This is a genomic window from Desulfuromonas versatilis, from assembly GCF_019704135.1.
Taxonomy (GTDB): Bacteria; Desulfobacterota; Desulfuromonadia; order Desulfuromonadales; family NIT-T3; genus Desulfuromonas_A; species Desulfuromonas_A versatilis.
On sequence record NZ_AP024355.1, the window covers coordinates 4,106,744 to 4,337,429 of the forward strand.

The window sequence follows — 230,686 nt, forward strand, 5'->3', positions numbered from 1 at the left end:
ACCTTTTTGGCAAAAATATTCCAGGACTTCGTCAAGCAGGGAATGGTCAGGTCATCCCGGGGTTCCGGGGGCGGTTTCAGCCTCGCGCGCACCGCCACCCAGATCACCCTGCGCGAGGTCGTCGAGGCGGTGGAGGGTCCGATCCTGCCGAGCCGCTGCCTGGTGGAGGAAGAGCGCTGCGAGCTGGGCTCCCAGTGCAGCGTTCAGAACATCTGGTGCCGCATCCAGAAAAAGGTCGTCGACACCCTCGAGGAAGTCACCCTCGCCGAATTAGCCAACCCCTGATCCAGCCTCCTGAAAAATAAAATAACAGTGTTTGTTTTTTACTTGACGATTGCGCGGCGCGTGATACTGTTTTTTTCATATATATAATTTTTGCAACCCAATTGACCAAGTTCGCCCAGACCCGGTTTGCCCCCCCCCTCCTCTGGACAAGAAACAAATCCACAGGCCGCACGGCCTGCCAACGACCAGTCAAAGGAGGTACTGCCATGAGAAACGGGATCAAGGTCCTGGCCCTGCTGGGCACCCTGGTAGGCTTCGCCGTTGCGGCGCCGGCCGCGCAGCGAGGCGCTTCAACCATCGACCTGCCGGCCAGACTGGGAGTGATTCATTTCCCCCACCAGGTCCACCAGGACCGGGTCGGCGACTGCAGTACCTGTCACCACAAGGGGGTCGAAGCCGGGGCCTGCAACAGCTGTCACGATATCGACCCCCGCCCCCCCAAGGCACGGGACGCCTTTCACAAGGTCTGTCGCAGCTGCCACGAGAAACAGGGCGGGCCGACCGCCTGCAACGGCTGTCATTTCCGCAACTGAACGCCTCGGCCGGGCGGCCAAATGGCTGTGACCAAAGAAAAAGCCTCCCTCCCCCTGGATTCAGGTCAATGGGAAGGGAGGCTTGCGCCTTGCGCCTGCAGAGTCCCTCAACCCTGCAGGAATACCGCCATGGCAACCTGCTCGTCGCTGACGATGTGGATGGGGAACAGCATCCCCAGGTCACCTGCGGGAACGGCCAGCCCGTCGGCGTCGGGATGCTGGATCTGCGGCGGGGCGATCTCGATGCGGTATCCCAGTTGGGCGGCCTTGGCGACGGCGTTGCCGCAGATGATGTTGACGAATTCCATCAGGGCGTCGTCCAACAGTTCCTGGGGCCCGGTCTCCACCTCATCCTCGCGCAGCATGGTTCTGGCGATGGCCGCCTGCACTCCCGGGGAGGCCGAAAACAGGTACCTGGCGCTGACGGCTCCGCTCAGGTCCATGGTCGCAATGGCGTGGTTGGCCGGCAACCTGTCGACAATCTGACAGCCCCCCTTGCGGTGGGGCAGGCTGGCCACGCGGGTGAGCATCTTGTAGGTCAGGTCGGCAAAAACCTCCCACACCTCGGGAAGCGGTACCTCGGGCGGAAGCTCCACCGCCTCGACCAGGTAGGGGGCCTGATCGGCCTGAAAGGCCTGGAGATGGCTCTCGAGCTCCCCCTCGTCCAGGGCGCCGATCTCGACCAGGGCCCGGCCGATGAACAGGTAGCTGTTTTCCTGCCTGGTCAGCACCTGCTCCATCTGGGCGGAGGTCAACAGGCCGAGGCGCACCGCCATTTGCCCGAAGGGAAGATCCTCGCCGCGTTGGGCGTTGTGCACCCGCTGGATGTCAGCTTCGCTGAGCAGCCCCATGGCCTGCGCCATTTCACCGAACTTCAGGTTGGTCGAGCGCTGCAACTCCACCGCTTTCAGCAATTCGGCCGGGGCGACGGCCCCCCTGGCCACCAGGAACTGCCCGAAGAATTTGACCCCCATTGTCCTCTCCTTTGGTCTTGTTATCCCATGCGCCGCAGCCCATCCCGAGCCTATGGCGAAACCCGATCCTTCTTCCCGGATAAGCAAACTTCAAGCCAGCTTAACCATCCGTGACTAATCCGGCAGAGGGGCCGAGATCCCCGCCGCGGCCGCCCCCTGAACGGTCAGTGGCAACCAGCCGCCCGGCAGGCCGCGCAGCGATTCATTAGGCGCTGGAATTGGGGTATAATATTCACTTATTCGCTTTGCCGCGGCAAAGGTTCATTGTAATATTGGCGGCTTTTTCCGATCTGCCCGACACCATGGAGACCGAGTCATTGCTCAAAGACGATAAACTGCTGGTCGGCTGGCGCGAATGGGTGGAGCTGCCCGAACTCGGCATCCCCGCCATCAAGGCCAAGGTCGACACCGGCGCCCGCACCTCGGCCCTGCACGCCTTCACCCTCGAGCCCTTCGAGGAAGGCGGAATCCGCAAGGTGCGCTTCGGCATGCACCCGCTGCAGAAGCGCCGGGACATCGAAATCTTCTGCACCGCCGAAGTTATCGATCAGCGGGTGGTCAGCGACTCGGGGGGGCACCGCGAGCTGCGCTACGTCATCCGCACCCCGGTGCGCCTGGGGGGGCGGGAGTGGTCCATCGAGGCCACCCTGACCAATCGCGACACCATGCAGTTTCGCATGCTGCTCGGGCGCACCGCCCTGAGTCACTGCGCGACGGTCGATCCCGCGGCCTCGTACCTTGCCGGCCGCACCATCGCCCGGAATTACTTAAAATCATTGAGAACCAGGAGCAGCAAATGAAAATCGGCATCCTTTCGCGCAACCCCGCCCTGTTCTCCACCCGCCGGCTGGTCGAGGCGGGCCTGGCCCGCGGCCACGAGGTGCAGGTGATCGACCCGCTGCGCTGCTACATGACCATCGCCTCCCAGCGCCCCAGCATCCACTACAAGGGCGAGGAGCTCAACGATTTCGACGCCATCATCCCGCGCATCGGCGCCTCCATCACCTTCTACGGCACCGCGGTGGTGCGCCAGTTCGAGATGATGGGGGTCTATTGCGTCAACGAGTCGGTAGCCATCAGCCGCTCGCGCGACAAGCTGCGCAGCCTGCAGCTGCTCGCCCGCGAGGGGATCGGCCTGCCGGTGACCGGCTTCGCCCACTCGACCCGTTTCACCCAGGACCTGATCCAGCTGGTCGGCGGCGCGCCGCTGGTCATCAAGCTGCTCGAGGGGACCCAGGGAATCGGCGTGGTGCTGGCCGAGACCGAAAAGGCCGCCGAGAGCGTCATCGAGGCCTTCCGGGGCCTCAAGAGCAACATCCTGGTCCAGGAGTTCATCAAGGAGGCCGGCGGCAGGGACATCCGCTGCTTCGTCATCGGCGGCAAGGTCGCCGCCGCCATGATGCGCCAAGGCAAGGAGGGGGATTTTCGCTCCAACCTGCACCGCGGCGGCACCGCCTCGGGGGTGCGGCTGACCCCCGAGGAGCGCAGCACCGCGGTGCGCGCGGCGCGCATCATGGGACTGAACGTGGCCGGGGTCGACATGCTGCGCTCCAACCACGGGCCGGTGATCATGGAGGTCAACTCCTCGCCGGGCCTGGAGGGGATCGAAACAGCGACGGAAAAGGACGTGGCGGGGCTGATCATGGAACACATCGAGAAGAACGCCCGGCCGGGGCGCACCCGCACCCGGGGCAGGGGCTAGGCCGGCCATGCGCGAGGCGATCACCATCGGCGGCAGGCAGGTGCAGCCCGGGCGGCGCGAAATCATCGACCTGCCCATGGCGCGGCTCTACACCCACACCGAGATGATGATGCCGGTACACGTGGCGCACGGCCGGCGGGAGGGGCCGCGGCTGTTCATCTCCGGGGCGCTGCACGGCGACGAGATCATCGGCGTCGAGATCATCCGCCGCCTGCTCAAGCTCAAGGCGCTGCAACGGTTGCGCGGCACGCTGATCGCCATCCCGGTGGTCAACGCCTTCGGCTTCATCAACCGCACCCGCTACCTGCCCGACCGGCGCGACCTCAACCGCTCCTTTCCCGGCTCGAGCAAGGGCTCCCTCTCCTCGCGCCTGGCCCGGCTGTTCATGGACGAGATCGTCGCCCACTGCACCCACGGCATCGACCTGCACTCGGGTTCCAACTTCCGCTCCAACCTCCCCCAGATCCGCGCCTGCCTCGACGACCCCGAAACAAGAAGGCTCGCCACAGCCTTCGGCGCCCCGGTCATCATCGACGCGCGGCTGCGCGACGGCTCGCTGCGCGAGGCGGTCATGGAGAAGGGGCTGCCGATGCTGCTCTACGAATCGGGGGAGGCGCTGCGCTTCAACGAGGTGGCGGTCAAGACCGGCCTGCGGGGGATCTTGGCGGTGATGCGCGAGATCGGCATGCTCGGCGGGCAGCCGAGGCGAAAGCCCCAGGCCGAACCGCTGGTGGCCCAGGGCACCACCTGGGTGCGGGCGCCCAAGAGCGGTATCACCATCTTCCGCTGCGAGCTGGGCTCACGGGTGAACAAGGGGGAGGTGCTCGGGGTGATCGGCGATCCCTTCGGCAACAACGAGGAGCAGGTGCGTGCCCCGCTCACCGGGGTGGTCATCGGCCGGCTCAACCTGCCGCTGGTCCACGCCGGCGACGCCCTGTTCAACATCGCCAGCTTCGACCGCCCCCATACCGGCGACCTGACCATGGAAGCGCTCGCCTCGCACCTGGGATCCGAAGATTTCGAGGCGGAAGAGACGCTGTAAAATAGCCCCCCCCTTTTGCCAACGCCGGAGCGAAGTGGACGTTTTGCGAAACAGACGGGCAAATGTCTGAGCGAAGCAAGTTTTTGCCCGGCCGCCAAACGTCTGCGTAGCGCAGGGGACCCGCCGCAGGCGGGCGGGGGCAACAGGGGCGCCCTTTTTGCCCCGCTTTTTTGGCGAACAAAAAGCGGGTCGCCGTCAGGGGGCGAGACCCCTGCCAGCAAAGCCCGCAAGAGGCTGCCGGGAAAACGCCAGGGTAGACTGGCCGAGCAAGACGACTACTGCCCCTCCCCCCGCTCCCGATACCGGTTATTCACCCGGTAGACAAACGCCAGGATCTCCGCCACCGCCTGGTAGAGCTCCAGCGGAATCTCCTGTCCCACCGGCACCCGCGCCAGCAGCTCGAGCAGATCTCCATCCTCCACCACCTCGACCCCCGCCTTGCGGGCGGTCTCGATGATCTTCTGCGCCACCGACCCTTTGCCGCCGGCGACCACCTGGGGCGCATCGCCGCGGCTGCGGTCGTAGAGCAGGGCCACGGCTTTTTCAATCGGCTTGTCCTGAGCCATGGTCACACCCGGGTGTCGAGCACCCCGTTGCCGTCGGGGAGCAGTTTTTTGATCAAGGCCTTGGCGGGGCTCTCGGCACCGGCGGCGAAACTCAGTCCCCCGAGACCGAAGGGCTCCAAGGCCGCCTCGAGTTCCTGCCCGAAGCCGGCGACGAACTCGGTCTTGGCGGGATCGTCACAGACAAAGCGCAGGTGCAGCCCCTGGGCGTCCTGGAGCAGGTCGATGCGCAGGTCCCCCAGCGCCTGCAGGGCAAGGTGCAGGGAAATCACCTGGGGCGGCTCCGGCTCCTCGGGTGTAGGAGGGGCCTGCTTGCGGGCAAGCAGGTAGCCGCGTTCGAGAAACGGCAGCAACAGCGGCACCAGGAACATCCCCTGCTGCTCCAGCCGCACCTGGCTGAGCTGGAACAGCTCCAGTCCCTGGACCAGCTGACGCAGCCCCTCGGCCAGCGGAGCGTCATGATCCTCCAGCAGCCGGGTTGCCTCGAGCAGCGCCGTCTTCAGGGTGGCCGCCGCCTCGCCCCCCTCCCCTGCGGCAAGTCTTGCCTCGAGATCGAGCCCCAGCTGGCGCGCCAGCAGCTGCAGGCGCTCGCCGCCGGGAACCTGTCCATCGTTTTCCAGCAGACTCAGCCACAGCTCCAGCACCTGCCGGGAGGCGGGACTCAGCTGGCCGAACAGCTCACCTCCCGAGGCGCTTTTCAGCTGCGCCAGCAGACCGATCCCCTCCCCCCGGGCGCCGAGCAGGTGCAGGGCCTGGCCGAGGCGGGTACCGAGGGGGTCCTTGACCACCTCCAAAACCAGCCTGGGCGAGGTTTCCACCACCAGCAGATCAAGATTCTGCCCGGATTTCAGGGGCAGATTCGTTTCGGTCTGAAACCGTCTGGGCCCCAGTTCCAGGGTGATTCGGTCCTGCCCACCTTCGGCCACGGTGGCACGCACGATCTGGTGCAGGCGCAGGTCCTGCTGCCGCTCCTCACGGGTGGCGTTTTCCGCGACCGCCGAGGCGACCGGGTTGATGGCTGTAACGGGGCTGATGACGATGGTCATGATGGCTCTTCTCGGCTGGAACGATCCGGAAATTTAGATCTTTGCAATTTTCAGCCCAGCTCCCGCCAGAAACCGCGAGGAAATTTGTCCTTAACTTTTTAATCCTCCCTGCCGATAAGTTTTGCAACCAAGGCAGCAGCGAAAGGAACGCAGTATGAGCCATACCGCACTGGTTATCGACAGGTCGCAACCCGCCGGAGAGATTGCCCGCATCGCCGATGCGACGGCGCTGTTCGATCTGGTCTTCACCTGCAGCAACACAGGCGAAGCCATTGAGAGGCTGCAGCACCACCCGGTAGACCTGGTTCTCTGCAACTGGCAGGCGGAAGGCATGGACCAGGAGTGGGCATTCTTCCAGGCCCTGAAAAAGCGCGAGGACTGGGTCGACATCCCGGTTTTTCTGTTCGCCGAAAAAATCGATGACAACCTGCAGGTGCTGGCTCTGGAAAGCGGCGCCGACGACTGCCTCGACTACCGGAGCTCCACCCGCCAGATCGCCGCCCGCATGCGCCCGCACCTGGGCCGGAAAAAACGCCTCGACGCCCTGCGCTCCGACAAGCGGAGCCTTGCCCAAATGGCCCTCACCGACGGGCTCACCGGCCTGTACAACCGCGCCTATTTCGATGCCGGCATCGATTCGGAGATCGCCCGCAGCCGCCGGTCGGGGCAACCCTTTTCCCTGCTGCTGATCGACCTCGACCACTTCAAGTCGGTCAACGACACCTACGGCCACCCGGTGGGCGACCAGGTGCTGCAGTCCGTGGCGAAGGTGCTGAAGGATTCCTCCCGCGAGTCGGACCTGGTCTGCCGCTACGGCGGCGAGGAGTTCGCGGTCATTCTCCCGGGAACCCCGCTGGCCATGTCCTACCGGGTTGCCGAGCGCATCCGCCGGCGGGTCGCCGAGCTGTGCCCGGACACGATCTCCGAGGGGCTGAGCGTCTCGGTCAGCATCGGGGTCAGCGGCTGCGACGCCAGCCGCGACCTGAACAGTCGTCAACTTCTGGAAGAGGCCGATTGCGCCCTTTATACCAGCAAGCGCAACGGCCGCAACCGCACCGAAATCTTCCGGCCCGCCAAAGCCAAGGCCCGCGCGGAGCGCTTCCCCATCTACCTCGGCGGCGCCGTTGGCTACGCCTGAGCCCACCGGTCGCAACGAATACCATGTCACGTCCTAAAATAGGTTGACAGGTTTTACCTAAGCCACCTCCCTCTCGGAGGTGGCTTTCCTATGCACTTCATCGGGTGTTTTCATGCCCAAGCTAAGGTGGGGCCGAAGTCGATTGTAAATGTCGATGGATTCCCCAACCAGCCGTTTCAGATCCCGCAAGTTTCGGCATCTGTTGATCAGAAACTCTTGCTTCAATATGCCGTTCACTCTCTCTGCAAGAGCATTCTGGTAACAGTCATAGCCATCGGTCATGGATGGCGTCATGCCCTGACGTCTGAGCTCGTCTTGGTAGATCGCTGAACAATATTGCAGACCTCGGTCGGAATGGTGAATCAGCGATCTGCGGGTCTGCCGCTGCCTGGCCGCTCGCTGTAACGCCTTGACGACACTCTCAGCGCGCATATTGTCACTGACGTCATATCCCATGATTTTTCGACTGTACGCATCGGTGACCAACGACAGATAGTGAACACCTTCATCCGTTTCAACATAGGTGATGTCGCTCACAAAGGCCTGCTCAGCACGCCCGATCTCCTGGTTCTCCAATCGATTTGGATGTTTCTTCATCCAGTGTCTGCTCTGCGTTGTTTTTGTGTAGCGTTTGACCGGTACTACCAGCAGTTGATGGGCTCGCAGATAGTCAAAGAAACCATCACGCCCCAATTTGATGCCCTGTTCATCAAGCCGGGGTTTCAGCAGGTGGTAGAGCTTCCGGCCACCAAGTCTCGGCATGAATCGCCTGACCTCCATCACCATGCCCCGGACCGGTGCCAGTTCGACCCTGCGCTGCCGGATGCGCTTTTCTCGTTGATAGACGGCTTGCCGGGTAATGCCAAGAAGCCTGCAAGCATGGCTTAAACTCAGCCCTTCCTGTTTTTGAAGGCGTCTCGCTCCTTGGCCAAATACTTTTTTCGCAGTCCGGCCCCATGTTCTGCATCGAGAATATCCACGACTTCATTCAAAAGCAGATTCCGAAGACGTTCATCCTCAAGTTCGCGCTCAAGCCGTTTGATGGTCTGTGCGGGGGTCTCTTTGGCTTTGGGAGAATCAGACATGGTCAGCCTCACAGAGTGGGTCCAATCCAGCTTGCCGTGCTTTCTCAGCCATGTTAGCACTGTGGAGCGCCCCTGGATGCCATAAATCTTTTGGGCTTGCTTGTAGGTCATATCGCCCTTTTCGACTGCGGCGACCACCTGCAATTTAAAGCCCATGGTGTAATCACGCTGACTCCGTCTCTTCCGCTTGCCCTCTAACTCGTCCATAAATAAGTCTCCCAGGTGTAAACTTATTTCAGGACGGGACCCCATCAACAAAAAAGCCGGGGGGCCTCCATAGGGGTCTCCCGGCTTTTTTGCTCCCTCTCCCTCAGGCAAAGGGTCGGGGTGAGGGTGGTCCTCAAGGCTCCTCCGGCGGACCCGGCGGATCCGGACTCAGCACCGAGCCCAGGAAGCGGGCCTTGCCGCCCATCTCGCGCAGTTTTTCGGCCAGGCAGAATTCCAGCACGCGACCCAGGTGGGCGGGGGAGATTTCGGAAATTTCCAGGGCCACTTCCCGGGGAGCGTCGGGTCCGCCGCTGAGGCTCACCACCTTGCCCGCGCAACTGACCTGGTGCCGGGCCTCCCCGGGCAGGGTTATTTCCAGCTTGAGCTTCTGGCCCAGAAGAAACGGCCGGGAAGAGTGGAAACGGATGCCGCTGCCGCTGAGGTTCACCGTCTCGGTCACGGTCTCCTCGAGCTGATCGTTACCCGTCGGCCAATAGCGCAGCTGCACCTCGGCCTGCACCCGGAAGTGGCGGCGGGTGTCTTCGTGGGCGCTCGACTGCTCCGGCTTGAGGCGCAGCCGCCGGCCGTCGATCACCTGGTCGATGCGGGCCTGCACCGAAAGCACGCTCATGCCGATATCGCAGGCAAGCAGGCAGGGGCCCGCGGCGTCAAGCTGTTCGCGGGGCAGTTGGTTGGGCAGGAATGTGGCTTCGAGAAAGGGCGGCGAGGTGACGCGAACCACGCATTCCAGCGGCAGCGCACCGTCCCCCTTGGTCGGCAGGACGATCCGGGCGATCTTGAAATCCCCCAGTCGGTCGAGAGTTTCTGGTGAGAACACGGCCCCTCCCCGGGCCGGCGGTACGGCCCTTTATTCATTTTTTTTCCGTGTCAGGCCCGAGCCTGGACCTGCACCCTGAAGCGGATCTGGCGGCGCTGCTCGGCGAGGCAGAAGCGGATGATCTTCTCCTGCTCCGCGGCGTCGATCTCCACCAGGTCGAGAGCCGCCTCCTGGTGATGATCGCCATTGCTGATCACCCGCACTACCCGGCCGGCCGCTTCGACACAATTGCTGTAGGGGTCGGGGAAACTGAGCTCCATCCGCACCAGCTGGTCGAGCTGCAGCGCCTCGTCCGTCGAAAAGCGGATGCCGCAGCCGCTCAGGTTGACCTTCTTCATGATCGCCTTGCCCGGTTGCGCCTCGTCCTGGTCGATCTGCCAGTATTTCATGGAGACCTCGGCGTCGATCCGGAAAAACCTTCTTTTCTGCGGGGGATTGGTCACGTCGAAAGCCTCCAGGCGCAGACAGCGTTCGTTGAGGATCTCCTCGATGCGGGCGTTGATCTTGTAGACCGTCCCGCTGCTCTCGCAGGAGATGATGCACAGCCCCTGCAGGTCGATCTCGTCGACCGGCAGCTGCCCGGTCAAAAACTCGGCCTCGAGAAACGGGGGCACATCCAGGCGGATGGCGCAGTCCAGGGACGTGGAAGCCTCCCCGGTGGGCAACAGGATCTTGGCGTTGGTGTAGCTCGAAAATTGGCTCAGGGCATTGTGTGAGAACATCCTTCCGATCTCCCGTACTACCAGGTTCGAGGTCTTCACGGCGGGTGGGAAGTTCTTGCTTCCGGAAAATGTTCTCTAATTTTGCAATTTCCGTACCCTGTTTCCCGACAGATCCGAATGCCCGGAAAATCCCCTTGGATCGTGGCCTTTCCCCGGCGGGAGCAGGTAAGCTCTGTCATTTCGGGGGGGAATTTGGCTGCGACAACCTGCCAAAAGGCGACTTCCCCTGCAGGAGCGCCAGTGGTCATGGCCTTCGAAGCTAACCGTCGACCCGGACCCGCTGCCGCAGAATCCGCCGCTGCTCGGCGAAGCAGTAGCCGATGATCCGTTCGCGATCCCTGGGGGAGATGACCGTAAAGCCGACCGCCGCCTGGCGCCGGCCGCGTTCGTCCTCCTCGAAGCGCACCACCCGCCCGCTGCAGCGCAGCACTACCGGCTCGGGGCCAGGCAGGGTGATCTCGAGCCCCACGGGCTGCTTCAGCGCCAGGGGGACGGAGACCTGGAAGCGGACGCCGCTGCCGCTCAGGTTGACCTTCTGCAGCCGGTCCAGCGAGGTGGCCGAGGGGCACTCCAGGGGCCAGTAGCGGACCAGGACCTCGGTGTCGATGCGGAAGTATTCGCGATGCGGGTGATCGGGGGAGGGGGCACGCTCGGCGATCCGCAGATGGCCTTTTTCTGCCGCATCGAATCGTTCAGCGGTTGATCCGGTGTTCGAGAAGAATTTTTCGACGGCCTGAAACAGCATGGCATCCCTCCGCACTTGGTGCCGCAGGCATTTTCCTGCGGGCCTTTGCTCTACTTATCGGCAGGGGGAGGAAATTTCTTTAGGAAGGAATGGACGTTTGCCCTCAGCAGGCGCTGCTGAGCAACGAGCCGCGCTGGCCGGCCCCGGAGCGGTAGCCGGTCATGGCGACCTGGCCGCCCTTGAGCTGGCTGCGCTCCTCGGCAAGCAGGGCAAGCAGGGTGCGGGAGTGATCGCGAAGCCGGCGGTTTTTTGCCGCGACCTCGTCCAGCACCAGCAGCCGCTCCTGCCAGAGCGACCCGGCCTGCGGGCCTCCGGCAGGCTCGGCCACATCGGCCAGATCCCGGTCGGTCAGGCGGACCCGCGCCTCCAGCTCCTGAAGCTCGGCGAGGCCGCCGGCCACGGCCCCGTAATCGCCCCCGGCCAGGGCCGCGGCCACCGCCTCGTACCCCTGCCCGAGCAGGCGGTAATCGGCGATGGACCTCTGCAACAGTTCGCTCATTGGCATCATTTCCGCACGCTCCCGGCCAATGTGCAATGCTCAGTAGGCGGCTGCGAACGACCGCTGCCCGTTCGCCGCCTGGCGCTCTTCAACCCGGGTGGCCGCTGCCTTTTCCTTGTGCACCGCCTCGATGGCATCGAGCCAGGTCGCCCGCAAGTCCTTGAGCAGCCGGGTCACCACCTTGAGCGGCTCGGGGTCGTTCTTCAGGTTGGCACTGGTCAGCTCACGGGTCATGAACCCGTAGAGCCCGTCGAGGTTCTCGGCGATCTCGCCGCCGACTTCGAAATCCAGGGTGTTGGAGAGCTCGGTGATGATGGCGATCGCCTTGCTGATCGCCTCGAGCTTCGGCGCCCGCTCCCCCTTCTCTATGGCCAGCTCAGCCCTGGCGACGTTGCGGATGGCACCGTCGTACATCATGATCAAAAGGCGCTCTGGGGATGAGGTGGCCACATCGTTAGCCTGGTATTGATTCATGTAAGCATTCATTTTTTGCTACTCCATATATTGCTGAGCATGTCCATCTGCTGGCCGAGGTAGTCACTCTGCGAATTCAGGCTGCTCACCAGCTGCTCCAGGGCGGTGAACTGGTCGATCAGCGTCTTCTCGCGCGCCTCGAGCCGTGCCTCCACCCGCTCTATGCTGGCATCAAGTTTCCTGATGGTACTGTCGATGCTGTTCTTGCGGCCGACGTAGAAACCGTCGACGCTGTCGGTGATGTCATCCAGGTAATCCCGGAACTGGCCGGCGATCCCCTTGACCGTTTCCTTGCCATCCAGGTCCTTCTCGCCGGCGAGGAGCTTTTCCACGCTGGAAGGATTTTCACTGAGCGCCTTGCTCAGTTTGCTGTCGTTGAGCTTGACGGTGCCATCCTTCTGGGTCTCGAAGCCCAGTTCGGCCAGGGTCTGGATGCTGCCGCTGCCGTTGACCGGGTTGACCAGCAGCCCCTGCAGGCGCCGCTTGATCATGTTGAGGCCCGAGTCGCTGCCGAGCACCCCCGAGGAGTTGTCCCCGTAGGCCGACTGGCTGGTGACGAAGGAGATCGCGGCGTTGTAGGCGCTGACGAAATCCTGCACCTTCTTCTTGAGCCCCCCTTCGTCGAGCCCGACGGTCAGGGTGGTCGACTCGCTGCCGCCGTCGGCCTTGCTGAGGGTCAGGGTGGTGCCGGGCACCGCCTCGGAGAAAGTGTTGGTGTCGCTGTAGATGTGGATGCCGTCCACCTCGATGTGCGCCTTGAGGGCGTTCTGCACCGGGGCTCCCAGGGTGGGGTTGGCGTAGGTCCCGCTGCCGCCGCTTAAGCCGCTGGCGTCGAGAGAGATGTTCTTGTCGTTGACCGTCGCCCCGGTGAGCACCAGGCGGTATTCGTCGCCGTCGTTGATGATGGTGGCGCTGACCCCCGAGGGGTCGTCGCCGGTGTTGGCGGCGTTGATCGCCTGCATGATGCCGGTGAGCGAGTTGTTGCTGTCGTCGATGGTGATGGCGGCCTTCTCCACCCCGTCGACGCTCAGGGACAGGGTGCCGGTCTTGAACTGCTTGGCGTCCTTGTCCGCCCAGGCCAGCGCGTCGGTGCTGACCACCTTCTCGACCTGGGCCAGGGCGTGGGACTTGATCTGGTAGTTTCCGGCAACGGCCGTCGTGTCCGCCTTGGCGGTGAGAAATCCCTCGGTGCTCAGTTTCGCCGTCATCGGGCGAAGTTCGTCGCTGCTGTCCAGGGCCTCGACCTTGGACAGCAGCGACGTCAATTTGCCGTTGAATTCGGTGAGCGCGGCAAGACGGTTGCTCTGGTAAGTCATGTCCAGAGTCATCCGCTCGATGGGCTTGCGCTCGATCTCCATCAGCGAGGATACCAGGGAAGTGGTGTCCATCCCGGTGGCCAGGCCGCCAAAACTGATTCCCATGATCAGCTCCCGAAAAAACGACTACGGTGAATAACTTCGTTATGGTTCCGTTGCCTTGGTGAACTTTTCTCCTCCCCTTTCAAGGGGGAGGCCGGGAGGGGGATGGGGTGCTAACCTGCTGGAGCGATCCCATCCCCACCCCAACCCTCCCCTTGAAGGGGAGGGAGTTCACCAGCTAGTGGTTTAACTCTGGGTGTTGACCAGCAGCCCGCGGAAATCCCGCAGGCTCTTGATGGCCTCCAGCAGATCCTCGGAGGGAATCTGCCGGATCATGTCGCCGCTCTGGTGATCGAACAGGCGGATGACCAGCTGGTCGACATCCTTGTCCATCTCGAAGCGAACGCTGTAAGCGCCGTCTTCGGTGAGGCCCTTGATCTTCTTCAGGACTTCTTCGGGTGCGACTTTCTTTTCGTCCTGAACCGGTTCGCTTTGCAGCGGCAGCCCCCGGCGCTCCCGATCGACCGCCTCACCGCCGGAGGGCGCCCTGCCCGTGCCGGAACTGGCAAGTGTAGCCTGCTGAATCTTCATGATCGGTGTCTCCTCAGCGCTTGGGTCAGACCCGGCCCGGGACCCTCCCGGACCGGTCCGGCAGTATTGCCCGGTTTAATCAAGGGGGGCCGAAGCCCCCCTTTTTCCGTCTAGCCCCAACTTACTGGAGAAGCGACATGGCGATGTTGGGGGCCTGGTTGGCCTGCGCCAGGATGGCGACGCCGGCCTGCTGCAGGATGCTGTTCTTGGTCATCGCCGCGGTCTCTTCGGCGATGTCGGCGTCCAGAATCCGGCTGCGAGCTGCAGAGAGGTTTTCGGAGACGTTCTGCAAGTTGGCAATGGTCGACTCGAAACGGTTCTGGACTGCACCGAGACCGCCGCGGATGGTGTCGATGTCGCTCAGCGCCAGGTCGATACTGGCAATGGCCGAGTTGGCACCGGACTGGGACGAAATATCGACCGCATCCATGGTGGTGGTTGCAGTGCCCGGGTCATAATCAGCGCTAGCATCGGCACCACTAGCCAGGTTAGTCGCACTAACAGCAGCGTCTGCAGTAGTCCCGCCGGTGGCACTTACCAATGCTGAAGCATCCGTATCGGCATTAATCAAAGCCGCAAGGTCACTGTTTGTTAACGATCCACCAGAAATGTCGGCAGTGACAGTGATTGCATTACCCGAGACTGCAACTGACGAAGAAGCCCCTTGGACGACTTCAATTGAAATATCGTTACCAGCGGCGCCTGCATCCTTTGCGGTAAGAACCAGATCCGTGTTGACAGTAACAGTTGCAGCAGTCGCAGCAGTACCCGTAGCCACAGCAGCTGCGGTGGTGCCCAGATCAGCCGCCTTGGCGCTGTTGATGCCGAAGCTGATGGTCTGGCTGGTGCCTGCATCGGCTCCGACGTGGAAAACCGCCGAAGTCATGCTGCCGTCCAGAAGAGCTTTGCCGTTGAACTTGGTGGTATCGGCGATTCTGCCCAGTTCGGAGATCAGCTGGTCTACTTCCGACTGCAGGGACTGGCGGTCGGCAGTGGTGTTGGTGTCGTTGGCCGACTGCACGGCCAGTTCGCGCATGCGCTGCAGGATGTTGGTGCTCTCCTGGAGGGCGCCTTCAGCGGTCTGGGCCAGGGAGATACCGTCGTTGGCGTTACGGGACGCCTGGTTGAGGCCGCGGATCTGGGCGGTCATGCGGTTGGCGATGGCCAGGCCGGCGGAGTCGTCCTTGGCGCTGTTGATGCGCAGGCCCGAGGAGAGGCGCTGCATGGATTTGCCCAGGGCGTTCTGGGACTGGCTGAGGTTGCGCTGGGCGTTCAGAGAAGCGATGTTGGTGTTGATAGTAAGTGCCATGGTTTGTTCCTCCTTGAAGGTTTGTTGGCGGGCATCCGTGCCCTTTGGTTGGGTTGTACTGCGTCTGTCTTTGCTGCGTTTTTGCTTCCGGGATGGGTTGTCAGCTGCGGGTTCACCTCCTTTGCCGTGGATTTCCCGGTTGAGGTTTGACTCTCTTATCGACAGCCAAACGGAAACTCTTTAGTTTTTTTTCCGCGCCTCAGGCCGTCGGCAGAGGCGTGCGGGTCTGGTAGTGGGTCTTCTCCAGGATCACCTGCATCGCCCGGTTGCTGGCCGGGGCGAAGAGCACCGGAGCGGCCAGGTTGAGGGTGATCTGGCGGTCGGGGTGCACGGTGACCACCGAGAGCGCGAAACAGTCGTCCCCTTCGGCCATGGCCAGTTTCTGCAGTTCGGCCTTCTCGGGCACCACCCGGTAGTCGAGGAAGAAGTTGGTCGGATCGGTGAGCACGAAGGCCACTTCGGGGTCCTCGACGCTCTGGATCCAGAACAGCGGGCCCTGTTTTTCATTGGGCATAACGATGAAGTCGCGCAGGTCTTCGAAACCGATCAGCCCCTGGGGGAAGTGCAGCACCTGCTCGGGGCTGTACTCGACTTCGCCGAAGCGGGTCTGGATCTTCTTCATGGCTTGTCCTTGCGGGATGGCAGTTTGTCGCTCAACTCGTTCAGATCGGCAAGGTTCCACTGGGTCGCCTCCTTGTTTTCCGCCAGGATCCGGTCGTAGACCTCCTGGCGGTGAATCTTCATCTCGGCCGGGGCGTCGATGCCGATGCGGATGCCGCCCCCCTTGACCTCGATGACGGTGATTTTGATGTTGTCGCCGATGATGATCCCTTCACCGGGTTTTCTCGTCAGTACCAGCATGCGTGCCCTCCCTGGCTCGTGGTCGGCGCCCGCTCCCGGGGCGCCCTTGGATTACTTATCGGCTGTGGGGATGTGAGGCTTTAATCTTTTTTCGGGGCTTTCGTTATTAAAGGCTGCGGCCGCTTCAGATCCGACGCGGCCGCGGCTCTAAAGACTGGCCACAGTCCACTGCCCACGGACCACCGTTTTTACAGATAATCCAGGATCGAAATCTTCGACACCCTGGAGGTGACGTTGAGCGCCGCCTCGAGGGCCTGCTCCTGGCGAGTCATGTCGGAGATGGTTTCGATGAGATCGGCATCTTCCAGACGGGAGAGGATCTCCTGCATATCCAGCTGGGTCTCTTCCATCAGGCTGCGGGCATTCTCGACGCGCACTGCGGTGTTACCCATCTGCCCGCGGTAGCGGCGGGCCTGTTCGGCGCCGGCTTCGAGGTTGTCCATCTCGGCGTTGACCGCGGCGGGGTCGTTGGCCCGCAGGGCCTCCTCGACGCGGGTGAGCACGGCGAAGATGTCGGTGCCGCCGGCATCGACGGCGCCGTCGCCGTCGGCGTCGCCGAGAAACAGGGTGCTGCCGGGGACGTTGACCGGGGCCTGCTCGCCGGGGCCGATCTCCAGCTGCTTCACCCCCTGGTCGCCGCTGTAGAGCACCGGCCTGGGGTCGAGCACCGGGTCGTAGGCGGGATTGGCGGCAAAGGGGGCGCTGGTGTCGGCGAAGCCGCCGAACAGGTAGCGGCCGGCGACCTGGGCGTTGGCCACCCCGAGCAGCTCCTCTTTGAGGCTGGCGACCTGGTCGGCCATGGTGGCGCGGTCGTTGGCGTTGAGCGATCCGTTGCCGGCGGCCACGGTGATCTCCTTGGCCCGCACCAAAATGTTCTCGACGCTCTCCAGGTGGGTGTCGAAGGAACTCAGCTTGTCCAGGGCGGTATCGGCGCTGCGGATGAAGCGCTCGGAGGTCTGGATCTGGGAGCGAGCACCCAGCACCGGGCGGATCGCCACCGGGTCGTCCGAGGCGCTGTTCAGGCGCTTGCCGGTGGCGGCCTGCAGCCGCAGGTCGGCAAGCCGCTCGCCGGTGCCGTTGATGTTGTGCAGCAGACTGCGATAAGTGGCTGATTCGACCGATCTCATGGCTTACCTCTTGATGGTCAGCAGGGTGTCCATCATCTCGTCGATGGTGGAGAGAAACTTGGCCGAGGCCTCGAACCCTTTCTGAAACTTGATGAGGTTGATCATCTCTTCTTCGAGGGAGACCCCCTCGCTGGAATCCCGCAGGTTCTGCAACTGCACCAGGGCGTCGTCGCTGCCGCCGCGGGTCAGTTCGTTCTGGTTGACCTCGAGGCCCACCTTGGAGGCGATGCCGGCGTAGAAGCCGACGAAAGTCTCGGTGCCGTTGACGATGGCCTTCTGGCCCAGGGCGGCGATCTCGAGCACGTTGGTGTTGTCGCCGGTAGCCGCGGTGGTGCCGGCGGCCAATTGAGTGGGATCGCTCAGCGCCACCGACAGCCCCCAGGCCGAGCCGGACTCGGTGGCCGGCGCCGCGAAGAAGTCGCGCCCGCCTACCCCGTCGAGCCCCACGCCTGCCTGGTGCTGGGTGTTGACCTCGGTGGCGATGTTGTAAGCCAGCTTGTCGAGATCACCCTGCAGCGAGGGGACCAGCTGGTCGCGCACCGTCAGGTACCCCTTGAACTCGCCGCCCAGGTTGTCGACGCCGATATCGAAGACCGACGAGCCGACCTTGAGTTGCAGCTGCAAATCGCCGCCGACCCGCACTCCCTGCAGGGCCATGGCGGTGCCGTCCTGCACCAGCGGCATGCCGCCGGGGAGCATCACCGAGGTCATCCCCCCCTGGTTCTCCACGTAGGAGGCGCCCAGGGTGTAGGAGAGTTCGGTGAGCAGCTGGTCGCGGGTATCGCGGTCGGAGAGGGCGCTCTGTCCGGTGGATTCGATGGAGGCGATGCGCTGGTTGAGGTCGGCCACCTGCTGGAGCTTGAGATTGACCTCCTCGACCCGCGCCTCGAGGGCGGTGTCCATGTTGGTGCGGATGCGCTGCAGGTCGTTGCTGGCCGATTGAAAGGCGCGGCTGAGGTTCTGGCCGCCTTGGATTACCGCATCGCGGGCGATGGTGCTGGCCGGGTCGGCGCTCAGCTCCTGCCAGGAGTCGAAGAAGGCGTCGATCTGGGAGGCGAGCCCCCCCTCGTTGATGCTGATGATGCGCTCGATCTCCGCCAGCGGAGTCGACTTGGCGGTCTCCTCGCCGAGGGTGGCGTTCTTGTCGTTGATCTGCTTGGCCAGAAAGACGTCGTGCTGGCGGGTGATGTTCTCGACCTTGACGCCCTGGCCGACCACGAAGCCGTTGATGTTGACCGTCGGGTAGCCGCTGAAAACGGGGGTCTGCCGCGAGTAGCCCGGCGTATTGACGTTGGCGATGTTGTTGCCGGTGACCTCGATCGCCTTCTGCGACGTCAGAACGCTGGTCTTACCGACATGCAGTGCATTCACCAGGCCGCTCATGTCACACCCTTCCCGAAAGGATCATGCCGCTGTTGGCGTTGCCGACCATGGTTCCTGCCGCGCCGTAGCCGGTGGGGACGGCCTGCTGACCGAAAAACCCCATGGACTCGCGCACCCACTTGAGGGTCGACCAGAACAGGAAGGCGTTGCGCCGGTTCTCGGCGCGGATCCGCTCGGCCAGCCCACGCACCTCGGGGTCGGCGTCTTCTCCCGGCTGACCGATACTGCGCAGCATGGCTTCCTTTTCCGCCACAGCCGCCTGCAGCTCGTCCATGGCCATGCGCCTGGCGCAGTCGCGCTCGCGCAGGATCAGCTCGAGCAGCCGCTGCAGCCGCTCCCGAAGCTCGCTCCCGTTCATGGCTACTTGTCCTCGGCCATGAAGCGCAGCAGGCTCTCGGCCACCTTCTCCAGGTCGGGCCGGTAGCTGCCGCTGGCCACCTGGGCCTTGAGCGCGGCTACCTTCTGCGCCCGCTCGGCCGCCTGGGCCGGGTCGGCCTGCTTGGCCTTGCTGGCCTCCTGCAGCACCGAGGAGAACTCCACCCGGTCCTTGGGGGCGCCGCTTTCCTTGGCCTTGCTCGAATCCAGCTCGCGATTGCGTTTGACCGGCTCGATGGGGCCTACCGATTTGCCGCCGAAAATTTTGTCGATACTCATGGCTGTCACCCGTCGTTGGTTTTTCATCCGGAAGTTCAATAACTTGACTGCCGGAGCCAGGGAACGCTCTGTTCCTTTGGTGCACTTATCGACGGGTCAGGGGAAAAACTTTAGAATTTTTTTGGGGGGGGGAGTTAAGAAATGTGTTTCGGGAAACAGACCGGCAAATTCCAGGTAGGGGCAAACCTGTGTGTTTGCCCAAATCTCCGCCGCGAAACATCTGCGCAGCGCAGGGAACCTGCTTCAGCGGGCGGGCTCAACGGGGGTGCCCTTTGGGATCCAACACTTTGGGCAAGCAAAGGGTTGGGCGGCGTCAGGGGCCGAGCCCCCTGGGTCTTGCTTTTGACTTTGAGGTCAGCCTTTCAACAGTTTACTTTTCCGTCTCAGGATCGCCCGCATCAGCCTTGTCCACATCCAGCTCCACCAACTGCCGGAACAACGCCTCGCCGATACCGAACTTCCCCTGGCTGGCCGCGTCGCGAGCCACCTCGATGTCCCTCATCTCCTCGAACATCTCCTGCGCCGAGCTCTTCTCCAGCACGCCCCCCTGGGGCAGGGTCTGGCGCATCCCCTTGAACATCTGCTGGATGAAGATCGCCTCGAACTCCTGGCAGGTCTTGCGCAGCGCCTCGGGGTCGTCCTTTTTCAGGTTCTTCGCGTCAACATTCTGACTTTGGCCGACCAGCAGGCTGGGATCGATGCTATGCAGTTTCATGGTTAAGACCCGTGATGAGTAATTAGTGATAAGTGATCAGTGTAACGACAAGATCTATTCCATAGCCTGCAGTGATTAGGTTTTTCACTAATTACTCATTACTTATTACCCATTACGGGTTTAAAGAATCACCAGCTCCGCGTGCAGGGCCCCGGCGGCCTTGATCGCCTGGAAGATGGCGATGAGGTCGCGGGGGGTGGCGCCGATGGCGTTGAGAGCCCGGGCCACCTCGCCGATGCTGACCCCCTTCTCCAGCACCACGATCTCGCTCCCCTCCTCGGAGACTTCGATGGAGGTTTGGGGCACCACCACGGTCTGCCCTTCGGAGAACGGGCCCGGCTGGGAGACCTGGGCCGACTCGCTGATCACCAGGTTGAGGTTGCCGTGGGAGACGGCAATGGTGGAGATGCGCACCTCCTCGCCCATGACGATGGTGCCGGTGCGCTCGTTGACCACGATGCGCGCGGTGGCGTCGGGGGTGACCTCGAGCCCCTCGAGGTCGGCGACGAATTCGACGGTGCGCCCCCGGTACTGCTCGGGAAGCCGCACCTGCAGGGTGCCGCCGTCCACGGCGCGCGCGGTGCCGGCGCCGAAGCGGCTATTGATCACCGAGCTCATCCGCGAGGCGGTGGTGAAGTCGGCGTCCTTGAGCCGGTAAGAGAGGCTGTCACCCCCGCCGAAGCTGTAGGGGACCTCGCGCTCGACCAGCGCCCCGCCGGGGATGCGGCCCACCGTCGGGTGGTTGCTCTGCACCTTGGCCGCCTTGCCGCCGAAGGCCAGCGAGCCGACCACCAGCGGTCCCTGGGCCACCGCGTAGATGTTGCCGTCGGGCCCCTTGAGCGGGGTCATCAGCAGGGTCCCCCCGGCCAGGCTCTCGGCGTCGCCGATGGAGGAGACCAGCACGTCGATGCCGCTGCCGGCACGGGCGAAGGGGGGCAGGTCGGCGGTAACGATGACCGCGGCGACGTTGTCCACCTTGACCTCGTCGCGGTCGACCGTCACCCCGAGCCGCTCCATCATGTTGACCAGCGACTGCACGGTGAACTGGGTGCTGGCGCTGTCGCCGGTGCCGTTGAGACCCACCACCAGGCCGTAGCCCACCAGCTGGTTATCCCGCACCCCCTCGAGCCCCGCGATGTCCTTGATGCGGGTGGCCAAGGCGGAAGCGGGCAACATCAGCCCGACCAACACCAGAATCGCCGGAATATGTCTCAGCAACACTGACATAACATTACCTTTACCTGTTTCTGCGCCTTCGGTCGCCCCCCTCCCAACCTCCCCCCGCTGGGGGGAGGAGCAATTCCCTCCCCAGGAGGGGGAGGGCCACGGAGGGGGCGCTTTTCACTGCCCACGGACCACTGTCCACTGTCCACCGCCCCTAAAACGGCCAGACGTTGTCCAGAATGCGCACCAGCCACCCCTGCCCCTGCTTGTCGCTGATCACCCCCTTGCCGGTGTAGGTGATGCGGGCGTCGAGGATATTCTTCGAGTCGACGATGTTCTGCGCCGAGACGTCGGGCTGGCGGACCACGCCGCTGAGCTTGATGATCTGCTGTTCGTTGTTGACGGTGACCGCCTTGCTCCCCTCGATGCGCAGGTTGCCGTTGGGCAGTACCTCGATCACCTGGGTGGTCAGGGTGGCGACCAGGTCCTCCTTGCGCGAGGTCTTGCCCGAGCCCTCGAAATCGCTGTCGTAGCTGGCGTTGACCAGCTGCGAGGGGTCGATGGCGCTGTTGATGGTGCCGATGTTCTTCTCCAGGCCGAACAGCCGGTCGATACCCGCCGAGGCGCTGCTCGAGCGCCCGGTGGAGGTCTGGGCCTCCTTGCTGGCGCTGGCCGCCTCGAAGATCGCCACGGTGACGATATCGCCCACGCTGCGGGCCTTGACGTCGTAGAACAGCCCACCCTGCTGGTCGGTCCAGAGCGAGCCGGGGGTTTTTGGAGTGGGCGGCTCGATCACCACCGCCGGGGCCGGCGGCAGGGCCGTGGCCGAATCGAGGCCCGCCGAATGCGGCGCGCAGCCGGCGGCGAGCAGGGGAAGGATCAGCAGCAACAGGGACTGTTTCATCTTCAGAACTCCACTTGCGCCAGGCCGGGGGCGAGCACCCGGCAGAGGATCTCTTTGCGCGAAGAGCTGTTGCGCACCCGGATGGTCTCGCCTTCGCGGCCGTCCTGGCGGGCCTCGCCCGCTGCGGTGATGCGCAGGGCGCCGCTGACCACTTGGATGGAGACCGCCTCGCCGCGCCGGATCATCGGCGGGAATTCCACCTGGGTGCGGTCGAGGGGATCGCCGGCGCGCAGCGGCCGCTTGAGCCGTTTGCCGAGCAGTTCGCCGGGGTCGATGCAGGGGTTGCGCAGCCCGTTCAGATCCATCTCGACCATCCGCAGATCCGAATCTGCAAGCTCGATGCCACGACCGAGGTCGTGGGCGGCCACCACCACCGGGGCGAGGGCCTCGATCTCGGCTCGCACCGGCAGGTTCTGCACGACCCGGCCGTCGACGCGAAACAGGATGGTGAACCGCCGGCTGGCGAGGATGCCGGGGTCGGAGGGGATCACTTCGTGGCTGAGCTGGCCGGCAGGCAGGGTGAAGGGGGGCGGCGGCTGGAAGGACTTGATGCCGATCTTGGCCGCGGGCAGCCGCTCGCGGTTGGCGGCGAGGTAATCCCGCAGGATCTGCTCGATCTGCGCGGGGCCGACCTCGCTCCCCGGCTCCAGGGCCAGGGCGGGGGAGAGCCCCGCCGTCAGCAACAGCAGCAGGATAGCCAGTCGCGTGAGCATCTTCAAAACCCGTTGCCTCAGCGGACCAGGCCGTTGGTCATCTGCAGCATCTCGTCGGCGGTCTGGATCGCCTTGGAGTTGACCTCGTAGGCACGCTGCCCGGCGATCATATTGACCATCTCCTCCATGATGCTGACGTTGGAGCCTTCGAGAAACCCCTGGGAGATGGTGCCGAAGCCCAGGTCCCCGGGAGTGCCGGCTTCCGGCGTACCCGAGGTGGTGGTCTCGGCGTAGAGGTTGCGTCCCATGCTGGAGAGCCCGGCGGGGTTGCTGAAACGGGCCAGCTCGATGGTGCCGACCTGGGTGGGGGTGCTCTGCCCGTCGAGGAAGACCTCCACGTTGCCAAACTGGCCGATGGAGACGCGGGTGGCGTTCTGCGGGATGACGATCTCGGGGGTCAGCGGAAAGCCCTCGGAGGTCACCAGGCGGCCGGTGCTGTCCTTTTTCAGGGCGCCGGCGCGGGTGTAGAGGGTTTCGCCGGCGGTGTCGGCGACCTGGAAGAAGCCGTTGCCCTCGATGGCGAGATCGAGCTCGTTGTCGGTGCCCTGCATGTCGCCGACGGTGAAGACCTTCTGCACCGAGGCGACCCGGGAGCCGAGCCCGACCTGCACGCCGGTAGGGACCTCGACACCGGCGGTGGCGGTGGTGCCGGCGGCCTTGCTGGTTTGGTAGAGGATATCCTGGAAGTCGGCCCGGCTCTTCTTGAAGCCGCTGCTGTTGACGTTGGCCAGGTTGTTGGCGATCACGTCCATGTTGAGCTGCTGGGCTTCCATCCCCGAGGCTGCGGTCCAAAGTGCCCTGATCATCGTTTATCTCCTTGCGTTACCCGACCGACCCGATCTCGTCCGCCTTGGCGGCCAGGGTGTCGTAGGTTTTAATCATCTTCTGGCAGGCTTCGAAGGCGCGCAGCGCCTCCATCATCCGGGTAGTCTCATCCATCATCGACACGTTCGACTCCTCGAGCTGCCCCTGGTAGAGCCGCGGCTCGTCCACCAGCCGGTCCTGCGCGCCGGAGGCGGCGACAAACAGGCCGCTGCCGACCCGCTGCATCTGCCCGGGGCTTTCGAAGGCGAACAGGGGGATGCGCACCACGCCCGCCTCGGTGGTGGCGTTGCCCCGCTCGTCGATGGTGAGGGTTTCGCCGGGAAGGTTGAGCGGCTTGCCGCTCTCGTCGAGCACCTGCAGCCCCGAACCGGTCAGCAGGTTGCCCTCGGCGTCGCGGCGCATGATCCCCTGGCGGGTGTAGAGGATGTTGCCCCCCTCGTCGCGGACCTTGAAAAACCCTTCGCCCTCGATCCCCAGGTGCAGCGGGACCCCGGTCTTGACCAGGGTGCCCTGGCCGAAGTCGCTGAAGCCCTCCTGCAGCCGGGCATAGTTGACGCCGGTGGCGGTCGGTCCGGCCTTGGCTTCCTCGAGCAGCGACTCGAAGCGGTTGATCCCCTTCTTAAAGCCGGAGGTCTTGAGATTGGCCAGGTTGTCGCTGATGGTGTCCATCAGCTGCAGCCGCGAGGTTGCTCCGGAAAGTGCGCTGTAAAGGCCGCTGCTCATTGGGTTCTGCTCCTTTGCCGTTGCGTCGTTAAGCAACCTATCGGCGGGGTGGCGGAATTTCTTTAGGGGAAACTTCTGTTTTTCCTTGGAACGAATTGGCCGGGGCCGGTTTCCCTTGCCCTACCCTTTTTTCGACACCTGGGCCAGCCGCAGCAGCTGCTCGGTTTCGCCGGGGGAGATCTTGAGCACCTCGGCGATATCCTCGGCGCTCAGCCCGCGGCGGGCCATGGCGCCGACCAGGCGGTATTTCTCCGGGATCTCCCCCCCCTTGCCCGAGGCCTGCAGGCGCAGCCGCAGATTGGCCTGGTCGAGGTTCAGAGAAAACGCCTCGCTCCCCTTGACCGGCGCCGGGGCCGGGGGCTCGGGGAGGGCGGCAGCGGCTTCCAGCAGGCGGCGGGCCTCGGCGAGCTCCCGGGCGAGGCGGGCGTTTTCGCCCCGAGCCCGGGCCAGGCGCCGGTCGAAGCGCCAGCAGAGCAGCCCGAGGACCAGACTGAGAGCCAGCAGCAGCAGAAACAGCAGGTCCTTACCGACCATGGGAGCGCCCCCCGGAAAGCGCGGCGCCGCCGCGGCGGCCGAGCTTGCCCTTGAGCTTGATCAGCGCCTGGCTGTGCAGCTGGGAGACCCGCCCCTCGGAGAGCTCGAGCACCTCGGCGATCTCCTTCTGCGAGAGCTCCTCGTAGTAGTAGAGGCTGATGACCAGCTGCTCCTTCTCGGTCAGCTTCTTCAGCAGGGCGGCCAGCTCCCGGGTCAGCTCCCGCTCCTGCAGGCGCTGTTCGGGGTTTTTCGCCCCCTCGTCCTCGAGGGTCTCGAGCAGGGTGCGCCCCTCCCCCGAGCCGTCGAGGGTCTCCTGCAGGCTGACCAGGCCGAGCTGACCGACCTCGGCGAGCAGCTCGCGGTATTCCTCGAGACCGAGCCCGAGGGCCTGGGCCACCTCCGGCTCCTCGGGCGGCCGGCCGAGGCGGTTCTCGAGATCGTCGATGGTGTCGGCGATGCTCGACTGCTTGTCGCGCAGCGAGCGGGAGAACCACCCCATGCGCCGGGCCTCGTCGAGAATGGCGCCGCGGATGCGCCGCTCGGCGAAGGTCTTGAACAGTATCCCCTTGCCCGGGTCGAAGCGGTTGGCGGCCTCGAACAACCCGACCATGGCGGCGCTGTGCATGTCGTCGCGGGTCATGTAGGAGGGGACCTGGCAGGCCATCCGCTCGACCAGAAAGTCGGCCAGCGAAAGGTGCGCCTTGATCAACCGCTCGCGGTCGAGGGCCGGAGCGGTGGCCTGGGGATAGATGAACACGTCCTGCATAGCCGGGTCCTGCTCAACCGAGGGAAAGAAGCCGTTTCCAGAAGAACTGGGTGGTCCCCTTGGGCTTGGCGTGCTCCAGAACGCCCATCAGATTTTGTGCCATCGCCTCGAAGCTGCCGGCGATGCGGGTGTTGGGGTAGAGCTCGACCATCACCTTCTGCCGGGATACGGATTCGCGCATCCGCTTGTCGAAGGGGGCGCAGCCGAGGTAGTCGATGGAGATGTCCAGGTAGCGGTTGGCCACCATGGTCAGCTTGCGGTAGACCTCGAGGGCCTCGCTCTCGTCGCTGACCGAGTTGACCACCAGGTTGAAACGCTTCTCGTGGTACTGGGTCGAGAGCAGCTTCATCAGGGCGTAGGCGTCGGTGATCGAGGTCGGTTCGGGGGTGGTGACCACCAGGATCTCCTGGGCGGCGACGTTGAAGTAGGTGACGTTCTCCGAAATGCCCGCCTCGGTGTCGATGAGCACCAGGTCGAACAGCCCGTGAAACGCCTCGATCGCCTCCATGAAGCGCATCTTCTGGCTGTTGGAGAGGTGGGTCACCGACTGCACCCCGGAGCCGGCCGGCAGGATCTGGATCCCCTCGGGCCCTTCCACCACCAGCTCCTCGAGCTCCTTTTCCCCGGAAAAAAAGTGGTTCAGGTTGTACTTGGGGGTCAGACCGAAGACCACGTCCAGGTTGGCCAGCCCCAGGTCGGCGTCGATGATCAGGATTTTTTTTCCGGTGCGGGCCAGGGATACCGCGATGTTGGCGCAGACGGCGGTTTTCCCCACCCCTCCCTTGCCGCTGGTGACGGAAACCACGCCCGCGGCCTTGCGGGCGCCGTCGGCAACATTCATGCCCTGGGAAAAGTTGCCGCGCAGGGCGCGCAGGGTGCCTGCCTGATCGAGTCGATCGTTCGCCAAGTCCATAATCTCAAATCCTCAGAGTTTCGCCATGATCAGCCCGGCCAGCCGTGCAGGCTCGGCGAGGGCGAGGTCCTCGGGTACCCGCTGCCCGTTGGTGATGTAGGAGAGCGGGTAGCGGGTTTTCAAATGCAGGTTGAGCAGCTGGCCGAGGCTTTCGCACTCGTCCACCTTGGTGAAGATGATGCTCTGCACCGGCAGCCTCGAGAAGCGCTTGACGGCGCCGTACATCTCGGTCTCGCGGGTGGTGGCCGAGAGCACCAGGTGGTTCTCCACGCCGCTGCCCGGGCCCAGGAACCTGCCCATCTCCGCGATCGCCGCATCGTCCTTGGGGCTGCGCCCGGCGGTATCGACCAGGATCAGGTCCTTGTCCTGGTGCCGGGCGAAGGCCCGGGCCAGCTCCTCGGGCGAGAGCACCACGTCCACCGGCACGTTCATGATCTCGCCGTAGACCTTGAGCTGCTCGGCGGCGGCGATGCGGTAGATGTCGATGGTTACCATGGCGATGCGCTTGCTGCGGTCGGCGAGCAGGGTCTGGGCGGCCAGCTTGGCGGCGGTGGTGGTCTTGCCGACCCCGGTGGGCCCGATCAGGGCCACCTTGCGCGGTCCTTTGGCGGGGCGGGTGATGGGCCCGCTGACCCGCAGCATCTGGCTGATGATCCCCGAAAGAAACTGTTCGACGGTCACCGAGCGGTTCTGCGGCGGGTAATCGGCCAGGGCCCGGCGGATGATGATCTCGGCCGAATCGGCCTCCACCCCCCGCGTAACCAGCGAATCCATCATCCGCGCGATGCCGCTGCCGCGCTTGGCGGCCGGCGCCGGAGCGGCCGCCGGCGGCTGGGCGGGCTGCTGCACGACGTTGCGCACCAGGTCCTTGAGCTCGTTGATCTCGCTGCGCAGCGAGTCGACATTGAGGGTCGAAAGCTTCCCCTTGAGCCCCTCGAGCTCTTCCTCGATGGGGTCGATCACCCGGCGCTTGCGCCAGATGTCGGCGTAGCTGATTTCTTCGCTGTCGGCGGGGTCGGGCTCGGGAATCTGGGCCATGGCCCGGGCCAGGGCGGCCGCGGCGGAGGGCTGCGCGGCCGGGGCCGGCCGGGGCTCGGCGGAGGGGACTTCCACCGCCGCGGTCACCTCGAGCACCGGCTTGCCCAGCAGGCCGAGCCCCCCCTTGCGCACCGTGCGGGTGGAGAGGATCAGCGCGTCGGGGCCGAGGGCCTCCTTGACCATCTTCAGCGCCGAAGCCATGTCTTCGGCTTCAAAGGTTTTAACCTGCATGGGGCGTCACCGTTCCGATGGATTTCACCTTGAGGTGGCTGGCTATCTCGTTGTGGGAGAGCACCACCAGGTTGGGCAGGTAGCGTTCGGTCAAGCGTTTGACATGCGGCCGGATCGCTGGCGGGCAGAGCAGCACCGGCTGGGCCCCGCCCATGAAATTTTTGATGCTCTCGCTGAGCCCGCCGAGGAAATTGCGCGCCGTGGTCGGGTCGAGGGCCAGGTAGCTCCCCTGCCCCGACTGCTGCACGGCCCCCTGCAGCTTCTCCTCGAGATCGCGCTGCAGGGTCAGCACCTGCAGCATGCTGCCGTCGGCGGCCAGCCGCGAGCTGATCGAGCGTCCCAGTCCCTGGCGCACGTACTCGGTGAGCAGATCCGGGTCCTGGGTCGCCGGGGCCCAGTCGGCCAGGGTCTCGAGGATGCTCCGCATGTCGCGGATGCTGACCTGTTCTCGCAGCAGGTTCTGCAGCACTTTCATCACCGTTCCGAGGTTCAGCAGGCCGGGCACCAGTTCCTCGACCAGCTTGGGGTAGCTCTTGGCCAGGTTATCGAGCAAGTTCTGTGCCTCCTGCCGGCCGAGCAGTTCGAAACCGTGACGCTTGATGATCTCGCTGATATGGGTGGCCATGACCGTGGTGCAGTCGACCACCGTGTACCCGGAAATCTGCGCCCGCTCCTTCTTGTCTTCGGAGATCCAGGTGGCCGGCAGGCCGAAGGCCGGCTCGGTGGTGGCCACCCCTTTGAGCGGCTCGCCGGCGGTGCCCGGGTTCATGGCCAGGAAGTGGCCGGGGAGCATCTCGCCGCCGGCCACCCGCACCCCCTTGAGCAGCAGGGCGTACTCGTTGGGCTTGAGCTGCAGGTTGTCCTTGATGTGGATCGGCGGCACGATAAAGCCCATCTCCATGGCGAACTGCTTGCGGATCGAGTGGATGCGGGCGAGCAGCTCGCCGTCCTGGGCGGCGTCGACGAAGGGGATCAACCCGTAGCCCACCTCCAGCTCGAGCAGATCGACGCTGAGCATCTGCTCGTAGTTGTCCTCTTTGACCGGCTTCTCCTCGGGCTCCTTGACCGCGGCCGCGGCAGCCTTGCGCCTGATCTCCGCCTGCTGCACCCGGTAGGCGAGAAATGCCAGGCCCCCGGAGATGACCAGAAAGGCGAAGGTCGGCAGGCCGGGGATCAGCGCGAACAGAAACAGGATGCCCGAGACCACCCAGAGTGCCTGGGGATGCACGGTGAACTGCCCTTTGAGCTCGGCGCCGAAATCCCCCTTGCCGGCGCTGCGGGTCACCAGGATGCCGGCGGCGGTGGAGATGATCAGTGCCGGGATCTGCCCGACCAGGCCGTCGCCGACGGTGAGGATGGTGTAGTTCTCTGCCGCCTGGGCCATCGGCATCCCCTTCTGCAGCACGCCGATGACGAAACCCGCGCCGATGTTGACCAGGGTGATGATGATGCCGGCGATGGCGTCGCCGCGCACGAACTTGCTGGCACCGTCCATCGCCCCGTAGAACTCGGCCTCGGCGGCGATCTCCTTGCGGCGCTTGCGCGCCTCGTCGTCGTTGATCAGGCCGGCGTTGAGGTCGGCGTCGATGGCCATCTGCTTGCCGGGCATGGCGTCCAGGGTGAAGCGGGCCGCCACCTCGGCGACGCGTCCGGCGCCCTTGGTGATGACCATGAAGTTGATCACCACCAGGATCACGAACACCACGATGCCGACCACGTAATTGCCGCCGACCACGAACTGGCCGAAGGACTGGATCACGTTGCCCGCGGCCGAGGGACCCTCGTTGCCTTTGAGCAGAATCAGCCGGGTCGAGGCGACGTTGAGCGAGAGTCGGAACAGGGTGGTGGTCAGAAGCACCGCCGGGAACACGGCGAAATCCAGCGCCTTTGCGGTGTACAGGGAGATGATCAGGATCAGCAGGGCGATGGTGATGTTGAGCGCCAGCAGCACGTCGAGCAGCAGCGTCGGCAGGGGGATGATCATCACCATCAGGATCCCCACCAGCGCCATGGCGACCACCACGTCGCTGCGCAGCAGCAGCTGCTGCAACCGTTCCTGGGAAAGACTGCCTATCATAGGTTAACTCCGGAAAACCGGTGATCTGCTCTTTGTGACCCGGGTCGTTTCACTGTCCACAGACCACGGTCCACTGATCACTGTTTTTTTAGGCTGTAAACATAGGCCAGGATCTCGGCCACGGCCTTGAACATCTCTTCGGGGATCGGGTGGTCGAGCTCCACCTTCATCAGGGCGCGGGCCACCGGCTTGTTCTCCACCAGCGGCACCTTGTGCTCGCGGGCGATCTCGCGGATCTTCATGGCCACATCGTCGGCGCCCTTGGCCACCACCACCGGGGCGTCCATTTCCCCGCGCTTATAGCGGATGGCGACGGAGAAGTGGGTCGGGTTGGTGATGACCACGTCGGCCTTGGGGACCTCGGCCATCATCCGCTTGCGCGCCATCTGCGCCTGGATCGAGCGGATGCGCCCCTTGACATGGGGGTCGCCCTCGGTCTCCTTGAATTCCTCTTTCTGCTCCTGCTTGGTCATTTTCATTTTCTGTTCCAACTCCCAGCGCACGAACATGAAATCGAGCAGCGCCAGAAGAATGAGAACCCCGCTCGACTTGAGCAGCACCATGAAGGCGACCCTCCCCAGGTAGCCGACGGTCTCGGCGGGGGGCATGTCGACCAGCAGCAGGCCGTCGGCGAACTCGGCGGCGACGGTCTTGTAGGCGATGAAGCCGAGCAGCAGCACCTTGGCCAGGGATTTGACCAGTTCGACCAGCGAGCGCTTGGAGACGAAGCGGGCCGCTCCCTTGATGGGGTCGAGCTTGGAGAAATCGGGCTCCAGCGGCTTGGTGGTGAACAAAAAGCCGATCTGGGCGATGGAGGAGAGGAAGCCCACCACCAGCACCAGCAGCAGCACCGGGGCGAGCAGCAGCCCGACGCGGCCCATGATGTAGATCATCAGGTCGACGACCGACAGCGGGGTCACCTCGAAGGCGCCGGCCCGGGCCATCAGCCCGCCGACCAGCGACTGAAGGTTCTTCCAGAACAGCGGCGCGTAGAAAAACCACAGCAGCACCATGGCCGTCATCAGCGCCGCGGTGTGCACCTCGCGGCTCTGCGCCACCTGCCCTTTTTTGCGAAAATCCTCGCGGCGTTTCGCTGTGGCTTGCTCTGTCTTTTCCTGCTGGTCGTCGGCCATAATCCAGTGGTCAGTGGTCAGTGGTCAGTGGTCAGTGGTCGGGAAAAGCTTGCTGCTCCTCCATTCCTGCTACCTATGTCAAGACATTGCAAAAACCAACCCATCAACGAAAGGGTTGCGCCGGGGAGGGTGGATGGTTTTGATTTCGCTGGATTAAAGCGCCAGAAACAGCGCCATGATGTGGTCTTCGAGGGCGGCGAACTCGCGGCTGAGCAGGGCCGCGACGAGATTGAGAGTCAATCCTATGACAAGAAAGGAAATGCCGATGTTGAGGGGAAAGGAGAGCAGAAAGACGTTGAGCTGGGGGAAGACCCGGGCCAGCACCCCGAGCACCAGGCCCGAAAGCAGCAGCACGGCGAGGATCGGGGCGCTGAACTGGACGCCGAGGGAGAACATGTGGCCGGCCAGCTTCATCAAAAACGGCACCGCCTCGCCGGCCAGGTTGATGCTGCCTGGGGTGAGCACCGCGTAGGAGCGCACGATCGCCTCGAAAAACAGGTGATGGACGTCGAGGGCCAGAAAGATGAGGATCGCCATCATGTTCTGGAACTGGGAGATGAGCGAGACCTGGCGCTGGTTCTGCGGGTCGAAGACGTTGGCGGCGGCGAAACCCATTTGGTAGCCGATGATGGTGCCCCCCAGTTCGACGGCGGTGAAAACCAGCCGCGCGGTGAAGCCGACCATCAGCCCGAGAATCGCTTCGGCGCCGAGCAGCACCGCCAGGCTGGCGGGCTCGAGGGCGACCCGCGGCAGGTAGGGCTCGGCCACCGGGTAGACCACCAGGGCGGTAAACAGGGCCAGGCCGATACGGATCTGCGACGGCACGGTGCCGGTACCGAAGATCGGCAGCGAGCCCATCAGGGCGCCGACCCGGGCCAGGCAGACCAGGAACAGTTCGAACTTGTCGATGGGCAGGGGAAATACCGGCACGGTTGCCTCTTCAGCCGCCCAGCGTCACCAGCGAGGCGAAGATGCCGTTGGAGAAGGCGAGCATTTTCTGGATCATCCAGGGGGCGAACAGGATCAGCGAAACCAGCACCGCGACGATCTTGGGGATGAAGGTCATGGTCTGCTCGTTGATCTGGGTGGCGGCCTGGAAGATGCTGACGATCAGGCCGATCACCACCGCCGCCAGCAGCATCGGCGCCGAGAGCAACAGCACCATTTCCACGGCCTGGCGGCCGATGTCGATGACGAATTCGGGGGTCATGGACCATCCTTCGGATGGAGGAATCAGATATCAGGTTTCAGGATTCAGGTTTTTCCTGATACCTGACTCCTGAGACCTGATATCTACTCAAAAGAAACTTTGCACCAGCGAACCGACCACCAGCTGCCAGCCATCCACCAGCACGAACAGCAGCAGCTTGAAGGGCAGCGAGATGATCGGCGGCGGCAGCATCATCATCCCCATGGCCATCAACACCGAGGCGACCACCATGTCGATGACCAGAAACGGGATGTAGATCAGAAAGCCCATCTGGAAGGCGCGCTTGAGCTCCGAGAGCATGAAGGACGGAATCAGGGTCATGGTCGGCACGTCCTCGGAACTCTCCGGGGCCTCGATGCCGGCGATGTTCATCAGCAGTTCGAGGTCCTTCTCCTGGGTCTGCTTGAGCATGAAGCCGCGGATCGGTGGCAGGGCCAGCTCCAGGGCCTGCTCCTGACTGATCTGCTGTTGCAGGTAGGGCTGCAGGGCCTGGTCGTTGACCTGGGTCCAGACCGGAGCCATGACGAAGAAAGTGAGAAACAGCGCCAGGCCGATAATCACCTGGTTGGGGGGCATCTGCTGGGTGCCCATGGCCTGGCGGACGAAGGAGAGGACGATGACGATGCGGGTGAAGCCGGTGGTCATCAGCAGGATCGCCGGGGCCAGCGACAGCACGGTGAGGATGAACAGCACCTGGATGGTGGTGGAGACCTGCTGGGGACCGCTCGCCTCGCCCAGGCCGATGGTCAGCGACGGCACCTGGGCCAGGGCCGCGCCGGGCACCAGCAGCAGAATCGCCAGCAGAGCCGAAATTCCGAACCTGCCGAGTTTCATGGGCGCGGCTCCAGGCTGGTGTTTAAGGCTTTTTCGAAGGAGCCTTCCGGAGCGGGATTCACCCGGGTCAAAAACTCGACCCGGTCGGCGCCGACGCCGAGCAGGAACTCCTCGCCGCGCACCCGCACCAGGCAGACGCCCTTTTTCGGGCCGAGCGAACGCATCTCCACGACCTGGATCTGCCCCGCCTTGGCCGCGGGGAGCAGCCCGCCCAACCCCTTGCGGGAGAGCACATAATAAAGCAGCAGCACGATCCCCAGCACCAGCGCCAGACCGGCCAGGGCCTTGAGCGAGGGGCCGAGCAGCCCGCCCCCGCCCGAACCCGCCTCTGCGGCGGCCGCCGGCAGGGCCAGGGTGAGGTTCAATATAGTCAGCAGCGGTTTTTTCATTTGCTTGCCTTCAATGCAACGCCCGTAGGGGCGGCCCTGTGTGGCCGCCCTGGGCAGGCACGCAGGCCTGCCCCTACAGTCGGGCCAATTACGCCCACTCGTTTCGCGCCCTTACCCAAGGGTTTCAATGCGCTCGGTGGGGCTGACCACGTCGGTGAGGCGGATGCCGAACTTGTCGTTGACCAGCACCGCTTCGCCGCGCGCGATCAGGCGCGAATTGACGTAGAGATCGAGGGGCTCGCCGGCCAGCTTGTCCAGTTCGATCACGTTCCCCTCGCGCATCTGCAGCAGATCCTTGATCATGATCCGCGAGCGCCCCACCTCCACCGACACGTTCAGGGGCAGATCGAGCAGAAACTCCAGGTTCTTCGCCCCCTCTTCCACCCGCTGCGCCGCCTTGGCCTGCGATTTGGCCGCTTCCTTGTTGTCCATTATTCACTCCGTTGAATTCTCTGGTTGATGCGAACCGCCTTGCTGCCGTTGCGGGTGCCGGCCGAAGCCAGGAACTTGGGCTGCCCTTCCACCACCAGCTTGACCGACACCTTGGGCCCGGCCCCCAGGTCGATGATGTCTCCAACCTGGAAATTGAGGATGTCGCGCACCTTGAGGGTGACCTCGCCGAGTTGCGCAGCGACGGTGGTGTGGACCAGGTTAACCCCGGCGATCAGGGCCTCGGGCCAGGTCTCCCCGTGCAGGGTCGAGATGGACAGCACCCGGTCGCGCAGTTTCTCCCGCAGCGGCTCCAGCGAGGCGTGGGGAACGATCAACTCCAGCCGGCCCGAATGACTTTCGAAATTGGCATTGAACCGTATCACCAGGACCCCCGAATCGCTGGTCACGATATTCACCAGCCGCGGGTTGTTCTCGATCTTCACCAGGGTGGGGTTGAGCTTCTCGAGGGGGGTGAAGGCCTTCTGCAGATCCGGACAGCTGTCGTTCATCGCCATCCGCAGCAGGTTGATCTCGATGGCGGTCAGCGGCCGGTTGGGGACCGTGATCTTCCCCTCCAGAGCCCCGCCCAGCTGGATCTCCAGCGCGGAAAAGGCCAGGTTGCCGTCGAACACCAGCAGGCCGCCGGTCTTGAAGGGGTCGAGACCGAGAATGGCAATGGCCGAGTTCTGCGCCACCCCCTTGAGCGACTCTTCGAAACTCATCGATTTGACCGAGTCGAGCTCGAGCGATACCGGGCGCTGCAGGCGGTTGGTCAGAGAGATGCCGTAATTGCGCCCGAAGGAGTCGAAGATGATGTCGAGGTTGGGGATCTTCCAGCGCTCGTATCCCGGCAGCTTGACCAGGTCGAGACGACTCACCGACTGCCTGGCCTCTCTCGGCATGGGGGCGGTTTCGGTCTCCACCTCCCCCTGCTTCACCGCCGACAGCAGTTCGGCAATCTCGTCTTTGCTGAGTATCCGCTCCACGCCAGGCCCTCCGCTACTGGACCACGAAATCGGTGAAATAGATCTTGCTGACCCGCCCCCGGGTCAGAAAGCTGTTGAGCCGGCCAATCAGGTCGGCGCGCAGCTGCAGCTTGCCCTGCAGGTCGCGCAGCTCGTCGTAGGTCTTGCTGCCGATCAGCAGCAGCACCGCGTCGCGCACCTGGGCCTTGCGCTGGTCGATCTCGGCGGCGGCGTCCTCGCTGGTCATCTCCAGGGTGATCGCGGCCTTCAGGTAGCGGGTCTCCTGGCCGTCCATGATGTTGACGATGAAATCCTCCAGGGCCACCAGCGGTCCCACCGCCCCCGCCTCGGCGCCCTCCGCGGGCGCTGCCGTCTCTGCGGCGGCGCCTTCGCCCTGGGCCCCCTTGGCCGCGGAGGCCTTGCTCGAGCCCAGAAAGAAGGCCCCGGCGCCGACGCCGGCCAGCAGCAACACGGCCGCCACAATGATGATGATCATCTTCATGCCGCCGCCTTTGTCCTTTTTCGCTGCCTCTTCAGCCATGGTTCATGCCTTTCTGTTGCAAGGATTCAAAAACTTTGGGAATTCAGAATCCAGAATTCAGTAGCCAGAAGAAAAGCAAAAAAGTCCTTATTCTGACTTCTGGATTCTGGCTCCTGGCTTCTGCCGTTCAAAACGGCAGATGATCTCCCGCATTGATCAGATACGGCAGCTCGTCCTTCTGCCCGCCGCTGCTCTCCAGCACGAACTCGACCCGGCGGTTCAGGGCCGGGTCGCCGCCGCTCTGGGCGGGATCCAGAGGGCGCTGCGAACCGTAACCCACTGCCGCCAGGCGTTCGAGGGGCAGCAGGTTTTCGCCGCTGAAGAATTTGAGCACCGAAATCGCCCGGGCCATGGAGATGTCCCAGTTGGTGATGCCGCCGGAGGGGGGCGTGTCGTCGGTATGCCCTTCGATGCGCAGGTTCATCGGCAGGTTGCGCACCATGGCGGCAACCTTGCGCAGCACCGGGTAGGCCTCGGGGCGCACCTCGGTCTGGCCGGGGCCGAACAGGATCGCCTCGTTGACCCGCAGCACCACCGCGCCGCGGTCCTTGACCAGTTCGATCTCGCGGTCGATCTTCAGCCGCTGAAGTTCGCTGAGCAGCCGCTTGTAGACCCGGCTGACGTAGTCGTCCTGGATCGGCACGAAATCGACCACCGAAGGTTTGGAGATTTCGGCCTTGGTGCCGCCGCCGAGCACCCCGAAGGCGCTGCGCAGCGAGCCGGCGGCGTCCTGGAACTTCATCTGGTCCATCCGCGCCATGGAGAGCATCAGCACGAAAAAGGTCAACAGCAGCGTGACCATGTCGCTGAAGGTGACCATCCAGGCCGGTGCGCCGGGGGCTTCTTTTTTCTGCTTCTTGGGCAAGGGAAGATCCTAATCTTTCTTATTAAAATTGCTCTCCCGCTCCTTGGGCTGCAGAAAGGCGTGCAGGCGCTGCTCCATGATGCGGGGGTTCTCCCCGGTCAGCACGCAGCGCATCCCTTCGGCGATCAGGGTCTTGCGCAGCACCTCCTCGGAGGAGCGGCCGCGCAGTTTGCCGGCCACCGGCATGCAGATGATGTTGGCGATGATCGCCCCATAGAAGGTGGTCAGCAGGGCCACCGCCATGGCCGGGCCGATGGAAGAAGGGTCGCTCATGGTTTGCAGCATCTGCACCAGACCGATCAGGGTGCCGATCATCCCCAGCGCCGGGGCGTAGGTTCCCATCTGCACGAACAGTTCGGCGCCCGACTCGTGGCGTTCCATGATGTATTCGATTTCGCGGTCGAGCATCGACTTGAGGTCTTCGGCCTCCTGCCCGTCCACCGCCATCTGCAGCGACTTGAGAAAGAACGGGTCCTCGACCTCCCCCATCACCGACTGCAGGGCCAGGATTCCCTCCTTGCGCGCCTTGCCGGCAAAGCGGATCAACTGGGACACGGTCTCCTTGGGGGTCTGGTTCTTGTGAAAGAAGGCCTTTTTGAAAATCGACATCGCCCTGAAGAATTCGCCAAAAGGGTAGTGGACCAGGGTCGCGCCAATGGTGCCGCCCACCACGATGACCAGCGAGGGGATGTTGATGAAGATGGTCAGCGGACCACCCATCACAATGGCCCCGATCATCAGGGCAAAGGCGACAACAATGCCAACGACTGTAGAGAGATCCATCGAAAACACCTCAGAGCATGTTTATCGGGCCGTTCAGTTGATGAGGAACAGGCGCCTGCCCAGTCTCATGAGCAAATCGCATGCCATGGTCTCGGCCACCTTTGCCAGCCGCACCCCGCCGGGCGCTTCTCCGGGGCAGAAGGGCGCTGACGGGTGTCAGAATCATCCCACCCGACTGCAATTGGGTGCGGCCGCCGGACAAAGAAAAGGCCGGGCGCAAGGCCCGGCCTTCGCCAGAGTCATATTCTTGACCCGCTTTTACCGCTTCAGATTGATCAGTTCGGAGAGCATCTCGTCGGTGGCCGTGATGATCTTCGAGCTGGCCTGAAAACCGCGCTGGGTGGTGATCATCTTGACGAATTCGCCGGCCAGGTCGACGTTGGACATCTCCAGCGAGTTGGTGAAGATCTTGCCGATGCCCGAACCGACGGTGCCGACCACCGCCGCCCCGGAGGACTGGCTGGCGGTGAACACGTTGGCCCCCTCCTTGACCAGCCCGGCGGGGTTGGTGAACTTGGCCAGGGCGATGCGGAACAGCTGCTTGGGCAGGCCGTTGGAGAAGTTGCCGAGCACGTTCCCCTCGGCGTCGATAGTCAGCTTGGCCACCGACCCGGTGGTGTAGCCGTCCTGGGACTGGCCGATGACCACCGATTCGGAGGAGTACTGGGTGGTATTGAAGGTAAAGCTCATCTGCTGGGCCGGGTTGGCGTTGTTGGCCCAGGAGAAAACCCCGGCAGTGGTCAGCGGATTGGCAGGAACCGTGGAGACCAGGGAACCGGTGGCATCGAACTGCAGGCTGCCGCTGCCGATGGCCATGGGGCCGGCGGCTCCGCCGACTTCGGTACCGTCGATGGTCGCGGTCCACTCCCACTCCAGGGGGTTGGTGGCCGGGTCCATCTTGGAGAAATACATGGTGGTCAGGTGCTCGTTGCCCAGCGAGTCGTAGATGGTCACCGAGGAGGCGTAGTTGGAGGTGTTGACCGGGTCGGCGATGTTGAAGGGCCCCCGGTAGGCGGCATCGGCGTCGAGGTTGGTCGTCAGTTTGATGTTGGTGGTGGCCCGCGGCGGGCTCAGCGACTGGGTGTCGACCTTGATGGTGGTCAAATCGCCGGAGACCGAACCGTCGGCCGCCAGGGCGTAGCCCATGACCCGGAACCCCTCCGGGGTGACCAGGCGCCCTTCCTCGTCGAAGCGGAAGGAGCCGGCCCGGGTGTAGAGATCCTGGTTGGTCAGCGGCTCCTTGACTACGAAGAAACCCTCCCCCTCGATGGCCAGGTCGGTGTTCGATTCGGTGTTTTCGAAGGTCCCCTGGCTGAAGACGTTGTCGACCACCGAGAGCCCGACGCCGCGGCCAACCTGGCTGTTGCCCCCGGAGCCGGAGACGTTGCTGGCCAGCAGGTCCGAGAAAAGCGTGCGGCCGGTCTTGAAGCCGATGGTGTTGTTGTTGGCGATGTTATTGCCGATGACGCTCATGGCGTTGCCGTTGGCGGCCAGGCCGCTGATGCCGCTGTAAAGAGAAGCCAGGATACTCATGTTTTTCCTCCTCGTCGGGGGCCGCCTCTGTCGGTCGGCGGCCCGCGAACCTCCTCTGCGAGGACCGGTTCGGCTGATTAGATTGCTAGGCGATTACCGCGCTGTCGATGTTGGTAAATACGTTTCCCTTGAGACTCTGCTGGTCGACCACGGTGACCACCGTGCTGTTTTTGACGCTGACCACCAGGGCGGTCTGGTCGAGCAGCACCAGCGAGTCGCGGCCCCCCTTGGCGTTGACCTGGCTGACCGCCGATTCCAGGCGGCTCAGGGCCTCGGGGCCGAACTGAATCCCCCGGCTCTCCATGCGGCTCAGCGCATGGCGGGAGAACTGCAGCTTGCCGGGAGCCTGGACCTGCCCCTGCAGGACCTCTTCGAAGGAGGGCCCCGCGGCGGCGCCGGGCTGCCCCTTGGGGCGTGCGCCCGCGCTCTGACCGGCAGGAGCGATGGGCTGGGGAAAGATGTTGAACTTGTCGGTCATGGTCAGAGGTCCTTGACGCTGATCACCTTGGCCAGGGCGAAGCTGCCGGCGTTGGTGGTCAGCACGCTGCCGGAGCTGCCCATCTCCACCCCGTCCACCGTTCCTTTGACCAGGGACCTGGCCGAGAGAGCCTGCTGCTGGCTGTCGCTGGCCTTGATGGTCAGGGAGTATTGGCCGGCGGGCAGGGGCTGGCCGTCGCTCCCCTTGCCGTCCCAGCTCAGAAAGTGGCTGCCGGCAGACAACTCCTCGGCGGAGAGGTCGGCCACCATCTGTCCGTTGCTGTTGAGCACCTGCAGGCGCACATCCGCGGCGGCCTGGCCGAGCCGGTAACCGAGCTCGACGGGCTTTCCGTCGAGGCTGAAGGTGCTGCTCTCGGTGACCACCTCGCGGCCGATCATGCTCAGGGCGGCGACCCGCTCCATCTCGGCGCTGCCCGAGGCCATCTGCTCCAGGTTCTGGTTCACCGTGAACAGCTGCTCGAGGGAGCTGTACTGGGCGAGCTGGGCGGTAAACTCGGTCGGGTCCTGCGGGTTGAGGGGATCCTGGTTCTGCAGCTGGGCGACGAGCAGCTGAAGGAAATCCTCCTTGCCCATCTCCTTGCTGCCGGTGATGGAGCTGGTGAGCGAGGAGCTTGTCGAACTTGTTGCCGCTACGGTTGTCATTATTTTGACTCACTCTGTCGAGGGTTAGATCCTCAGGCTCAGCCCCTGCCGGGACTGGGTCTGACCTGCCGTGGCCGAGACCTCTTCGGCCTGCACTGCAGCCGCGGATGAACCGAAGCTGTAGGAAGGCCGCCTGCCGAAGGCCGACTGCTGCTGGTGCTGCTGGAAGAACCCCTGGTCGCCTCGGTCCTGTGAATCGACGCTGACCTGCAGGTCATCGAGGCGCAGCCCCTGCTGGGCGAGGGCCTCGCGCAGCCTGGGCAGGTGCCGCTCGAGAACCTCCTGGACCTGCGGGTTCTGGGCCTGGAGGTGGGCGCGCAGCCCGTCCTTTTCCATGACCAGCTCGAGCTTGACCTGACCGAGCTCCTCCGGATGCAGGTTCAGGGTCATGCGGCTCTGCTTCTCTGTGTGATTGAGGGTAATGCGCGAAGCCAGCTGGCCGAGGATCTGGCTTTCGGGTACCAGCTGCCCCGAGGGGAGCTTCACCGCCGGTCCCTGGGCTGCCGCTTCGGCAGGCTGGGGAGGTTCGCCGGCCCGGGAGACCTGGGCCAGCTGCTGCTCGAAACCCTGCGCCGACTTGGCGGGGGCCGCCTCGGGGCTCGCCTCGGTCGCCACGAGCTTCTCGGCGACGACCGCCTCGGCCGAGGCTTCGGCATTCAGGGCGATGGGCGCCTGCTGCGCTTCGGCGGCGGGCCTGACTTCGGCCTGCGGCGAAACCGCGGCCGTTGCCCCCTTGTGCAGCCCCAGCATCTGGGCGAAGCGGTTGTCCGAAAGCGACTCCTTCGCTTTGCCCTCCCTGGTTTCCTCGGCCGGAGCCGGCTTGCCGACCGCCACCTGGGACGCCTGGGAGATCTGAACATCACTGGACGGCACCTGGCTAACCGCGGCGGCAGCGGGCTTCTGCGTCGAAGCCGCCTCGGCAAGCGCCTTGCCCTCGACAACCGGCACCTCGGGCTGGGCGGCCTGCGCTTCAGGCACTGCTTCGGCACCGGCAACCGGAACAGGTTGCGCAACCACCGACTTCAGTGAAACCGTTTCGGCCGCCATGTCTCCCTGGGGCAGGGTTTCTGCGGAGAGCGGCTGAACCATCCCGGCAACCTGCAGGGCCCCGGCAGGCAGCTCCTCGAGCTGCTCCAGCAGCTCGGCAAGCTGCTGCGGCAGCTCGGCAGAAAATTCCTCGCCGAGATTGGCCAGTTCGGGCATCGGCAAACCGGTGACGGCCTGCTGGCCGCCGAACATGGCGAGCAGGGCCTCCATCCCCTTGGGGCTGCCGTTGCCCTGGGCGGTGAGCACCGCCTGGAGCTGCTCCAGAAACGCTCCGCCGCCTGCGGCCGAAGGGCCCTTGGCCTGGCCCTGGGGGGCCATGGGCAGCAATCCTTCGAGATTGATAGCCATCATCTGCATTCTGTTTCACCTCCTTTCCTGGAAATTTTTCTTCACCTGGAAGAAATGCTTTCTCAGCGGGCCCCGAGTTCCGAGTAGGCGGCGCTGAGGCTGGTGGCCTTGTCCTGGTCCATGGCGTCGAGCAGACGTCCCGCCGCCTTGGCTTTCATGCCGGAGAGGATCTGCACCGCCAGGTCCTGATCGAGTTCGCTCATCAGGCCGGCGGCCTGGGCCGGCTCCATCTTTTCGTACATGCGGCTGAGCTGCTTGATCCGCCTGGTCTCGATCTCATCCTTCTGCGCCAGCTGTTTTTCCAGCTCCTGGCGCATGTTTCTGAGCTCGTCGAGTTTCTTATCGACCTCGGCCTGCAAACTCTTTAGCTCAATTTCCCGCAAGGCGAGCATTTCTTCCTTTTTCGCGTATTCGGCCTGCAGACGGGCTCGCTCCTGCTGCAGCGAATAGCGGATGCGCCGCTCCTCGACGCTGCCGAACTGCTGATTCTCGCCCGGCGCCTGCTGCTGCCCCCAGGCGGTCGTCGAGCCGAGAACCAGCAGCAGACAGGCTCCCAGGGCCGCCCTTTTCAACCTTGGCCAATTTTTCATGGCGTCACCTCTTGTAATGCTGGACCGCGATCTCGTCCAGAAAAGCCATCTCCCTGCGGCGCTGTTCGGCCTCGAACTCGCTCAACTGGCGCTCCTTGACCTTTTCCAGCAGCTTCTTCTCCTGGCTCGCCTCGCCCAGGGCCCGGCGCCGCTCCGCCACCTCCTCGCCGGCGGCCTCCCACTCTTCGAGGGCGGCCGCCACCACCTTGACCTTGTGGCTGATGTGGTCACTGTGCAGGGCGAACTCGTGGGGCGCCATCCCCTGGCGCTGGCGCGTATCGAAGTCGGCCTGCAGATGTTCCAGCGCCTCCTGCTCGCGCACCAGCCGGGTCAGCAGGTCGGCTTCGCGCTGCTGGGCGGCGGCCAGCTGCTGCCTGGCCAGGTCTTCGCGCAGGCTGCGGTAGTCGAGCACGGACTGGAGTTTGAACTGCTTGCTCATGGAATGTCCTTTTCAGAATGGGCGGATGGTCAGGAGGAAGGGGCAGGCAGGTCGCGGGACGGCAGGGGAGCCTGGATGTTCAGCCGAGGCCGAGGGCGCTCAGGCCATCGAGGGCGCCCTGCATGTCGACCCACTGGTCCATCTCCTGGCGCAGAAAATCGTTGACCGCCTCGATCCGCTTCAGGGCGTGATCGATGCGGGGGTTGCTCCCGGCGGCATAGGCGCCGATGTTGACCAGGTCTTCGGCTTCGCGGTAGGTGGCCAGCACTTCGCGCAGGCGCCCGGCGAGCCGCATGTGCTCGGCGGGAACGATGTCGCGCATGACGCGGCTGGCCGAGGTCAGGATGTCGATGGCCGGGTAGTGATTCTTCGCCGCCAGGGCCCGCGAGAGCACGATGTGCCCGTCGAGGATCGAACGCACCGCGTCGGCGATCGGCTCGTTCATGTCGTCGCCGTCCACCAGCACCGTGTAGAGGCCGGTGATGCTCCCCTGGCCGCGGAAGTTGCCGGCCCGCTCGAGCAGCTTGGGCAAGGTGGCGAACACCGAGGGGGTGTACCCCTTGGTGGTGGGCGGCTCGCCGATGGCCAGCCCGACCTCGCGCATGGCCATGGCGAAGCGGGTCGCCGAGTCCATCATCAGCAGCACGCTCTTGCCCTGGGAGCAGAAATGCTCGGCGATGGTGGTGGCGACGAAGGCCCCGCGCATGCGCAAAAGCGGCGACTGGTCGCTGGTGGCGACCACCACCACCGAACGGGCCAGCCCCTCTTCGCCGAGATCGCGCTCGATGAACTCGCGCACCTCGCGGCCGCGTTCGCCGATCAGGGCGATGATATTGACGTCGGCCCGCGCATGGCGGGCCATCATGCCGAGCAGCACGCTCTTGCCGACCCCCGAGCCGGCCATGATCCCCATGCGCTGCCCCACCCCACAGGTGAGCATGGAGTTGATGGCCCGCACCCCCAGATCGAGGGGCTGGGTGATCTTGTCGCGTTCCAGCGGCCCCGCCGGCAGGGCGTAGAGGGGCATCTCGCGGTCGAGGGAGGGGCAGCCGGAGCGGTCGATGGCGTTGCCCATGGCGTCCACCACCCGCCCGAGCAGGGCGTCGCCAACCCTGAGGGTGGCCCGGTCGCGCAGCACCCGGATCAGGCTCCCCGGGCCGAGCCCGCGCAGCTCGCCCAGGGGCATCAGCAGCGCCCGCGAATCGCGGAAGCCGACCACTTCGGCCGGTACCGGCGCGGCGCCGTCCTTGGGGATCAGCTCGCAGAGCGTCCCCACCGAGGCCGAGGGGCAGTGCCCCTCCACCACCAGGCCGACGATGTTGGTGACCTTGCCGCGCACCCGCAGGGTGTTGAGGCCGCGGATCTGATTGACCAAAGCGTCCATTTTTCCTAAAAACCTCAATCAGCCACGGATAAGACCGAATAACATCGGATAAATCAAAGACATAGATTTTTGCAGGGCATAATCTTCCAGGTTTCGATCAGAATCCAGATAAGGCCGTGAAAATCCGATTCGATCAGATTTGATCCGTGGCCAAATGCTTTTTTCAGGCTTATTCGCCTGCGGCCGCCGCCAGGGTCTTCTGGCGGATCTCCTCGAGCTGGCTCTCGATGCTGGCGTCGACCTCGCCGAGCTCCGACTCGACCAGGCAGCCGCCCCGGGAGACGCTGGCGTCGGCCTCGAAGGTGATGTTCTTCAGGCCGCTGATTCCGGCCAGCAGCAGGGGTTTTTTCTCCTGCACCAGGGCGAAGTCGGCGGGGTTGACCCGCACGTGGAAGGCGTCGGAGCGCACCGCGGCATGCAGGGCCTTCTGCAGGGTGTGAAAGACGATTTCCGGGTTGGTGGCGATTTCGCAGGAGACCACCTGCTCGGCGATGGCCATGACCAGCCGCAGCATGTCGTCGGTGCTGTTCTTCAGGATCGACTCGCGCAGCCGGTGGATCGACTCGAGACCCGCGGCAAAGGCCTTGACGGTCTCGCCGAGGCGGGTCTCGGTCTGCTGGATCCCCTCCTGGCGGCCGCGAGCGAAGGCCTCCTCCTTCTCCCGCTCCAAGTTGGGCGCCGCCACCGGCTGCGGGTCCGGCCGAGCCCCCTGCGGGGCAACGCCGGTTGCGGGCCGGCCTATGGCTGCCGGCTGAAACTCCTCGTCGGCGGGCTCCATGCCGCCGCTGCCGGCCCCTTCGCCGTCGAAGTCGACAAAGCGCAGGGTCTGCAGCCCCTCGACCGCAGCGCCCTTGAGTACCCTAGACAATGACATCGGTCACTCCTCGGCCCGGGATCACCAGGCGTCCCTCCTCCTCCAGCCCCAGGGCGACCTGAATGATCTCCTGCTGGGCCGCCTCGACGTCCGCCACCCGCACCGGGCCCATGGCCTCCAGGTCCTCCTGGATCATGTCGGCGGCGCGCTGGGAAATGTTTTCGAAAATCTTGGTCTTGAGCGCCTTGGATGCCGACTTGAGGGCCAGCACCAGGGTGTCGTTGTTGATCTCGCGCAGCACCGCCTGCAGGCCGCGGCTGTCGATGTGCACCAGGTCGTCGAAAGCGAAGAGCTTGCGGCGGATCGCCTCGGCCATGTCCGGGTCGGTCTCTTCCATAGCCGAGAGGATCGCCCGGTCCTTGCCCTTGGGCATGCGGCCGAGGATGTCGACCACCTTGTCGATGCCGCCCACCTGCTGGTGCTCGCGGCTGACCACCACGCCGATCTCGCGGCGCAGCGACTCCTCGATTTGAATGATGACCTCGGGCGAGACCTTCTCGATGCGCGCCATGCGGTACATGACCTCGGCGCGAAACTCCTCGGGGAACCCCTCGATGATCTTGCTGGTATGCTCGGGGGTCTGGGTCGAGAGCACCAGGGCCACGGTCTGCGGATGCTCGCGCTCGAGAATGCCCGAGACCATGCGCGCCTCCATCAGGGCGATGGTCTCCAGGGGGCGGAAACTGACCCCGGCGGCGAGCTGCTCCATGAGCATTTCGCGGCGCGACTGGTTCTCGCCGCTGGAGATCGCCTTTTTGACGAATTCCTCGCCGCGCACGAACAGCCCGGCGTGGTCCTTCTGGGCCTTTTCGAACAGCTCGATGACCTGTTTGGCGATGTCCGCCGGCACATGGTCCATCCCCATCATGCAGCGGCTGATCTTGCGCACCTCGTTGTCGTCGAGCTCCTCGAAGACCTTGGCGGCGGCTTCCTCGCCCAGGCAGAGCAGGAAGATGGCGGCTTTTTCAACCCCGGAGAGGCGGGAAAGGTGCTTGATTTCCACGGCGGACTCAGCCCTCCCTCAGCCAGCGTTTGATGATCTGGGCGTAGGGCGCCCGCTCCTGGATCGCCTGCTTGCGCAGCCGCTTGCCCAGGTCCAGATTGGGGTTGGCCAGGGCCTTGGTATCCTCCTCGGGCGCCTCGCCGTTGAGTTCCATTTCCAGTTCGCCGACGGTCTTCATCGGGGTGACCACCTGGGCCTCGCGCTGCAGGGTCCTCAGCATCGGCCGGGCCAGCAGGAAGTAGAGCAGCAGCCCGGCGACCACCAGCAGGCCGTATTTGACGAAGGGCAGGTACGAGTAAAGATCATCGACCCCGGAGACCTCGGGAATCGGCTCGGCGCTGAAGATGTTCTCGAAGGGCATGGAGTTGACGGTGATTTGGTCGCCGCGGCCGGCGTCGAGGCCGATGGCGTTGCGCACCAGCTCCTCGATGGACTGCAGCTCCTTTTCGTTGCGCGGGGTGGTCACCGGCGGCTCGCCCGGCGCCCCGGGGGCCACCTTGTCGGCGATCAGCACCGCCACCGAGAGCTGCTTGATGGTGCCGACCTGAAACACCTTGCGGCTGACCACCTTGCTGACCTCGTAGTTGACCGTCTCCTCGTTGCGGCTCGAGGGGTTCTGGGTGGTGGTGGCCCCGCCCTGGCCGTCGGGCAGGTTGGACTGGGCCCCGGGGATGCCGCCGGCCACCGAGCTCGCCCCTTTCTCCTGGGCGCTCTGTTCGCTGCGCACCACCGAACCTTCGGGGTCGTACTTCTCTTCGGTCTGCTCCTGCTGGGTGAAATCGAGGTTGGCGGTCACCTTGACCAGGGCGCTGCCCGGTCCCAGGGCCCGGTCGAGCAGGGCCTGGGCGCGGCCCTCGAGGCGCCGCTCGAGAGTCTGCTGGTGGTCGAGCATGCCGGGGGTCATCGGCCCGGCCAGCTCGTCGCGGGGCGGCTGGGAGAGGATGCGCCCGGTGGCGTCGACCACCGTGACCTTGTCGGCCTCGATCCCCTCGATGCTGCCCGCCACCAGGTGGATGATCCCCTGGATCTGGCTCTCCTTGAGCGAAGCGCCCGGGGCGAGCTTGAGGATGACCGAGGCGGTGGAGTCCTTCTGCTGCTCGCGAAACAGACGCTTTTCGGCCAGCGCCAGATGCACCCGGGCCCCCTCCACCGGGGCCAGCGAGGCGATGGTGCGGGCCAGTTCCCCCTGCAGCGCCCGCTGGTAGTTGATCTTCTGGGCAAAGTCGGTCATGCCGAAGCTCTGCTTGTCGAACACCTCGAAGCCGACCCCGCCCCCCTGGGGAAGTCCGGCCCCGGCCAGCTCGAGCCGGGTCTCGTGAACCTGGTCGGCGGGGATGTAGATGGCCTTGCCCTCGTCCTCGAGCCGATAGGGGATCTTGCGCTCCTTGAGCCAGCCCACCACCGAGGAGGCGTCGCTGCTGCCGAGGTTGGCGAAGAGCAGCTTGTAGTCGGCCACCTGCGCCTGCAGGATGATCACGGCGAAGATGGCGACACTGGCCAGGGCCGCCACGGCCATGGTCAGCTTGCGCGAACGCGGCCAGCCATTGATGGTGGTGATGAGGGATTTGCGGGTTTCTTCGGCCATGGTCGGCTAACCTCCTGATGTTCCAGGCGTCGTAATTCGTAATACGTAATGCGTAATGGGCAAGGCGTCATTGGCCGGGCTTGAAGATTTTACCCCTCACGCCTCACGCCTTACGCCTTACGGCGCATCAGACCTGCATGCGCATGATTTCCTGGTAGGCGTCGACGATCTTGTTGCGCATCTGCACCGTCAGGCGCAACGAGATGTCGGCCTTTTCCATGGCGATCATGACTTCGTGCAGGTTTTCCGCGCCGCCGGTCTGCAGCTTCTGCACCGCCTGGTCGGCCTCGACCTGCTGGCGGTTGACATCCTGGATGGCCTGGCCGAGAGCCTCGGCGAAGCCGGCGGCGGCCTTGGGCGCCGCCTCGGGGCGGGAACTCTGCAGCGACTGCAGCTGGGATACCAGGGTGATGTCTTTCATGTCTCAGCCTAACTCCCTATTTCGAGGGCTTTGAGGGCCATGCGCTTGGCCGATTTGATCACCGTGACGTTGGCCTCGTAGGCCCGCGTGGCGCTGGTCATGTCCGCCATCTCCTCGAGCAGGTTGATGTTGGGCATGGCGACGAAGCCCTGTTCGTCGGCATCGGGGTGCGAAGGGTTGTGCACCATCTTCGGCGGCTCCTGGCTGACCTGGATGGCGGTCACCTCCACCCCCTGCTCGGCGCCTTTCAAGCTCTGTTCCAACTGCTGGCCGAAGGGGGTCTCGGAGGACTGGAACACCACCGCGCGCTTACGGTAGGGCCCCCCTTCCGGGGTGCGGGTGGTCTCGATATTGGCCAGGTTCGAGCTGATGGTGTTGAGGCGGATGCGCTGCGCCTTCATGGCCGAAGAGGCGATCTTGAAACTATCGAACAGATCCATAATTGTTACTCCTTGTAAGAGTAAGGGCTTTCCTCCTCACTCCTTACTCCTAACTCCTCACAGTTTTTACCCATCACTCATCACTGATCACTCGTCACTGCCGTTACCGCCCGTCCTGGGCCACGTACTTGAGCAGGCCAAGCTTCTTGTTGATCATCTGGGTGGTCGCCTCGTAGAGGATCTGGTTTTCGGCCAGGTCGAGCATCTCGCGCTCGAGCTCGACGCCGTTGCCGTCGCCCACCGCGGAAAGGCCGCGTTCGCGAACCACCCGCGCCTCCACGGCGCCGCCGGGGGCCAGGTGCGCGGCATCGGTGCGGGCCATGACCTGCGGCCCCTGGGCCATGTAGCGCTGCAACCCCTCCTCGAACTCGAGCCGGGCCGGGGCATAGCCCGGGGTATCGGCGTTGGCGATGTTCGAGCTGATCACCTTCTGGTTCTGCAGGCGCAGGTCCAGCACCTTTTCCAGCAGACCGAAGGTGCGATCGAAAAGTCCCGTCACTGGCATCTATCTTCCCTCCCGCCGCCGGTTGGCGGCGTCCTGTTCATCCTGAAACGACCATCGACATGCGAAGCAGCATAGAAATGCGGCTGGCGAGATGCCCCCCCCACTGAAGGGGGTGTTTTTCAGGCTTTTCTCCGCGTCTTCGCGTGAGGCCATCTTCCCGCAGGTTTTAATCCCGAAGCCCCGCCTGCTGCTCCAGTTGCAAGAACTCTGCCCCCGCCCTCTGCCAGGGGGTGTTTTCTTCTTTTTCGGCCAGGCGGCGCAAAAGATTAAGGGCCATCTCCCGCTGGCCTGTGGCGAGCCGGATCTGCGCACAGCGGAACAGGGCCTGGTCGACGCAGGGGCCGCCGGCGGCCAACTGCTCGTAAAGCGGCAGGGCCTGGTCGCCCTGGCCCGAGCGGTAAAGCGACTCGGCGCGCAGCATCAGCGCCGTGGGCGGGTCCTGGTCGGAGCCGGGGGCATCGGCCCCGGCCAGCACCGCGCCGGCCTGGGGGTAGTTCTCGCGGGCCCAGAATATCTTCCCGGCCAGCAGCTCGATCTCCGGGCTGACGGGGCGCCCGGACAAGGTCAAAATTTTGGCAGCCTCCTCCAGCCGCCCGCTGGCCAGCAGCGCCTGCAGCTGCAGGGCGAAAACCTCGTTGCGCGCCTCCCCCTGGGGGAAGCGCTCGAAGTAGGTCGCGGCGGCGGCGACTGCGCCAGAAAAGTCCTGCTGGGCGACCAGCACCCGGATCACCGGCAGGTAACATTCCTGCTCCTGCGGCTGTCCCCGGAAGCCATCCAGCATGAACTGAAACACCCGGGCGGCGCGATCCAGCAGCCCCATCCGCTCGAAGGACTGGCCGAGGGTAAGGAGGAACCCGGGGCGGACCAGGCCGGAAACCAGCAGGTCCCGGTGCCTCTCCACCAGCACCAGGGCGCCGATCTCGTCACCCCGGCCGATCAACTCCTCGACCAGCGGCGGGACCACCTCGGCCAGCAGCGCCTGGCCGTGCCGGTAGAGGGAACTGCCGGCGAACTGGCGCAGAAAACTTTCCATGTCCGCCACGCACCCGGCAAGGTCGCCGGCGAGCTTGCGCACCAGGGACTGCTTGAACAGGGCTTCCTCGCGCAGCTGGCGGCTCGGGGCGGAGCGGGCGATTTCGGCATACTGGCTGAGCACGCCCGGGCCGCCGGCCGCCGAGCCGGCGAGAACCGCCAGATCGGTCATCTTCAGCCAGGCCCGGAAACCTCCTTCGCGCTCGCCGTGGGTCTCACGGACCCGCTGGAAGATCTCCAGGGCCCGCTCCCGGTGCCCCGCCCGCAGGGTGCTGAGCCCCTCGGCATACCCGGCCAGGTCGGCGCCGGCCACTCCCTTGAGCAGCTCGGCCAGCCGCCCGAAGCGAACGGCCGCGGCCGGATAATCGCCGGCTCGCTCCAGGGCCTGGGCGTAGCAGCCCAGGGAATAGGGGCGCGCCAGCCAGAACTCCTCGGCCAGCTCACTTCTGCGGTAAAGGGCCAGGGCTTCGCCATGGCGCTCCAGGCCGACCAGGGCGTCGGCCCGCCGCAGCGCCAGCAACTGCCCCAGCTCTGCTCCGGCAGACTCCCGCTTGGCCTGCAATACCCCCAGGGCCTTGTCGGCGCTGCCGGCGCCAAGCAAGATCTCGGCCTGCAGCAGGTCCGCCAGGACGTTGTAGGGGTGATAGGCCGCCCCGCCCCGGCTCAGCGTGCTCAGCTCGAAGCTCCCCTCGAAGGGTCTTCCCGCTGCGGCCTTGGCCCAGGCCAGCAGGTAACCGGCGCGGATCCGCAGCGCCGACTCGGGCGCTTCGCTCAGCAGCTGCACCAGCTCCCCCTCGGCGCCGGCCGGGTTGCCGGTGCGTGCCAGGGCCTCCCCGCGAAACAGCCGCAGGGCCTCGCGATCGACCCCTTGCAGGGAGCTGGCCGAGAGGCGCCTGAGCAGCGCCAGCCCGGCGCTCCAATCGCCCTGCTGGCAAAGCCCCAGCCCCTCCTTGAGCGTCTGCCCCTCCGGGCCGGCATGCAGGGGGTCGTAAACCAGCTGCGGCAGCGCGGGAAGCGAGTAGCGCAGGGCAACGGCGACCTTCAGGCCGGGATCGTAGGTTTCGAAGAAACTCTCCCAACGCCCGCTGTAGGAGGAGCCGCCCCCCAGGGTCAGCGCCCCCTGGTCACTACGGATCTGAGGCATGCCCGGGACGGCGGCGGCGATCGCCGGGCGGACCTTGGCGCCGGCCTCGTCCCAGACCAGATCGAGCATGACCGCGGCGGGTTGCGGCCTGGTCAAGACCTTGACCGCCCTGGGCGGGGTACGCAGCAGAAAGGAGACCATCAGGTCCGGCCCCTTGCGGGCCGCCAGAATGCGAATGATCTGCCCGTTTTCCGGCAGCGGCGCCCCCAGGGCCTCGGCCTGAACCCCGGTCAGAAACAGGTCGACACGTTGGCCCGAGGCCTCGATGCGGTGCGCCGGCAGGGCCGAAAGCTCCAGGACCATCCGGGTGGTGCCGAGCTGCTCCTGCTTGTCGATACGAATCAGCTCGGCTCCTCCCCCATGGGCAGGCAGCGCAAGGGCCAGCAGCAGTAAAGTGGTAAGGGTACGACACATGGCAAGATTCCGTTGCAGAAGAATAAATAACTGGGAAATAAATTTTGCCAGTATCGTGCCAAGGGGCTCAGTTCCCAATTGCATATTATTTTCGACAACTTGGCCCTCCATGAAAGGTGTTGTCATTTTTTTGACCAGCCGCCCAACTCGCCCTATCCTCCCCGCAACGACGCCAGGGGAACCACCCGTGGCGTACTGGCCGCCACCAGGCGAATCGGCCAAGGAAATTCGCCGGCTTGCTCCCGGTCCTCGGAGCGTTTCATTTTTTCGCAAAGATAAATCCGTCCAACGGAGCAAAACTGGTGCGAAATTTGAAACCAAATGACGAGCATCTTACGGTTGTCCGCCAGGAGCAGATCTCGGAAACCCGACAGCCGGCTCCCGCAGACGACGACAAGACCCGAGGGGACATCATGAGCGACGCCATTTCTGACGACCAGATTGAAATCATCCAGGATTTCATCCAGGAGAGCCGGGACATGATCGACCAGCTCGAGCCCATCATCATCGAGCTGGGCCAGAGCTGCCAGGGAGGCAACTGCTGGGAGATCATGGACTGCACCAACAGCGACTGCCCCCGCCATGGCCAGGACCTGCAGAAGCCCTGCTGGCTGGATGTCGGCTACCTGGGCGAAGGCCTCGGCACTTGCCTGGCCGCAAGCTGTGCCCAGGATTGCCTGACCTGCAAGGTCTTTCGCAAGACCAACGGCAACCAGGAGACGATGAACGCCATCTTCCGGCTGTTCCACTCCATGAAGGGCAGCGCCAGCTTTCTCGACCTGGGGCACATCGCCAGCGTCGCCCACGCCGCCGAGAGCCTGCTGGATCTGATCCGCTCGGGAAAAATCCGGATGGACCCTTCCCACGTCGAGCTTCTCTGCCTGGCCTGCGATTTCGCCAAGGAAGCCCTCGACCTGGTGGAAACAGACTTCAACGACCAGGGCATGGCCGAGCGGGCCGAGGCCATCACCGCCCGCCTCAAGGCGGCGGCGCGCCTGGCCCAGCAGCTGATCCTCGACGCCGGAGCCCCAGCCGCCCCTGCGGAATACGCGGCGGACTCCGTCGCCCCGGCCCCGGAAGCAGAGAATTGTGGCGTGTTCGAGATATCGCCGGAAATGGCCGAACGCTTCGTCCAGGAAGCCGACGAACTGCTGCAAAGCACCGAGCAGGGGCTGCTCGCCTGGGCCGAGGCGCCGGGCGACCAGGAACCGCTCTCCGGGCTGTTCCGCAGCATGCACAGCTTCAAAGGGAACTGCGGTTTCTTCGGCCTGGCGGACCTGGAAAGGCTCAGTCACCAGATGGAAACCCTCCTCCAGGAGGCCAGGGACGCGGGCGGCGCCGGCAGCGGCACCCTGGCCGAAACCCTGCTCGACATGCTCGACGTGCTGCGCGTGGCGGTGGCTGACATCTCCCAGGGCGGCGAGGGACGCATCGACGACCTGGAGAAACACCTGGCCAGGCTTGCCGACCTGCCACCCGCGGACGATACGCTCACCAGCGCCGAACCAAGCCCCCCGCAGGAAGCGCCTCCCCAGGCCCCTGCCCTGCGCCCCGCCACCCCTACGGCCAAGCCGCCCATCGCTGCCCAGCCGGGTCCGGGGGCCGCAGGGAAGGACCCCGGAGCCAACGGCGCAGGGACACCGGGCAAGGGGGCCATCAAGCGCCAGGACATCCGCGTCGACCTGGAAAAGCTCGACCGCCTGATCAACCTGATCGGCGAGATGGTCATCGCCGAGAACATGCTGATCCACAACCCCGACCTTGAAGGGCTCGAGCTGGAGAACTTCCACCGCGCCGGGCAGCAGATGAGCAAGCTGGTGCGCGAGCTGCAGGAAGTCGCCATGATCATCCGCATGATCCCGGTGTCGGGGCTGTTCCGCCGGATGATCCGCCTGGTGCACGACCTGGCCGTCAAATCGGGCAAGAAGGTGGAGCTCAAGCTCTCAGGCGAGGAGACCGAGCTGGACAAGACGGTCATCGAGACCATCACCGACCCGCTGGTCCACCTGCTGCGCAACGCCATGGATCACGGCCTGGAGCCCCCCGAGGAGCGCCGGGCGGCGGGCAAGCCCGAAAAGGGCGAAGTCCGGCTTTCGGCCCGTCACGAGGAAGGGGAGGTCTGGATCACCCTGGAGGATGACGGGCGCGGCCTGAACCGGGACAAGATCATCGCCAAGGCGATCAGCAAGGGCCTGATCGAGGGGGACGGCGCGGAGCTTTCCGACAAGGCGGTGGCCAACCTGATTTTCCAGCCCGGCTTTTCCACCGCCGACAAGGTCACCGACGTGTCGGGGCGCGGCGTGGGCATGGACGTGGTCAAGCAGAACATCGAAAAGATCAAGGGGAAGATCGAACTGCAGAGCACCCCGGGCAAAGGCAGCCGCTTCATCCTGCGCATCCCGCTGACCCTCGGGATCATAGACGGAATGATGGTGCGGGTCGGCGATTCGCGCTGCATCGTGCCGACCCTGGCCATCCGCGAGGCCTTCCGCCCGCTCTCCGAGGCCATCACCCGCACCGCCGACGGCCTGGAGATCGTGCGGGTGCGGGACAATTTCTACCCCATCACCCGGCTGCACCAGATCCTGAAAAAAACCCCGGACTCGGAGCGGCTCGAAGACGGCATCCTGATCGTGCTCGAATACCAGGAGACCGGCATCGCTCTGCTGGTGGACGAAATCCTCGGTCAGCAGCAGACCGTCATCAAGGGGCTCTCGAACTTCATCGGCAACGTCCGCTGGGCCTCGGGCTGCACCATTCTCGGTGACGGCGAGGTCTGCCTGATCCTCGATGTCGGCCACATCGTCGAGGCCACCGAGGGGACCCGGGAGGCCATGGCCAGCTGAGCCGGGGCAACCGGGAAAGAATTTCATAAAGCACGAAAACCGCATCCGGCCGCGGCCGAAGCAATCAAGGAGATCAGCATGACCGAAGTCAAGGAGAAAACTCTGGACCGCGAGGCGTTCGCCGCCGAAGAGGAGGACACCCTCGACGGCAAGTTTCTCACCTTCCACCTTGCCGGCGAGGATTACGGGATCGAGATCCGCTACGTCACCGAAATCATCGGCATCCAGAAGATCACCGAGGTGCCCGACCTGGCCGATTGCGTCAAGGGGGTCATCAACCTGCGCGGCAAGGTCATTCCGGTGATGGACGTGCGGCTGCGCTTCGGCCTGCCGGCGCGGGAGTACGATGACCGCACCTGCATCGTCGTGGTCGAAATCGACGAGACCGCCGTGGGCCTGGTGGTGGACAAAGTCAACGAGGTCTCCCAGATTCCCGCCGCCAATATCGAGCCGCCACCCCGCACCGGCCGCGAGAGTGGTCGTTACATCCAGGGGATGGGCAAGATCGAGGACAAGGTGAAGATCCTGCTGGACGTCAACCGCCTGCTCTTCGCCGATGAGCTGCAGGCCCTGGGTGAACTGGCCCAGACGGCCTGAGTGAACTTCCCGCCAGGCGCTGCCGCAAGCTACGAAGCATCTCTTTGGAGGCACAACCATGAACTGGACGATCAGTAAGAAAATGCTGGTCATGGCGGCGGTGGTGCTGGTCGGCCTGGGCACCGTCTCGGGGCTCTCCTTCCGCACCAACAGCGCCATCGAAGCCACCTTTGCCGAACTGGACCGCCGCTCGCAGGAGATCGCCGCTCTCGACGGCATGGAGACCGACCTGCTGCGGCTGCGGCTGGCAGTCATGGAGTTCATCGATGCCGGCAAAGGCGGCAGCGACTCCCGAGGGGATCAGACCACCATCGAGGCGACCGCGGCCAGGCTTCGAGAAACGGCGGGTTCGCTCGGCGCGATGGCCGACAACGACAACGACAACGAGCGCCGCCTGGCCGAAGCTTTGCAGAAGGAGACCGAGGGCATTACTGCGGCGAGCCTGGAGCTGGTCTCGTTGGTGGAAAGCGGCGCCCCCTGGGAGCAGATCAACAACCTCGACATGCGGATCGACCGCTACGGCGAGGCCAGCGTCAAGCAACTCGGCGGCTTCGCCAGCGAGATCCGCGGCGAGGTGGCTGCCGCCCAGCAGGCCATGCGCGGCGGCATCGCCCAGGGGGCCACGCTGACCTGGGTGGTGGGCCTGGCCTGCCTGGCGATTCTCGGCAGCGCCTTCTTCCTGCTGGCCCGGGGGATCATCGGGCCCCTGCGCCGGGCCGGGGAGATGTTGAAAAAAATCGAAGGCGGCCATCTCGATATGCGCCTGCACCAGGCCGGCAGCGACGAGATCGCCCAGCTGGGGCGCACCCTCGACGCCTTCGCCGAGAGCCTGCAGCAGGAGGTGGTGGTCCCCCTGCAACAGCTGGCAGCGGGCGACCTGACCTTCAAGGCTGTGCCCCGCGACGGTGAAGATCTGCTGCGCGGGGCCCTGCAGAAGCTGGGCGTCGACCTGCGCGAGATGTTGGGGCAGATCCAGGAGGCCGGCCAGCAGATCGCATCGGGATCGGCCCAGGTGGCCGACGCCAGCCAGTCCCTCTCCCAGGGAGCCACCGAATCGGCGGCCTCACTGGAGGAGGTATCCAGCTCGCTCAACGAAATGACCAGCCAGGTCGCCGATACCGCCGAAAACGCAGACCAGGCCAGCCGTCTCGCAGGCGAAGTGCAGCTGGCCGCTGAACTGGGCAACGCTCACGTGCAGAACATGGCCGGCGCCATGGCCGAGATCAACCAGGCCAGCCGGGAGATTTCCAAGATCATCAAGGTGATCGACGAGATCGCCTTCCAGACCAACCTGCTGGCCCTCAACGCGGCGGTGGAGGCGGCCCGGGCGGGCCAGCACGGCAAGGGGTTCGCGGTGGTCGCCGAGGAGGTGCGCAGCCTGGCCGCCCGCAGCGCCAAGGCGGCCAAGGAGACCGAAACGCTGATTGCCGGCTCGCTGCAGAAGATGGCGCGCGGCACCGAGATCGCCGACCAGACCGGCGCCGCCCTGCAGAAGATCGTCGCCGGGGTCGGCCAGGTGACCCAGTTGGTCGGCGAAATCGCCACCGCGACCAAGGAGCAGGCCCAGGGGCTTGGCGAATGCAACCACGGGCTTGGTCAAATCGACCAGGTTACCCAGCAGACCACCGCCAACGCCGAGCAGAGCGCCGCAACCTCCGAGGAGCTGTCCCGGCAGGCGGAACGCCTGAGGCAGATGCTGGTGCGCTTCAAGCTGGCCAAGACCCTGCGCGCGAGCCAGCCGAGCGCCGCTCCCAAGCCCCAGGCGGCGCCCGCCGCGCCTTTTGCCTGGGGCGGCGCCCTCAAGGAAGCCATACCGAGCAAGAACCCGGCGCCGGTGGCCATCGCCCTCGACGACGAGGAATTCGGCAGGTACTGATCCCCCCGTGGTTGGGGGACCTCCAGACCAGGGACGGTAGAATGAACGATTACCTGATGCCCATCAGCGACCAGGAGTTTCAGCTGATGCGCGAATTGATCTACAAACGCTTCGGCATCAACCTCACCGAGCAGAAGCGCTCGCTGCTGGTCAGTCGCCTGCAGAAGCTCATCCGGGGCTCGGGGTTTGCCGGCTTCCGGGATTACTACGAGCACCTGGTCAATGACCGCAGCGAGGAGGCCCTGGGCCAGCTTGTCGACCGCGTCTCGACCAACCACACCTTTTTCAACCGGGAAAAAGACCACTTCGAATATTTCAGCAACACCGCCCTGCCCGCGGTGGTTGGCGCGCTGGAGAAATCCGGCAGCCGGGATCTGCGCATCTGGTGCGCCGGCTGCTCAAGCGGCGAGGAAGCCTACATGCTGCTGATGCTGCTGCGCGAGTTCTTCGGTTCGGATTACGGTCGGTGGGAGGCGGGGCTGCTGGCCACCGACATCTCCCACCGGGCTCTGACCACGGCCCGGGCCGGGATCTATCCCGACGAACGGATGGACTCGCTCCCCGACCAGCTGCGCAGCCGCTACTTTCGGCGCCGGGCCCCCGGCAGCTGGGAGGTGAGGGATGAGCTGCGCCGCGAGGCCACTTTCCGGCGCTTCAACCTGATGAACCAGGTCTTCCCCTTCAAAAAACCCTTTCACATCATTTTCTGCCGCAACGTCATGATCTATTTCGACCAGCCGACCCGCGACGGCCTCGTCGCGCGCTTCCACCGGCATACCGCACCCGGCGGCTACCTGTTCATCGGCCACTCGGAAACCCTCGGCCGCAACCAGGACCTCTTCAACTACCTGCAGCCGGCGACCTACCAGAGGAGGGCCACCTGATGGAGCGCAAAATCCGCGTGCTGATCGTCGACGACTCGGCGCTGGTGCGCCAGGTACTGGCCCAGGGCCTGGCCCTCGACCCGGCGCTGGAGGTTCTCCCCCCGGCCGCTGACCCCTTCGAGGCCCGCGACCGCATCCAGGCCTATCAGCCCGACGTCATGACCCTCGACGTCGAAATGCCGAAAATGGACGGCCTGAAATTCCTGCGGCGGCTGATGCCGCAGCATCCCTTGCCGGTGGTGATGGTCAGTTCGCTGACCGAAAAGGGCAAGCAGGTCACCCTCGACTGCCTCGAAGCGGGCGCCGTCGATTTCGTCCACAAACCCACCACCGGCCTGAACGGGCTCAACAGCATGCTCGGTGAACTGCGGGCCAAGGTCAGGATCGCCTCCACCGCCAATGTCTCCCACTGGAAGGACCGCCGCGACCAACTCTACGCCCATTTCGGGCGCCAGCCGGCGACCAGCTTTCCCGATGCCGCCCGCAGGCTGATCGCCATCGGCGCCTCCACCGGCGGCACCGAGGCGATCAAGGCCGTTATCACCCGGCTCCCCGCCGACATGCCGGGGATCGTCATCGTCCAGCACATGCCCGCGGGATTCACCAAGATGTTCGCCGATCGCCTCAACCAGCTCTGCGCCATGAGCGTCAAGGAGGCGCGCACCGGCGATCGCGTGGTGCCCGGCCAGGTGCTGATCGCCCCGGGAGGCCTGCAGATGCGGGTGGCGCGGGTGGACGGGCAGCTGATCGTCAACTGCAACCCCGGGCCGACGGTCAGCGGCCACTGCCCGTCGGTGGACGTCCTGCTGCAATCGGTAGCCCGCGCGGCGGGAGCGGAGGCCACCGGCGTGGTGCTCACCGGCATGGGCGCCGACGGCGCCGACGGCCTGCTGGAGATGCGCCGGACCGGGGCGCGAACCCTGGCCCAGGACGAAGCCAGCTCGGTGGTCTTCGGCATGCCCCGCGTGGCCTACGAACGCGGTGGCGCCGAGAGGCTGCTCCCCATTGATCAGATCGGCCCGGCCCTGGTCAGGTTGGCCGGGGAGAAGCGACAATGAGCAACCTCATTCTCGGCATCGGCGACCTTGGAGCCTCCAACACGCCGGGCACGGTGATCAAAACCTTCGCCCTCGGCTCCTGCGTGGCGGTGGTGCTGCTCGACCCGCGCACCCGCACCATCGGCATGGCCCATGTGGCCCTGCCCGATTCCAAGGTCAACCCGACCCGAGCCCAGGAGCGCCCCGGCTATTTCGCCGATTCGGCCATCCCCAACCTGCTGCGCGAAATGGGCCGTCTCGGCGCCACCAACCCCCAGGGGCTGTACGCCAAACTGGCCGGCGGCGCTTCGATCATGGACCAGAACGCCACCTTCAACATCGGCAGGCGCAACCTCGAAGCGGTGCGGAGCCTCCTTGCCCGGCTGGGCATCCGCACCGTGGGCGAGGACGTGGGCGGCACCATCAGCCGCACCGTTTCGCTCTCGGTCAACACCGGCAAACTGACCCTGGCCTCCCCCGGGCGGCCGGACTGGGAAATCTAGGCAGGAGGAGCGACATGCTCGACCCGATCAAGCAGATGAAAATCGAGAAGGCCATCCGGCGGGCTCCGATGCTTTCCCCCAGCACGCTCAAGGTCCTGGAGCTCACCTCCGGGCCAGACCCGGACCTGGACGAGATCATCCACATCGTGCGCCATGACGCCCCCCTGACCGCCCGCCTGCTGCGGGTGGTCAACTCGGCCGCCTTCGGTCTGCTCAAGGAGGTCACCTCGGTGGAGCGGGCGGTCACCTACCTGGGGATCCGCACCGTGGTCAGCACCGCCTTGGCAACCAACCTCTCCGCCCTCTACGATAAGCCGCTCGAGGGGTACGAGAGCGAGAAAGGGTCGCTCTGGGATCACAGCCTGTTCTGCGCCCTGGCCAGCCGCGCCATCGCCCAGCGGGCCAGGGGAGAGCTATCCGCGGACACCGCCTTTACCGCGGGGTTGCTTCACGACATCGGCAAGGCGGTCATCTCGGAGCTGCTTCAGGGAAGCACCAAAAACATCCTGGACCAGCTCGATGAAGGGGCCGTGGAAGACTACCTGAGCGCGGAACGATCCCTGGTGGGAATGGACCACGCCCAGGTCGGCCAGTTGCTGGCCAAAACCTGGAAGATTCCACCCTCGCTTCAGGAGCCGATTCTGCACCATCACCGCCCCGGGCGGGCGGCAGAGGCCCAGCAGCCCCTGACCCATGCGGTGCACCTGGGAGACATCCTGGCCATGATGGGCGGCCAGGGGACCGGCAGTGACAGCATGCAGTACCGGCTCGACCCCGGCTACAGCGAATATTTCGCCATCGACGAGGACGATCTGGCCCGCATATTGCTGGAAGTCACCGATGAGTTCCAGAAACTCAAAACCTCGCTGGAAAACCTCTGATCCGCAGCGGCGGGCAGGCCTTTTCACCGATGGCGACCGCTCGCGAAACCACAGCGGCTCACGCCAAGCCGCGACGAGCGCGAAGGGATGGATGGGCGCGGGTTGCGGCGGTTGGATGCACCCCACCCTCACCCTGGCCCTCTCCCTGGGGGAGAGGGGACGGTTATAAAGAGGAACTGAACAGGTTGGACTATTTGTCTTCGCGTCCTTCGCGGCTTCGCGTGAGGGCGCCTTTTTGAAAAGGAAAGGAATTCCGGAATGGGAAAGAAAGTTCTGATCATCGATGATTCCAGCACCATGCGCAAGATCGTGACCCGCTCGCTGCGTCAGGCCGGCCTCGACGTCGGCCAGATCCTCGAGGCCGGCGACGGCCAGGAGGCCCTGCAGTTGCTGGCCAAAGAGAAAGTCGACGTCATCCTCAGCGACATCAACATGCCGAACATGGACGGGCTGGAGTTTCTTCGGCAGAAGGGCGAGATCAGCCTGCTCAAGAACATCCCGGTGGTCATGATCACCACCGAAGCCGGAGCCGACGTGATCGGCGAAGCCAAGTCCCTCGGGGCGCTGGGGAGCATCAAGAAACCGTTCACCGCCGACCAGATCCAGGAAACACTGAGCAGCCTGTTCTGACCCGGAGGGCGGTCGCCCTGGGGTTTGCGGAGACGGGCTGGGGGCTGGAATGCAACCTGTTGAGCCAACCTTCGACCAGAGGTGTAATACATGAATTTCGGCCAGAATCTTATCGAGGCAACCAGGGTGGTCTTCGAAACCATGATCTGCCTGCCGCTGACCGCGGAAGAGCCGCTGCCCGAGGGCATATCCTCTTTCAACCAATCGGTGTCGGGCCTGCTCGGACTCTCCGGAGACCTGAAGGGGATGCTCTGCATCCACTGCCCCGAGGCGGTGGCCCATTCCATCACCGCCATGCTGCTGGGATGCGAAGGCGACTCCGATGAGGTGTGCGACGCCATCGGCGAAATCGCCAACATGGTGGCCGGCAACCTGAAAATGGCCTTTGCCGAAGCGGGCAAGCGGCTGGAGCTCTCCATCCCCACCGCCATCGCCGGCAAATCCTATTCGGTGAGCGCCCAAAGCGAGGGGGACAGGGTCACCGTCCCCTTCCAGGTCCCCGGCGGCCGGTTCCTGGTGGAGCTGCGTTATCATCTGTCCACCTGATGCCCGACGGTTATGAGCAAACTAGCCTTTATCGATAAATTCCTGGCCCAGGCCACGGCGGCCATCGGCGAGGAGGTCAGCGGCCTGCTCGGCCAGGAGCTGGAGTGCGGCGCCCACGCCGGGCGCTTTGCCCGCAGCGAAGAGTTCCAGGGCGCCAAGCCCGCCGCGGCGCTGACCACCATGGACGTCTCGGGCGACCGGGAAGGGAGCGCCTACCTGGTCACCGGCCTGCCCGAAGCGATCATGCTCGGCGGCACGCTGATCCTGCTGCCGGACGAAGAGCTCCAGGAGCGCATCGCCAATCAGGATTTCGACGGTGAACTGGCCGACTCCTTCGGGGAGATTGCCAACATCATCGCCGGCGTCTATACCACGGCGGCCGCCGAGGCCTTCGCCAAGAAAATCCATTTCAAGAAAACCGAGGTGCAACGGCTCGGCGTCTCCGGCTCCGCCGGGGGTGGTTCCCTGCCCTCGGGGGGCTATTACGTATCGGCCACCCAACTCAATCTCAACGGCAAGCCCCTGGGCAAGCTCGAGGCCCTGTTCCCGGTCGAACTGTTCGGGCTGGAGTTCCCTGCCCCGGCCGCCGAAAAGCAGGATGCCGCGCAGCCCGCCCAGGCCGCCACCCGGAGCAAACCCGGGGTCCAGGCCGCCGGCCAGGCGCCCGGCAGGGAGCCGCCCCCCCAAGCCGCCGCAGCGGGCACCGCGCCTGCCCGCGCCGCCACCGGGGGCGCCGCCTTCGAAACCACAGCGGGGAGTGCCCCCAGGCCATCGGCCGGGGCTGCCGGCACCGCCGCCGTGGTCCTTTGCACCGCAGCGACCCGGGACGCGGCGGAAAAATTCGCCGCCCCCCTGGAGGCCCAGGGGTGCGAGGTGCTCTGTGCGGGGGTTCAGGACAATCTGCGCCAGGAGCTGGCCGGGTACAGCGTTCAGGTGGCGTTTCTGGTGTTGAAGGAAGTCGGCGAGCAGGGCTTTGCCGCAAGCATCAAGATCAAATCGGCGGTGGGGGAAAAGGTGCCGCTGGTGGTGGCCGGGCCCCAGTGGACCCGCAGCGCGGTGCTGCAGGCGATCAAATACGGTGCCTGCGACATTCTGATGACCCCGGCGTCGGCCGAGGAGTTGCTGGAGAAGGTGCGCGCCAACAGCAAAGGCGGCCAGAAGGCCGCCTGCTGAAAGGCTCTTATTGGTCCGTGGTCCGTGGTCCGTGGTCCGTGGTCCGTGGTCCGTGGTCCGTGGTCCGTGGTCCGTGGTCCGTGGTCCGAAAATAGCAGGTTAAGCTGAGATCATTCCACGAGCAAATTCAGTTGCGCCGCTGCGGCAGGTAGCTGTCGAGCTGCTTCTTCTTGATCTTCTCGATCAGCGTGGTGCGTTTGAGGTTGAGCAGCTTGGCGGCTTCTTTCTTGTTGCCGTCGGTGCGCGACAGGGCCTCGAGGATCAGCCGGTCCTCGAAGTCGCTGACCAGCACGTTGAAGTCGAAATTCCCGTCCTCCATCGCGGCATGAAAATCCGGGGTCGGCACCGCAGATTGCTCCGGCTCCGGCAGGATTCCGGCACCGGCATGGGCGGTGTATTTCTCGGGCAGGTCGGCGAGGCTGACCAGGCCGTCGCCGCCGTGCAGGACCACCATTCTCTGCACCAGGTTTTCCAACTCCCGCACGTTGCCCGGCCAGGCGTAGCTCTGCAGGGCCGCCAGCGCTTCGGGAGAAAACCCGCGGAGGATCTGGCGCTTGCCGCGGTTGAAGACCTGCACGAACTTCTCGATCAGCAGCGGGATGTCCGAGCGGCGCTCGCGCAGCGGCGGAATGCCCAGGGGCACCACGCTGAGCCGATAGTAGAGGTCTTCGCGGAAGCTGCCGTCGGCCACGGCCTTTTCCAGGTCTCGGTGGGTGGCGGCGACGATGCGCACATCCACCGAAACCGGCTTGACGCCGCCGACCGGCTCGAACTCCTTTTCCTGGATCACCCGCAGCAGCTTGGCCTGCAGGTTGGCCTTCATGTCGCCGATCTCGTCGAGGAACAGGGTGCCGCCGTCGGCGTACTGGATGCGTCCCATCTTCGGCTGGTTGGCGCCGGTAAAGGCGCCCTTGACGTAGCCGAAGAGCTCGCTTTCCAGCAGCTCGTCGGGGATCGCCGCACAGTTGACCGGGACGAAGTTCTTGCCGCGGCGCGGGCTCAGCGCGTGGGTGGCGCGGGCCACCAGCTCCTTGCCGGTGCCGCTTTCGCCCTGGATGAGCACGGTGCTGTTGGCGTCCTCGGCAACCTTCTCCAAAATCCGGAACATCCGCTTCATCTTGGAGGATTCGCCGATGATACCGTGGAAACCGTCACGCTTGCTGATCTTGGGGCTGCGCTTCTGCTGATAGACCAGCAGCTCGTGGTGTTCGAGGCCGCGGGCAGTGGCGATGACCGCCTCTTCGAAATCGTAAGGGGAATTGATGTAGAAAATGGCCCCGTATTTCAGGGCTTCGACGATCGACTCGCGGTCGCCGTAAGGAACGCTGACGATAGTGGCGAGTTGGGGGTTGACCGTCGGGATCTTGCGCAGCAGGTCGATCCCTTCTTTTTTTGGCCCGAAGAGGTCGGTGATGACCAGGCAGACGTCCTGCTTTTCCAGGATATCCAGGGCCTCGGTGGGGTTTTTCGCTTCCAGCACAACGCACCCGATATGTTTGCGAAGCATGACCGCCAAACCTTCTCTGGCCACTCGATCCGCATCCACCAGAAGTATGCTGCGCAAGGAATCAGACATATCACCTACCCTTTTTCATTTGAAATTCAAGCCGTTACACCTGACCGTGCACCCTGCCCGCCCGGCGTTCCCCTCCCCGAAAAGTCCCAGCATCTCCGCACCCCGCGTCCCATAACGGCAACTGTTCGATTTACCAGCGGATTCCTAAGTATAATGCCCGCGCTATAATAACCCAAATGAAAAATAAATCAATCCGTTAGTTTTCCCTGAATGAGGATGGGGCGGGAGAAAACCGCGCTTGCTTTTCCCCGATAGATCGCATACGATTAATTTTATCAAATTTGATTAAAGACCCAGGGGGGAACGGGGTGCGCCTCAAGCTGATCACCAAATACACTCTCGTCACCAGCGGCGTTCTGCTGCTGACCATGGTCGCCTTCGCGGTTATCAATGTCAAGACCCTCAAGGACGTCTTCCTGCGCGAGGCGATCCATGACGTCGATGAACTCAGCGAAACCATCATCCGCACCACCCACTACCAGATGCTCGAGGACGACCGCAAGCGGGTCTACCAGATGATCGAGGAGGTCGGCACCCAGCACGGCGTGGAGCACATCCGGCTGATCAACAAGGACGGGGTGATCAACTTTTCCACGGAAAACGCGGAAATCGGCACCCTGCTCGACAAGAACGCCGAAGCCTGCAGCATGTGCCACGCCGAGGACACCCCCCTGACTCACGCCTCGACCATGAACCGCAGCCGCATCTTCTCCGACCGCGCCGGCAAGGAAGTTCTCGGTATCGCCAAGGGGATCTACAACCAGCCCGCCTGCTATACCGCCGATTGCCACGTCCACCCCCGGGAGGCCAAGATCCTCGGCGTGCTCGACGTGATCGTTTCCCTCGAGGGGATGAAACTGCAGACCGGCGCCTACCGCGACAACATCATCGTGCTGACCTTCGTGCTGCTGCTGCTGATCATCTTGAGCCTGGTTTTGGCCACCCAGCAGTTCGTCAATCAGCCGGTCAAAAAGCTGCTCGAGCATTCCGAACACCTGGCCAGGGGCGAACTCGATCACCGCATCGAGCTGCCCGCCCGGGATGAACTCGGCGAGCTGGCCAGGTCGTTCAACGAGATGACCGGAAAACTGCAGGCGACCCGCCAGGAACTCAAACTGTGGGCCAGCACCCTGGAGACCAAGGTCGACGAGCGCACCCAGCAGATCCAGCAGATCCAGTCCAAGCTGGTCCGCTCGGAGAAACTCGCCTCGCTGGGCGAGCTGGTGGCCGGCATCGCCCATGAGATCAACAACCCGCTGACCGGCATCCTGATGTTCGCTTCGATGATCCAGAACGACGAGCGGGTCGACCCTTCGCTGCAGGACGACATGGAAATCATCGTCCGGGAAACCCAGCGCTGCGCCAACATCGTGCGCGAGCTGCTCGACTTCTCCCGCGAATCGGTGCCGCAGAAAAAACTGGAGTCGGTGACGCGGATCATGGAAAAAACCCTGGCCCTGGTCCGCCACCAGCCGGCCTTCCACGATATCGAAATCCTGCAAAATTACGGCGGGCCGCTGCCCGAGGTCATGGTCGACCCCAACCAGATCGAGCAGGTGTTCATGAATATCCTGATCAACGCCAGCCAGGCCATGCCCACCGGCGGCACCCTCAGCATCTCCACCAGGCTGCACCCGGACGGAGAATTTGTCACCACCCGCATCAGCGATACCGGATGCGGCATCCCCCCGGAGCACCTGGAGCGCATCTTCGACCCCTTCTTCACCACCAAGGGGCACAAGGGCACCGGTCTCGGCCTGTCGGTCTCCTACGGCATCGTCGAGAACCACGGCGGGCAGATCGACATCGAATCGGAGCCCGGCAGGGGGACCACCTTCAGCATCCAGCTCCCCCTGGCGCCACCCGATGCCGATTCTTCGGGACAGGACAACGCAGCCACCCCGCCGCGGCAGGACCCGGATGCAGGGCACGTCCAGGCATCCTGACTCCGCCTTGGAAAAGGCTGAACCCACCACGAAGAACACGAAGAAATGCGCCTGCAGCCTTTACCTTCGTGGCCTTCGTGTATCTTCGTGGTAAAAACACACTGCCTATCGACCCGGCCCTATCGGCGGCACCAAAAACAACGCCACCGCTGCTTGAAAGCAGCGGTGGCGTTGTCCGTTTCGGGGCGAGAGCGCGACGGCTCAGCTGACCACCCGGTCGCGAACCGAGATCCCCTGTTTTTTCAGCAGCGCCTGAAAATTCGGCCGCAGCATGCCGACCTCTTCCGCGGCCTTGGTGATGTTCCAGTCGTTGCGCTTGAGCGCTTCGATGACGAAGGCCCGTTCGATGGGCTGGACGGCCCGTTCGCGGATCTCCTTCTTGGCTTCCTTGAGCTCCTCGGTGGTGCGGGGGACATAACCCTCCTCCACACCGGCGACCTCGTCTTCACCCAGGGAAAGCTCCAGGTCCTCAGGCTCGATCAGGTCAGCATCGGCCAGCACCACGGCGCGCTCGAAGATGTTCTCCAACTCGCGCACGTTGCCGGGAAAGGGGTATTTCTTCAATATGGCCATGGCCCCGGGGGCCAGACCGCGGATCTCTCTGCCCATCTCCGCGCTGAATTTGCGCAGGAAATGGCCGACCAGCATCGGCAGGTCCCCCTTGCGCTCGCGCAGCGGCGGCAGATCGATGGGGATGATGTTGAGCCGAAAGAACAAGTCCTCGCGGAAACTCCCCTCGGCCACCATCTCTTTGAGATTGCGGTTGGTCGCCGCGATCAGCCGGATGTCGATGGGCACGGCCTTGGTGCCGCCGATGGGGGTCACCTCCCGCTCCTGCAGAACCCGCAGCAGCTTGGCCTGGGTGGTGAGGCTGAGATTGGAGATTTCGTCCAGGAACAGGGTGCCGCCGTCGGCGACCTTGAACAGGCCCATCTTGGTCTGCACCGCGCCGGTGAACGACCCCTTGATGTGCCCGAACAGTTCGCTCTCGAGCAGGCTCTCGGCCAGGGAGGTGCAATCGACCGCGACAAAGGGCTGTTCTTTGCGCGGGCTGTTGTTCTGGATGGCGCGGGCGACCAGTTCCTTGCCCGTGCCGCTCTCGCCGGTGATCAGCACGGTGCTGTCGGTGCGGGCCACCTGCAGGATGCGGCGGTAAACCTTCTGCATCTGGGGGCTGGTGCCCACCAGCAGGTCGAGCCCCTGCTCCTCCAGCTCGCCCGTTTCGCCCCCCACGTCCTTGAGCAGGGTGGCGCGCTCCTCGAGGGCCTTGTGCACCTTTTCGGCGATCTGCACCGGGGTGAAAGGCTTGGCCAGGTAATCGAAGGCCCCGCTGCGCATGGCCTCCACGGCCGTTTCCACCGTGGAATAGCCGGTAATAATGATCACCGGGACCTCGGGCTGCAGGATGCGTATCGCCTTGAGCAGCTCGAGCCCGCTCATGCCGGGCATCTTCAGGTCGGTCACCACCAGGTCGAATTCTTCCTCCTGCAGCTTCTCCAGGCCCAGATGCCCGCTCGGCTTGGAATCGACCTGGTATCCCTCCTTCTCCAGTATCCTGCGCATCCCCTCCCGAATTACCGCTTCGTCATCCACCACCAGGATTCTAGCTTTGGCCATAACTGCACTGCTCCCTTTACTCCCCGGGCCCGGGGGCCCACACCAAAGAAGACTGTATCCCCTTGCCAAATTAAGGAAATATTACTTAATTTTTTACTCAAAATCAAATAAAGGGTGTCCGCCGCAGCAAATTTCCATCCTCTCCCGACGCTTGGCGCCGGGGCCTCCCGGGGGTGCCTGCCGCCGGTATATCCCCCGCAGGCACCTGCATAATTCCAACATACACCCCCGCTTTTGGATAAAACTCATATGTTTTCAGTCAGTTAAATATCCAAACCGGCATTTTCTCCGCCCGCCGCGGCGAACCGCCTGTATGAAGTTTCTATGCGTTCAGCTCCCGACGGGACGCAGTGTCTATTTTTTTCTTGTTAAATTTCGGCTACTTATAAATTTCGTTAGGCATATTTCACGATTGGCACGGGCGGTGCTATTCCAGATAGGCAAAGACCAACCTCTTCAGCTGGCCGGTTCTCTTCGCCAAGAAAGGAGTCCACCATGAACGCCACCCTGAAATCCATCTCTCTGGCAGTCCTGCTCAGCGCCATGGCGTCCCCCGCCCTTGCCGCTTCCAGCGTCCAGGAAGGGCACAGCGGATTTGCGGTATGGGCCTTTCTCGGCTTCTGCGCCCTGATCGTGGCACTGCAGCTGGTGCCCGCCGCCCTGATGCTGATCGGCATCCTCAAGGGCGTATTCGCCAAGGCGGAAAAACCCGCCCTCAACAGCGCCGAATAACCTCAGCCAGCCATCGCCGACCGACCGCCCACCCAAGGGGGCGGTCGGTTTGTCAGCAAATGAACAATCGACCAAGGGAGAGACGACCGTGAGACACAAATTCAAGAACCTGCTGTTGATGCTGCTGCTGGCCGCCCCCCTGGCCGCCGGGGCGCCTGCCGCCGAGGCCATGGAGACCGAGGACTGCCTCGGCTGCCACGGCGACCGTGATGCCGTGGCAGCCAGCCAGTTTATCGACGGGGCCCGCTTCGATCACACCGCCCACGCCGAAATGGGCTGCCTCGCCTGCCACGAGACGGTGAGCGACGCGCATCCCGATGACGGGCTGACCCCATCGCGGGCCAGCTGCCGGGACTGCCACGAGGACATTTACCAGGAATACGCCACCAGCATCCACGGGGCCAACGCCAGCTGCGCCGATTGCCACAATCCGCACCAGGTCAAATCCCCCACCGAAGTCTCCGGCTATGACATGAACCGCCAGTGCGCCAGCTGCCACGACCTCTCGGACATGGTGAGCACCCATGACGAATGGCTGCCGCAGGCCGAACTGCACGTCGGCGCCCTGCCCTGCATCGCCTGCCACTCGGGCTCCAAGGACTACGCCATCACCCTCTATATCACCACCCGGCAGAAAGCATTCGGCGATTTCGACCTGGCCGACCGCCGGCAACTGCAGGAGCTGGCCGGCAGCGGCAACATCGAAGCCCTGGTCGACCTCGACGGCGACGGCCAGGCTTCACTCAAGGAACTGCGCATCTTCAACCAGAAACGGGAATACAAAAACCTCAGGCTCGCCGGCATGATGATCCCCGAACGGGTCACCCACGATTTCCAGATCCTCGACAACCGCTGGGACTGCACCTTCTGCCATGCCTCGGGGCCCGAAGCGATGCAAACCAGCTACCTGGCCTTTCCCGAGGACGGCGGCACCTTCAGCCGCCTCCCCGTGGAACAGGGCGCGGTGCTCGACGCGCTTTACGGAACCCCGGATTTCTACATGATGGGCGCCACCCGCAGCAAGGCTCTCAACATCGTCGGCCTGATGATCATCGCCGGCGGCCTGGTGATGCCGGTCGGACACGGCACCCTGCGCTTTCTCACCCGCAACAACCGAAAGGAGCATTGATCATGGCCGCCGATAAATATATCTACCTGCAACCAACCCCGGTACGCATCTGGCACTGGCTGAACGCCCTGGGGATCGTCACCCTCTGCGCAACCGGCGCCCAGATCCGCTTCCCCGAGCATGTCAACATCTTCGGCACCTACAAGGCCGCCATCGCGCTGCACAACACCGCCGGTATCGTGGTAGCGATCAGCTTCTTCCTCTGGCTGGCCTATTATGCGCTCTACGCCCGCACCATGGCCAAGCTGTACATCCCCAACAGGGACGACATCCAGCGCGGCCTGCTGCGCCAGGCGAAGTTCTATTTCCTGACCTTCTTCCTCGGCCACGCCAACCCGCACCACACGACCCCGGACAACAAGTTCAACCCGATGCAGAAGTCAGCCTACCTGGCGATCATGTTCATACTGGTGCCGCTGGTGATCGTCACCGGCATCCTGCTGATGAACGTCGACCCCCTGCGCGCCCTGGTGCTGATGGTCGGCGGACTTAAAATTCTGGTGGGGATCCATTTTCTGCTGGCCTGCTCCCTGTGCGCCTTTCTCTTCACCCACATCTACCTCGCCACCCTGGGGCACACCCCCTTCGCCCACTTCAAGCCGATGTGGACCGGGTGGGAGGAGGTGCACAACGAACCGCATCCTTGAGTCGGACAGAACATCCGGCCGGGCGAAGCCCCTGGGGCTCGCCCGGCTGGAATTTCCGTTGCCCCCCGGTCACCACTGTGGTATTAATCTGGCTTAATCGCCTTGCCCCGCATCCCGCGGGCCCCCGAGGCTCCCTCCGGTAAGCTTAGCCGCGAACCGCCGGAGGGGCCCTCCCTTCGAGGTGCTCACCATGCTGCGAAGCCTCACCGCCAAAGCCGTCGTGCCGGTCGCCTCCGCGGTCACCGGCTTTGTCATCGTCTGCTGCCTGCTGCTCTATTCCTTCATCCAGGGCGACCTGGTGGACGGCGCCATCCAGCGGGAAGTCAGCCTGGCCGACACCATCATCAAATCGACCCACTACTCGATGCTCAAATCCGACCGCGAGTCGCTGCGCCACACCATCAGTCACATCGGCCGGCAGCAGGGGGTGGAGCATGTGCGTATTTTCAACAAAAAGGGACTGATCATGTTCTCGGCCGACCCGGCCGAGGTCAACCGCGAAGTGGACACCCGGGCGGCAGGTTGCGTGGAGTGCCACGCCGGCCCCGAGCCGTCCGCCAGCCTGGGCCCCATGGAGCAGGCCCGGCGCTTCACCAACGAGCAGGGGCGCCACGTGCTGGCGATCACCGCGCCGATCTTCAACGAGCCGGGCTGCTCCAGCGGCGGGTGTCATTTCCATCTGCCGGAGCAGAAACTGCTCGGCACCCTGGATATCGGCCTGTCCGAGGAGCCGCTGCGGGAGACCCTGGCCACCCTGCGCGGGCGGATGGCGCTGTTCTGCCTGATGGTACTGCTGCTGAGCGTCGGAGGGGTCTGCGCCCTGCTCAGGCGCAACGTGCTGTTGCCGATCCGCGAACTGGTTGGGTATGCCAATGCCCTCAGGGCAGGCGAGACCCAACCCCTGCCCCCGGAGGGCTGCGAAGAGATCGAGACCCTGGGCCGGGCTTACCAGGAACTGAACCGGCGCCTGCGGCAAACCACCGCCGAACTGGAAAAGGCGCGGGACAAGGGCGCCGACCGGGCGGGCAACCCCTTGCCTGGAGAACCACCCGCCCCATGACCAGCCCCGGCCCCCGCACCGCATCTTCCCCCCGGGCCGGCCTTCCCGGCCCCGGGGAGCGCCGGCGCGAGATCGAAACCCGGATCCGGCGCCTGCACGCCCTGGCCAACCGCGGCCTGTGGGGACTGGCCATCTTCATCCTGATCAGCATCGGTGCCCAGCGTAATTTCAGCTTCATCCCGGAGATCTCCCCGGAAATCCGTGCCCTGCTCGGTCCCTCCCCCCCGATCAAGCTGATCAGCATCGCCCTGGCGGTCTACGCCTTCAGCGCCCTGATCCTGATCCTCTCGCGCATGATGAGCGGATCCAACTCCTACCGCGGCTGGTCCCACCTGGGCTACCTCTCGGCCTTCTACGCCTTCTACTACTACGGCGAAGCCCTGCAGCAAAATTTCTGGGCGGTCTTCGCCGCGGGCATCACCATTCTGGGGCTGGAATACTACCAGATCTGGACCCATTGCGCCGAGGCGCTGCGCAAGGAAAAACAGCTCCTCGCCAGCCTTGGCACCCCCTCCGACGCCTGAGTTGTCCTGGTTATCCACAGTCTCCACAGCTTATCCCCAGCCCACCGGGCTGCCCCTCTCCCCCGGCCCCAGCGGTCGTATATTTCCCTGATACAGCCCTGCCGGACATTTAAATCATTGTCATTTCAGTAACTTGAAAACCCACTGAGGGCCACTGGGCCGTCCCGTCGGGTACTCTTCTGCATATAAACTCTATACGGCTGTCCGCCGGCGAAGTTCTCCAGGCATTTCTTGCCGAAAAATTTCTGATGTGATTTTAGCAGGTTATGAATTTTATTAGGCCAGATAAATACTTGGCACGGGCACTGCTATGCAAAAGGGTAAGCGCAGCCTAACCGGCGCGGGATTTCACCAAATGAAGAAAAGGAGGCAACCATGAAAACCCTGTTGAACGGCATACTGACGATCCTGATTTTTGCCTCTGGCTCGGCCATGGCGGCCGGCGACGGGTCGGCCAACGAGAGCAGTCTGCTGGTCATGCTTTTTCTCGGCTTTCTGGCCCTGCTGGTGGTCATGCAGCTGCTGCCGGGGCTGGCCCTGTTCGCCTCCATGATCAAAGGACTTTTTACCCGCATTCCCCGCACCCCCCTGGCTTCGGATGAAAAACCCCGCGGATCGGCCTAACCAGGCAAACGCTGAGAGGGAAGAGCCATGCGAGTCGTACTCATTGCCGATAAAGACCTCGAAACCCGCCAGCAGATGGCCCACCTGTTCGCCGAGGCGGGCTACCAGGTGCGGGCAGTCAACTCGGTTCACGAGGTGCTGCAGTTCATCCTCAAGCGCGGCTGCCGGGTCCTGCTGCTCGGCAGCGAACTCGGCGACCTGCTGGCGGTGGAGCTGATCCCCTTGCTGAAAAAATGCAACCGGGACCTGACCATCATCCTGGTTTCCGACGAAAACTCCCTGCCGTTGCTGCGCAAGGTTCGACGGGAAGGGATTTTTTACCACGCCCTCAAACCGGTCAACCCTGAAGATCGGGATGAACTGCGCCTGGCGGTCCAGTGCGCCTTCGAAAAAAACCCGCCTCACCCGGTGGACACACCCCCCCGGTGGCTGCGACAGGCCGAGGCAAACGGAATCTGACCCGCTTGTGATCAAGCACAACCCAGGAGGCTGCCATGAAAAAACTGTTCGTCGCCCTGTCCGCCCTGTGCTTAACCCCCGCCGGCGCTGCCCTGGCCGCCAGCGCGGCAAGGGAGGATCACAGCGGCATCGTGGTCTGGGTATTTCTGGGCATCTGTGCCCTGATCGTCGTTGCTCAGCTGGTCCCGGCGGTGATGGTGCTGCTCGGCCTGGTCAAGGGCGTAGCGCAGAGGGGGGAAGAGGCGCAGCAGAAAGGGGTCGATTAGCCTCCCAAAGACTGGCCACGGCGGTTCGGGCCGGCACTCCATCGACATGAAAGGAGGAAGAGATGAAACGACTTGGCTATGTGTTCGGGTTCCTTGTCCTGCTGCTGCTGGCTGCGATCTGCGCGGTGGCCTTTCCCGGAGTCATGGAGGGCTTCGGCGGCATCGTCATCTGGACATTCCTGGCCTACTGTGCACTGATCGTGGTGGCGCAGCTGATATCCGCCATGATCGCTGCGCGCAAAATGATTGAGGGGATATTCGACGACTATTACACCAAGAAAAAATCCTCGAAGCAGATCATGCTGCGCTAACCATCAATTGGCAGGAAAATTATTTCAATGAGATGAGAGAGAAGAAGGCAAAAGGGCAGGTGAGAGCTTAAACAGCAAGGGGGGTGGCCGTAACGGCCACCCCCCTTGCTGATATTGGTGGAGCTGATGAGGATCGAACTCACGACCTACGCATTGCGAACGCGTCGCTCTCCCAGCTGAGCTACAGCCCCGAAATTCGACGATTACTTTAGCCAAGCAGAAAATTATTGTCAACGGAAAGGTACCACCGGGCCGCTCACCGGCAGGCAGACCAGGAACACGGCTCCCAGTTCGTTGTTGCGCACCTCGATTTTTCCCTGGTGCTGCTCGACGATGCGGTGGGAGATCGGCAGCCCCAGGCCGGTCCCCTTGGTTTTGGTGGTGAAAAAAGGCTCGAAAATGCTGCGCAGGATCTCCGGCTTGATGCCGCCGCCGGTGTCCGCGACCTCCAGGGTCACCGCCGGTTCGCCCCGCAGGATGGTGGAATAGGCCTTGACCAGCAGGCCGCCGCCATGGGCCATGACCTGGCGGGCGTTGGTCACCAGGTTGATGAGCACCTGCAGCAGCTTTTCCTCGTCGGCCTGCACCAAGGGCAGCTCCGCCTCGATTTCCCGCTCCACCCGGATCAGTGAACGGGTCAGGGCATCGGCCTCCAGGGCGAGGGCCTTGTCGATGATGGCCGGAATGCTGCACTGGGCAAAACAGAGCATCTGCTTTTTGGAAAAATCCAGGACATCGGTAAGCAGCACCTCCATCCGCAGCGCCTCGCGGGCAATGATCGCGGCGTATTCCTGCTCCCGGGACTGCTCCGGCGCGATCCGGGCCAACCGCTTGGCGAAGCCGCCGATGGAGACCAGGGGATTTCTCAGCTCGTGGGCAACCGAGGCGGCCATCTCGCCGAGCGCCGCCATCTTTTCCCCCTGGGTCAGGCGATCCTGGGCGTGGCGCAACTCCTGGTGGGTGGTCTCCAGGCGATGCAGCAGCATGGAATTTTCGATGGCGGCACCGGCCTGGTTGGCGAACAGCTCGAGAAAACGCAGCCGGTCCGAGGAGATCTCTTCCCCCGGCTGGGCGTTGTCGACCACCAGCACGCCGAGGGTCCGCTCCTTGCCGCGCAGCGGGGCACAGGCCAGGCAGCTGACCCCCATGGCATCGGCCAGCAGCCGGTCGCTGGCGGTCGCCTGCCCGGTTTCGCGCACCAGCACGACCCGTCCCTCCCGGGCCGAGCGGGCAAGGCTGTTGTCCGCATCGTCAAGGGCCAGCCGCTGCTTCATCACCTGGCGGCAGAAGGGGGCCTGACGCTGGGCATCGAGGGTGGCATCATTGATCACCGGGCGGGCCCAGGGGAGTTGCCCCCCCTCGGCGGGCAGCAGCAAAGAGGCGGTCTCCCGGCTGACTCCCAGCATCCCCTGCAGGGTGCCGGTGCGCTCGTTGATGGTGAACAGCATCGCCCGGCCGAACCCGCCCCCCTCGGGGATCGTGGCGGCCGAAAGAATCAGGTGCACCACCTCGTTGAGCCGCAGGGTGCTGTGCACGGCCCGCGAAATCCGGTAGAGCAGTTGGGCCTCGCGAAATTTTCGGTCGTTCTCCACCGAGAGCAGCTCCAGCCGTTCGCGGCTGGAGACCCGCTCCAGGGCCTGGGCCACCTTGGCGCCGATGGCCGCGAACAGCCGCTTGGCCTCCCGGTCATAGACCACCGGCACCCCGCCCTGGTCACCGCCGAAGAGGGTCAGGGTGCCCACCGCACGCTCCTGGAACAGCAGGGGAATGGCCACCATGGCCGGCGGCAGGGGCCCCTGCAGCTGGCCGCTGCGGGGCAGCCCCTGGCGAAAGACCGTGGTCATCACGCCCAGGGCGCGGGCCGAGGCCTCTTCCTCGAGATCGAGAAACAGCGGCCGCAGGGTGCGAAAATCGGGATGGGTCCGGACGAAGCTGCGCCCCAGGACGGTTTCGCCGATCAGCGGACGCAGTACGACGCAGGCCGCCCCGCTGCGCCGCAGCAGGGTCCGCACCGCGGCAGGCAGCAGTTCGCGGAGGGTTCTTGCCTGGTTGAGCTGCTGCCCCAGGTCGGAGAGCAGGGTCAGCTGCCTGACCCGGCGGCCGGACTCCGCCTTGAGCACGGCATGCTGGGCCAGCATGGCCAGCTGGGCGCATACCGCGCCAAGCAGCTCGCTCAGCTCCTGAGCGAGGCCCGCCCCGGGGGGAACCGCCAGGTTGAGCACACCGTAATTGCGCTGGGGATTGCAAAGCGGAAAACTGGCCCGGCCTTCGCCGAAGGCCGGTTTGCGGCTGGCAAGCGCCGTTTTTTCGAGAGGGGAGGCGGGCCGGGATGCGCCGTTTTCAAGATGGCGCCCCGGCCCGTGGGGATCTATTTGAAAGGAGAAAGATTTCTGGCGGGAATCCAGCAGCAGCAGGTGTATTTCTTCGAGTTCCAGGCGTCGGGCCAAAAACCGCAGGATCGCCTGGAAACCAGCCGGAAATTCCAAAGCCGTGCTGTTGGCGATGCGGACAACCTTGCGCAGCACTTCGTAGGGATCGCACTTCATGGCCCGTCTTTCTGGTTGTCCGGCCTCCCCCAAAACCTGGCGCGAGACGCCTAGCCGATTTTTTCCTGACGCTCCTGTTCGGTTTTGCAGTCGATGCAGAGGGTGGTCACCGGGCGGGCCTTGAGGCGCGCCTCGCCGATCTCCTCTTCACAATGCTCGCAAATCCCGAAAATCCCCTCGTCGATCCGTTCCAGCGCCTCGCGGATCTTCATAATCAGCTTGCGCTCCCGGTCCCGGATCCGCAGCTCGAAGTTACGGTCCGACTCCAGGGAGGCGCGGTCGGTGGGGTCGGGAAAATTGGTCTTCTCGTCGGTCATCTCGGAAACGGTCTTGCCCGCTTCGCGCAGCAGACTGTCCAGTTGCTCCTGGAGCAGGTTCCGGAACTCCTCGATTTTCTGCTTCTCCATGGATACTCCCTCTATCAGGTGAATTAAGTAAAACTAAATGAATTCTGCTTTCAAGTCAACCCAAATGCCGGAGTGCCCGCTACCAAAGCCTGCCGCCCAGCTGAATGTAGAGGATGAAGGCGAGCAGCGCCACGGCCAGCCAGCAGGAGATAACGTCCGAGCTCTTGACCGGCGGGGACGCCGCCATTTGACGGGTTTCCTCGCTCACCGTCCCCTCGGGGACCCTGGAAAGCAAAACCCGCACCAGTTCGGGGAAATCCCCGTAGGCGTTGGAGAGGATCAGAAACTCATCCTCGGCGCACAGGGTCAGGAAGGCCCGCTTGCGCACCTGCACCGTCTCCACGGCGGTCAGCTCGGCAAACTTGAGCGACTTGCTGCGCAGGAACTTGTAGACGGTGATGCCCTGCTCGTCGATGACGGCCTTGCGAAAAGCGCTCTCCACGAACAACCCGGTGATCGGCAGGATCAGCGCACCGAGGATGAACGCCTTGGCCACCGGCTGCCCCACCATCAGAACCACCACCAGCAGAATGCAGCAGAGCAGCACCAGCAGTCCCAAGGGGACCAGGAAGGCCTTGCGGATCGAAAAGTAGCGTGGCGTGTTCACGAATGTCCTTTTTTTGTCGCCGCCAGACGCCCGAAAATATGCGGGCTCCGCGGGTGAGCTGCGGTTCGGCTGCCGGTGAACCCGGCCGGTAGTTTAACAGGAAGTTCGGGCCATGCAATCCAGCAGCCCGGGAAAACTATTCCTGGCGCAGGAAGGAGCCGCTCTTGCCGCCGTGCTTCTCCATCAGGCGGATTTCGCCGATCACCATCGCCTTGTCCACCGCCTTGCACATGTCGTAGATGGTCAGGGCGGCGACGGAAACGGCGGTTAGCGCCTCCATCTCCACGCCGGTGGTGCCGGTCAGCTTGACGGCCGCCTCGATCTCCACCCGCCCCTCACCGGGAAACGGCAGGAACTCGATCTTCACCGAGGAGAGCGCCAGCGGGTGACAGAGGGGGATCAGCTCGGGGGTCTTCTTGGCGGCCATGATCCCGGCGATGCGCGCCACCGAGAACACGTCCCCCTTCTCCACCGAGCGATCGAGGATGCGCTGCAGCGTCGCCTCGGCCATGCGCACCTCGCCGCGGGCCACGGCGACGCGCCGGGTCGGGGTCTTCTCCCCGACGTCGACCATGATCGCCTTGCCCTCGTCGTCGAAATGGGTCAGTTTGTCGTCGGTCACTTTAAACTCCGTGATTCGTGATTCGTGATTCGTGATTCGTGATTCGTGATTCGTGATTCGTGATTCGTGATTCGTGGAAATTTTAAGGTGCTTCTGCCCACTGTCCACGGTCCACTGTTCACGGCCTTACTCAAATATCCCCTCCAGCGCCTCTTCGGCGCTGCGTACCCCGATCAGTTCGATCCCTTTTGGCGCTTCGAGGTTTTTCAGGTTGCCGGCGGGCAGCAGGCAGCGGTCGAAGCCGAGCCGGGCGGCCTCCTTGACCCGCAGCTCGGGGCGCGAGACGGCGCGCACTTCGCCGGCCAGGCCGACCTCGCCGAAGAGGATGGTGCGCGGCGGAATCGGCTTGTTCAGGTGGCTGGAGGCGAGCGCCGCCATCACCCCGAGATCCACCGCCGGCTCGTCGAGGCGCACCCCGCCGGCGACGTTGACGAAGATGTCCTGGGAGAGCAGCGACAGCCCCACCTTCTTCTCCAGCACCGCCACCAGCAGCGAGACCCGGTTGTGGTCGATCCCCATGGTGGTGCGCCGCGGCGTGCCGAAGGAGCTGCCGGACACCAGCGCCTGCAGCTCCACCAGGATCGGCCGGCTTCCCTCCAGCGAGGGGACCACCGAGCTGCCGGCGACCCCCTGCGGGCGCTCGGCGAGAAACAGCTCCGAGGGGTTGGCCACCTCGGCCAGGCCCTGCTCGCGCATCTCGAAGACGCCAATCTCGTTGGTCGAGCCGAAGCGGTTCTTGACCGCCCGCAAAATGCGGTAGGGGTGGCCCGGGTCCCCCTCGAAGTAAAGCACCGTGTCGACCATGTGCTCGAGCATGCGCGGCCCGGCGATGGCCCCGTCCTTGGTCACGTGGCCGACGATGAAGGTGGGGATCCCCTCGCCCTTGGCGACATGCATCAGCTTTCCGGCGCACTCGCGCACCTGGCTCACCGAGCCGGGGGCCGATTCGAGGGCGGCGGTGTAGATGGTCTGGATCGAGTCGATCACCAGAAAATCGGGCTTGAGCTCGCGGACCCGCTCGAGGATCGCCTCGAGGGAGGTCTCGGCGAGCAGAAACAGCTCGGCGGCATCCGCCCCGAGCCGGCCGCCGCGCAGCTTGACCTGGCGCGCCGACTCCTCGGCGGTGACGTAGAGCACCTTGCCCGCGCCGGCCAGCCGGTCGCTGGCCTGCAGCAGCAGGGTCGACTTGCCGATCCCCGGGTCGCCCCCGATCAGGGTCAGCGAGCCGGGGACCACCCCGCCGCCCAGCACCCGGTCGAGTTCGCCGATGCCGCAGCGGATGCGGTCCTCCTCGGTGATCTGCACCTCGGCCAGGCGCAGCGGGATGCTCCCCGCCGTCGACACGGCGGCCCGCCCCTTGCCCTTGACCACCGCGACGGTCTCCTCGGCCAGGCTGTTCCACTGGTTGCAGTCCGGGCACTTGCCCATCCACTTGGGGCTCTGGTAGCCGCACTGCTGACAGGTGTAGAAGGTTTTCTGCTTCAAAAAATCCTCTTCTGTACTTTAAAGGCGAGTTATTCTATGCTCTCGGGGTCGGGGTGTCAACGACACCTTCCGGCACCTCGCAGCACTCCACGTGAATTCGCGCCGCGGCGCTCGGGCACGGGAAGCAGCTCATGCGTTTTTTCCGAGGCATCCGCAAAAAGTTCATCTTCATCTACCTGCTGTTCGGCCTGCTCCCCCTGCTGGTCATCTCCTACCACTCCTTCAACGCGGCCGCCGATTCCCTGGAGAACCTGACCAACCGCCAGCTCTCCAACCTGACCGCCAAGACCGCCAGCCAGACCAGCCAGAAGGTCCACGAAATCCGCAAGGACCTCGACCTGCTCTCGGGCTTCCCCTTCATTCAGCTCTCGTTCCTGCAGTTCAGCTTCGGGCAGCGCCTGGAGACGGTGCTGTTCAAGCTCAAAAAATACCAGAGCCAGAACGACCTCTACTCGCGGATCAGCCTGATCTCCCTGGACGGCGAGGTCATCCTCAGCCTCCCCGAGGACCGGGAGGAGTCGGTGGCCGGGCGCATCGACCGCTCGCGGCTGAAGCTGGCCGGCCTGGTCGACACCTACACCTCCGGGGTGATCGCCGATCACCCCGAGGGGCCGCTGGTGATCTTCACCAAGCGGGTCTACGATTTCGAACAGGCCACCCACCCCGTCGGCCTGCTGGCCTTCTACATCCGCCTCGAGGCCCTGACCCGCTACGTGGAAGAGCTGGCCCCCTCCTCCGGCGGCCAGGGGTTCGTCTTCGATCATCAGCTGCAAAGGCCGCTGCTGCGGGGGAACCCGGACTTCGACCCCGGGCCGCTGCTCGCCGGCCGCCCCGCCGCGGAGGAAGAGGTGCTCATCGCCGAGGCGGCCGGCGCCAAGGTGTTTCTCGCCGAAGTCCCCGAGCTGCACTGGACCCTTGGCCTGACCCTGCCTGAAAAGGTGCTGTTCGGCGACATCCTGCGGCTCAAGGGCAAGAGCCTCTCCTTCGCCCTGAGCATCGCCGCCCTGGCCCTGCTCACCACCCTGTTCTTCGTCCGCCGCATCACCAACCCCATCACCCAATTGATGCACGGCGCCCAGGCCTTCAGCGAGGGGGACCTCGATTACCGCATCGAGATCCGCGGCGAAGGCGAACTGCGCCGGCTCGGCGAGGAGTTCAACGCCATGGCCCGCAAGATCAAGGCCCGCGAGAAGCAGATCCGCCAGGTCGACCGGCTGGCCTCCCTGGGGATCCTCGCCGCCGGGGTGGCCCACGAGGTGCGCAACCCCCTGGCGGGAATGAAGAGCTGCGCCCAGCTCATGCAGCGCAAGGCCATCTCCGGGGAGGTGGCGCAGCTGGCCGGGGGGATCAACGAGGAGATCGACCGGCTCGACAAGATGGTCCGGCAGCTGCTCGACTTTGCCCGGCCCAAGGAGGCCGCCCCCCGCCCGGTGCGCCTGGAGCAGGTGCTGGAGCGGGTTCTGGAGATGATCGGCAAGTCGCTGCAGCAGGAGGGGATCGAGGTGCAGGCCGATCTTCCGGCCACTCCGCCGGTGCTGGTGGATGCCGACCAGGCCCAGCAGATTTTCCTCAACCTGGCGCTCAACGCCGCCCAGGCCATGAAGGGGGGCGGGCGCCTGCGGATGAGCCTGCGCCAGGAGGATGCCGCGGTGCTGGCAGTGGTGGCGGACACCGGCTGCGGCATCGCCGAAGAGCACCAGGACCGCATCTTCGACCCCTTCTTCACCACCCGGGCCAGCGGCACCGGCCTGGGGCTTTCCGTCGTCCACTCGCTGATGACCGAAAACGGCATCACCTGGCAGCTGCAGAGCACCCCCGGCGGGGGGACGGTCTTCGAACTGCGCTTTGCCGCCTGCGCCCCGGAGGGAGCCTCCTGATGGCAACCATTCTGATCGCCGACGATGAAAAGGTGCTGGCCCAGTCCCTCGGCATGCTGTTTCGCGACGAGGGGCACCAGGTGGGCGTGGCCCTGAGCGGCCGCGACGCCCTGCGGCTGGCCGCGGAAAACCCGCCCGACGTCATGCTGCTCGATTTGCGCCTGCCCGACATGAGCGGCCTGGAGGTGCTCAGCGAGGTGCGCCGCACCCAGCCCGAGGCGATGGTCATCATGATGACCGCCCACGGCGACACCGCCACGGTGGTCGATGCGGTCAAGCGGGGGGCCTTTCACTACCTCAACAAGCCCTTCGAGCTGCAGGAGATCCTGCTGCTGGTCGGCAAGGCGCTGGAGCAGCAGAAGCTGCGCGAAGAGGTGACCTTTCTGCGCGAACGCCGCCATCCCGCCGAGGGGCTGGAGGAGATGGTGGGCAACTGCCCGGCGATGCAGGAGGTGTTTCGCAAGGTGCGCCTGGTGGCCGCGGCCGGCGACAGCGCGGTGCTGATCACCGGCGAGAGCGGCACCGGCAAGGAGCTGGTGGCCGGGGCCCTGCACCGGCTCAGCGAGCGGAGCGCGCACCCCTTTGTCGAGCTCAACTGCGCGGCGATCCCGGAGAACCTGCTGGAGAGCGAGCTGTTCGGCTTCGAAAAGGGCGCCTTCACCGACGCCCAGCAGCGCAAAAAGGGGCTGTTCGAACTGGCGGGCCAGGGCACCCTGTTTCTCGACGAGATCGGCGAGATGCCCCCGCACCTGCAGGCCAAGCTGCTGCGTTTTCTGGAAAAACGCAGCTTCCGCCGGCTCGGCGGCACCACCGACATCCAGGTGGGCGCCCGCATCGTCGCCGCCACCAACCGCGACCTGCGCGAGCTGGTGCGCCAGGGGCGCTTCCGCGAGGACCTCTTCTACCGGCTCAACGTCATCCCGGTCCACCTGCCGCCGCTGCGCGAGCGCGGCAGCGACACCCTGGCCCTGGCCGGGCACTTTCTCGCCCATTTCTCGCGGCGCCTCGGCCGGCCGGTCAAGCGGCTGGCCCCGGCGGCGGAGAAGGCCTTTCTGGCCTATCGCTGGCCGGGCAATATCCGCGAGCTGAAGAACATCGTCGAGCGGCTGGTCATCCTCTGCCCCAGCGAAGTGATCCCCGTCGAGCAGCTGCCGGCGGAGATCCGCGCCGGCGAGGGCGGGCCGCCGATGGCCGGCGCCTTCCACATCGACGAGCACCTGCTGGGGGTGGAGCGGCAGCTGGTTTTGGCCGCGCTCGAAGAGGCGCTGGGGAAAAAGGGGCTGGCCGCCGAACGGCTGGGGATCAGCCGCCATGCCTTCAAGCGCAAGCTGCAGAAGCTCGGCCTGGGCGGGGAGGATGAGGATGAGCCCTGAGCGGCCCCTGCGCCGGTTCTGCCTGCTGGCCGCGGCCGCGCTGCTGCTCGGGGCCGCGGCCGGGCGGGCCGCCGAGCCCTATCCGAGCATCGCCATGTTCGAATGGCAGCCCGACGGGGCCGTGGAGAGCGGGTTTCGCGACGGGGTGCAGAAGCACCATCCCGATGCCCGCTTCTACGTCTACAACGCCGCCGGGGACCAAACGCTGCTCAGCCACTACCTGGAGACGGCCCTGCAGCGGCGCCACGACCTCTACTACGTCTCCGGGACTGCGGCCGCGGCCCCGCTGCTCGCGAGGGTGCGGGAAGTCCCGGTGGTCTTCACCATGGTCCAGGATCCCGTCGACGCCGGGCTGATCGCCAGCTGGGAATCCTCGGAGAACAACGCCACCGGGATCAGCAACCGGGTCCCGGTGCTCAACCAGCTCAAGGCCCTCAAGCAGATCGTCCCCTTCACCCGGCTCGGGGTGGTCTACAACCCCGGCAACCCCGACTCGCGCCAGCAGCTGCGCGAGTTGGAGAGGCTGCAGCCGTTTCTCGGCTTTGCCCTGGAGAAATTCCCGGTGACCGCTCCCCAGCAGGCCGCTGACCTCCCCCTGCAGCGCCGCCGCGGGCTGGAGGCGATCTACCTGACCCGCGACCCGCTGCTCGAGCGCCTCGGCCAGCGCCTGCTCGAGCAGGTCCACCAGGCCGGGCTCCCCTCCCTGGCCGCCGACATGAGCCTGGTGACCCGCAAGGGGGCCCTGCTCGGCCTGGTCCCCGACGAATACCGCATCGGCCGGCTGGCCGCCCTCAACGCCCTGGAGGCCCTCGAGGGGACCGCCCCCACCGCCATCCCCAGCCGCTCCCTCGATTTCTTCATGGTCGCGGTCAACATGCAGACCGCCCGCCGCCTCGGCGTGCAGATCCCCCTCTCCCTGCTGGTCATCGCGGATACCATCGTCAGGTAGGGCTGGGCGAAAACTCCTTTGCGGCCGCGTCTGATCAGTCGGATCGGACCGATCTGTCGGATCCGACGCGGCCGCAACCCCTCCCGAGCGCCTTCCGCTCGAAGATGAGCGCCTTCCGCTCCAGCCGGCCGCCCCTGGCTGAATCATCCCCAGCAAAAACGGGCCCTTGGCATTCTGGCACTGCTATTGCTGTTTACCAGATAAACAAAACGGCTTTTCAATTTCCAGAGGAGGAAAAACATGCTGAAATCCCTCGCAAGCAAGCTTCTCACCCTGGCCCTCGCCGCGACCCTGCTGGTGGCGGCGCAAACGCCGGTGCAGGCGGCCAAGTCGCTGATCATCGCCACCGCCACCACCGGCGGCACCTACTACCCGGTCGGGGTGGCCATCGGCACCCTGATCAGCGTCAAGCTCGCCTCCAGCGACGGCATCACCGCCACCGCCATCAACTCGGCCGGCTCCGGCGAGAACGTGCAGATGCTCAAGAACAACGAATGCGACCTGGCCATCCTGCAGGGGCTCTACGGCGCCGAAGCCTACCACGGCAAGGGCTCCTACGCCGGCGACCCGATGCAGAAGATGGCCGGCATCACCATGCTCTGGCAGAACGTGGAGCACTTCGCCCTGCTCTCCAAGTACGCCAAGACCGGCACCGCCGCCGACCTCAAGGGGCTGAACGAGAAATTCTCCATCGGCAAGCGCGGCAGCGGCACCGAGGGCTCGGGCCGGGTGATCCTCGGCGCCCTGGGGATCGAGCCGGACAAGGACTTCACCACCGAGTACCTCGGCTACAACCCTTCGGTGGACGCCATGCAGGACGGGCGCATCGCCGGGGGTAACATCCCCGCCGGGGTTCCGGTTTCGGCCATCACCCAGATGTACGCCATGCTCGGCGACAAGGGGACCGTGCTCGACTTCACCGACGAGCAGCTCGCCGCCATCAACGGCGACGTCGAGCTGTGGACCCGCTTCGTGATCCCCCCGGACACCTACCCCGGGCAGAAGAAGCCGATCAACACCATCGCCCAGCCCAACCTGCTGGTCGCCTCCAGCGAGTTGGACGAGGAGACGGTCTACAAGATCACCAAGACCATCTACGAGAACCTCCCCTTCCTCAACAACATCCACGGCGCCACCAAGGCCATGGCCCTGGAAAAGGCCATCGGCGGCATGCCGATGCCCCTGCACCCCGGCGCCGTGAAGTACTACCAGGAAGCCGGGGTCAAGATCCCCGAGAAGCTTCTGCCCAAGAAGTAACCTGGAACAGAAGTGCGTGAGGAGTGAGGGGTGAGGAGCAAAAGCAAAGCACTGGCTTTGTTCGAACTTGCCGCCTCACACCTCACACCTCACGCCCCACCGGCTCAAACACACAATTTACCCAAACGGGGGAAGGTCGCAGTATGACGGAAGCCAAAGGGACCCGACCGCAGGACGACAAACTTGAATCCGACCAGGGCGAGGCCCTCGCCGTACAGCGCAAGCTGACCGCCTTCCCCGCGAAGTTCGTGTTCGTGGTCGGCGTCCTCATGTCGCTGGCGCACATCTGGTTCAACACCTTCGGGGTGATCTCCGAGATCCAGCGCAACGCCGTGCACTACGCCTTCGTGCTGCTGCTCGGCTTCGTCTTCTACCCCCTGTCGAAGAAAAAGCCCGACCAGACCCTGCCCATCGATTTTCTGCTCGCCCTGCTCGGGCTGGTGGCCGGCTTCTACCTGATCTTCTTCGAGGACGCCCTGCACGCCCGCAACGAGGTGCCGATCCTGCGCGACCTGATCTTCGCCGGCCTGGCCATCGTCCTGCTGATCGAGCTGACCCGCCGCTGCACCGGGCTGCTGATCCCCTTTCTGGCGATCTTCTTCCTCAGCTACGTGACCTTTCTCGGCAAGCATTTCAGCGGCCTGCTGCAGTTTCGCGGGGTGACCATCGAGCGGCTGTTCTACCGGATGTATTTCGCCCCGGACGGCATCTTCGGCACCATCGCCAGCATCAGCTCGACCTACGTCTTTCTCTTCATCCTCTTCGGCGCCTTCTTGCTCAAGTCGGGAGCGGGCGATTTTGTGCTGAAACTGGCCATGTCGCTGATGGGCCGCACCGTGGGCGGCCCGGCCAAGATGGCGGTGGTGGCCAGCGGCCTGATGGGGAGCATCTCGGGGAGCGCCGTGGCCAACACCGTGGGCACCGGCTCGCTGACCATCCCGCTGATGAAGCGCACCGGCTTCCGGCCCCACTTCGCCGCGGCCGTCGAAGCGGCCGCCTCCACCGGCGGCCAGCTGATGCCGCCGATCATGGGCGCCGGCGCCTTCATCATGGCCGAGTGGACCCAGATCCCCTACCTGAAGATCATCGGCATCGCCACCATCCCGGCGATCATGTACTTCTCCTCGGTGATCTTTTTCGTCCACCTGCGCGCCCGGCGCCGCGGCCTGACTCCGCCGAAGGACGAGGAGATCCCCCGCGCCCGCGAGGTGCTGCGCGAGGGGTGGCATTTCCTGATCCCCATCGGGTTGCTGATCGGCCTGCTGATGTACGGCTACACCCCGACCTACTCGGCCTCCATCGCCACCCTTGCCGTGGTCGCGGCCAGCTGGCTGCGCAAGGAGAGCCGCATGGGGCTCGCCGACGTGGCCGAGGCGCTGTTTCTCGGCGCCAAGAACATGGTCTCCACCGCGGTGGTGCTGCTCTGCGCCGGGATCATCGTCGGCGTGGTGCTGATGACCGGCATGGGGACCACGTTTTCGATCATCGCCATGGACCTCTCCGGCGGCCACCTGTTCGTGATGATCCTGCTGGTGGCGCTGGCCTCGCTGATCCTCGGCATGGGCCTGCCGGTGACCGCCTCCTACATCGTGCTGGCGGTGCTGGTGGCGCCGGCCATGCAGATGATGGGGGTCAGCCTGGTTGCCGCCCACATGCTGATCTTCTGGTACAGCCAGGACGCCAACGTCACCCCGCCGGTCTGCCTGGCCGCCTACACCGCCGCGGGCATCGCCGGCAGCAAGCCGCTGCAGACCGGCATGGAAGCCTGGAAACTGGCCAAGGGGCTGTACCTGATCCCGCTGCTGTTCTGCTACACGCCGATCCTCTTCGAGGGCCCGCTGTGGCTGGTGGCCGAGGCGACCGCCTCGGGGATGGTCGGGCTGTTCTCCTTCGCCATTCTCTCGGAAGGGTTTTTCTTCCGCGAGGTAAACTGGCCGCTGCGCATCGGCTTCGGCGTGGTCACGGTGCTGATGTTCTGGCCGGGCTACCTCACCAACGCCGCCGGTTTCGGCCTGTTTTTGGCGTTGGCGGCGGTGCAGAAGCTGGGCGGGGGCAGGCAGAGCGCGGCGGCTTGACCTGATTGTCGTAGGGGCGGCCCCCTGTGGCCGCCCAGGGCAGGCACGCAGGCCTGCCCCTACATTTAAAAACCATTTGGCCACGGATCAAATCGGATTTTCAAAATCTAATCATTTTCAAAAGCCTGGTTCTTTGATTTATCAGATTTTATCCGCTCTTATCCGTGGCCAATTGCCCTTTGGGGGCTTTTGGGACCAGCAAATCTGAAGGAGTGCACCTTCATGACCAAGACCACCAGATTCACCGGGGTGTTCCCGATCCTCGCCACCCCCTTCGATGACAACGAAAACCTCGACCTCGACTCCTTCGCCCGGCTGATCCGCTTCATGGCGCGCCTGGGGGTAAACGGGGTCACCATCCTCGGCGTGCTCGGCGAGGCCAACCGCATGACCGACGCCGAGCGCCAGGCGGCCATCGAAACCGCCGTGGCCGCCGCCGACGGGCGCCTGCCGGTGGTGGTCGGCGCCAGCCATCGCGGCACCCGGGCGGCGCTGGAGCTGAGCCGCATGGCCGAGCGCCTGGGCGCCGACGCGGTAATGCTGACCCCGGCCCAGGAGCCGGTCCCCAGCGAGGAGCGGATCTTCGAATACTTCGCCCGGGTGGCCGACGGGATGGAGCTGCCCATCGTGGTCCAGGACCACCCGGCCTCCACCGGGGTGCACATGGCGGCGCCGCTGCTGGTGAGGCTGGCCCGGGAGATCCCCCGGGTGGCCTGTTTCAAGGAGGAGGCGGTGCCGACGGCGCCGAAGATCCGCGCCCTGATCGAAGGGCTGGGAGAGCGCCGGGTGCCGATCCTCACCGGGCTCGGCGCCCTCTACGGGATCTTCGACCTGCAGGCCGGCAGCGACGGGTTCATGACCGGCTTCGCCTTCCCCGAGGTGCTGCAGGCCATGGTGCGCGCCATGGCCGGGGGCCGGCCCGAGCAGGCCGACCAGCTCTACCGGCGCTTTCTGCCGCTGATCGTCTTCGAGCAGCAGCCCGGCGTCGCGGTGCGCAAGGAGATCCTGCGCCGGCGCGGCCTGATCGCCGGGGGCAAGGTGCGCCACCCCGGCGGAGGGCTCAACCCCCATGCAGCCGCCCAGCTCGACCAACTGCTGCAGCAGCTGCTGCCGGGGGTGGATCTCGGCGCCCCGCTGCAGCTTTGAGCTTGGGAGCAAACCTTTAACCCCGAACCAAGCATTTGGCCACGGATCAAATCTGATTAAGTCTGATCTTCAAAGAAAAAAAGAACCCAGACCAAAAAACCAAACGATTAACCCCTGAAGAAAGCCCATGTCTTTGATTTATCAGATTTTATCCGAACCTATCCGTGGCTATAATACGTTTTTAGGCTTAATGTCTTAGGGGGGAAAATGGACCTCAACCTGCAAGGCAAGGTCGCCCTGGTGGCGGCCTCGAGCAAGGGGCTCGGCAAAGCGGTCGCCACCCAATTGGCGGCCGAGGGGTGTCACGTCATGCTCACCGGGCGCGACCGGCAGGCCCTGAGCAGCGCCGCCCGGGAAATCTCCGCCCTCGCCCCCGGCAGGGTCGAGTCCCACTGCGCGGACCTGGCCGTCGCCGGGGATATCTGCCACCTGGTCCAGGTGACCCGGGCCACCCTGGGCAAGATCGACATTCTGGTCAACAACTCGGGCGGCCCGCCGGCGGGGGAATTCGTCCAGCTTTCCGACGATCAATGGCAGAGCGCCTTCGAGGCGACGCTGCTGAACTACATCCGCATGATCCGCAAGGTGCTCCCCGACCTCAAGCAGAGCGGCGGGCGCATCATCAATATCGCCTCCTCCTCCATCCGCCAGCCGATCCCCGGGCTGATCCTCTCCAACACCTTCCGCCTGGGGATCCTGGGGCTGGGCAAGACCCTGGCCGAGGAGCTTGCCCCCTACAACATCCTGGTCAACACCGTCGCCCCGGGGCGCATCGCCACCGACCGCACCGCCGAGCTCGACCGCGGCCGGGCCGAGCGACTCGGCGTCCCCGTCGAACAGGTCGAAGCCGAGTCGCGGGGGCGCATCCCCCTGGGGCGCTACGGCACCCCGGAGGAGTTCGCCAGGGTGGTGGCTTTTCTGGCCTCGGAGGCCAGCTCCTATGTCACCGGCAGCGCGCTGCTGGTCGACGGCGGCATGGTTCGGGCGATTTGAGGGGCCGTGACTCGTGACTCGTGACTGGTGATTCGTTAACTGCGAAGCCAAGGGAGGTTTTTCTTGGTCCAGGTTTTTCTCCTGGATTCTGGAGTCTGACTCCTGGATACTTGCCGCTGGTGATGCCGCTCGACTAACCACTCCGACAGGGACCTGCCGTGGCGCACGACCTCCTCTTTCTCTCCACCTTTGTCGTTACCCTGGGGGCGATGGCCCTGTTCGCCGTGGCCGGCCGGGCCCGCTCGGCCGACGATTTCTCCGTCGCCGGCCGCCAGGCGGGCAGCTGGAACGTGGCCGGCGCCATCATGGGGACCCTGGTCGGCGGCGCCTCGACCATCGGCACCGTGCAGCTGGCCTTCCTCTTCGGCCTCTCGGCCTGGTGGTTCACCCTCGGCGCCGGCATCGCCTGCCTGCTGCTGGCCCTGTTCCTGGCCGTCCCCCTGCGCGAGGGGGAGGTCGAAACCGTCCCCCAGTTCATCAGCCGCTATCACGGCAGCCGGGCCCGGGTCGGGGCCAGCCTGTTTTCGGCGCTCGGCATGTTCATCCACATCGTCGCCCAGCTGCTGGCCTGCTCGGCCCTGCTGGCCAGCCTCTTCGGGCTCTCGCGGCTCAGCGCCTCGCTGATCTCCGCCCTGCTGGTGGCGCTGGTGGCCCTGGGCGGAGGGATGCGCAGCGCCGGGCCGCTGGGCCTGCTCAAGCTGCTGCTGCTCTACGCCACCATGGCCGGGGCCGGCTGGATCGCCTTCGCCGAGGCCGGCGGCTGGTCGGGTCTGAGCGCGGCCTTCCCCGCCGAGCCCTGGTTCAGCCTCTTCGGCTACGGGGTGCGCGAGGGGGTTTCGGACCTGCTGTCGATGCTGGTGGGGGTGGTCTCCACCCAGATCTACCTGCAGGCGATCTTCAGCGCCAAAAGCGCGCGCGAAGCCCGCGGCGGCGCCCTGCTCAGCGCCGTGCTGATCCCGCCGCTGGGCCTGCTGGGGGTCGCGGTCGGCCTCTACATGCGCCTGCATCGGCCCGGGCTGGACAGCGCCCAGGCCCTGCCGGCGTTTCTGCTCGAGCAGCTCCCCGCCCCCCTGGCCGGCCCGGCCTTTGCCACCCTGCTGTTCGCCGCCGTGGGGACCGCGGCCGGGCTGGCCCTCGGCGTGGGCACCACCCTGCAGTCCGACGTGCTGGCCCGCTGGGTTCCGGGCCCGGAAAGGCGCCTGGCGTGGCTGCGCCTGACCACCCTGGGAGCGCTGCTGCTGGCCCTGGGGCTGCTGCTGTTCAACCTCGGGTCGGTGATCATGCAGTGGAGCTTTCTCTCCATGGGGCTGCGCGGCGCCACCATCTGCCTGCCGCTGCTGGCCGCGGTCTTTCTCCGGGAACGCACCTCGGCCCGCGGCGGGACGCTCTCCATCATCCTGGCGCCCTCGGCGGTGATCGCCGCCGGCCTTCTCCACTGGCAGACGGTTCCGCCGCTGTTTCTCGGCCTGGCGGTTTCCGCCCTGGCTTTGCTGGCAGGGCTGGCGGCGGACCGGTGGAGGCCCGCCCGGACCCGCGGCAGCTGAAGCGCGGCGGCTTGCGTTTGCCCGGCAAAATCCGTATGATTTCTAGACTTGGAAAAAAACCTCTGGCCACGGATCAAATCTGATCAAATCTGATTTAAAAGCCTTTTGGGGTTCGGATCGAAAGCCCTGAATGCCATCACTGTCAAAAGGCCATGCCTTTGATGTATCAGATTTTATCCGACCTTATCCGTGGCTAATTGCCGTTTTCTGGCCAAACAACCTGCGAGATCTGCCTTGTCCACCATCGAGCTCAAGTACGGTTCCCGCTCTTTCGCCTGCCCCGCTACCGACGCCAGGGTCCTGACCGCCGACGTCCCGCCGGCGGGGGACCCCGGGCCGCTGATCCGCGCCGCCCTCGACAAGCCTATCGGCAGCCCGCGCCTGGAGCAGATCGTCCGTCCCGGGGAGAAGGTGGTCATCGTCACCTCGGACATCACCCGCTACACCGGCAGCGAGATCTACCTGCCGATCCTCGTCGAGCGGCTGACTGCCGCCGGGGTGGCCGAGGCCGACATGGCGATCGTCGTCGCCCTGGGCATCCACCGCAAGCAGAGCGAAACCGAGCACCGCAAGATCCTCGGCCCACTGTACGGGCGCATCGCCGTGTTCGACCACGAGTGCGACAACCCCGCCGAGCTGGTCTACCTGGGCGATACCGAGGGCGGCATCCCGGTTTCGGTCAACAAGCGGGTCGCCGAGGCCGACCGGGTGATCGTCACCGGCACCGCCGGCTACCACTACTTCGCCGGTTTCGGCGGCGGCCGCAAGGGGCTGGTCCCCGGGGTGGCCTCGCGCGAGACCTGCATGGCGACCCACTTCGCCGTGTTCAACCCGCCGGAGATCGGCGGCAAGAGCGAGCAGGCCCGCCCCGGCATCCTCGACGGCAACCCCGTGCACGCCAACCTGCTGCAGGCGGCGCGCATGCTCGAACCCGATTTTCTGCTCAACACGGTGCTCTCGCCGCACAAGGAGATCCTCGGCGTCTACTGCGGCGAGCTGGAGCAGGCGCACCTGGCGGCCTGCTCCCAGGCCCGCGCCCTCTACACGGTACCGCTGGAAGAGCCCGCCGACCTGGCGGTCGTCTCCTGCGGCGGGGCGCCCAAGGACATCAACTTCATCCAGTCGCACAAGGCCCTCGATTACGGGGTGGGCGCCCTGCGCGACGGCGGGACGCTCATCTTGCTCGCCGCCTGCCCCGACGGCTTCGGCAACCCGACCTTCTTCGACTGGTTCCAGTACCAGGACCTCGACGAATTCGAGCAGGCCCTGCGCCAGCGCTACGAGATCAACGGCCAGACCGCCCACGCCACCCTCAGCAAGGCGCGCCGCTTCCGGGTGATCCTGGTCAGCGAACTGGGCGAGGTGGAAACTGCCCGCATGGGGATGGAAAAGGCCGCCGACCTTGACCAGGCCCTGGAAATGGCGTATGAAAAGCTGCCCCCCCGGCCGCGCACCGTGGTGATCCCGGATGGGGGCACTGTACTTCCCGTAATCCGTAATTCGTGATGCGTAAAGGGTAAAATCCTCTTTTCTATAGTCTTTGCCTTTAACCAATCACCTATTACCCATTACCTATTACGAGGATTAAATGCTCGAACCCCGCATCATAAAAGCCCTCGAAGAGATCGTCGGCGACAAGAACGTCTCCACCGAAAAGGCCGACCTGATCTGCTACAGCTACGACGCCACCCAACAAAAATTCCTCCCCGGCGTGGTGGTCCACCCCGGCTCCACCGAGGAGATCAGCCGGATCATGCAGCTGGCCAACGCCGAGCGGATTCCGGTCTTCCCCCGCGGGGCGGGGAGCGGCTTCACCGGCGGCTCGCTGCCGACCAAGGGCGGCATTGTGCTGACCACCGAGCGCATGGACCAGATCCTCGAGATCGACCAGGAGAACCTGGTGGCGGTGGTCCAGCCCGGGGTGGTCACCGAGGCCTTCCAGCAGGCGGTGGAGAAGGTCGGGCTGTTCTACCCCCCCGACCCGGCCTCGCTCAAGTTCTCGACCCTCGGCGGCAACGTCGCCGAGTGCGCCGGCGGCCCGCGCTGCGTCAAGTACGGCGTGACCAAGGACTACATCCTCGGCCTCGAGGTGGTCACCCCCACCGGCGATGTGATCACCACCGGCGGCCCGACCATGAAGGGGGTGGTCGGCTACGACCTGACCAAGCTGATGTGCGGCTCGGAAGGGACCCTGGGGATCATCAGCCGCATCGTCATCAAGCTGCTGCCGCTGCCCGAGGCGAAAAAGACCATGCTGGTGCTCTTCGACTCCATCGACGGCGCCGCCCAGGCGGTCTCGGCGATCATCGCCCATAAGATCATTCCCACCACCCTCGAGTTCATGGACGGGCGCACCATCGACTGCGTGCGCCAGGCGACCAGCCTGCAGGTGCCCGAGGCGGCCCGCGCGGTGCTGATCATCGAGGTGGACGGCGACCGCGAGTTCCTCGACAAGCAGGCCAGGCGGATCGCCGAGATCATCGCGCCGCTGGGCGTGGTGGAGACGCGCATCGCCGAGACCCCCGCCGAGAGCGAGGCGCTCTGGCAGATTCGCCGCTCGGTCTCGGCCAGTCTGCGCAAGGTCAACCCCGACAAGTTCAACGAGGACATCTGCGTGCCGCGCTCCAAGGTGCCGGAGATGATCCGCCGGATCGACGCCATCGCCGAGAAGTACGCCATCCCCATCGTCAACTTCGGCCACGCCGGCGACGGCAACATCCACGTCAACATCATGATCGACAAGAAGGTCGAGGGCGAGCTGGAGAAGGCGGAGAAGGCCATCGAAGAGGTCTTCAAAGGGGCGCTGGCCCTAGGCGGCACCATGAGCGGCGAGCACGGCGTCGGCATCGCCAAGGCCCCCTACATCCCCCTGGAGATCACCGAGCAGAGCGCCGCCTACATGAAGGCGATCAAGAAGGCGCTCGACCCCAACAACATTCTCAATCCGGGGAAGATTTTCCTGGACAATTAAAGGAATTATCCACCACGAAGCACACGAAGGGCACGAAGAAAGGCTTTCAAGACCAAAGGCTTTGGTTTTTTGGACTTCAACCCTTCGTGTTCTTCGTGACTTCGTGGTGAGCTATAGGCCCTTATGAAAAAACTCGAAGACTACCGCGAAGAGATCGAACAGTGCGTCAAGTGCGGCGCCTGCCGGGCCCACTGCCCGGTGTTCGGCGCCGAGAAGCACGAGGGGCGGGTCGCCCGCGGCAAGGTGGCGCTGGCCCACGCGCTGCTCGAGGGGGAGGTCGACCTCGAGGCCAAGGTGCTCGAGGACTTCAGCCAGTGCCTGCTGTGCGGCAGCTGCTGCGCCCAGTGCCCGAACAAGGTGCCCACCGAGGAGATCGTCGCCGCGGCGCGCCGGCGCATCGCCGGCGAAAAGGGCCTCACCAGCTTCGGCAAGGGGGTGGCGGCGGTGCTGGGGCGGCCGAAGCTGATGAACGCCCTGGCCAAGACCGGCGGCGCCCTCTCTTCGCTGCTGTTCAAGAAACTGCCGGAGAACAGCGGGCTGCGCCTGCGCTTTCCGGCCCCCTACCTGGATGCCGAGCGCACCCTGCCGCCGATCGCCGCCAAGCCTTTCCGCGAGACCGTGCCGGAGCTGATCCCCGGCAGGGAGGGGATGCCGACGGTGGCCTTTTTCACCGGCTGCGGCATCAACTACATGTACCCGGCGGTGGGCGAGGCGTTTGTCAAGGCCCTCAGGTTCCTCGGGGTGACCGTGCTCATCCCCAAGGACCAGGCCTGCTGCGGCCTGCCGGCGGTCAGCGCCGGCGCCGAGCAGACCGTGGAGCAGCTCGCCGCGCAGAACCTCCAGGCCCTCACCCGGCAGAAGGCCGATTTCGTGGTCACCGCCTGCGCCTCCTGCAACGCCGGCGTCGGCAAGATCTACGCGGAGCTGGGCGAGGAATACGAGTCGCTGGCGAAAAAGACCAAGGACATCTTCGTCTTTCTCGCCGAGCACGGCCTGGTGGAAAAGCTGGCCGCCCTGCCCAAGGCGCAGCAGCGCAAAAAAGTCACCTACCACGACCCCTGCCACCTGCGCACCCGCGGCATCACCAAGGAACCGCGGCAGATCCTCGCCGCCCTGCCCCAGGTGGAGTTCGTCGAGATGGCCAACGCCGGTACCTGCTGCGGCCTGGGCGGCACCTACTCGGTCTACCACTACGAGACCAGCAAGCAGATCGGCGCCAAGAAGGCCGCCAGCATCGCCGACAGCGGCGCCGAGCTGGTCGCCACCGACTGCCCCGGCTGCATCATGCAGCTGCAGGACAGCGTCAACCACGCCCACGGCAAGGCCCGCGCGGTACACATCCTCGAACTGCTGGCCGAGGCGCTGCCGGAGGATTAGCAAAACACGCCAAGGGTTGGCTCTTGCCCCCCCCTTTGAACCCGCCGCAGCGAAGTGGAGGTTTCGGGAAACAGCCGTGAGCTTAAGCGAAGCGCATGTGAACGGCCCCGAAACATCTGCGTAGCGGAGGGCACCTGCGTCAGCAGGCGGGTTCAACGGGGGCGCCCTTTGGGATCCAACCCTTTGGGCGAGCAAAGGGTTGGGCGGCGTCGGGGGCCGCGTCCCCCGGGTCTTGCTTTTGATTTGAAGGTCCATTAAAAAGGGAGAGCCGAATTTGGCTCTCCCTTCGCATTTTCCCAGCCTAGGGTGGTTGGACCACGAACCTCACCAGTCACCAGTCACGGGTCACCAGTCACCGCCTTTTCCTACCCCTGGTACTCCTCGTAAAACCTCTTCACCTTCACCAGGTAATCGCTGGTCTCCCGCGGCAGCACGTCAATCCCCTTGCGGTCCACGTTGCCCGGCCCCCAGTTGTAGGCGGCCAGGGCCCTGTCGAGATCACCGTCGTACTTGTCGAGCATCTGCCGGAGGTAGCGCGTCCCCCCCATGACGTTCTGCTCGGGGTCGAGGCTGTCGGTCACGCCCAGGTCCCTGGCGGTCCCCGGCATCAGCTGCATGAGCCCCTCGGCCCCCACCGGCGACACCGCCTCGGGGTCGAAGCTGCTCTCGGCCCGCACCACCGCCTTGACCAGGGCGGGGTCGACGCCGTAGCGCCCGGCGGCCCGCTCGATGATCCCCGCCACCGAGAAGGGGGCGGCCTTGTCGGGGTCCTCGGCCGAATTGACCGGCCCGGGCAGGGCACCGCTCCCCGGCTGCGGCACCAGCGGTGTGTCAATCTGCTGACTGTTGCCGTAGAGCCCGGAAAGCAGCGGCAGAGGGCTGGCCATACCGTCCAGCAGGCCCGGTCCGTCCTCGTCATAATCGACCAGCCCGCGCACCATCTGCAGTTGCGCCAGGCGGGCCACGGCGGCAGCCTGGCGCCCCGCATCCTGCCTCTGCACCGCGTCAAGCAGCCCGGCGAAGCCCCGGCTGTCCGAAGGCTCCGCCGACCGATCAGCCTTCTTCGTCGCCACCGGAGGGACCGCCTGCCCCGCAATCGGTTTGATCGTCATCACTGTTCCTTTTCCGAAAAAATCTCTGTCCCGGGAAAATGCAAATTCCGAACCGAGGCCGCGAGAAATTGCTTTTCAGACGCCGCACGCTATACTCTTCGGACGTTTTGTCCATTTTCTGCAGCAATTTTTCGAGGAGGTTCCAGCAATGAAGTTCAAGGCAGGCTTACTGGCACTGATCGGCACCCTGGTCATCAGCGGGGTGGTCCTGGCCGTCCCGCCGGGGCGGGTGCTCGAATTCAACGACAGCCCCCTGGGCAAGGTGGTCTTCGACGGCAAGGTCCACCAGGAGGCCGGGGCCAAGTGCAAGGAGTGCCACAACGACGAGATGTTCCCCAAGATGAAGCAGGGGACGGTCAAGGTCACCATGGCCGAGATCTATGCCGGCCGCCTCTGCGGCGTCTGCCACAACGGCAAACGCGCCTTCGGCACCGAGGGCAACTGCGCCCGCTGCCACATCAAGCCCTGATAACGCAAAAGGGGCGCGGTCCAAACCGCGCCCCTTTTGCGAAAATTATGTTCGAGCTTCGAAGTTGCAGCCAACTCCTCACTCCTCACTCCTCACTCCTCACTCCTCACTCCTCACTCCTCACTCCTCACTCCTCACTCCTCACGCCTCCAGGCCCTACCCCCCGATCCCCTGCATCTTGCGCCCTTCCTGCTTGAAGCCGGGATCATCCATGTGATGCCGCTCGGGCTTGACCCCCGCGGCGAACCGCAGCAGCTCCTCAAGCTCGGCATCGGCGCCGCTGCCGCGCAGCACCTGGCGCAGGTCGATCTCGTCGGAACAGAACAGGCAGGGGCGGATCTTGCCGTCGGCGGTCACCCGCAGGCGGTTGCAATCGCCGCAGAAATGGTTGGAAACCGCCGGGATCACCCCCAGCCGCCCCTTCCCCTCGGGGTAGCGGAACAGCTTGGCGGGGCCGGCCGGCCCCTGGCGGTGGATCGGCAGCAGCATGCCGAGCCGGGAGAGCTCCTCCATGATGGCCTGGGCGGGGAAACGGTTTTCGGGGGTGTAATCGAGCTCGCCGGCGACGGGCATGAATTCGATGAAGCGCACCTCCCAGCCGCGCTTGAGGGTCAGGCGGGCGAAATCGACGATCTCGTCGGCGTTCACCCCGCGGATCGGCACCATGTTGACCTTGAGGGGGGTGAGGCCCGCCGCCTCGGCGGCCTCGAGCCCGGCCAGCACCCGCTGCAGCCCTTCGCGGCGGGTGATGGCGACGAAGCGCTCCTCGCGCAGGGTGTCGAGGCTGACGTTGACCCGGTCGAGCCCGGCCTCCTTGAGCGGCCCGGCCAACTCCGCAAGCTGCAGGCCGTTGGTGGTCAGGGTGAGTTCGGGCCTGGACGGCAGCTCGGAGAGCTGGCGGATGAAGCCGACAATCCCCTTGCGCACCAGCGGCTCGCCGCCGGTCACCCGGATCTTGCGCACCCCGAGCCGCCCCGCCGCCGCCGCGACCCGCAGCAGCTCCTCGTAGGAGAGCACCTCGCCATGCTGCAGCGAGGGGACCCCCTCGTCGGGCATGCAGTAGCGGCAGCGCAGGTTGCAGCGGTCGGTGACCGACAGGCGCAGATAATCTATGGTTCGACCGAAGCTGTCTTTCAATGCGGCTCCTCGGGTTCCGGCAGGGAAATCCTCGCCGATGGCAGTTGAATTAATTTACCACCACTGCCCGCCCCGCGGCAAGCCCCGGGTCTCTTCTGATTCGTAACTTGAAATCCGTGACTCGTGATTCGTAATTCGTGACTCGTGATTCGTGACTCGCAACCAGTCACCAATCACGGCCTTTCCCGAGTCACGAGTCACGGTCCTTCCCGAGTCACGGCCCCTACGCCGCCTGCTTGTTGTTGAGAAACTGCTCGAAGGTGCGTTTCTCCACCGCGCAGCGGTGCGCCTCTTCCGGGGTGATCTTCTTCTCCTTGAGCAGTTCCATGATCCGCTGGTCCATCAGCTGCATCCCCTCGCCCTTGGCGGTCTGCATGATCGAGGGGATCTGGAAGGTCTTTCCCTCGCGGATCAGGTTGGCGATCGCTGAATTGCCGATCAGGATCTCGTGGGCGGCGATGCGCCCTTTGCCGTCGGCGGTCTTCATCAGCTGCTGGCAGATGACCCCCTTGAGGCTTTCGCCGAGCATGGTGCGCACCTGCTCCTGGGCGTCCTTGGGGAAGACGTCGATGATCCGGTCGACGGTCTTCGGGGCCGAGTTGGTGTGCAGGGTGCCGTAGACGAGGTGGCCGGTCTCGGCGGCGCTCATCGCCAGGGAGATGGTCTCGAGGTCGCGCATCTCGCCGACCAGGATGACGTCGGGGTCCTCGCGCAGCGCCGCCTTGAGGGCACTGGCGAAGGATAGAGTGTGCTGGCCGACCTGGCGCTGGTTGAGCAGGCTCATCTTGTTCTCGTGGATGAACTCCAGCGGATCCTCGAGGGTCAGGATGTGCTCCTTGCGGGTCGAGTTGATCAGGTCGATCATCGCCGCCAGGGTCGTCGACTTGCCGCTGCCGGTGGGCCCGGTGACCAGCACCAGCCCCTTTTTCAGCCGGGTCAGCTTGCGGATCCCTTCGGAGAGGCCGAGTTCGTCGGCCGAGAGGATCTTGCTCGGGATCATCCGGAACACCGCCGCGATGCCGCGGTGAGTCTGCAGCATGTTGCCGCGGAAACGGGCCAGCCCGGGGATGGCGTAGGCGAAGTCCAGGTCGCTGGTCTGGTCGAACTCGGCGCGCTGTTCCTGGTCGAGCATCTCGAACAGCAGGGCCTTGGCCTGCTCGTTGCTGAGCGGCGGGTAGTTGAGCGGTTGCATCTCCCCGTGCAGGCGGAAGATGGGCGGAGCGCCGCTGGAGATGTGCAGGTCGCTGGCGCCCTGCTGCTTCATCATCTTGAAAAGAGCATCGATCTTGGCCATAAAGAGAGCTCCTGCGAGGGATGTGTGGAACGCAGCAGAATGATGCAAGAAGAGGGCCCAGCCCTGGCCGGGCCTGCGGTAGACGCTGGAGCCTGTTGGAATTTCAGGAGACTTTTGTTTTGCGACGGTGAGCGCGACCCCGTCCCGCAACAGAAGGGGCCCTGTTATTTGACAGACCGCCGGGCAAAGCCCAATTTGCGGAGAGGAATACGCACCACCCGCTCGCCAGGCTCGCTGAAGGACACGAAAATCACGAAGAAGAGTCAAAACCCTTTGAGATCTCTATTCTTTTCTTCGTGCTCTTCGTGAACTTCGTGGTAAACAAAGTGGCCAACTGCCACGAACAAAGATTCGACGGATCAGTCCCATCCGTCCAATCGGTCGGAGCCGACGCGGCCCGAGGCTTTACAGCCCCTCAGCTGTTTCCCGCCAAAACCGGATTGAGTCGAACGCAGCCTTTATGCTAGGCTATTTAATTGTTCGTTCAGCAAGTAAAGATTTTCGGAGGTCAATAATGAGTAAAGCACTGGGGCTTCTCTCGGGCGGACTGGACAGCAGCCTGGCGGCCCTTACCCTCAAGCGCCAGGGGGTCGATGTCACCTGCATCTCCTTCGTCACCCCCTTCTTCGGTTCGAAAAAGGCCGAAAAAGCCGCCGCCCAGATGGACATCCCGCTGATCGTCAGCGACATCGGCGACATCCACCTGGAGATGGTCAAGAACCCGCGCTACGGCTACGGCAAGAACATGAACCCCTGCATCGACTGCCACGCCATGATGTTTCGCCTCGCTGGCGAGATCATGGCCAGCGAAGGGTTCGATTTTCTCTTCTCCGGCGAGGTGCTCGGCCAGCGGCCGATGAGCCAGAACCTGACCGCCCTGAAGACGGTGGCCAAGTACTCGGGGCACCCCGAGCGCATCCTGCGCCCGCTCTCGGCCCGGCTGCTCCCCATCACCCCCATGGAGGAGCAGGGGCTGGTCGACCGGGAACAACTGCTCGACATCCAGGGGCGCTCCCGGCGCCGCCAGGAGGCCCTGGCCAGAGAATGGGGCCTGGAGGAGTACCCCTCCTCGGGGGGCGGCTGCCTGCTGACCGAAAAATCCTTCTCCGGGCGGCTGCGCGATCTCTTCGAGCACCAGCCCGAGGCCACCGTCACCGACGTGCAGATCCTCAAGGTCGGCCGCCAGTTCCGCCTCTCCGATCACGCCAAGCTGGCCCTGGGGCGCAACCAGAGCGACAACGAGGCGATCAAGAACCTGGCCCGCCCGGGGGACACCCTGCTGCGCGCCGCCAACTTCTCCGGCCCCGCCGGGCTGATCAGCGGCACCCCCGATGCGGCCGACCTGGCCACCGCCGGCGCCATCCTCGCCTCCTACGGCAAGGGGCAGAACGAACCGCAGGTGGAGATCCTGCTGCAGCAGGGCGAGCGGGAATGGACCATCAGCGTCGCCCCCATGGACCGCGACCAGGTCGCGCGGCTGATCGTCGAGTAACCCGTCCAATCCACTCCTCACCCACGAAAACGCCCCCGGCTCGACAGCCGGGGGCGTTTTGTGTTGAGTCCCAAAGATAAACTCCCAAAACCTCAATCAGCCACGGATAAGATCGGATAAAATCTGATAAATCGAACAAAGCCATGAAAATCCGAATTGATCAGATTGGATCCGTGGCTAAATCCCCTTCTCAGATTTTAGATTCCCCCCGCCGATCAAAGCGTGGTGAACTCCTGCACCGCGCTCTCCGTGACGCCGCCGCGGTCGTCCTCCGCGATCACCTTCCAGAAGTAGGTGGTCGCCGGCTGCAGGCCGCTGACGGTGGCGCTGGTCTCGGTCACCTGCGGCGCCGGCGCCGCGCCTCCTCCGCCGCCACCCCCGCCGCCGCAGGACACCAACAGCAGGGCCGCCGCGGCAAGCGCCAGCGGCAGTCGGCGCCGCCGGGACACGCCCCCCAGGCCCAGCAGAAGCAGCCCCGCCCCACCCAGTCCGGCAAGCAGCACGGCCGGGCCGCCGCCCGTCGACTGGGCCACAATGCTGTCGGTAAACTCGGGGTTGTCGGCGACCAGCAGGCGGAAGCTGACAGTGTCGCCGTCCGGATCGGTACTGTCCTCCCAGCGGAAGGTCACGCTGGTCCCCAGATCCGCCTGGTCGGCAGCCGGGAAGACCAGGGCCGGCGCCACGGGCGGAAGGTTGGCGAGGATCGACTGGTAGGCGGCCAGGCCGTTGACCAGCCCTGCCCCGTAGGCGTTGTCCGGCCCGATGGGGCCGCGGTCGGCGGCGGTGCGAACCAGGGTCGCTTCGAGCCCGCTCAGCGCAACCGCGGGGAACCCCTGCTGCAGCAGGGCCATGATCCCCGCCACATGGGGCGCCGAGAAGGAGGTCCCGGTGGCCAGCACGAAGCCCAGGTCCGCCGGCAGGCCGCTGGTCAGGATCTGGCGGCCGGGGGCCACCAACTCGGGGAAGATGCTCCCGTCGCAGGCCGAGGGTCCGCGGGCGCTGCTGGGCAGGATGGTGCCCGCCGAAGCGATCGTGTCCACCGCCCCCACCGCGAAGGCCTCGGGATAGTTGCCCGGGCTGATGCTGGTGGCGTTTGCCGGGCCGGTGTTGCCGGCGGCGAAGACCACCGGGATGCCTGCCGCGCGCAGGGCCTGCAGATCCGGGTGGAAGTTGGCGTTCAGGTTGGGATCGGGGTTGGCGCCGTCGATGCAGCTGCCGGCCGGGTCCTCGAAGCCCCAGGAGTTGTTCACCACGTCCGGCGCGTCGTCGGTGTCGGGGTTCCCGTCGGGGTCGAGCATCCACTGGAACCCCTGGTGAATGCCGCTCAGCGGCGCGAAACCGGCGTCGTTGAAGATCTTCACCGCGATCCAGCGGGCATCCGGGGCCACCCCGATGGAGGTCCCGCCGGCGTTGCCGCCGACCAGCACCCCGGCTACCGCGGTGCCGTGCCCCTCCTGGTCGAAGGGTGTGGCGTGCTCGCCGTTGGGGTCAAGCCAGCTGTTGCTCCCGCCCCGCCAGCGTCCGACCAGGTCCGGGTGGCTGGCATCCACCCCCGTATCCATGAGCCCGATCACCATCCCCGTCCCCGTCAGGCCCAGGTTCCACAGTTCGGGGACGCCCACGGCGTGCAGGTTGTCCTCGATCCCGTTGGTGGCGCTGGGGACCGCCCGCGGGGCCTCGATCAGCGCGTCCAGCTTGACGCTCTCCACCCCCGGAAAGGCGGCCAGTTCGGCAACCATCTCCCGGGGCACCTCGAGGGCCAGCCCGTTGATCACCCACAGGGGCTTGACCTCCCCGCTCACCCTGCCTCGCAAATAGTCCCGCAGGGCCCTCTGCGACCCCTCGGCCCGGGCCTTGAGGGCCCTGACCACCTCCGCCCGCCGATGCTTTTTCTCCCGGCCCTGATACCGGGCCAGCTCCGCCCGCTCGGAAAAGGTCACGATCACCGGGATGTTATCCGCCGGCGCCGCCGCGGCCAGCTCGCCCTGCAGCTCGGGGGTAACGACCCCGGCCCGGGTTTCCGGAACCCCCAGCAATCCCAGCAGCGAAACGACCACAAACAGCAACCAGCCACGTTGTATGGGTATCATAGGTCAGCCCCCTCTGATTTGCCTGATGCCCGCATCCCGGCTCCCCGGTAGCGGGCTGAAGACAGTCACTTGACTGGTTTCAAGTTTAACCCAAAAAGGGAAAAAGGTCCCGTGCATCTAAACGTGGATCATGAATGGCTGCGGGTAGGTAGGGGTTTGAAACTGTTGTTGGTGATGGACTTCGAATTAAAATTTTGTGGAAAGAACATGCCTAGGCAGACTCTTGGGAAACCCAAATCATTCTCAGGGGCTGATGGTGAACGGGTCATTCGAGACGTCATTCGCCAGCCACGCGCCACCGGCATCGTAGGCCGTCACCCGGACCAGACAGTTGGCTGAGTCGGCCGCGGGGAGCGTCCACGCGAAACTGGTCCCCGGGACACTGGCAATCGGGCTCCAGCTCACCCCGCCATTGGTGGAATAGCGCACGAGATAATTCGCCGCCCCCGCATGGGCTGCCCATTGGATGGTGTAGGTCGCCCCCCCGGTCAGGGTTTCTCCGCCATTCGGCGATCCCACCGCAAGAGCCGACGGAGGCGTGCCGGGAAGAATAGTGAAAGGCCCGTCAGACACGTCATTGGCCAACCACGCGCCACCTGCATTGTAGCCAGTCACCCGAACCAGGCAGTTGTTCGAGTCAGTCGCGGGAACCGTCCACTCGAAGCTCGTCCCTACGACACTGGCAATCGGGTTCCAGCTCGCTCCGCCATTGGTGGAATAGCGCACAAGATAATTCGCCGCCCCCGCATGGGCTGCCCATTGGATGGTGTGGGTGGTCCCGCCGGTCAGGGCCTCTCCGCCATTCGGCGATACCACCGCAAGAACCGACGGAGACGTTCCGGGCAAAAGGGTAAAGGCTCCGTCCGAAACGTCATTGGCCAGCCACGCGCCACCGGCATCGTAGGCCGTCACCCGGACCAGACAGTTGGCCGAGTCGGCCGCGGGGACCATCCACGCAAAACTGGTCCCCGTGATACTGGCAATCGCGTTCCAGTTCGCCCCGCCGTTGGTGGAATAGCGCACGAGATAATTCGCCGCCCCCGCATGGGCTGCCCATTGGATGGTGTGGGTGGTCCCGCCGGTCAGGGCCTCTCCGCCATTCGGCGATACCACCGCAAGAACCGACGGAGACGTTCCGGGCAAAAGGGTAAAGGCTCCGTCCGAAACGTCATTGGCCAGCCACGCGCCACCGGCATCGTAGGCCGTCACCCGGACCAGACAGTTGGCCGAGTCGGCCGCGGGGACCATCCACGCAAAACTGGTCCCCGTGATACTGGCAATCGCGTTCCAGTTCGCCCCGCCGTTGGTGGAATAGCGCACGAGATAATTCGCCGCCCCCGCATGGGCTGCCCATTGGAGGGTGTGGGTGGTCCCGCCCGTCAGGGACTCACTACCGTTCGGCGATACCACCGCCAGAACCGACGGAGGCGTTCCGGGCAAAATGGTGAAGGACCCGTCGGACTCGTCATTGGCCAGCCACGCGCCACCGGCACCGTAGGCTGTCACCCGGACCAAGCAGTTGGCCGAGTCGGCCGCGGGGACCGTCCAAAGATGGTTATTGGCAGTCAATCCAGTAACGATCAAGGTCCAACTTGAACCATCGTCAATGGAATAGCTCAAATCATAGCTCATAGCCTCTTCAACCGCGGACCACTCCACCGCATAGCTGCTGCCCACCGCCAGAATCTCCCCGCCATTGGGCGCCAGCACTTTCAGCCGGGATGCGGAAACCGCAAAGGCAACCACCGGTTCATCGGGGTCGTTGGAGGGGATATCAAAGGTGTCGGAAAAAATTCCGCCTCCGACCGCTGCGATCCGCACCTGGAAGGTGCAGTCACCTCCCGCAGGGATGGTCTGGTTGGAGCAGGTATCGGTCCCCGCCTCGAGGGAAAAGGGCGGCGCCAGGGGGTCCGCCTGGGCGATCGGCCCCACCTCGAGGGGAACCCCGTCGGTGTTGGCGAGGGTCACCGTCTCCACCCGCGAATCCCCGTCCGGCACGTGGCCGAAGGGGAGCTGACGGTCGTCGGCCGGGGCCAGAGAGTCACTGACCACCAGGTTGGGGGTGGTGGCGACCACCAACGCCTGGTGAGCGGCCAGGGCATCCACCAGGCCGTAACCGTAGGTATTGTCCGGGCCCGCGGGGTCTTGCGGGTTGAGCCCGTCGAGCGCGGTCTGCTGCAGGACCCCCTGCAAATCCGCCACGGGAAAATCGGGAAATGCCTGCAGCAGAAGCGCCATCACCCCCGCCATGTGGGGCGAGGCGAAGGAGGTGCCGCTGGCCCTCACCATGTCGGCCTGGGCAACCCCGTCGATTACCAACGGCAGCCCGGTGGTCAGGATCTGCTCGCCCGGGGCGACGATTTCCGGGAAAATGGTCCCGTCACAGGCGGATGGGCCGCGTGCGCTCTGGGACACGATGTCGATGGGGGAGGCAAAGAAGGTGTCGACCATTCCCACCCCGAACGCCTCGGGGTAGTTGGCCGGACTGACACTGGTCGCAGGGTTGGGGCCGGTGTTGCCGGCGGCAAAGACCACCGCGATCCCGGCGGCCTGCAGGGCCTGGATGTCCGGGTGGAAGTCGGCGTTCAGATCGGGGTCGGGATGGGCCTGGTCGATGCACGAGCCGGCTTCCATTTCGAACCCCCAGGAATTGTTGACTACATCCGGGGCATCGTCGGTGGCCGGGTTGCCGTCCGGGTCGAGAAACCATTGAAACCCCAGGTGGATGGCGCTGAGCGGGGCGTTCCCGGCGTCGTTGAAGGCCTTCACCGCGATCCACTGGGCCTCGGGAGCCACCCCGAAGGCCACGCCGTTGTGCTGGCCGCCCACGACCACCCCTGTTACCGCGGTACCGTGGCCGGCAACATCGGCGGGAGAGTTCGGGTGCTGGCCGTGGGGATCGTACCAGCTGTTGGTGCCGCCCCGCCACTTGGCGGCCAGATAAGGATGGCGCACATCCACCCCGGTGTCCATGATCCCCACCACCATGCCCTGGCCGGCAATCCCCAGATCCCAGAGAGCGGGGGCGTTGATCGCGGCCAGGTTGTCCTCGACTCCGCCAAGGGCCTGCGGGGCCAAGGTGGGCGCGGGGATCTGCGCATCCAGCGTGACACTCGCCACCCCGGGCCAGGCGGCCAGGGCGGCGATCTCCTCGGGGGTGGCCCGCAGGGCAAGGCCGTTGATCGCCCAGAGGTCCTTGATCCCCTGCTTCCTGAGCCCCTTCAGATAGGCCCGCAGGGCTTTCTGCGAGTTTTTCGCCTTGTCCTTCAGGACCGTCACTACACCGGAGCGCCGATCTTTTTTGCCGAGGGTCTTGAATGCCCTGAGATCGGCCTTGTCGGACAAGGTGACAATGACGGGAATCTGCTCCCCCGGGGAGGCGAACTCCATGGCATTCTGGAGATCGGAACTGGTGACGCCGGCGAGAAGGGGTGTAGAGAAGAGCAGTACCAGGAATATCGCGATAAAGGACAGCCTGAAGCCGTTGGCGGTATGATGCATCCCCCCCCCTTTGATTGCCCAGCCTGAGTGCCGCCACCCGAGTCGAAAAATGACCCAAAAGCGCCGGCCCAAGGTATGGGTCAGGATTGAACCTGGTACCTACTCTACCACAAGATCCCTGATCTGGTGATCCCCTACCACAATTGTCACCTTGTCGCCCCGCTTGACGTACTTGCCCGGGTTGGCGAAGAAAATAAAGTAGGACTTGCCGGCGACCGGCTTGTTCGTGGTCTGGCGCAGCGGGCCAACCTTGCCGGCATTGGGCACCAGGAATTTAGCGCCCGAATTTTGATGGATGAGGTAGGGGATATCCTTGCGACTGAAGAGGATTTCCGCCTTTATCGGGTCGATGGCCCGCCAACGGAAGTCGAGCATGTTCCCCGCCGCGGTCCAGCGCATGCCGATGACCTCAAGGCCGAGGTCCTCCTCCACCCTGATCCCTTCATTTTTCGCGCCCAGAGAAGCATCCGTCGATTCGGTCAAGGCATCCTTGTTTCCTGCACATCCGACCAGCAAACTCAACAACAAGACCCCGTAAATCAAAATCCTCATGCATCCTCCTGCTTTAGTTCATCAACAAGGGCTCTCCCGCCCCGGTTACAGACGCGTTTCATTTTAACGGCTATGGGAGGGAATTCAAACCGCCAATGAGTCATCCCCTAAAAGCTGGAAAGGTAGGGTTTGCCTACCGGTGATTACGGGAATCACCCCATAGTATGAGATTTCGAAACTGTTAACATAAAACAACATTTTCTCCCGCCAATTCGCATTAATCGAGCAAATGCATCCCAGAAAGATATTATCTGCCAACCAATGGAGGGACCTATGCACTTGAAGACAGTCTGGAAAAAAAGTCATGCGTTATTTTGGTCAATCCTGCTGCTCCTGCTCCTGACCGGGACAGGCCCGGCCTTCGCGGCCTTGAAGGATTTCGGGCCCATTAACCCTGACAACGGCTATCCGGTCTGGTACCGGGATTTCAGCAGCAACGTCTCGGCCGCGGAGATAAACTTCTTCCAGGGGCTGCCGTTACAGCTGTGTGACTCCAAGGCTCTCTCCCCCTCGCCTGCCGGCGGCTTCATGTGCAACCTGCTTCCGGAAGACAGCGATCCGGCTGCCGGGGTCCCCGGTTTTGTCCCCGAAAACCCCACAGTATTCCCCGCAGACCCCTTCGCGGACCCACCAGTTGGCAACTTCCCCGGTGAATCCTTCTGGTGGTCTGCGGATGCCCTTTTCACCAGCGGCGGCATCGATGCCTCGCTTACCCTCGGGCTCGAAGCGGCCTTTGCCGGCACCCCGCTGGTCAACGGAACCCAGATCAGCTTCGGCCGGGTAAGGATTCGCATCGACACCCCCATTGCCGGGGATTATCGGGTAACCCATCCCTACGGCGTGCAGGTCTTCCGAAATGTCCCTGCAGGCACCAGGACCATTAACTTTACCGATGATATTGGCATCGGTGGCCAGGGCGATTTCAGCGGGGCCTTGGCCAGCGCCATCGGTCCGTTCCTGAGGTGGGACACCGAGTTCCCGGTGGTCGTGGGCCTGCCGCCCAACGAAGAATACTTCGTTGGCGATCCCAACGTCGAACATACCGTCACCGGCAGCCCTTTCGGAACCAACTTCTTCAGGGTCGAGCGCATCGACCCCGGCAATAACGATGCGGTCCTGCAGGCGGAGCAGACCGACCTGTTCAGCATCACGGGCAAGATTTACACCACCCCCATTTCCTCAGCATTGAAGGTGGAACGCGCCAGCTACTCGCGCGACAATACCCAGGCCCTGATTGCCGTATTCGCCTCGGCCAGCGTGGATTCTAATGTCCCCGGAACCCCCTCTTCCCTGGAAGTCTCGGGCGCCAATCTGCCCACCACGACCATGACGACCGACGGGGCAGGAAACTTTTTTTCCCACCTGCTTACCCCACCCAACTCACTGCCCGGCACGCTTTTCGTCACCAACACCTCCGACAATCCGCCAACCGTTGTAGAGGTATCCCTTGTCGACGAAGTGGCCATTACCGAGGCCAGCTACGACCCCACCACCGAAGCCCTTACCGTTAAAGCGACATCGAGCGACCAGCTTGTCCTTCCTATGCTTACCACAAGCTTTGGAGATCTTACCGGAGGCCAAGCTTCATTTACCAACGTGCTCGCCCCCCCGGCCAAGGTCACAGTAAGTTCTTCGGCTGGTGGGGACGATTCGGAGATGGTGACGGTCAGCATTATCCCCCCCGAAATATTGGCCGTTGTCAGCCCGAATGGGAATGAAACCTTAACTGGAGGGGATGTGTTCCAGGTACAATGGTCTTCCCATGCTGGAGCCACCCGATATCTGGTGCGTTACTCAATCAACGGCGGGGCGAGTTGGCTTCCGATAGCAAACGTTGAAGGGACCAGTTTTGATTGGACGGTTCCATCGGCCGACTCGGCCAACTGCCTGATCCGGGTAACCGCCTACGATGCCGGTGGTGCGTGGCTGGCTAACGATGTATCGGATAACCCGTTCACCATTGCGCCGGGAACACCCCCCTCCGTGCTGGCGGTTGTCTCACCGAACGGCAACGAAGCCCTTACTTCAGGGGCCACACATCTTATCCAATGGTCCGCCCCGGCAGGTGCCGCAAGTTACCTTTTGCGCTACTCGGTCAACGGAGGAGCGAACTGGCTCCCCATCGTCAGCACAACGGGAACCAGTTACCTTTGGACCGTGCCTGCCGCGAATTCGTCGAACTGCCTGCTAAGGATCACCGCCTATGATGCTGGGGGTTCCTGGCTTGCCAACGATGTTTCCAATGCTCCTTTTGGCATCACACCATAATTGTCCGGCATGCGGAAAATAGAGGTGGGGCCCCTCGCAAGGGGCTAACTCTACTGGCAAATCGAGCTCCCCTCCGGCACCGCTGGAGGGGAGTATTTTTTTCTGGGAGCCACCCCGTGTTGCGTCCTAAAGATCTTAATTCGGCAGGGGGCAGGCTTTATGTCCATAGGGTGGAAAAAATTGGACCATGGGAGGATTATTGACAATTCCAAAACCAAGGGGATGAAAGGCGTTGATGAAATATTTGCTTTCACTTAACCCCGATCCCGGTTTTTACAGGGTGCCCGGAGAAACCTAAGGCATCCCGATCTCCATCAAACCTCCATGCGGAGAGCAGTATAGAAAAAAATGCTCCCTAGATTGGACATGGGGTGATTTTTATGTAAAAAATGTTGTTTGCGTGCATATCACGCTTCGCCCAGAATCCCGGTAGCGATTACCAATTTATCAGGTCTCGCTTAAGGCAATTAATAAAACAGGCCATCCTGTCGATCCAGAAGAATCTGAAATTACTCGGCGTCTCCTCTACATGCAAGTCTTGCAGGCATTGGTCTCCCAGGACCGGGTCCATTTTGTGAAAAAAGGCTTTGCCCCTTGAGAAAAAAAATCCTTTCCGTATTCGGCACCCGCCCGGAAGCCATAAAGATGGCTCCAATCGTCAAGGCCCTGGCAGCGAATTCCGATTGTTTCCAAAGCAGAGTATGTGTTACTGCCCAACATCGGCAGATGCTCGACCAGGTGCTCAACCTGTTCGAGATTCGTCCCGAGTACGACCTGGATATCATGAAACCCGGGCAAAGTCTCACCGAGATCACTTGCCGTGTCCTGCAGGGACTTACGCCAGTCCTCGAGGACTTCAAGCCTGATGTCGTGCTGGTCCATGGGGACACCACCACAACCATGGCAGGGAGTTTGGCAGCGTTTTACCGAAAAATACCTGTCGGCCATGTCGAGGCGGGCCTGCGCACGGGAAATATCTATTCCCCTTGGCCCGAAGAAATGAACCGGCGCCTGGCCGGCGCAATTACCAGATACCATTTTGCCCCAACTGCGCGTGCCCGCCAGAACCTCCTGGACGAAGGGGTCGCCAGTCAGTCCATCATGGTCACCGGCAACACGGTGATCGACGCCCTGCTCGACGCTGTCCGAATGGTGCAAAGCAACAACTACCTGCAGCGACAAATGGATGAGCGTTTTGCATTTCTCGATTCAACCAAACGCATGGTACTGGTCACCGGCCACCGCAGGGAAAACTTCGGTGAAGGTTTCGAGCAGATCTGCAGTGCTCTCAAAGAGATCGCGAAAAAGCACGATGACGTGGAGATCCTTTACCCGGTTCACATGAACCCCCAGGTTCAGGGGCCAGTAAAACGCATTCTGGGTAAGGTTCCCAGGGTTCACCTGATTGAACCTCAGGGATATCTGCCGTTTGTCTACCTGATGAATCGATCCCACCTGATCATCACCGATTCCGGCGGTGTCCAGGAGGAGGCTCCCTCCCTGGGCAAACCGGTGCTCGTAATGCGCGAGACAACTGAACGACCGGAGGCCGTCTCAGCGGGAACAGTGAAACTGGTGGGCACGACGGCTGAAAGAATCCGTACAGAAGCATCCTTGCTTCTGGGAGACATCCACGCATACCAGGCCATGTCGCTAGCCCACAACCCCTATGGCGATGGAAAGGCGGCGGCTCGCATAGTCAATGCACTTAAACAAGCTTAGTTGCTGAAAATTGGCCCGCGCCCCGACTGAATCAGCCTTGTTGCCCATTGGAACAGGTCTGCCATGAGGGTTTCCCCAGATCCAAACCGTCTGCATAACATTTTGAAATTGATGAAACCAGGGCATCCATGAAACCAGCAGCAAAAAAAATCGTCGTTATGGGCTTAGGGTATATCGGTTTGCCAACAGCCTCGGTTCTGGCAACCAAGGGCTACCAGGTTCTTGGCGTCGACATAAAAAGAAACGCTGTCGACACAATCAATGAGGGGAAGATTCACATCGTCGAACCAGACCTCGACCTACTGGTCAAATCTGCGGTAAACAGCGGTAATCTCAGGGCATCGCTTGAGCCCGAGGAGGCTGACGTCTTCATCCTCGCTGTCCCCACCCCCTTCAAGAAGCAGGATGGCGAAGACACCAGGGTCCCGGATATCAGTTACGTCGAGGCCGCCACCCGGAAAATTTGTCCCGTTCTAAAAGGGGGGGACCTGGTTATCCTCGAGTCCACCTCGCCTGTTGGAACTACGAAACGGATCGCGGAAATTATCAAGGAGCTTCGCCCTGAATTGTTCGACTCCCCCCTGCCCCCCCCACACGACTCGCCAGTTCATGTGGCCCACTGCCCGGAACGCGTCCTACCTGGCCACATCCTTCGCGAACTGGTGGATAACGACCGGGTCATTGGGGGGATCGACATAACCTCAGCTGAAAAAGCTCGAGATCTCTACAAAACCTTCTGCAATGGGCAGATATTCCTGACTACCAGTTGCACAGCTGAAATGACCAAGTTGGTGGAAAACTCCTACCGCGATGTCAATATCGCCTTCGCCAATGAGCTTTCCCTTATCTGCGACAAGCTGGGGGTAAATGTCTGGGAGCTTATCGAGCTCGCCAACAAGCACCCAAGGGTGAATATCCTGAGACCGGGACCTGGAGTTGGAGGGCACTGCATTGCCGTCGATCCCTGGTTCATTGTCGACGCCGCCCCTGACCAGGCCAGAATCATCCGTGTCGCCAGGCAAGTGAACGACACCAAGCCGCACTGGGTGATCGCGCGGGTCAAGGCCAAAGCGGCACGGTTTCGGGACCCGGTCATCGGTTGCCTTGGACTGGCTTTCAAAGCTAATATAGACGATCTCCGCGAGTCTCCCGCATTGGAAATCACCCGAGCCTTGATCGCCGACAAGGTGGGCCGGGTGATGGCTTGCGAGCCCAACAGCAACGGAGAGTTCACTGAATTTCCCCTTTACGACCTTGGCCGGGTGATTGCCGAATCGGATATTCTTGTGGTCCTTGTGGACCATGACGAGTTCAAAATGATTGATCGGGAGGGGCTAAAGGAAAAGGTTGTGATTGACACCCGAGGAATCTGGAGATAACGATAAGATAATTTCCGTTATTAAATTATCCTTTAGCCAAAGCGGGACGCTCGGAAATGGCCACCAATACTACAAATCAAATTGACGATTATTTCTCCCAGCCGGAGGTATGGGAAAACAATTACAAAAACAATGAAATTGAGGCTCAACGGATAAGGGATACGATATCGGCAATACCAGTTGACACAAAAAGCATTTTGGATGCCGGATGTGGTAATGGCCTTTTCCTGAACAGCCTATCGGAAATCGACAAAAATCGCTTTAAAAGGCTTGTTGGCATTGACTCATCTTCGGCCGCACTAGAGCAGGTCAAGGTTGAAAAGTTGCAATCCGGCTTATCGCACATGCCATTTAATGGACGTGAATTCGACTTGGTGACATGCCTCGAAGTGCTTGAGCATCTAAGCACCAATGATTACAAAATGGCCCTATCCGAAATCGATCGGATAAGCAATAAATATATAATCATCACCGTTCCCAATAGGGAGTCTTTAATTCAGGGCCTGGCGATCTGCCCCAAATGCCACTGTTGCTTTAATCCCTGGCACCATGTCCGAACTTTCGATAAGGACAACCTATCTAAACTCTTTGAGAACTTTGAAATGAGGGAATGCATGGGGATTGGCCCCAAGGTGAAGAAAATAAAACTGCATCCGATCATAAAGGGGATCTTCCTCTTTGGCTTTCGCCCCGCCCCCCCCAACTACACCGTATGCCCGCAGTGTCTTTATAAAAAAACGCCGCAGGGGCAGGCCCAGACACCATCCCAGAAACAGAACTCCATAAACCCGCAGGGCTGGGCAAAAAAAACCATAAATTTTATTGCGCCAAAGGAGGAGAAGCCTAAATGGCTTCTTGCAATATATTCGAGGCGCCCATGCGATGAGGGGCTGCCTTCCGGGTGACTTTCCGAAACCAGAAAACCCGAACCCAATTTGGAGGTTTTTCTTACCACTGGCGCTTCAACCCACCGATCCAATATGAAAAAATTGGCTTTTTTAAAAAGGGAGAACAACACAACGCAGGCCCTTTGGGTTGGATTGGGTAGTTTTACATCCTTCGCCTTGGTGATCCTGGTTGCTGCGATCCTGTCCCGCCTGCTTAACAAACAGGACTATGGCACCTACAGGCAGATACTATTTGTCTATGGGGCACTTCTGGTAATATTTTCAGCTGGCCTCCCAAGGGTATTCTCCTACTTTCTTCCCAGATACAGCCTTGAAGAAGGCCGGGATATTGTCAAAAAGATCTCCAAATTAATGTTCTTTTTCGGTGCTGTATTTTCTTCGTTTTTATATCTTTTCTCTGAGTTAATCGCTAATGCTTTGAATAATCCTGAATTATCCCATGGATTAAAGATTTTCTCGCCAATTCCGATGCTAATTTTACCGACACTCGGGATCGATGGCATTTTTTCCTCATATAGAAAAACCTTATATATTGCAATATACAATACCCTCACGAAATTTATCACTCTTGTTTTTGTCGTAACCCCTGTTCTAATTTTTGGTTCCTCTTATATATATTCGATTTACGGCCTTTTTGCTGGATCGTTGCTGTCTTTGTTCATCGCATTATATTTCAAAAACATCCCCTTCAGGGGGACAAGCCCCAGAAAAACGCACTTGGGCTACCGCGAGCTGCTCGCCTATTGCGTCCCCTTGGCTATTGCCAGCCTGTGGGGAATGGCGAGCAAGGCCGCGGACCAGTTTTATATAAGTAGATACTTTGGGACCACAGCCTTTGCCGAATTTTCAAATGGATTTATTGAACTGCCATTTGTGGCCATGGTAACCGGAGCAGCAGCTTCCGTCCTAACCCCCCTCTTCTCCAAAATGCACCACGAGGGGAAAACAAAAGAGGAAATCATCGCAACCTGGAAGCAGGCCCTGGTAAAATCTGCTATGCTAATATATCCTTTAATTTTGTTTTTTTTATTTAATGCAGACAGGATCATAGAAATTTTATACACTGACAGTTACTCGGCATCGGCAATTTATTTCCAAATTGCGATGTCAATTAATTTTTTTAACATTATAATATTTGCTCCGCTGCTTTTTTCGATTGGAAAAACGGCAATATACTCCAAATTGCACATGTATTTTGCTATTTCATCGTGGGTCACTGGGCTTTTAATAGTCCAGTTATTCAACTCCCCAATAGCAATTGCAGTCTCCTCGGCAATACTTTCTATTATTAAGATCTTATTTTTTTTGTTTTACATATCTCATGTCTATCAGGTGTCAGTGACTTGGCTTATTCCAGGCAGGGGACTATTAAGACTGGCTACTCATTCTTTTTCAGTAGCTGCCTTGGTTTATTTGTTTTTTGAATTTATACCTACCGACCAGATTAACAACGTGACCTTGGTTATATTGCACCTTACCTGCTTCATGCTATTGCTACTTTCAACTGGCAGATTTTTAAAAACGGACTACCTTTCAGCAATAAAACCAATTTTTTCCAAACCTGGATAATTACCAAATATTGCCCCATTCTCATAAGCAGAAATACACCGATGAAGGTTTTGTTAATCTCCAAAATATTCCCTCCCGCAGGCGGCGCCAGGGCCATTCAAATAGGCAAGGTTGCTCGAGCTCTATCCGCCCAGGGATGTGAAGTTTCGGTAATTTGCGGAACGCCAAAAGATTCGACAGGCGAGAATTCTACCAGAGGAGACCAGGTCGACTTCCAAGTCGATTATGTGCCCTTCACCAAGTTCCCAAACAAAAAAGCCCTTCCTGCCAAAATTTTTTATCGAGTCCTGGAGGAGATCAATACTTGCAATAAAAATACTGCCTGGATAAACAATGCCACCGAGAAAGGTAAAAAACTAATACGAAATTTTTCACCTGACATAATTATGTCAACATCAATGCCTTTTGAATCCCATTTTGTAGGTTTAAATATAAAAAAACTTCTCCCGTCCATTCCTTGGATTTCCTCTTTTAGCGATCCTTGGCCAACACATATAAACCCTCCTCCACACAATGGCTTTTCTTTACCCGTGGTTAGGGAACTGCAATTGCTTTTTGCAAAAAACATTCTAAACAGATGCGACTATATTCACATGACCAATTGGAATGCAATTGACTTAATGGAACAACGAACAACGGCCAAATTGAAAAAAAAATCCCTTGTCATTCCACACATAGGAAGATCACATGGAAACAACAATAAAAATCCCTCATTGAAAAGATTATCCCATATAGGAAACTTATCAAGGGAGAGGGTTAGCAAGCCGCTACTACTTGCAATAAAAAGAGCTCACAGTGAGTTTCCTGATCACTTCCATGGACTTCTCATGGTAGGAAATGTTTGTGATGAATTCCGGCAGATGGTGAAAAACCTCAATATGGAATCATTAGTAGCATATCTCAACACTGTCTCGCCAAATGAGGCCAATGCAATCGCAAACGGATCCATGGCCCTTCTTTTGATAGAAGCAAATATGCCATTTAGCCCCTTCTTGCCAAGCAAGTTTGCTGATTATATCTCAACCGGAAAACCGATTATCGCCATAACGCCCCCCAAAAGTCCAATAAGGGACTTTTCAAAAAACATAAAATTTGGTTTTACTTGTCTCCATGATGAACGTGAAATTTACGACTCTATCAAAAGGATATTTGCCTTAATGGATGACTCCCAACTAAGTGCCATCAATTTGCCATCTGACTTTTCCGAGAGAACTATTGGTCGTAGCTATATTCAATTATTTAAAAAAGCAATTCAAAGAATACAAATAACGTCGGAACCTTAGAGCCATTGAAAATAAAAAAGAAATGGGACCGGTGCAAGACCTGTCCTCACCCAACCGACAAAAAGCCAAAGCATACCAGATGAACGCCCTTTCCCCAGAACAAGGCAATAATGGAAATCCCTACAGATTTCCCACTTGGCCTCTTATCAATGCACCAGGCTGGTGCATAGGGTGATTATTAATACTCATCCCACATCAGAGCAAAACAGTATAATAAAATGAGACACTTAAAATACATATTTGCGCTCCTAATTTTATTTTTCATTTTGCATTTTGAGAATGAATATATCGCTGGCATTAAAGTGTCCCACATATGGAAAATTTTTATAGCCTTTCTCCTGATAGTCTTTATTTTCCTCTTATCTTCAAAGAAAAAATTCGGCAATTTTCCGAATACTGTGATTTGGGGTTATTTATTTGCAATATGGCCATTCCTTGTCGGATTATCGTCAGACAACCCCACATATGATTTTTTTTCCACAGGACAAAGGTTTTTTCCAATACTATTTTTTCATTTTTATTGTTTACTTAATCAGAAAATAAATCTTTCAACAAAATTTCTAATATATTTTGCTTTGTTTGTAACTGTATCTACAATACCGTTTTTTTTAGGATTAACTCAACAAATAGGCAAGACTTATGATTTATCACGATTGGGTGATTATAGTGGTCACAGCTTTGTAGGCATATTTCAAAACCCCCATGCAGCCTCCATATCTGTCTCATTTGCTTTTATAATAATTTTCTATTTTTTCTTGAACGAAAGGAACAAAAAACTAAAATGGTTTTTAGGAACAACCTGCTTATTTCTATTTTATGTAGAAATAATGACCATGGCGAGGGCTGGTTACATCTCCCTTGCTGCTGGTGTAATCTTTATTACAATCAAGAATTATAAAAATCTAAGGAAAACCATATCTTTTTTGTTTTTAATATTTGGTTTTGGCATCCTCCTATACTCGACAATTGATTACAGCCTTCTTGAAACACGTATTTTAGGTGAAACCAAATACCGTAAATCAAGCGACATTGATTCTATTAGCTCCGGAAGGTTTGGTCTATGGGCTGATTCTTTTTCAATTATAAGCAACCAAGATTTCATTTATTTTATTGGAGGCATTGGCTTACATCACTACAGAATAGCAATGTATGATGAAGTGGGTGTTTTTTTATTTGCACATAATGGATATTTAGACGAATTAGCAATTTACGGCCTTATCGGCTTCATGCTCCTTGTCTGTTTTCTGGCATCTCTAGCAAAAGACATAAAAAAGTCGTACCATAAGACCCTAGGACACTCCCTCTTGCTAGCCATAATTGCATTTAATTTTTTTCAAGGATTTTCCTTCCCATTGCAATTAATAGTTTTCTCTCCCTTTATATCCAGAACACCTTTTTACAGGCCTCGCTAATGGATAAAAAAAGAAAAATTTTGATTCTATCTAACTCACTCAACCATGAAGGCGGAGTTGCAAATTTTTTTTCAATATTTTTCAAATATTTTAGCAATCCCTCATTTGCCGTAGAACATTTTTCAATCGGGTCCCCCATGTGTTTGTTTTATAGACCAATATTAAAACGCACAATTTACCCTGTACATTTCTTCTATTCAATTATCAAACTGCTTTTAAAGTGCATTTGTGACTCTTCAATTTCCGCGATACAAGTAAATCCATCACTTATTCCTGTTCCATTAACTAGAGACTTTATAGTTATATTGATTTCGAAAATATTAAGAAAGAAAACCATAATTTTTTTTCATGGATGGAGAAAACATTTTTTCCAGAAAATATGTTCAAAAAAACTATATAAATTTATTTTTATTTCTTTTTTAAAATTCTGTGATCAAATCATTGTTTTATCTAATGATTTCAAAAAAGACTTAATCAGTATTGGGATAGACTGTGATCGAATTTTTGTTACAACCACCATGGTTGACATTAAGTACTTTCAAACCACCACAGCACCCAATGAAGGACCGACAAAATTTGTTTTTCTTTCAAAAATCTCAAAACAAAAGGGAATTAAGGAGACACTAGAGGCAATAAAAATGCTGCGTTGCAGCAGCGAAGATTTTGATTTTGACATTATTGGTCATTTTGAATCAAAGGATACGCAAATTTTTGTTGATGATTATTTATCTACACATTCTTTAAACAATAAAATTAAACTTAGTGGTAGACTTGATGGAAATTCTAAATTTGTAAAATTGTCTAAATCTGATGTTTATATTTTTCCATCATGGACCGAAGGCTGTCCAACAAGCGTCCTCGAAGCGCTAACAACAGGATTGTTTGTAATTGCAACTAATGTTGGGGCCTTGCCAGAAATCATCAAAGAAAACGAAAATGGCAGACTTATTCCTGCTAAAGACTCTTTCAGTCTGTTTGAAAACATGAAGTGGTCAATACAAAATATTCAATACATTAGGCAACAAAAAGAACAAATTAAATATCGAGCCATTAACTCTTTCAGAGCTGAGGTCATCTGCAACGATTTTTCTCAAATTTATTCAAAATTATTCTAAATTCAAGGCCCAAAAAACACTTTTTAAGTCACCAAAATTGTTTTTGTAAAACTTTTACCATACAATCGCTATTTACAATATAGAATATTTACCACAACGATCTTGTTTAACATCCTATATTTCAGTGATACTTTTTGAATAAATCACCTCAGGATATTTTTCGACGATATAATGGACATCTCACCACAGATCAGGGCCTTGTGCCACTATGTCGAACAAGAGGATTTTTCTGGATTTGATCCTTACGATGCCCTGAACAGCCCAATTGTCAGGGCGCTGTGTTTTAACCGAAAATATGGGCGGATCGCCTGGATTCAACTCTTCCGCCGGCTTCCGCTCAACCTTCGGCCCTTTGTTCTTCTCGCCAAAGGCCACAACCCTAAAGGCCTTGGGCTTTTTCTAGGTGGATATGGGAAACTGTACCATGTCAATAAGGAACCGGGGTCTTTGAACAATATTCGACATTTGCTCGGATTGCTCAACATGTGCAAAAGCGCAGGTTATTCCGGAAATTGTTGGGGCTATAATTTCGACTGGCAGTCCCGCGCTTTTTATGTGCCCCAATATACCCCCACTATTGTCAACTCCGGTTTCATTGGCCATGCATTGCTGGATGCATTCCAATTCACCGGCGATCAAAAGGCCCTGGATCTTGCCGTACCCATCAAAGATTTTTTGCTTAAGGATCTACACCGAACCAAGGATGGAGACACCTTTTGTTTCAGCTATACCCCTATCGATAACACTGCAGTTCACAATGCCAACCTGCTCGGTGCGTCGCTCCTCATTCGACTCTACAAAATTACTGGAGAACAGCGGCTAAGAGACGTTGCACTATCCAGCCTCGCTTACAGCATGAAACATCAGCACGACGATGGGTCATGGTATTACGCCGAAACGGCGATGCAAAGCTGGATCGATTCCTTCCACACGGGATTCAACCTGCAGGCCATCCGTTGGTTTCTGCAATTGGGCGAGGCGACGGAGTTCCAAGCCGCATTTGAGAGGGGAGTTGATTTCTATGCAGGACACTTCTTCCTGGAGGATGGAACTCCCAAGTATTACCACAACAAGGTTTATCCGATCGACATCCACTCCCCCGCTCAAGCCATCGTCTTCTTCTCCGGGGAAGGCGATGCGTATCAGGAACTGACGGACCGTATTCTGAATTGGACCCTGAAGGAAATGTACGACCCCCACAAAGGGCTTTTCTATTTCAGGAAGGGACGCTATATGACCAATAAAATTCCCTACATGCGTTGGGGTCAGGCTTGGGCCTTTCATGCTCTGACCGAGTATCTGCTTTTTCGAAATACCGGAGGGCGACTTCATGCACCCCAATAGCCCACCGGATTCCATCCCCGTTCTGGGGGTCAACATCACCCCGTTTTCCAGCTATTCCCATGCTATCGGCTGTATTGGTGCCATCATCCAGGCCAAGGGGAAAGCCTTCAGCGTGGCCATTAATCCGGAAAAGATTTGCCGGGCCCTTTCTGACCAAAGCTTGAAAAAGATTTTGAACGACGCCGATTTCGGCATTTGCGACGGAGTCGGCACTGCACTTGCCCTGCGGATTCTCAAAGGCAAGGCCCCGCCCAGGATCACTGGAATTGCTCTGTTTTTCGAACTCATTCAGGAGGCGGCACGGCAAGGGTGGAAGGTTTTTCTTTTAGGTGCTACTCCAGAGTCAAATCAAATCGCCGGCCGAAAATTGCTGGAATCGAATCCATCCCTCCAAATCGTCGGACAGGCCGATGGCTATTCCCAATTCCATTCGGATACGGAAGTCGTTCGAAAAATCAATGAATCCGGGGCCGACATCGTATTTATTGCCATGGGTTCACCCAAGCAGGAATTTTGGATAGCCGAGCACAGGAAGACCATGAATGCGCCATTCTGCATTGGAGTAGGAGGAACATTCGATATTGTCAGCGGCAAGACCAGATGGGCCCCAGCGTGGTGTCGCAGAACAGGGACCGAGTGGCTTTATCGTCTCATCCAGGAACCGAAACGCTGGCGCAGGCAGCTTGTATTGCCCAAGTTCGTTTGGGCAGTACTGATGCAACGGATTGGGGTCGGTCGAAATTAGGTGTTATCGATAGTGCGGTCCAACCCGACAACATCCTTCTCATTTCCCCTGCCGCTCTTCCCAAAAAAATCCCCCCCGCCAGCATCGGCGAGGGGGATCATCTTTAGGCAAAGCCAAGTTTTCGCTCCCGCTTGCTTCCCCGGGAGCACCCCCCGGAAGGATCAAGGGGTCATGGTAAACGGTGCGTTCGACACATCATTGGCCAGCCAGGCACCACCGGCAGCATAGGCGGTGACACGGAGCAGGCAGTTGGCGGAATCGGCCGAGGGAACCGTCCAATTGAAATTGGTCCCCGCAGTGCTCGCAATGGGCAGCCAGCTTGCCCCGCCATTGGTGGAGTAGCGCACCAGGTAGCTTGCCGCCCCAGCCTGAGCATCCCACTCAATATTGAAGGAGCTTCCACCCGCCAGAGTCTCGCCACCGTTGGGACTCACAACCGCCAGCACGCTGGGAGGTGTGCCTGGGGTGATGGTGAACGGGGCATTCGATACATCATTGGCCAGCCAGCTTCCGCCGGCCCCGTAGGCGGTCACCCGAACCAGGCAGTTGGCGGAATCGGCCGAAGGAACCGTCCAATTGAAACTGGTTCCGGTCACGCTTGCGATGGTGAGCCAGTTGACTCCTCCATTGGTGGAATAACGCAGCAGGTAATTTGCCGCCCCAGCGTGAGCGCTCCACTCAACATTAAAAGAGGTTCCACCCACCAGGGTCTCGCCGCCGTTGGGACTGACTACCGCCAGCACACTGGGGGGAGTGCCAGGGGTGATGGTAAAGGGCCCATCCGACACATCATTGCCAAGCCATGCGCCACCTGCATCATAGGCGGTCACACGGACCAGACTGTTGGCGGAGTCGGCCGAGGGAACCGTCCAATCGAAACTGGTTCCCGCAACGCTGGCAATGGGCAACCAGGTTGTTCCCCCGTTAGTGGAGTAGCGGAGCAGATAATTTGCGGCTCCGGCCCGGGGGGTCCACTGGACATTATGAATTGTACCGCCAGTGAGGGTTTCGCCTCCGTTGGGGGAAACCACTGAAAGCATATTTTGAGCGACATTCAGATTGACCAGCATCCCACCACTTGACAGACCAGAATTGGTCAACCCCATGGCCCGGTCATATATCTTGTAGCTCCCTTGTCGCTCTAAGAGTAGTTCAGCATCCACGGTCTTGCCGGGTGTCAGGTCAAGGGAGTACTGCTCTGGAATTGAGGCTCCAGGATTGCCGTCCTGAGCTATCAGCTTGAAATAACCATCTTGAACAACCGGCATCCTGCCTCTTAATCCCGCATTTAAAAACCTGAGCAAAATTTTCTCGGTCGCAATTCCTGCTCCGATATTCAGGGGGGCGCCAACACTGTAGGGTGCCCCATTGATCAGGAAATATTTCGGATTATAACCCACGGACACCGAAGTCATGTAGGCAGCAGTTCCATAAGTACCGCCGTCGACCGCAAAGTTGAGAGCCGGATCAATTTCACTGAACAGCAGGGACGCCTCATTCGTGAAAGGCACCCCGGGATAGGCAAGTCCGGCTGCCGCATGGACCTTCAACACCGCATACAGCCCCATGGGAACCTGCACCGACTGGTGGGTACCGCTCTGCACCAGGTAGGTGCCAGGCTTAAGATCCGTCCACGTGTAATCCACCGGCCCGGTCGGTACCGGGGGGGGGCCGGCTGCTGCGGCTCCGGTTTCATGGGTGAAGGACCGAACCCGAGTCGTGAAATCGTTGGCGGCCCTGGTCAATGCCGAGTTGCCATCCGTCCAGGTCGGCACCATGCTGGCCGCCCTCTGGCCATTGATGACCACCGACACCGGCTCTGCCGTCAGATGGTTGGTCAGGTGAATGGTCAAGGTGTCGCCCGCCGTGGCGGTAAGCACCGGAGGGACGAAGCTGGCCGGCGCCCCATCAATGCCGAACCCCCACATGGGAACCACCTCCCCGCTGGGCATGGTAGCCTCTACCCTGGCAGCATGGAGGCTGTATTCCACTAACGCCGCCTGGGCGGCTCCTATCATGGTAAAGACCAGAAGAGCGGCCATCACCAGGTGTCTGCATCCTTTTAACATCATATTTATGCCCTCCCCTGGCTTATTCAACAATGACAGTTCCGGGCGGTTCGACCACGAACATGGACATCATGCCGCCGGGGAAAATGTCGTTATTGGTCAATTCCTTCTCGTTGTGCGAATGCCACATGAAGAAGAAACCTGCATTCTGGTTGAAGCCCCCTTCGCCGGGCGGCAACTGCCCCGCGGCACCCAGGTACGGGCTGCCACTGTAGAACTGGCCGAAAACCAGGTCCTTGATGTCCGGCAGGATCACGGGAAGCGGCTTGTCGTGGTCGGCGCACCACTCGTGGGTGGTGGCGTCGAAGCCGTTGCCCGAATCGACGCAGGTGTGGGGCATCTTGTCGGTGGTCCCGTAGATATCCCAGCCGAGGTTCTTGCCGGTCCAGGTGAAGATGGCATCGTAGGTGGCGCCGGGGAAAACCGACTGGGTAAAGTCCGAAACCGCCAGGTCAGGGACCACTCCGACCTCCGCAGCCCTCGCGGCCCCGACGGCGCTTTCCAGCGCCCGCCCGTCACGGGCGATCAGGTCGAAGTTGTTGCCGTGGGTGTGCAGGGGGTGGCCATCGCGCCCGCCACCGATGAAGCGCAGCAGCACGCGCTGCCCGGGGGTGGCCCGGGGGAAGCAGTTGTAGGGCTGGGTCGGCAGCCAGGCGGCCTCGGCGCCGGCGGGAGCCACCGTGTCGGGGCCGCCGCGGCCGTTGATGAACCAGTTGACCGGATGGTTGGCCGTGGTGTCGACAGGGAATCCCATTTCCACCCTCATGTGGATGTCCGGGTCCATCTCGCTGAGCAGGAACAGGTATTCGTTGTCATAAGCAGAGGTCGGTGCCCCGTAGGCAGTGGGGCTGGCGGCATTGAAGTTGTTCGGCCGCACGATCAACGCCCCGAACAGCCCCATCTCGCCCTGCAGATCAGGCTGGGTGCCGCTGTAGTAGGTGTAGGTGCCCGCGTTGGTGGCGGTAAAGGTGTAGCTGACGGTTCCGGTGGTGGGGGCCGCTTCGCTGGCCAGCAGCCCCGGGGTCCCGCCGCTGGCGGTCACCTTCTGCCCCGGGAACACCATCGAGGTGGGCACGGCCAGGTTGTTGGTGAGGTTGATGGTCACCGTGGCCCCCTGCCGGACGATCAGGGTGGGACCGGGATACTGTACCTGGCCGGTAGTGTTATCGGCATATCCCCAGAAATAGATGCTGTTGCCGTCGGGGGTGCTCACATGACCGGGCTTGGCGGTCAGGTTGAACACGGGGCTCAATCCCAGGTCCGTTACGCCGTCGATCTTCGCCATCCCCGTGGCGGCGAAGCAGAGCAGAAGCACGACGGTCAGCAGAACGGTCCGTCCTCGGGTCTTTATCCTGCAATAGTTCATATCAAAACCTCCGTTTCGGATGCTCGGGCCGTTTGCTTACTGAATCACGATTTCGGTCATCATGCCGCCGTAATCTTCTTCGTTGTTGGCCAGGTGATCAAGGTTGGTGGTGTACAGAAAATAGGTTCCCGGAGCGATGTCGTCGGCGTTGCCCTGAATGCCGTCCGGCCCCCGGGTGTCGAGGATCACCTCCATCGCCTCCCCGCCGCCGAGGGTAACTGAGTTGGTGTAATAGTACTTGCTGGTATCGTTGGCCAGCCCGAGTTTCCGCGAGCCGTTCCCCACCACCTTCATGGGGATCCCCATGATGCTCAAGGTGTGGTAGGAGGTGGTGGAGAGGCTGGTGATCCGCAGCAGGATCCGCTGCCCCGGGGCAGCGATGATCCGGGCGTCGATCTTCTGGGCATTGCGGAAGCCGTTCTCCGGGGAACTACCCAACTCGGCGGGATTGATGGTGTCCGGATAGCCGCGGCCGTTGATCATCGGGTAGGTGTCCTCCATGTCGGCAAACGGCAGGGGCTGCACGTTGATGTGGTTGTCGTGAAAGACGGGGTCGAAGGAGGAAATCTGCACGGGAAACTCGACATCGTAGGCCGTGGAGCCGTCTTGGTCGTTGAAGGCATAGCCGAGCGGAGCGCTGGGGTCGGGATTTCCGCCCAACCTGCCGGCCGGGATGCCGTTGGGGGCGTACCCGTCGTAGGTCTGCTTCGCCTCGACGTACAGGTTGCCCAGCATCCCCATCTGCATGTGCTCGGCGGCCTCCACGTGGCAGTGATACATGAAGGTTCCCGATTCGGCGACCTTGTAGTAATAGGTCAGGGTCGAACCCATGCCGATGGCGACGCCCGAATCCGGCAGCCCGTCGAAGATGGCCGAGGCGTTGGGAAAACCATGCCAGTGGACGGTGTGGGCGTCGAAGAGGTCCGGGCGCATCATCATGCCGACGTTGGTCAGCGAGAGGTAGACATCATCCCCTTCGCGGACGTTGATGGTCGGCGCGGGGAACTCGGCCCCGAGCATCCCCACGTTCATGACCTGGCTGTCGGGCACCCCGGTAACGTTGGCAAAGCCGAACATGTACTGGAGGTGGCCCTGGCCGTTGCCGTCGGGGTCAAGGACCTTGTCGGCCATGTTGACGAAGCCGTCCCCCGAGGAAAGGTGGATACAGACCTGGCTTTCGGGCACGGCAGCGCCAATTTCTGCGCCGCGGAGAATTCCGTCTCCGTTGGTGTCACTGGAAACCCCCTGAACATATCCGGGGCATTGGAAGTAGACCGACGCCTCCCCTGGGGTCACGGAACCCAGCAGAATAAGCCCGGCCAGCAGTGGCAGTATGCTGAGCTTCTTGTATCGCTTCATGATTCACTCCTCTCGATTCTTAACTCCGCCGGGCCCCGGCCCGGCGGAGTTTATTTCAATCAATCTCAGGGGTTGATGGTGAACGGACCATTCGAGACATCATTGGCCAGCCAGGCACCTCCAGAGTTATAGGCGGTCACCCGGACCAGACAGTTGGCCGAACTGGCCGAGGGGACCGTCCAATCAAAACTGGTGCCCGCGGTACTGACAATCGGGCTCCAATTCGCTCCGCCATTGGTGGAATAGCGCACGAGATAACTCGCCGCCCCCGCATGGGCTGCCCATTGGATGTTGTGGATCGTCCCACCCGCCAGGGTCTCGCCACCGTTCGGGGATACCACCGCAAGAACCGATGGAGGCGTTCCTGGCAGGATGGTGAAGGGGCCATTAGATACGTCATTGGCCAGCCACGCGCCACCGGCACCGTAGGCGGTCACCCGGACCAAGCAGTTGGCCGAGTCGGCCGCGGGGACCGTCCACACAAAGCTGGTCCCTGTGACACTGGCAACCGGATTCCAGCTCGCCCCGCCATTGGTGGAATAGCGCACGAGGTAATTCGTCGCTCCCGTATGCGCTGCCCATTGGATGGTGTGGGTCGTACCGCCCGTCAGGGTTTCACCGCCATTGGGCGAAACCACCGCAAGAGCCGACGGAGGCGTTCCAGGCAAAATGGTGAAGGGCCCATCGGATACGTCATTGGCCAGCCACGCACCACCTGCACCGTAGGCCGTCACCCGAACCAGGCAGTTGGCCGAGTCGGCCGAGGGAACCGTCCAGGCAAAACTGGTCCCTGTGACGCTGGCGATCGGGTTCCAGGTCGCACCACCATTCAGAGAATAGCGAAGCAGATAACTTGCCGCGCCGGCGGGATCGGTCCAACTGATATTGGTGGTGATCCCACCCGTCAGAATCTCTCCACCATTGGGAGAATCCACACGCAGTGTGGTGATGGAAAACACACCGTTGGAAACATCCTGCAGGACCGGGGTCGGATTCCCCGACTCGAAGGCCGAAACCCTCACCAAAGCGGTCGAGGTAATGACGTTGGGAACCGTCCAGGAGTAGCTGCTTCCGGTTAATCCTGAAACTATCGGGCTCCAACTGGTGCCGTTGTTGACCGAATATTCCAAGGCGTAGGTGTACGTCCCAAACGGAGTCATCCAGCGGATCAGGTAGCTCTGGTTGGGCCCCAGGATTTCCCCTCCGTTTGGCGACACCAGAGCCAACGGGACAAACACGAACTCATCCGCGCCGATGTCGTTGGCGCCGCCCTGCGGCCAGTTATCCCCGTCGAAGTCGGTGACCAGGGTGGTATCCAACCCCATATCGACCCCTGCACCGCCGGGGAAGATGTGGTAGTCGCCAAGGCTGGCGAACAGCTCGGGGTAGGTCACGCTGATAGAGTTCCCCCCCTCGTCGAGTACCGTGGCGGTGCTCAGGGTGTTGGTGTATTCGAGCACCAGGCCCGGGTTGGCGGCCAGGTTGCTGGCGTCATACCCCGCGGTGCTGGTGAGGATACAGTTCTGCGGGTTGAGGGCCTGGGGCGCGAGGGTGTTGATCACGCCCAGATCCTGGTAGAGCCCGGTCGGGTTTTCCGCTAGGCCGCCCGCGCCGCCGTTGAGCGCGGCGTTGTTGTACCAGGAGCGGTTGTGCCAGACGATGTTGTTCGCCAGCACCGGGTTGGAGAAGGTCTGCTCGAACCCGGCCCCGAAGGCGGCCTGCAGGGCCGCGCTGTGGGCACCCGAGACGACCCCCGCCGGCAGCGGCGTGGAGTTGGTCTGGCCGGGGGCGAAAGCCAGCACGCTGGTGGAGGTACTGTCGTTGTTGGCGATGGTGTTGTTGACCACGCTCGCCCGGGCCACATCCTTCAGGAAGATGCCGCCGCCACCATTGGCCGCCACGTTGTTGACGATCATGTTGTTGGTGATCCGCAGCTCATACCACTGGGACGGATCACTGGGGTTGTCGGTGACGTCCTGGTTGTTCACCCCGTTGGCGATGATGCCGCCGCCGCGTCCCGAGCCGGTCAGGTTGCCCTGGATCAGGTTGGCGTCGATGGTGACCGATCCCGACCCGGTAGCCCCGGCCACGTCGGTGCCGACGTAGATGCCGCCGCCGTCCCCGGCCTGGTTGAGCAGGGCGTTGTGATGATTCTCGTTGAACAGGATGCGGTTGTTGCGGATCACCCCGCCGTCGCTCAGGCCCTGGTGGGCGATGGCGCCGCCGTGGAAGGAGGTGAAGTTGCCGGTGATCAGGTTGCCCTCGACCAGGTAGTTGTTGGCGTCCTCGTTCAGGGCGATGCCACCGGGGCCCTGCAGGCCGCCGTTCTTGTGGATCTTGTTGTTGCGGATGACGATGTTGTTGTTCTGCTGGGCGAAACCGACGTCATCGATACCGATGGCGATACCGCCGGCGATGTTCCCCTGGTTGTTGGTGATCTCGTTGTTGCTGATGGTCAGGTAGTCGGCTCCAGTGACGACGTAGATCCCGCCGCCGACCAGCGAGCCGGAGATGGTGAAGCCGTCGATGAGCGCCTGGCCCGGGGTGTTGAAGGGGTTGCCCGGGTTGAGGACCTTGTCGGGTCCGCCGCCGGGAACCTGCACGTTGCCGTCGGGGAAGGTTTTCTCGCCGAAGACGATGATCCCCGGAGCCTCGCCGGCATGGAAGGCGAACTTGAGCAGGTAGGCCTCGAAGTCGGCGCCGCCCAGGGCGACGAGGCGGTTGTGCCAGAGCTGCAGCGCCTCGGCGGTGGCCGGATTGGCGTTGATGAAGGTGGACCCGGCACCCGCGCCCTGCAGGTGGACCGGCTTGTTCATGATCACGTTCTCGTTGTAGGTGCCGGGGCCGACCAGGATCAGGTCGCCGGCGCTGGCCGCGTCGACGGCCGACTGGATGGTCGGGAAGCTGCCGCTGGGCACCTGGAGAACCGTGGTGGCGCCGCAGTCGACGATGTTCAGGGTCACGCCGACCTGGGTGGTGATGGCGTTGTCACCGCGGGTCACCATCAGGCGCCCGCTGTCGACGCCGGCCGGTACGCTGGCGACGATGGTGTCGGGGGTCCAGCTGACGATGGCCAGCGGCACCCCGTCGAGGGTGACCACGCCGTTGCCGGTGTCGGGGCCGAAGCTGAAGTCCCGGGTGATGAACAGCGGCGTCGGCGGGGTGGCGGCGGGGTCATAGTCGGGGTTGACGATGGTCACCGCGCTGCCGCGCGAGTTGATGAAGATGTCGCTGCCGTTGCTGCGGGCGGTGCAGAGCAGCGGCCCCCCCTGGGGCTCGGGGCCGCTCACCGAGGCGATCACCGGGCCGCTGTCGACCTGGTAGGTATCCACCGCTCCGCCGCCCGCGGAGAAGGCGCCCAGCGGCACCAGCGGAGTGTCGAGGTAGCTGGAGGTGGCGGGCATGTAGTTGAAGGTCCAGGGCGATATGCTGTAGGTCGGGTTGTAGAAGGGGTCGACCGAGCCGTCGGGCAGCTGCGGGTCGTTGAGGACCAGGGTCATCATGTTGGGGGCGAAGCCCGCCGGGGCCGGCGCATTGGCCGTGTAGGTGCCCGGGAGCATGGCGTTGTAGACGCCGAACTCGTCGGTGTAGACGCGGGTGATCTCGCGGCCGCTCCAGTCGTTGAAGGAAATCGGAATCCACGGCGCCCCGGCCTTCTCGCCGAAGTTGGGGCTGTTGACGTTGAACTCGGCAGTCAAGTCGTTAAGGGCGAAGCCGACGGCGCGGCTGGCCTTGGGCACCTCGGTAAAGAAGAAGAAGTCGGCCGCGGCGTTCTTGCCGTCGGTCAGGTAGACCTGCTTGCGGTCACACAGGGGCCGCGCCGGGCCGCCGAAGAAAGGGGCCTCCAGGTCGGTGCTGGGGGTGATCCCCGGCAGCAGGTCGCCAGCCTCGTCGGTGACGAAGCTCATGTACTGGGGCACGGTGTGGGCGTCGCCGACGCAGACCGGCGGCAGCAGCAGCGGGCTGGGGACGTAGCTGTCGCCGAAGTCGACGTTCTTGTCTTCTTCCTTGACCAGGACGTAGCCGGGCGGGGTGGCCGCCTCGACGATGTACATCCCCGTGGGCAGGTTCGGTTCGCCCGCGGGGCTGCCGAAGGCATAACCGCCGTTGAACACCCCAGGGCGCTGCTGGTTCCAGGTGGCGAAGGCGTCGGCGCATTCGGGGGCTGTGATGCCGTGGATCACCGGCAGGGTCTGCACGCAGTCGGTGGGCGGGGAGTCGTCCCAGCTGTCGGTGGTGGTCACCGCCACAGCGTCGCCCAGGTCGAAGATCCCGTTGCCGTTGTGGTCGACGTCGCCGTCGCCCGGGAAATCACCGAAGGGGAAGTTGTCGACGTCCGCGAGCTGGATGCCGGCGGTGCCGTCGATGTCATCGATCTGCCCGTCGGGGCCGGGCTGGCCGGTGGCGTTGTTCAGGTTATCCTGGTAGAGGTTGACCTGGACGCGGGGAATTCCCGGCTCCCAGGGCTCGCCCACCGCGTAGCGCGGATCGTTCTCGGCGCGGGTGTTGGCGTAGAAGACGATGCCGGAGATGCCGCCGTTTTCACCCACCGCGTAGTTGGCCTTGCCCCAGTTGGCCTCGTTGAACTGGTTGAGGAACAGGTGCATGGCCTGGGTCAGCACCGGACCGGTTTCGGTACGCGAGAGGTTGTTGCCGGTGTTGGGGTTGATGTCCGGGCTGCAGTTCGCTTCGATGGTCCCCGAGCCGTTGGCCACCGCGCCGGTGCCGGGCAGGCACTGGGGCTGGGGATTGAGCTTGCCCCGGGAGGGGAAGACCCACCCCTGGTCGGGCAGGACCGGTCCGCCGAAGTCGGTGACCGTGGTGAGGCCGGTCGCTTTGAGGGATGCGAAATCGACTTCGGTGACCAGCCACTTGAAGAAGGGGAAGACCCCGGCAAAGCCGTACTCGCCGGTATTGTCGGTCACGGTCGCCTGGTAAACGGTGCCGTCGCGGAAGCGGATGTTCACCCCCCGGTCGGGAATGCCCGGCTCGTTGGGGTCAGGGAAGCCGTTCTGGTTGGCATCCATAAACACCTTGCCCGAGAGATCGCCGAACCAGTGGTAGATCAGCACATCGCCGAGGGTGACGGTCTCGCCGGTGCCGCCGGCGCCGGCGGGCACGGTCACGGTGTTGGTGGCGAACAGGTTGAGCAGCGGAGCGTCCCAGCTGGACAGGGTGTAGGTGCCCGGCGGCACGTTGTTGATCTCGAAATAGCCGGTTTCCGGGTCACAGGGGGCGGCGTACATCCCCGCCACGGTCACCTCGGGCACCGCCGCGGTGTCGTTGAGGCCGACCCAGCCCTCCGCCACCGGCTTGCCGGGGAAGAAGCCCTGGGTGGTCGGCGGCCGCGAGAAGTGGTTCAGGCGCAGGGTCCCGGTGATCTTGCCGGTAAAGCCGCTGCGGTCGATGGCCTCGGGATGGCTCGGGTCCTGCCAGGGCATGCCGTGAATGGTCTGCCCCTTGTACACCGAACCGCTCATGGGAGCGGTCTTGACAAAACCGAAGATCACGTGCTGGACGCCCTGGCCGAAGCCCTCGACGAAGAGGTTGGGCTCGTTGGCCTTGACCCAGGCGTCGATGGTGGTGGTCCCCTCGATGGTGGCGGTCTGCACCCAGGTCATGGCGTTGCCCGAGTCGTCGGCGCCCGGCGGGGTCAGCACCACCCCGTACTTGCCGGGGGTCAGGTTCTTGACCACCGCTTCGCCCGGCTTGAGGTTATAGGGGTTGCGCGAGGGGTCGGGGGTGATCGGGGTCACCCCGTCGGGAGCCAGGCCCTGGGCCGCGTACCAGTCGGCGTAGGTCAGGGTGGTGATCACCCCGCTGCCCATGGCCAGCACCTGCGGCGCGCCGTCGACCAGGACATAGCTGCCGTCGCCGTTGCGCTGGTAGGTAGTGCCCAGGGGGTTGCCGAAGGCATCCCACATAAAGGCCCCGCCGGAGAAGTCGGCCAGCTTGACGGTGCAGCCGCCCAGCCCGGCCTCGGTCTCATCCCAGATGTTGTTGATCGGGTCGTGGTCGACGTGGGCGAGGATGGTGATCTGGGCGGTGGGCAGCGGCAGGGGGTTGACGACCACGGTCACCGTGGTCTGCCCCGGGGCCACCGGCGCGCCGCTGTTGGCGTAGCCGTCGTAGGGGAGAACCGACAGGAAGTAGCGCTTGCCGGTGTCGAGGGCGTTGCCGTGGAGGTCGGTGTTGACGTTGGCCGCCGCCCCGCTGGCATTGCCCTTGTTCACCACCGGCGCGTAGCTCTTGTGGATGTCCAGGCCGATGCTGGGGCCGGGCACGGGAGCGTAGGCGCCGCCGATGGGCTGGGACGGGGAGACCTGCACCGTGCCTGGATAGGTCCAGGTAGTGGTGTCCTCCTCCAGCAGCCAGCGAAAGCCGTTGGGGATGGGGGTTCCCTGTGGGTCGACCACGTTGACGATAAATGCCTGGGCGCGCCCCTGAAACATCAGTACCAGCAGCAGAACGAGAAGCCACGCACCCCAGCGGGGCGCATGCGAGTTCCAGCTTCGGTTCTCTCGGTTCATAAATCGACCTCCTCTTAAGATTTCCAAACGAACGACCGGTTCCCTAGTTGTCGAAAGAAAGTTGAAGTGGAGACATTCCACCACCCGGCCCGGGCGGGAACGCCTCCTCTTTGTCGCACCCGCCCGGCCATGGGTCGGGGGGCGATGAAAGCTTTGGATATGGGAAAGCCCCTCCAGACAGGGACTTGCGTACCTTGATTAAGCCGAATATTCGGCCGGAAAAATGCGAAACAACGTTTTCCTTGCGAGGGTCAGTATAAAAGTTGGGGGGAATTTTGCTATGAGGGGATTGCTACTTTTTGGGGTAGGAATTTTCTACCCCACCCGGGTCCGGCCATGGAGCGGACCCGGCGGGGGGCAGAGGGAGGCGATCAGCTTTTCCAGAAATCGGGATCGATGATGCCGATGCGGATGCCGAACTTGACCATGCTCAGCAGATCGGGACAGTCGAGCTTCTTCATGACGTTGACCCGGTGCTTTTCCACCGTCTTGGGACTGACGAACAACTGCTCGGCGATCTCGCCCGTGGAGTGCCCCTCCACCAGCATGCGGAACACCTGCTGCTCGCGCTCCGAGAGCAGGTCGTAGGTGTGGGAAGCGGGCTGCGGGGGCGGCTGCTTGAGGTAGGCCTGGATAAGATCGGCGCGCACCCGTGAAGAGAGATAGTAATCGCCCCGGCCCGCCGCGCGCACCGCCTCGAGCAGTTCGCTGCTCGAGGCGCCCTTGAGCACGTAGCCGAACACCCCCGACTCCAGGGCCTGGCGCACATAGACGTCCTTGTCGTGCATCGAGACGATCACCACCCGCACCCGGGGGAAATCCTCGCGCACCCGGCGCGCCACATCCAGGCCGTTGACCTCCGGCATCGAGATGTCGAGCATCAGCACATCGGGACGGCAGAACTTGAGCTTCTCCAGGACCGTCTGGCCGTCCCCCGCGTCTCCGACCACCTCCATGTCGGGCTGGGCGTTGAGCAGCAGCTGCAACCCGCCACGTACCACCGGGTGATCATCGGCCACCATCACCTTGACCTTATCCATCGGTTCCATCATTCGACTCCTCTGCCGCGGGCAGCTCCACTTTAATCAGGGTCCCTTCTCCCGGGGCCGAACGGACCCGGAAGCTGCCACCCAAGGTGGCGGCCCGCTCCCGCATGCCCAGCAGGCCGATCCCCACCCGCTGGCCGGCCACGCCGAGCCGCTCGGGGCGAAAGCCCACTCCGTCGTCGCGGACGCTGAAAATCACCCGCGGATAGCTGAAGACCAGGCGCACCTCCACCTTCCGGGCCCCGGCGTGGCGCACCACGTTGTTGAGGCACTCCTGGTACAGCCGGTACAAAGTCACCTCCACCGCCGGGGAGACCCGTTTCTTGAAGCCCAGCGCCTGAAATTCGATGCTGAAGCCGGGGTTGCGGGCGCGCAGCTCATCGATGTCCCCCTCGATGGCGGCCACCACCCCCAGCAAGTCCAGGGCCGGCGGCCGCAGGCTCGAAGAGAAATGCCGCAGCCGATCGCCCAGGTCGGCGATGCTGGCCGAGACCCGGCCGAACAGCTCGACCGGGGCCGCCTCGCCGGCCGGCAGGGCATCGCGCAGCGAATCGACGTCCAGTTGCATGGCCGCCAGGCACTGGCCGAACTCATCGTGCAGATCGAGCGCCAGGCGCTTGCGCTCTTCCTCGCCGGCCAGCATCAGCTGCCGCGAGAGCAGGCGGATTTCCTCGGCGGACTTCTTGTGTTCCTGGACGTGCAGATTGAAGGGGCGGTAAAACAGGTAGTAGAAGGAGGGAGAGAGCAAAACAACCAGGGTGGCCGAGTCGATGAGCGCCTCGAGCACCCGGTTCTGCATCTGGAAGTATTCCAGGAGGAACATGACCACGGTTTCGGCCAGGAAGATGGCCGAAACCATGAAGACCAGCAGCTTGAGCGGCGAGAGGTAGAGCTTCCAGAACCCCTTCAGCCGCATCCCTGGGGACTGGGCCGGGGCCCTTCCGGGTTCCGAGGCCGCGGGGGCGAACAGGACCGCCCCCCCGGCGTGCTGCTCAAGTTCCGCATCACTCATGGCATACCGACCTGCCTGGCAAAGACCTGTTTCCTACCGGGGATCAATCCAGATCCGTGGGTTCGGGGCGGGAAAAGAGTGTAAGTGCTTGGCCTGAATAAGCGATTCAAAAAATCTGAGGCGCACCCACAGGTTCGTCGGTGATTTTTTGAACGCTTTGGCAGGTCAATGGCTTGCGCTATTGCCCGGTCAGAACCCGCGGATTTGGATTAAAGCTTACACCACAGTTACCGGTTCGTACAGGGGGCGGCGGAAAAACCCCCCTCCCACCCCTCCCTGGCCCCGGCTCAGAACAGCCACCGGCCGGCGATGACCACCAGCGCCAGGTTGCCCCCGGCGAAGGCCAGACCGCCCGGCAGGCGGCCGCGCACCGCGACCACCTTGACCCCGAGGAAGACCACCATCGCCTTGGCGATCACCGGCTGCAGGGCGTGGCCCAGGCCCAGGGAGGCCGCCAGTCCGACCACCGAGAGGCTCATGGCCAGGATCAGAAACTCCAGGGGGGTACTGAGAAACAGCTCCCCCGGCTGGCGGAAGACGATGCGCAGGGCCACCAGGGTGCCGACCAGCACCAGCACCGCCGTCTCGGCCTGGCCGATGGTCAGCTCGCCGAGCAGCCTGGTCGCCGCCAGCGGCTCCGCGGCATGGATCAGCAGCAGCGCCGCGGCGTACTGGAACACCAGCACGAAATGGTTGGAGAGCCGGCGCGAGAGCAGCAGGCTGAGCAGCCCGCCGGCCAGCACCAGCAGCAGGGCCGGCCAGGGCACCCGGGCGCCCTCCGCCCCCACCGAGCTCAGGCAGAGCAGCAAAAACACCAGCAGCCCCCCGCCGAGCAGCGGCACCCCCCGGTCGGCCAGAGACTGCAGGCGGCGAAACAGCGGGGTCTCGCGCAGGCTCGCTTCCGAGTCCTCGCGGTTCAGAAAGGGAACCAGCCGCGGCGAGCGGATCGCCTGGCGCAGGGCCAGATAGCCGGCCAGGGTGGTCAGCAGATAGCCCCAGAGCAGCAGGTAGGCCGGGGCCTGGCGCAGCCCCACCGCCACCAGGGCCCAGCCCAGGCTGGCCCCGTAGATGAGGATCACCGTCCCCCGGTGGTGGAACCCCAGGTCCAGCAGCTTGTGGTGCACGTGGGTGCGGTCGGGGGAGAAGGGCCCCTGCCCCTGCAGCACCCGGCGGCTCATCACCCAGAGGGTGTCGATGATCGGCAGCCCGAGGATCACCACCGGCACCACCGGGCTGACCACCGCCTGCTCGCCCTGGGTCAGCATGATGGCGAGAAACCCCAGCAGAAAACCGACGGTCAGGCTCCCCCCGTCGCCCATGAAGATGCGCGCCGGGTAGGAGTTGTACTTGAGAAACCCCAGCAGCCCGCCCATCAGCGCCAGGCACAGCGCCAGGGGGACCGTCGCCTGGCCGAGCCAGGCCAGCAGGCTGAAGGCCGCCAGGGCGATCAGCGAAACCCCGCTGGCCAGCCCGTCGAGGCCGTCGATCAGGTTGATGGCGTTGGTCACCCCGACCACAGCGAACACCGTGAAGGGGACGGCGAGCCACCCGGGCAGCACCAGCGAGCCGAGCCCCAGCAGGTTGCCCAGGTCGGCGAGCACCAGGTCTCCCAGGCCGATGGTCAGGCTGCAGGCGAGAATCTGTCCCAGAAACTTGGTCTTGGGTCCCAGCCCGTAGAGATCGTCCAGCACCCCTGTCAAAAAAATGACCACGCCGCCGCAGAGCACCGCCCACACCTGGGGCCCGGTCTGCTGGTGGACCAGCACCGCGAACAGAAAAGCCAGAAAGATCCCCACCCCGCCCAACCGGGGGATGGGAACCGCGTGCACCTTGCGCGCATCGGGCGTATCGAGCTTGCCCCAGGCCACCGCCAGCCTGCGTACCGTCGGCACCAGCAGCAGCGCGCTGAACAGCGCCGACATGAACATGAAGAAATACTGCATAACCACCCCCTGCAAAAAACCACCGCCTGGAATGCGGACACTTCTCCATTTCAAAAACAGTGCCAAAAACGGCACATGATGATGGGGGGGTGCGAACCCCCGCGGAATCAGTGCCGGAAGACTTCGGGCCGGGCCGATGACCATGGGACACCAACCGGAGGAATCGGGGAAATGCCGGAATTGTCGGTGAAAAACCAGAAAAGAAGAAGGAAGAGGCTTACTGAGCGAAGCCTGAGAAACTAGAACCATTACATTAAAATGACTTGTGCATGGTAGCTGTGGGATTGGAATCTGTCAAGGGGAATTTGCGGGGAAAGCCGCAACATCCCCCAGCGGAAACCATCATGGGCTAAATTTTACCACATTAGGCAAATCATTAAAAAAACAAGGCTTAATTGACTTTTCCCCAGGTGAAATGGTAAATAAAGGCGGTGGCATCCCAGAGTCCGGGGGTCTGCGCCGCGGCGGCAGGCTGCCGAGGCGAAAAACCGGACAATGGCGAGCCGGAAGGAGAAGCAAAACCAAGGGGGGGATAGAAAATGACAGCCAGTCTTTGGCGCCGGGCCCGGCGCCGCTACAGAAAATCAGCCCAGTTCCGCTTCTGGTGCGGGGCCATCATGTTCGTTCTGGGGGTCGCCTTCGTCTACAAGGTCCTGGCCCCGCTCATCTGCCGCTAGCCGGCCCCGTCCTGCGCGGATTCCCGAAAAAAATCCCAAGTCTTCTCTACCACTGAGAGCACTGAGGAGACACTGAGAAAACCTCAACCTCAATGTCCCGTCAGATTTACTCCTCAGATACCTCAGTGTCCTCAGTGGTGAAACGGTTTTTTCAGGGTTTGTCCTTGCCCACTGCTGTCTCATAGTTTGATCAAAAAATAGAAGGCCCGGAGACTCCAAAATGTTATAATGAGTTCGCCAAAACCATAATAACAATAAGGAGTTCCGAGCCGTGGCCCATTGTAGCACCGTTCTTTCTCAAATTGTACGAATTTTTCCGAGACATGAATTTCAATCCCTGGCGAACAAGCATCACGTCGGGCAGAAGTTTCGTTCGTTCTCCCGCTGGACCCAGTTTGTCGCCATGCTGACAGCACAGCTGACAGGTCGGAGCAGCCTGCGGGATGTCGTTGACAATCTCAGCGTTCAGGGCAGCAAGCTCTACCACTTGGGCGTCAAGGTGTTCAGCAGAGCCACCTTGGCGCGCTGTAACGAAAGTCAGCCGCACACTCTTTACGAAGAGCTGTTTCAGCGCCTGTTGGCCCGCTGCCAGTCAATGGCGCCACGGAACAAAAGCTTCAAACTCGACGGAAAAATCTACCTGCTGGATGCTTCCCTGCTCGACCTGACACTCTCCCTGTTTCCTTGGGCCAAGTACCAGAAGAACAAGGGGGCGGCCAAGCTTCATGTCGGGCTCGATGCCGACGGCTATTTACCCGCCTTTGTCGATCTGACCGAAGGCAAGGAGCATGAAATCAACCATGCCAGAGAGCTCGAACTCCCCAAGGGCTCCTATGTGGTCTTCGACCGAGGCTACACCGATTACACCTGGTATCAGGAACTGTGTGAGGACGGGGTATTCTTTGTCACCCGCCTCAAGAGCAACGCCATCGTCACGCCCGGCAAAAAACGCCGTGGCCGCAAGAGCCCGGGGGTGATCGAGGACCGAGAAATCCATTTGGGCAAGCTGCCCGAAACCTTCCGCTTGGTCACGTATCGGGACGAGGAAACGGGCATCATTTACCAGTTCGTGACCAATGCCTTGGAGATCCCGGCCCAAACGGTGGCCGATCTTTACAAAGAACGCTGGCAGATCGAGCTCTTCTTCAAGTGGATCAAACAGAACCTGAAGGTGAAGAGCTTCTTGGGCACATCCATGAACGCGGTGAAGACCCAGCTTTGGATCGCCCTATGTGCCTACTTGGTACTCTCGTTCCTGAAGTTCCAGTCGAAAGTCGGAGCTTCGTTACAGCGCATGTTGCGGATATTACAGCTAAATTTATTCGAGAAGCGCGATTTAGAAGAGCTATTCAAGCCGTCTCCACGCAAAAACACTATACGAAACAATCAGTTAGCCCTGCTGTGAATTTGTGAGACAGCAGTGGTCCTTGCCTTTATCTGCGGCCATCTGCGGCCATCTGCGTTCAATTCATGTCTTGGCTTTTGGTGCAAAAAAACCTTTTTAGCGAACGCAGATAAAGGCGGATGCACGCAGATGAAATCTACAACCTGGAATCCGGGCTTGCCTTTATCCGGAAAAGTGATTTTTCAAGACCTGACCCCTACCACAAGTCTTCTCTACCACTGAGAGCACTGAGAAGACACTGAGAAAAACCGCAACTTCAATGTCCGTTCAGGTTTACCCCTCAGATACCTCAGTGTCCTCAGTGGTGAAACGGTTTTTTCAGGGTTTGTCCTTGTCTTTATCTGCGGCCATCTGCGGCCATCTGCGTTCAATTCATGTCTTGGCTTTTGGTGCAAAAAAACCTTTTTAGCGAACGCAGATAAAGGCGGATGCACGCAGATGAAATCTACAACCTGGAATCCGGGCTTGCCTTTATCCGGAAAAGTGATTTTTCAAGACCTGACCCCCACCACAAGACCTGACCCCCACCACAAGTCTTCTTTACCACTGAGAGCACTGAGAAGACACTGAGAAAAACCGCAACTTCAATGTCCGTTCAGGTTTACTCCTCAGATACCTCAGTGTCCTCAGTGGTGAAACGGTTTTTTCAGGGTTTGTCCTTGTCTTTATCTGCGGCCATCTGCGTTCGAAAGTTCTTGACCTTTAATTTAATACCCAGTTGACTTGAACAAAGCAGCAAATGTATCGCAGATAAATTCAAGGTCATCCTGTTCCAGGCCATGGTGGCAGCCAAGGTAAAAACCGTTATCGTTGATCCACTTGGCAACGGAAAATTGCTCCTCGATATCCCCAAATATATTTCGATAAACAGGCTGGTTGACCAAAGGCAGCATCGGCCGGCTCTCGATGTTATTTCTCTCCAGATACTCCACCATTTCTTTGCGGCTCACAGGACAACCCTGGCGAATTACCAAAGGATACATCATAAAAGAATGATCAATGTATTCGGGATATTCCGGAAGCTGAAGATAATCACTAAAGCGACTCAGCCCTTCCGTCAAAAAAGCGGCATTCCACTTTCGGCGCTTCATTATTTCATCTTTATTCTCAAGCTGCGCCAGCCCAAGCGCCCCTTCCAACTCGCCGATTCGGTAACTATACCCTATTCGAACCATCATAAATCTTCGGTCAATTTCAGTTTCCATACGTAGCTTGCACACCGATTCAGGATTGGAGGCAATACAACGTTCACAGGTACAGGCCCTGCCATGGGCAATGAGTGACCGACTGATTTCCGCCAGATCCGGGTCATTGGTCGTAATCACCCCCCCGACTCCGGTTGTTATGGTATGCGCCACATAAGTGCTGAAGGCTGAAACATCGCCGTAACTACCCACGGGTCGCCCATTGAAAGTCGCGAAATGGGCCTCCGAACAATCCTCGATGATGGCCAAATCATGCTTTCTGGCAATCTGGGCGATGCGGTCCATTTCACAGGGCTGTCCGAAGGTATGTACGGGCATGATCGCCACGGTCTTGTCGGTTATTGCATCCTCGATCAGATCGGGGTTGATATTGTAGGAAACCGGGTCTACATCGACAAAAACCGGATGAAGACCCGCATGGAGACAAGCATTGGACGAGGCGATAAAAGTAATCGCAGGAACAATGACTTCACTGCCATTTTTCCAAGAGCGCTTTTCCTTTAGTGCCTCTAAGGCGACATGCAATGCCGACGTACCACTATTGCAAGCAATGCCGTATCTCTGATCATGCAAGCGAGCAAAATTTTTTTCGAATTTATAGACGAACTCTCCCTGAGAAAGCCGGCCGGCATCCAAAGCCAAGTTCACGTATTTTTTTTCCAAATCGCCGATCGAAGCGTGACCGACACCGATTTTGTTCCTCATAAAGAATCCTCAGAAAGCTATGACTGACAAGAAAGAAAACCAATACAGAAACAGCCCAAAGCGGCCAGAGGCTTATCCATTGGGGGCCATTTGCCTCCGGTAAAATTCGAAGGTCTGGGCTACGCCGTCGAGGAGGGACGTCTTGGCCTGCCAGCCCCACCCCATCTGTCGTTCGACATCCACAAGTTTCTGCTTCATACCCACCGGCTTATCCAGGTCGTGAACGAACTCTCCTTCGAAACCAATGACCTGGGCCACCGTCCGGTAATATTCATTGATCGTATAATCACGGCCAAGACCCACATTCATTACGCCGGGAAGAGAATCGAAATGCTGCATGGCCCTCACCAGGCAGTCGGCCAGATCAGGCGCATACATGAACTCCCGACGAGCGGTTCCGTCCCCCCAGATCACGACCTCTTCATCACCTGCGATTTTGGCCTGGTAAATCTTGTGAATGACCGCGGGAATCAAATGAGAGTGACCCGGGTCGAACTTGTCCCAAGGACCGTAAAGATTACAGGGGATGAGGGTTTTATATTGGTAACCGGGGTCTTCCCGTCCAATGTATTCACAGAATCGAGCGATGGTCACCTTGGCCAGGGCATACCCTTCGTTGGTGGGCTCCAACTCACCCCTGAGGATCATCTCCTCCTTCAAGGGGTTTTGCGCATCCCTGGGGTACATGCATGAGCTTCCCAGGTTGATCAGTCTTTTTACCTCGGCATTTTTCGCTGCCCAGACCAGATTGCGCCCCATATCGAGGTTTTCGAGCAGAAACCGCACCGGCTCCCGCATATTCGCCTGAATACCGCCGACGGTCCCGGCGCAGTGGATGATCAAATCCGGGCTGTTGGCGCGCAAATACCTCTCGACAGAACCAAAGTCGAGCAGATCCAATTCGTTTCGACCGGGTGCGAGGACCGCGATCCCCTGCAACCCTGGGTGGGCCTGCAGGTTTCTGCCCACCATTCCCGAACCACCAGTTATCAATAATTTCATATCTGCCTAAATAACCTGACTATTCCATTATTCGTAGTAACTGAAAGTACTAAAGCCCCCGCGCCGGCAGAGTTCATCTCTTTTGGCTTCTTCCAGGTCCGACAGGACCATCTCCCGCACCAGTTCCTGGAAAGAGGTTCTCGGCACCCAGCCGAGTTTTTCCTTGGCCTTGGTCGGGTCGCCGAGCAGGGTCTCGACCTCGGTCGGGCGGAAGTAGCGCGGGTCGATGCGGACGATCACCGTACCGGGCGCGGGGGCGGTGCCTGCCTTCTCCCCTCTTCCTTCTCCCTTCTCCCCAACTACCGCCTCCACGATGCCGATCACCTCCTTGCCCTCGCCTTCCCAGCGGATCTTGATCCCCACCTCGGCGGCGGCGGTCTCCACCATCTGCCGCACCGAGAACTGCACGCCGGTGGCGATGACGAAGTCCTCGGGCTGCTCCTGCTGCAGCATCAGCCACTGCATCTCCACGTAGTCGCGGGCGTGGCCCCAATCGCGCAGGGCGCTCAGGTTGCCCAGGTAGAGGCAGTCCTGCAGCCCCAGGGCGATGCGCGCCACGGCGCGGGTGATCTTGCGGGTGACGAAAGTCTCGCCGCGGATCGGCGACTCGTGGTTGAACAGGATACCGTTGCAGGCGTACATGCCGTAGGCCTCGCGGTAGTTGACGGTGATCCAGTAGCCGTAGAGCTTGGCCACCGCGTAGGGCGAGCGGGGGTAGAAGGGGGTGGTCTCCTTCTGCGGCACTTCCTGCACCAGCCCGTACAACTCGCTGGTCGAGGCCTGGTAGAAGCGGGTCTTCTTCTCCAGCCCCAGAATGCGGATCGCCTCGAGGATGCGAAGGGTACCCAGTCCGTCAGCATTGGCGGTATACTCCGGCGTTTCAAAAGAGACCCCGACGTGCGACTGCGCCGCCAGGTTGTAGATCTCGTCGGGCTGCACCTGCTGGATGATGCGGATCAGGTTGGTCGAGTCGGTCAGGTCGCCGTAATGGAGGATGAAATTGCGGTTCTCCACGTGCGGGTCCTGGTACAGATGGTCGATGCGGTCGGTGTTGAAAAGCGACGAGCGGCGCTTCACGCCGTGGACAATGTAACCTTTCTTCAGCAGAAACTCGGCCAGGTAGGCGCCGTCCTGGCCGGTCACCCCCGTGATCAATGCCACTTTATCAGCCATCGCAATAAACCTTTCTGTAAACAAGATATGAGCAGGGCATATAGGATCAATGGATATTTAAGGAAATGACACACTAAAAATTGGAGACGAGTATAGCAAGTTGGCAGGATTGTTAACAGAGGCGAAAATATATCACCTGCAGGTCAAAAAGAAAGGGGACCGGCTCCGCTTTTGGAAAGAGGCCATCCCCCCTATGGGTGCAAGAGCAGAATTTAAATACTTGCCTACGTCCCTGCCCTGATGCCCTCGGTGTTCCCTAAAAATCAGGAGCAAGCCCCCCCGGCATCCTTGAAACGCGGAGACCATCATAGATGTGCAAAAGGGGAACGGCGCGCCTAATGATGGGCGCCCGATCCCCTCGATATCTCTACCAACACAGGCCCGTGCCCCTTAGCGGCCCGTTTTTGCCCCCCCAAAGGGCCCTCTAAGGGTTGTTTTCACCCACAAAACCAGGTTTTTTTCATGTTATTTCAACAGGTTACCGTGGTCCGACCCCGTACTGGACCGTACTGGATGTGAAGTGGTCAACTATTTCCGGACAGTAAAATAGGATTTTTTTCCGCGACAGCAGGAGCACGCCCGCCATTTCTCTGATGGGGGCGGTACCAGTTGTAATAATCCATAAGATATCGGCCAATATCCTTTTGGGCCTCATCGAAAGATGTGTAACCGGCTGAAGGCATCCATTCACTTTTATAGCTGCGAAACACACGCTCCATCGGTGCGTTGTCCCAGCAGTTGCCCCGCCGGCTCATGCTCTGTTTTATCCGATAACGCCATAAGCGTTGGCGAAATGATTTGCTGGCATATTGACAGCCTTGATCTGAGTGAAACGTCACAGCCGTAGGCTGCCCGCGCAACTGGTAAGCATGGTCAAGTGCCGCAATAGTTAAATCGGCATCGACTTTTTCAGACAGACTCCAACCAACGACTCGGCGGCTGTACAGATCCAGGATCACGGCGAGATATATCCATCGCCCTTGTGCCCAGACATAAGTGATATCGCCACACCAGACCTGGTTTGGCTGCTGAACATCGAACTGTCGATCTAAGTGATTCGGTATGTCCGGCCTCTCAACTTTTGCCACTTTGTAGGCGGGTGGCCTGGGTTGTTTACTGACGAGATTAGCTTCTTTCATCAGCCGCCGAACTTTAAAGCGCCCGACAATTTCACCGTCTTGGCGTAGCTTGCTCATAATGCTTCGGCTGCCTGCGGACTGGCGACTTTTGTTGAATATTTCAGTAGCTTTAGCGCGCAACCGCAAACGCTCGACATCAATTTTTTTGCGGCGATCCCGATAGTCGTAATAGCTCGAACGGGGAATTTCCAATAATGAACACAGCTGCTGGACGTTTCCATGCTCCCTTAAGTGGTCGATCAGCGCGAAGATTTTAGATCGTCCGACATTAAGAGAGCGGTAGCCTTTTTTAGGATCGATTTCTCTCTTTCCAGTTTTCTGACTTGTTCCTCTAGCTCTTGGATTCGTTGTTGCTCGGGTGTCAACGCCTGTGCTTTCGGTGTCACTCCGCCATATTCGCCCTGAAGCTGTTTAACCCAGCGGCTCATGGCCGTTGACCCGACACCTGTCGCACGACAGGCTTCGGCTATTGAATAGCCCTGATCCACAACAAGTCCGGCGGCTTCGCGTTTGAACTCTTTGGTAAAGGTCCGTCTTCCCATAACTCTGAACACTCCTTGAAGGTGGCTCAATATACCACCTTAGTTGGTGTCCGGGGTTAGTAGACCACTTCATTTTCATTTTATTTCAATATGTTGCTTTGGTCCGACCCTATACTGCGTTGGACAAGGCCAGTGTTTTTCAGCAGCCTGTTAGACCACCTCCCGGGTGGTGCACTTATAAGCAGAATCTACCCCTTCCCTCTCACCAGCGACCACCTCGTCTGACTGGCCCTTATTCCCCCCCCTTTTCACCTCCAACAACTCGACAGCGTTGAAATACCTTTGAATAACTGTTTTCTCGTCGAACAAATTTTCGGCCAACAACCTGGAGGCATGTTTCATTCTCCTCATTTCACCATCACTTAACCCAAGGACCTTTTGCATTCCCTCACAAAGGCCATCTATAGACTTGGGAGGTACGAAAAAGCCATTTTCTCCCTCAATTACAGTATCGCGACAGCCAGGAGTATCGGTGGTGATAATGATCTTACCTGAAGCTGCGGCCTCAATGAGACTTTTTGGGACCCCTTCGGGGTAATAAGATGGAAGAACAACACAATCTACAGTGTTTAACAATGATGGCATGTCTTCTATGTGCCCCAAAAAGCGAATACGGTTTTCAGTCTTCAATCCTTCAAGAAGATCGTTTGAAACAGCCCGACTCGAACTATCTTTCACACCGGCCAAAATAAATTCACATCCGACATCGTTTGCCACTAGTCTGCGTGCAGCTTCAATATATTCAACAACTCCTTTTGACTTTATCAATCTAGATGCCATCAGAAACCTTATGGGTGAATTTGATTTTTCACAGGGCCGGAAGCGCAGGAGATCCACACCAGAGCCAGGAATAATTTCGGCCTGAGAAGGCTTGACCCAACCCGCCTGAATAAAGTCCTGATAATCATTTCTATTCTGAAAAAAAACAAAAAAAGCATGCTTGTAAAAAAAACCAACCAAAATTTGATAAATTTTTCCAACCACACCTTCCAACTGTGAGGCGACACCCACACCTGAAACATTGGGCACACAGGGAATGCGCAGTAACCAGCAAGTAATCAATGAATATAGATTTGTTTTTGGGTTAAATGAGAAAACCATGTTAGGTCTTTGACGAGCTACATACCACGTCAAACACAATAGTGATTTAAATTCCCTAAGTAGATTCGTGCTTGTGGGGTCGAGAATAAACGGTTGTATTTGCGCCCCTAAGCTAATCAAAGATTTACCGCTGTCCCCTTTAGGGTAAAGGCAACTTACATAAAACCGTTTTGAAAATGCCCGAACAGTTGATGACCGAAAATTACTTAAATACCAAGCAGCATTTGCAACGAAAGTGATTTTCATTATAATAAATTCCTTACAAAATTAACTCGACTTCAATAGTTTATTTTTTTTGTTTCTTTCAATAAGCCAAGGCAAAACGACCGCCAGCAAATAAAACTTAGAGGCAAAATATTTATTATTAAAATTAAACCTATTCCGCTCAAGCCAACCCACTGCGCCAGGCATAATATCTCTTCCATCGCAAGCGAAACTATGCACTTGGTCATAACATTGCCTTGCAAGACCACAAAGATCAAACCGAAAGCTTCCCTTGTTCGAAACATAAGGCAACTCTTCAAACACTTTCCGAATATGTTCCCTTACCAGCACCTTGCCGCAATGTGTTTTGGGGTCAACTCGAAGCGATTGTGGCACATTGTGAAAAACCCATTCGGCCAAGTGTAGATTGCAAAATGGGAAAGAAATTTTCATTCCGAGCGCACTAGCCGTAAACAGCCCTTTTGCAAATGCACCAGAGGCTTCAAAAACCGAAACAGCTAAAGCTCGCCTGTCAGCTGACGTGCCCGCCCTATCGATTTCCGCACGGAACAACTCAAGTCGCTGACTGGACCTCTCTGCATGTGGTTGCCCGAGGATTTCATCAACCTCCTCATTGCTAAAACGCGATCCAGGGTAAAATCGCTCGAAAGATTTCATCTGAAGCGTTGAAAGGACATAACATAACTTGAAGCGCCGACGAACCAGTCCCCAGTCGAAAATGCTCGGTGGCAACCTCACCCCCAAGGCGAGAGCATTCAATACCCGCTGTTGAAGGCGAACAGGCGTTCCAAAATAAACGTCTGACCCTAAACCATCCAAAACCCCATCACCATTTCCAACATCAATTTGGGTGAGCAAATCTGCATATGAAAGCAGAGCAAAATCGGCAGTCAGAAGCGGCATTCGACCAACCAACGACAAGTAGCTTTCATAAGCGCGACTAGGATTACACACCAACGCCTCATGATGAAGGCCAAGGCGATTTGCGACCTCGCGAGCGGACGCCACCTCATCCTCCTCCGGACCACCAAGGTATGTTATACAGGAAGTATCAGGACGGACCTCAGAAACTGCAATTGCCATAGAGGTTGAGTCCTTCCCTCCACTCTGCAACAACCAGGGATGATTCATTTTTTCGGATGATACCCTAACCCCCGCACATAACAAACGGTGGTACTCAGAAATAAACGAATCAATTGAGCCAATGGCCTTTGGTGCCCTTGAGAATCCATTGTAAAAAGGAAATTTATAACTTGGATTGGTATGTTGGTTTTGATTTTTATCAAAACCGAATGTATGGATTTTTAAATTACGATAGACTGAGTGAGGGGGGTAAACAAAGCCATTTCTAAGCAAATCTGCAATAGAAATCAAATCAATTTCACTGTCACTTCTGGCTACATCAAAGTCTTCGAAATTGATGGTACCGCAATATGGTGACATATTTAGCTCAAAGGGCATACACGGACGCCAAGACCCTCCATTTTTTTGCAAGCATTTTTCCCTTTCTTCTTTTGTCATATTATAATTTCGTTGATAACAAAATAATTAAAAACAACACTTGAAAAGCAAAGAAACATCCACAAATAAACTGGGTGCCGAAATATAACAACACGGCAATTATAAATAATTGCACCAAAAAGTAGGGAAAGAGACAGCCACGCTGGAACTAGAAGTCGGTTTGAATAATTCCCAAACCCAACAAGAAAAAAAGGCAGCAACATGGTTAGGTATATTGAAATCGTCACCACTAATTTTTCTTTAACACTTTTACGCACAAAAAATAATGAAAAACTGGCTATTATATACCAAAAAATTGAAAAAAATGCGAAATCGAGCCGAACACCCGCATTATACTGGCTTCCATATTTATAATCCATCACTTGTGAATAGACAAATGGTGACACAAACTTGACCATCTCTTCAGTCAAACCGAGACAATAAAGAATAAAGAAAAAAACAAAAACTAAATGAAGCCCGCGTTGCCGGAGAAGAAGCATTGGCGAAAAAACGATATAGATCACTGAAGAATAATGAAACCCAATAGCAGCAAACGAGAGAACCGCAAACTTCAACCATTGACGTCTTGAAAAGGACAATAAGGCAGTGAATATCAATAAAGATGCAAGCCCTTGTCTAATTGCGTTAATTGAGGCATTGACAAACATTGGAGAAAGGAAAAAGAACCCAAAAGACGCAGTAAGGAACATCAACTTACTATTAAAAGAGCCAAGATACTTCCAATACTCTGTTGCGGAATAGACAATAATAGTGATTAAAAGCAGAAAGGTCAGCGCTTGCATACCAACAAGATCAAAACCCAAATAAGAGACAATTCGAGCGAATGCTACATACCCAGGCTCTAGCCTTGTATTTACAATTCCGTATTTATCTACATGGTAAAAAAAGTTTGCATAGGCCTGCGTATCTGTTCCGATATTTAATGGCCGAAGGGCCACAGTTGAACAACAGAATGCAACGCCAACCAACAAAAGTGCCAGGCCTGCAACAAATACAGACCGACCGATTCTTGACATTATATTCTCTTGATACACTTTTGTACACATATTGGATTATTAATTTTGCACCAAATTTCTATTTCACTTACAATATGAATAATTTTTCCAGTGCCAAATAATGCGCCGCCGCTGTTGCTTAATGCGGGTGACGCCAAGCGTGGCATAGTACTCCCACCAACTAAACAGTCCAACAGCACGCAACTCCCTAATTACACTTATCGCAGCGTCATGCATGGCGGACATATCCCCGGAGAGCCCTCCAGCACCACACGTTGGCTTATGGTAGGATGCCAAAACCTGATTAATCTTAAAACATTGGCGCCCGGACAACATAATTTGCGCCCACAACAAAAAGTCCTCAACACGCCGACGGCTGTCATCAAATCGAAAGGGAAGATCACGACGCAGCACCACTGAAGCGGTAGGAAAAGGATTATTAAATATAAGGGCCCAAGGTCGAACAAGTCTAGCTTTAGGCCGCCCGCGGACAGCAGGTGTGGGTGCATCAGGGGACTGAACATTCATTTTATGCGCAATTAGTGCAATCGACTTGTTAGACAACAGGGTTTCCATCTGCAGCTCAAGCTTAAGAGGGTGCCAACTATCGTCTGCATCCAAGAAAGCTATATAGGGCTGAGTTGCATTATCCCATCCCACATTACGGGCAAGGGAAGGGCCCGAGTTTACACTCAGACGCAAAACCCTCACCCAACCATCCGGATATTTCCTTGCCACTTCATACAACAAATCCAGAGTGCCATCTGCACTACAATCATCGACAAGAAGAACCTCAAATGGAACCAAAGTTTGGCTTGCGACAGATGTTACGGCGCGGGACACCGTATCCGCACAGCGAAAGCAGGGGATAACCACACTAACTGGAGCCATTTTCCTAAAAAATTTAGCCATTCTGAAAGACCTTCTGCTATAGAAACTCGGTTATAGCTTGAAACGATAGCCTCTGGTGTGCAGGAATTCTTTCTTTAAGCTTCCTAGTCATCCTCACTTCATTGTCAACCAGCCACTCAAAATACTTCATAAGTTCATTTGCACTCAACTCAGGCGTGTTCAAAACCATTTCATCCGTGTCAAACAAATCCTTATTAATGCCTTGTGCCTTTATGCTGTATGCAATAGAAACTGTCGGGATCCCACTAGATAAGGCCGCAATAGTGGCATGTGTTCTAGCACCGATGAAATAACGAAGGTTACCAATTATGTATTTCAACTGCGCTGCATTAAAACAGTCTGGAGCAAGTTTGATCCGATCCCCCAGATCGGCACATTTGCTTATAAGGATTTTCATATAACCGTAATCACTTTTGCTTTCGTCTCGGCAAAGTGCTGTAACATGGGGGACAAGCAAAACCCCCATCCCTTTCTCAACCACGACTCGCCGGACAAAATTGGCTGCTTCATCAATAAGCAGTTGACCGGCCTTTTTGTATCGTTCTATCAATGGACTCACGTTAAGCCCGAGGACCCCCCCATACTCTGCCTTTGGCCAAAAGGGCCTTAAATCGACTTCTTCTTTTTCCAAGTGAAAGGCCGGATCTGCCACTAGGTTGACATTTTCCAGCCCCAGCGTTCCAGTCAGATAGCTATATGAAACAGTTTCACGCACAGCGATGGTTTTCATTCTCTCAAGGTGCCTTACGATGGCCGGCACAAACGAAGGCTCGCGTTCAAACGGGCCGACGGATGCGCCCCAAAGAATCACAGGCTTTCCCATGTCCATTGCAAGCTTATCTAACCCCATAAATGGTGATGGGATCCGATAATCCAGAGAGTAATTATCACCACCCACCGCCAAAACTAAATCCACTGAGGATATTTGCGTTTTCAACCACTGAGGCATTGGAAAGGGCCACCCAGCGCGCTTTAAAGAGGGAACAGGCAGCCTCTGAAGGTTCACCCAATAACGCGCATATGAAGGGATATACGCATCAACAAATTTCACTCCATTGTCAACCGCCTGAGGCCATTGTCTTTTGTCATATTCGATATTATCCGAAGGCACCAGCACCTCAATATCAGAAAATTGCTTCCGAAGTAACCTCACGGTACTCCTTACAATAGCTTCGCACCCACGATTTCTGAATGTTCGCTGACCCGACAGGTAAATTCGTTTCATGCTATACTCTCCGTATAAATCGCAACAACAACGATGGGCTTTTTAGTACGCGTAGGGCACGATCGGAGGTGCGCCCCAATTTCAGTGGCAAACTCAGAGTCCAAAGATAGAGCCTATATGCGAAAAGGTATCTTGGACCTAATATCGGCCAGAGGCCTTTACTGGCCTCCTGTATGGCAAACTGCGTTTCCACCTTCCGGCGAAAGCGCCTGTAAGTGTATGCATCGGGGACAGAACGTTTTACTGGAACATGGCAACCTCTCTTGGAAGCCGCATGAAGCCTGGCACCTAGCAAAGTACGTTTGTTTTCAATGACGCCGCTTTGGCTTTCGACAATCTTTGAAACCGGTAGAGATTTTAGATGGCAGCCCCCCGCCCTGACTCCCTCATCAAATATTGGAATAAGGGCCGAATGGCGGACCACAATCAGTGAGTGCCCCTGGGGATCATGCGAATATTCGGGTAGCCATGCATCCATAAATGTAGCGTCCGCCACCTCCGCAAATACATCATCACAATAATTACAGGCGTTTACCTGAAAATAACCATCAGACCAAATGTTGCTGATTTTAGAAAAAGGAATTGCAACACCGACACAACCGTTTTTTGCCACTGCTTGAAATTTAAAATTTCCTGCCCGCCCGGTGTTTTCCTTGAGCCGGTACTTGGCCGAGGCTAAATGTCCAGGAGGAATCCCCGAAATACTGGCTAGGTATTCTGTATATAGACGGTTAGGCATATGGCCACAAGTCAGCCCCAGTGTATAGACTATGCGACGTCTTAAGCGCGGTAAAGCCTCCATAGCTAAATGCAAGCCCTTGAGAACACATGGCAACCCCACAACAGCGTAGCGAGCTTCTTTAAATTTTTCATTCATCAGAGCCACTGCCTCAGCCACACTTACAGGGTAATAGCGCGACCCCGCAGCGCCCCGCAGGGCCTCAATATCAGCCACAGCTTTATACTCAAAAAGCCCGTCGTTGCCTTTTCCTTCGCCGACACAGACAACAGCATCAACAAGCCCTCTGCGGACTAAGGACTCTAACAGCCAAGTGGCCATCCCACCAGATGCACCTCGCGCACGATGGTCACTGACCAACGAGTACCCGACAAATGATTCTAAATATAATCCGACAGTTTTCTCAAATTTAGCTTCCTCAGAGCAACCAAAACGTGTCTTTGCTAAACGATCTTCGCTCTTGGACTGTGGGCCGAAGGGACAAACTTGCATGCAAAGTTGACAACCCGATGGGCACTCCCCAACCAAAATAGGGGCGATGTCACCATTACCACACAAAGCCATTTCCAAATTACGATTTGGACAAACTCCGGCACAAATACCACATCCGCAACAGAGTCCGCGCTCAACAATGTCAGCAACAACCTGCCTCGATTTATCCATTTTCATTCCTGAAGGTAACACCCCACCCACGCCAAGCTTCAGGCCCAAAGACATGCCATCTTACGGCAAAAAGGTAGAGAACTAAAAGAGTGATTTCACTCACTAATGTCGACATAGCAGCACCCTTTGCACCAAACAATGGTATTAACATAGAATTTAGTGCCACATTAACAATTGCCACCGTGCCCATATAAAAAATTTTTCGGCGCATATGTTCTTGGGTCACTAGGGTCGCGCCGACACTTGTTGAAAGAAAACGCACCGGGGTGCAGAAAGCGAGGACAGCCAAAAGATCTATTGCAGACCGATATGCAGTGCCGAAAATTAGTGGTATCAAAAAAGGAACAATAAACAAAATCACCACGGCAATCATCGCGCCTATTAGCAGCATATTGCCGTTACCAACCCGATAGACCTGAAGAAATTTTAAACGGTCATGATTCGCCCATCGATGATATTTTGGAAGCAAAAATCTCTGGTAAATCACATTTGGCAACATATATACTGCCGCCATAACAGTAAAAGCCACATTATAAACGCCTGCAGCATCCGCCCCCTTAAGATATTTCAGTAAAATAATATCACTTTGGTAATACACAAGGTAAAATATGCCAGCCAGCCCAAAAGGCCAAGCAGAGCGAATGAAATCCACGGTTGTAATAGATCTGGATTTTTTTTGAAAAGCTTCGTCAACAATGGGTTGCCTAGAGTGCCCCTTAAGGGTGAAGCGGCCTCTGCGCATTTCACTCAAGTGCGCAACACCCAAAAACACCACAATTAAAGCAACAGAGGCATAAGCAAAAGCTATATATTCGATAGCAACCTGCGGTGAGGCTACAACAATTACAATCACTAATAGAAATCTAGTTGCATGGGGCAATAGTTGCCATAAAGCCAAGGCGTTGTATCGCTCTTCAAGTTGAAGTTTTCCGCTGACCAATTCCATGCACATCGTCCCCGTCACCACTGGCAGAAGACAATAAAGCAATTGCCGGGTCGCGGCATCATGTGGCCCCAAAGTCGCCCAAATGGCTAGCGACAAGAGAACTACGAATGAACTAATTAGAACAAAACGGAAGGACGGGGCCAACCAACGCAACGCACCCCATCCTTCCGCGCCGAATAGTTTTAGCCAAAGGCCTTGGACACCAAACCCTGCCAATGGAGCCACCAGAGTCACCATTGCCAATGCTGAAGAAAAGGAGCCATAACCAGCAGGTGACAATTCGCGAGCGAGCACTATTTGAATGAGAAATGCTAAACTTGCTCCACCCAGCGTGCTGAGCCATAAAAAAGAAATTGTTCCAAGTGCTTTTCGTGTGGCAATTTCTAATCTACTTAATAGTGCCATAATTAATGGTCCAGGGGATATTCTATAGTCATCCCGTCAAATATTGCACTTCGATCCCAGGGGACGTTCTTTTCTATTTTTCCAACCCTTAAAGGGCCTAGTGAAACAGCCTTAAAGGCCCAGGGGGCCCAGGGGACGTTCTTTTCGGGGCCCAGGGGACGTTCTTTTCTATTTTTCTATCCCTTAATAACCACCAAAATCCAGCAGCTTCCAAGGACAACATTCGCCCCCCGAGCGCTTCGGGGTCGGACCAAGCCAACCAGCTGATCCCATGACAAAATTCCCCATTTTTTGCCTTCAAAATACCCTTATAGGCCGTTTTTTGGGTCAAAATCAGGCCCAAAGATCTTAATCTGGACCACCTCGTAAAGGGGCCCAGGGGACGTTCTTTTCTATTTTTCTAATGGGCTATGGGGTCGGACCAAGCTAACCAGCTGACCCCTGGACATAAAACCCCATTTTTTGCCCTCAAAATACCCTTATAGGCCGTTTTTTTGTCCAAGGGGACGCTGGTGACTTGTTGACTTACCCCTACATGAGCTATCTTCACTTTTGCGGACACACCAATTACCCTAATGGGAACAGGAGGTGTGTTCATGGGCAATCGAAGGTACGATTCTGACCTTAAACGCGAAGCCGTCCGCATGGTTGTTGAAGAAGGTCTTGGGATCCGCGAGGTTGAACGGAACCTCGGAATCACCTTTGGGGTCTTGAAGGGCTGGGTGCAGAAGCACCAGAACCATCAGGACGCCGCGTTTTCATCGCGCTCTGCTCCAGAGTCTCCAGAGGCGGAACTGAAGCGGCTGCGTAAGGAGAATGAACGACTCCAACGGGAGCGCGACATTCTAAAAAAAGCAGTGGCCATCTTCTCGACGGACCCGCATCGATATTCGGGTTCATAACCGAGCACCGCTCCCAGTACGGAGTGAAGGAGATGTGCCGCGTCTTTGGAGTGTCTCGGAGCCGGTATTACGCCCAGCTCAAATCCGGAGCGACCAAACGACAGCGTGAGGATCGGGTGCTGTCGGTCGCGATCAAGACAATCTTTGACGACAGCGACCAGACCTATGGTGCCGGCCGCATTGTCCGGGATCTTCGCGCACAGGGGACCAGAGTCGGCAAAAATCGCATCTGGCGGCTGATGAAGCATCACGGACTGCGGGTCAAGACCACGCGCCGGTTCAGGGTTACGACGAACTCAGACCACAAACGGCCTGTCGCTCCGAATCTGGTCCAGCGCAACTTTTCAGCCGAAGCCCCGGATCGGCTCTGGACCGGCGACATTACCTACATCTGGACCGCCGAGGGCTGGCTGTATCTGGCGGTCGTTCTGGATGTGTTCTCCCGCCGGATTGTCGGCTGGAGCATGAACAAACGGATGACGGACGACCTGGTGGTTGCCGCGTTCAAGAACGCGGTGGTCAGACGACGCCCCGCACCCGGGTTGATTTTTCACTCGGATCGAGGGTCGCAGTATTGCAGCAAACGATACCAATCCCTGGTGAAAGGGATCAGCGCTCTTCATCCAAGGGGACGCTGGTGACTTGTTGACTTCCCCCTACAATCACCCTTGAGGATACACAGGGTCCGGGGGACACGGTTATCTATTTATCTAATTTCTCAAACACGCCGGCAGGAAACAAAAAATTCAATCCCCCGCTTCCACAACGGAAAATCTCTGATACAAATGGTCGAGACCAATTAGAGGCCCCCGTCGGGGCCGGCCCTCCACCCTTGCGGGGAGAACCCCGCCGCAACGCAATACGACCTCCAGGGGCCCGGGGGCGCACACCGCCACCAATTAGACCCGCGCAGGGGCGCTCACAGCAAATCCCCTCCCACGAACAAAAAAGCGTCCTACCACAAGACCACAGGAAGGACGCCTCAACGACGAAACTCTTCCTCTCTTCGGCAGCCCGGAACCACCAATTCTGGGTTCAGGGATTTGCACCGCCGGGTGGGTTACGGCGGCACCTTTATCGGAGAGGTAAACTCAAGATTTACAAGCATCTCTCTATCACTCCCCCTCCGCCGAAGTCAACAAAAATCCTAATTTTCTAATGTTCTACCAAAAGTGTTACGGGAACGTGGTTAGTGCCGCATTTTCACACATTTCCGTAGATAAATTCAACGGGGTGGGTTTCTGGGCCGAGATCAACCCCGAGCCTTCTCGATTGCAAACAACAAGCCCTAACTTCGCCCACCATCAACAAAAATCGCCGCCCGAGGACAGCGATCATCTGCTTTTTTGGTTAGAAGCAAACAATTTCAAACACTTCGAAATGCGGAAGGATAGCAGAAATCCTCCCCCAAAAACACCCGGGATAAGCCCGTCGGCATGTCATATTTCCGACATGTGAAGGGCGAATTTGCAGAGTGTCCGCAAAATGACGTTTTTTTGACCGTGTTTTGGGGACGCCGGGGATTAGATGCGGGACGCTCCGGATTTTCTCTGGGGTTATGGGGTTTAGGACAAAATCGATTTAACAGGGATAGACAGGATGGGCACGATGAAGAGCGAGGCTATCACCCTGAAATACAAAAATATGGCCTAATCCCTTTTTGTCGAACGCAGATAAAGGCGGACGCACGCGGATGAAATCTTAAACCTCGAATCTAGGGTTTGTCTTTGCTTTTGTCTGCGGCCATCTGCGGCCATCTGCGTTCAATTCATGCCTATGCTTTGGGTCCTGAAAACCTCTTTGTCGAACGCAGATAAGGGCGGATGCACGCGGATAAATTCTGAAACCTGGAATCTAGGGTTGGTCTTTGCCTTTGTCTGCGGCCATCTGCGGCCATCTGCATTCAATTCATGCCTATGCTTTGGGTCCTGAAAACCTTTTTGTCGAACGCAGATATGGGCGGATACACGCAGATTGAATCTAAACCCGGAATCCGGGGTTTGTCCTTGACCTTATCTGCGGCCACCTGCGGCCATCTGCGTTCAATTCATGCCTTTGCTTTGGGTCCTGAAAACCTCTTTGGCGAACCATTGTCAAAAGGAATTGACCACCCTGCGTATTTCAACTTTTGAGGTCCCAAAATTTATTAACAATCCAACCCTCTTGCCTGTAGCCTTGAGATAATTCATGCACTGGGAAAAATGCGAGGCATCCAAACCCTTCACGGCCTTCAACTCCACGATGACCTCATTCTGGACAACCAGATCGGCAAAAAACTCACCGACCACAATCCCGTCATAAATGACATTAAGCGGATATTGCTGCGCGACCGACAACTCGGATTTGGATAACTCATGACACAAGGCGTTTTCATAGACTTTTTCCAGAAAACCTTGACCGAGTGTTCTCCCCACCTGGTACGCACAACCGATTATCAGCTCGGTGATGCTGTTAATATAGGCTTCGTCACGGACCATAAATCACCTCAATACCCTTTTTGGCGAACGCAGATAAGGGCGGATGCACGCAGATAAAATCAAAACCTGGAATCAAGGATTTGTCTTTGTCCTTGTCTGCGGCCATCTGCGGCCATCTGCGTTCAATTTATGCCTTTGCTTTGGACCTTGAAAACCTGTTTATCGAACGCAGATAAGGGCTGATGCACGCAGATAAATTCTTGAACCTGGAATCCAGGGTCTGTCCTTGTTCTTGTCTGCGTCCATCTGCGGCCATCTGCGTTCAATTTATGCCTTTGCTTTGGACCTTGAAATCCTTTTTAGCGAACGCAGATAAGAGCGGATGCACGCAGATAAAATCAAAACCTGGAATCAAGGATTTGTCTTTGCCCTTGTCTGCGGCCATCTGCGGCCATCTGCGTTCAATTTATGCCTTTGCTTTGGACCTTGAAAACCTGTTTATCGAACGCAGATAAGGGCGGATGCACGCAGATAAATTCTTGAACCTGGAATCCAGGGTCTGTCCTTGTTCTTGTCTGCGTCCATCTGCGGCCATCTGCGTTCAATTCATGCCTTTGCTTTGGGCCTTGACAACCTTTTTGGCGAACGCAGATAAAATCGAAACCTGGAAACTGGGGTTTGTCTTTATCCTGGATTTCCTGAACATCCCTGTCAATTCGCCTTGCACTTCTGGTCTCCCCCGTCACCCTACCCCACCTTCTCCACCAACCCCCGCAGCTGCTCGACAAGGGCCGCCTTGGCCTCGGGTTCGCCGTGGACCAGGCGTACCTCCTTGGGGCGCACGCGCATGCGGCGGATGAAGTTGACCAGGTTGGCCTGGTCGGCGTGGGCGGAGTAGCCCGCGAGGGTGTGGACCCGGGCGCGGATGGCGTGGCGCCGGCCGTCGAGCTCGACCCAGCCGCCGCGGGGTCCGTACTGCTGGATGGCGCGGCCGGGGGTGCCGGCGGCCTGGTAGCCGACCAGCAGGATGTCGGTGCGCGCGTCGCCGAGCAGCGCCTTGAGGTAGTTGACGATGCGCCCGCCGCTGCACATCCCCGAGGCGGCGATCACCACGCAGGGCCGGGCGGTCTTCTGCAGGTAGCGCACCGCGTTCTGGTGGTCGGCGTGGGAATCGACGGTGGTCAGCTGCTCGAAGCTGAGCGGGTGGCGCCCGGCCCGCAGCCGGCGGCGGGCCTCGGCGTCCCAGAAGGGGCGCAGCTCGCGGTAGACCTCGGTGAAGCGGCTGGCCAGGGGCGAGTCGACGATCACCTCGAGCTCCTCCCAGGGCAGGCCCCGGGCGGCGAAGCGGCTGCGGTTGCGGTGCAAAATCTCCTCGAGCTCGTAGAGCAGCTCCTGGGTGCGGCCGATGGAGAAGGCCGGCACCAGGATCACCCCGCGGTCGGCCAGGGCCCCCTCGATGACCGCCTGCAGCCGCTGGCGCCGCTCGCGGCGCCCCTCGTGGTGGCGGTCGCCGTAGGTCGACTCGAGCACCACCACATCGGCCCGGTAGGGGGCGCGCGGGGCCGGCAGCAGCGGGGCGTGGGGGGCGCCGAGGTCGCCGGAAAACACTGCCCGTAATGCGTAATTCGTGATAGGTAATGGGTTAGGAGCAGAATCTTCGATATTGACATCAACTTCCACGTAGGCGGAGCCGAGGATGTGGCCGGCTCTTTGGAGCTTGATCTTGAGACCGACGTCCTGGCCGGCTTCGACCTGCTGCCAGCGGCCGTAGGGGAGCGCTACGAGCTGGTTTTTCAGGCGCCGCAGGGCCGCCTCGATCAGCCACCAGTCGCGGGTGACGCCGACCTTGAGGGCGTCTTCGATGACCAGGGGGAGCAGCCGCGCCGAGGGCTCGCTGCAGAGGATGGGGCCGGTGAAGCCGGCGGCCAGCAGGTAGGGGATGCGCCCGACGTGGTCGAGGTGGACGTGGGTGACGACCAGCGCCTTGAGGTGCCCGACGGGGAAATCTATGGAAAGCCGTGACTGGTGATTCGTGACTGGTGACTGGTTATGGCGGAGGGCCCGGTCGTCGTCGCCCTGGAACAGGCCGCAGTCGATGAGGAGGCCGGCTTCCGGGGTGAGGCGCAGCTCGTGGCAGGAGCCGGTGACGCCGCGCCGGCCGCCGTGGTGGATGATCTCGGGGTAGTCGCTCATGGATTCACTTTCCGCCGCCCTGCGGAAGGGGGGTGGGCGGCTGCATGAACCAACTACAACGAAAAAGATTTTAGTTCAAGGGAAAACTGGAAGTTAGGCCGCGCGTGATCCGGCGGATCGGTCGGATCGGAGCGAGGACGTGGGGCACTCCCCCCTTTCCCCCGCACCCAAATCTTCTCTACCACTGAGAGCACTGTGATGGCACTGAGAGAACCCCCGACTTCAATGTCCGTCAGATTTACCCCTCAGATACCTCAGTGTCCTCAGTGGTGAAATGGCTTCGTTCAGGAAATTCAGGGTTGGCCTTGGCTCTTATCTGCGTCCATCTGCGGCCATCTGCGTTCTAATAATGCCTTTGCTTCTAACCTTGAAAACCTTTTATCGAACGCAGATAAAGGCGGATGCACGCAGATAAAATCAAAACCTGGAATTCGGGGTTTGCTTTTATCCGGAAAAGTGATTTTTCAAGACCTGATCCCCGCTACCAAATCTTCGCTACCACTGAGAGCACTGAGATTGCACTGAGAGAACCCCCAACTTCAATGTCCGTCAGATTTACCCCTCAGATACCTCAGTGTTCTCAGTGGTGAAACCGCTTTGTCCGTTCAGGTAATTCAGGGTTGGTCTTGGCTCTTATCTGCGTCCATCTGCGGCCATTTGCGTTCTAATAATGCCTTTGCTTCTAACCTTGAAAACCTTTTATCGAACGCAGATAAAGGCGGATGCACGCAGATAAAATCAAAAACCTGGAATTCGGGGTTTACCTATATCTAGGTGATTTTTCAAGACCTGATCCCAGCCGCCAAACCGTCTCTACCACTGAGAGCACTGTGATGACACTGAGAGAACCCCCAACCTCAATCTCCGTCAGATTTACCCCTCAGATGCCTCAGTGTCCTCAGTGGTGAAACCGCTTTTTCTTTTGACTTTGAACTTTCCCCCGGCTCCAGGACAAAAAAAACCCGCCCCCCGGGTTGCTCCGGAGGGCGGGTTTTTGTCGTACAACAGGCGCCTAAGCGGCTTACATCATGTCCATGCCGCCCATGCCACCCATACCGCCCATGCCGCCAGGCATTGCCGGCATGGACTCTTCCTTCTTCGGCAGTTCGGCGATGCAGGCCTCGGTGGTCAGCATCAGGCCGGCAACCGAAGCGGCGTTCTGCAGGGCGCTGCGGGTGACCTTGGTGGGGTCGATGATGCCGGCGGCGATCATGTCGCCGTACACGTCCTTGGCAGCGTCGAAGCCGAAGGCGCCGGTCTCGCCGACCACCTTGTTGACCACGATGGAGCCTTCCAGGCCGGCGTTGGCGGCGATCTGACGCAGCGGCTCCTCGAGGGCGCGCTTGACGATCTTGACGCCGAAGGCCTGCTCGCCGACCACGCTGACGTTCTCCAGGGCGGCGATGGCGCGGATCATGGCGACGCCGCCGCCGGGGACGATGCCTTCTTCGACGGCAGCGCGGGTGGCGTGCAGGGCGTCCTCGACGCGGGCCTTCTTCTCCTTCATCTCGGTCTCGGTGGCAGCGCCGACCTTGACCACGGCAACCCCGCCGACCAGCTTGGCCAGGCGCTCCTGGAGCTTCTCGCGGTCGTAGTCGCTGCTGGTCTCCTCGATCTGGGCGCGGATCTGCTTGACGCGGGCCTGGATGTCGGCCTCGACGCCGGCGCCGTCGATGATGGTGGTGTTGTCCTTGTCGATGACGATGCGCTTGGCGCGGCCGAGCATGTCGAGGGTGGCGTTCTCAAGCTTGAAGCCGACTTCCTCGCTGATCACCTTGCCGCCGGTGAGGATGGCGAGGTCTTCGAGCATGGCCTTGCGGCGGTCGCCGAAGCCGGGAGCCTTGACGGCGGCCACGTTGATGGTGCCGCGCAGCTTGTTGACCACCAGGGTGGCCAGGGCTTCGCCCTCGACGTCCTCGGAGATGATCACCAGGGGGCGGCCCTGCTTGGCCACCGGCTCGAGAACCGGCAGCAGGTCGCGCATGTTGCTGATCTTCTTGTCGTGGATCAGGATCAGGGCGTCCTCGATCACCGCTTCCATGCGCTCGGGATCGGTGACGAAGTAGGGGCTGAGGTAGCCGCGGTCGAACTGCATCCCCTCGACGGTCTCCAGGGTGGTCTCCATCGCCTTGGCTTCCTCGACGGTGATGACCCCTTCCTTGCCGACCTTCTCCATGGCCTCGGCGAGGATGTTGCCGATGGTCTCGTCGCCGTTGGCGGAGATGGTGCCGACCTGGGCGATCTCCTTGTGGTCCTTGATCGGCTTGGAGAGCTCCTTCAGCGAGGCGACGGCGGCCTCCACGGCCTTGTCGATGCCGCGCTTGATTTCCATGGGGTTGTGGCCGGCGGTGACCAGCTTGACCCCTTCGCGGTAGATGGCCTGGGCCAGCACGGTGGCGGTGGTGGTGCCGTCACCGGCGACGTCGGAGGTCTTGGAAGCGACTTCCTTGACCAGCTGGGCGCCCATGTTCTCGAACTTGCCTTCGAGTTCGATCTCCTTGGCGACGGTGACGCCGTCCTTGGTGATCAGCGGAGCGCCGAAGGACTTCTCGATGACCACGTTGCGGCCCTTGGGGCCCAGGGTGACCTTGACCGCGTCGGCCAGGGTGTTGACGCCCTTGAGAATCTTGGCACGGGCTTCCTGCCCGAATTTGATTTCCTTAGCTGCCATGGTGCTGTTTCCTCCTTATGCAGAAGTAGAGAGTCGATTACTGTTCGACGACGCCGAGGATGTCGTCCTCGCGCATCATCAGGTACTCTTTGCCTTCGATCTTGATCTCGGTGCCGGCGTACTTGCCGAACAGGACCTTGTCGCCGACCTTGACGTCCATGGCCAGGACCTTGCCGTCCTCGGTCACCTTGCCCTTGCCCACGGCGACGATCTTGCCCTGCTGGGGCTTTTCCTTGGCGGTGTCGGGGATGATCAGGCCCCCGGCGGTCTTGGTCTCCTCTTCGAGCCTCTCGACGATGATGCGGTCGTGCAGCGGTCTGATGTTCATTGCTGATACTCCTTTCTCACTAAAAAAGAATGAATGCTGGGAGATGCTCCCACGGGGATAGCACTACGAACAAAAACGGCCCGGGCACACGGTCCGCCCGAACCCAGCCGGCCACCCGGCTGTTAGCACTCGCCGCAAGGGAGTGCTAACGAATGGGCTAAATATAGTCAGTCGGTCGGGAAAGTCAAGGGGGATTTGGAAAAAAATGGAGGAGGCGTGCCCGTAAGGCGTAATGCGTAACGGGTTTAACCCCTCACGCCTTACGCCTCACGCCTTACGCTCGAACTACCCCCCCGTCAGGGAGGCGAGCACCCGGGTGGCCAGGTCGTCGGCCATCTGCTCGGCGAGCTTGCGGCGCTCTTTTTCGAGAGTGGAGTAGTCGTGGTCGAAGAACACCTTGGCCGGCGACTCGAAGTCGATGGCCGGTTCGTCCGAGCCGTGGGGGAAGAGCTTGACCCGCGAGCGGGTGCGGATGTCGGTGGAGCTGGCTCCCTTGTCCTCGACGTAGCCGAAGATCTCGCCGGTCAGGTAGCTGTTGGCGGCAAGCCAGGCCTGGTCGACCCGCTCGACCCCGCCCTTGAGGATGATGAACTCGAGCCCCTGCTGCTCGCCGGAGCTGGTCAGGGTGTCGACGAAGTGGTCGAAGGCCGCCTCGGAGAAGGCGCCGGGGACCATCACCGTGTTGAAGGGGGCGATGTAGACGATGCGCGCCCCGGGCAGGCCGGCGGGGCGGGCCGGGGCCGGCTTGGGCTGGGGCTTGGCGGCCGGGGCCGGAGCGGGCTTGGCGACCGGGGGGGCGACGGGCTTGGGCGGTTCCAGCCGGGCCACCTGGGGCGCCGGCGCGGGGGCCGGGGTCGGCGCGGGCGCGACGACCGGGGCCGGAGCGGGAGCCTGAGCGATAACCGGTGCCGGGGCGGGCGCGACGGCGACCGGGGGTTGGGGTGCCGGGACCACGGGAGCCGGCGGGGCCGGGGCCGGAGCTTGGGCCGGGACCGGGGCCTGGGCGGGCGTCGGGGCCGCAAGCGCAGCCGGGGCCTGGGCGACGGCGGCCGGTGCGGCGGGAGCTACGCTGCTCGGCGCCACCACCGGCAGCGGCGGCTCGGGGCGCCGGGCGATCACCGGTTCGGGTGCCGGGGTCGGGGCGGGCGCGGGAGCGCTCACCGGGACCGCAGGGGGCGCGGCGGGCTTGGCTGCGGCGCCGAGCACCCCGACCCGCAGGGAGGTCGCGGCGGCGCCGGGCGCGGGGCTCGGCGGGGCCGGCCGTGAGGCTGCGGCGCCGGGCCGGGCCGGAGCCGGCGCGGCTGCGGCCGCCTGGGCGCCGGGCGGGCCGATCCGGCTCGCCCCGAAGGTGGCGAGCCGCGCATCCCCGGCCAGGCCGAGCAGCAGCTTCTGGATCGCGGCGCGCTGCGCGGCGCCGGTCCCCTGGCGCATGACCACCAGGGCGGGCGCCCCGTCGGCGCCCTGCAGCTCGGCGAGGACGAAGAACTCCCCGGCCGGCTGGCGGCCGACGTAGTCGCGGCCGAGGATGGCCAGGTCGACCATGCGGAACTGCTGCAGCCAGCCGTGCAGGGTCTTCTCGTCCTTGAAGCTGCGGGTCTCCACCGGCTCGCGGAGCCCCTGCTGCAGGTAGTCGCCCAGGGCCCGGAGTTGGGGTTCGGCGACCGCGCCCCCCTCGACGACGCCGAAGGTGAGCTTGGCCAGGGCCGGAGAGGCCCACAGCAGCATGACGGCAACCAGCAGCAGATATCGGTGTTTCATGAAACTCCCTGTCAATCCTGGCGTGTTCGACCCCGGCAAGGACCCGTCACCACTTGCGCTTGGCCATCTCTTCGGCGAAATACTTGTCGTAGAGCACCTGCCACTCGCGGCTGCCGGGGATCTTTTTCTGGCGCTGCAGCTTCTCCCGCACCAGGCCATCGACCTGGTCGTCCACGGAGAGCACCCGGGTCAGGGCCTCCTTGACCGACTGCAGGGCCCGCGCCTCATCGCGGTAGTCGACCAAATCGTCCTTCCACAGCCCGTCGGCGATCAGGTGGGCCAGGTGCGAGATGCGCTGTTCGCTGAGCTTCACAGGGGGATCCCCCTCTCTTCGGCGAGCTTTTTCTTGATCATCAGAAACAGCTTCTGCCGATCCATCCCCGGCGGGGCGTTCTTCAGATGGGCCTCGAGCAGTTCGCGGGCGTCGCGCTCCAGGTCCTGTTCGCCGGCCAGGTTGGCGCGGATGATCGCCTCGATGCGGCCCTGGACCCGGCCGCGCTCGGCCTTGAGGGCGGCGCCCCCCTGCTCGGTCAACCCCTGCAAAACGGCGGCGGCGACCCGGCGGATCTGCTCATCGGTGAAACGCATGGCAAAGTCCTTCCAAGGGGTGGAAAAAACATGCTGAATAACGGTTCATCCTACCTGCGGGCCGGAGCGTTGTCAACGAGGGATTTGCTTGACAGGGCGGCGGCGGATGTGCTAACCAGAGGGCCTGTAAAAAGGCATCTAAAGGCCTCCTGTGACTGGCGAGAGGTGGATCACCACCGGGGAGCAGGGATGGCTTGCGCAGCGAAAGCCGTACGCCTGGGCTCCCGCGAGGGTCCGGGCGTTTTTTGTTTAGCTCTTTTGCCGAGTGCGTTGACAGCAAAAGGCAATAGATAGGGATAATGCGGAAATAGCCGATCAAAGCGGAAAAAAAGCAGTACCCGGTTTTGGTTTATAGAATCCGCCCTTATCCTGCCTTTTCAGACTCTTATCAGCGTTCAATTGCCTATTGGTTTGCTTTTCTCAACCCAGGAGCCTCTTTCCATGACCAAGAAACTCTACATCCCCGGCCCCGTCGAAGTCAGCCGCGACGTGTTCGAGGCGATGGCCGCGCCGATGATCGGCCACCGCATGAAGGAATACGCCGCGATCCACCAGCGCGTGACCGACGGGCTGAAGAAGATGCTCAACACCGCCGACCCGGTGTTCCTCTCGACCTCGAGCGCCTTCGGCGTGATGGAGGGGGCGGTGCGCAACCTGGTGCAGAAGCGCTGCGCCAACTTCGGCAACGGCGCCTTCAGCGGCAAGTGGCACGACGTCACCAAACGCTGCGGCCTGGAGGCCGACCGCTTCGACGCCGAATGGGGCCGGCCGGTCACCGCCGAGATGGTCGACCGGGCCCTGGCCACCGGCAAATACGACGCCATGACCCTGGTGCACAACGAGACCTCCACCGGGGTGCTGAGCCCGCTGGAGGAGATCGCCGCGGTGATGCGCAAGTACCCCGAGGTCAGCTTCATCGTCGACACCGTCTCCTCGATGAGCGCCGTGCCGCTCGACGTGACGGCGCTGGGCACCGACGTCTGCCTGGCCGGGGTGCAGAAGGCCTTCGGCCTGCCGCCGGGGCTGGCGGTGTTCGCCGTCTCGCGCCGGGCCCTGGACAAGGCGAAGACCACCCCCAACCGCGGCTATTACTTCGACTTCGAGGAGTTCGAGCAGAACGACCTCAAGCACAACACCCCGAGCACCCCCTGTATCAGCCTGATCTACGGCCTGGACCACCAGCTGCAGAAGTTCTTCGCCGAGGGGCTGGAGAAGCGCTACGCCCGCCACCGGGAGATGGCCGAGGCCACCCGCCAGTGGGTGCAGGCGCAGGGTTTTGCCCTGTTCGCCGCGCAAGGGGCCCGCTCGCTGACCCTGACCTGCGGCCAGAACGACGGCCGCACCGACCTCGAGCAGCTGAAGAAGCTCGCCGGCGAGCGCGGCTACGCCATCGACAACGGCTACGGCAAGATCAAGAACCAGACCTTCCGCATCCCCCACATGGCCGACATGACCCTGGCCGATTTGCAGGAGCTCTTCGACCTGCTCGAGGAGCTGCTGCCGCGGGTTAGGAAACCGTGACTGGGGAGGGGCCGTGACTTGTGGCTGGTGAGGGCACCCACAAGGGGTGCCCCTACAGTTGCGGCCGCCTCAGATCCGACCGATCGGTCCGATCCGACTGATCCGTCGGATTTGCGGCGGCCGCCCTTCTCCCTTCTCCCGCCTTGGGCACCCACAAGGGGTGCCCCTACAGTTTCACCCGCACCCTATACTCCAGCACCGCCTTCCCTTCCGCCGGCACCGGGATCTCCCAAACCGCCGTTCCTGCCGCCGGCTTGCGGTGGGGGTGGGACTCGCTGACCATCTCCCAGTCGCCGGGCATGGGTTCGGCCACCTTGACTGTCACCTGCTCGGGCTTGGCGTTTTTCAGCTCGATGCGGTAGGCGCTCTCGAAGATGTAGTTGTAGCGGCCGCTGCCGGCGAGCTTCTTGAAATCGGTCTGGGTCTTGTCGGCGGTGACGTCGAAGGCCTCGCCGAGCTTGAGACGCACCTTTTCGTTTTTCGGGGTGTGGTCGATGCGGTCCTCGCCGACGAACTGGGCGCCGCCGCTGCTGTCCTGCTTGTAGACGCGGACGATCCCCCGGGGCAGGGGCATGCCCAGGGAGGCCTGCTCGCGGTTCTCGAACTCGACGAAGACCCCCACCTTGAGCTTGCGGCCGAGCTCGCCGAAGCTGCCGCTGTAGTAGTAATCGCTCCCCTGCAGCAGCAGCTCCTTGGTCACCGGCACCCCGCTGGCGCCGAGCAGGGCGACCTGCTTGGTCTGGTTCTCGGCGATGGTGGTGGGCCGCTCCAGGGTGTAGAGGTGGTACTCGAAGAGGGCCTCCTCGGCCATCTTCGGCGCGGCGGCCTCGGCGGCCAGGGTCTGGAAGCGGGCGGCGGGGACCGGCCGCAGCTCATCGCGGGCCCGGTGCACGTCGCCGGCCACCAGCTGCAGGCGGGCCTGGCGGTAGGAGGTGCCGCTGCGGTTGGTGAGGGTCACCCACCCCGAGAGGTCCAGCTGGTCGTCGGCGGGGCTGAGTTCGGCCACGTAGTCGGCCTGCCAGGAGAGCCCGCCGGTCAGGTAGGCGAGCTCGAGCTGCTGAGGCCGCTCGCTGCCGCTGTTGAGCCGGGTGACCAGGGTCGGCCGGTCGCGCAGGTTGGCGGGGACGTCGGGGTAGACCAGGCGCCCGGGGATGCCGGTCTCGATGCGCTCGCCGATCTGCAGCACCACCCCGCCGGCGGCGGCCAGCACCCGCGCCTCTTCGAAGCGCTCCGCGCCGGTCTGGGGGTGGCTGCGTACCACCTGCACGCTGCGCCCGACGTATTTCTCCAGCAGTTTCTGCGGGGTGAGCAGGTCGAAGTCGAAGTTCTGCTCCACCAGGAAAAACCCCTCGGGGTGGCTGAGGCTGCGCAGCAGGGCCGTCTCGGGGCGGATCAACGCGCTCACCTCGCGAAACGCCAGCAGGTTCTCCCCCTTGTCCAGGACGACCCGGCGCTGGTCCCTGACCAGGGCCAGGTCCTCGTTGTAGATGGTCACCGCCACCTGCTGTTGGTCCTCCAGGGTGGTGCGCTTCTCCTGCAGCCCGGATCCCGACTGCTGGGCAAACGCGCCCCCCGCCGCAAGGCAGGCCAGCAACAGGGAATGAAAAAGCATCTTGAAAAACTGCCTGGTCATAACCTACTCCCGTCAAAAAACTTGATTGAAGGAAAATCCCAAAACCCGGAAACCCTTTCACCACAGAGGGCACAGAGTTCACAGAGAAAGACCAAGGGCTCGAGGTTTTCTCTGTGTCCTCTGTGACCTCTAGTTAGCAAAGCGAACGAGTGGTAAAAGCCTTTTCAGTAAGAGTATCCCCAAGCCGAAAAAAACAAAGCCGGACCGCAGAAAACGTCTGCAAGCCCGGCTTTTCACTAATTACTCATCACGGTTTACTGATTACTCGCCGTTCTCACTCCCCCGCCACCCGATTGGCCACGTCGCGCCAGGCGCGGCTGAGGATTTTCAGATAACTCTCCCGGGCCAGGTGGAGATCCCCGCCCCAGGCGGCGATCTGGCCCTGGGCGCGCAGGATGCCGGGGTCATCCGGGTCGAGGTCGAGGGCCCGGCGCAGCGCCGAGACGGCCGCCTGCAGCTGCCCGTTCACCGAGTGGGCCTGGGCCAGCTGCAGGTAAATGGGGACCTCCTGGGGGGCCTGGCTGAGCGCCCAGAGCAGCGAGAGCGCCGCCTCGTGGGGCCGCCCCAGCATGGCCTGGATGTCGGCGACCCGCCGCCACAGCTCGGTGCGGCCGGGCTCGGACTGCAGGGCCCGCTGGTAGACCAGGATGGCGTCCTCCCAGCGCCCGTCCATCTCCGCGCGGATCCCCTGGGGCGGCAGGGCCTCGCCGACGGCGCTCAGCAGGGGCGGCTGCGGCGCGCTCACCCGCGCCGGAACGGCCGGGGCCGGCTGGGCAGCGGGGGCGGCCGCGGTCCGGGTCGGGGTCGGCGCCGCCGGGGCGGCCGCCACCGGCGGATAGGGCATGGGCGGAGGCACCGCCAGCTTGGGCAGGGTGACGGCCTGGGGCGCCGCGGCCTGGGTGGCGGCGGGCCGGGCGCTCCGGGTGGGGGCGGCGGCGCTGCGCACCGGGGCCGGCGCGGCGGGCCGGCGCACCTCGCGCGGGGCGCTGGCGGCCACCCGGGCCGGGGTAGGCTTGGCCGGGGCCGCCACCGGCGGGGCCAGCTTGCTGACCCCGGCATCGGCGAGCAGCTGCCGGCCGGCGGGCTGGTCGTCGAGGCCGAGCAGCGCCTTCTGGGTCTTCTCCAGGTAGCCGGGCCTGGGAGCCGGGCCGGAGACCACCAGCCGGGCCGGGGTGCTCTTGGCCGCCGGGGTCAGGCCGGCCAGGGGGAAGACCTTGCCGATGGGCTGGCGGCGGACGAAATCCTCTTCGAGAACCGCCAGGTCGACCTCGCGGTAGAGGCTGACCCAGTCGAACAGCACCTTGTCGGAGGCGAACATGCGCACCGCCACCGGCTCGCCGAGCTGCTCGCCGAGCAGCCCCGCCAGCCGCCGGGCCTGGGCTTCGCGGCCGAACAGGGGATCGCTGGTGGCGACGCCGAGGGTGGTCTGCGCCGGTTTTGCGGCCGGTTTCGCCGCGGTTTTCGCGGCCGGGCTCGGGCGCCTCGCCGGCTGCGCCGCAGCGCTGACGGGGCGGGACGGCGCGCTCGGACGGGCCGCGGGCGCGGCCGGGGCCTTGGCGGTAACGACGGCGGCCGTGGGCGAGGGTTCGGCGAAGCGGCCGATCCCCAGGGCGCTCAGGACCCCGGAGCCGCCGGCGCTGTGCGGCATGTCGAGCAGCGCCTTCTGCACCCTGGTCTTGAACGCGGCCGGCTTGGCCTCGCTGGTGACCACCCGGGACAGGGGCTCGCCGGCGGCCTGCGGGCCGTGGACATCGGCCAGGGGGTAGAGCCGCACGATCTGCCGGCGGTTCAGGTAATTGGTGGAGAGCAGGGCCAGGTCGAGCTCGCGGTAGATCCCGACCCAGTCGTAGAGGGTCTGTTCATCGGGCAGGACGCGGACCTTGACCGGTTCGCCGAGGTGCTGCTGCAGGTAGTCGGCCAGTCGCCGGGCTTCGGCTTCCGAGCCGACGGGGGGCACCGAGCGGGCGATGCCCAGGGAGAGCGCCGCAGCAGCGGCCGGGCGCTGGGTGGCGGGCGCCGGGCGCGCGGCAGGCCGGGGGGCCGGGGGGGCGGCGCTGGGACGCGGGGTGGGGCGCGGCCTGGCCGCGGCCGGCGCCGGACGGGCCGCCGCCGGGGGAGCCGCCGCGGCGGCCACCGCGGTGCCCCGGGGCACGGCGAAACGGGCGACCCCGAATTCGCCGAGCAGGCGCACGCCGTCGGGGTCGTCGTCCATGCCGCGCAGCACCCGGCCGAGCTTCTCGAGGGTCGCGGCGCTGGCCGCGGGGTCGCCGACGAAAGCGCCGGCGGAGGCGCCGCCGGCCTGCTCGAGCTCGGCGAGGCGGATGAACTCGCCGGTGGGCTGGCCGCGCAGGAAGGCCTCGCTGAACAGGGCGAAATCGACCTGCCGGTGGACCTTGACCCACTGGCGCAGCTCCTGCTCGTCGGCCACCACCTGGATGACCACCGGCTCGCCGAGCCGCTTCTCGAGGTAGGCGTCAAAGCGCAGGGCGAGCGGTTCGGTGCGGATCAGGGGATTGACGACGGCGAGTCCGAAGGTGATTTCCGCCAGGGCCGGGACGGCGGTCCCCAGCGACAGCAGGATCAGCAGAGCGAACAGCCTGATTCTCATAACCCTCCTGGAAGCCTGATCCCGGCGCCAAAGCCCGGGGACGCGGGAAAAAACCCGCTCGGCATGACAAACCAACCGGCAGCCAGCAGCGCCGGCCCGGCAAACCCAGCCCCTACTTTAGCAGATCAAGGAAAAAAATCATTAAAAATCTGGCATTTCGGGGAGGCTGGGATTCGTAAAGGGCCCAGGCAACGCCGGAGCGTGGCCAGGGGCGGGCAGTGCGGCCGCGTCGGATCAGTCGGATCGGGCGCGGCCGCAATTGCCGGGGCACCCTGGTGGGTGCCCCGGCCAGTCACGGCCTTCAAGCCTTTCCGGGTCACGAGTCACGGCCCCTCACCAGTCACGGCCCCTAAGCCCTACGCCGGCTCCAGCCCGGCGAACTTGAGCAGCAGCTTCTTGGGACCGACGCTGCGGAAGTAGACGGTGACCTTGGTGTTGTCGCCGCTCCCCTCGAGGCGCCGCACCACGCCGACGCCGAACTTGACGTGGCGCACCTGGGTGCCGATGCGCAGCCCCTCCTCGGCGTCGGGGACCACCCGCACCTCCTCCTCGAAGGCGGGCTCGTCCTCTTCCTCGAAGGGGGAGGGTTCGAACTGCTCGAAGATCGAGGCCAGGTTGTGCGTCGCCGCCTTCTGCAACGCGGGGGGCTCCTCGCCGGCCAGGGCCTCGCGGGGGATCTCGGCGAGGAAGCGGCTGGGCGGGTTGAACTGGAAGTCGCCGTAGACGCGCCGGCGCCGGGCGTGGGTCAGGTAGAGCTTCTCCATGGCCCGGGTCATGCCGACGTAGCACAGGCGCCGCTCCTCTTCGACCTCGGCGCCGCCGTCGCCGGAGCGCGAATGGGGGAACAGCCCCTCCTCCATGCCGGTCATGAACACCACCGGGAACTCCAGCCCCTTGGCGGCGTGCAGGGTCATCAGGGTGACCCGGTCGAGGCTGGCGTCGTAAGAGTCGAGGTCGGTGATCAGGGCCACCTGCTCCAGGTAGTCCTGCAGGGTCCCCTCGCTGCCGTAGTGCTCCTCCATCCCCGCCAGCAGCTGCTCGAGGTTCTCCATCCGCCCCTGCGCCTCCTCGGTGCGCTCCTCGCGCAGCCGCGGGCCGTAGCCGCTCTCCTCGATGAGCTCGGCGGTCAGCTGCGGGTAGGGGGTGCGTTCGAGCCGCCTGGTGAAATCCTCCATCAGGGCGACGAAGGCCTCGACCTTGGCGGCGGCCGCGCCCTTCAGTTCCCCGGCGTCGAGGGCCATCCGGCAGGCGCCGAGAAAGCCCCCGGCCCGCTCCTCGAATTCGGCGATGCGGCCGACGGTGGTGGCGCCGATGCCCCGCGCCGGGACGTTGACGATGCGCCGCGCCGAGAGGGAGTCGGCCGGGTTGGTCAGCACCCGCAGGTAGGCGAGGATGTCCTTGATCTCCTGGCGCATGTAGAACTTGACGCCGCCGAACATCACGTAGGGCAGCCCCTGGCCGCGCAGGGCCTCCTCCAGGGAGCGGGACTGGGCGTTGGTGCGGTAGAACACGGCCACGTCGCGCAGGTGGCGCCCGGACTGCCGGAGCCGGGCGATCTCGGCGGCGACGAAGCGGGCCTCCTCCTGGTCGTCGGGGAGCGGCTCGAGGGTGATCTTCTCCCCCTGGGGGTTCTCCGTCCACAGGGTCTTGCCCTTGCGGCCGAGGTTTTTGGCCACCACCTCGCCGGCCGCCTCGAGGATGGTGCGGGTCGAGCGGTAGTTCTGCTCGAGGCGGATGGTGGTGCAGCCGGGGTAGTCGCGCTCGAAGCCGAGGATGTTGCCGATCTCGGCGCCGCGCCAGGCGTAGATCGACTGGTCGTCGTCGCCGACCACGCAGAGGTTGCCGTGCCCCCCGGCCAGCTGGTGGATGAGCCGGTACTGGACCTGATTGGTGTCCTGGAACTCGTCGACGTGGAGGTAGCGGAAGCGCCGCCGGTACTTCTCCAGCACCTCGGGGTGGGCGTCGAACAGCCGCACGGTGAGCAGCAGCAGGTCGCCGAAGTCGAGGGCGTTGGCCTGCTGCAGCCGCTTCTGGTAGAGGGCGTAGACCTTGGCGGTCAGCTCGGCGTAGTAGTCGCCGGTGTCGAGCTGTTCGGGGAGCAGCCCCTTGTTCTTGGCTCCGTCGATGGCCCAGGCCGCGGCCCGCGGCTTGAGGGTCTTCTCGGAGATCTGCAACTCGGCCAGCACCTGCTTGAGCATCCGCTCCTGGTCCTGGTCGTCGTAGATGGTGAAATCGGAGGAGTAGCCGAGCACGGCGATCTCGCGGCGCAGGATGCGCACGCAGCTGGCGTGGAAGGTGGCCACCCAGGGGGGCTCGGACTCGCCGAGCAGGCGCTCGAGGCGCTCCTTCATCTCGGCGGCGGCCTTGTTGGTGAAGGTCACGGCGAGGACCTGCCAGGGGGGTACCCCGCACTGCTGGATCAGCCAGGCGACCCGGTGGGTCAGGGTGCGGGTCTTGCCCGAGCCGGCCCCGGCGAGGATCAGCAGCGGGCCCTCGGTGGTGGTCACCGCCTGGCGCTGCGGGGGGTTGAGGCCCTTGAGCAGCTTACTCATCGGCGTCCTCCAGGCTGCGGCTCATCAGCACCTTGTTGTAGGCCGAAACCATGTCCCGGCGGGAGATGATGCCGAGCAGGATGCGGTGGGTCTCCCGGTCGACCACCGGCAACTGCTCGATGTTGCGGTAGCCGATCTTGCGCATGGCCTGGTCGAGATCCTCGTCGACGTGGGCGGTGATGACCTTTTCGGTGGCCAGCTCCTTGACCACCACCAGGTCCATCAGGTCGCGCTCGAACACCACCCCCATGAAATCCTGCACCGAGATGATGCCGGTCAGCTCCCCGCCGGCATCGACCAGGGGGAAGTTGGTGTGCTTGGTCTGCTCGATGAACTCGGCGAACTGGCCGAGGGTCATGCTCTCCGGAATGGTTTCGACATCGCGCACCATCACCTCGCCGACTTTCAGCGATTTCATGATGTTGCGCTCCTTGCCGGACTCCAGGTCGATGCCGGCGCGGGTCAGTTCGAAGGTTTCCAGGCTGTCCTTCTTGAAGCGGCGGGCCATGGCGGTGCCGATGACGCAGGTCAGCATGATCGGGATGATGACCTCGTAGCTGTCGGTGATCTCGAACAGCAGGAAGATGGCGGTCATCGGCGAGTGGGTGGCGGCGGCCAGAAAGGCCCCCATGCCGACCAGGGCGTAGGCCCCCGGGGCGATGCCCGCCGAGGGGAACAGCTGCGCCAGCAGGTGGCCGAAGCTGCCGCCGGCCACCGCGCCGAGAAACAGGCAGGGGGCGAACAGCCCGCCGGGCAGCCCCGAACCGAGGGTGATGGAGGTGGCCACGGCCTTGGCCAGCACCACCGCGGCGAGCAGGTACCAGGTCGGCTGGTACCAGGTCTGGTCGCCGAGCAGGACAGTTTCGATGAACTCGTAGCCGTTGCCGAAGACCTGGGGGAAGACCACGCCGATGAGCCCGACCACCAGCCCGCCGAGCACCGGCTTGGCGAGCCGGTGGACCTTGATGGCGTCGATGCGGTCCTTGATGCGGAAGTGGGTGTCGATGAAGGCGGCCGCCAGAGCGCCGATGATCAGCCCGAGCAGCACGTAGAGACCGAATTCCCAGAAGCTGTGCACGGCGTAATGGGGGGCGTAGATCTCCGAGATGTTGCCGAGCAGCGCGCGGGAGACCACGGTGGCCATGCCGCTGGCGATGACGATGGAGGTGAAGCTGGAAAGCTCGAAGGCCGACAGCAGGACGATCTCCTGGGCGAAGAAGACCCCGGCGATGGGCGCGTTGAAGGTGGCCGCCACCCCGGCGGCGGCGCCGCAGGCGACCAGCACCTTGAGACGGTCGCCGCTCATCTTGAACATCTGCCCGAACTGGGAGCCGATGGCGCCGCCGATGGCGGCGATGGGCCCTTCCTGCCCGGCGCTGCCGCCGGTGCCCAGGGTGATGGCGGAGGCGAAGCCGCGGGTGAAGATCGGCCGCAGGGGCAGCTTGGCGCCGCGCAGGTTGACCCGTTCGAGAAAACCGGCGAAGCCCCCCTTGAGGTCCTGGCCGAACCAGTGCCAGAGGGGGACCATCAAAATGCCGCCAACGGCCGGGAAAAAGATCACCGCCAGCCGCGACAGGCTCCACTCCTGCAGCGAGAACCCGAGCAGGTGTTCCCCCTGCTCGAAGACCCCCCAGTGGACGAACTCGATGGTCTTGCGAAAAGCGTAATTGCCCAATCCGCCCAGCAGGCCGATGAGGACCGCCAGGATGATCAGAAAGGTGTTTTCGCTGACGTGGAAATAGCCCGGCAGGCTGGCCGTGAACTGGCGCAGCCTTTTAGCGGAAATTCGTACTGCAGACAAGAAAATTACTCCACGGTTACGCTCTTGGCCAGGTTACGGGGCTGATCGACGTCGGTCCCCTTGAGTACGGCGATATGGTAGGCGAGCAGTTGCATGGGAATCGAGGTGAGCACCGGCATCAGCTCGTCGATGATCTTCGGCAGCATGAACACCGCGTCGGACTTCTCGGTCAGCCCCGGGTCGGTGTGATCGGTCACGGCGATGACCCGGCCGCCGCGGGCGTGGACCTCCTCGAGGTTGGAGATGACCTTTTCGAAGGTGTCGTTGTGCGGCACCACGACCACCACCGGCAGGTTCTCGTCGATCAGGGCGATGGGCCCGTGCTTCATCTCGCCGGCGGGGTAGCCCTCGGCGTGGATGTAGGAGATCTCCTTGAGCTTGAGCGCCCCCTCCAGGGCGATGGGGTACTGGTTGCCGCGGCCCAGGTAGAGAAAGTCGCGGGCCCCCATGTACTCGCGGGCGGCCTGTTCGATGGCGCCGTCCAGCTCGAGGGCCGCCTCGACCTTGCGCGGCAGGGTGACCAGGGCGTCGAGCATGGCGCGCCCCTGGGCCTGGTCGAGGGTGCCGCGCACCCGCCCGAGGTGGACGGCGAACAGGAACAGGGCGACCAGCTGGGTGGTGAAGGCCTTGGTGGAGGCGACGCCGATCTCCGGGCCGGCGTGGGTGTAGATCACCCCGTGGCTCTCGCGGGCGATGGAGGAGTCGACCACGTTGCAGATGGCGGCAACCTTGCCCCCCTTGCCCCTGGCCTCGCGCAGGGCGGCCAGGGTGTCGGCGGTCTCGCCGCTCTGGCTGATGAGCAGGGTCAGGGTCCGCTCGTTGACGATGGGGTCGCGGTAGCGGAACTCGCTGGCGATATCCACCTCCACCGGCACCCGGCAGTGCTTCTCGATGAGGAACTTGCCGACCAGGGCGGCGTGCCAGGAGGTGCCGCAGGCGATGATGAAGACCTTCTCCATCGCGGCGAGTTCCGTGGCGCTCAAATCCAGCCCCTCGAGGTAGACCTCGCCCTTCTCCTCGAGCACCCGGCCGGCGATGGTGTCGGCGATGGCCCGGGGCTGCTCGTAGATCTCCTTGAGCATGAAGTGCTTGTAGCCCCCCTTCTCGGCCATCAGCGGCGACCAGTCGATGGTCTTGGCCGCCTTCTCCAGGGGAGTGCCGGCCAGGTTGCTGAAGCGCATGGCGCCGTTCTCGAAGACCACCATCTCGCCGTCCTCGAGGAAGATCATCTCGCGGGTGTGGGAGAGCATGGCGGGGATGTCCGAGGCGACGAAGGACTCGCCTCGCCCCTTGCCCACCACCAGCGGCGAACCGAGCTTGGCGGCGATCAGCTTGCCCGGCTCCTGCTCGCAGAGGATGGCCACCGCGTAGGCCCCGCGCACCTCGCCCAGGGCACGGCGCACCGCGGCTTCGAAGTCGCGGGTCTGCTTGTGGTGCTCCTCGATGAGGTGGGCGATGATCTCGGTGTCGGTCTCCGAGGTAAAGCGGTGCCCCTGGGAGCGCAGCCGCTCCTTGAGCGCCAGGTAGTTCTCGATGATGCCGTTGTGCACCACCACGATGCCGCCGGCGTAGTGGGGGTGGGCGTTGATCTCCGAGGGGCGGCCGTGGGTCGCCCAGCGGGTGTGGCCGATGCCGCAGCTGCCGGAAACGGGTTTCTCGCCGAGCAGCTTCTCCAGGTTGACCAGCTTGCCCTGGGCGCGGCGGATATCGATCTTGCCGCCGTCGAGGGTGGCGATCCCCGCCGAGTCATAGCCCCGGTACTCCAGGCGCCGCAGACCGTCGATGATGATGGGGGTGGCGTCCTGCGCGCCGATGTAGCCTACGATACCGCACATATCTATCTATCAATCCTCAAATGGTTAGGAACCCTGTAGGGGCGAACCTGCGTGTTCGCCCTTGGGCTGTAGGGGCGAACCTGCGTGTTCGCCCTTGGGCTGTAGGGGCGAACCTGCGTGTTCGCCCTTGGGCTTTTCTCGACCAGGGCAGACACGCAGGTCTGCCCCTACCATTGATGACCGGACCAGGGCAGACACATAGGTCTGCCCCTACCCTATTTATGATTTCTTCTTGCTTTTCTTATGCTTGAGGCTCCACCCCGGGATGATCTTCTGTTCGGCCCGGGAGAGGGCCAGGGCGTCGGCGGGGACGTCCTTGGTGATGGTCGAGCCGGCGGCGATCAGGCTGTTGCGGCCGATGCGCACCGGGGCGACGAACTGGGTGTCGCTGCCGACGAAGACGTCGTCCTCGATGATGGTCTTGTGCTTGTTGACCCCGTCGTAGTTGCAGGTGATGGTGCCGCAGCCGATGTTCACCCCGCGGCCCAGCTCGGCGTCGCCGATGTAGGTGAGGTGGCTGGCCTGGGAGCCCTGGCCGATAACCGACTTCTTGGTCTCGACGAAGTTGCCGATCTTGTTGTGCCCGGCCAGCACGGTGCCGGGGCGCAGGTGGGCCATGGGGCCGACGGCGCAGTGGTCGCCGAGCTGCGCTTCGCTGAGCACCGAGCCGGCCTTGAGATGCGCCCCCTCGCCGATGCTGCAGTCGCTGACCACCACCCCCGGCTCGACGATGCAGCCGGCACCCAGCCGGGTGCGGCCGCGCAGGTGGGCGCCGGGGTGGATCACCGTGTCGGGACCGATCTCCACCTGCGGCTCGATGTAGGCCGCCGCCGGGTCGACCAGGGTGACCCCGGCGCGCATGTGCGCCTCGTTGATCCGCTGGCGCATCAGGGCGCCGGCCCGGGCCAGCTGCACCCGGTCGTTGATCCCCATGGCCTCCTCGGCATCGCCGGCGACCAGGGCGCAGACCTTGCGCCCGGCGGCGCGGGCCGCCGCGACCACGTCGGTCAGGTAGTACTCGCCCTGGGCGTTGTCCCGCCCGACCCCGCGCAGCGCCTCGAAGACGAAGGGCGCCTCGAAGGCGTAGATGCCGGTGTTGATCTCGCGGATCGCCTTCTCCCCGGCAGCGGCGTCCTTCTCCTCGACGATGCGCAGCACCGCCTCGCCGTCGCGCACGATGCGCCCGTAGCCGGTGGGGTCGGCCATCTCGGCGGTCAGCACGGTGACCGCGGCCTGCTGGGCGGCGTGGTAGTCGAGCAGCCGCTCGAGGGTCTCGCGGCGCAGCAGGGGCACGTCCCCGCAGAGCAGCAGCAGGGTGCCGGAGAAGCCCTCCAGCTCCGGCTCGGCGCAGAGCAGGGCGTGGCCGGTGCCGAGCTGCTCGGCCTGCAGGGCGAAGCGCAGCTGTTCGTCCGCCAGGGCTTCGCGGACCGCCTCGGCCTCGTGGCCCACCACCAGCACCGCCGGGGCGGCGCCCAGTCCGCGGGCCAGCCGAGCGGGAAACAGCGCCATCGGCTGCCCGGCGACTTCGTGCAGCACCTTGGGCAGCTGCGACTTCATTCGGGTCCCCTTGCCCGCGGCAAGGATGACGGCGGCCAGGTTCGGTTTCATAGGGACAGATCCTCGTGCAATCAGCTGGTTGAAAAAAAATGCTTAATTATCCCGAAAAGGCCCGGGGGAGTCAAGGAATATGCCCCCGCCGTCGAGGGGGGCGCCGATTTTGTTTTTGCATAAGAAATAACATATCAGTATTATTAAGCTTCAATGGAGGGTGCTATGAGCGAACGCAAGGACCTCGGCCGTGAGTTGTCCCGCATCGAGCAGGACCTCAAGGAGCTGGAAATCCTTTACGAGCAGTATTTCGCCGGGGTGGAAAAACGCGAACCGGTCAAGCAGCGCGACGGGCTCGCCCAGCGCCTGCGCCACTTCACCAACCGCCGCATCACCCAGACCGACCTGCGCTTTCGCTACCAGACCCTCGCCGCTCGCTTCCACAGCTACGCCACCTACTGGGACCGCATCCTGCGCCAGATCGACGAGGGGCGCTACGTCCGCCAGCAGGCGCCGAAAGTTCCCGTGCCCGCCCCGGCTGCCGCGCCGAGCGGCGACGAAACCGAGGCCATCTACCGGGAGCTGCTGCTGGCCCGCCAGGCCTGCAACCTGAAAACCACCACCCTGGACCGCGAGCAGGTGTCCCGCTTCATCGAGCAGCAGCGGGAAAAAATCCGCGAAAAATTCGGCGACCGGGCGGTGGAATTCCGCGTGGTGACCGAAGACGGCAAGCCCAAGATCAAGGTCCGGGCGAAAAAATCTTGAACGGCAGGCCTCCCATGCCCCCCAAGCGCAGCAAAACAGCCCTGGTACTGGCCGGCGGCGGCATCATGGGCGCCGCTTACGAGATCGGCTGCCTGACCGCCCTCGACCGGCTGTTTGCGCCCGGCTTCAGCTCCCGGCGCTTCGACATCTACGTCGGGGTCAGCGCCGGTTCGGTCATCGCCGCGCTGGTGGCCAGCCGCATCGCCCCCGAGGGGCTGTTCAAGGCCATCGCCAACGAGGAGCAGAGCGTCTTCAATTTCGGCCGCTCGGACATCTACCGCCTGGACTACCGGGCCATGTTCTCCTCCTTCCGCCGGGTGGCCGGCAACCTGTTCAAGATCATGCGCAAATACCGGCGCAGCCGCTGGTCGCTCTCATTCGCCGACGCCCTGCACATCCTCCAGGAGCAGTTCCCCGCGGGGCTGTTCTCCCTCGAACCGATGCAGCAGTACCTCTGCCAGTCCTTCCGCAAGGAGGGGATCCTCGACGACTTCAACCTGATCCAGAACGAGCTGTACATCCCCGCCTACGACCTGGACCGGGGCCACCGGGTGGTTTTCGGCAGCGAGGGGTACCGCGACGTGCACATCTGCCAGGCGATCACCGCCTCCTGCGCCATCCCCTATTTTTTCCGCCCCCCGAGAATCGGCGACAGCCACTACATGGACGGCTCCATCGGCCGGGTCAGCCACATCGACGTGGCCATCGAGAAGGGGGCCCGGCTGGTGGTGCTGGTCAACCCCCGCGTGCCGATGGACAACGACCGGGAGCGCTCCTGCCTCCCCTCCATGTCCTACGGCAAGTGTTCGAGCATCGCCGAGTTGGGCATCTCCTACGCCTGGGAGCAGTCGCGGCGCATCGAGAACAAGGAAAAGCTCGACCTGGCCCTCGACGGCTACCGGCGCAAGCACCCCGAGGTGGACATCCTGCTCATCGAGCCGGGCTGCGAGGAGTCGGTGCTGTTCTTCCAGAGCCCCATGAGCCACACGGCCCGCCACCATATCATGAACTACGGCTACCACCTCACCCTGGGCCAGCTGCGCAGCCGCTTCGCCGAGTTCAGCGAGGTCTTCGAGCGCCACGGCATCCAGGTCAGCGACCGCAACCTGGCCGCGCCGCCGCCCGCCGAGGTGAGCGGTTAGGGGCTTGCCGGGCGGTCGGAACCGACCGAAGGGACCAAAAGGACTAAAGGGACCCAAGGGACCAGTTAAACCAGTTAAACCAGTTAAACCAGTTAAACCAGTTAAACTAGTTAAACCATGCCCCCCCCCCGATCCCGAGGACGCCGACCATGAACATCGCCCTGGCCACCCTGCACGCCAACCGCTCCGCCCAGGCGGTCCCCCTGGCCGCCGCCTGCCTGGCCGCCGCGCTCCCCGAGGGGCTGCGCCGCAAGACCAGGCTGGTCGACCTGTATCCGGACCAGGACCAGGAGGCGATGGTCCGGGCCCTGCTCGCCGCGAACCCGCAGCTGGTCGCCTTCTCCCTCTACGTCTGGAACCGCGAGGCGCTGCTGGCCCTGGCCCGCCGCCTGCGCCGGGAGCGCCCCGCGCTGCGCCTGGTGGCCGGCGGCCCCGAGGCGACCACCGACCCCGCGGGGGTGCTGCGCGACGGGGATCTGGACGCGGTCATCCGCGGCGAGGGCGAGGCGAGCTTCCGCGAACTGGTGGAGGCCCTGGAGCAGGGCCCGCTGCGGGTGGCGCCGGCGGGGGTCACCCTGAACACCCCCGAGGGGCCGGTCGCCGGGCCGGAGCGCGCCCCCGCCGAGGACCTGGACGCCCTCGCCTCCCCCTGGCTCAGCGGGGTGCTGACGCCCCCGGCCGGGGGCGGCGTGCTCTGGGAGGTCTCCCGCGGCTGCCCCTTCGCCTGCGATTTCTGCTTCGACGCCCGCGGCAGCCGGGGGGTGCGGCATATCGGCGAAAAGCGCCTGGTGGCCGAACTCAAGCTGTTCGCCCGGGCCCGGGTCGGCCAGGTCTGGGTGCTCGACTCGACCTTCAATTTCCCCCCGGAGCGGGGCAAGAACCTGCTGCGGCTGCTGGCCCGGCACGCCCCCCAGGTCCATTTTCACCTGGAGGCCAAGGCGGATTTTCTCGACCGGGAGACCGCCAGGCTGCTTGCCGACACCCCCTGCTCGGTGCAGATCGGGCTGCAGTCGGCCCGCCCCGAGGTACTGCGCAACATTCACCGCAACCTGGACCTGGCGGCCTTCGGCCGCCGGCTGCAGCAGCTCGGCGCCGAGGGGGTGACCTTTGGCCTCGACCTGATCTACGGCCTGCCGGGCGACGATCACCAGGGTTTTCGCCACAGCCTGAACACCGCGCTGGGCTTCGCCCCCAACCACCTGGACATGTTCGCCCTGGCGGTGCTGCCCGGCACCCCCCTGCACCGCGACCGGGAGCGTTTCGGCATCGTCGCCGAGGAGCAGCCCCCCTACCGGGTCCTGGGCAGCGCCAGCTGCCCGCCCGCCGACCTGGAACGCAGCCGCAGCCTGGCCGCGGCCGCCGACCTGTTTTACAACGTCGGCCGGGCGGTGGCATTTTTCCCCGCCCTGCTCAAGGCCACCGGGACCCAGCCGGCGGAGTTTCTCGAAGGGTTCGCCGAGTGGGCCCTGGGCCCGGGCGGGGTGGAGTCCTCCCGCTTCCTGGATGCCCTGCCGTGGAAGCCCGCCGCAGTGCTGGCGCTCCAGGAGGGCTACGTCACCGAACGCCTGCGCCGCGCCGGGCGCGAGGAGCTGGTCCCGGCGGCCCTCGACCTGATGCGCTACCATTTCCACTACGCCGAGACCCTGCTCGGCCCCGAGACCCTCCCCCTGAAGGGGAAAACCCCGCGCGGCCAGCAGCTGTGGAACACTCCGCTGCGTACCGCCGGTTCGTTGCGCCTGGTGCCGTTCAACTATGAGATACTCGAGATGGTTGAGCTGGGGGACATCGACCTGGCGGAGCTGGCCGCCATGTTCCGCCCGGTGGGTTCGATGGTGCTCTTCGTGCGGCGGGGGGACCAGGTGTTCTGCGAGTCGCTGGTGGAGGACTTTGCCCGGCTGCTCGGCGGCTGTCAAAAAAAGAGAGCGCCGAAGGAGATCTTCGGCGCCAGCCTTTCCAGCCGCGAAGGCGCCGAAATCGTCGAGTTCGCCGTGGCGGAGGGGTTTTTGGTGAGGGGCTAGGGCCGTGGGCCGTGGGCCGTAAAACGTAATGGGTAATGGGTAATGGGTGTACGCCTCACGCCTCACGCCTCACGCCTCACGCCTCACGCCTCACGCGTCCCTAGCCTTTAAGCAACAAATCCACAAACCCCTTGTACGTCTCGCGCTTGCGTTCCGAGGCTTCGTAGAGGCCGGAGGAGAACAGGGCGGTGGCGGCGTGTTCGGCCATCATGGAGAAGAGCTGGTGGTCGACGGGGGCGAACTTCTCCTTCTGCACGAACAGCCGGTAGATGGCCAGCACGCCGGTGGTCTGGTCGTGGATCTTCAGGGGGACGGCGGCCAGGGGGGCGGCGGGGTCGTCGGAGCCCTGCACCACGGATCCCTCCAGCAGGAAGGTGGGACCGCCGGCGGCCACGCTGCCGAGGATCCCTTCCCCGGCGCTGACCTCGGGAAACTCCGCGCCCTCGAACCCCTCGGCGGCTTCCAGGCGCAGCCGGCTGGAATCCTTTTCCTGCAGCAGCAGGGCGAATTTTTCGGCGCCGACGAAATTGATCACCACCTCCTTGATGATCTCAACCACCTGGCCCCGGTCGAGGACCGAGTGCAGCCGGGAGGAGGCCACGTAGAGGTTGGTGAGGTTGTTGTTGATCTCCTCGATCTGCACGATCTGCTCGGCGAACTCGCGGTTCTCGGTTTCCAGCTCGGCGATCCTGCGGCGCAGCCGGCGGTTTTCATCCTCCAGGGCCAGGAAACGCGGGTCGGAGACCTGTTCGGCCACCCCCTGGGCGGCCGGCTCCGGGCTCTCCAGACCCTGGTTGACCAGCTCCTCCAGCGCCCGGACACCCTGGGGCTCGGGGGCCACGAAATAGATCCCCATGCCGCCCTCGGGCCCCTCCTGGACCCGCTTGACCTTGCCGAGGACCGGCAGCTGGCGGCCGTCGGGCAGTTCGAGGCGCAGCTCCACGGGGCTGCCTACCGCCAGGCTGGTGGAGCTTTTCACATAGATGCCGTTGCGCGAGATGTCCCGGGCCGTGGCGCTGAGGCTTTTGTCGCGGCTCTTCAGCTGCACCCGCAGGGTTGCCGGCACCCGGGTGGCGGTGCGCCCCCTGACCCCGCCGAGCACCCGCTGAACCTTCTCCAGCAGGTCGTTTTTGTTGACCGGCTTGGTGATGTAGTCGTCGCAGCCGGCCGCGAGGCATCGGCCGATCTCCTCTTCCTTGCCCGCCGCGGTGACCATGATCACCGGCAGGTCGCGCCAGCGGGTGCTGGCCCGCAGTTCGCGGCAGATCTCGTCGCCGTCGCGGCCCGGCATGTAGAGGTCGAGCAGCAGCAGGTCCGGTTCGGCTTCCACCAGCCCGGCGAGCGCCTCCTCGCCGTTGGCGGCGGTCACCACCCGGTGTCCGGCCCCCTCGAGAAAGGACTTCTCCAGTTCCAGAAACAGCTTGACGTCGTCGACCAGAAGAATGGTTGCCATGCCTGTGCGCTCCCGTTGCCAGGGATTAGTTCGATTTTCTTGGGAGATGATGCAAAAGTCAGGCCCCCCTTTCGGGGAAAGGGGGGCCTGGATGAGGTTGAGGAAAAATTCGGTCCGCGCGGAGCCGCGACGGCTCAGGCTACTTCCTGAAGCCGTCGCCGGTATCTTGGCCGTTCGACAAGCAGACTGGTGATTTCGCTAACTTCGGGAACCCGCCCGGCGATCCGGACGCAATCGTCGATCAACAGCGCCGGCGACACATAGACCCGGTTGTCGATCATTTTGCGCCGGTCCCTGAACAGGTGCACTTCGGCTTCCACGCCGAGATTCGCCAGCGCGTCGCGTACGTTCTTGAGAGTCATTTCGCAGCGGCCACCGCTCTCAGGCTTGCAGAGGATATCGATTCTCATAATGCCCTACCTTCCTGCCAATGTGGGTGGGAGGTGTCCAGGCCCAAAATGTGACCATTTTGGTTACATTATAAACAAATCGCCATATCATGCAAGTTTTTTCCTGGCCTTTTCCCAGTCACGAGTCACCAGTCACGGCCCAAAGCCTTTCCCAGTCACGGCCCTCCTCACCGCGGCGGCGGCCCGCCGGGGCCGTAGGTGACCCGCAGGGCCCTGCGCACCCGGGCGCCGAGCCGTACGGGGTTGATCGGCTTGGGGATGAAGTCGAAGTAGCCGGCGTCGAGCAGCTTGGCCTCCTCCTCGGGGGCCGACTTGGAGGAAAGGGCCATGACCGGGATGTTGCGGGTGGTGTTGTTGGCCTGCAGCGCCCGGAACATCTCGAAGCCGTCCATCCGCGGCATCACCGTGTCGGAGATGATCAGGTGCGGCGGGTTCTGGCAGGCGAGCTTGAGGCCGTCGGCGCCGTTGGCCGCTTCGACGGTATTGTACCCCTCGCGCTTGAGGGCCGCCAGGATCGCCGAACGCACCAGCTCCTGGTCGTCCACCACCAGGATGGTCCACCAGTCCGCGGTCTCCTGCCCCTCGGGCTCATTGGGCCGACCGCCCAGGTAGTGCTGATGAACCGCGGCCTGGATCTCCCCGGCGGTGGTCACGCAGGGGGCAACCCGCAGCCCGGTCTGGAAGCTGAGGTTGTCGATGACGTCCATGTCCAGGGGGTTGACCATGGCCAGGTACAGGGTCTTGCCCTCGCGCTTGAGCGGGAAAATGCTCAGCTTGAGGGCCGTCTCGCTGGGGACCAGCTTGAGGATATCCTCGGGAAAGCTGTACTTGGCGAGGTTTTGGACCGTCTTGAAGCCGAACTGGCGGGCCAGGGCCACGGCGGTGTCCCGCTCGGAGACCACCCCCATATCCTCCAGCACCTGCCCCAGGCGCTTGCCGGTACTTTTCTGGACCTGCAGGGCCTTGTCCAGCACCTCCTGGCTGACCACCTTGGCCTCGACCAGGATTTCCCCAAACCGTTTGCGTTTGCTCATCAGCGCCTCACTGGCTGTTCATTACCGGGACTTATGACAGACTCACCGGTTATGTCGATGCAAGATTTCTTCCAGCTTTGCGAAAAATCCGCCGGTCAAGGGGACTGGCTCCGCATGCCGGATAAAATCTGAATTAGCCCCTTGTTCAAGACTTTCAACACCAAAATCAAAGACATTAATCGAACGCAGATGGACGCAGATGGACGCAGACAAGAGCAAAAACAAACCCTTGGTTCCAAGTTTTAGATTTTATCTGCGTGCATCCGCCTTTATCTGCGTTCGACAAAAAGGTTTTCCAGACCCAAAGCAAAGGCATTATTAGAACGCAGATGGCCGCAGATGGCCGCAGACAAGAGCAGGATCAAAACCTAGATTCCAGGTTTAGATTTTATCTGCGTGCATCCGCCTTTATCTGCGTTCGACAAAAAGGTTTTCCAGACCCAAAGCAAAGGCATTATTAGAACGCAGATGGCCGCAGAGGGACGCAGACAAGAGCAAAGACAAACCCTTGGTCCTATGTTTTTGATTTCATCTGCGCGCATCCGCCTTTATCTGCGTTCGACAAAAAGCCTTTAAAGGTCAAACCTCTCGGCGAAATTGATTTTGCCTTTGCCGCTCAAGTGGACTGGCCCCGCCGCTCAGGAGGCGGCCCGGGTTTCGTTCTGCCCGCCCGGGGGATTGGCGGTGGTCACGGTCAGCCCCTCGTCGCCGGCATCCACGGTGATGGCCGCCCCGTCGCGGACTTCGCCGCCGATCAGGGCGCGGCCGATGCGGGTCTCGAGTTGGTGCTGCAGGTAGCGCTTGAGCGGACGGGCGCCGTAGACCGGGTCGTAGGCGCTTTGCGCCACGAACTGCCGGGCCTTTTCGGTCAACTCCAGGCTGATGCGCCGCCCGGCCAGCCGTTTGCGCAGGTCCTGGACCTGCAGGTCGACGATCGCCATGATCTCGTCGAGAGTCAATACTTTGAAAAGCACCAGGTCGTCCACCCGGTTGAGAAACTCGGGGCGGAACTGCCGGCGCAGCTCGGCCATGACGCTTTTGCGCGCCCCTTCGGTGATTTCGCCGGATGCGCTGACCCCTTCGAGCAGGTGCTGGCTGCCGATGTTGGAGGTCATGATGATGACCGTGTTCTTGAAATCCACCGTGCGCCCCTGGGCGTCGGTCACCCGGCCGTCGTCGAGGATCTGCAGCAGCACGTTGAACACGTCGGGGTGGGCCTTCTCGATCTCGTCGAAGAGGATCACGCTGTAGGGCTTGCGGCGCACCGCCTCGGTGAGCTGGCCCCCCTCCTCGTAGCCGATGTAGCCCGGGGGCGCGCCGATCAGCCGGCTGACCGTGTGCTTCTCCATGTACTCGGACATGTCGATGCGCACCATGTTGTCCTCGCTGTCGAACAGTGCCTCGGCCAGGGTGCGGGCCAGCTCGGTCTTGCCGACCCCGGTGGGGCCGAGGAAGATGAACGAGCCGATGGGGCGGCGCGGGTCCTTGATGCCGGCCCGGGCGCGGATCACCGCGTCGGCCACCAGCTGCACCGCCTCGTGCTGGCCGATGACCCGCTGGTGCAGCAGCTGGTCGAGCTTGAGCAGCTTCTCCCGCTCCCCCTCCACCAGGCGGGTCACCGGGATGCCGGTCCAGCGCGAGATGATGTCGGCGATCTCCTCCTCGGTGACCTCCTCGCGCAGCAGGCGCTGGGCCGGGGCTTCGCCGGCGGTGCGCACCTCCTGCTCGCGCAGCTCCTTCTCGAGCTGGGGCAGGCGGCCGTGCTTGAGCTCGGCGGCCCGGTTCAGGTCGTAGTTGCGCTCGGCGACCTCGACCTGCTGGCGCACCTTCTCGATCTCCTCGCGCAGGGCCTGGACCTTCTTGATCCCCTCTTTCTCCGCGTCCCACTGGGCGCGCAGGGTGTCGGCCTGGTGCTTGAGCTCGGCGAGCTCCTTGCGCAGCGTCTCCAGGCGCGCCCGGCTGGCGGCGTCCTTCTCCTTTTTCAGGGCCGCCTCCTCGATCTCCAGCTGCATCACCCGGCGGGTCACCTCGTCGAGCTCCTGGGGCATGGAGTCGATCTCGGTGCGGATCATGGCGCAGGCCTCGTCCACCAGGTCGATGGCCTTGTCGGGCAGAAAGCGGTCGGAGATGTAGCGGTTGGAGAGGGTCGCCGCGGCCACCAGGGCGTTGTCCTGGATGCGCACGCCGTGGTGCACCTCGAAGCGCTCCTTGAGCCCGCGCAGGATGCTGACCGTGTCCTCCACCGTCGGCTGGTCGACCAGCACCGGCTGGAAGCGCCGTTCGAGAGCGGCGTCTTTCTCGATGTACTGGCGGTATTCATCCAGCGTGGTGGCGCCCAGGCAGTGCAACTCGCCGCGGGCCAGCATCGGCTTGAGCATGTTGCCGGCGTCCATGGACCCTTCGGCCTTGCCGGCGCCGACGATGGTGTGCAGCTCGTCGATGAACAGCAGGATGCGCCCCTCGCTGTTGCGGATCTCGGTGAGCACCGCCTTGAGGCGCTCCTCGAACTCGCCGCGGTACTTGGCTCCGGCCACCAGGGCGCCCATGTCGAGGGCGAAGATGGTCTTGTCCTTGAGCCCCTCGGGGACGTCGCCGCGCACGATGCGGTGAGCCAGCCCCTCGACGATGGCGGTCTTGCCGACCCCGGGCTCGCCGATCAGCACCGGGTTGTTCTTGGTCTTGCGCGAGAGGATGCGGATCACCCGGCGGATCTCGGCGTCGCGGCCGATGACCGGGTCGAGTTTCCCTTTTTTGACCTGCTTGACCAGGTCGATGCCGTACTTCTCCAGGGCCTCGTAGGTCCCCTCGGGGTCGGCGCTGGTCACCCGCTGGTGGCCGCGGATCGAGGTAAGCGCCGCCAGCACCCGGTCGCGGCTGATGTGGAACTGCTTGAACAGCCGCCCGGCGACGGTCGACTCGCCCTCTTCGAGCATGGCCAGCAGCAGGTGCTCGACGCTGATGAACTCGTCCTTGAGATGCCGCGCCTCGTCCTCGGCCTTGACCATCAGCCGGTTGAGGCGCTGGGTGACGTAGATCTTGCCCGCCTCGGCGCCGGGCCCGGAGACGCTGGGACGCCGCTCCAGCTCGCGCCGCAGTTCGCGGACCAGGTTCTCCACCGGAACGTCCATCTTCTGCAGCAGCCGCGGCACCAGCCCGTCGGCCTGCTCGAGCAGGGCGGCGAGCAGGTGTTCGCCGTCCACCTCGACATGCCCGAGCTTCACGGCCCGGGTCTGGGCGGCTTCGATGGCGGCCTGGGTTTTCTGGGTCAGCTTGTTGATGTCCATGGCGTTCCTTTCCTGTTGCGAAACTGGACTGCTCCCCTCCCCCTTCAAGGGGGAGGGAGATAACAGCCTGTTGCAGGCTACGATCAATTATAAAAGGCCGGAGCGGAATTTCCGCCCCGGCCCTGTTTTCTCCCCGACCTCTTAGTGGACCGAGGTGACCTCGATGCGCCGCGGCCGGGCGGCGGCGGCTTTGGGCAGCTTGAGGGTCAGCACCCCGTCCTTGAGTTCGGCGCTGGAGTGCTCGGAATCGAGGCCGTCGGGCAGCTGGAAGCGGCGGTAGTAGCCGGGGATGGAGAACTCGTGGTAGACGTTGCCGTTCCCCTGGGGCTTGCCGGTGCGCCCTTCGAGGGTCAGCACCCCCTTGTCGATGCCGATCTCCAGGTTCTCCTTCGCCACTCCCGGCAGGTCGGCGACCAGGGTCAGGCCGTTTTCGGTTTCGAAGATATCCACGGCGGGGGTCAGGTAGCGTTCCCCGGCGCGGGTCGCCTCGTTGCGAACCGGGCTGGCGGTTTCGGTTTTCACGGTCATGTTCTTGTCGGTCATGGCTAATCTCCTAATAATTCAGTGGTCCGTGGACAGTGGGCTGTGATCAGTGGCCTGTACGCTTGAGTCTCAGCCGACCTGGACTTCGATCCGCTTCGGCTTGGCCGCTTCGGCCTTGGGCAGGGTCACCCGCAGCACGCCGTCGTGGTACTCGGCCTTGACCTTGTCGCTGTCGATGTCCACCGGGATGTCGATGGTGCGCAGGAACTTGCCGGCGCCCCGCTCGCGGCGATGCCAGGCGGTGACCTTTTCCTCGGCGGTGGTTTCCTTGCGCTCACCGGACAGGGTCAGGGTCCCCTTGACCACGGTCATCTCCAGCTGCTTCGGGTCGATGCCGGGAATCAGCGCGTCGACGTAGAAGTTGTTGCTGTCCTCGCGCAGGTTGATGCGGGGGAAGCGGCTTACTCCCGGACCCGGCAGAAAGGTCGGGTCGAGCAGCCGGCCAAAGCCCGAGCTGCGCAGCACGTCATCCATTTCACGACGGAAGGTTTCCATTTCTCTGAACAGATCCCAGGTTGCCATAGTCTTTATCCTCCTGTTGGGGTTGATGGTTTTTTGCGGCCCGTTGCGGGCTGCGTGTTTGCCCAACAGTATTTCAACGCTCGTGCCAGTCCTTGGCAGGCAAATTTTTGCAATAATTTTGTGTATTTACAATATTAATGGATTTGCCTTCTCGAGTTGCGACGTCGCAGGTGGCTGTTGCAAGGGGGGCCTGCGACGTCGCAGCAATCGGAGGGGTGTCGCAAGCGCAGGTGGGCGAACACATAGGTTCGCCCCTACCAATCAAACGACGGCGCCGTACCCCAGATGCCCTGGCTGCAGATGAGACCTATGGCTCAAAAAGTAAGGCAGCTGGCGGGACGCGACCTGCCGGTTTTGAATAAATTTGGAGGAGGGAAAGAAGACAGAAAGAAACTTCAGGAAAGGAGATCCCGGGTGCGGATCGTCGGCAGATCCGCACCCGGGACGAAAGGATGGATTTCAGGCCATGGCAACGAAGGCAAACTTGACCAGGTAGGCCACGCCGAAAGTCAGCATGGCGACCATCAGCGGGGCATGCAGGTTCGCCACCCAGGCATCACTGACCCAGAAAGGCTTAACGGCCAGGCGGGTGGCCTTGTAAGTGACGAAGAACAACAGGACGGTGAAACAGAGCAGCGCGATTCCGGCAAGCAGAAAACCCATGACCGATCTCCTTGGGGTAAATAGGGTTGCCGCCAAGGTAGCACCGCCAGGATTGCCGGATTCTTTCTACTCCATTACATTTTTGAAAGGCTTGCCGAAACCGGCAGGGTCAGCTCGAACAGGGCGCCACCCTCGGGCCGGTTCCAGCCGCGCGCCTGCCCGCCGTGAGCCACCGCCACCGCGCGCACCAGGCTCAGTCCCAGGCCGAGCCCCTTGGCGCTGTCGTGGCGCCCCCGGTAGAGCCGCTCCCAGATCCGCTCCAGGTCCCCCGGGTCGATGCCGGGCCCGGTGTCGGCCACCCGGATCCGCAGCCCCCCTTCGGCCGGCTCCAGGCTCAACTCCACCCTGCCGCCTGCCGGGGTGTACTTCACCGCGTTGTCGAGCAGGTTGGCCAGCGCCTGGCTGACCCGCTCGGGGTCCAGGGCCCAGCGGATGCCGGGTGCGATCCGCGTCTCGACCGCCACCGCCTTCTCCTCGCCGACCATGCCGTACATCTCTGCCAGGTTCTCCGCCAGCGCCGAGACATCCACCTCGCGCAGGCTCAGGCGCAGGGTTCCGGTCTCGGCCTCGGAGATGTCCATCAGCATGCCGAGCATGCGCAGGATCTGCTCCGACTCCTCGACGCTGGCCTGCAGGGCCCCCTGGCAGGCGCGGCTGTCCGGGCCCCTCTGCAGAGCCTCCTCGGCGCGGTTGCGGAAACGGGTCATCGGGGTGCGCAGGTCGTGAGCCACGCTATCCAGCGCCCCCTTCATGCCGCGGATCAGCTGGTTGATCCTCTCGATCATTTCGTTGAACAGCCGCCCCAGGTCGTCCAGCTCGTCGCCGTTGCCGCTGCGCGGGGCGCGGGCCTCCCAGCGGCCGCTCTTGATCGATTCGACGGTCTGCACCAGATCGCGCACCGGGCGCAGGGAGCGCTGGGCGAGCAGCGCCCCGCCCGCCAGGCCCAGCGCCAGCAGGGGCAGGGCGGCGAACAGGAAGGTCTCGCGCAGCCGGCGAAGGACCGCCCCCCGGTCTTCGGTGCTGATGCCGACCTGGAAGCGGAAGCCGTCTGGCAGTTCGGCGCAGAGGACCTCAAGCCGGTGAGCCTGGCCAGGGGAGACAACCTCCAGCCAACGACCCTCCATCCCGGCGGGGAGCCGTTCCAGGGGCGTCAGGTCGAACTCCCGCCAGTACTGGGGGAAGTAGACCCGGGGGACCTCCCCGGCCCAGCCGTCGATGCGGGTGAAAAAGGGGTTGTTGCGGCGGAAGCGGTCGTTCGCCAGGACCAGCGCCTCGAAGGCCGGCACCCCGCCGGCCAGGTAGCGTTCGCGCAGGCTCTGCAGCTCGATGGAGACCTGCTCGCGCTCGCCGCGCGCCAGGTTGGCGGCGAGAAAGCCGTAGCCGATGGCCATCAGCACCAGGAAGCTGAGCAGGGTCAGCAGCGAGTAGCCGGCGGCGATGCGCAAGCCGATGGTGCCGGGAAGCCTACTCTTCCGGGGCTTTGAGGACATAGCCGATCCCGCGCAGGGTGTGGATGAGCTTGACCGGGAAATCCCGGTCGACCTTGTTTCGCAGCCGGCAGACCAGCACATCCACCACGTTGGTCTGGGGATCGAAGCGGAAATCCCAGACCTGCTCGAGGATCATGGTCTTGGAGAGGATCTTGCCGGCGTTGCGCAGCAGGTACTCGAGCAGGGCGAATTCGCGGGGCTGCAACTCGAGGCGCTGGCCGCCGCGAAAGACCTCGCGGCGCACCAGGTCCATGCGCAGGTCCGCGCAGCCCAGGCGGGTGGTCTCAGTCGTGCCGCTGCTGCGCCGCAGCAGGGCCTGGATGCGGGCCAGCAGCTCGGCGAACAGAAACGGCTTGACCAGGTAGTCGTCGGCGCCGCGCTGCAGGGCGTCCACCCGTTCGTCGGCGGTCTGCTTGGCGCTGAGAATCAGGATCGGCAGCTGCTGCCCCCGGTTGCGCAGCAGCTGCAGCAGGCTGATGCCGTCGAGCCGGGGCAGCATGATGTCCACCACCGCCGCGTCGTAGCGCACCATCTGCATGAGATGCAGGCCCTCCTCGCCGTCTTGGGCATGGTCGACGGCATAGCCGGCCTCGCGGAATCCCTTGAGGATGAATTCGGCGATCTGATGATCGTCCTCCACCAGCAGCAGGCGCATATTCAGTTCTCCCCCATCCGGAAGTGGGCAGCCGAATCAGCCTTCGAGGTCCTCGCGCCGCAGGCCGAGTTTGTCCAGGTAGCGGTAGAGGGTGGCGCGGTGTACCCCGAGCAGCCGTGCGGCGCCGGCCAGGTTGCCCCCCGCGGCCTGGTAGGCGCGGCGGATCTCCTCGACGTCCAGGTCGGCCGGGCGGGTGCTGCGCGCCCCCGCCGGCGCGCCACCCCGCGGTACGATCTCCGCCTCCAGGGCCGTGCGCGGCGCCCCCTCGATGAGCAGCCGCTCGCTGGCCAGCGGATAAGGGGGGCTGACCGCCTGGGGCGGGCGGGATTCGGCGGCATCCAGGTTCCAGTTGCCGGGGGAGAAGTCCTGCCGTTCGCGGATCCATTCGGCAAAGGCGCGGGCCCCGATCACTTCGGCCTGGGTCTCGACGAACACCCGCTCGAGGACGTTGCGCAGCTCGCGGATGTTGCCCGGCCAGAGATAGGACTGGAGCAGGTGCAGGGCATCGGGGGTGAGGCGGCGGATCTGCTTGGCGTACTTGCGGTTGAACATCGCCAGGAAGTGCTCGGCCAGGTGGGGGATGTCCTCGGGGCGCTGGCGCAGCGGCGGCAGGTGGATGCGCAGCACCGAGAGCCGGTGGTAGAGGTCGGCGCGAAAGCGCCCCTGGCCCACCGCCTGCTCGAGGGTCACGTTGGTGGCGGCCACCACCCTTACATCCACTTTCTGCTCGGCCTCGGCCCCGACCCGCTCGATGCGCCCCTCTTCCAGCGCCCGCAGCAGCTTGGCCTGGGTGTGCACCGGCATGTCGCCGATCTCGTCGAGAAACAGCGTCCCCCGGTCGGCCCGCTCGAAACGCCCGCGGTGGGTGCGCACCGCGCCGGTAAAGGCCCCCTTCTCGTGACCGAAGAGCTCGGACTCGAGCAACTCCTCGCTGATCGCCGAGCAATTGACCGCGACAAAGGGGCCCCGGTGGCGGGGGCTCTGGTCGTGCAGGGCACGGGCCACCAGCTCCTTGCCGGTGCCGGTTTCGCCGGTGACCACCACCGGTGCGTCGGATGCGGCGTACAGGTCGATCTTGCGGAATACCTCGCGCATTCCGGCGCTGCTGCCGACCATGCCGCCGTAAACCAGCTTCTGCCCGGCCTCGCCAGGGCTCGCCCGGCGAAACCGAAACACCACCAGGCGCCCGCGAAAGTCCTCGCTCAGCCCGCCGGGGCGCACCTCGGCAACCAGCCGCGCCGGGCGCGGCGCGGCGAAGCTGACCGGGATGGCGTCCAGAGGCCTGTCGTTCTCGAGCACCTCGCGGGCCAGTTCGGCCAGCGGCGGCGTGCCGTCGCCGAAGGCCTCGGCCAGGGCCTTGCCCTGCAGCTGCTCGACCGCCCGGCCGGCCAGGGCCGCCAGGGCCGGGGAGATGCTCTGGATCTTCCAGCGCCCGCCCGGCTGCTCGGCCAGCACCAGGTCGGGGGCGAGCGCCGGAAGGTTCCGGGTATCGAAGGGGGCGTCCTGGGAGAGCATCTCTTCCACCTGGCGGCGCGGGAAAACCGGCGAAGGATTAACCGCACAAAAACCTGAATTGGCCACGGATCAAATCGGATAAAGTCTGATAAATCGAAGACATCACCTTTTAAAATGCATGACCTGTGGGGTTTTCGATCCGAATTCTTATTATGCCTTGAAAATCGGATTTGATCAGATTTGATCCGCGTCCAAAATGTTTTTTCCGGTCTTTAAGTAATCGAAATCGCCCGTTTAATGTAACCTTTCGGCAGGGGAAGTTCAAGCCCGCTCGGCAAGCGGCGGCCGCGTCGGATCCGCCCGATCGGTCGGATCGGTCCGATCCGTCGCGGCCGGACCCACCGAAAAAAAAACAGGCCGCCCCGCAGGGGGACGGCCTGGTGTTGCGCTTTGCGAGCGGGAGCGCCTCAGCTCGCCGAACCGCTCGGCTTGATGACCACGTCGATGCGCCGGTTGACGGCGCGCCCCTCGGGGGATTCGTTGGAGGCCAGGGGGCGCTCGGAGCCGTAGCCGACGGCGGTGATCCGCTCGGCGGGCAGGGTGCTGTTGGCCAGGAAGTACTCGCGCACCGCCTCGGCCCGGCTCTGGGAGAGGTGGGCGTTGAGCGCCGCGCTGCCGGTGCTGTCGGTGTGGCCCTCGATCACCACGTCGGGTTCGCCGAAGTTGCGGATCGCCTTGCGCACCTTGCTCAGCAGGGCGTAGTTGTTCGGCATGATGACTTCCTTGCCGACCGGGAACTGGATCGCCTTGAGGCGGATGATCAGGTTGTTGCCCTGTTTGTAGACCTCGGCCTCCTCGGCAGCGAAGAAGCCCTGCACCTCGGTGAACAGGCGCTGGAAGAGCTCTTCGCGGGCCAGCCGTTCGCGGGCCACCTCCACCTCGCGGGCGCGGCCCTCGGCTTTGGCCAGCTGCTGCTGGTAGTCTTCGATCACCACCTGCTGCTCCTTGAGCTTGCCGGCGAGAAACTGCTGATCGTCCTGCAGGGAGACGATCGAAGCGAGGATGTTCTGCCGCTGGGTGGCGAAGGGCTCGTCGCGCATGTCGCGGGCGTTGAGCTTGGCGGTGATCTGGTAAAGCAGCTCCTCGTTCTGCAGCGCGACCTCCTCGGGCCGCAGGGTCTTGACCAACTCGGCCTGGCTCATGATCCCCCCCAGCCGCCGCGCCTGGAACAGGGCCTGGCTGGCCAGCTGCTGCATCTTCTCCTTCTGGTAGCGCTGCTCGGTGATGAACGCGTCGGCCTCGCTGAGGCTCTGCTGGGCGACCGCCAGGGTATCGGGGGCGATCTTCTTCGCGCCGTTCTTCTCCGCCTCGCTCAGCAGGCGGCGCACCTCACCGAGGGTCTGCTCCTTGATCGCCCGCAGTTCCAGCTCGTCGAAGGCCCGGGTCACCGCCCCCTTGTTCTTGCGGGCCTTGCTGAGGTTGTCGTTTTCGATGGCTTCGGTCAGCTCGAGGAAATCGTCCTCCACGGCCTGATAATCCCGACCGAAGCTGGTGGCCCCGGCCGCCAGGGCCTGCTCGCGGGCCTTGATGGTGTCGGCCAGCGCGGTGCGCGCCACTTCGGCCGCCTCCTCGGCCCGCTGCAGGTTGGCCCGGCCGAAGGCCGCCTTTTCCAGCAGGTCGGTCACCGAATCGCCCTTTTCCAGGCCGCGCTTGGCGTCGTTCAGGGACTCCTCGGCCTTGGCGTACCAGCCCGGGGCGAGCACATGGAGTTGGTTGTTGCGGGCGACGGCGAGGTCTTTTTCCAGGTTGGCGATCTGCTCGATGGGGTTCTGCGCCAGGCTGACCGGTTCGACACTGAGCGGAGGCTTTCCGCAGCCACCGAGCAGCCCCAGACCGGCGGCCGCCAGGGCGACCAGGGCAATTCGTCTCCAGGACATGACCATTTCGACTCCTTGGGCGGTTGGATGACACGATTCTCCGGCTCACGGCCGGGGGTCGTTTTCATAGCTTTTAAATATACACCCTTTCCTGAAAAAATCCGGTGGAAAAATGCAAATTCTCCCCCCCGAAGGTTGCAAAACCCCCTGGCTCTGGCACCCTTTTCCGAGGGGCGGCAGCGCATTCCCCGCAGCGATTTCCCGGAGCATGCATAATGGCGAAAAAAATCTTCATCGCGGCGACCGGCCAGAACACCGGCAAGACCACCACCAGCTTGTCGCTGATGCACATGGCGCGGAAAAAATACGGCCGGGTCGGCTTCATCAAGCCATTGGGCCCCAAACCGACCTTCATGAACGGGCTGGACGTGGACATGGATGCGGCGCTGATGGCCAAGGTCTACGGCCTGGAGGACGACCTGCACCTGATGTCGCCGGTGGTGCTGCACGCCGGCTCGACCCGCAAGGTCCTCGACGGTGCCGTCTCGCGCGAAGCGCTGCTGGAGAAGATCCGCCAGGCCTGCGCCGAACTCGAACGGCGCTGCGATTATTTGATCATCGAGGGCGCGGGGCACACCGGCGTGGGCTCGGTGGTGGGCCTCAACAACGCCTTTCTCGCCCGGGAGCTGGATGCGCCGGTGCTGATGGTGACGGGGGGCGGAGTCGGCAACGTCATCGACGCCATCCACCTCAACCTGGCCCTCTACCGCCAGGAGGGGGCCAGGGTGCGGGTGATTCTGCCCAACAAGCTGCTGCGCGCCAAGCGCGAGGCGACCCTGCGCTACCTGCGCCTGGCCTTCCACGAGGCGCCCTACAAGGTGGTGGGCGGCTTCAACTTTTCGCCGATCCTCGCCCACCCCACCCTGCTGCACATCTCGAAGCTGCTCGGCCTGCCGCTGCGCGCCACCCCGGAGCAGGCCTCGCGCATCGTCCACCATGTCCAGCTCGGCGCCGCCTCGGCCCAGCGGGTGATCGAGATGCTGAAGATCTCCACCCTGCTGCTGGTCACCAGCACCCGCGACGAGCTGCTGGTGATGCTCTCTTCGCTCCATCACCTGCCCGAGTACAACACCGAGATCGCCGGCCTGATCATCCCCGGCGTCGCCCCGGTGTCCAAGATCACCCAGATGATCATCGATTCCAGCGAGATCCCCTACATGCGCAGCACCCTGAACACCTCGGAGGTCTTCTCCATCATCAAGGACGACGTCTCGAAGATCACCGCGGAGGACACGGAAAAGATCGCCCTGACCCAGAAGCTGGCCGAAACCGAGCTGGACTTCGAGGCGATCGACGCCCTGCTCTGAGAGCCTCCTGGCTGACCCGCCCCTGCCAAGTGCCGACTGGCCCACACCGGGCTTCCAACAGCCGCAACCGCGACGTCTTCCAAACCTGAAAAAAATTTTAGAGGGGCGTTTGACAATCCTCTTTTTGGGAATATAATCCCAAATAAGAGGAGTAAAAAGGTTATGAAACAAACCCTGCAAATCGCCGTCCTCAAGCTGCTGCGCCCCCTGGTTCGCATCCTGCTGCGCAACGGCGTCCCCTTCGGGGCCTTCGCCGACCTGGCACGCTGGGTCTACGTCGACGTCGCTTTGCACGAGTTCGGGCTTTCCGGCCGCAAGCCCTCTGATTCGCGGGCCTCCATCGTCACCGGACTCTCCCGCAAAGAGATCCGCAGGCTGCGGGACATGAGCCACCCCGGGGGCGAAGAGTCGATCGAGCGCTACAACCGGGCCGCCCGGGTCATTTCCGGTTGGGTGCGCGATCGCCGTTTCTGCGACGCCAAGGGGAACCCGAAGGCGCTGCCCATCGAGCAGGGCCCGGTCAGTTTCCAGGATCTGGTCAAACAGTTCAGCGGCGACGTTCCGGCCCGGGCCATCCTCGACGAACTGGTTCACGTGGGGGCGGTGGAGACGACCCCGGACAAGCAGATCCGCCTGCTCGAACGGGCCTATGTCCCGGCCACCGGCGAAGGCGAAAAGCTGGGAATCCTCGGCAGCGACGTGGCGGATCTGATCACCACCATCGACAACAACCTGCAGGGCGCGCCCCGAAACCCCCGGTTCCAGCGCAAAGTCGCCTACGACAATCTCCCCGTCGAAGCCCTCGCCGAATTCAAGAAAATCAGTGCCCACCAGGGGCAGCAACTGCTCGAAAAACTCGACCGTTACCTGGCAAGCCACGACCGTGACACCGCCCCCGAGGCCCAGGGGAGCGGGCGGGTGCGCGCCGGGGTGGGCATCTACTATTTCGAAGAGACCCTTGAAGAGGCTCCCGCGGGGCCGGCAAGGGAAGGGAGCAAGCGATGACGAAGCGGTTTCTCAACTGGGTATGGCTGGCAAGCGGCGTCCTGGGGACGGCCCTGACCCTGGCTGCATGCGGCGGCGGAGGCGGCGGCAGCGTCGCCGACGGCGGCATCGGCGGCTCGGGCATCGTCAGCGCGGGGTCGGTCACCGCCAAGGGGAGCGTCACCGTCAACGGTGTCCGTTACGCTACCGGCAACGCCCAGTTCCTGCGCGAGGGCGAACCCGCCCAGCTCCTCGATGATCAGGCCAGCGCGGTCGGCCTGGGCATGGTGGTGCGGGTCGACGGCAGCGTCGCGGCCGACGGCAGAAACGGCACCGCGGCCATCGTCACCTTCGAAGACATCGTTGAGGGACCGGTGTCAAGCGTAACCGGCAACAACCAGGCCCTGGTCAAGGTCCTGGAGATCCTTGGGCAGATCGTGGTGGTGGAAAACGGGGCGACCAGCTTCGACGACAGCGTCCCCGGCTTCGGGTTCGACTCGCTTGTCAACGGATTGACCGGGATCATCGAGGTCAGCGGATTCACCAAGCCCGACGGGACGATACAGGCAACTTACCTGCGGCAAACGGCCGGGGATCTGAATGAGTTTCTTGCGGCCGGCAACGAACTCGAAGTCATGGGGGCCGTCGACGAACGCCCCTCCGCCACCACGTTGGTTATCAATGGCCTGCTGGTCGACTTCGCCACGGCGGAACTCGCCAACGTTCCGCCCGGCGGACCTGCCACCGGCCAGCAGGTTGAAGTCAAGGGGACCCGCCTCGAGGGCAACACCCTGTTTGCCGAGCGCCTCGAGGTGAAGACCCCTGGCCTGGGCGCGAACCAGCCCAAGGCCGCCATAGAGGGTTTCATCACCGGGCTTGACCGCACCGCGCGGACCTTCAGGATCTCCGGCCAGATCGTCAGCTACGCCGGGGCGAGGCTGGAGGGGGGACTGTCAGCCGATCTGGCGGACGGCGTCAAGGTCGAGGCCGAAGGCCCGATCGTCGGCGCGGTGCTCCAGGCCCGGAAGGTTGAATTCGAGGAGAATATCCGCATTGAGGCCAATGCCGACCAGCTCGACCCGGTATCCGGCATTCTTACCCTGCAGGGCCTCGGTGGGATATCCGTACAGCTTGACGACGAACTTACCGCCGGCGCCTTCGGGGCCATTCAGGGCGGCAACTACCTCAAGATCCGCGGTCGCCGGATCGCCCCCGCGACCCTGGTCGCGACCCGACTCGAGGTGGTGAGCAGCAGCCCGGACCCCGAGGTTACCCTGCAGGGACCGGTGGACAGCGCGGACGAGGCCGGTGGCACGGTGGTCCTGATCGGCTTCACCGTCGATACCGGCAGCATCGGCGACAACGGGTTCCGCCAGGAGGAAGTCAGCATCGGCCGCAGCACCTTCTTCAGCCTGCTGCGGCAGGAGCCCGAGAGCCTGGTCAAGGCCCGGGGCGACCTGAACGGCGCGACGACCGTCTGGGACGAAATCGAAATCGAACTGCAGGACTAGTTGTACCCCCGTCCGGCGGCAGCCCGGAATCAGCCGGCTGCCCCCGGGCGGGGCAAGGCATCCGGAGTAAACGATCCGGAAACAAAGGAGGAACATCATGAACGCCATGGTAGCAAACATTCAAAGGCATTTGAGTCTGTTCGCCCTGGCAACCGCCCTGCTCTTCTCCGGCGGCCTGGTCGCCGGTTGCGGCGGCGGTGGCGGCGGTGGCGGCGGCGGTGGCCCGACCTCGACGACCGGGGTCTCCTCGGGCACCATCCAGGGGTTCGGCAGCGTCATCGTCAACGGCGTACGCTTCAACACCGACAACGCCACCTTCGTCATCGAGGGTGACGACAACCCCTCGCAGAGCGACCTTCGCGAAGGGATGATCGTGCTGATCGACGGCTCCTTCGACGACAACGGCACCACCGGCACCGCCACCCTGGTCACCCGCGGCGACGACCTGGAAGGCCCGGTAGCCAGCATCACCGAAACCACTCCCGGCCTGGTGAAGGTTCTGAGCATCCTCGGGCACAACGTGATCGTCGAGAACGGCGTGACCGTCTTCGACGACACCCCGCCGGTCACCTACGCCAACCTGGCGGTGGACCAGGTGCTCGAGATCAGCGGCCACATGGCAGCCAACGGCGACATCCAGGCCACCTTCATCGAGAAGAAGGCTGAAACCTCCGCCGCCTTCCTGGCCGACCCCCTGCAGGAGTTCGAGATCCTGGGTACCGTCTCCAATCTCGGCGCCAGCACCTTCAACATCAATAACCTGATCATCGACTTCTCCGGGGTCACCCCGCGCAACGGCTCTCTGGCCAACGGCGCCCTGGTCGAAGTGAAAGGCCGGAGCTTCGATGCCGGCACCAACACCCTCACCGCCACCGACGTCGAACTCAAGGCGGGGCTGGGTGCCAACATCGCCAAGGTCGAGCTGGAAGGATTGATCGCCAACCTGAACACCGGCGCCCAGACCTTCACCATCAACGGCCAGTTGGTCAATTACAGCGCTGCGACCTTCCGCGGCGGCCTGGAAGCCGACCTGGCTAACGGCACCAAGGTCGAAGCCGAGGGCTCGGTGAACGCGGCGGGCACTCTCAACGCGGTCAAGGTGACCTTCAAGGAGAGCGTGCGGATCGAGGGGAACGTGGCTGCGGTCAACGCGGCCAGCTTCACCATGGAAGGGTTGGGCGGCATTACCATCGAAGTCGACAGCGGTCTGACCCGCCTCGACAATCTCGCTGCGCTGGGCAACCTGGCCTCGGGCAACGAAATCAAGGTCCGCGCCCGTCAGGCCGCCGGTGGGCGCCTGGTCGCCACCCGCCTCGAGCTGATCAACACCCAGCCGGCCAACCGCACCTTCCTCCAGGGCCCGGTGGCCAACATCAACAACCCCAGCTTCACCATCCTCGGGGTGAGCGTGAACACCAGCACGGTCAACGAGTTCGAGATCGAGGATACGCTGACCAACCGCGCCGGGTTCTTCGCCGCGCTGAATGACGGCGACATCGTCAAGGCCCGCGCCGACCTGCCCGGGCTGGTCTGGGACCAGGTCGAGATCGAGCTGGAGGACAACAACTAGAGCATTCCAGCTGTCCGTAAAGCAAAGGGCGGCCCGGCAACGGGCCGCCCTTTCTCGTGGCGCCGGCATCCCTGCCTCGCGGGACAGCCGGTTACCGTGGGTTCTTCTCCTCCAGCAGGCTCGCCCCTTCCTCGGGCATCCGCGCCCGGCGGGCCTGCTCCCGCAGCGGCCCCTCCTCGTTGGCGAGATGCCCCTCCGCGGCGGTGGTGACCGCCCCGGTCTCCACCGCCGCTTCCTCCGGGCGCGGCTTTTTGGCGGGCGGTTCGGCCGCCTCCAGCATGCGCACCGGCACCCCGTCGGGGAAGACGATCTCCCGCGCCTCGTCGGGCATGGAGATGCCCCGCCCTTCGAAGGCCCGCTTGACCAGGCGGATCAGCGACGATTTGACCTTGGGCCCGTTGTAGGCCGAGCCGTCGTACCAGAAATAGACCCGCAGGTTGACCGTGGCCGCCCCCAGCCGGTCGACCAGCACCAGGGCTTCGGGGTCCTTGAGCACCGCGGGGTGCCCATTGAGCACCTCGAGGGCCACCGCCTGGGCGGCGGCGGAATCGTTCTCGTAGCCGATGCCGACCTCGAAGCTCTCGCGCCGGTTGGGGTTGGCGGTGAAGTTGCGGATGATGCTTTTGTAGATGGTGGCATTGGGGATCTGCACGTGGTTGCCGTCCGGGTCCATCAGCACCGTGCCGCGGGAGGTGACCCGCTGCACCACCCCCAGGTGGCCGGCCACCTCCACCAGGTCGCCGAGCTTGAAGGGGTTGCGCATGCTGATCAGGATGCTGGCCAGGAAGTTCTCGAGAATGTCGCGAAAGGCGATGCCGGCGACCAGGCCGAACAGGCCGGTGCCGCCCAGCACCGTGGTCGCCAGCCGGGTCAGGCCGGCGACCTGCAGCACCAGGTAGACGCCGAGGATGAGGATGGGGATGCTCAAGGCCCGCGCGGTGACGTCGCGCAGCAGCGGCTTCATGCGCGACTCGAGGACCCGTCGTGCCCCGGCGGCGACCAGCTTGGCGAGGATACCGGTGATGATCAGGATCAGCAGGCCGATGCCGACGGCCGGCAGTTTCTGCACCGTGAGCCTCCCCAGCCGCTGCAGCTCGGCGGCGGCCGGCGTAAGGTCCCAGGGGGAGCGCTCGGCGACCCGGACCCGGTTGACCACCGCCACCACGTCCTCGGTCTTGCCGGCCAGGGCGCCGGCCCAGTCGCGGCGCTCGGCGCTGCGGGTCAGCCCGTCGAGGAAGACCACCCCCTCGCGGACCTCCACCTCGACCTGCTCGAACCACCCCGTCGACTCGAGGATGCCGGTCAGGCGCCTGTCGATGGCGCGGTCGCTGGAGACCTTCTCCACCCCCACCCGTTCGGGGGCCGTCGGACTCGGCTCGACCGAAAGCGGTTCGGGCTCCGGCCCGGCCTGCTGCTGGCCGCGAAGCGCCGGCGGCGCTGCCAGGGTCAGCAGCAGCGCCAGGGCCAACGCCGCCCCCATCCGGGGCAGGGGCCGGCGGCTCACCGGAACTTGTCCCGGGCGCGTTCCAGGGCCCCCTTCAGGTCCTCGGCGGCCTTCTCGAGCCCCGTCCGCAGGTCGCGCCAGGCATCGCCGCCGGCTTTTTTCAACTCCTCGAGGCGGGCGCTCATGGCGTCGCGCTTCTGGCGCAGCTCCTTGATCTGTTTCTGGTATTCGATCCCGGCCTCGGCCTTGGCCAGGTCGGCCTTGGCCTCGAGCAGCTCGAGCTGGGCCTTGAGTTCCCTGAGCCGGGCTTCGAATTTTTCGCGATAGGCCTGTTTTTCTTCCATTTGGGGGAATTCCTTTCCGGTTAAAGATGCGGTGCGCCACAGGCGTCTTGTTAATTTTACTCGGCGGGTGCGCTTGCACAACCGGGGCAACAGGGAAGTTCTCTTATTAATTTGTATACTTGCAACAGGAATACAGTTTGGCTCCGCGAATCGAAAGAAACCTGCCCATGAACCTGCGCCTTCCCTTCCGCTTCATCGAGCCGACCTTTTACTCGGGACTGCTCGACGACCCCATCCTCTATCTCCGGGTGCGCCCCCTGGGCCGGGCCCTGCTGGTGGACTGCGGGCAGATCCACCACCTGGCCAAGCGGGTGCTCAAGTCGCTCGACGCGGTCTTCGTCAGCCACGGCCACATGGACCATTTCATGGGGATCGAGACCCTGACCCGCAACATGCACGTCGCCCCGCGCACGGTGGAGCTGTTCGGCCCGCCGGGGATCGCCGAAAAACTGGCGCACAAGCTTCAGGGCTATGACTGGAACCTGACGGAGGAATTCTGGGGGGTGTACCGGGTGCACGAGGTAGCCGAGGAGCGCCTGGTCACCTCGGTGCTGCGGGGGCCGGAGGGGTTTCCCCTGCGCCGGGAGGCGGTGCGGGAGCGAAGCGATCGGGTGGTGTACCGCAACCGGTTCCTGAGGGTCGAGGCGGAGCTGTGCGACCACAAGATCCCGGTGATGATCCTGCGCATCACCGAACGCGACGCATTTCAGGTGGATCCGGAAAAACTGGCGGCCCTGGACCTGGTGGCGGGGGGCTGGCTGCGGGAGCTGAACCGCAGGTTCTACCGGGAGGGACTGGCGAGCGGCCCGCTGCGGGTGAGCCGGCGGCGCGAGGGCCGGGTGGTCGAGGAGACGCTGGCCGACCCGGCGGCGCTCTACCGGCAGATCCGCGGCGAGCAGCCGGCGGCCAGCATCGGCTATGTGACCGACGTCGGCTTCAGCGAGGAGAACCGGCGGAAGATCGTCTCGCTGCTGCGCGGGGTCACCCTGCTGATCGGCGAATGCGCCTATCTGGCCGAAGAAATGGAGCGGGCCCGCCGCTCCTGCCACCTGTGCACCAGCGACGTCAACCGCCTGCTCGAGGAGCTGCGCCCGGGCTGGTTTCTGCCCATGCACCTGTCCAAGAACCACCGGGGCTGCAGCGAGCGGCTCTACGCCGAGCTGCAAATGCCGCCGGGGACCACCCTGCTGCGAATCCCCGAGCACATCCCGGCCCGCCCGCTGATCCCCCGGGAGGTACCGCGGCCCGAGGCCAAACGCTAAACCCGCAATTGTTTATAGCTTCAGGCACCGCAAAGGGGCAAAGAGCGCAAAGGCATAGAAAAGCAGATGCCAACAGGAGAAGCATTAAAGGCCCCTTAGGTCCTTTGCGTCCTTTAAGTCCTTTACCCCCTGAGCAAGCCTCTCAAACTCTGCCCCGCACCAGCAACGATGGCCTCACTTCCTGGACTGCTCCACCCGGCGGCTCTCCTCCTCCATGTATTCGATCAGCGCCTCGACCTCCAGCTGGTTCAGGCTCAGGTTGGGCATCTGCAGGTTGTTGTACTTGGCCAGCAGGGCCATGGCCAGGGGGTCCTTTTCGGCGAGCATCTGGTCCGGTTCGGCCAGCCAGCGGGTCAGCCAGGCGCGGTCGCGGGTGCGGGTCACGCCGAGCAGGTCGGGGCCGATCTCGCCTTTTTCCGACTGCAAAATATCGCCGCCGCCGATGCTGTGGCAGGCGGCGCAGCGGGTGCGGAACAGGGTCTCGCCCCGCGAGAGGTTGCGCAGCTCGGGCGCCTGGGCGTAATCGCTGCGGGACTTGCTCGGCGTTTTCCAGTTGTGCAGCCAGCTGCCGACCTTGTCGGCCAGCACGTGGGAGTTTTCGAAGGGGGAGGTTTTCACCCAGATACCGGTGCGCTGGTTGCCGATCACCAGGCTGATGTTATGGTCCCGGAAGTTGTCGATCTGCATCCCCTCGTAGTAGACGCCGAGTTTCTTGCGCAACAGGGTGATCTCCTCCTCGTTGCCGGTCAGAAACAGCCAGCCGGGGCCGGCATGGTAGGCCTCGGCGTATTTTTTCAGCACCTCGGGGGTGTCGTTTTTCGGGTCGATGCTGATCGAGTACATGAAGACGTCCTTGCCGACCCGGTCCCCCAGCAGCTTCTGCACCTGGCGCAGCCGGGCGGTCTCCAGCGGACAGGCCTCGCGGCAGCTGGTGTAGATGAAGTTGACCATCACCACCTTGTCCTTGATCAGGTCGTCGAAAAAGCGCAGCGACTTGCCCTCGTGGGAGACCAGCGGGATGTTGGGAAAGTAGTCGGCGCCCCAGGGCGAGTCGCCGGCCGCGGCCGAACCCGGGCCGCCCACCAGGCTCAGCACGGCGAACAGCAGCAGGGCGAGAAGGTCGAAAGGGCGCTTGGGGTGGTGTTCGTGCATGTCGTCAACTCCTTGGTGATGCTGAACAAAACAAGGTCCGAGGGGCCGGTCTGGCCCCTCGGACGGTTTATCCGGGATTGTCGCTGGGCGCTCAGAAGGTGGTCCTGCCCACCCCGTCGCCGTCGCGGAAGGTCGGCAGGGCGGCCGAGTCCACGTATTCCACGCCGTCCCAGGTCGGCATGGGGGCGGGCATCAGCCTGACCTGGCCGGGGTGTTCGATGTCCCAGCGCATCAGCATCGAGCGGTCCTCGTGCTGGGTGTTGTGGCAATGCTCCATGTAGGTCCCGGCGAACTCGCGGAAGCGGATGGCGATCTCCACCTCCCGGGAGCTGTCCTGCTCGTTGCCGATGCGGTAGACGTCCTTGCGGGAGAAGCGCTCCCACAGGGGGGGGATCTGGCCGTCGCGGCGCAGGATGACTCCTTCCTCGAAGTGGACGTGCACCGGGTGGCTCCAGCCGCCGCCGCTGTTGACGATCCGCCAGATCTCCAGGGTCCCCTCGCCCTGGAAGCCCGCTTCGCTGGGGCCGTTGGCCAGTTGCGGCGCCGCGGTCACCCGCCGCGGGTCCATGGTGAAGCCGGCCCCGCCGTCGGTCTGGATGGTCCAGGGCGCCTGGTCGGTCCCCTCGGCCTTGCCGAAGGTGAAGGTGCGGTGGCGGGCGCTGGCCAGCTCGTTCTGGATACCCGAATCCTCCGGGTCGATGGCCAGCGGGATCATGGTCCGCTGCCCCGGTTCGAAGTCCCGCGGGTCCATGCTCTGGTCCTGCCCGGTGTAGGGCTGCACCCGCAGCTCCAGAAAGCGGCCGACCACCGGGTCGCCGTTCACCCAGCGATCCGGGATGCCGTCCAGGTCGTCGTCCAGGGTCTGCGGCTGGTAGACCCCCGCGAGGATATCATCGAGGTCGATGCGGTTGCCGGGCTTCTTGCCGTCGGTGTGCTCCAGGGTGTTGACGAAGTAGAGCCGGTCCCCGGCCCGCAGGCCGTTGGCGCCAAAGTCGACGATGATGTCGTAGCGCTCGGCAATGGCCTGGGTCGGCAGCTGTCCGCGGTGCTCCTGGGCGTCGCCGTTGCCGTCAAGATCGAGGCTGCCGTCGAAGGGGATGGCGTGGGCCATGATGTTGCCGTCGTTGGCGATCATGTGGAACGGCACCCGGTCGTAGGAGACCCCCGAGCCCGCCGGGCCGGGGAACTCGCCGCCGCCGCCCTGCACCTGCTTGACCAGCGCCAGGGCCAGGTAGCGGGAGACCGAGCCGTTGAGGATGCGGAAGCGGTAGCGACGCTCGCGCACCTCGAAATAGGGCTTGTACAGCCAGTTGGTCAGCAGCTGGTCGCCGAGAAAACCGTCGGTGTTGAAGATGTTGAACCACAGCTGCCCCTGCCGGTCCCAGGCCTTGTCGGCGATCAGCAGGTTGACGTCGTAGTCGCGGTTGCCCCAGGGCAGTGCAGTGCCGCTGGGCAGGCGCAGATTGACCCCGTCGTTGAAGTCTTCCTTGCCGCGGTCCAGGGCGCTGTAGTAGTTCATCATCGCGGCATTCCCTTTATAAACGTTCTGGGCGGTAAAGTCGAGCATGTGGTCGTGGAACCAGTGGGTGCTCATGGTCTCGCGCCAGTCGCCGCGGATGCGGATCGACCCGTCTTCACAGGTCTTGAGGCCAGGGTCCTTGTCGTTGACCAGCAGCGTTTCCCCCGGTGCGCAGGGGAAGGCCGCCCGGCGGTCGTTGGCATCGGTGTTGATGCTGTCGTAGCCGGCCAGCTGGATCGGCCAGCGGTAGTCGTAGAACTGCCCCGGAAAGAAGAAGGCGTTGGTGTAGCCGTCGCTTTCCGCCGGGGAGTGCCCGTTGTGCTCGTGGGTGGTGATGGTGTGCAGGCCGAAGCCGCGGTTGGCCGAGGGGTCGATGGGTAGTGCGTTGTAGTGCCGCATCAGCACCCCCTGGCCGTAACGGACCATGAGCAGCTTGGGCGGCAGGGTGCCGTCGAAGGTCCACAGGGCCTTGTGGTCCTGCACCGGCATGTTGGGGTGCAGGCGGATCCTCAGCCCGCCGGTGGTCCCGTCGAGGGTCGGGGCCCCGGGAACCGAGGAGGTGTAAACCCGGTGGTAGAGCCCGCCGGGGGCGAATTCGCCGACGCTGTACTTGTGCAGCTGCTTGGCGTCGCGCATCCCGAGGTTGGTCCGCGATCCGGCCTGGGCGGTTTTGAACTGCACCTGGGGATAGAATTCATTCCAGCGCTGGTGGGCCCAGCCCCGTCCCGGCGGCCGTCCCTCGGCCGGCGAGATCTGCAGAGGTCGGCCCAGGAACTGGCCGATGAACAGTTTCCAGGGGTTCTGCGCATCGATGTTGGCGAACTCCGTCGGCAAGGGGCTGAGCCCCGACTGTCCCAGGAAGGCCTCCAGGGCGGCGCCGGCCGGCGCGCTGCGGACGATGCTCGCGGGATCCTGCTCCGGCAGGGGGCCTACCCCGGGCAACGGAAAGCCCAGGGTCGCCGCGGAGGCGTCGGCCGACAGGGGCTCGGGACCGAACTCCTCGAAGCGCAGCATCTGCTGGGTGTAGGACTCGGCGCCGAACAGCGGACTCGGTTTGCTGTTGGTCGGGATGTTGAATACGTCCAGGGGATCTACCGCCGGATCCAGCACCCGCTGCTGCGCCTCGGGGACCGCATTGTCCAACCCGGCGTCGGTATGGGTGCCGGTGAGGCCGCCCGCGAAAGCCCCTTCGTTGGCAGGCGCCAGGGTGGTCAGTACCTCGCCGGAGAATTGCAGCCCGATCAATGGCCCGGTAAAGGCCGACGGGTCATCCTCGGGAGGCGGGCCGAAAAAGTCGGTAAGCAGCACAGGGGGATCCTGCGGCTGCCCTTCCCCGTCGTTACCACCGCCACCATTATCCCCACCGCCACCATTGTTTCCGCCACCGACGTCGGTTCCGCCGTCGCTGCCGCTGCCGCTTCCGCCGCCGCTGCTCCCTCCGCCGCCGCTGCAGGCAATCAGCAGGGCCACTGAAAATATGACCACACTCACCCTGATCCATGGTTTCAATACGCCAGCCATAATCTTGCCTCCTCTTTAAGCCTGCCAGGCACGGCCATGGATAGTTTTTTCGGTCGGCTTGGGTCGCCCCCCCCCATGACTCAACTCCCGGTCCTTCGGGCCGATTCCCCCGCTACGGAGGCGAGGCGTGACAGGTCCGAAGGTTAATCCTGGCAGTGCGGCATGAGACAATTGCAACCTTCGTCTTATACCGCCTCTTGGTATTAAGTATTACTGGCAAAAACAACCCTGACCATGGGGAGATCTACCCCTTTCGGGGTAGGGTATCCCCGATTTTCATCCCGCAGGTGACTTACCAAAAAAGTATTCAATGCGTTTTGCGAACCTTTTCCCGGAGAGAGGAAGGGGGAAATCAGGGTAGCCAAGAGGAGAAAAGGGGGCGGGAGGACTGGGATTCCCGACGAAAAAGGGCGCCCTCGGCTCGGCGGGGCGCCCTTTTTCGTCGATCATGATTTAGCGGGATTTCACTCCTGCAACTGGGCGAGGGACTTCTGGACGGTGCCGCAGTCGGGGCAGGTGAACTCGTGGGTGTCGTGCCACCAGGGCTCGGGCCCCCAGTAGGACTGGTTTTGAATGGTATCCAGGCGCTCGACCCGGTTGAGCGGCTTGGGGTCGTTGCACTGGTCGCAATGCACCCAGAGCCGTCCTTCGTTGCAGGCCTGGATGAACGCAGCGGGATTGGACATGGGCCTTCTCCTTCGGTGAATTGATGCCGGGGGCGTGGCACGAGTGTGCCAGAAACCGCCCCTGCCGCGCAACCCCTATGGGCACCCCCTACTTGGCCAGCATCGCCAGTTGGGCCGCGGTGAGCGACCAGCGCAGCTGGGCCTCATAAGTAGGCAGGTTGGGCACCGAGAGGTGGCAGAGCCCGCCGTTTTCGAAATGCAGGTGGACCTTCGACCCGTCGCTGAGCAGGCTCGAGGCGATCTCCCCCAGCGAGGGCAGGTGTCCGGCGATCAACACCGCCCCCTCACCGAGGTACTGCTGGAGAAATTTCAGCGTCTCGCCCGGGGCCGTCATCGGCTTGACCAGCTCGGTTTCGACGATGTCGCTGTAGGGGTAGTTGACCGCCTCGGCAACCAGGGCGGCGGTCTGCCTGGAGCGCCGTTTGGGGCTGGCGATGATGACATCGAAGTGCAGCCCCATTCTGCGGATTGCCGCGGCGGAGGCCTTGATCGCCTCAACCCCCTCTCGGCTAAGCGGCTGTTCGGGGTCCTCTTCTTTGGCGACCGCCTGGCCATGCTGCATCAGGTACAATTCCATATCCTGGCTCCTTCCGTTACTCACAATTTCCGAGGCGGCCAGCCGCAGCCGTCGATGCGCACCAGACCGGCCCGGCCCGGAGCCTCCTCGATGACGATGTCAGCGGGCAGAAACTGCCTGATCACCCAGGCATTGGTCAGCAGGTGTTCGGTGACCCGGGCGGTACGCAGCTCCGAGCGCCCCTCGGCCAGCGCCAGGGGCAGCAGCAGCTGATCCGCCAGATGTTCGTCAATGGCGCCGCCGGAGCCGAGGAAGCGCTCCAGGGCGTCCACCGCCTCGTCGGCCACCCGCTCTGCGGACTTGCCCCGCTCACCGAGCCCGTAGTAGCAGCAGCGCGAATGTTCGAACTCGGCCACCACCAGCAGCAGGCTCCCCTTGCCCGGACCGGGAAGTTCGGCGAGCTCCTGCTCGATCCGCCCGAAGCGCCCCGCCAGCCGCCGCCTCGCCTGGTGGAGCTGGCGCTCGGCGATCCGCTCGTCCAGCTGGGTCACGAAAGACAATAGGCTCGCGCTGCGAATGGCGCCCCGCTCCGCCAGGGACAGGGGCCTGAGGGCCTCCACCGGCGCGATGCTCGCGCTGATCTTGCCGCCGCCCCGGGGATAGAAGCCGGTGCGCTCCATCTCCAGGGCGACCTCCAGCCCCGCCCGGCGCAGGCAGGGCAGCCAGAGCCGCTGCAGATAATGATAGCAGGGACTCCAGGGGACGTGGGTCCCCCCGGTGATGACGCAGTGTGAGGGCTCGCCCGCCAGGCAGAGCGGCAGCAAAATGGTCTGCAGAACCAGCGAGGTGGAACCGGCGGTGCCGATGTCGAAGCGAAATTGGCCGGGGTGCAGCCCCGCAGGCTCGAAGACCAGCGCAGTGGAGCCGGGCGCCGCCCCCTCCACCCGCGCCCGCCCGACCGCCGAGGCCGCCTGCACCGCCTTGAGGTGCTGGGGCATCAGCCCGGGGCGGGAACGACCGGAGCGGATATTTTTCAAACGAACGGCACGCCCGGTCAGCAGCGAGAGGGACAGGGCGCTGCGCAGCACCTGCCCGCCCCCCTCGCCGTAGGAGCCGTCGATCTCTACCATGGACACTTCCTCTTTAACTGCAAAATGATACGCATAAATGAATACAGGATGCAGAATGCCCCAGAACCGTTCAATCCCGGAATGAAATCCCTTCTTCCTCGCCTCCCCGAGTCACGAATCACGGCCCCTAAGCCAGTCACGGCCTTCCCCCCCAAACTTCGGTCCCAGAATCTTAACCGAAATCCGCAAAGATGCCAGAGGTTTCAATGTCCCGGGCTGAGGCGCGCTTGACGGGAAACCCGCCGCGTGATAGTTTGATGTTAAACCATTAAACTTGGAAGCTTGTCCGGAAGCTTGCTCCCGGGGAAAGGCAGACGCACCATGATCAGCGTACGAAAATCAGCGGAGCGCGGCCGTTTCCAGGCCGATTGGCTCGACAGCCGACACACCTTTTCCTTCGACACTTATTACGACCCCCAGCACATGGGGTTCCGGGCCCTGCGGGTCATCAACGAGGACCGGGTCGAGGCCGGCGGCGGCTTCCCGCTGCACCCCCACCGGGACATGGAAATCCTCTCCCTGGTCATCGAGGGGAAGCTCGAGCATCAGGACGACCTGGGCAGCCGGGAGACCATCAGGGCCGGCGAGCTGCAGCGGATCAGCGCCGGGACCGGGGTGCGGCACAGCGAGTACAACCCCTCGCAGAGTGAGCCGGTGCATTTTCTGCAGATCTGGATTTTGCCCGAGCGCAAGGGGCTCGAGCCGGGCTACGAGAAGAGGAGCTTCGCCAGCGGGCCCGAGAACGGGCTGCTGCTGGTGGGCTCCCCGACGGGCCGCGACGGCTCGGCGCTCATCCACCGCGATGTGGACCTCTTCTGCGGACAGCTCGGCCAGGGGCGCACCCTGGAGCATCGGCTCGAGACAGGGCGTCACGCCTGGATCCAGGTGATCTCCGGCGCCCTGCAGCTCAACGGCGTCTCCCTCGAGCCGGGCGACGGGGCGGCGCTGAGCGACGAGAAACGCCTTAAGCTGGACGCAGCCGCGCCCAGCCGCTTTCTGCTCTTCGATTTGAGCTGAAGACCGCTTGCGTTGCCGGACGCAGGTGGTTTAATCGAACCTGAAGCCTGTTCCCAGTGTATTGGAGGAATCCCCATGACGACCCGAATCCAGGTGATTTTTTACAGCATGTACGGCCATGTCCATCAACTGGCCGAGGCGGTCGCCGCCGGCGCCCGGGAGGTTGCCGACAGCGAGGTGGGGCTCTACCAGGTCGCCGAGCTGGTCCCCCCCGAGGCCCTGGAGCGCTCGGGGGCAAAGGCGGCCCGGGGGAAATTCGCCCACATCCCGGTGGCCACCCCCGAGCAGCTCGCCCAGGCCGACGCCGTCATCTTCGGCACCCCGACCCGCTTCGGCAACATGTGCGCGCAGATGCGCAACTTTCTCGACCAGACCGGCCAGCTGTGGATGAAAGGCGCCCTGGTCGGCAAGCTGGGAAGCGTCTTCACCTCCACCGCCACCCAGCACGGCGGCCAGGAGACCACCATCACCAGCTTCCACACCACGCTGCTGCACCACGGCATGCTCATTGTCGGCGTCCCCTACAGCGAGGCGCGGCTGATGAACATGGACGAGATCAGCGGCGGCACCCCCTACGGCGCCTCGACCCTGGCCGCGCCCGACGGTTCGCGCTCGCCGAGCGAGAACGAGCTGGCCATCGCCCGCTTCCAGGGGCGGCACGTGGCCCAGATCGCCGCCAGGCTCAGGGCGAACTGAGCCCTGCGGCGGCTCAGGGTTTCTTCTCCAGCCGGAAGATCTTGTAGGGTTCGCGGGGGACCGGCATGCGGTGGATCTGCGAGGTGCTGACGTAGATGGCGCCGTCGGGCCCAACAGCCAGGCTGTCGGGCCAGGCCAGTTCGGGGCCCCGGGCCACGGTGACCACCCCTGCGCCGGGGGTGTAGGCGCGGATGGCGTTGTGCTCCAGGGCGGTCAGGTAAAGCCGGCCGTCGGGGCCGAACAGCAGGCCGTCGGCGGCGCCGGTCTTGCCGAGAAACTCGACCTTCTCGCCCAGCTGCGCGGGCGCCAGGCTCTCGTCCAGCAGCCAGCGGGTGGCGATGCGGTAGAGGCTGCGCGAGGTCAGCGCCTGGTAGTAGAGATATTCGCCGGAGGGATCGAGGGCGATGCCGTCGGCGTGAACCCGGGGGACGCTGCCGTCGGGCAGGCGCCACTTGCGCCCCTCGATGATCAGCGAGATCTCCTCGGCATGGGTGGAGGGATGGTCCTCCAGCAGGCGCCGCGCCGCTCCGTTGCGCAGATCGAGCACGATCAGGGCGCCGGCCCCCGAATCGCTCAGGTAGGCGACCTGGCGCCGGGTGTCGACCCGCACGTCGTTGAGGTAGCTCGTCGGAGGCGCCGCCTCGGCAGCGAAGGGGAACACCTGGAGGATGGCGCCGCTCTCGGGGTCGACTTTGACCAGCTTGGGCCCTCCGGCCACCACCCCGGCGAAACGGGGATTGGCCGCGTCGAGGATCCACAGCTTGCCCTCGGCATCGGTGTAGACGCTCTGCACGCAGACAAAGCGGTTGCGGGGGTCGTCGCCGGGGCTCCAGCGGTTCCAGAATTCGTCCGGGAAGGCCTGCACCCGGCCCCGGGGCCGCATCTCCCAGAGAGGGAGCACTTCGGCCACCGAGGGGAATTGGTCGGCCTGCTCGGCCCACCAGGGATTATCCGTCCAGCGGGGAAAATTGACGAACATCCGCCCGCTGGGGGCGATGGCCAGCCCCGTCCACTGCCGCGAGACGCGCACCACCTCCACCAGCTGCGCCTCGACGGGCTCGTCCACCCGGGTCTCCACCCGGTGACCGGCACAGCCACACAATAAGGCGAGCCCCACCAAAGCCAGGGCCCGCCGGCCCCTCCGAATTCCACCTGTCATGATCTCCTACCTCCTTGTTCATTTAGCAGGCCACTCGCGCCCCTGCACCGCCAATCATAACCAACCCGGCCGCAAAGGCCAACCGTGTCCAGGTTCGAAGGCCCCCAAAATATACGCTGGCGATACGCATCCCCGACCCCGTCAAGCCATGCGCCGCTGCCTCGGCAACCCTTGCTGTCCTTGCTGTCCTTGCTGTCCTTCACCTCTTCGCCTGAACCAGCGGATTTTTCCAGCAATTGCCCCCTTGACAGCAAAGAAGCTCTTGATCCATACTTTCGGAAAAACGGAGTGAATGTTCACTCCACCCCGGAGAGAAGACAGCATGAGCAAGATCGCCGACAAGCGCGCCGCCATCCTCTCGGCCGCGCTGGACATCTTCGCCGAGAACGGCTTCCACGGCTCGCCGACCTCGCTGATCTCGGAAAAGGCCGGGGTCGGCACCGGCACCATCTACCGCTACTTCCAGAGCAAGGACGACCTGATCCGCGAGCTGCACCTGGAACTGGACGGGAAACTGCAGGCCGCCATCTTCGCCGACTACCGCGAAGAGGTGCCGCTGCGCCAGCGCTTCGACAATCTCTACGAGAACCTGCTGCGCTACTTCATCGACAACCCCCGGGAATGCCGGTTTCTCGAGCAGTTCTACAACTCCCCCTACGGCATCGCCAAGCGGCGCGCCCGCAAGGAGAACCCCGGCGAAAAGGAGGCGTGCTTCGCCAGGCTCTTCGATGAGGCGCGGCAGCGGCAGGCGTTCAAGGATCTGCCCGAGGAGATGCTGGTCTCCCTCTCCATAGGCCCGATGCTCTACGCGGTGCGCGACCACCTGGCCGGCCTGGTCGCTATCGAGGACCGGATGGTTCCGCTGATCGTTGAGGCCTGCTGGGATGCCGTGGCGCGCCGGGACTGAAACAGGGCCCGGGAAGGTTTCACCAAAAACGGAGTGATCGTTCACTCCACAACCATAGTGGCAACGGGCCAGGCCCGCTGCCGTTTTCTTTTGCCTGAAACGGAGTGACCATTCACTCCCTCAAATCTGCAAGCGAGGACCCATGAACCACCAGGAACCATCGACACCCGCCGACACCTCACCCGCTTCGAGGCCGGCCCGCGGCAAGGCCGTCATCGGCTCGGCCCTGGCCCTGCTCGCCCTGCTCGGGGCGGGCTCCTTTTTCCTGCTGCGCCCCGCCACCGAGGCGCAGGCCACCAGCCCTGCCCAATCGGCCCCGCCGCCGATGCCGGTGGAGGTGACCGAGGTCGTGGTGGCTGCCGCCGACACCGAGATCAGCGCCGTCGGCTCCCTGCAGTCCAACGAATCGGTGGTGATCAGCGCCGAGGTCGCCGGGCGCATCGAGCGCATCGGCTTCGCCGAGGGTGAACGGACCGCCCGGGGCAAGGTTTTGATCCAGCTCGACTCCGCCATCCCCCGGGCCGAGCTCGACCGGGCCGAGGCCAGCCGCGCCCTGAGCGAGGCCAACTACCGGCGGGCCGAGGCGCTGCTGCAGGACAAGGCCATCGCCCAGCGCGAACGGGACGAGACCTACGCCCAATGGCAACTCGACGAAGCGAGCCTGCGCCTGGCCGCCGCCCAGCTGGCCAAGATGCGCATCGAGGCCCCCTTCGACGGCACCCTGGGCCTGCGCAAGGTGAGCCTGGGCGACTACGTCCAGCCGGGGCAGCCCCTGGTCAACCTCGAAGACACCACCCGGCTCAAAGTCGAGTTCCGCATTCCCGAGAAGTTCTCCCCCCAGGTGAAGGTCGGCCAGAAACTGCTGCTCGAATCCGACGCCCTGCCGCAGCGGCAGTTCGAGGGGGAAGTGTACGCCATCGATCCCCAGGTGGAACAGAACAGCCGCAGCCTGGTGATCCGCGGCCGCCTGGAGAACCGCGACGAGGCCCTCAAGCCGGGGCAGTTCGTCAAGGTGCGCCTGGCGGTGGCCAGCCGCGCCGCAGCCCTCTTCGTTCCGGAGCAGGCCCTGATCGCCCAGCCGAAGAGCCAGTTCGTCTACAAGGTGGTGGACGGCGCGGCGCAGATGGCCCCGGTGCAGACCGGCAGCCGCCGCAAGGGGTGGGTCGAGGTGGTCTCGGGGCTCGCCGCCGGGGATGTGGTGGTCACCGGCGGCCACCAGAAGATCGGCCCGGGCAGCCCCGTGCAGCCCGTGCCGGCGGACCCGGCGCTGTTCGCGCAAATCAATTAACCGTCACCAAATCCAAGGTTCTTTCACCACGAAGGCACGAAGGGCACGAAGAACCCCCTCCATTAAGGGTTTGGCCCGTACCCCAGGCATTCCCTTCGTGATCTTCGTGTCCTTCGTGGTGGATAAATTATCCAGGAATTAAATCCCATGAAACTATCCGAAACAAGCATCAAGCGCCCGGTGCTGGCCACGGTGATGAGCCTGCTGATCGTGCTGATCGGCCTGGTCGCCTACGAGCGGCTGACGGTGCGCGAGTACCCCAACATCGACGAGCCGACGGTCTCGGTGACCACCGTCTACCAGGGGGCCAGCCCCGACATCATCGAGACCGAGGTGACCACGGTCATCGAGGACAGCCTCTCGGGGATCGCGGGGATCCGGACCATCACCTCGCAGAGCATGCAGGAGAGGAGCCAGATCAGCATCGTCTTCAAGATGGAGCGCGACGCCGACGACGCCGCCGCCGAGGTGCGCGACCGGGTCGGCCGGGTGCGGGCCGAGCTGCCGCTGGATATCGAGGAGCCGGTCATCGCCAAGGTCGAGGCCGACGCCTCGCCGATCATCTACATGGCCTTCTTCAGCGACCGCCACAGCAACGAGGAGATCACCGACTACGTCGATCGCTACGTCACCGACCAGATCGAGATGATCCCGGGGATCGCCGAAGCCAACATCCTCGGCGCCCGCAAGTACGCCATGCGCATCTGGCTCGACCCGACGCTGCTGGCCGCCCGCCAGGTCACGGCGCAGGACGTGGAGAATGCCGTCCGGGCGCAGAACGTCGAGGTCCCCGGCGGCCGCATCGAAAGCGCCGCCCGCGAGTTCACCGTGCTCTCGGCCACCAGCCTCGACACCCCCGAGGAGTTCGAGAACATCATCGTGCGCAAGGCCGGCGAGACCCTGGTGCGGCTGGGGGATGTCGGCCGGGCCGAGATCGGTCCCGAGTCGGAGCGCCAGAGCCTGCGCTACAACGGCGGCAACGGGGTGGCCCTGGGCCTGGTCAAGCAGTCGGTGGCCAACCCGCTGGAGATCTCCCAGGCCCTGCGCGAAATGCTGCCCGGCCTGCAGGCCTCGCTCCCCGAGGGGATGCAGGCCCGGATCGCCTACGACTCCTCGGTCTTCATCGAGCGCTCCATCGACAACGTCTTCTCCTCCATCGTCGAGGCGGTGGCACTGGTGCTGCTGATCATCTTCTTCTTCCTGCGCAGCCTCCGCTCGACCCTGATCCCGCTGGTGACCATCCCGGTGTCGCTGGTCGGCTCCTTCGCCCTGATGTGGATGCTCGGCTTCTCCATCAACACCCTGAGCCTGCTGGCGATGGTGCTGGCGGTCGGCCTGGTGGTCGACGACGCCATCGTCGTGCTCGAGAACGTCCACCGCCACGTCGAGGAGGGGCTCTCGCCGACCCAGGCCTCGATCAAGGGGATGCGCGAGATCGGCTTCGCCGTCATCCTGATGACCCTGACCCTGGCGGCGGTCTACGTGCCGGTGGCGATGATGGAAGGGCGCACCGGAAAACTGTTCACCGAATTCGCCCTGACCCTGGCCGGCGCGGTGCTGGTCTCGGGCTTCGTCGCCCTGACCCTGACGCCGATGATGTGTTCGAAGATGCTGCGTCACCAGCAGAAGCACAACAAGCTGTTCCACCTGATGGAGGGCTTCTTCACCGCCATCGAGCAGGGCTACCGCCGGCTGCTCGGCTGGTCGCTGAAGACGGTGCTGGTCGGCGTGGCCGTGGCCCTGGCCGCCGGCGCCGCCACCTGGTGGCTCTCGGGCAAGCTCCCCTCGGAGATGGCGCCGCTTGAGGACCGCGGAGTGCTGATGACCTTCATCATCGCCCCCGACGGCGCCAACCTCGACTATACCGACCACTACCTGCAGCAGGCCGAGGGGCTGTTGCGGCAGATCCCCGAAGGGAGCGGCGTGTTCGCCACCACCGGCTTCAACGGCAAGGTCACCGAGGGGATTTCCGTCATCAACCTCAAGGACTGGGAAGAGCGCCAGCGCTCCTCGCTGCAGATCGCCGGCGAGTTGGGTCCCAAGCTGTTCGGCATCCCCGGGGTGCTCGGCTTCCCCATCACCCCGCCGTCGCTCGGCCAGTCCTTCATGAACCAGCCGATTCAGTTCGTGGTCAAGACCAGCGACAGCTACGGCGAGCTCAACGAGCAGATCAACCTGCTGATGGCCGAGGTGCGCAAAAACCCCGGAATCCTTGCGGCGCGCAGCGACCTCAAGCTCAACTCCCCCGAGCTGCGCCTGCGGGTCGACCGGGACAAGGCCGCCGACCTCGGGGTGAGCGTGGCCGCCCTGGGCCGCACCATCGAGACGCTGATGGGGGGCCGGGACGTGACCCGCTTCAAGATGGACGGCGAGCAGTACGACGTGATCGTCAAGATCGAGGACGATCTGCGCGTCACCCCCGAGGACCTCAACCGCATCCACGTGCGCGCCGCCTCCGGGGAGATGATCCCCCTCTCCAGCCTGGTGAGTATTGACGAGGGGGTCACCGCCCAGTCGCTCAACCACTTCAACCGCAGCCGCGCGGCCATCATCAGCGCCAACCTCGCCCCCGGCTATTCCCAGGGGGAGGCGCTCGAGTATCTCGAAGAGGCGGCGGCGCGGGTGCTGCCCGAAACCGCCCGCATCGACTACCAGGGGCAGTCGCGGGAGTTCAAGGAGAGCAGCGCCGGCCTGCTGGTGACCTTCGCCCTGGCGCTGATCATGATCTACCTGATGATGGCGGCTCAGTTCGAGAGCTTCGTCGACCCGCTGATCATCCTGTTCACCGTACCGCTGTCCATGGCCGGAGCCCTGCTGGCCCTGCACTTTACCGGCAACACCCTGAGCATCTACAGCCAGGTCGGCCTGATTACCCTGGTGGGGCTGATCACCAAGCACGGCATTCTCATCGTCGAGTTCGCCAACCAGCTGCAGGAAAAGGGCAGGAGCAAGCGCGAGGCCGTGCTCGAGGCCGCGACCCTGCGCCTGCGGCCGATCCTGATGACCACCGGCGCCATGGTGCTCGGCTCCATCCCCCTGGCCCTGGCCCACGGCGCCGGCGCCGAAAGCCGCGCCCAGATCGGCTGGGTCATCGTCGGCGGGCTGTCGCTGGGCACGGTGCTGACCCTGTTCGTCGTCCCTGCGGCCTACCTGCTGCTGGCGCGACGGCGCCAGCGGGTGGAGCAGGCGCAGGAGCTGCAGAGGGAGGCAGAACCGGCCGAGGCCTTACCGTAGGGGCGAATCTCGTGTTCGCCCTGGGCGGCCGCGCCCAAGGGAAACCCAGCTCTATTCTCACCACGAAGGACACGAAGAGCACGAAGGGGCTTCGCCCAAGCTGGTAAAACGAAAAGCCTTTCTTCGTGTCCTTCGTGATCTTAGTGGTTAAATAAAGGTCTTTTAGAATGAAAAATTCTCGTCAATGGCTACCTATTCTGGCAATTGCCGCGGCCCTCATCGCCGGCTGCACCCTCGGCCCCGACTACGCCCGGCCGGAGCTGGCAATCCCCCTGGCCTACAAGGAGAACGCCCCCTGGAAAGAGGCGGCTCCCGGCGACCAGGCCCCCCGCGGCGCCTGGTGGGAGATCTACGGCGACCCGCTGCTCAACAACCTCGAGGAGCAGGCCGCCGCGGCCAACCAGGACCTGGCGGCGGCCTTCGCCCGGGTCACCCAGGCGCGGGCCGTCGCCCGCATCGACCAGGCCGACCGCCTGCCCAGGGTCGACCTGAACGCCGCGGCGGGCCGTTCGCGCACCCCCGCTGATTTTTCCTTCAGCGGCGCCGCCAGCACCGACTACAGCTTCTCCCTCCCCCTCGACCTGGGCTACGAAATCGACCTCTGGGGCCGGGTACGCCGGGCTGTGGAGGCCTCCCGGGCCGATGCCGCCGCCAGCGAGGCCGACTACCGCAACCTGCTGCTGGTGCTGCAGGCCGAAGTGGCCCGCAATTATTTCGCCCTGCGCTCGCTGGACAGCGAGATCGACCTGCTGCAGGCCACCGTGGAGCTGCGCCGGGAGAACCTCGAACTGGTCGAGAGCCTGTTCCGCAACGGCCAGATCGGCCAGCTCGACGTCGCCCGGGCCCGCACCGAGCTGGCCTCCACCCAGGCCGAGGCGGTGGGGCTGGAAAAGCGCCGCGCCGAGTTGGAGCACGCCCTGGCGGTGCTCGTCGGCCAGCCGGCCTCGAGCTTCACCCTGGCCCCGGCCCCGCTGGAGTTGGCGCCGCCGGCGGTGGCCGCAGGACTCCCCTCGAGCCTGCTCGAGCGCCGCCCCGACGTCGCCGCCGCCGAGCGGCAGATGGCCGCCGCCAACTCCCGCATCGGGGTGGCCAAAACCGCCTTCTTCCCCGCGGTCAGCCTGACCGGCAGCGCCGGCTTCGCCAGCAGCGAGGCCTCCGGCCTGTTCGACTGGGACAACCGCACCTGGGCCCTGGGCCCGGCGGTTTCCCTGCCGATCTTCGAGGCCGGGCGCAACAGCGCCAACCTCGAGCGGGCCCGGGCCGCCTACGAGGAGGCGGTGGCCCGCTACCGCCAGCAGGTGCTGGTCGCCTTCGCCGAAACCGAGGATGCCTTGGCCGGGCTGCGCATTCTCGCCGCGCAGGCCGAGGCCCTGGAGCGTTCGGTGATTGCCGCCCGGGAGGCGGCGGAGATCTCCGGCAAGCGCTACCGGGCCGGCCTGGTCAGCTACCTGGAAGTGGTCGACAGCCAGCGCACCGCGCTGCAGGCCGAACGCGGCGCCGTGCAGGTCCTCGGCCAGCGGCTGCAGTCCAGCGTGCTGCTGATCAAGGCCCTCGGCGGCGGCTGGGAGCAGCGGCGAACATGATCTGGGCCGCCCTCGCCGTCCTCTATTTCGGCGGTTTCCTGGCAATCGCCCTGGTGGCGATGTGTTCCCGAGCCCCAAGGTGGGATGATTCCGAGCAGGACCTGGAGGAGGAATAAATAAAACCCCGATTCACAACGAAGGACACGAAGGCCACGAAGTAAAAACCCTTTTCCCCTGGGTTTCTTCGTGAACTTCGTGTCCTTCGTGGTAATAAATGAGCCTTCTTTGGTGGGTCAATTAGATTATTTGAAATTTTTTTGCCTATGGATTGACGATTGTATATTTTTTTTATACGGTTGAACCAGGTCTCGACCACAAGATAGAAGATTATTTCCAAGTCGTTTGGTCGTGACCACGAGCTGACTCGACAAACTACCCACCCGCAATCATTGGAGGTGCGTATGATCGAAGCTCTGGTTCAGTGGCTGCACAAAACCGGATTAAAGATCGACCACAGCAAATCGAGTTGCCGCGCCTGCGGAAAATGCTGCGAAACCTTCGGCGGCCACCTGCATGCCTCCCGGGCCGACCTGGAGCGCTGGCGCCAGGCGGGAAGACCGGACCTGCTGGAAATGACCAACCGGCTCGGCTGGATCTGGGTCGACCCCAAGACCAAGCGGCGCCTGGAGCGCTGCCCCTTTCTGATTGCCACCGGCCCCGATACCCAGGGGTGCGCCATCCACCAGATCAAGCCCGATATCTGCGCCGCCTATCCCACCCTGGCTCACAACCGCCGCTGCATGCGCGGCGTCTACTTCCCCAAGTTCGCCCTGGCCTGGGCCCTGGCCCCGCTTCTGGAGGCTCTCGAGCCATTCGGCCCGGGCGGCGCGGCGGGGGCCGACTACTGGCTCCCGCTGCTCTGAACCGCCCCCGCCCTTACTCCCCGGCACCCTGCTCCCAACACCTTGCAATCCCGCTTTTCTGCAGTAGGCTGTTCTCTGTTGCGAACACCTGGCGCCGCCGTGCGGTGGCCGTGTCTATCCCGGTCGACACGGAGGCCTCGGCGCGATCCTGCACTTTCTGCTGTCCCCCCAGCCCCAGATGTCGAATCCATAAGGAGGCCCCATGATCATGCTCAACGTCAACGGCAAGGACCACCAGCTGGAGGTGGCCCCGGATGTCCCGCTGCTGTGGGTCATCCGCGAGCAGTTGAAAATTACCGGCACCAAGTACGGCTGCGGCCTGTCGCTGTGCGGGGCCTGCACGGTGCTGGTGGACGGCAAGGCGACCCGCTCCTGCGTCACCCCGGTCAGCGAGGTGGCCGGCAAGAAGGTCGTCACCGTCGAAGGGCTCAAGGAGGGGCTGGGCGAGCGGCTGCGCCTGGCCTGGACCGAGGAGGAGGTCCCCCAGTGCGGCTATTGTCAGCCGGGGCAGATCATGGCGGCCGCCGCCCTGCTGGGCGAAACTCCCGAACCCGACGATGCCCAGATCGACGCCGCGATGTCGGGCAACCTGTGCCGCTGCGGGACTTATCCGCGCATCCGCCGGGCCATTCACCGGGCGGCGCGGATGACCCCGGAAAGGAGCGAGTCATGAACCAATCCGTCGACACCCGGCGCCGGAACTTTCTCAAGGCGAGCGCCGCCGTGGGGGGCGGCCTGATCCTGGGATTCTACGTCCCGACGCGCGGCGCCACCATCGCCGCGGCCGCCGAGCCCCCGCCGCCCCTCGACCCCAACGCCTGGCTGCGCATCGCCGAGGACGGTACCGTCACCATCATCGTCGCCAAGGCGGAAATGGGCCAGGGGGTCTACACCTCGATGCCGATGCTGATCGCCGAGGAGCTCGAATGCGACTGGAACCAGATCCGCATCGAGCCGGCGCCGGTCGCACCGGTCTACAACCACACGGTGTTCGGTGTCCAGGTGACCGGGGGCAGCACCAGCGTCTCCTCCTCCTGGGAACAGCTGCGCACGGTCGGCGCCGCGGCCCGCGAGATGCTGATCCAGGCCGCGGCAGACCTCTGGGAGGTCGCTCCGCCGGCCTGCCGGGCCGAGAACGGCAAGGTCCGCCACCTGGCCAGCGGCCGCGAGATCGGCTTCGGCGCCCTGTCCGCCAGGGCCGCCAGGCTTCCGGTCCCGACCCGGATGCAGCTCAAGGACCCGAAACGTTTCAAGATCATCGGCCGCTCCATGCCGCGCCTCGACACCCCCGCCAAGCTCGACGGCTCGGCCCGCTTCGGCCTCGACGTGACCATCCCCGACATGCTGGTGGCGGTGGTCGCCCGCCCCCCGGTGTTCGGCGCCAAGCTGAAAAACCTCCGCGACCAGAAGGCCCGCGCCGTCCCCGGCGTGCAGGTGGTGGCCCGGGTGCCGACCGGGGTGGTGGTTGCAGCCAGGGATTTCTGGTCGGCGCTCCAGGGGCGCGAGGCGCTGGAGCTCGAATGGGATGAAGGCGACGGGGGCAAGCTCTCCAGCGAGAGCCTGCTGAAGCAGTACGCGGAGCTGGCCAAGACCCCGGGGGCGGTGGCCCGCCGCGACGGCGATCCGGAGACGGCTCTGGCCGCCGCGGCGAAAAAGATCGAGGCGGTCTACGAGGTTCCCTACCTCGCCCACGCCACCATGGAGCCGCTCAACTGCGTGGTCGAGTTGGGGCCGGAGCGCTGCGAGATCTGGACCGGCACCCAGTTCCAGAGCGGCGACCGCAACGCCGCGGCCCTCGCTGCCGGGCTCAAACCCGAGCAGGTGACCATCCACACCATGCTGCTCGGCGGCGGGTTCGGCCGGCGGGCCAATCCCCATTCGGATTTCGTCAGCGAAGCGGTCCAGGTGGCCAAAGAGCTCAAGAAGCCGGTCAAGGTGGTCTGGACCCGCGAGGACGACACCCGCGGCGGCCACTACCGGCCGCTCTGGTACAGTAAACTCGCCGGGGGGCTGGACGGCGAAGGCAAACCCGTCGCCTGGAGCCACCGCATCGTCGGCCAGTCGATCATCGCCGGCACCGCCTTCGAGCAGGCGATGATCCACAACGGCATCGACGGCGCCTCGGTGGAGGGGGCGGCCGACCTCCCCTACGCCATCCCCAACCTGCAGGTCGACCTGCACAGCCCGACCAACCCGGTACCGGTGCAGTGGTGGCGCTCGGTGGGCCATTCCCACACCGGCTTCGTGGTCGAGGGCTTTATCGATGAGCTGGCCGCGGCGGCCGGCCGCGATCCGCTGCAGTTTCGCCGCGAACTGCTGGCCGGGCACCCGCGCCACAAGGGGGTGCTGGAGCTGGCCGCGGAGAAGGCCGGCTGGGGCAAGCCGAGCGCCGAGGGGCGGGGGTGGGGACTGGCGATGCACGCCTCCTTCGGCAGTTTCGTCGCCCAGGTAGCCGAGGTCTCCGTCGACGCCAAAGGGCAGATCCGGGTCCACCGGGTGGTCTGCGCCGTCGACTGCGGCCGGGTGGTCAACCCCGACACGGTCAAGGCGCAGATGGAGAGCGGCATCGTCTTCGGTCTCAGCGCCGCCCTGCTGGGCGAGATTACCCTGCACAACGGGCGGGTGCAGCAGAGCAACTTCCACGACTACCCGATCCTGCGCCTGGATGAGACCCCGGAGATCGAGGTGCACATCGTCCCCAGCCAGGAGCCGCCGACCGGCGTCGGCGAGCCGGGGGTGCCACCGATCGCCGCGGCGGTGGCCAACGCGGTGTTCGCCGCCACCGGCACGCGGCTGCGCCGCCTGCCGATGACCGTCGAACGGGTCAAGGAAGCGGGAAAAACCGTGACGCGTAAATCGTAATGCGTGAGGCGTGAGGCGTAACAGGTGAAGGGCATTGGGGGTTATCTGCGGTCCCAACCCCTCACCCCTCACGGTCTTTTAGGAGTCATAGCAATGGACGATCTGCAGATTTTCGAGGAAATCATCCGCCTGAAAAAGGCGCGCCAGGCGGCGGCCCTCGCCCTGGTGGTGCAGAGCGAGGGGTCGGCGCCGCGCCGGGCTGGGGCCAAGATGCTGGTGACCGCCGAGGGCGCCGTGCTCGGCACCGTGGGGGGCGGCAGGATCGAGGCGGAGACCCTCGCCGCCGCCCGGGAAGTGCTGCAGAGCGGTTCCCCGCGCACCCTCCCCTTCTCCCTGACCGAAGAGCAGGGGATGGTCTGCGGCGGCCGGGTGCTGGTCTACATCGAGCCGCTGCGCCTGCCGCCCCACCTGGTGACGGTGGGCGCCGGGCATGTCGGCCAGAGCCTCAGCCGCGCCGCCCGCCAGGCCGGGTTCCAGGCCACCCTGGTCGACCCCTATCCCCAGGGCTCGGCCTACCGCAATCTCGGCTTCGACTCCGCCGACCTGGTCTGCCCGGCCGGCGAGGTCTTTCAGCGGGTGCCGGTGGACGGCGAGACCTACATCCTGGTCGCCACCCGCAACCACCAGGACGATTTCGCGGTGGTGCGCGACGCCCTGGGAACCCCGGCCCGCTACATCGGCCTGCTGGGCAGCCGCAAGAAAAAGGCCGCCCTGCGCAGCTTCCTGGAGGAGCAGGGGCTGCCCGCCGAAGCCTTCGGCCGCATCGTCACCCCCGTCGGGCTGGAGATCGGCGCCGAAACCCCGGAGGAGATCGCGGTGAGCGTGGTCGCCCAGCTCGTGCAATGGAGAAGAAATCATGCCGCAACCGGTTTCGGCGATCCTGCTGGCCGCGGGGCGCTCGCAGCGGATGGGCCGCTGCAAGCCGCTGCTGCCGCTCGGTGAGCGCAGCGTCATCGAGCGCTGTCTGGAATCCCTGCACGGCTCGGGCCTCGAGGAGATCGTCGTGGTCCTCGGCCACGCCGCCGAGCAAATAACCCAAGCCCTGGCCGGACAGCCCGTCACCGTCACCCTGGTGCGCAACCCCGATCCGGACAGCGACATGGCGGGTTCGGTACGCTGCGGGCTCGGCGCCCTGGACCCGGCGGCGCAGGGCGTGCTGGTCTGCCTGACCGACCACCCCCTGGTGCGCCCGGCGACGGTCAGCCGGCTGCTCGCTTTTCACCGGGCCCATCCCGGGTTCATCTCCATCCCCACCTGCGCGGGGAAAAAGGGGCACCCGACCCTGTTTCCCCGCCAGATCCTCGAGGAGCTGGCCCAGGCCCCCACCCTGCGCCACCTGGTGCGCCGCGACCCGCAGCGGGTCCGCACCCTCGAGGTGGACGATGCCGGGGTGGTGCTCGATATGGACACGCCGGAGGATTACCGCCGGGCCCTGGAGATCTGGGCGCAGCAGGCGACACTCCCCCCTGTCCCCTGAGACGGGCCGCCCGGCGGCTGGGCTGCTGCTCCAGCCACCGGCCACAAGCGCCAAGCGAGGCGTTTTTCCATGGAAAGCAGCGCTGAATACTGGCTGACCCGCTGGCTGCTGCAGCGGGGGCTGGGGGCCATCTACCTGAGCGCCTTTCTGGTGGCGGCAAACCAGTTCCGCCCCCTGCTCGGCGAACGCGGCCTGCTCCCGGCGCCGCGCTACCTGCGCGGGCTGCGCTTCCGCGATGCGCCCAGCCTCTTCCACTGGATGGCCAGCGACCGCGCCTTCGCGGCCTGCGCCTGGGCGGGGGTGGGGCTCTCCCTGCTGGCGGTCAGCGGCTTTTCCGAGAGCTTCGGCACCCCATTCTCGATGACGGTCTGGGCGCTGCTCTGGCTGCTCTATCTCTCCTTCGTCAACGTCGGCCAGACCTTTTACGGCTTCGGCTGGGAATCGCTGCTGCTGGAGAGCGGGTTTCTGGCGATCTTTCTCGGCGCCGCCGGCACCGAGCCCCCGGAGGCGCTCATCTGGCTGTACCGCTGGGTGCTGTTCCGGGTCATGTTCGGAGCCGGGCTGATCAAACTGCGCGGCGACGCCTGCTGGCGCGACCTGAGCTGCCTCGACTACCATTTCGAAACCCAGCCCATGCCCAACCCGCTGAGCTGGCACTTTCACCACCTGCCGTCCTGGGTACACCGGGCGGGGGTGCTGTTCAACCACCTGGTGGAGGTGATCGTCCCCTTCGCCTACTTCGCCCCCCAGCCCTTCGCCGCCGGCGCCGGGGTCCTCACCATCCTCTTCCAGGGGGCGCTGATCGTCAGCGGCAACTTCTCCTGGCTCAACCACCTGACCCTGGTGCTGGCCTTCAGCACCTTCAGCGACGCCCAGCTCGGCCTGCTGCTCCCCCTCCAGGCACCGGCGCTCTCGCCCCCGGCGCCGCCCCACCTCGTCCTGGTGTGGATGGTGGTGGCCCTGGTGGCCGCGCTCAGCTACCGGCCGGCGCGCAACCTGCTCGCCAAGCACCAGCTGATGAACACCAGCTACGAACCCTGGCACCTGGTGAACTCCTACGGGGCCTTCGGCAGCATCACCCGGCCGCGCTACGAGATCGTTTTCGAGGGGACCGACGCGCCCATCCCCGACGAAACGGCCCCCTGGCGCCCCTACGAGTTTCGCGGCAAGCCCGGCGACCCGCGCCGCCTGCCGCCCCAGTTCGCCCCCTACCACCTGCGGCTCGACTGGCTGATGTGGTTCGCCGCCATGCCCTCGCGCCAGTTTGAATATCCGCGCTGGCTGATCATGCTGGTGGCCCGGCTGCTGCAGGGGGACGCCGCCACCCTCGCCCTGCTGCGGGCCAACCCCTTCCCCGAGGCCCCGCCCCGCTTCCTGCGCGCCCGTTACTACCTCTACCGTTTCACCACCCGCGCCGAGCGGCGCCAGAGCGGCTGCTGGTGGCGGCGGGAGCTGGTGGGGGAATTTCTGCCGCCGCTCTCCCTGGAGGATCGGGGCTTCCGGGAGGTTTTGCGCAGGCTGGGGGAATGAGGATTCCGGCAGACCTCCTGGTCCCTTTCCGGCCCCGTCGCCAATCGTTTCATCCGTAGGGGCAGACCTGCGTGTCTGCCCCGGGCGAACACGCAGGTTCGCCCCTACCAAGGGGGCATCCGACTGGATTTACTTCAGGTATTCAAGCGCAGCCCGGGCGGCGTGGTAGCCGCACATGCCGTGCACCCCGCCGCCGGGAGGGGTGGAGGAGGAGCAGAGAAACACTCCGGGGATGGCGGTGGCGTAGGGGTTCCACTGCAGCAGCGGGCGGCCGAGGATCTGCCCCAGGTCCTGGACCCCGCCGTTGATGTCGCCGCCGATGCAGTTGGGGTTGTACTCCTGGTAGGCGGCGGCGCTGCGGGTACTGCGCGCCAGGATCAGCTCGCCGAAGCCCGGAGCGAAGCGTTCCACCTGGGCCTCGATGGCCGCCGTCATGTCCACGGTCGAGCCGTTGGGGACGTGGCAGTAGGCCCAGCCGGTGTGCCGGCCCGCCGGGGCCCGGGATGGATCGAAGAGGCTCGGCTGGGCCAGCAGCACGAAGGGCCTCTGCGGGTGGCGCCCCTGCCACACCTCGGCCTCGGCGGCGGCGATCTCCTCCAGGGTGCCGCCCAGGTGCACGGTGGCCGCGCGGGCGCATGCGGCGGCCCGCCAGGGGATCGGCCCGGCGAGGGCCCAGTCGACCTTGAACACCCCGGGGCCGTAGCGATAGCGCTCCAGGCGCCGCCGGTAGAGCCCGCCGAGCCGCTCCCCGGCCAGGGCCAGCAGCTGCCGGGGGGTGACGTCGAGCAGCACCGCCCGCGACCGGGGGAGCTGGTCGAGGGAGGCCACCGGCAGGGAGGTTTCGATCCGCCCCCCCAGATCGCGCAGGTGCGCGGCGAGCGCCTCGGAAACCCGGCCGGCGCCGCCGCGGGGCAGCGGCCAGCCCACCGCGTGGCCGAGCAGCCCCAGCACCAGGCCGACCGCCGCCGAGGCGGCCTGCTCGAGGGGCAAAAAGGAGTGGGCGGCCAGCCCGGCGAGCAGCGCCGGGGCGGCCCGGCCGCGAAACCGCCGGCGGGCCAGGCTGCGCAGCGAGAGCAGGGCGTCGCCGGCGAAGCGGGCCAGCAGCAGCGGGTGGCGGGGGATGCGCGGCGGCGCCAGGAGGTCCTCCAGCAGCGGCTGCCAGGACGCCACCAGCGGCTCCATCAGCCGGAGGTAGGCCTCGGCGTCCTCGCCGAGCAGTCTGGCGGTCTTTGCCAGGGAGCGCTCCAGCAGCACCACCTCGCCGTCCTCGAAGGGGTGGGCCAGGGGGGCGGGGGGCTGGATCCACTGCAGACCCAGCTCGGCGAGGGGCAGAGAGGCGAAAAAGGGCGAGCCCGCCCCCACCGGGTAGATGGCCGAGCAGACGTCGTGGAGGAAACCGGGCAGGGTCAGCGGCGCCGAGCGCGCGCCGCCGCCGATCTGCGCCTGCCCCTCGAGCAGGGTCACCGACTTCCCGGCGCGCGCCAGTTCGATGGCGGCGGCCAGGCCGTTGGGGCCTGCCCCCACCACGAAGGCATCGGCTGGTGCTAGCTCAACAGGCATCGACGGGCTCTCCGCTTGGCGCTGGCGCTCACTCTACAATCATTAACAGAATACCGCCGCCGCGCAAATCCGCCACGTTCGAGGTGACCGCCGCCAGGGGAGACTGGCATCGGCCGCCATATCGACTATACTTGTCTTCTGGATCTGCATCCAAACATTCCAGCTACTTCCAGGAGGACCGATCATGAGCATTCCGGGAAAAGATTCCCTGAAAACCCGCCGCTCGCTGCAGGCCGGGGGAACATCCTACGACTATTTCAGTCTCGCCGCCGCGCAGGAAAAACTCGGGGACCTGAGCCGACTCCCCTTTACCCTGAAGATCCTGCTGGAGAACCTGCTGCGATTCGAGGACGGCCAGGTGGTCACGGTGGAGGACATTTCCGCCCTGGGCGAATGGCTGCAGAGCCGCAGCTCGGAGCGGGAGATCGCCTACCGCCCGGCGCGGGTGCTGATGCAGGATTTCACCGGGGTGCCGGCGGTGGTCGATCTGGCTTCCATGCGCGACGCGGTGGCCCGCACCGGCGGCGACCCCGAGCGGGTCAACCCGCTGATCCCGGTGGACCTGGTCATCGACCACTCGGTGCAGGTCGACCGCTACGCCAGCCCCGAGGCCTTCGCCGCCAACGTCGAGCTGGAGATGGAGCGCAACCGCGAGCGCTACGCCTTTTTGCGCTGGGGGCAGACCGCCTTCGGCAACTTCCGGGTGGTGCCGCCGGGCACCGGCATCTGCCACCAGGTCAACCTGGAGTACCTGGCCCGCTCGGTCTGGAGCGAGCAGGTCGACGGCAAGCACCTCGCCTACCCCGACACCCTGGTCGGCACCGACAGCCACACCACCATGATCAACGGCCTGGGGGTGCTCGGCTGGGGGGTGGGGGGGATCGAGGCCGAGGCCGCCATGCTCGGCCAGCCGATCTCCATGCTGATCCCCGAGGTCATCGGCTTTCGCCTGAAGGGGAAGCTGCGCGAGGGGGTCACCGCCACCGACCTGGTGCTGACGGTCACCGAGATGCTGCGCAAAAAAGGGGTGGTCGGCAAGTTCGTCGAGTTCTGCGGTCCGGGCCTCGACCACCTGCCCCTGGCCGACCGGGCCACCATCGCCAACATGGCCCCCGAGTACGGCGCCACCTGCGGCTTTTTCCCCATCGACCGCGAAACCATCGCCTACCTGCAGCTCAGCGGCCGCGACCCACAGGTCACGGCGCTGGTGGAGGCCTACGCCAGGGAGCAGGGGATGTGGCGCGAGGCCGGCACCCCCGAGCCGCTCTTCACCGACCTGCTCGAACTCAACCTGGCCGCCGTTGAGCCGAGCCTGGCCGGCCCCCGGCGCCCCCAGGACCGGGTGACCCTGCCCGGGCTGCCCAAGGCGCTGGAGACGGTCCTTCCCGAAGATGCCTCCCGGCAGGTGCCCGTCACCGGCACCGACTATTCCCTGGGGCACGGCGCGGTGGTCATCGCCGCCATCACCTCCTGCACCAACACCTCCAACCCGGCGGTCATGCTGGCGGCCGGGCTGGTGGCGAAAAAGGCCCTGGAAAAGGGGCTCGCCCGCAAGCCCTGGGTGAAAAGCTCGCTGGCGCCGGGCTCCAAGGTGGTCACCGACTATCTGGTCAAGGCCGGCCTGCAGGAGCCCCTCGACGCCCTCGGCTTCAACCTGGTCGGCTACGGCTGCACCACCTGCATCGGCAACTCCGGCCCCCTCGACGAGCCCATCGCCACGGCGGTGCGCGAGGGCGACCTGACCGTCTCGGCTGTCTTGTCGGGCAACCGCAACTTCGAGGGGCGCATCCACCCCCAGGTCAAGGCCAGCTGGCTCGCCTCGCCGCCGCTGGTGGTCGCCTTCGCCCTGGCCGGCACCACCCGCATCGACCTGAGCAGCACACCCCTGGGCAACGACCGCGACGGCCGGCCGGTCTACCTGAAGGACATCTGGCCAGACAGCGCGGAGATCGCCCGGCTGACCGCCCAGGTTTCGGCGGAAATGTTCCGCAAGGAGTACGCCGAGGTCTTCAGCGGCGACGACACCTGGCAGCAGCTGCCGGTGCCGGAGGGCAAGACCTACGCCTGGGACGCGGCCTCCACCTACGTCAAGGCGCCCCCCTTCTTCGATGAGCTCAGGCAAGCCCCGGACGGCCTGGAAGGGTTCGAGGGGGCCCGCGTCCTGGCACTGCTCGGCGACTCGATCACCACCGACCACATCTCGCCCGCCGGCAGCATCCGCCCCGACAGCCCCGCCGGCAAATACCTGCAGGAGAAGGGGATCGGCCCGGCCGATTTCAACTCCTACGGCTCGCGCCGCGGCAACCACGAGGTGATGATGCGCGGCACCTTCGCCAACATCCGCCTGAAAAACGAGATGGCCGACCGCGAGGGGGGCTTCACCCGGCTGCTTCCCGAAGGCAACCAGATGTCGATCTACGACGCGGCGATGGCCTACCAGGCCCAGGGGACGCCGCTGGTGGTGATCGCCGGCAAGGAATACGGCACCGGTTCGAGTCGCGACTGGGCCGCCAAGGGGACCCTGCTGCTCGGGGTGCGGGCGGTGCTCGCCGAGAGCTTCGAGCGCATCCACCGCTCCAACCTGGTCGGCATGGGCGTCCTGCCGCTGCAGTTTCTCCCCGGCCAGAGCCGCAGGAGCCTCGCCCTCGACGGCAGCGAAACCTTCCAGCTTTATGCCCGGAAAGCCCCACTGAAACCGGGGCAGACCCTCAAGATGGCCTTCGTCCGCGAGGACGGCAGCCGCCAGGAGCTGGAAGTGCGCTGCCGGCTCGACACCCTCAACGAGGTGGCCTACTTCCGTTCGGGAGGCATCCTCCACCACGTGCTGCAGGGGATGCTGGGCAGCCGCTGAAACACCGCTCCGACCCGGCAAAAGGGGGGCCTGGCGGCACGACCGCCGGTCCCCTTTTGGCTTTTTTGGCGTATAATTGTAATACCCTCAGGGTGGCGCTGACGAAAAGGAGCAAGGTATGGATCGCAAGGAATTCGCAAGATGCTGCCAGGCTATCGAGGACGGCGTCGAGGTCTATCTTGAGAACATCGCCAGCCACGAAACCGGCAAGGTCCTGTTCTGCACCACGGACCAGTTCCGCGTCGAAGTGGCCGGGCAACGCCAGGCCTGGCAACCGGAGAGCTGCGAAGAGAGCTCCAGCAGCACCGAAAGCCCCCACGGCAACCTATGAGCCGATGACCGGGGGCGGGACCGCCAATCACAGGTTCGCCGCAACCGCGGTGCCGAACAGGAGGCAAAATCATGATCCAACTCAACATCAACGCCGAAGAACGCCAGATCCTTCTCGAGGTGCTCAGTGCGGACATCTCCGACCTGCGCATGGAGATCTCCGGAACCGACGCTCTCGATTACCGCGAGGCCCTGAAAAAACGCAAGGCGGCGCTGAAGAAGGTGGTTTCGGCGCTCCAGTAACCCCGTGAGCCCCCCGGAAACAGGCGACGTAAAGCATCCCCTCCCCCCTGAGCGGGAAAGGGGCTGATGCGTCCCGGGCGACATAGGGAGGGGCGGCTTGCTGCCTCCTGTTCCCCAACCCCCACCGTTGCGCTCTTTAGCGCACCCTGCCTGCCGAAGCTGGCAGTCCAAGCCTCGGGAGATCATTCCCGAGCCCCCCTGTCAGATTTCTGACCCACCTACCCATCCCCTACTGTCAAGTTTTCGACTCGGCCATAAAACCGGGGAGATCTGCTTCATTTGGCGGACCTCTTCCGCCAGGTGGTGGTGGCGGTGTGTTTCAGGCGCCCAAACCACCGTCTTTTCCTCTATTAATAATTTTTATCCCAATCTGGTACCAAAGTTGCTAGTTCTTACGGACGCTTTGACTTTCAAGGCGAAATCCGGCAGGAGAGGCACCTGCCGGCGAATCGACCCTCACATTTTTTGACCCCCAGTGGGATCCCAAGGGAGCAGTAAAAAGGAGGCAGCATGAAGATTTGTCGGACATTGAAGCTTGGCCTGGCCATCGGCCTGCTGGGCGCCCTGATGGCGGGCAGCGCCTGGGCGGCCTCGGTTTCGGGGCGGGCCAGCACGGTTCTCGAGTGGTTCGATGACGCCCAGGAGGACACCGCCCTGGTCGGCTACCAGTACCTGCAGCTCAACGTCAAGGACCTCGGCGCCGAGGGCTACCATTTCCGCGGCTACGGACGCCTGGCCGACGACCTGGCCGACGAGGTCGACGCGGACAGCCGGCTCTACTACGCCTACATCGAGAAGAAAAACCTCTTCAAGAGCCTCGACGCCAAATTCGGCCGCCAGTTCATCTCCACCTCGGCCGGCGCCTCGCTGATGGACGGTCTGCACCTGGACTACCATGACCTGGGCCCGCTGGGGATCAAGCTGTTCGGCGGCGGCGACGTGAGCTACTACGAGGGCTACAACGCCAAGGACCTGATCGCCGGCACCGAGGTTTACGGCCGCTTTTTTGACAGCCTCGACCTGGGCGTCTCCTACCTGCAGCGCTGGGAAGACAGCGAGCTGGCCAACGAGCTGATCGGCCTGGACGTGGACTACACCTACGCCAACGTGATCAGCCTCTACAGCGAGACCCAGTTCGACTACCTCAGCGACAGCGTCAGCTACTTCCTGGCCGGCGCCCGCTACTTCAGAAACCCCAAGTGGTCGCTGCGCACCGAGTACCTCTACTCGCTG

The 230,686-nt window shown here is 62.9% G+C and carries 194 protein-coding genes, 1 tRNA gene, 1 pseudogene and 1 riboswitch (2 of these 197 cut by a window edge); of the genes and pseudogenes, 78 read left to right on the forward strand and 118 right to left on the reverse strand.

Annotation, left to right across the window (positions count from 1 at the left end):
• On the forward strand, nt 1-285 hold the 3' portion of the coding sequence (locus DESUT3_RS18485) for an RrF2 family transcriptional regulator (protein ID WP_221249966.1). Its footprint begins 120 nt before the window's first position; the window shows 285 of its 405 coding nt (coding positions 121-405); its start codon lies beyond the left edge, outside the window; its stop codon occupies nt 283-285.
• 206 nt (nt 286-491) lie between these two features.
• On the forward strand, nt 492-818 hold the full coding sequence (locus DESUT3_RS18490) for a cytochrome c3 family protein (protein WP_221249967.1): 327 nt from the start codon (nt 492-494) through the stop codon (nt 816-818).
• 107 nt (nt 819-925) lie between these two features.
• On the opposite strand, the gene DESUT3_RS18495 is transcribed toward DESUT3_RS18490, so the two are convergent.
• Nucleotides 926-1,792, reverse strand: a complete 867-nt coding sequence (locus DESUT3_RS18495; protein ID WP_221249968.1) for a chemotaxis protein CheX — start codon at nt 1,790-1,792, stop codon at nt 926-928.
• A gap of 302 nt (nt 1,793-2,094) precedes the next feature.
• Here DESUT3_RS18495 and DESUT3_RS18500 point away from each other — a divergent pair, with 302 nt between their 5' ends.
• The 3 genes from DESUT3_RS18500 to DESUT3_RS18510 are packed head-to-tail and all read left to right on the forward strand — an operon-like array spanning nt 2,095 to nt 4,536.
• Entirely contained in the window at nt 2,095-2,592 is a 498-nt protein-coding gene (locus tag DESUT3_RS18500) for an ATP-dependent zinc protease family protein (protein WP_221252598.1), read from the forward strand.
• Nucleotides 2,589-3,494 carry a 30S ribosomal protein S6--L-glutamate ligase gene (gene rimK, locus DESUT3_RS18505; RefSeq protein WP_221249969.1) on the forward strand — a complete coding sequence of 302 codons (906 nt, stop codon included), beginning with the start codon at nt 2,589-2,591 and terminating at the stop codon, nt 3,492-3,494. Before DESUT3_RS18500 ends, rimK begins: the two co-directional genes overlap by 4 nt.
• Nucleotides 3,495-3,501: 7 nt before the next feature.
• Nucleotides 3,502-4,536: a succinylglutamate desuccinylase/aspartoacylase family protein gene (locus DESUT3_RS18510; protein ID WP_221249970.1), complete on the forward strand. Its 1,035-nt coding sequence runs from the start codon at nt 3,502-3,504 to the stop codon at nt 4,534-4,536.
• A 275-nt stretch (nt 4,537-4,811) separates the two neighbouring features.
• Here DESUT3_RS18510 and DESUT3_RS18515 read toward each other — a convergent pair whose 3' ends face one another.
• A complete protein-coding gene (locus tag DESUT3_RS18515) occupies nt 4,812-5,102 on the reverse strand; it encodes an EscU/YscU/HrcU family type III secretion system export apparatus switch protein (RefSeq protein WP_221249972.1) in 291 nt (96 codons plus the stop codon).
• A 2-nt stretch (nt 5,103-5,104) separates the two neighbouring features.
• Entirely contained in the window at nt 5,105-6,145 is a 1,041-nt protein-coding gene (locus tag DESUT3_RS18520; RefSeq protein ID WP_221249973.1) for a hypothetical protein, read from the reverse strand.
• 154 nt (nt 6,146-6,299) lie between these two features.
• Here DESUT3_RS18520 and DESUT3_RS18525 point away from each other — a divergent pair, with 154 nt between their 5' ends.
• A complete protein-coding gene (locus DESUT3_RS18525; protein WP_221249974.1) occupies nt 6,300-7,283 on the forward strand; it encodes a diguanylate cyclase in 984 nt (327 codons plus the stop codon).
• 57 nt (nt 7,284-7,340) lie between these two features.
• Here DESUT3_RS18525 and DESUT3_RS18530 read toward each other — a convergent pair.
• The 50 genes from DESUT3_RS18530 to DESUT3_RS18775 form a co-directional block, all read right to left on the reverse strand.
• Nucleotides 7,341-8,575 (reverse strand): IS3 family transposase gene (locus DESUT3_RS18530; RefSeq protein ID WP_404826969.1). Its coding sequence is split into 2 segments (ribosomal slippage): nt 7,341-8,206 and nt 8,206-8,575, totalling 1,236 coding nucleotides; the frame shifts between segments, so codons are not numbered across the junction.
• 133 nt (nt 8,576-8,708) lie between these two features.
• Entirely contained in the window at nt 8,709-9,413 is a 705-nt protein-coding gene (locus DESUT3_RS18535; protein WP_221249975.1) for a PilZ domain-containing protein, read from the reverse strand.
• Between the two features lie 50 nt (nt 9,414-9,463).
• Nucleotides 9,464-10,135: a PilZ domain-containing protein gene (locus DESUT3_RS18540; RefSeq protein WP_221249976.1), complete on the reverse strand. Its 672-nt coding sequence runs from the start codon at nt 10,133-10,135 to the stop codon at nt 9,464-9,466.
• Between the two features lie 259 nt (nt 10,136-10,394).
• Nucleotides 10,395-10,880, reverse strand: a complete 486-nt coding sequence (locus DESUT3_RS18545; RefSeq protein WP_221249977.1) for a PilZ domain-containing protein — start codon at nt 10,878-10,880, stop codon at nt 10,395-10,397.
• 103 nt (nt 10,881-10,983) lie between these two features.
• A complete protein-coding gene (locus DESUT3_RS18550; RefSeq protein ID WP_221249978.1) occupies nt 10,984-11,379 on the reverse strand; it encodes a hypothetical protein in 396 nt (131 codons plus the stop codon).
• A gap of 39 nt (nt 11,380-11,418) precedes the next feature.
• Nucleotides 11,419-11,865 (reverse strand): flagellar export chaperone FliS, encoded by a 447-nt coding sequence (fliS, locus tag DESUT3_RS18555; protein ID WP_221249979.1) that lies wholly within the window; start codon nt 11,863-11,865, stop codon nt 11,419-11,421.
• Nucleotides 11,862-13,274 carry a flagellar filament capping protein FliD gene (gene fliD, locus DESUT3_RS18560; RefSeq protein WP_221249980.1) on the reverse strand — a complete coding sequence of 471 codons (1,413 nt, stop codon included), beginning with the start codon at nt 13,272-13,274 and terminating at the stop codon, nt 11,862-11,864. The genes fliS and fliD overlap by 4 nt, the downstream gene beginning before the upstream one ends.
• A gap of 183 nt (nt 13,275-13,457) precedes the next feature.
• Entirely contained in the window at nt 13,458-13,802 is a 345-nt protein-coding gene (locus DESUT3_RS18565) for a flagellar protein FlaG (RefSeq protein ID WP_221249981.1), read from the reverse strand.
• 121 nt (nt 13,803-13,923) lie between these two features.
• Entirely contained in the window at nt 13,924-15,111 is a 1,188-nt protein-coding gene (locus tag DESUT3_RS18570; RefSeq protein WP_221249982.1) for a flagellin, read from the reverse strand.
• Between the two features lie 199 nt (nt 15,112-15,310).
• Complete coding sequence (locus DESUT3_RS18575; protein WP_221249984.1) at nt 15,311-15,733, reverse strand: flagellar assembly protein FliW; 423 nt, start codon at nt 15,731-15,733, stop codon at nt 15,311-15,313.
• Entirely contained in the window at nt 15,730-15,972 is a 243-nt protein-coding gene (gene csrA, locus DESUT3_RS18580; protein WP_221249985.1) for a carbon storage regulator CsrA, read from the reverse strand. The genes DESUT3_RS18575 and csrA overlap by 4 nt, the downstream gene beginning before the upstream one ends.
• Before the next feature lie 188 nt (nt 15,973-16,160).
• Nucleotides 16,161-17,099, reverse strand: a complete 939-nt coding sequence (gene flgL, locus DESUT3_RS18585) for a flagellar hook-associated protein FlgL (protein WP_221249986.1) — start codon at nt 17,097-17,099, stop codon at nt 16,161-16,163.
• A gap of 3 nt (nt 17,100-17,102) precedes the next feature.
• Complete coding sequence (flgK, locus tag DESUT3_RS18590) at nt 17,103-18,482, reverse strand: flagellar hook-associated protein FlgK (protein WP_221249988.1); 1,380 nt, start codon at nt 18,480-18,482, stop codon at nt 17,103-17,105.
• Nucleotide 18,483: 1 nt separating this feature from the next.
• Nucleotides 18,484-18,840 (reverse strand): hypothetical protein, encoded by a 357-nt coding sequence (locus DESUT3_RS18595; protein ID WP_221249989.1) that lies wholly within the window; start codon nt 18,838-18,840, stop codon nt 18,484-18,486.
• 2 nt (nt 18,841-18,842) lie between these two features.
• Entirely contained in the window at nt 18,843-19,136 is a 294-nt protein-coding gene (flgM, locus tag DESUT3_RS18600) for a flagellar biosynthesis anti-sigma factor FlgM (RefSeq protein ID WP_221249990.1), read from the reverse strand.
• Between the two features lie 370 nt (nt 19,137-19,506).
• Nucleotides 19,507-19,851, reverse strand: a complete 345-nt coding sequence (locus DESUT3_RS18605) for a rod-binding protein (RefSeq protein ID WP_221249991.1) — start codon at nt 19,849-19,851, stop codon at nt 19,507-19,509.
• A 120-nt stretch (nt 19,852-19,971) separates the two neighbouring features.
• Nucleotides 19,972-21,078 carry a flagellar basal body P-ring protein FlgI gene (locus tag DESUT3_RS18610; RefSeq protein WP_221249992.1) on the reverse strand — a complete coding sequence of 369 codons (1,107 nt, stop codon included), beginning with the start codon at nt 21,076-21,078 and terminating at the stop codon, nt 19,972-19,974.
• 151 nt (nt 21,079-21,229) lie between these two features.
• Nucleotides 21,230-21,919, reverse strand: a complete 690-nt coding sequence (locus DESUT3_RS18615) for a flagellar basal body L-ring protein FlgH (protein WP_221249993.1) — start codon at nt 21,917-21,919, stop codon at nt 21,230-21,232.
• Between the two features lie 2 nt (nt 21,920-21,921).
• Nucleotides 21,922-22,632: a flagellar basal body P-ring formation chaperone FlgA gene (flgA, locus tag DESUT3_RS18620; RefSeq protein WP_221249994.1), complete on the reverse strand. Its 711-nt coding sequence runs from the start codon at nt 22,630-22,632 to the stop codon at nt 21,922-21,924.
• Between the two features lie 17 nt (nt 22,633-22,649).
• A complete protein-coding gene (gene flgG, locus DESUT3_RS18625) occupies nt 22,650-23,438 on the reverse strand; it encodes a flagellar basal-body rod protein FlgG (protein WP_221249995.1) in 789 nt (262 codons plus the stop codon).
• A 16-nt stretch (nt 23,439-23,454) separates the two neighbouring features.
• Complete coding sequence (locus DESUT3_RS18630; protein ID WP_221249996.1) at nt 23,455-24,180, reverse strand: flagellar hook-basal body protein; 726 nt, start codon at nt 24,178-24,180, stop codon at nt 23,455-23,457.
• Between the two features lie 120 nt (nt 24,181-24,300).
• Complete coding sequence (locus DESUT3_RS18635; protein WP_221249997.1) at nt 24,301-24,714, reverse strand: hypothetical protein; 414 nt, start codon at nt 24,712-24,714, stop codon at nt 24,301-24,303.
• Nucleotides 24,704-25,480 (reverse strand): FliA/WhiG family RNA polymerase sigma factor, encoded by a 777-nt coding sequence (locus DESUT3_RS18640; RefSeq protein WP_221249998.1) that lies wholly within the window; start codon nt 25,478-25,480, stop codon nt 24,704-24,706. Before DESUT3_RS18640 ends, DESUT3_RS18635 begins: the two co-directional genes overlap by 11 nt.
• A gap of 13 nt (nt 25,481-25,493) precedes the next feature.
• The gene (locus DESUT3_RS18645) at nt 25,494-26,393 is read right to left on the reverse strand and encodes a MinD/ParA family protein (protein ID WP_221250000.1); all 900 of its coding nucleotides are present in this window, start codon (nt 26,391-26,393) and stop codon (nt 25,494-25,496) included.
• A gap of 12 nt (nt 26,394-26,405) precedes the next feature.
• Nucleotides 26,406-27,662, reverse strand: coding sequence for a flagellar biosynthesis protein FlhF (flhF, locus tag DESUT3_RS18650; RefSeq protein WP_221250001.1), 1,257 nt, complete (start codon nt 27,660-27,662; stop codon nt 26,406-26,408).
• Nucleotides 27,652-29,739 (reverse strand): flagellar biosynthesis protein FlhA, encoded by a 2,088-nt coding sequence (flhA, locus tag DESUT3_RS18655; RefSeq protein WP_221250002.1) that lies wholly within the window; start codon nt 29,737-29,739, stop codon nt 27,652-27,654. The genes flhF and flhA overlap by 11 nt, the downstream gene beginning before the upstream one ends.
• Nucleotides 29,740-29,816: 77 nt before the next feature.
• A complete protein-coding gene (flhB, locus tag DESUT3_RS18660; protein WP_221250003.1) occupies nt 29,817-30,872 on the reverse strand; it encodes a flagellar biosynthesis protein FlhB in 1,056 nt (351 codons plus the stop codon).
• Between the two features lie 153 nt (nt 30,873-31,025).
• On the reverse strand, nt 31,026-31,802 hold the full coding sequence (fliR, locus tag DESUT3_RS18665) for a flagellar biosynthetic protein FliR (RefSeq protein ID WP_225911561.1): 777 nt from the start codon (nt 31,800-31,802) through the stop codon (nt 31,026-31,028).
• Nucleotides 31,803-31,812: 10 nt separating this feature from the next.
• Nucleotides 31,813-32,082: a flagellar biosynthesis protein FliQ gene (gene fliQ / locus DESUT3_RS18670; RefSeq protein ID WP_221250004.1), complete on the reverse strand. Its 270-nt coding sequence runs from the start codon at nt 32,080-32,082 to the stop codon at nt 31,813-31,815.
• An 87-nt stretch (nt 32,083-32,169) separates the two neighbouring features.
• On the reverse strand, nt 32,170-32,916 hold the full coding sequence (gene fliP, locus DESUT3_RS18675) for a flagellar type III secretion system pore protein FliP (RefSeq protein WP_221250006.1): 747 nt from the start codon (nt 32,914-32,916) through the stop codon (nt 32,170-32,172).
• Complete coding sequence (gene fliO, locus DESUT3_RS18680; protein WP_221250007.1) at nt 32,913-33,305, reverse strand: flagellar biosynthetic protein FliO; 393 nt, start codon at nt 33,303-33,305, stop codon at nt 32,913-32,915. Before fliO ends, fliP begins: the two co-directional genes overlap by 4 nt.
• 111 nt (nt 33,306-33,416) lie before the next feature.
• Complete coding sequence (fliN, locus tag DESUT3_RS18685) at nt 33,417-33,737, reverse strand: flagellar motor switch protein FliN (RefSeq protein ID WP_221250009.1); 321 nt, start codon at nt 33,735-33,737, stop codon at nt 33,417-33,419.
• Nucleotides 33,737-34,723, reverse strand: a complete 987-nt coding sequence (gene fliM, locus DESUT3_RS18690; RefSeq protein ID WP_221250011.1) for a flagellar motor switch protein FliM — start codon at nt 34,721-34,723, stop codon at nt 33,737-33,739. Before fliM ends, fliN begins: the two co-directional genes overlap by 1 nt.
• 13 nt (nt 34,724-34,736) lie before the next feature.
• The gene (locus tag DESUT3_RS18695; RefSeq protein WP_221250013.1) at nt 34,737-35,243 is read right to left on the reverse strand and encodes a flagellar basal body-associated FliL family protein; all 507 of its coding nucleotides are present in this window, start codon (nt 35,241-35,243) and stop codon (nt 34,737-34,739) included.
• A gap of 127 nt (nt 35,244-35,370) precedes the next feature.
• Complete coding sequence (locus tag DESUT3_RS18700) at nt 35,371-36,108, reverse strand: OmpA/MotB family protein (RefSeq protein WP_221250014.1); 738 nt, start codon at nt 36,106-36,108, stop codon at nt 35,371-35,373.
• Between the two features lie 9 nt (nt 36,109-36,117).
• Nucleotides 36,118-36,891 (reverse strand): motility protein A, encoded by a 774-nt coding sequence (locus DESUT3_RS18705; RefSeq protein ID WP_221250015.1) that lies wholly within the window; start codon nt 36,889-36,891, stop codon nt 36,118-36,120.
• A 258-nt stretch (nt 36,892-37,149) separates the two neighbouring features.
• Nucleotides 37,150-38,424, reverse strand: a complete 1,275-nt coding sequence (locus DESUT3_RS18710) for a flagellar hook protein FlgE (RefSeq protein WP_221250016.1) — start codon at nt 38,422-38,424, stop codon at nt 37,150-37,152.
• 85 nt (nt 38,425-38,509) lie between these two features.
• Nucleotides 38,510-38,902 (reverse strand): TIGR02530 family flagellar biosynthesis protein, encoded by a 393-nt coding sequence (locus tag DESUT3_RS18715; protein ID WP_221250017.1) that lies wholly within the window; start codon nt 38,900-38,902, stop codon nt 38,510-38,512.
• Nucleotides 38,903-38,904: 2 nt separating this feature from the next.
• Nucleotides 38,905-39,564 carry a flagellar hook assembly protein FlgD gene (locus DESUT3_RS18720; protein ID WP_221250018.1) on the reverse strand — a complete coding sequence of 220 codons (660 nt, stop codon included), beginning with the start codon at nt 39,562-39,564 and terminating at the stop codon, nt 38,905-38,907.
• A 24-nt stretch (nt 39,565-39,588) separates the two neighbouring features.
• Entirely contained in the window at nt 39,589-40,968 is a 1,380-nt protein-coding gene (locus DESUT3_RS18725) for a flagellar hook-length control protein FliK (protein WP_221250019.1), read from the reverse strand.
• A gap of 53 nt (nt 40,969-41,021) precedes the next feature.
• Nucleotides 41,022-41,549, reverse strand: coding sequence for a MotE family protein (locus DESUT3_RS18730; protein WP_221250020.1), 528 nt, complete (start codon nt 41,547-41,549; stop codon nt 41,022-41,024).
• Between the two features lie 4 nt (nt 41,550-41,553).
• A complete protein-coding gene (gene fliJ / locus DESUT3_RS18735) occupies nt 41,554-41,988 on the reverse strand; it encodes a flagellar export protein FliJ (RefSeq protein ID WP_221250021.1) in 435 nt (144 codons plus the stop codon).
• A gap of 79 nt (nt 41,989-42,067) precedes the next feature.
• On the reverse strand, nt 42,068-43,372 hold the full coding sequence (locus DESUT3_RS18740) for a FliI/YscN family ATPase (protein WP_221250022.1): 1,305 nt from the start codon (nt 43,370-43,372) through the stop codon (nt 42,068-42,070).
• Nucleotides 43,373-43,541: 169 nt separating this feature from the next.
• Nucleotides 43,542-44,246 (reverse strand): FliH/SctL family protein, encoded by a 705-nt coding sequence (locus tag DESUT3_RS18745; RefSeq protein WP_221250023.1) that lies wholly within the window; start codon nt 44,244-44,246, stop codon nt 43,542-43,544.
• Nucleotides 44,233-45,249, reverse strand: coding sequence for a flagellar motor switch protein FliG (gene fliG, locus DESUT3_RS18750; protein ID WP_221250024.1), 1,017 nt, complete (start codon nt 45,247-45,249; stop codon nt 44,233-44,235). Before fliG ends, DESUT3_RS18745 begins: the two co-directional genes overlap by 14 nt.
• 7 nt (nt 45,250-45,256) lie before the next feature.
• Nucleotides 45,257-46,834: a flagellar basal-body MS-ring/collar protein FliF gene (gene fliF / locus DESUT3_RS18755; RefSeq protein ID WP_221250025.1), complete on the reverse strand. Its 1,578-nt coding sequence runs from the start codon at nt 46,832-46,834 to the stop codon at nt 45,257-45,259.
• Between the two features lie 127 nt (nt 46,835-46,961).
• Nucleotides 46,962-47,255, reverse strand: coding sequence for a flagellar hook-basal body complex protein FliE (gene fliE, locus DESUT3_RS18760; RefSeq protein ID WP_221250026.1), 294 nt, complete (start codon nt 47,253-47,255; stop codon nt 46,962-46,964).
• Nucleotides 47,256-47,263: 8 nt separating this feature from the next.
• Nucleotides 47,264-47,695, reverse strand: a complete 432-nt coding sequence (flgC, locus tag DESUT3_RS18765) for a flagellar basal body rod protein FlgC (RefSeq protein ID WP_221250027.1) — start codon at nt 47,693-47,695, stop codon at nt 47,264-47,266.
• Between the two features lie 103 nt (nt 47,696-47,798).
• Nucleotides 47,799-48,200, reverse strand: a complete 402-nt coding sequence (flgB, locus tag DESUT3_RS18770; RefSeq protein ID WP_221250028.1) for a flagellar basal body rod protein FlgB — start codon at nt 48,198-48,200, stop codon at nt 47,799-47,801.
• 166 nt (nt 48,201-48,366) lie between these two features.
• The gene (locus DESUT3_RS18775; protein WP_221250029.1) at nt 48,367-50,790 is read right to left on the reverse strand and encodes a tetratricopeptide repeat protein; all 2,424 of its coding nucleotides are present in this window, start codon (nt 50,788-50,790) and stop codon (nt 48,367-48,369) included.
• A 311-nt stretch (nt 50,791-51,101) separates the two neighbouring features.
• On the opposite strand from DESUT3_RS18775, the gene DESUT3_RS18780 reads away from it, so the two are divergent.
• The 10 genes from DESUT3_RS18780 (at nt 51,102) to DESUT3_RS18825 (ending at nt 61,763) form a co-directional block, all read left to right on the forward strand.
• Nucleotides 51,102-53,636, forward strand: coding sequence for a chemotaxis protein CheA (locus tag DESUT3_RS18780; RefSeq protein ID WP_225911562.1), 2,535 nt, complete (start codon nt 51,102-51,104; stop codon nt 53,634-53,636).
• Nucleotides 53,637-53,714: 78 nt separating this feature from the next.
• Nucleotides 53,715-54,233: a chemotaxis protein CheW gene (locus DESUT3_RS18785; protein ID WP_221250030.1), complete on the forward strand. Its 519-nt coding sequence runs from the start codon at nt 53,715-53,717 to the stop codon at nt 54,231-54,233.
• 58 nt (nt 54,234-54,291) lie between these two features.
• Nucleotides 54,292-56,109, forward strand: a complete 1,818-nt coding sequence (locus DESUT3_RS18790; RefSeq protein WP_221250031.1) for a methyl-accepting chemotaxis protein — start codon at nt 54,292-54,294, stop codon at nt 56,107-56,109.
• 41 nt (nt 56,110-56,150) lie between these two features.
• Nucleotides 56,151-56,993 (forward strand): CheR family methyltransferase, encoded by an 843-nt coding sequence (locus DESUT3_RS18795; protein WP_221250032.1) that lies wholly within the window; start codon nt 56,151-56,153, stop codon nt 56,991-56,993.
• A complete protein-coding gene (locus tag DESUT3_RS18800) occupies nt 56,993-58,051 on the forward strand; it encodes a protein-glutamate methylesterase/protein-glutamine glutaminase (RefSeq protein ID WP_221250033.1) in 1,059 nt (352 codons plus the stop codon). The genes DESUT3_RS18795 and DESUT3_RS18800 overlap by 1 nt, the downstream gene beginning before the upstream one ends.
• Entirely contained in the window at nt 58,048-58,533 is a 486-nt protein-coding gene (locus DESUT3_RS18805; protein WP_221250034.1) for a chemotaxis protein CheD, read from the forward strand. Before DESUT3_RS18800 ends, DESUT3_RS18805 begins: the two co-directional genes overlap by 4 nt.
• A 14-nt stretch (nt 58,534-58,547) precedes the next feature.
• A complete protein-coding gene (locus DESUT3_RS18810; RefSeq protein WP_221250035.1) occupies nt 58,548-59,414 on the forward strand; it encodes an HDOD domain-containing protein in 867 nt (288 codons plus the stop codon).
• A 258-nt stretch (nt 59,415-59,672) separates the two neighbouring features.
• Nucleotides 59,673-60,044, forward strand: coding sequence for a response regulator (locus DESUT3_RS18815; protein ID WP_221250036.1), 372 nt, complete (start codon nt 59,673-59,675; stop codon nt 60,042-60,044).
• Between the two features lie 90 nt (nt 60,045-60,134).
• Entirely contained in the window at nt 60,135-60,590 is a 456-nt protein-coding gene (locus DESUT3_RS18820; RefSeq protein ID WP_221250037.1) for a chemotaxis protein CheX, read from the forward strand.
• 12 nt (nt 60,591-60,602) lie between these two features.
• Nucleotides 60,603-61,763: a chemotaxis protein CheX gene (locus DESUT3_RS18825; RefSeq protein WP_221250038.1), complete on the forward strand. Its 1,161-nt coding sequence runs from the start codon at nt 60,603-60,605 to the stop codon at nt 61,761-61,763.
• 127 nt (nt 61,764-61,890) lie between these two features.
• On the opposite strand, the gene DESUT3_RS18830 is transcribed toward DESUT3_RS18825, so the two are convergent.
• A complete protein-coding gene (locus DESUT3_RS18830) occupies nt 61,891-63,339 on the reverse strand; it encodes a sigma-54-dependent transcriptional regulator (RefSeq protein WP_221250039.1) in 1,449 nt (482 codons plus the stop codon).
• Nucleotides 63,340-63,647: 308 nt separating this feature from the next.
• Between DESUT3_RS18830 and DESUT3_RS18835 the strand changes: the two genes are divergently transcribed.
• Nucleotides 63,648-65,285: a sensor histidine kinase gene (locus DESUT3_RS18835; RefSeq protein ID WP_221250040.1), complete on the forward strand. Its 1,638-nt coding sequence runs from the start codon at nt 63,648-63,650 to the stop codon at nt 65,283-65,285.
• Between the two features lie 201 nt (nt 65,286-65,486).
• Here the strand turns inward: DESUT3_RS18835 and DESUT3_RS18840 are convergent, their stop codons facing one another.
• Nucleotides 65,487-66,902 (reverse strand): sigma-54-dependent transcriptional regulator, encoded by a 1,416-nt coding sequence (locus DESUT3_RS18840; RefSeq protein WP_221250041.1) that lies wholly within the window; start codon nt 66,900-66,902, stop codon nt 65,487-65,489.
• Between the two features lie 495 nt (nt 66,903-67,397).
• Between DESUT3_RS18840 and DESUT3_RS18845 the strand changes: the two genes are divergently transcribed.
• From DESUT3_RS18845 to DESUT3_RS18885, 9 genes are all read left to right on the forward strand, one after another.
• Nucleotides 67,398-67,634: a hypothetical protein gene (locus DESUT3_RS18845; RefSeq protein WP_221250042.1), complete on the forward strand. Its 237-nt coding sequence runs from the start codon at nt 67,398-67,400 to the stop codon at nt 67,632-67,634.
• 88 nt (nt 67,635-67,722) lie between these two features.
• Nucleotides 67,723-68,763 carry a cytochrome c3 family protein gene (locus DESUT3_RS18850; protein WP_225911563.1) on the forward strand — a complete coding sequence of 347 codons (1,041 nt, stop codon included), beginning with the start codon at nt 67,723-67,725 and terminating at the stop codon, nt 68,761-68,763.
• A gap of 2 nt (nt 68,764-68,765) precedes the next feature.
• Nucleotides 68,766-69,410, forward strand: coding sequence for a cytochrome b/b6 domain-containing protein (locus DESUT3_RS18855; RefSeq protein ID WP_221250043.1), 645 nt, complete (start codon nt 68,766-68,768; stop codon nt 69,408-69,410).
• A gap of 190 nt (nt 69,411-69,600) precedes the next feature.
• Nucleotides 69,601-70,470 carry a HAMP domain-containing protein gene (locus DESUT3_RS18860; protein WP_221250044.1) on the forward strand — a complete coding sequence of 290 codons (870 nt, stop codon included), beginning with the start codon at nt 69,601-69,603 and terminating at the stop codon, nt 70,468-70,470.
• Nucleotides 70,467-70,994: a menaquinol oxidoreductase gene (locus DESUT3_RS18865; protein ID WP_221250045.1), complete on the forward strand. Its 528-nt coding sequence runs from the start codon at nt 70,467-70,469 to the stop codon at nt 70,992-70,994. Before DESUT3_RS18860 ends, DESUT3_RS18865 begins: the two co-directional genes overlap by 4 nt.
• Before the next feature lie 375 nt (nt 70,995-71,369).
• Nucleotides 71,370-71,618 (forward strand): hypothetical protein, encoded by a 249-nt coding sequence (locus DESUT3_RS18870; RefSeq protein ID WP_221250046.1) that lies wholly within the window; start codon nt 71,370-71,372, stop codon nt 71,616-71,618.
• A gap of 27 nt (nt 71,619-71,645) precedes the next feature.
• Nucleotides 71,646-72,077, forward strand: coding sequence for a response regulator (locus tag DESUT3_RS18875; protein WP_221250047.1), 432 nt, complete (start codon nt 71,646-71,648; stop codon nt 72,075-72,077).
• Nucleotides 72,078-72,112: 35 nt separating this feature from the next.
• Nucleotides 72,113-72,343 (forward strand): hypothetical protein, encoded by a 231-nt coding sequence (locus DESUT3_RS18880; protein ID WP_221250048.1) that lies wholly within the window; start codon nt 72,113-72,115, stop codon nt 72,341-72,343.
• A gap of 62 nt (nt 72,344-72,405) precedes the next feature.
• Nucleotides 72,406-72,654: a hypothetical protein gene (locus tag DESUT3_RS18885; RefSeq protein WP_221250049.1), complete on the forward strand. Its 249-nt coding sequence runs from the start codon at nt 72,406-72,408 to the stop codon at nt 72,652-72,654.
• A 115-nt stretch (nt 72,655-72,769) separates the two neighbouring features.
• Here the strand turns inward: DESUT3_RS18885 and DESUT3_RS18890 are convergent.
• From DESUT3_RS18890 to radA, 6 genes are all read right to left on the reverse strand, one after another.
• Nucleotides 72,770-72,845 (reverse strand) — tRNA-Ala (locus DESUT3_RS18890).
• A 39-nt stretch (nt 72,846-72,884) separates the two neighbouring features.
• A complete protein-coding gene (locus DESUT3_RS18895) occupies nt 72,885-75,200 on the reverse strand; it encodes a sensor histidine kinase (RefSeq protein WP_221250050.1) in 2,316 nt (771 codons plus the stop codon).
• Between the two features lie 50 nt (nt 75,201-75,250).
• The gene (gene dksA, locus DESUT3_RS18900; protein ID WP_221250051.1) at nt 75,251-75,607 is read right to left on the reverse strand and encodes an RNA polymerase-binding protein DksA; all 357 of its coding nucleotides are present in this window, start codon (nt 75,605-75,607) and stop codon (nt 75,251-75,253) included.
• Between the two features lie 79 nt (nt 75,608-75,686).
• Entirely contained in the window at nt 75,687-76,214 is a 528-nt protein-coding gene (locus DESUT3_RS18905) for a PH domain-containing protein (protein WP_221250052.1), read from the reverse strand.
• A 136-nt stretch (nt 76,215-76,350) separates the two neighbouring features.
• Entirely contained in the window at nt 76,351-76,836 is a 486-nt protein-coding gene (gene moaC, locus DESUT3_RS18910) for a cyclic pyranopterin monophosphate synthase MoaC (RefSeq protein WP_225911564.1), read from the reverse strand.
• Nucleotides 76,837-76,962: 126 nt separating this feature from the next.
• The gene (gene radA / locus DESUT3_RS18915; protein WP_404827057.1) at nt 76,963-78,264 is read right to left on the reverse strand and encodes a DNA repair protein RadA; all 1,302 of its coding nucleotides are present in this window, start codon (nt 78,262-78,264) and stop codon (nt 76,963-76,965) included.
• Between the two features lie 188 nt (nt 78,265-78,452).
• On the opposite strand from radA, the gene DESUT3_RS18920 reads away from it, so the two are divergent.
• From DESUT3_RS18920 to DESUT3_RS18970, 11 genes are all read left to right on the forward strand, one after another.
• Nucleotides 78,453-80,198 carry a sensor histidine kinase gene (locus tag DESUT3_RS18920; protein ID WP_221250054.1) on the forward strand — a complete coding sequence of 582 codons (1,746 nt, stop codon included), beginning with the start codon at nt 78,453-78,455 and terminating at the stop codon, nt 80,196-80,198.
• Nucleotides 80,198-81,571, forward strand: coding sequence for a sigma-54-dependent transcriptional regulator (locus DESUT3_RS18925; protein WP_221250055.1), 1,374 nt, complete (start codon nt 80,198-80,200; stop codon nt 81,569-81,571). Before DESUT3_RS18920 ends, DESUT3_RS18925 begins: the two co-directional genes overlap by 1 nt.
• Complete coding sequence (locus DESUT3_RS18930) at nt 81,561-82,520, forward strand: ABC transporter substrate-binding protein (protein ID WP_221250056.1); 960 nt, start codon at nt 81,561-81,563, stop codon at nt 82,518-82,520. The genes DESUT3_RS18925 and DESUT3_RS18930 overlap by 11 nt, the downstream gene beginning before the upstream one ends.
• Before the next feature lie 240 nt (nt 82,521-82,760).
• Entirely contained in the window at nt 82,761-83,777 is a 1,017-nt protein-coding gene (locus DESUT3_RS18935) for a TAXI family TRAP transporter solute-binding subunit (protein ID WP_221250057.1), read from the forward strand.
• Nucleotides 83,778-83,920: 143 nt separating this feature from the next.
• Nucleotides 83,921-85,852, forward strand: a complete 1,932-nt coding sequence (locus tag DESUT3_RS18940) for a TRAP transporter permease (protein WP_221250058.1) — start codon at nt 83,921-83,923, stop codon at nt 85,850-85,852.
• A gap of 222 nt (nt 85,853-86,074) precedes the next feature.
• A complete protein-coding gene (locus tag DESUT3_RS18945) occupies nt 86,075-86,998 on the forward strand; it encodes a dihydrodipicolinate synthase family protein (protein WP_221250059.1) in 924 nt (307 codons plus the stop codon).
• Nucleotides 86,999-87,205: 207 nt separating this feature from the next.
• Nucleotides 87,206-87,991 carry an SDR family oxidoreductase gene (locus tag DESUT3_RS18950; RefSeq protein ID WP_221250060.1) on the forward strand — a complete coding sequence of 262 codons (786 nt, stop codon included), beginning with the start codon at nt 87,206-87,208 and terminating at the stop codon, nt 87,989-87,991.
• A gap of 158 nt (nt 87,992-88,149) precedes the next feature.
• On the forward strand, nt 88,150-89,535 hold the full coding sequence (locus tag DESUT3_RS18955; protein ID WP_225911565.1) for a sodium:solute symporter family protein: 1,386 nt from the start codon (nt 88,150-88,152) through the stop codon (nt 89,533-89,535).
• A gap of 234 nt (nt 89,536-89,769) precedes the next feature.
• Nucleotides 89,770-91,041, forward strand: coding sequence for a nickel-dependent lactate racemase (larA, locus tag DESUT3_RS18960; RefSeq protein WP_225911566.1), 1,272 nt, complete (start codon nt 89,770-89,772; stop codon nt 91,039-91,041).
• Nucleotides 91,042-91,123: 82 nt separating this feature from the next.
• A complete protein-coding gene (locus tag DESUT3_RS18965) occupies nt 91,124-92,506 on the forward strand; it encodes an FAD-binding oxidoreductase (protein WP_221250061.1) in 1,383 nt (460 codons plus the stop codon).
• A gap of 123 nt (nt 92,507-92,629) precedes the next feature.
• On the forward strand, nt 92,630-93,883 hold the full coding sequence (locus tag DESUT3_RS18970) for a (Fe-S)-binding protein (protein WP_221250062.1): 1,254 nt from the start codon (nt 92,630-92,632) through the stop codon (nt 93,881-93,883).
• 365 nt (nt 93,884-94,248) lie between these two features.
• Here DESUT3_RS18970 and DESUT3_RS18975 read toward each other — a convergent pair whose 3' ends face one another.
• On the reverse strand, nt 94,249-94,995 hold the full coding sequence (locus tag DESUT3_RS18975) for a lytic transglycosylase domain-containing protein (protein ID WP_221250063.1): 747 nt from the start codon (nt 94,993-94,995) through the stop codon (nt 94,249-94,251).
• 148 nt (nt 94,996-95,143) lie between these two features.
• On the opposite strand from DESUT3_RS18975, the gene DESUT3_RS18980 reads away from it, so the two are divergent.
• Nucleotides 95,144-95,464: a cytochrome c3 family protein gene (locus tag DESUT3_RS18980; RefSeq protein WP_221250064.1), complete on the forward strand. Its 321-nt coding sequence runs from the start codon at nt 95,144-95,146 to the stop codon at nt 95,462-95,464.
• Between the two features lie 156 nt (nt 95,465-95,620).
• Here the strand turns inward: DESUT3_RS18980 and moaA are convergent, their stop codons facing one another.
• Both moaA and DESUT3_RS18990 read right to left on the reverse strand, forming a co-directional pair.
• Complete coding sequence (gene moaA / locus DESUT3_RS18985) at nt 95,621-96,601, reverse strand: GTP 3',8-cyclase MoaA (protein ID WP_221250065.1); 981 nt, start codon at nt 96,599-96,601, stop codon at nt 95,621-95,623.
• A 223-nt stretch (nt 96,602-96,824) separates the two neighbouring features.
• A complete protein-coding gene (locus DESUT3_RS18990) occupies nt 96,825-97,895 on the reverse strand; it encodes a type IV pilus twitching motility protein PilT (protein ID WP_221250066.1) in 1,071 nt (356 codons plus the stop codon).
• A gap of 514 nt (nt 97,896-98,409) precedes the next feature.
• Here DESUT3_RS18990 and DESUT3_RS18995 point away from each other — a divergent pair.
• Nucleotides 98,410-99,387, forward strand: coding sequence for a thiamine biosynthesis protein (locus tag DESUT3_RS18995; protein ID WP_221250067.1), 978 nt, complete (start codon nt 98,410-98,412; stop codon nt 99,385-99,387).
• Between the two features lie 215 nt (nt 99,388-99,602).
• Here DESUT3_RS18995 and DESUT3_RS19000 read toward each other — a convergent pair whose 3' ends face one another.
• The 3 genes from DESUT3_RS19000 to DESUT3_RS19010 form a co-directional block, all read right to left on the reverse strand.
• Nucleotides 99,603-101,477, reverse strand: a complete 1,875-nt coding sequence (locus tag DESUT3_RS19000) for a S8 family serine peptidase (protein ID WP_221250068.1) — start codon at nt 101,475-101,477, stop codon at nt 99,603-99,605.
• Between the two features lie 243 nt (nt 101,478-101,720).
• A complete protein-coding gene (locus DESUT3_RS19005) occupies nt 101,721-104,978 on the reverse strand; it encodes a S8 family serine peptidase (protein WP_221250069.1) in 3,258 nt (1,085 codons plus the stop codon).
• A gap of 99 nt (nt 104,979-105,077) precedes the next feature.
• The gene (locus DESUT3_RS19010) at nt 105,078-105,530 is read right to left on the reverse strand and encodes a hypothetical protein (protein WP_221250070.1); all 453 of its coding nucleotides are present in this window, start codon (nt 105,528-105,530) and stop codon (nt 105,078-105,080) included.
• Between the two features lie 273 nt (nt 105,531-105,803).
• Here DESUT3_RS19010 and DESUT3_RS19015 point away from each other — a divergent pair, with 273 nt between their 5' ends.
• The 10 genes from DESUT3_RS19015 (at nt 105,804) to DESUT3_RS19060 (ending at nt 119,275) form a co-directional block, all read left to right on the forward strand.
• On the forward strand, nt 105,804-107,798 hold the full coding sequence (locus DESUT3_RS19015) for a phage tail protein (RefSeq protein WP_221250071.1): 1,995 nt from the start codon (nt 105,804-105,806) through the stop codon (nt 107,796-107,798).
• Between the two features lie 594 nt (nt 107,799-108,392).
• Nucleotides 108,393-109,520 carry a non-hydrolyzing UDP-N-acetylglucosamine 2-epimerase gene (gene wecB / locus DESUT3_RS19020; RefSeq protein ID WP_221250072.1) on the forward strand — a complete coding sequence of 376 codons (1,128 nt, stop codon included), beginning with the start codon at nt 108,393-108,395 and terminating at the stop codon, nt 109,518-109,520.
• A gap of 128 nt (nt 109,521-109,648) precedes the next feature.
• Nucleotides 109,649-110,899 carry a UDP-N-acetyl-D-mannosamine dehydrogenase gene (gene wecC, locus DESUT3_RS19025; RefSeq protein WP_221250073.1) on the forward strand — a complete coding sequence of 417 codons (1,251 nt, stop codon included), beginning with the start codon at nt 109,649-109,651 and terminating at the stop codon, nt 110,897-110,899.
• 56 nt (nt 110,900-110,955) lie between these two features.
• Nucleotides 110,956-111,804: a class I SAM-dependent methyltransferase gene (locus DESUT3_RS19030; RefSeq protein WP_221250074.1), complete on the forward strand. Its 849-nt coding sequence runs from the start codon at nt 110,956-110,958 to the stop codon at nt 111,802-111,804.
• 75 nt (nt 111,805-111,879) lie between these two features.
• Nucleotides 111,880-113,376, forward strand: a complete 1,497-nt coding sequence (locus DESUT3_RS19035; RefSeq protein ID WP_221250075.1) for an oligosaccharide flippase family protein — start codon at nt 111,880-111,882, stop codon at nt 113,374-113,376.
• A gap of 41 nt (nt 113,377-113,417) precedes the next feature.
• A complete protein-coding gene (locus DESUT3_RS19040) occupies nt 113,418-114,659 on the forward strand; it encodes a glycosyltransferase family protein (RefSeq protein ID WP_221250076.1) in 1,242 nt (413 codons plus the stop codon).
• A 302-nt stretch (nt 114,660-114,961) separates the two neighbouring features.
• Nucleotides 114,962-116,071, forward strand: coding sequence for an O-antigen ligase family protein (locus DESUT3_RS19045; protein WP_221250077.1), 1,110 nt, complete (start codon nt 114,962-114,964; stop codon nt 116,069-116,071).
• Nucleotides 116,071-117,186, forward strand: coding sequence for a glycosyltransferase (locus DESUT3_RS19050; RefSeq protein ID WP_221250078.1), 1,116 nt, complete (start codon nt 116,071-116,073; stop codon nt 117,184-117,186). The genes DESUT3_RS19045 and DESUT3_RS19050 overlap by 1 nt, the downstream gene beginning before the upstream one ends.
• A 171-nt stretch (nt 117,187-117,357) precedes the next feature.
• Nucleotides 117,358-118,530, forward strand: coding sequence for a hypothetical protein (locus DESUT3_RS19055; protein ID WP_221250079.1), 1,173 nt, complete (start codon nt 117,358-117,360; stop codon nt 118,528-118,530).
• Complete coding sequence (locus DESUT3_RS19060) at nt 118,517-119,275, forward strand: WecB/TagA/CpsF family glycosyltransferase (protein ID WP_221250080.1); 759 nt, start codon at nt 118,517-118,519, stop codon at nt 119,273-119,275. The genes DESUT3_RS19055 and DESUT3_RS19060 overlap by 14 nt, the downstream gene beginning before the upstream one ends.
• A gap of 161 nt (nt 119,276-119,436) precedes the next feature.
• Here DESUT3_RS19060 and DESUT3_RS19065 read toward each other — a convergent pair whose 3' ends face one another.
• From DESUT3_RS19065 to DESUT3_RS21170, 7 genes are all read right to left on the reverse strand, one after another.
• A complete protein-coding gene (locus tag DESUT3_RS19065) occupies nt 119,437-121,317 on the reverse strand; it encodes a multicopper oxidase domain-containing protein (RefSeq protein WP_221250081.1) in 1,881 nt (626 codons plus the stop codon).
• 49 nt (nt 121,318-121,366) lie between these two features.
• Nucleotides 121,367-122,710, reverse strand: a complete 1,344-nt coding sequence (locus DESUT3_RS19070; protein WP_221250082.1) for a multicopper oxidase family protein — start codon at nt 122,708-122,710, stop codon at nt 121,367-121,369.
• A 36-nt stretch (nt 122,711-122,746) separates the two neighbouring features.
• Nucleotides 122,747-124,069 (reverse strand): multicopper oxidase domain-containing protein, encoded by a 1,323-nt coding sequence (locus tag DESUT3_RS19075; protein ID WP_221250083.1) that lies wholly within the window; start codon nt 124,067-124,069, stop codon nt 122,747-122,749.
• A 65-nt stretch (nt 124,070-124,134) separates the two neighbouring features.
• Complete coding sequence (locus DESUT3_RS19080; protein ID WP_221250084.1) at nt 124,135-130,599, reverse strand: SdrD B-like domain-containing protein; 6,465 nt, start codon at nt 130,597-130,599, stop codon at nt 124,135-124,137.
• A 371-nt stretch (nt 130,600-130,970) separates the two neighbouring features.
• Nucleotides 130,971-131,651 (reverse strand): response regulator, encoded by a 681-nt coding sequence (locus DESUT3_RS19085; RefSeq protein WP_221250085.1) that lies wholly within the window; start codon nt 131,649-131,651, stop codon nt 130,971-130,973.
• Nucleotides 131,632-132,657, reverse strand: a complete 1,026-nt coding sequence (locus DESUT3_RS19090; RefSeq protein ID WP_221250086.1) for a sensor histidine kinase — start codon at nt 132,655-132,657, stop codon at nt 131,632-131,634. The genes DESUT3_RS19085 and DESUT3_RS19090 overlap by 20 nt, the downstream gene beginning before the upstream one ends.
• 287 nt (nt 132,658-132,944) lie before the next feature.
• Nucleotides 132,945-134,600, reverse strand: coding sequence for a glycosyltransferase family 4 protein (locus tag DESUT3_RS21170; RefSeq protein WP_221250087.1), 1,656 nt, complete (start codon nt 134,598-134,600; stop codon nt 132,945-132,947).
• Between the two features lie 539 nt (nt 134,601-135,139).
• On the opposite strand from DESUT3_RS21170, the gene DESUT3_RS19100 reads away from it, so the two are divergent.
• Together DESUT3_RS19100 and DESUT3_RS19105 are read left to right on the forward strand one after the other, a co-directional pair.
• Nucleotides 135,140-135,277, forward strand: coding sequence for a hypothetical protein (locus tag DESUT3_RS19100; RefSeq protein WP_221250088.1), 138 nt, complete (start codon nt 135,140-135,142; stop codon nt 135,275-135,277).
• 271 nt (nt 135,278-135,548) lie between these two features.
• Nucleotides 135,549-136,682: an IS4 family transposase gene (locus tag DESUT3_RS19105; RefSeq protein ID WP_221248716.1), complete on the forward strand. Its 1,134-nt coding sequence runs from the start codon at nt 135,549-135,551 to the stop codon at nt 136,680-136,682.
• Between the two features lie 707 nt (nt 136,683-137,389).
• Here DESUT3_RS19105 and DESUT3_RS19110 read toward each other — a convergent pair.
• The 11 genes from DESUT3_RS19110 to DESUT3_RS19160 form a co-directional block, all read right to left on the reverse strand.
• The gene (locus DESUT3_RS19110; RefSeq protein ID WP_221250089.1) at nt 137,390-138,592 is read right to left on the reverse strand and encodes a DegT/DnrJ/EryC1/StrS family aminotransferase; all 1,203 of its coding nucleotides are present in this window, start codon (nt 138,590-138,592) and stop codon (nt 137,390-137,392) included.
• Between the two features lie 72 nt (nt 138,593-138,664).
• Nucleotides 138,665-139,594, reverse strand: a complete 930-nt coding sequence (locus tag DESUT3_RS19115; RefSeq protein WP_221250090.1) for a GDP-L-fucose synthase family protein — start codon at nt 139,592-139,594, stop codon at nt 138,665-138,667.
• A 27-nt stretch (nt 139,595-139,621) separates the two neighbouring features.
• Complete coding sequence (gene gmd, locus DESUT3_RS19120) at nt 139,622-140,767, reverse strand: GDP-mannose 4,6-dehydratase (RefSeq protein ID WP_221250091.1); 1,146 nt, start codon at nt 140,765-140,767, stop codon at nt 139,622-139,624.
• Nucleotides 140,768-141,291: 524 nt separating this feature from the next.
• Nucleotides 141,292-142,448, reverse strand: a protein-coding gene (locus tag DESUT3_RS19125) for an IS3 family transposase (protein ID WP_221248485.1) whose coding sequence is annotated in 2 segments (ribosomal slippage) — nt 141,292-142,199 and nt 142,199-142,448 — 1,158 coding nt in all. Because the reading frame shifts where the segments join, the coding sequence is not laid out codon by codon here.
• A 150-nt stretch (nt 142,449-142,598) separates the two neighbouring features.
• Complete coding sequence (locus tag DESUT3_RS19130; RefSeq protein WP_221250092.1) at nt 142,599-143,795, reverse strand: glycosyltransferase family 4 protein; 1,197 nt, start codon at nt 143,793-143,795, stop codon at nt 142,599-142,601.
• 21 nt (nt 143,796-143,816) lie between these two features.
• On the reverse strand, nt 143,817-145,295 hold the full coding sequence (locus tag DESUT3_RS19135; protein ID WP_221250093.1) for an asparagine synthase-related protein: 1,479 nt from the start codon (nt 145,293-145,295) through the stop codon (nt 143,817-143,819).
• Complete coding sequence (locus DESUT3_RS19140; protein WP_221250094.1) at nt 145,292-146,311, reverse strand: EpsG family protein; 1,020 nt, start codon at nt 146,309-146,311, stop codon at nt 145,292-145,294. The genes DESUT3_RS19135 and DESUT3_RS19140 overlap by 4 nt, the downstream gene beginning before the upstream one ends.
• A gap of 63 nt (nt 146,312-146,374) precedes the next feature.
• A complete protein-coding gene (locus tag DESUT3_RS19145; protein ID WP_221250095.1) occupies nt 146,375-147,202 on the reverse strand; it encodes a glycosyltransferase family 2 protein in 828 nt (275 codons plus the stop codon).
• Between the two features lie 16 nt (nt 147,203-147,218).
• Nucleotides 147,219-148,427: a polysaccharide pyruvyl transferase family protein gene (locus DESUT3_RS19150; protein ID WP_221250096.1), complete on the reverse strand. Its 1,209-nt coding sequence runs from the start codon at nt 148,425-148,427 to the stop codon at nt 147,219-147,221.
• Nucleotide 148,428: 1 nt separating this feature from the next.
• Nucleotides 148,429-149,877 carry a Coenzyme F420 hydrogenase/dehydrogenase, beta subunit C-terminal domain gene (locus tag DESUT3_RS19155; protein WP_221250097.1) on the reverse strand — a complete coding sequence of 483 codons (1,449 nt, stop codon included), beginning with the start codon at nt 149,875-149,877 and terminating at the stop codon, nt 148,429-148,431.
• Nucleotides 149,822-151,180, reverse strand: a complete 1,359-nt coding sequence (locus tag DESUT3_RS19160) for a flippase (RefSeq protein WP_225911567.1) — start codon at nt 151,178-151,180, stop codon at nt 149,822-149,824. The genes DESUT3_RS19155 and DESUT3_RS19160 overlap by 56 nt, the downstream gene beginning before the upstream one ends.
• A gap of 596 nt (nt 151,181-151,776) precedes the next feature.
• Between DESUT3_RS19160 and DESUT3_RS19165 the strand changes: the two genes are divergently transcribed.
• Together DESUT3_RS19165 and DESUT3_RS19170 are read left to right on the forward strand one after the other, a co-directional pair.
• Entirely contained in the window at nt 151,777-152,082 is a 306-nt protein-coding gene (locus DESUT3_RS19165; protein ID WP_221250098.1) for a transposase, read from the forward strand.
• Nucleotides 152,079-152,723 (forward strand): IS3 family transposase, encoded by a 645-nt coding sequence (locus DESUT3_RS19170; RefSeq protein ID WP_264082207.1) that lies wholly within the window; start codon nt 152,079-152,081, stop codon nt 152,721-152,723. The genes DESUT3_RS19165 and DESUT3_RS19170 overlap by 4 nt, the downstream gene beginning before the upstream one ends.
• A 1,452-nt stretch (nt 152,724-154,175) precedes the next feature.
• Here DESUT3_RS19170 and DESUT3_RS19175 read toward each other — a convergent pair.
• The 7 genes from DESUT3_RS19175 to DESUT3_RS21180 form a co-directional block, all read right to left on the reverse strand.
• Nucleotides 154,176-154,559, reverse strand: coding sequence for a GxxExxY protein (locus DESUT3_RS19175; protein WP_221250099.1), 384 nt, complete (start codon nt 154,557-154,559; stop codon nt 154,176-154,178).
• A gap of 687 nt (nt 154,560-155,246) precedes the next feature.
• Entirely contained in the window at nt 155,247-156,692 is a 1,446-nt protein-coding gene (locus tag DESUT3_RS19180) for an MBL fold metallo-hydrolase (protein ID WP_221250100.1), read from the reverse strand.
• A gap of 1,021 nt (nt 156,693-157,713) precedes the next feature.
• On the reverse strand, nt 157,714-159,363 hold the full coding sequence (gene groL, locus DESUT3_RS19185) for a chaperonin GroEL (RefSeq protein WP_221250101.1): 1,650 nt from the start codon (nt 159,361-159,363) through the stop codon (nt 157,714-157,716).
• Between the two features lie 37 nt (nt 159,364-159,400).
• On the reverse strand, nt 159,401-159,691 hold the full coding sequence (groES, locus tag DESUT3_RS19190; protein WP_221250102.1) for a co-chaperone GroES: 291 nt from the start codon (nt 159,689-159,691) through the stop codon (nt 159,401-159,403).
• Between the two features lie 285 nt (nt 159,692-159,976).
• Nucleotides 159,977-161,449, reverse strand: a complete 1,473-nt coding sequence (locus tag DESUT3_RS21025; RefSeq protein ID WP_225911568.1) for a hypothetical protein — start codon at nt 161,447-161,449, stop codon at nt 159,977-159,979.
• Nucleotides 161,450-161,495: 46 nt separating this feature from the next.
• Entirely contained in the window at nt 161,496-161,762 is a 267-nt protein-coding gene (locus DESUT3_RS21175) for a DUF507 family protein (protein ID WP_221250103.1), read from the reverse strand.
• Nucleotides 161,759-162,037 carry a DUF507 family protein gene (locus tag DESUT3_RS21180; RefSeq protein WP_221250104.1) on the reverse strand — a complete coding sequence of 93 codons (279 nt, stop codon included), beginning with the start codon at nt 162,035-162,037 and terminating at the stop codon, nt 161,759-161,761. Before DESUT3_RS21180 ends, DESUT3_RS21175 begins: the two co-directional genes overlap by 4 nt.
• Before the next feature lie 141 nt (nt 162,038-162,178).
• A riboswitch (ZMP/ZTP riboswitch) is annotated at nt 162,179-162,266 on the forward strand.
• 212 nt (nt 162,267-162,478) lie between these two features.
• Between DESUT3_RS21180 and DESUT3_RS19210 the strand changes: the two genes are divergently transcribed.
• Nucleotides 162,479-163,558 (forward strand): pyridoxal-phosphate-dependent aminotransferase family protein, encoded by a 1,080-nt coding sequence (locus DESUT3_RS19210; protein ID WP_221250105.1) that lies wholly within the window; start codon nt 162,479-162,481, stop codon nt 163,556-163,558.
• Between the two features lie 166 nt (nt 163,559-163,724).
• Here DESUT3_RS19210 and DESUT3_RS19215 read toward each other — a convergent pair whose 3' ends face one another.
• From DESUT3_RS19215 to glmU, 6 genes are all read right to left on the reverse strand, one after another.
• Nucleotides 163,725-165,191, reverse strand: a complete 1,467-nt coding sequence (locus DESUT3_RS19215) for a DUF4139 domain-containing protein (protein ID WP_221250106.1) — start codon at nt 165,189-165,191, stop codon at nt 163,725-163,727.
• 274 nt (nt 165,192-165,465) lie between these two features.
• On the reverse strand, nt 165,466-167,799 hold the full coding sequence (locus DESUT3_RS19220) for a tetratricopeptide repeat protein (RefSeq protein ID WP_221250107.1): 2,334 nt from the start codon (nt 167,797-167,799) through the stop codon (nt 165,466-165,468).
• A 356-nt stretch (nt 167,800-168,155) separates the two neighbouring features.
• A complete protein-coding gene (locus DESUT3_RS19225) occupies nt 168,156-170,351 on the reverse strand; it encodes an ATP-dependent helicase (protein ID WP_221250108.1) in 2,196 nt (731 codons plus the stop codon).
• Complete coding sequence (locus tag DESUT3_RS19230) at nt 170,344-172,152, reverse strand: chloride channel protein (protein WP_225911569.1); 1,809 nt, start codon at nt 172,150-172,152, stop codon at nt 170,344-170,346. The genes DESUT3_RS19225 and DESUT3_RS19230 overlap by 8 nt, the downstream gene beginning before the upstream one ends.
• A 5-nt stretch (nt 172,153-172,157) precedes the next feature.
• Nucleotides 172,158-173,987, reverse strand: coding sequence for a glutamine--fructose-6-phosphate transaminase (isomerizing) (gene glmS / locus DESUT3_RS19235; RefSeq protein WP_221250109.1), 1,830 nt, complete (start codon nt 173,985-173,987; stop codon nt 172,158-172,160).
• A 219-nt stretch (nt 173,988-174,206) separates the two neighbouring features.
• On the reverse strand, nt 174,207-175,595 hold the full coding sequence (glmU, locus tag DESUT3_RS19240; protein ID WP_221250110.1) for a bifunctional UDP-N-acetylglucosamine diphosphorylase/glucosamine-1-phosphate N-acetyltransferase GlmU: 1,389 nt from the start codon (nt 175,593-175,595) through the stop codon (nt 174,207-174,209).
• A 165-nt stretch (nt 175,596-175,760) separates the two neighbouring features.
• Between glmU and DESUT3_RS19245 the strand changes: the two genes are divergently transcribed.
• From DESUT3_RS19245 to DESUT3_RS19255, 3 genes are all read left to right on the forward strand, one after another.
• A complete protein-coding gene (locus tag DESUT3_RS19245) occupies nt 175,761-176,300 on the forward strand; it encodes an MXAN_5187 C-terminal domain-containing protein (protein ID WP_221250111.1) in 540 nt (179 codons plus the stop codon).
• 14 nt (nt 176,301-176,314) lie between these two features.
• The gene (locus DESUT3_RS19250) at nt 176,315-177,442 is read left to right on the forward strand and encodes a patatin-like phospholipase family protein (RefSeq protein WP_221250112.1); all 1,128 of its coding nucleotides are present in this window, start codon (nt 176,315-176,317) and stop codon (nt 177,440-177,442) included.
• A 149-nt stretch (nt 177,443-177,591) separates the two neighbouring features.
• On the forward strand, nt 177,592-179,460 hold the full coding sequence (locus DESUT3_RS19255) for a B12-binding domain-containing radical SAM protein (RefSeq protein ID WP_221250113.1): 1,869 nt from the start codon (nt 177,592-177,594) through the stop codon (nt 179,458-179,460).
• Nucleotides 179,461-179,560: 100 nt separating this feature from the next.
• Here DESUT3_RS19255 and DESUT3_RS21185 read toward each other — a convergent pair whose 3' ends face one another.
• From DESUT3_RS21185 to DESUT3_RS19310, 11 genes are all read right to left on the reverse strand, one after another.
• On the reverse strand, nt 179,561-180,913 hold the full coding sequence (locus tag DESUT3_RS21185) for a response regulator (RefSeq protein ID WP_221250114.1): 1,353 nt from the start codon (nt 180,911-180,913) through the stop codon (nt 179,561-179,563).
• A 134-nt stretch (nt 180,914-181,047) separates the two neighbouring features.
• On the reverse strand, nt 181,048-181,323 hold the full coding sequence (locus DESUT3_RS19265) for a thioredoxin family protein (protein ID WP_221250115.1): 276 nt from the start codon (nt 181,321-181,323) through the stop codon (nt 181,048-181,050).
• Nucleotides 181,324-181,490: 167 nt separating this feature from the next.
• A complete protein-coding gene (locus DESUT3_RS19270; protein ID WP_221250116.1) occupies nt 181,491-182,357 on the reverse strand; it encodes a response regulator in 867 nt (288 codons plus the stop codon).
• A 638-nt stretch (nt 182,358-182,995) separates the two neighbouring features.
• Nucleotides 182,996-185,641 carry an ATP-dependent chaperone ClpB gene (clpB, locus tag DESUT3_RS19275; RefSeq protein WP_221250117.1) on the reverse strand — a complete coding sequence of 882 codons (2,646 nt, stop codon included), beginning with the start codon at nt 185,639-185,641 and terminating at the stop codon, nt 182,996-182,998.
• A 141-nt stretch (nt 185,642-185,782) separates the two neighbouring features.
• Nucleotides 185,783-186,184 carry an Hsp20/alpha crystallin family protein gene (locus DESUT3_RS19280; RefSeq protein ID WP_221250118.1) on the reverse strand — a complete coding sequence of 134 codons (402 nt, stop codon included), beginning with the start codon at nt 186,182-186,184 and terminating at the stop codon, nt 185,783-185,785.
• A 69-nt stretch (nt 186,185-186,253) separates the two neighbouring features.
• Nucleotides 186,254-186,706 carry an Hsp20/alpha crystallin family protein gene (locus DESUT3_RS19285; RefSeq protein ID WP_221250119.1) on the reverse strand — a complete coding sequence of 151 codons (453 nt, stop codon included), beginning with the start codon at nt 186,704-186,706 and terminating at the stop codon, nt 186,254-186,256.
• 459 nt (nt 186,707-187,165) lie between these two features.
• On the reverse strand, nt 187,166-187,369 hold the full coding sequence (locus DESUT3_RS19290) for a hypothetical protein (protein ID WP_221250120.1): 204 nt from the start codon (nt 187,367-187,369) through the stop codon (nt 187,166-187,168).
• A 74-nt stretch (nt 187,370-187,443) separates the two neighbouring features.
• A complete protein-coding gene (locus tag DESUT3_RS19295; RefSeq protein WP_221250121.1) occupies nt 187,444-188,859 on the reverse strand; it encodes a HAMP domain-containing sensor histidine kinase in 1,416 nt (471 codons plus the stop codon).
• The gene (locus DESUT3_RS19300; protein WP_221250122.1) at nt 188,834-189,514 is read right to left on the reverse strand and encodes a response regulator transcription factor; all 681 of its coding nucleotides are present in this window, start codon (nt 189,512-189,514) and stop codon (nt 188,834-188,836) included. Before DESUT3_RS19300 ends, DESUT3_RS19295 begins: the two co-directional genes overlap by 26 nt.
• 36 nt (nt 189,515-189,550) lie before the next feature.
• On the reverse strand, nt 189,551-191,029 hold the full coding sequence (locus DESUT3_RS19305) for a sigma-54 interaction domain-containing protein (RefSeq protein ID WP_221250123.1): 1,479 nt from the start codon (nt 191,027-191,029) through the stop codon (nt 189,551-189,553).
• A 407-nt stretch (nt 191,030-191,436) separates the two neighbouring features.
• Nucleotides 191,437-192,906 carry an OmpA family protein gene (locus DESUT3_RS19310; RefSeq protein ID WP_221250124.1) on the reverse strand — a complete coding sequence of 490 codons (1,470 nt, stop codon included), beginning with the start codon at nt 192,904-192,906 and terminating at the stop codon, nt 191,437-191,439.
• Between the two features lie 215 nt (nt 192,907-193,121).
• On the opposite strand from DESUT3_RS19310, the gene DESUT3_RS19315 reads away from it, so the two are divergent.
• The 4 genes from DESUT3_RS19315 to DESUT3_RS19330 all read left to right on the forward strand — a co-directional run bounded on the left by DESUT3_RS19315 (nt 193,122) and on the right by DESUT3_RS19330 (nt 198,278).
• Nucleotides 193,122-194,213: a phosphotransacetylase family protein gene (locus tag DESUT3_RS19315; protein WP_221250125.1), complete on the forward strand. Its 1,092-nt coding sequence runs from the start codon at nt 193,122-193,124 to the stop codon at nt 194,211-194,213.
• Between the two features lie 162 nt (nt 194,214-194,375).
• Nucleotides 194,376-195,218 carry a DUF6502 family protein gene (locus DESUT3_RS19320; RefSeq protein WP_221250126.1) on the forward strand — a complete coding sequence of 281 codons (843 nt, stop codon included), beginning with the start codon at nt 194,376-194,378 and terminating at the stop codon, nt 195,216-195,218.
• Nucleotides 195,215-196,708, forward strand: a complete 1,494-nt coding sequence (locus tag DESUT3_RS19325; protein ID WP_221250127.1) for a DUF5666 domain-containing protein — start codon at nt 195,215-195,217, stop codon at nt 196,706-196,708. The genes DESUT3_RS19320 and DESUT3_RS19325 overlap by 4 nt, the downstream gene beginning before the upstream one ends.
• Before the next feature lie 97 nt (nt 196,709-196,805).
• Complete coding sequence (locus DESUT3_RS19330; RefSeq protein ID WP_221250128.1) at nt 196,806-198,278, forward strand: DUF5666 domain-containing protein; 1,473 nt, start codon at nt 196,806-196,808, stop codon at nt 198,276-198,278.
• Between the two features lie 91 nt (nt 198,279-198,369).
• Here DESUT3_RS19330 and DESUT3_RS19335 read toward each other — a convergent pair whose 3' ends face one another.
• Together DESUT3_RS19335 and DESUT3_RS19340 are read right to left on the reverse strand one after the other, a co-directional pair.
• Complete coding sequence (locus DESUT3_RS19335; RefSeq protein WP_221250129.1) at nt 198,370-199,782, reverse strand: mechanosensitive ion channel family protein; 1,413 nt, start codon at nt 199,780-199,782, stop codon at nt 198,370-198,372.
• Nucleotides 199,779-200,066 (reverse strand): sll1863 family stress response protein, encoded by a 288-nt coding sequence (locus DESUT3_RS19340; RefSeq protein ID WP_221250130.1) that lies wholly within the window; start codon nt 200,064-200,066, stop codon nt 199,779-199,781. Before DESUT3_RS19340 ends, DESUT3_RS19335 begins: the two co-directional genes overlap by 4 nt.
• Before the next feature lie 167 nt (nt 200,067-200,233).
• Between DESUT3_RS19340 and DESUT3_RS19345 the strand changes: the two genes are divergently transcribed.
• Nucleotides 200,234-201,328, forward strand: a complete 1,095-nt coding sequence (locus DESUT3_RS19345) for a ribonuclease Z (protein WP_221250131.1) — start codon at nt 200,234-200,236, stop codon at nt 201,326-201,328.
• Between the two features lie 174 nt (nt 201,329-201,502).
• On the opposite strand, the gene DESUT3_RS19350 is transcribed toward DESUT3_RS19345, so the two are convergent.
• From DESUT3_RS19350 to rtcA, 5 genes and pseudogenes are all read right to left on the reverse strand, one after another.
• On the reverse strand, nt 201,503-202,480 hold the full coding sequence (locus DESUT3_RS19350; protein WP_221250132.1) for an SCO family protein: 978 nt from the start codon (nt 202,478-202,480) through the stop codon (nt 201,503-201,505).
• 115 nt (nt 202,481-202,595) lie between these two features.
• A pseudogene (locus DESUT3_RS21190) lies at nt 202,596-205,295 on the reverse strand (multicopper oxidase domain-containing protein); the annotation flags it as partial.
• A gap of 689 nt (nt 205,296-205,984) precedes the next feature.
• Complete coding sequence (locus tag DESUT3_RS19360; protein ID WP_221250134.1) at nt 205,985-206,206, reverse strand: hypothetical protein; 222 nt, start codon at nt 206,204-206,206, stop codon at nt 205,985-205,987.
• An 88-nt stretch (nt 206,207-206,294) separates the two neighbouring features.
• Nucleotides 206,295-206,783, reverse strand: coding sequence for a phosphohistidine phosphatase SixA (gene sixA / locus DESUT3_RS19365; protein WP_221250135.1), 489 nt, complete (start codon nt 206,781-206,783; stop codon nt 206,295-206,297).
• Between the two features lie 20 nt (nt 206,784-206,803).
• Nucleotides 206,804-207,853 carry an RNA 3'-terminal phosphate cyclase gene (rtcA, locus tag DESUT3_RS19370; protein WP_221250136.1) on the reverse strand — a complete coding sequence of 350 codons (1,050 nt, stop codon included), beginning with the start codon at nt 207,851-207,853 and terminating at the stop codon, nt 206,804-206,806.
• A 321-nt stretch (nt 207,854-208,174) separates the two neighbouring features.
• On the opposite strand from rtcA, the gene DESUT3_RS19375 reads away from it, so the two are divergent.
• Nucleotides 208,175-208,870 carry a pirin family protein gene (locus DESUT3_RS19375; RefSeq protein ID WP_221250137.1) on the forward strand — a complete coding sequence of 232 codons (696 nt, stop codon included), beginning with the start codon at nt 208,175-208,177 and terminating at the stop codon, nt 208,868-208,870.
• Between the two features lie 75 nt (nt 208,871-208,945).
• Nucleotides 208,946-209,566, forward strand: coding sequence for an NAD(P)H:quinone oxidoreductase (wrbA, locus tag DESUT3_RS19380; RefSeq protein WP_221250138.1), 621 nt, complete (start codon nt 208,946-208,948; stop codon nt 209,564-209,566).
• 13 nt (nt 209,567-209,579) lie between these two features.
• Here wrbA and DESUT3_RS19385 read toward each other — a convergent pair whose 3' ends face one another.
• Complete coding sequence (locus tag DESUT3_RS19385) at nt 209,580-210,725, reverse strand: L-dopachrome tautomerase-related protein (RefSeq protein ID WP_221250139.1); 1,146 nt, start codon at nt 210,723-210,725, stop codon at nt 209,580-209,582.
• 322 nt (nt 210,726-211,047) lie between these two features.
• Between DESUT3_RS19385 and DESUT3_RS19390 the strand changes: the two genes are divergently transcribed.
• The 10 genes from DESUT3_RS19390 (at nt 211,048) to DESUT3_RS19435 (ending at nt 224,469) form a co-directional block, all read left to right on the forward strand.
• On the forward strand, nt 211,048-211,632 hold the full coding sequence (locus tag DESUT3_RS19390) for a TetR/AcrR family transcriptional regulator (protein WP_221250140.1): 585 nt from the start codon (nt 211,048-211,050) through the stop codon (nt 211,630-211,632).
• A gap of 142 nt (nt 211,633-211,774) precedes the next feature.
• Nucleotides 211,775-212,920: an efflux RND transporter periplasmic adaptor subunit gene (locus tag DESUT3_RS19395; protein ID WP_221250141.1), complete on the forward strand. Its 1,146-nt coding sequence runs from the start codon at nt 211,775-211,777 to the stop codon at nt 212,918-212,920.
• A gap of 147 nt (nt 212,921-213,067) precedes the next feature.
• Nucleotides 213,068-216,154 carry an efflux RND transporter permease subunit gene (locus DESUT3_RS19400; protein ID WP_221250142.1) on the forward strand — a complete coding sequence of 1,029 codons (3,087 nt, stop codon included), beginning with the start codon at nt 213,068-213,070 and terminating at the stop codon, nt 216,152-216,154.
• A gap of 167 nt (nt 216,155-216,321) precedes the next feature.
• On the forward strand, nt 216,322-217,737 hold the full coding sequence (locus DESUT3_RS19405) for an efflux transporter outer membrane subunit (protein WP_221250143.1): 1,416 nt from the start codon (nt 216,322-216,324) through the stop codon (nt 217,735-217,737).
• A 401-nt stretch (nt 217,738-218,138) separates the two neighbouring features.
• On the forward strand, nt 218,139-218,600 hold the full coding sequence (locus DESUT3_RS19410; protein ID WP_221250144.1) for a YkgJ family cysteine cluster protein: 462 nt from the start codon (nt 218,139-218,141) through the stop codon (nt 218,598-218,600).
• Nucleotides 218,601-218,802: 202 nt separating this feature from the next.
• Nucleotides 218,803-219,273, forward strand: a complete 471-nt coding sequence (locus DESUT3_RS19415) for a (2Fe-2S)-binding protein (protein WP_221250145.1) — start codon at nt 218,803-218,805, stop codon at nt 219,271-219,273.
• The gene (locus DESUT3_RS19420) at nt 219,270-221,462 is read left to right on the forward strand and encodes a xanthine dehydrogenase family protein molybdopterin-binding subunit (RefSeq protein ID WP_221250146.1); all 2,193 of its coding nucleotides are present in this window, start codon (nt 219,270-219,272) and stop codon (nt 221,460-221,462) included. The genes DESUT3_RS19415 and DESUT3_RS19420 overlap by 4 nt, the downstream gene beginning before the upstream one ends.
• Nucleotides 221,463-221,555: 93 nt before the next feature.
• On the forward strand, nt 221,556-222,404 hold the full coding sequence (locus DESUT3_RS19425) for an XdhC family protein (protein WP_221250147.1): 849 nt from the start codon (nt 221,556-221,558) through the stop codon (nt 222,402-222,404).
• Nucleotides 222,319-222,939, forward strand: a complete 621-nt coding sequence (locus DESUT3_RS19430) for a nucleotidyltransferase family protein (protein ID WP_221250148.1) — start codon at nt 222,319-222,321, stop codon at nt 222,937-222,939. Before DESUT3_RS19425 ends, DESUT3_RS19430 begins: the two co-directional genes overlap by 86 nt.
• A gap of 69 nt (nt 222,940-223,008) precedes the next feature.
• The gene (locus tag DESUT3_RS19435; RefSeq protein WP_221250149.1) at nt 223,009-224,469 is read left to right on the forward strand and encodes a lipase maturation factor family protein; all 1,461 of its coding nucleotides are present in this window, start codon (nt 223,009-223,011) and stop codon (nt 224,467-224,469) included.
• A gap of 129 nt (nt 224,470-224,598) precedes the next feature.
• Here the strand turns inward: DESUT3_RS19435 and DESUT3_RS19440 are convergent, their stop codons facing one another.
• Complete coding sequence (locus DESUT3_RS19440) at nt 224,599-226,029, reverse strand: phytoene desaturase family protein (protein ID WP_221250150.1); 1,431 nt, start codon at nt 226,027-226,029, stop codon at nt 224,599-224,601.
• 184 nt (nt 226,030-226,213) lie between these two features.
• On the opposite strand from DESUT3_RS19440, the gene acnA reads away from it, so the two are divergent.
• The 4 genes from acnA to DESUT3_RS19460 all read left to right on the forward strand — a co-directional run.
• On the forward strand, nt 226,214-228,880 hold the full coding sequence (gene acnA, locus DESUT3_RS19445) for an aconitate hydratase AcnA (RefSeq protein WP_221250151.1): 2,667 nt from the start codon (nt 226,214-226,216) through the stop codon (nt 228,878-228,880).
• Nucleotides 228,881-228,998: 118 nt separating this feature from the next.
• Nucleotides 228,999-229,211, forward strand: coding sequence for a hypothetical protein (locus tag DESUT3_RS19450; RefSeq protein WP_221250152.1), 213 nt, complete (start codon nt 228,999-229,001; stop codon nt 229,209-229,211).
• A 71-nt stretch (nt 229,212-229,282) separates the two neighbouring features.
• Nucleotides 229,283-229,453, forward strand: coding sequence for a hypothetical protein (locus DESUT3_RS19455; protein ID WP_221250153.1), 171 nt, complete (start codon nt 229,283-229,285; stop codon nt 229,451-229,453).
• 510 nt (nt 229,454-229,963) lie between these two features.
• On the forward strand, nt 229,964-230,686 hold the 5' portion of the coding sequence (locus DESUT3_RS19460) for a hypothetical protein (protein WP_221250154.1). The gene runs 492 nt beyond the window's last position; the window shows 723 of its 1,215 coding nt (coding positions 1-723); the start codon lies at nt 229,964-229,966; the stop codon falls past the right edge of the window.

Excerpts from the sequence above, each read along its gene's own strand:
- DESUT3_RS18705 (WP_221250015.1), bottom strand. The coding sequence starts at position 36,891 with ATGGATCTCTCTACAGTCGTTGGCATTGTTGTCGCCTTTGCCCTGATG.
- DESUT3_RS19440 (WP_221250150.1), bottom strand. The coding sequence starts at position 226,029 with ATGCCTGTTGAGCTAGCACCAGCCGATGCCTTCGTGGTGGGGGCAGGC.
- DESUT3_RS18795 (WP_221250032.1), top strand. The coding sequence starts at position 56,151 with ATGAACGATTACCTGATGCCCATCAGCGACCAGGAGTTTCAGCTGATG.
- DESUT3_RS19135 (WP_221250093.1), bottom strand. The coding sequence starts at position 145,295 with ATGACAAAAGAAGAAAGGGAAAAATGCTTGCAAAAAAATGGAGGGTCT.
- DESUT3_RS18550 (WP_221249978.1), bottom strand. The coding sequence starts at position 11,379 with ATGAGCGAACTGTTGCAGAGGTCCATCGCCGATTACCGCCTGCTCGGG.
- DESUT3_RS19425 (WP_221250147.1), top strand. The coding sequence starts at position 221,556 with ATGGACGATCTGCAGATTTTCGAGGAAATCATCCGCCTGAAAAAGGCG.
- DESUT3_RS19110 (WP_221250089.1), bottom strand. The coding sequence starts at position 138,592 with ATGAGGAACAAAATCGGTGTCGGTCACGCTTCGATCGGCGATTTGGAA.
- DESUT3_RS21170 (WP_221250087.1), bottom strand. The coding sequence starts at position 134,600 with ATGCAGTATTTCTTCATGTTCATGTCGGCGCTGTTCAGCGCGCTGCTG.
- DESUT3_RS19160 (WP_225911567.1), bottom strand. The coding sequence starts at position 151,180 with ATGGCACTATTAAGTAGATTAGAAATTGCCACACGAAAAGCACTTGGA.
- DESUT3_RS19060 (WP_221250080.1), top strand. The coding sequence starts at position 118,517 with ATGCACCCCAATAGCCCACCGGATTCCATCCCCGTTCTGGGGGTCAAC.
- DESUT3_RS18575 (WP_221249984.1), bottom strand. The coding sequence starts at position 15,733 with ATGAAGAAGATCCAGACCCGCTTCGGCGAAGTCGAGTACAGCCCCGAG.
- DESUT3_RS19375 (WP_221250137.1), top strand. The coding sequence starts at position 208,175 with ATGATCAGCGTACGAAAATCAGCGGAGCGCGGCCGTTTCCAGGCCGAT.
- DESUT3_RS18545 (WP_221249977.1), bottom strand. The coding sequence starts at position 10,880 with ATGCTGTTTCAGGCCGTCGAAAAATTCTTCTCGAACACCGGATCAACC.
- flgA (WP_221249994.1), bottom strand. The coding sequence starts at position 22,632 with ATGCTCACGCGACTGGCTATCCTGCTGCTGTTGCTGACGGCGGGGCTC.
- DESUT3_RS19250 (WP_221250112.1), top strand. The coding sequence starts at position 176,315 with ATGCCCCCCAAGCGCAGCAAAACAGCCCTGGTACTGGCCGGCGGCGGC.
- DESUT3_RS19280 (WP_221250118.1), bottom strand. The coding sequence starts at position 186,184 with ATGACCGACAAGAACATGACCGTGAAAACCGAAACCGCCAGCCCGGTT.
- DESUT3_RS18695 (WP_221250013.1), bottom strand. The coding sequence starts at position 35,243 with ATGGCTGAAGAGGCAGCGAAAAAGGACAAAGGCGGCGGCATGAAGATG.
- DESUT3_RS18965 (WP_221250061.1), top strand. The coding sequence starts at position 91,124 with ATGCTCGAACCCCGCATCATAAAAGCCCTCGAAGAGATCGTCGGCGAC.
- DESUT3_RS18935 (WP_221250057.1), top strand. The coding sequence starts at position 82,761 with ATGCTGAAATCCCTCGCAAGCAAGCTTCTCACCCTGGCCCTCGCCGCG.
- DESUT3_RS19270 (WP_221250116.1), bottom strand. The coding sequence starts at position 182,357 with ATGAGCAAACGCAAACGGTTTGGGGAAATCCTGGTCGAGGCCAAGGTG.
- DESUT3_RS19320 (WP_221250126.1), top strand. The coding sequence starts at position 194,376 with ATGAAACAAACCCTGCAAATCGCCGTCCTCAAGCTGCTGCGCCCCCTG.
- DESUT3_RS19310 (WP_221250124.1), bottom strand. The coding sequence starts at position 192,906 with ATGTCCTGGAGACGAATTGCCCTGGTCGCCCTGGCGGCCGCCGGTCTG.
- DESUT3_RS21025 (WP_225911568.1), bottom strand. The coding sequence starts at position 161,449 with ATGAAACACCGATATCTGCTGCTGGTTGCCGTCATGCTGCTGTGGGCC.
- DESUT3_RS18745 (WP_221250023.1), bottom strand. The coding sequence starts at position 44,246 with ATGTCATTGTCTAGGGTACTCAAGGGCGCTGCGGTCGAGGGGCTGCAG.
- flhA (WP_221250002.1), bottom strand. The coding sequence starts at position 29,739 with ATGATAGGCAGTCTTTCCCAGGAACGGTTGCAGCAGCTGCTGCTGCGC.
- DESUT3_RS18820 (WP_221250037.1), top strand. The coding sequence starts at position 60,135 with ATGAATTTCGGCCAGAATCTTATCGAGGCAACCAGGGTGGTCTTCGAA.
- DESUT3_RS19455 (WP_221250153.1), top strand. The coding sequence starts at position 229,283 with ATGATCCAACTCAACATCAACGCCGAAGAACGCCAGATCCTTCTCGAG.
- DESUT3_RS19140 (WP_221250094.1), bottom strand. The coding sequence starts at position 146,311 with ATGTCAAGAATCGGTCGGTCTGTATTTGTTGCAGGCCTGGCACTTTTG.
- DESUT3_RS18870 (WP_221250046.1), top strand. The coding sequence starts at position 71,370 with ATGAAAACCCTGTTGAACGGCATACTGACGATCCTGATTTTTGCCTCT.
- groES (WP_221250102.1), bottom strand. The coding sequence starts at position 159,691 with ATGAACATCAGACCGCTGCACGACCGCATCATCGTCGAGAGGCTCGAA.
- DESUT3_RS18980 (WP_221250064.1), top strand. The coding sequence starts at position 95,144 with ATGAAGTTCAAGGCAGGCTTACTGGCACTGATCGGCACCCTGGTCATC.
- DESUT3_RS18975 (WP_221250063.1), bottom strand. The coding sequence starts at position 94,995 with ATGACGATCAAACCGATTGCGGGGCAGGCGGTCCCTCCGGTGGCGACG.
- sixA (WP_221250135.1), bottom strand. The coding sequence starts at position 206,783 with ATGGAATTGTACCTGATGCAGCATGGCCAGGCGGTCGCCAAAGAAGAG.
- flgB (WP_221250028.1), bottom strand. The coding sequence starts at position 48,200 with ATGCCAGTGACGGGACTTTTCGATCGCACCTTCGGTCTGCTGGAAAAG.
- fliJ (WP_221250021.1), bottom strand. The coding sequence starts at position 41,988 with ATGAGCAAGCAGTTCAAACTCCAGTCCGTGCTCGACTACCGCAGCCTG.
- DESUT3_RS18725 (WP_221250019.1), bottom strand. The coding sequence starts at position 40,968 with ATGCAGATGATGGCTATCAATCTCGAAGGATTGCTGCCCATGGCCCCC.
- DESUT3_RS19215 (WP_221250106.1), bottom strand. The coding sequence starts at position 165,191 with ATGACCAGGCAGTTTTTCAAGATGCTTTTTCATTCCCTGTTGCTGGCC.
- DESUT3_RS19165 (WP_221250098.1), top strand. The coding sequence starts at position 151,777 with ATGGGCAATCGAAGGTACGATTCTGACCTTAAACGCGAAGCCGTCCGC.
- DESUT3_RS19130 (WP_221250092.1), bottom strand. The coding sequence starts at position 143,795 with ATGAAAATCACTTTCGTTGCAAATGCTGCTTGGTATTTAAGTAATTTT.
- wrbA (WP_221250138.1), top strand. The coding sequence starts at position 208,946 with ATGACGACCCGAATCCAGGTGATTTTTTACAGCATGTACGGCCATGTC.
- DESUT3_RS19000 (WP_221250068.1), bottom strand. The coding sequence starts at position 101,477 with ATGATACCCATACAACGTGGCTGGTTGCTGTTTGTGGTCGTTTCGCTG.
- DESUT3_RS18990 (WP_221250066.1), bottom strand. The coding sequence starts at position 97,895 with ATGGCCAAGATCGATGCTCTTTTCAAGATGATGAAGCAGCAGGGCGCC.
- DESUT3_RS18880 (WP_221250048.1), top strand. The coding sequence starts at position 72,113 with ATGAAAAAACTGTTCGTCGCCCTGTCCGCCCTGTGCTTAACCCCCGCC.
- DESUT3_RS18565 (WP_221249981.1), bottom strand. The coding sequence starts at position 13,802 with ATGAAGATTCAGCAGGCTACACTTGCCAGTTCCGGCACGGGCAGGGCG.
- DESUT3_RS19305 (WP_221250123.1), bottom strand. The coding sequence starts at position 191,029 with ATGCTCTCCCAGGACGCCCCCTTCGATACCCGGAACCTTCCGGCGCTC.
- DESUT3_RS18520 (WP_221249973.1), bottom strand. The coding sequence starts at position 6,145 with ATGACCATCGTCATCAGCCCCGTTACAGCCATCAACCCGGTCGCCTCG.
- DESUT3_RS18945 (WP_221250059.1), top strand. The coding sequence starts at position 86,075 with ATGACCAAGACCACCAGATTCACCGGGGTGTTCCCGATCCTCGCCACC.
- DESUT3_RS18845 (WP_221250042.1), top strand. The coding sequence starts at position 67,398 with ATGAACGCCACCCTGAAATCCATCTCTCTGGCAGTCCTGCTCAGCGCC.
- DESUT3_RS18635 (WP_221249997.1), bottom strand. The coding sequence starts at position 24,714 with ATGGTCGGTAAGGACCTGCTGTTTCTGCTGCTGCTGGCTCTCAGTCTG.
- DESUT3_RS19405 (WP_221250143.1), top strand. The coding sequence starts at position 216,322 with ATGAAAAATTCTCGTCAATGGCTACCTATTCTGGCAATTGCCGCGGCC.
- rtcA (WP_221250136.1), bottom strand. The coding sequence starts at position 207,853 with ATGGTAGAGATCGACGGCTCCTACGGCGAGGGGGGCGGGCAGGTGCTG.
- DESUT3_RS19390 (WP_221250140.1), top strand. The coding sequence starts at position 211,048 with ATGAGCAAGATCGCCGACAAGCGCGCCGCCATCCTCTCGGCCGCGCTG.
- flgK (WP_221249988.1), bottom strand. The coding sequence starts at position 18,482 with ATGAGCGGCCTGGTGAATGCACTGCATGTCGGTAAGACCAGCGTTCTG.
- DESUT3_RS18630 (WP_221249996.1), bottom strand. The coding sequence starts at position 24,180 with ATGAGCAGCGGCCTTTACAGCGCACTTTCCGGAGCAACCTCGCGGCTG.
- flhF (WP_221250001.1), bottom strand. The coding sequence starts at position 27,662 with ATGCAGGTTAAAACCTTTGAAGCCGAAGACATGGCTTCGGCGCTGAAG.
- DESUT3_RS18885 (WP_221250049.1), top strand. The coding sequence starts at position 72,406 with ATGAAACGACTTGGCTATGTGTTCGGGTTCCTTGTCCTGCTGCTGCTG.
- DESUT3_RS18540 (WP_221249976.1), bottom strand. The coding sequence starts at position 10,135 with ATGTTCTCACACAATGCCCTGAGCCAATTTTCGAGCTACACCAACGCC.
- DESUT3_RS18710 (WP_221250016.1), bottom strand. The coding sequence starts at position 38,424 with ATGAGTATCCTGGCTTCTCTTTACAGCGGCATCAGCGGCCTGGCCGCC.
- DESUT3_RS19245 (WP_221250111.1), top strand. The coding sequence starts at position 175,761 with ATGAGCGAACGCAAGGACCTCGGCCGTGAGTTGTCCCGCATCGAGCAG.
- DESUT3_RS18840 (WP_221250041.1), bottom strand. The coding sequence starts at position 66,902 with ATGGCCAAAGCTAGAATCCTGGTGGTGGATGACGAAGCGGTAATTCGG.
- DESUT3_RS19115 (WP_221250090.1), bottom strand. The coding sequence starts at position 139,594 with ATGAAATTATTGATAACTGGTGGTTCGGGAATGGTGGGCAGAAACCTG.
- DESUT3_RS19360 (WP_221250134.1), bottom strand. The coding sequence starts at position 206,206 with ATGTCCAATCCCGCTGCGTTCATCCAGGCCTGCAACGAAGGACGGCTC.
- glmS (WP_221250109.1), bottom strand. The coding sequence starts at position 173,987 with ATGTGCGGTATCGTAGGCTACATCGGCGCGCAGGACGCCACCCCCATC.
- DESUT3_RS19145 (WP_221250095.1), bottom strand. The coding sequence starts at position 147,202 with ATGGCTAAATTTTTTAGGAAAATGGCTCCAGTTAGTGTGGTTATCCCC.
- groL (WP_221250101.1), bottom strand. The coding sequence starts at position 159,363 with ATGGCAGCTAAGGAAATCAAATTCGGGCAGGAAGCCCGTGCCAAGATT.
- DESUT3_RS18525 (WP_221249974.1), top strand. The coding sequence starts at position 6,300 with ATGAGCCATACCGCACTGGTTATCGACAGGTCGCAACCCGCCGGAGAG.
- DESUT3_RS21185 (WP_221250114.1), bottom strand. The coding sequence starts at position 180,913 with ATGGCAACCATTCTTCTGGTCGACGACGTCAAGCTGTTTCTGGAACTG.
- DESUT3_RS18615 (WP_221249993.1), bottom strand. The coding sequence starts at position 21,919 with ATGAAACAGTCCCTGTTGCTGCTGATCCTTCCCCTGCTCGCCGCCGGC.
- DESUT3_RS19220 (WP_221250107.1), bottom strand. The coding sequence starts at position 167,799 with ATGAGAATCAGGCTGTTCGCTCTGCTGATCCTGCTGTCGCTGGGGACC.
- DESUT3_RS19085 (WP_221250085.1), bottom strand. The coding sequence starts at position 131,651 with ATGATGGAACCGATGGATAAGGTCAAGGTGATGGTGGCCGATGATCAC.
- DESUT3_RS18605 (WP_221249991.1), bottom strand. The coding sequence starts at position 19,851 with ATGAAACTGCATAGCATCGATCCCAGCCTGCTGGTCGGCCAAAGTCAG.
- DESUT3_RS19400 (WP_221250142.1), top strand. The coding sequence starts at position 213,068 with ATGAAACTATCCGAAACAAGCATCAAGCGCCCGGTGCTGGCCACGGTG.
- DESUT3_RS18950 (WP_221250060.1), top strand. The coding sequence starts at position 87,206 with ATGGACCTCAACCTGCAAGGCAAGGTCGCCCTGGTGGCGGCCTCGAGC.
- DESUT3_RS19065 (WP_221250081.1), bottom strand. The coding sequence starts at position 121,317 with ATGGCCGCTCTTCTGGTCTTTACCATGATAGGAGCCGCCCAGGCGGCG.
- DESUT3_RS19180 (WP_221250100.1), bottom strand. The coding sequence starts at position 156,692 with ATGAGCGACTACCCCGAGATCATCCACCACGGCGGCCGGCGCGGCGTC.
- DESUT3_RS19410 (WP_221250144.1), top strand. The coding sequence starts at position 218,139 with ATGATCGAAGCTCTGGTTCAGTGGCTGCACAAAACCGGATTAAAGATC.
- DESUT3_RS19035 (WP_221250075.1), top strand. The coding sequence starts at position 111,880 with ATGAAAAAATTGGCTTTTTTAAAAAGGGAGAACAACACAACGCAGGCC.
- fliF (WP_221250025.1), bottom strand. The coding sequence starts at position 46,834 with ATGGCCGAAGAAACCCGCAAATCCCTCATCACCACCATCAATGGCTGG.
- DESUT3_RS19300 (WP_221250122.1), bottom strand. The coding sequence starts at position 189,514 with ATGCGCCTGCTGCTGGTGGAGGACGATCATCAGATCGCCGAATTCATC.
- DESUT3_RS18825 (WP_221250038.1), top strand. The coding sequence starts at position 60,603 with ATGAGCAAACTAGCCTTTATCGATAAATTCCTGGCCCAGGCCACGGCG.
- DESUT3_RS19350 (WP_221250132.1), bottom strand. The coding sequence starts at position 202,480 with ATGCACGAACACCACCCCAAGCGCCCTTTCGACCTTCTCGCCCTGCTG.
- DESUT3_RS18715 (WP_221250017.1), bottom strand. The coding sequence starts at position 38,902 with ATGACCGACAAGTTCAACATCTTTCCCCAGCCCATCGCTCCTGCCGGT.
- DESUT3_RS18730 (WP_221250020.1), bottom strand. The coding sequence starts at position 41,549 with ATGAAAAATTGGCCAAGGTTGAAAAGGGCGGCCCTGGGAGCCTGTCTG.
- flgL (WP_221249986.1), bottom strand. The coding sequence starts at position 17,099 with ATGAGATCGGTCGAATCAGCCACTTATCGCAGTCTGCTGCACAACATC.
- DESUT3_RS19150 (WP_221250096.1), bottom strand. The coding sequence starts at position 148,427 with ATGAAACGAATTTACCTGTCGGGTCAGCGAACATTCAGAAATCGTGGG.
- fliP (WP_221250006.1), bottom strand. The coding sequence starts at position 32,916 with ATGAAACTCGGCAGGTTCGGAATTTCGGCTCTGCTGGCGATTCTGCTG.
- DESUT3_RS18640 (WP_221249998.1), bottom strand. The coding sequence starts at position 25,480 with ATGCAGGACGTGTTCATCTATCCCCAGGCCACCGCTCCGGCCCTCGAC.
- fliQ (WP_221250004.1), bottom strand. The coding sequence starts at position 32,082 with ATGACCCCCGAATTCGTCATCGACATCGGCCGCCAGGCCGTGGAAATG.
- fliO (WP_221250007.1), bottom strand. The coding sequence starts at position 33,305 with ATGAAAAAACCGCTGCTGACTATATTGAACCTCACCCTGGCCCTGCCG.
- DESUT3_RS19225 (WP_221250108.1), bottom strand. The coding sequence starts at position 170,351 with ATGAGTAAGCTGCTCAAGGGCCTCAACCCCCCGCAGCGCCAGGCGGTG.
- DESUT3_RS18610 (WP_221249992.1), bottom strand. The coding sequence starts at position 21,078 with ATGTCAGTGTTGCTGAGACATATTCCGGCGATTCTGGTGTTGGTCGGG.
- DESUT3_RS18490 (WP_221249967.1), top strand. The coding sequence starts at position 492 with ATGAGAAACGGGATCAAGGTCCTGGCCCTGCTGGGCACCCTGGTAGGC.
- DESUT3_RS18810 (WP_221250035.1), top strand. The coding sequence starts at position 58,548 with ATGCTCGACCCGATCAAGCAGATGAAAATCGAGAAGGCCATCCGGCGG.
- DESUT3_RS19005 (WP_221250069.1), bottom strand. The coding sequence starts at position 104,978 with ATGCATCATACCGCCAACGGCTTCAGGCTGTCCTTTATCGCGATATTC.
- DESUT3_RS21180 (WP_221250104.1), bottom strand. The coding sequence starts at position 162,037 with ATGCGTTTCACCGATGAGCAGATCCGCCGGGTCGCCGCCGCCGTTTTG.
- csrA (WP_221249985.1), bottom strand. The coding sequence starts at position 15,972 with ATGCTGGTACTGACGAGAAAACCCGGTGAAGGGATCATCATCGGCGAC.
- DESUT3_RS18790 (WP_221250031.1), top strand. The coding sequence starts at position 54,292 with ATGAACTGGACGATCAGTAAGAAAATGCTGGTCATGGCGGCGGTGGTG.
- DESUT3_RS19435 (WP_221250149.1), top strand. The coding sequence starts at position 223,009 with ATGGAAAGCAGCGCTGAATACTGGCTGACCCGCTGGCTGCTGCAGCGG.
- DESUT3_RS18775 (WP_221250029.1), bottom strand. The coding sequence starts at position 50,790 with ATGTGTCGTACCCTTACCACTTTACTGCTGCTGGCCCTTGCGCTGCCT.
- DESUT3_RS18720 (WP_221250018.1), bottom strand. The coding sequence starts at position 39,564 with ATGACAACCGTAGCGGCAACAAGTTCGACAAGCTCCTCGCTCACCAGC.
- dksA (WP_221250051.1), bottom strand. The coding sequence starts at position 75,607 with ATGGAGAAGCAGAAAATCGAGGAGTTCCGGAACCTGCTCCAGGAGCAA.
- DESUT3_RS18855 (WP_221250043.1), top strand. The coding sequence starts at position 68,766 with ATGGCCGCCGATAAATATATCTACCTGCAACCAACCCCGGTACGCATC.
- acnA (WP_221250151.1), top strand. The coding sequence starts at position 226,214 with ATGAGCATTCCGGGAAAAGATTCCCTGAAAACCCGCCGCTCGCTGCAG.
- DESUT3_RS18510 (WP_221249970.1), top strand. The coding sequence starts at position 3,502 with ATGCGCGAGGCGATCACCATCGGCGGCAGGCAGGTGCAGCCCGGGCGG.
- DESUT3_RS19290 (WP_221250120.1), bottom strand. The coding sequence starts at position 187,369 with ATGGGTTTTCTGCTTGCCGGAATCGCGCTGCTCTGTTTCACCGTCCTG.
- gmd (WP_221250091.1), bottom strand. The coding sequence starts at position 140,767 with ATGGCTGATAAAGTGGCATTGATCACGGGGGTGACCGGCCAGGACGGC.
- rimK (WP_221249969.1), top strand. The coding sequence starts at position 2,589 with ATGAAAATCGGCATCCTTTCGCGCAACCCCGCCCTGTTCTCCACCCGC.
- DESUT3_RS18830 (WP_221250039.1), bottom strand. The coding sequence starts at position 63,339 with ATGTCTGATTCCTTGCGCAGCATACTTCTGGTGGATGCGGATCGAGTG.
- flgC (WP_221250027.1), bottom strand. The coding sequence starts at position 47,695 with ATGGATCTGTTCGATAGTTTCAAGATCGCCTCTTCGGCCATGAAGGCG.
- DESUT3_RS19090 (WP_221250086.1), bottom strand. The coding sequence starts at position 132,657 with ATGAGTGATGCGGAACTTGAGCAGCACGCCGGGGGGGCGGTCCTGTTC.
- DESUT3_RS18645 (WP_221250000.1), bottom strand. The coding sequence starts at position 26,393 with ATGGACTTGGCGAACGATCGACTCGATCAGGCAGGCACCCTGCGCGCC.
- fliD (WP_221249980.1), bottom strand. The coding sequence starts at position 13,274 with ATGGGAATCAGTTTTGGCGGCCTGGCCACCGGGATGGACACCACTTCC.
- DESUT3_RS19315 (WP_221250125.1), top strand. The coding sequence starts at position 193,122 with ATGGCGAAAAAAATCTTCATCGCGGCGACCGGCCAGAACACCGGCAAG.
- DESUT3_RS19075 (WP_221250083.1), bottom strand. The coding sequence starts at position 124,069 with ATGAAGCGATACAAGAAGCTCAGCATACTGCCACTGCTGGCCGGGCTT.
- DESUT3_RS19295 (WP_221250121.1), bottom strand. The coding sequence starts at position 188,859 with ATGTCCTCAAAGCCCCGGAAGAGTAGGCTTCCCGGCACCATCGGCTTG.
- DESUT3_RS19080 (WP_221250084.1), bottom strand. The coding sequence starts at position 130,599 with ATGAACCGAGAGAACCGAAGCTGGAACTCGCATGCGCCCCGCTGGGGT.
- DESUT3_RS18785 (WP_221250030.1), top strand. The coding sequence starts at position 53,715 with ATGACCGAAGTCAAGGAGAAAACTCTGGACCGCGAGGCGTTCGCCGCC.
- DESUT3_RS18595 (WP_221249989.1), bottom strand. The coding sequence starts at position 18,840 with ATGAACGGGAGCGAGCTTCGGGAGCGGCTGCAGCGGCTGCTCGAGCTG.
- DESUT3_RS19100 (WP_221250088.1), top strand. The coding sequence starts at position 135,140 with ATGACAGCCAGTCTTTGGCGCCGGGCCCGGCGCCGCTACAGAAAATCA.
- flgM (WP_221249990.1), bottom strand. The coding sequence starts at position 19,136 with ATGAGTATCGACAAAATTTTCGGCGGCAAATCGGTAGGCCCCATCGAG.
- DESUT3_RS18970 (WP_221250062.1), top strand. The coding sequence starts at position 92,630 with ATGAAAAAACTCGAAGACTACCGCGAAGAGATCGAACAGTGCGTCAAG.
- DESUT3_RS19255 (WP_221250113.1), top strand. The coding sequence starts at position 177,592 with ATGAACATCGCCCTGGCCACCCTGCACGCCAACCGCTCCGCCCAGGCG.
- radA (WP_404827057.1), bottom strand. The coding sequence starts at position 78,264 with ATGGGCAAGTGCCCGGACTGCAACCAGTGGAACAGCCTGGCCGAGGAG.
- glmU (WP_221250110.1), bottom strand. The coding sequence starts at position 175,595 with ATGAAACCGAACCTGGCCGCCGTCATCCTTGCCGCGGGCAAGGGGACC.
- DESUT3_RS19050 (WP_221250078.1), top strand. The coding sequence starts at position 116,071 with ATGGATAAAAAAAGAAAAATTTTGATTCTATCTAACTCACTCAACCAT.
- fliS (WP_221249979.1), bottom strand. The coding sequence starts at position 11,865 with ATGAATGCTTACATGAATCAATACCAGGCTAACGATGTGGCCACCTCA.
- DESUT3_RS19285 (WP_221250119.1), bottom strand. The coding sequence starts at position 186,706 with ATGGCAACCTGGGATCTGTTCAGAGAAATGGAAACCTTCCGTCGTGAA.
- DESUT3_RS19055 (WP_221250079.1), top strand. The coding sequence starts at position 117,358 with ATGGACATCTCACCACAGATCAGGGCCTTGTGCCACTATGTCGAACAA.
- DESUT3_RS18895 (WP_221250050.1), bottom strand. The coding sequence starts at position 75,200 with ATGAAGTGCGATCCCTACGAAGTGCTGCGCAAGGTTGTCCGCATCGCC.
- DESUT3_RS18925 (WP_221250055.1), top strand. The coding sequence starts at position 80,198 with ATGGCAACCATTCTGATCGCCGACGATGAAAAGGTGCTGGCCCAGTCC.
- DESUT3_RS19325 (WP_221250127.1), top strand. The coding sequence starts at position 195,215 with ATGACGAAGCGGTTTCTCAACTGGGTATGGCTGGCAAGCGGCGTCCTG.
- DESUT3_RS18570 (WP_221249982.1), bottom strand. The coding sequence starts at position 15,111 with ATGGCACTTACTATCAACACCAACATCGCTTCTCTGAACGCCCAGCGC.
- DESUT3_RS18805 (WP_221250034.1), top strand. The coding sequence starts at position 58,048 with ATGAGCAACCTCATTCTCGGCATCGGCGACCTTGGAGCCTCCAACACG.
- flhB (WP_221250003.1), bottom strand. The coding sequence starts at position 30,872 with ATGGCCGACGACCAGCAGGAAAAGACAGAGCAAGCCACAGCGAAACGC.
- DESUT3_RS18515 (WP_221249972.1), bottom strand. The coding sequence starts at position 5,102 with ATGGCTCAGGACAAGCCGATTGAAAAAGCCGTGGCCCTGCTCTACGAC.
- DESUT3_RS19210 (WP_221250105.1), top strand. The coding sequence starts at position 162,479 with ATGACCAAGAAACTCTACATCCCCGGCCCCGTCGAAGTCAGCCGCGAC.
- DESUT3_RS19175 (WP_221250099.1), bottom strand. The coding sequence starts at position 154,559 with ATGGTCCGTGACGAAGCCTATATTAACAGCATCACCGAGCTGATAATC.
- DESUT3_RS19070 (WP_221250082.1), bottom strand. The coding sequence starts at position 122,710 with ATGAACTATTGCAGGATAAAGACCCGAGGACGGACCGTTCTGCTGACC.
- DESUT3_RS18940 (WP_221250058.1), top strand. The coding sequence starts at position 83,921 with ATGACGGAAGCCAAAGGGACCCGACCGCAGGACGACAAACTTGAATCC.
- DESUT3_RS18995 (WP_221250067.1), top strand. The coding sequence starts at position 98,410 with ATGAGTAAAGCACTGGGGCTTCTCTCGGGCGGACTGGACAGCAGCCTG.
- fliE (WP_221250026.1), bottom strand. The coding sequence starts at position 47,255 with ATGAAAGACATCACCCTGGTATCCCAGCTGCAGTCGCTGCAGAGTTCC.
- DESUT3_RS19040 (WP_221250076.1), top strand. The coding sequence starts at position 113,418 with ATGAAGGTTTTGTTAATCTCCAAAATATTCCCTCCCGCAGGCGGCGCC.
- DESUT3_RS19385 (WP_221250139.1), bottom strand. The coding sequence starts at position 210,725 with ATGACAGGTGGAATTCGGAGGGGCCGGCGGGCCCTGGCTTTGGTGGGG.
- DESUT3_RS19430 (WP_221250148.1), top strand. The coding sequence starts at position 222,319 with ATGCCGCAACCGGTTTCGGCGATCCTGCTGGCCGCGGGGCGCTCGCAG.
- DESUT3_RS18865 (WP_221250045.1), top strand. The coding sequence starts at position 70,467 with ATGACCAGCCCCGGCCCCCGCACCGCATCTTCCCCCCGGGCCGGCCTT.
- DESUT3_RS18930 (WP_221250056.1), top strand. The coding sequence starts at position 81,561 with ATGAGCCCTGAGCGGCCCCTGCGCCGGTTCTGCCTGCTGGCCGCGGCC.
- DESUT3_RS18920 (WP_221250054.1), top strand. The coding sequence starts at position 78,453 with ATGCGTTTTTTCCGAGGCATCCGCAAAAAGTTCATCTTCATCTACCTG.
- DESUT3_RS18500 (WP_221252598.1), top strand. The coding sequence starts at position 2,095 with ATGGAGACCGAGTCATTGCTCAAAGACGATAAACTGCTGGTCGGCTGG.
- DESUT3_RS19015 (WP_221250071.1), top strand. The coding sequence starts at position 105,804 with ATGCACTTGAAGACAGTCTGGAAAAAAAGTCATGCGTTATTTTGGTCA.
- DESUT3_RS19030 (WP_221250074.1), top strand. The coding sequence starts at position 110,956 with ATGGCCACCAATACTACAAATCAAATTGACGATTATTTCTCCCAGCCG.
- DESUT3_RS18495 (WP_221249968.1), bottom strand. The coding sequence starts at position 1,792 with ATGGGGGTCAAATTCTTCGGGCAGTTCCTGGTGGCCAGGGGGGCCGTC.
- DESUT3_RS18815 (WP_221250036.1), top strand. The coding sequence starts at position 59,673 with ATGGGAAAGAAAGTTCTGATCATCGATGATTCCAGCACCATGCGCAAG.
- DESUT3_RS19450 (WP_221250152.1), top strand. The coding sequence starts at position 228,999 with ATGGATCGCAAGGAATTCGCAAGATGCTGCCAGGCTATCGAGGACGGC.
- DESUT3_RS19330 (WP_221250128.1), top strand. The coding sequence starts at position 196,806 with ATGAACGCCATGGTAGCAAACATTCAAAGGCATTTGAGTCTGTTCGCC.
- DESUT3_RS19420 (WP_221250146.1), top strand. The coding sequence starts at position 219,270 with ATGAACCAATCCGTCGACACCCGGCGCCGGAACTTTCTCAAGGCGAGC.
- flgG (WP_221249995.1), bottom strand. The coding sequence starts at position 23,438 with ATGATCAGGGCACTTTGGACCGCAGCCTCGGGGATGGAAGCCCAGCAG.
- DESUT3_RS19415 (WP_221250145.1), top strand. The coding sequence starts at position 218,803 with ATGATCATGCTCAACGTCAACGGCAAGGACCACCAGCTGGAGGTGGCC.
- DESUT3_RS19265 (WP_221250115.1), bottom strand. The coding sequence starts at position 181,323 with ATGAGAATCGATATCCTCTGCAAGCCTGAGAGCGGTGGCCGCTGCGAA.
- wecC (WP_221250073.1), top strand. The coding sequence starts at position 109,649 with ATGAAACCAGCAGCAAAAAAAATCGTCGTTATGGGCTTAGGGTATATC.
- DESUT3_RS19010 (WP_221250070.1), bottom strand. The coding sequence starts at position 105,530 with ATGAGGATTTTGATTTACGGGGTCTTGTTGTTGAGTTTGCTGGTCGGA.
- fliN (WP_221250009.1), bottom strand. The coding sequence starts at position 33,737 with ATGGACAACAAGGAAGCGGCCAAATCGCAGGCCAAGGCGGCGCAGCGG.
- DESUT3_RS18875 (WP_221250047.1), top strand. The coding sequence starts at position 71,646 with ATGCGAGTCGTACTCATTGCCGATAAAGACCTCGAAACCCGCCAGCAG.
- DESUT3_RS18800 (WP_221250033.1), top strand. The coding sequence starts at position 56,993 with ATGGAGCGCAAAATCCGCGTGCTGATCGTCGACGACTCGGCGCTGGTG.
- clpB (WP_221250117.1), bottom strand. The coding sequence starts at position 185,641 with ATGGACATCAACAAGCTGACCCAGAAAACCCAGGCCGCCATCGAAGCC.
- DESUT3_RS18740 (WP_221250022.1), bottom strand. The coding sequence starts at position 43,372 with ATGGACGCTTTGGTCAATCAGATCCGCGGCCTCAACACCCTGCGGGTG.
- DESUT3_RS19395 (WP_221250141.1), top strand. The coding sequence starts at position 211,775 with ATGAACCACCAGGAACCATCGACACCCGCCGACACCTCACCCGCTTCG.
- DESUT3_RS18860 (WP_221250044.1), top strand. The coding sequence starts at position 69,601 with ATGCTGCGAAGCCTCACCGCCAAAGCCGTCGTGCCGGTCGCCTCCGCG.
- DESUT3_RS19340 (WP_221250130.1), bottom strand. The coding sequence starts at position 200,066 with ATGGAAGAAAAACAGGCCTATCGCGAAAAATTCGAAGCCCGGCTCAGG.
- DESUT3_RS19345 (WP_221250131.1), top strand. The coding sequence starts at position 200,234 with ATGAACCTGCGCCTTCCCTTCCGCTTCATCGAGCCGACCTTTTACTCG.